General features: G+C 53.6%; 166 protein-coding genes, 1 tRNA gene, 1 other RNA gene and 1 riboswitch (2 of these 169 only partly in view). Of the genes, 79 read left to right on the top strand and 89 right to left on the bottom strand.

Features of this window, described 5'->3' with window-relative positions:
- A protein-coding gene (locus tag VN12_RS05010) for a TetR/AcrR family transcriptional regulator (protein ID WP_146675795.1) crosses the window boundary here: on the bottom strand, nt 1-590 show its 5' portion. It extends 1 nt beyond the left edge of the window; 590 of the gene's 591 nt are visible here — the first part of the coding sequence; the start codon lies at nt 588-590; the stop codon is cut by the window's left edge — 2 of its three bases fall inside, at nt 1-2.
- Between the two features lie 150 nt (nt 591-740).
- Here VN12_RS05010 and VN12_RS05005 point away from each other — a divergent pair, with 150 nt between their 5' ends.
- Together VN12_RS05005 and VN12_RS05000 are read left to right on the top strand one after the other, a co-directional pair.
- Entirely contained in the window at nt 741-1,577 is an 837-nt protein-coding gene (locus tag VN12_RS05005; RefSeq protein WP_146675794.1) for an oxidoreductase, read from the top strand.
- Between the two features lie 139 nt (nt 1,578-1,716).
- Nucleotides 1,717-2,727, top strand: coding sequence for an NADP-dependent oxidoreductase (locus tag VN12_RS05000; protein ID WP_146675793.1), 1,011 nt, complete (start codon nt 1,717-1,719; stop codon nt 2,725-2,727).
- A 171-nt stretch (nt 2,728-2,898) separates the two neighbouring features.
- On the opposite strand, the gene VN12_RS04995 is transcribed toward VN12_RS05000, so the two are convergent.
- Nucleotides 2,899-3,834 carry a manganese catalase family protein gene (locus VN12_RS04995; RefSeq protein WP_146675792.1) on the bottom strand — a complete coding sequence of 312 codons (936 nt, stop codon included), beginning with the start codon at nt 3,832-3,834 and terminating at the stop codon, nt 2,899-2,901.
- Nucleotides 3,835-4,334: 500 nt separating this feature from the next.
- On the opposite strand from VN12_RS04995, the gene VN12_RS04990 reads away from it, so the two are divergent.
- On the top strand, nt 4,335-5,252 hold the full coding sequence (locus VN12_RS04990) for an SDR family oxidoreductase (RefSeq protein WP_146675791.1): 918 nt from the start codon (nt 4,335-4,337) through the stop codon (nt 5,250-5,252).
- 322 nt (nt 5,253-5,574) lie between these two features.
- Complete coding sequence (locus VN12_RS04985) at nt 5,575-6,333, top strand: DUF4142 domain-containing protein (RefSeq protein ID WP_146675790.1); 759 nt, start codon at nt 5,575-5,577, stop codon at nt 6,331-6,333.
- 222 nt (nt 6,334-6,555) lie between these two features.
- On the opposite strand, the gene VN12_RS04980 is transcribed toward VN12_RS04985, so the two are convergent.
- The 5 genes from VN12_RS04980 to VN12_RS04960 all read right to left on the bottom strand — a co-directional run bounded on the left by VN12_RS04980 (nt 6,556) and on the right by VN12_RS04960 (nt 11,234).
- Nucleotides 6,556-8,337, bottom strand: a complete 1,782-nt coding sequence (locus VN12_RS04980) for an amidohydrolase (RefSeq protein ID WP_146675789.1) — start codon at nt 8,335-8,337, stop codon at nt 6,556-6,558.
- 71 nt (nt 8,338-8,408) lie between these two features.
- The gene (locus tag VN12_RS04975) at nt 8,409-8,969 is read right to left on the bottom strand and encodes an antibiotic biosynthesis monooxygenase (RefSeq protein ID WP_146675788.1); all 561 of its coding nucleotides are present in this window, start codon (nt 8,967-8,969) and stop codon (nt 8,409-8,411) included.
- Nucleotides 8,970-8,976: 7 nt separating this feature from the next.
- A complete protein-coding gene (ycaC, locus tag VN12_RS04970) occupies nt 8,977-9,609 on the bottom strand; it encodes an isochorismate family cysteine hydrolase YcaC (protein ID WP_146675787.1) in 633 nt (210 codons plus the stop codon).
- Nucleotides 9,610-9,663: 54 nt separating this feature from the next.
- Complete coding sequence (locus tag VN12_RS04965; RefSeq protein WP_146675786.1) at nt 9,664-10,494, bottom strand: alpha/beta fold hydrolase; 831 nt, start codon at nt 10,492-10,494, stop codon at nt 9,664-9,666.
- Nucleotides 10,495-10,598: 104 nt separating this feature from the next.
- Entirely contained in the window at nt 10,599-11,234 is a 636-nt protein-coding gene (locus tag VN12_RS04960) for a M17 family peptidase N-terminal domain-containing protein (protein ID WP_146675785.1), read from the bottom strand.
- Between the two features lie 276 nt (nt 11,235-11,510).
- On the opposite strand from VN12_RS04960, the gene VN12_RS04955 reads away from it, so the two are divergent.
- From VN12_RS04955 to VN12_RS04945, 3 genes are all read left to right on the top strand, one after another.
- The gene (locus VN12_RS04955; RefSeq protein WP_146675784.1) at nt 11,511-12,149 is read left to right on the top strand and encodes a sigma-70 family RNA polymerase sigma factor; all 639 of its coding nucleotides are present in this window, start codon (nt 11,511-11,513) and stop codon (nt 12,147-12,149) included.
- 93 nt (nt 12,150-12,242) lie between these two features.
- Nucleotides 12,243-14,975: a protein kinase domain-containing protein gene (locus VN12_RS04950; protein WP_146675783.1), complete on the top strand. Its 2,733-nt coding sequence runs from the start codon at nt 12,243-12,245 to the stop codon at nt 14,973-14,975.
- Between the two features lie 870 nt (nt 14,976-15,845).
- Entirely contained in the window at nt 15,846-20,786 is a 4,941-nt protein-coding gene (locus VN12_RS04945; protein ID WP_168164227.1) for a PAS domain S-box protein, read from the top strand.
- A gap of 20 nt (nt 20,787-20,806) precedes the next feature.
- Here VN12_RS04945 and VN12_RS04940 read toward each other — a convergent pair whose 3' ends face one another.
- The 5 genes from VN12_RS04940 to VN12_RS04920 form a co-directional block, all read right to left on the bottom strand.
- A complete protein-coding gene (locus VN12_RS04940; RefSeq protein WP_240491324.1) occupies nt 20,807-21,409 on the bottom strand; it encodes a chemotaxis protein CheB in 603 nt (200 codons plus the stop codon).
- 119 nt (nt 21,410-21,528) lie between these two features.
- Nucleotides 21,529-22,515, bottom strand: a complete 987-nt coding sequence (locus VN12_RS04935) for a hypothetical protein (protein WP_146675781.1) — start codon at nt 22,513-22,515, stop codon at nt 21,529-21,531.
- 32 nt (nt 22,516-22,547) lie between these two features.
- Complete coding sequence (locus VN12_RS04930) at nt 22,548-23,789, bottom strand: hypothetical protein (protein ID WP_146675780.1); 1,242 nt, start codon at nt 23,787-23,789, stop codon at nt 22,548-22,550.
- A gap of 78 nt (nt 23,790-23,867) precedes the next feature.
- Nucleotides 23,868-24,683, bottom strand: coding sequence for a DNA polymerase beta superfamily protein (locus tag VN12_RS04925; protein WP_146675779.1), 816 nt, complete (start codon nt 24,681-24,683; stop codon nt 23,868-23,870).
- Nucleotides 24,680-25,609, bottom strand: a complete 930-nt coding sequence (locus VN12_RS04920; RefSeq protein WP_146675778.1) for a DNA polymerase beta superfamily protein — start codon at nt 25,607-25,609, stop codon at nt 24,680-24,682. The genes VN12_RS04925 and VN12_RS04920 overlap by 4 nt, the downstream gene beginning before the upstream one ends.
- Nucleotides 25,610-26,011: 402 nt before the next feature.
- Here VN12_RS04920 and VN12_RS04915 point away from each other — a divergent pair, with 402 nt between their 5' ends.
- From VN12_RS04915 to VN12_RS04905, 3 genes are all read left to right on the top strand, one after another.
- Nucleotides 26,012-26,473 carry a MarR family winged helix-turn-helix transcriptional regulator gene (locus tag VN12_RS04915; RefSeq protein ID WP_146675777.1) on the top strand — a complete coding sequence of 154 codons (462 nt, stop codon included), beginning with the start codon at nt 26,012-26,014 and terminating at the stop codon, nt 26,471-26,473.
- A 28-nt stretch (nt 26,474-26,501) separates the two neighbouring features.
- A complete protein-coding gene (locus tag VN12_RS04910; protein WP_146675776.1) occupies nt 26,502-26,918 on the top strand; it encodes a DUF1398 domain-containing protein in 417 nt (138 codons plus the stop codon).
- Nucleotides 26,919-27,104: 186 nt separating this feature from the next.
- The gene (locus VN12_RS04905; RefSeq protein WP_146675775.1) at nt 27,105-28,160 is read left to right on the top strand and encodes an ADP-ribosylglycohydrolase family protein; all 1,056 of its coding nucleotides are present in this window, start codon (nt 27,105-27,107) and stop codon (nt 28,158-28,160) included.
- A gap of 133 nt (nt 28,161-28,293) precedes the next feature.
- Here the strand turns inward: VN12_RS04905 and VN12_RS04900 are convergent, their stop codons facing one another.
- Nucleotides 28,294-28,998, bottom strand: a complete 705-nt coding sequence (locus VN12_RS04900) for a DNA alkylation repair protein (RefSeq protein WP_146675774.1) — start codon at nt 28,996-28,998, stop codon at nt 28,294-28,296.
- 72 nt (nt 28,999-29,070) lie between these two features.
- Nucleotides 29,071-30,273: an NAD(P)/FAD-dependent oxidoreductase gene (locus VN12_RS04895; RefSeq protein ID WP_146675773.1), complete on the bottom strand. Its 1,203-nt coding sequence runs from the start codon at nt 30,271-30,273 to the stop codon at nt 29,071-29,073.
- Between the two features lie 564 nt (nt 30,274-30,837).
- On the opposite strand from VN12_RS04895, the gene VN12_RS04890 reads away from it, so the two are divergent.
- The 4 genes from VN12_RS04890 to VN12_RS04875 all read left to right on the top strand — a co-directional run bounded on the left by VN12_RS04890 (nt 30,838) and on the right by VN12_RS04875 (nt 33,795).
- A complete protein-coding gene (locus VN12_RS04890; protein ID WP_146675772.1) occupies nt 30,838-31,335 on the top strand; it encodes a ferritin-like domain-containing protein in 498 nt (165 codons plus the stop codon).
- 167 nt (nt 31,336-31,502) lie between these two features.
- A complete protein-coding gene (locus tag VN12_RS04885; protein ID WP_146675771.1) occupies nt 31,503-32,327 on the top strand; it encodes an alpha/beta fold hydrolase in 825 nt (274 codons plus the stop codon).
- Between the two features lie 56 nt (nt 32,328-32,383).
- Complete coding sequence (locus VN12_RS04880) at nt 32,384-33,109, top strand: hypothetical protein (protein ID WP_146675770.1); 726 nt, start codon at nt 32,384-32,386, stop codon at nt 33,107-33,109.
- Between the two features lie 203 nt (nt 33,110-33,312).
- Nucleotides 33,313-33,795: a DUF1579 domain-containing protein gene (locus VN12_RS04875; RefSeq protein ID WP_146675769.1), complete on the top strand. Its 483-nt coding sequence runs from the start codon at nt 33,313-33,315 to the stop codon at nt 33,793-33,795.
- Between the two features lie 17 nt (nt 33,796-33,812).
- On the opposite strand, the gene VN12_RS04870 is transcribed toward VN12_RS04875, so the two are convergent.
- Entirely contained in the window at nt 33,813-34,286 is a 474-nt protein-coding gene (locus tag VN12_RS04870) for a nuclear transport factor 2 family protein (RefSeq protein ID WP_168164226.1), read from the bottom strand.
- Between the two features lie 390 nt (nt 34,287-34,676).
- Here VN12_RS04870 and VN12_RS04865 point away from each other — a divergent pair, with 390 nt between their 5' ends.
- Entirely contained in the window at nt 34,677-37,871 is a 3,195-nt protein-coding gene (locus VN12_RS04865) for a protein kinase domain-containing protein (protein ID WP_146675767.1), read from the top strand.
- Between the two features lie 25 nt (nt 37,872-37,896).
- Here the strand turns inward: VN12_RS04865 and VN12_RS04860 are convergent, their stop codons facing one another.
- The 3 genes from VN12_RS04860 to VN12_RS04850 all read right to left on the bottom strand — a co-directional run bounded on the left by VN12_RS04860 (nt 37,897) and on the right by VN12_RS04850 (nt 39,909).
- Nucleotides 37,897-38,808 (bottom strand): 3-methyl-2-oxobutanoate hydroxymethyltransferase, encoded by a 912-nt coding sequence (locus tag VN12_RS04860; protein ID WP_146675766.1) that lies wholly within the window; start codon nt 38,806-38,808, stop codon nt 37,897-37,899.
- 67 nt (nt 38,809-38,875) lie between these two features.
- Nucleotides 38,876-39,511 carry a CatB-related O-acetyltransferase gene (locus VN12_RS04855; protein WP_146675765.1) on the bottom strand — a complete coding sequence of 212 codons (636 nt, stop codon included), beginning with the start codon at nt 39,509-39,511 and terminating at the stop codon, nt 38,876-38,878.
- 44 nt (nt 39,512-39,555) lie between these two features.
- A complete protein-coding gene (locus VN12_RS04850) occupies nt 39,556-39,909 on the bottom strand; it encodes a hypothetical protein (RefSeq protein ID WP_146675764.1) in 354 nt (117 codons plus the stop codon).
- Nucleotides 39,910-40,226: 317 nt separating this feature from the next.
- Between VN12_RS04850 and VN12_RS04845 the strand changes: the two genes are divergently transcribed.
- Nucleotides 40,227-40,625 (top strand): CoA-binding protein, encoded by a 399-nt coding sequence (locus VN12_RS04845; RefSeq protein ID WP_146675763.1) that lies wholly within the window; start codon nt 40,227-40,229, stop codon nt 40,623-40,625.
- A 45-nt stretch (nt 40,626-40,670) separates the two neighbouring features.
- Here VN12_RS04845 and VN12_RS04840 read toward each other — a convergent pair whose 3' ends face one another.
- The gene (locus VN12_RS04840; protein ID WP_146675762.1) at nt 40,671-40,880 is read right to left on the bottom strand and encodes a carbon storage regulator; all 210 of its coding nucleotides are present in this window, start codon (nt 40,878-40,880) and stop codon (nt 40,671-40,673) included.
- Between the two features lie 1,651 nt (nt 40,881-42,531).
- Between VN12_RS04840 and VN12_RS26755 the strand changes: the two genes are divergently transcribed.
- The 3 genes from VN12_RS26755 (at nt 42,532) to VN12_RS26595 (ending at nt 44,073) form a co-directional block, all read left to right on the top strand.
- Nucleotides 42,532-43,515: an RHS repeat domain-containing protein gene (locus VN12_RS26755; protein ID WP_146675761.1), complete on the top strand. Its 984-nt coding sequence runs from the start codon at nt 42,532-42,534 to the stop codon at nt 43,513-43,515.
- Entirely contained in the window at nt 43,505-43,846 is a 342-nt protein-coding gene (locus VN12_RS04830; RefSeq protein WP_146675760.1) for a hypothetical protein, read from the top strand. The genes VN12_RS26755 and VN12_RS04830 overlap by 11 nt, the downstream gene beginning before the upstream one ends.
- 95 nt (nt 43,847-43,941) lie before the next feature.
- Nucleotides 43,942-44,073, top strand: coding sequence for a hypothetical protein (locus VN12_RS26595; protein WP_256388118.1), 132 nt, complete (start codon nt 43,942-43,944; stop codon nt 44,071-44,073).
- A gap of 238 nt (nt 44,074-44,311) precedes the next feature.
- On the opposite strand, the gene VN12_RS04825 is transcribed toward VN12_RS26595, so the two are convergent.
- From VN12_RS04825 to VN12_RS04815, 3 genes are all read right to left on the bottom strand, one after another.
- A tRNA-Gly gene (locus tag VN12_RS04825) sits at nt 44,312-44,384 on the bottom strand.
- A gap of 89 nt (nt 44,385-44,473) precedes the next feature.
- The gene (locus VN12_RS04820) at nt 44,474-47,929 is read right to left on the bottom strand and encodes an alkaline phosphatase D family protein (protein ID WP_168164224.1); all 3,456 of its coding nucleotides are present in this window, start codon (nt 47,927-47,929) and stop codon (nt 44,474-44,476) included.
- Between the two features lie 88 nt (nt 47,930-48,017).
- Nucleotides 48,018-50,888: a c-type cytochrome domain-containing protein gene (locus tag VN12_RS04815; protein WP_146675758.1), complete on the bottom strand. Its 2,871-nt coding sequence runs from the start codon at nt 50,886-50,888 to the stop codon at nt 48,018-48,020.
- A gap of 157 nt (nt 50,889-51,045) precedes the next feature.
- Nucleotides 51,046-51,293, top strand: a riboswitch (cobalamin riboswitch).
- Between the two features lie 205 nt (nt 51,294-51,498).
- Between VN12_RS04815 and VN12_RS04810 the strand changes: the two genes are divergently transcribed.
- Complete coding sequence (locus VN12_RS04810; RefSeq protein ID WP_205855191.1) at nt 51,499-52,725, top strand: DUF1559 domain-containing protein; 1,227 nt, start codon at nt 51,499-51,501, stop codon at nt 52,723-52,725.
- A 125-nt stretch (nt 52,726-52,850) separates the two neighbouring features.
- The gene (locus tag VN12_RS04805; RefSeq protein WP_146675756.1) at nt 52,851-53,696 is read left to right on the top strand and encodes a DUF4465 domain-containing protein; all 846 of its coding nucleotides are present in this window, start codon (nt 52,851-52,853) and stop codon (nt 53,694-53,696) included.
- A gap of 6 nt (nt 53,697-53,702) precedes the next feature.
- Here VN12_RS04805 and mutL read toward each other — a convergent pair whose 3' ends face one another.
- Nucleotides 53,703-55,688, bottom strand: a complete 1,986-nt coding sequence (gene mutL / locus VN12_RS04800) for a DNA mismatch repair endonuclease MutL (RefSeq protein WP_146675755.1) — start codon at nt 55,686-55,688, stop codon at nt 53,703-53,705.
- Between the two features lie 272 nt (nt 55,689-55,960).
- On the opposite strand from mutL, the gene VN12_RS04795 reads away from it, so the two are divergent.
- Together VN12_RS04795 and VN12_RS04790 are read left to right on the top strand one after the other, a co-directional pair.
- Nucleotides 55,961-56,851: a prolyl oligopeptidase family serine peptidase gene (locus VN12_RS04795; RefSeq protein WP_146675754.1), complete on the top strand. Its 891-nt coding sequence runs from the start codon at nt 55,961-55,963 to the stop codon at nt 56,849-56,851.
- A 13-nt stretch (nt 56,852-56,864) separates the two neighbouring features.
- Complete coding sequence (locus VN12_RS04790; RefSeq protein WP_146675753.1) at nt 56,865-57,917, top strand: DUF2231 domain-containing protein; 1,053 nt, start codon at nt 56,865-56,867, stop codon at nt 57,915-57,917.
- 6 nt (nt 57,918-57,923) lie between these two features.
- Here VN12_RS04790 and VN12_RS04785 read toward each other — a convergent pair whose 3' ends face one another.
- Both VN12_RS04785 and VN12_RS04780 read right to left on the bottom strand, forming a co-directional pair.
- Complete coding sequence (locus VN12_RS04785) at nt 57,924-58,865, bottom strand: aminotransferase class IV (RefSeq protein WP_168164223.1); 942 nt, start codon at nt 58,863-58,865, stop codon at nt 57,924-57,926.
- The gene (locus VN12_RS04780) at nt 58,831-59,988 is read right to left on the bottom strand and encodes an alpha/beta fold hydrolase (protein ID WP_168164222.1); all 1,158 of its coding nucleotides are present in this window, start codon (nt 59,986-59,988) and stop codon (nt 58,831-58,833) included. The genes VN12_RS04785 and VN12_RS04780 overlap by 35 nt, the downstream gene beginning before the upstream one ends.
- Nucleotides 59,989-60,184: 196 nt before the next feature.
- Between VN12_RS04780 and VN12_RS04775 the strand changes: the two genes are divergently transcribed.
- Together VN12_RS04775 and VN12_RS04770 are read left to right on the top strand one after the other, a co-directional pair.
- Entirely contained in the window at nt 60,185-60,514 is a 330-nt protein-coding gene (locus VN12_RS04775; RefSeq protein WP_146675750.1) for a hypothetical protein, read from the top strand.
- Nucleotides 60,515-60,662: 148 nt separating this feature from the next.
- The gene (locus tag VN12_RS04770) at nt 60,663-63,497 is read left to right on the top strand and encodes a RecQ family ATP-dependent DNA helicase (RefSeq protein ID WP_146675749.1); all 2,835 of its coding nucleotides are present in this window, start codon (nt 60,663-60,665) and stop codon (nt 63,495-63,497) included.
- 9 nt (nt 63,498-63,506) lie between these two features.
- Here VN12_RS04770 and VN12_RS04765 read toward each other — a convergent pair whose 3' ends face one another.
- The gene (locus VN12_RS04765) at nt 63,507-65,408 is read right to left on the bottom strand and encodes a CocE/NonD family hydrolase (RefSeq protein ID WP_205855190.1); all 1,902 of its coding nucleotides are present in this window, start codon (nt 65,406-65,408) and stop codon (nt 63,507-63,509) included.
- 218 nt (nt 65,409-65,626) lie between these two features.
- Between VN12_RS04765 and VN12_RS04760 the strand changes: the two genes are divergently transcribed.
- The gene (locus tag VN12_RS04760) at nt 65,627-67,327 is read left to right on the top strand and encodes a DEAD/DEAH box helicase (protein WP_146675748.1); all 1,701 of its coding nucleotides are present in this window, start codon (nt 65,627-65,629) and stop codon (nt 67,325-67,327) included.
- 204 nt (nt 67,328-67,531) lie between these two features.
- An RNA gene (gene rnpB, locus VN12_RS04755) (RNase P RNA component class A) lies at nt 67,532-67,893 on the top strand.
- A 24-nt stretch (nt 67,894-67,917) separates the two neighbouring features.
- On the opposite strand, the gene VN12_RS04750 is transcribed toward rnpB, so the two are convergent.
- A complete protein-coding gene (locus VN12_RS04750; RefSeq protein WP_146675747.1) occupies nt 67,918-68,868 on the bottom strand; it encodes a hypothetical protein in 951 nt (316 codons plus the stop codon).
- 311 nt (nt 68,869-69,179) lie between these two features.
- Between VN12_RS04750 and rimI the strand changes: the two genes are divergently transcribed.
- Genes rimI through mtnC form a run of 3 tightly spaced genes read left to right on the top strand, consistent with a single transcriptional unit; the run spans nt 69,180 to nt 70,974 of the window.
- Nucleotides 69,180-69,650: a ribosomal protein S18-alanine N-acetyltransferase gene (gene rimI / locus VN12_RS04745; protein WP_146679791.1), complete on the top strand. Its 471-nt coding sequence runs from the start codon at nt 69,180-69,182 to the stop codon at nt 69,648-69,650.
- A gap of 52 nt (nt 69,651-69,702) precedes the next feature.
- Nucleotides 69,703-70,221: an NUDIX hydrolase gene (locus VN12_RS04740; RefSeq protein ID WP_146675746.1), complete on the top strand. Its 519-nt coding sequence runs from the start codon at nt 69,703-69,705 to the stop codon at nt 70,219-70,221.
- Nucleotides 70,222-70,227: 6 nt separating this feature from the next.
- The gene (gene mtnC / locus VN12_RS04735) at nt 70,228-70,974 is read left to right on the top strand and encodes an acireductone synthase (protein ID WP_146675745.1); all 747 of its coding nucleotides are present in this window, start codon (nt 70,228-70,230) and stop codon (nt 70,972-70,974) included.
- Here the strand turns inward: mtnC and VN12_RS04730 are convergent.
- The 3 genes from VN12_RS04730 to VN12_RS04720 all read right to left on the bottom strand — a co-directional run bounded on the left by VN12_RS04730 (nt 70,971) and on the right by VN12_RS04720 (nt 72,857).
- Nucleotides 70,971-71,492: a PEP-CTERM sorting domain-containing protein gene (locus VN12_RS04730; protein WP_146675744.1), complete on the bottom strand. Its 522-nt coding sequence runs from the start codon at nt 71,490-71,492 to the stop codon at nt 70,971-70,973. The two genes, mtnC and VN12_RS04730, sit on opposite strands and share 4 nt — an antisense overlap.
- A 116-nt stretch (nt 71,493-71,608) precedes the next feature.
- Complete coding sequence (locus VN12_RS04725; protein ID WP_146675743.1) at nt 71,609-71,818, bottom strand: hypothetical protein; 210 nt, start codon at nt 71,816-71,818, stop codon at nt 71,609-71,611.
- A 97-nt stretch (nt 71,819-71,915) separates the two neighbouring features.
- Nucleotides 71,916-72,857: a hypothetical protein gene (locus VN12_RS04720; RefSeq protein ID WP_146675742.1), complete on the bottom strand. Its 942-nt coding sequence runs from the start codon at nt 72,855-72,857 to the stop codon at nt 71,916-71,918.
- A gap of 181 nt (nt 72,858-73,038) precedes the next feature.
- On the opposite strand from VN12_RS04720, the gene VN12_RS04715 reads away from it, so the two are divergent.
- Entirely contained in the window at nt 73,039-73,674 is a 636-nt protein-coding gene (locus VN12_RS04715) for a hypothetical protein (RefSeq protein WP_146675741.1), read from the top strand.
- A 46-nt stretch (nt 73,675-73,720) separates the two neighbouring features.
- Here VN12_RS04715 and VN12_RS04710 read toward each other — a convergent pair whose 3' ends face one another.
- A complete protein-coding gene (locus tag VN12_RS04710) occupies nt 73,721-74,482 on the bottom strand; it encodes a hypothetical protein (RefSeq protein WP_146675740.1) in 762 nt (253 codons plus the stop codon).
- A gap of 232 nt (nt 74,483-74,714) precedes the next feature.
- On the opposite strand from VN12_RS04710, the gene VN12_RS04705 reads away from it, so the two are divergent.
- Nucleotides 74,715-76,634 (top strand): glycosyl hydrolase family 28-related protein, encoded by a 1,920-nt coding sequence (locus tag VN12_RS04705; protein WP_146675739.1) that lies wholly within the window; start codon nt 74,715-74,717, stop codon nt 76,632-76,634.
- Between the two features lie 31 nt (nt 76,635-76,665).
- Here the strand turns inward: VN12_RS04705 and VN12_RS04700 are convergent, their stop codons facing one another.
- Genes VN12_RS04700 through VN12_RS04685 form a run of 4 tightly spaced genes read right to left on the bottom strand, consistent with a single transcriptional unit; the run spans nt 76,666 to nt 82,944 of the window.
- On the bottom strand, nt 76,666-78,069 hold the full coding sequence (locus VN12_RS04700; RefSeq protein WP_146675738.1) for a sulfatase: 1,404 nt from the start codon (nt 78,067-78,069) through the stop codon (nt 76,666-76,668).
- Nucleotides 78,070-78,109: 40 nt separating this feature from the next.
- Nucleotides 78,110-79,696 (bottom strand): sulfatase family protein, encoded by a 1,587-nt coding sequence (locus VN12_RS04695; protein ID WP_146675737.1) that lies wholly within the window; start codon nt 79,694-79,696, stop codon nt 78,110-78,112.
- A gap of 19 nt (nt 79,697-79,715) precedes the next feature.
- Nucleotides 79,716-81,788: a S9 family peptidase gene (locus tag VN12_RS04690; RefSeq protein WP_146675736.1), complete on the bottom strand. Its 2,073-nt coding sequence runs from the start codon at nt 81,786-81,788 to the stop codon at nt 79,716-79,718.
- 52 nt (nt 81,789-81,840) lie between these two features.
- Nucleotides 81,841-82,944, bottom strand: coding sequence for a cis-3-hydroxy-L-proline dehydratase (locus tag VN12_RS04685; RefSeq protein ID WP_146675735.1), 1,104 nt, complete (start codon nt 82,942-82,944; stop codon nt 81,841-81,843).
- A 197-nt stretch (nt 82,945-83,141) separates the two neighbouring features.
- Here VN12_RS04685 and VN12_RS04680 point away from each other — a divergent pair, with 197 nt between their 5' ends.
- The 3 genes from VN12_RS04680 to VN12_RS04670 all read left to right on the top strand — a co-directional run bounded on the left by VN12_RS04680 (nt 83,142) and on the right by VN12_RS04670 (nt 88,689).
- Nucleotides 83,142-83,882 (top strand): helix-turn-helix domain-containing protein, encoded by a 741-nt coding sequence (locus VN12_RS04680; RefSeq protein WP_146675734.1) that lies wholly within the window; start codon nt 83,142-83,144, stop codon nt 83,880-83,882.
- A 665-nt stretch (nt 83,883-84,547) separates the two neighbouring features.
- Nucleotides 84,548-87,265, top strand: a complete 2,718-nt coding sequence (locus VN12_RS04675; protein ID WP_240491322.1) for a DUF1592 domain-containing protein — start codon at nt 84,548-84,550, stop codon at nt 87,263-87,265.
- 26 nt (nt 87,266-87,291) lie between these two features.
- Nucleotides 87,292-88,689: a DUF1552 domain-containing protein gene (locus VN12_RS04670; protein ID WP_146675733.1), complete on the top strand. Its 1,398-nt coding sequence runs from the start codon at nt 87,292-87,294 to the stop codon at nt 88,687-88,689.
- 40 nt (nt 88,690-88,729) lie between these two features.
- Here VN12_RS04670 and VN12_RS04665 read toward each other — a convergent pair whose 3' ends face one another.
- On the bottom strand, nt 88,730-89,185 hold the full coding sequence (locus VN12_RS04665) for a chemotaxis protein CheW (protein WP_146675732.1): 456 nt from the start codon (nt 89,183-89,185) through the stop codon (nt 88,730-88,732).
- A 168-nt stretch (nt 89,186-89,353) separates the two neighbouring features.
- Here VN12_RS04665 and VN12_RS04660 point away from each other — a divergent pair, with 168 nt between their 5' ends.
- Nucleotides 89,354-90,898 carry an IS1380 family transposase gene (locus VN12_RS04660; protein ID WP_146674927.1) on the top strand — a complete coding sequence of 515 codons (1,545 nt, stop codon included), beginning with the start codon at nt 89,354-89,356 and terminating at the stop codon, nt 90,896-90,898.
- A 175-nt stretch (nt 90,899-91,073) separates the two neighbouring features.
- Here the strand turns inward: VN12_RS04660 and VN12_RS04655 are convergent, their stop codons facing one another.
- Nucleotides 91,074-93,809, bottom strand: a complete 2,736-nt coding sequence (locus tag VN12_RS04655) for a hybrid sensor histidine kinase/response regulator (RefSeq protein ID WP_146675731.1) — start codon at nt 93,807-93,809, stop codon at nt 91,074-91,076.
- Nucleotides 93,810-94,087: 278 nt separating this feature from the next.
- On the opposite strand from VN12_RS04655, the gene VN12_RS04650 reads away from it, so the two are divergent.
- The 8 genes from VN12_RS04650 to VN12_RS04615 all read left to right on the top strand — a co-directional run bounded on the left by VN12_RS04650 (nt 94,088) and on the right by VN12_RS04615 (nt 104,564).
- Nucleotides 94,088-95,233 carry a methyl-accepting chemotaxis protein gene (locus VN12_RS04650; RefSeq protein WP_146675730.1) on the top strand — a complete coding sequence of 382 codons (1,146 nt, stop codon included), beginning with the start codon at nt 94,088-94,090 and terminating at the stop codon, nt 95,231-95,233.
- 116 nt (nt 95,234-95,349) lie between these two features.
- Nucleotides 95,350-96,531 (top strand): sialidase family protein, encoded by a 1,182-nt coding sequence (locus VN12_RS04645; protein WP_205855189.1) that lies wholly within the window; start codon nt 95,350-95,352, stop codon nt 96,529-96,531.
- Between the two features lie 10 nt (nt 96,532-96,541).
- Nucleotides 96,542-97,738 (top strand): AGE family epimerase/isomerase, encoded by a 1,197-nt coding sequence (locus VN12_RS04640; RefSeq protein WP_146675728.1) that lies wholly within the window; start codon nt 96,542-96,544, stop codon nt 97,736-97,738.
- Nucleotides 97,739-97,835: 97 nt separating this feature from the next.
- Nucleotides 97,836-101,156 carry a DUF6797 domain-containing protein gene (locus tag VN12_RS04635; RefSeq protein WP_146675727.1) on the top strand — a complete coding sequence of 1,107 codons (3,321 nt, stop codon included), beginning with the start codon at nt 97,836-97,838 and terminating at the stop codon, nt 101,154-101,156.
- A 106-nt stretch (nt 101,157-101,262) separates the two neighbouring features.
- Complete coding sequence (locus tag VN12_RS04630; protein ID WP_146675726.1) at nt 101,263-101,715, top strand: universal stress protein; 453 nt, start codon at nt 101,263-101,265, stop codon at nt 101,713-101,715.
- A gap of 10 nt (nt 101,716-101,725) precedes the next feature.
- Nucleotides 101,726-102,706: a calcium/sodium antiporter gene (locus VN12_RS04625; RefSeq protein ID WP_146675725.1), complete on the top strand. Its 981-nt coding sequence runs from the start codon at nt 101,726-101,728 to the stop codon at nt 102,704-102,706.
- Between the two features lie 351 nt (nt 102,707-103,057).
- A complete protein-coding gene (locus tag VN12_RS04620) occupies nt 103,058-104,041 on the top strand; it encodes a DUF1559 domain-containing protein (protein WP_168164221.1) in 984 nt (327 codons plus the stop codon).
- 22 nt (nt 104,042-104,063) lie between these two features.
- Nucleotides 104,064-104,564, top strand: coding sequence for a hypothetical protein (locus tag VN12_RS04615; RefSeq protein WP_168164220.1), 501 nt, complete (start codon nt 104,064-104,066; stop codon nt 104,562-104,564).
- Between the two features lie 9 nt (nt 104,565-104,573).
- Here the strand turns inward: VN12_RS04615 and VN12_RS04610 are convergent, their stop codons facing one another.
- From VN12_RS04610 to VN12_RS04600, 3 genes are all read right to left on the bottom strand, one after another.
- Nucleotides 104,574-106,118 (bottom strand): M20/M25/M40 family metallo-hydrolase, encoded by a 1,545-nt coding sequence (locus VN12_RS04610; RefSeq protein WP_168164219.1) that lies wholly within the window; start codon nt 106,116-106,118, stop codon nt 104,574-104,576.
- A gap of 142 nt (nt 106,119-106,260) precedes the next feature.
- Nucleotides 106,261-107,601 carry a DUF1552 domain-containing protein gene (locus tag VN12_RS04605; protein WP_146675721.1) on the bottom strand — a complete coding sequence of 447 codons (1,341 nt, stop codon included), beginning with the start codon at nt 107,599-107,601 and terminating at the stop codon, nt 106,261-106,263.
- An 85-nt stretch (nt 107,602-107,686) separates the two neighbouring features.
- Nucleotides 107,687-110,224 carry a DUF1592 domain-containing protein gene (locus VN12_RS04600; protein WP_146675720.1) on the bottom strand — a complete coding sequence of 846 codons (2,538 nt, stop codon included), beginning with the start codon at nt 110,222-110,224 and terminating at the stop codon, nt 107,687-107,689.
- A 141-nt stretch (nt 110,225-110,365) separates the two neighbouring features.
- On the opposite strand from VN12_RS04600, the gene VN12_RS04595 reads away from it, so the two are divergent.
- Nucleotides 110,366-111,829: a sulfatase-like hydrolase/transferase gene (locus tag VN12_RS04595; protein ID WP_146675719.1), complete on the top strand. Its 1,464-nt coding sequence runs from the start codon at nt 110,366-110,368 to the stop codon at nt 111,827-111,829.
- 22 nt (nt 111,830-111,851) lie between these two features.
- Here the strand turns inward: VN12_RS04595 and VN12_RS04590 are convergent, their stop codons facing one another.
- On the bottom strand, nt 111,852-112,187 hold the full coding sequence (locus VN12_RS04590; protein ID WP_146675718.1) for a hypothetical protein: 336 nt from the start codon (nt 112,185-112,187) through the stop codon (nt 111,852-111,854).
- A complete protein-coding gene (locus tag VN12_RS04585) occupies nt 112,184-114,022 on the bottom strand; it encodes a sensor histidine kinase (RefSeq protein WP_146675717.1) in 1,839 nt (612 codons plus the stop codon). The genes VN12_RS04590 and VN12_RS04585 overlap by 4 nt, the downstream gene beginning before the upstream one ends.
- A 279-nt stretch (nt 114,023-114,301) precedes the next feature.
- On the opposite strand from VN12_RS04585, the gene VN12_RS04580 reads away from it, so the two are divergent.
- Nucleotides 114,302-115,897 (top strand): SHD1 domain-containing protein, encoded by a 1,596-nt coding sequence (locus VN12_RS04580; protein ID WP_146675716.1) that lies wholly within the window; start codon nt 114,302-114,304, stop codon nt 115,895-115,897.
- Between the two features lie 109 nt (nt 115,898-116,006).
- On the opposite strand, the gene VN12_RS04575 is transcribed toward VN12_RS04580, so the two are convergent.
- The 5 genes from VN12_RS04575 to VN12_RS04555 form a co-directional block, all read right to left on the bottom strand.
- Entirely contained in the window at nt 116,007-116,822 is an 816-nt protein-coding gene (locus VN12_RS04575) for a hypothetical protein (RefSeq protein WP_146675715.1), read from the bottom strand.
- A 227-nt stretch (nt 116,823-117,049) separates the two neighbouring features.
- Nucleotides 117,050-118,021 carry an inorganic phosphate transporter gene (locus VN12_RS04570; RefSeq protein WP_146675714.1) on the bottom strand — a complete coding sequence of 324 codons (972 nt, stop codon included), beginning with the start codon at nt 118,019-118,021 and terminating at the stop codon, nt 117,050-117,052.
- Nucleotides 118,022-118,960: a sulfurtransferase gene (locus tag VN12_RS04565; RefSeq protein WP_146675713.1), complete on the bottom strand. Its 939-nt coding sequence runs from the start codon at nt 118,958-118,960 to the stop codon at nt 118,022-118,024. It lies immediately after the preceding gene.
- A 144-nt stretch (nt 118,961-119,104) separates the two neighbouring features.
- Nucleotides 119,105-120,274 (bottom strand): NAD(P)/FAD-dependent oxidoreductase, encoded by a 1,170-nt coding sequence (locus VN12_RS04560; RefSeq protein ID WP_146675712.1) that lies wholly within the window; start codon nt 120,272-120,274, stop codon nt 119,105-119,107.
- Between the two features lie 4 nt (nt 120,275-120,278).
- On the bottom strand, nt 120,279-121,133 hold the full coding sequence (locus tag VN12_RS04555) for a TerC family protein (RefSeq protein ID WP_146675711.1): 855 nt from the start codon (nt 121,131-121,133) through the stop codon (nt 120,279-120,281).
- 308 nt (nt 121,134-121,441) lie between these two features.
- Here VN12_RS04555 and VN12_RS04550 point away from each other — a divergent pair, with 308 nt between their 5' ends.
- Entirely contained in the window at nt 121,442-123,436 is a 1,995-nt protein-coding gene (locus VN12_RS04550; RefSeq protein ID WP_146675710.1) for a hypothetical protein, read from the top strand.
- Nucleotides 123,437-123,688: 252 nt separating this feature from the next.
- Nucleotides 123,689-124,540 carry a response regulator gene (locus VN12_RS04545; protein ID WP_146675709.1) on the top strand — a complete coding sequence of 284 codons (852 nt, stop codon included), beginning with the start codon at nt 123,689-123,691 and terminating at the stop codon, nt 124,538-124,540.
- Here VN12_RS04545 and VN12_RS04540 read toward each other — a convergent pair.
- The 4 genes from VN12_RS04540 to VN12_RS04525 all read right to left on the bottom strand — a co-directional run bounded on the left by VN12_RS04540 (nt 124,515) and on the right by VN12_RS04525 (nt 134,724).
- The gene (locus VN12_RS04540) at nt 124,515-128,567 is read right to left on the bottom strand and encodes an AAA family ATPase (protein ID WP_146675708.1); all 4,053 of its coding nucleotides are present in this window, start codon (nt 128,565-128,567) and stop codon (nt 124,515-124,517) included. The two genes, VN12_RS04545 and VN12_RS04540, sit on opposite strands and share 26 nt — an antisense overlap.
- A 105-nt stretch (nt 128,568-128,672) precedes the next feature.
- Nucleotides 128,673-132,467 carry a PVC-type heme-binding CxxCH protein gene (locus VN12_RS04535; RefSeq protein ID WP_146679789.1) on the bottom strand — a complete coding sequence of 1,265 codons (3,795 nt, stop codon included), beginning with the start codon at nt 132,465-132,467 and terminating at the stop codon, nt 128,673-128,675.
- 169 nt (nt 132,468-132,636) lie between these two features.
- Nucleotides 132,637-133,146: a MarR family winged helix-turn-helix transcriptional regulator gene (locus VN12_RS04530; RefSeq protein ID WP_240491320.1), complete on the bottom strand. Its 510-nt coding sequence runs from the start codon at nt 133,144-133,146 to the stop codon at nt 132,637-132,639.
- Between the two features lie 69 nt (nt 133,147-133,215).
- Complete coding sequence (locus tag VN12_RS04525) at nt 133,216-134,724, bottom strand: hypothetical protein (protein ID WP_146675707.1); 1,509 nt, start codon at nt 134,722-134,724, stop codon at nt 133,216-133,218.
- Nucleotides 134,725-135,080: 356 nt separating this feature from the next.
- Here VN12_RS04525 and glmM point away from each other — a divergent pair, with 356 nt between their 5' ends.
- Together glmM and VN12_RS04515 are read left to right on the top strand one after the other, a co-directional pair.
- The gene (gene glmM, locus VN12_RS04520; RefSeq protein ID WP_146675706.1) at nt 135,081-136,421 is read left to right on the top strand and encodes a phosphoglucosamine mutase; all 1,341 of its coding nucleotides are present in this window, start codon (nt 135,081-135,083) and stop codon (nt 136,419-136,421) included.
- 132 nt (nt 136,422-136,553) lie between these two features.
- Entirely contained in the window at nt 136,554-137,807 is a 1,254-nt protein-coding gene (locus VN12_RS04515; protein WP_146675705.1) for a helix-turn-helix domain-containing protein, read from the top strand.
- 75 nt (nt 137,808-137,882) lie between these two features.
- Here VN12_RS04515 and VN12_RS04510 read toward each other — a convergent pair whose 3' ends face one another.
- From VN12_RS04510 to VN12_RS04500, 3 genes are all read right to left on the bottom strand, one after another.
- On the bottom strand, nt 137,883-139,340 hold the full coding sequence (locus VN12_RS04510) for an Nramp family divalent metal transporter (protein WP_205855188.1): 1,458 nt from the start codon (nt 139,338-139,340) through the stop codon (nt 137,883-137,885).
- Nucleotides 139,341-139,416: 76 nt separating this feature from the next.
- A complete protein-coding gene (locus VN12_RS04505) occupies nt 139,417-141,240 on the bottom strand; it encodes a cation:proton antiporter (protein ID WP_146675703.1) in 1,824 nt (607 codons plus the stop codon).
- Between the two features lie 177 nt (nt 141,241-141,417).
- Nucleotides 141,418-142,773, bottom strand: a complete 1,356-nt coding sequence (locus VN12_RS04500; protein WP_146675702.1) for a hypothetical protein — start codon at nt 142,771-142,773, stop codon at nt 141,418-141,420.
- A gap of 200 nt (nt 142,774-142,973) precedes the next feature.
- Here VN12_RS04500 and VN12_RS04495 point away from each other — a divergent pair, with 200 nt between their 5' ends.
- Nucleotides 142,974-144,128, top strand: a complete 1,155-nt coding sequence (locus VN12_RS04495) for an MFS transporter (protein ID WP_146675701.1) — start codon at nt 142,974-142,976, stop codon at nt 144,126-144,128.
- Here VN12_RS04495 and VN12_RS04490 read toward each other — a convergent pair.
- The 5 genes from VN12_RS04490 to VN12_RS04470 all read right to left on the bottom strand — a co-directional run bounded on the left by VN12_RS04490 (nt 144,109) and on the right by VN12_RS04470 (nt 151,131).
- Nucleotides 144,109-145,794 (bottom strand): sensor histidine kinase, encoded by a 1,686-nt coding sequence (locus VN12_RS04490; protein WP_146675700.1) that lies wholly within the window; start codon nt 145,792-145,794, stop codon nt 144,109-144,111. The two genes, VN12_RS04495 and VN12_RS04490, sit on opposite strands and share 20 nt — an antisense overlap.
- The gene (locus tag VN12_RS04485; RefSeq protein ID WP_146675699.1) at nt 145,791-146,522 is read right to left on the bottom strand and encodes a response regulator transcription factor; all 732 of its coding nucleotides are present in this window, start codon (nt 146,520-146,522) and stop codon (nt 145,791-145,793) included. The genes VN12_RS04490 and VN12_RS04485 overlap by 4 nt, the downstream gene beginning before the upstream one ends.
- A 43-nt stretch (nt 146,523-146,565) precedes the next feature.
- Nucleotides 146,566-148,206 carry a hypothetical protein gene (locus tag VN12_RS04480; RefSeq protein WP_146675698.1) on the bottom strand — a complete coding sequence of 547 codons (1,641 nt, stop codon included), beginning with the start codon at nt 148,204-148,206 and terminating at the stop codon, nt 146,566-146,568.
- A gap of 117 nt (nt 148,207-148,323) precedes the next feature.
- Nucleotides 148,324-149,571 carry a glycosyltransferase gene (locus tag VN12_RS04475; protein WP_146675697.1) on the bottom strand — a complete coding sequence of 416 codons (1,248 nt, stop codon included), beginning with the start codon at nt 149,569-149,571 and terminating at the stop codon, nt 148,324-148,326.
- A 111-nt stretch (nt 149,572-149,682) separates the two neighbouring features.
- Entirely contained in the window at nt 149,683-151,131 is a 1,449-nt protein-coding gene (locus tag VN12_RS04470; RefSeq protein ID WP_146675696.1) for a TlpA family protein disulfide reductase, read from the bottom strand.
- Nucleotides 151,132-151,398: 267 nt separating this feature from the next.
- Here VN12_RS04470 and VN12_RS04465 point away from each other — a divergent pair, with 267 nt between their 5' ends.
- From VN12_RS04465 to VN12_RS04450, 4 genes are all read left to right on the top strand, one after another.
- Nucleotides 151,399-152,001 (top strand): CPBP family intramembrane glutamic endopeptidase, encoded by a 603-nt coding sequence (locus tag VN12_RS04465; RefSeq protein ID WP_146675695.1) that lies wholly within the window; start codon nt 151,399-151,401, stop codon nt 151,999-152,001.
- Nucleotides 152,002-152,060: 59 nt separating this feature from the next.
- Nucleotides 152,061-152,765, top strand: a complete 705-nt coding sequence (locus VN12_RS04460; RefSeq protein ID WP_146675694.1) for a hypothetical protein — start codon at nt 152,061-152,063, stop codon at nt 152,763-152,765.
- 16 nt (nt 152,766-152,781) lie between these two features.
- Nucleotides 152,782-153,720, top strand: a complete 939-nt coding sequence (locus VN12_RS04455) for a formylmethanofuran dehydrogenase subunit C (protein WP_146675693.1) — start codon at nt 152,782-152,784, stop codon at nt 153,718-153,720.
- Nucleotides 153,721-153,981: 261 nt separating this feature from the next.
- Nucleotides 153,982-155,547 carry a methyltransferase regulatory domain-containing protein gene (locus VN12_RS04450; protein ID WP_146675692.1) on the top strand — a complete coding sequence of 522 codons (1,566 nt, stop codon included), beginning with the start codon at nt 153,982-153,984 and terminating at the stop codon, nt 155,545-155,547.
- On the opposite strand, the gene VN12_RS04445 is transcribed toward VN12_RS04450, so the two are convergent.
- Nucleotides 155,497-158,775: a type VI secretion system tube protein Hcp gene (locus tag VN12_RS04445; RefSeq protein ID WP_146675691.1), complete on the bottom strand. Its 3,279-nt coding sequence runs from the start codon at nt 158,773-158,775 to the stop codon at nt 155,497-155,499. The two genes, VN12_RS04450 and VN12_RS04445, sit on opposite strands and share 51 nt — an antisense overlap.
- Before the next feature lie 298 nt (nt 158,776-159,073).
- Between VN12_RS04445 and VN12_RS04440 the strand changes: the two genes are divergently transcribed.
- The gene (locus VN12_RS04440; protein ID WP_205855187.1) at nt 159,074-159,790 is read left to right on the top strand and encodes a YkgJ family cysteine cluster protein; all 717 of its coding nucleotides are present in this window, start codon (nt 159,074-159,076) and stop codon (nt 159,788-159,790) included.
- Between the two features lie 434 nt (nt 159,791-160,224).
- Here VN12_RS04440 and VN12_RS04435 read toward each other — a convergent pair whose 3' ends face one another.
- The gene (locus tag VN12_RS04435; RefSeq protein ID WP_146675689.1) at nt 160,225-161,382 is read right to left on the bottom strand and encodes a hypothetical protein; all 1,158 of its coding nucleotides are present in this window, start codon (nt 161,380-161,382) and stop codon (nt 160,225-160,227) included.
- Between the two features lie 439 nt (nt 161,383-161,821).
- Between VN12_RS04435 and VN12_RS04430 the strand changes: the two genes are divergently transcribed.
- From VN12_RS04430 to VN12_RS04420, 3 genes are all read left to right on the top strand, one after another.
- On the top strand, nt 161,822-162,715 hold the full coding sequence (locus tag VN12_RS04430; protein WP_146675688.1) for a transposase: 894 nt from the start codon (nt 161,822-161,824) through the stop codon (nt 162,713-162,715).
- A gap of 61 nt (nt 162,716-162,776) precedes the next feature.
- Complete coding sequence (locus VN12_RS04425) at nt 162,777-163,907, top strand: ISAs1 family transposase (RefSeq protein ID WP_146675687.1); 1,131 nt, start codon at nt 162,777-162,779, stop codon at nt 163,905-163,907.
- Nucleotides 163,862-164,377 (top strand): hypothetical protein, encoded by a 516-nt coding sequence (locus VN12_RS04420; protein ID WP_409994269.1) that lies wholly within the window; start codon nt 163,862-163,864, stop codon nt 164,375-164,377. Before VN12_RS04425 ends, VN12_RS04420 begins: the two co-directional genes overlap by 46 nt.
- Nucleotides 164,378-164,785: 408 nt before the next feature.
- On the opposite strand, the gene VN12_RS04415 is transcribed toward VN12_RS04420, so the two are convergent.
- The 6 genes from VN12_RS04415 to VN12_RS04390 all read right to left on the bottom strand — a co-directional run bounded on the left by VN12_RS04415 (nt 164,786) and on the right by VN12_RS04390 (nt 172,278).
- Nucleotides 164,786-165,700, bottom strand: coding sequence for a sialate O-acetylesterase (locus tag VN12_RS04415; RefSeq protein ID WP_146675685.1), 915 nt, complete (start codon nt 165,698-165,700; stop codon nt 164,786-164,788).
- 251 nt (nt 165,701-165,951) lie between these two features.
- Nucleotides 165,952-166,209, bottom strand: a complete 258-nt coding sequence (locus VN12_RS04410; protein WP_146675684.1) for a hypothetical protein — start codon at nt 166,207-166,209, stop codon at nt 165,952-165,954.
- 3 nt (nt 166,210-166,212) lie between these two features.
- Nucleotides 166,213-167,469: a DUF1501 domain-containing protein gene (locus tag VN12_RS04405; protein WP_205855186.1), complete on the bottom strand. Its 1,257-nt coding sequence runs from the start codon at nt 167,467-167,469 to the stop codon at nt 166,213-166,215.
- 41 nt (nt 167,470-167,510) lie between these two features.
- Nucleotides 167,511-169,865 carry a hypothetical protein gene (locus VN12_RS04400; protein ID WP_205855185.1) on the bottom strand — a complete coding sequence of 785 codons (2,355 nt, stop codon included), beginning with the start codon at nt 169,863-169,865 and terminating at the stop codon, nt 167,511-167,513.
- A gap of 217 nt (nt 169,866-170,082) precedes the next feature.
- Nucleotides 170,083-171,771, bottom strand: a complete 1,689-nt coding sequence (locus tag VN12_RS04395; protein ID WP_168164217.1) for an HDOD domain-containing protein — start codon at nt 171,769-171,771, stop codon at nt 170,083-170,085.
- A 96-nt stretch (nt 171,772-171,867) separates the two neighbouring features.
- Nucleotides 171,868-172,278: an Hpt domain-containing protein gene (locus VN12_RS04390; protein ID WP_168164216.1), complete on the bottom strand. Its 411-nt coding sequence runs from the start codon at nt 172,276-172,278 to the stop codon at nt 171,868-171,870.
- A gap of 318 nt (nt 172,279-172,596) precedes the next feature.
- On the opposite strand from VN12_RS04390, the gene VN12_RS04385 reads away from it, so the two are divergent.
- The 11 genes from VN12_RS04385 to VN12_RS04335 all read left to right on the top strand — a co-directional run bounded on the left by VN12_RS04385 (nt 172,597) and on the right by VN12_RS04335 (nt 188,125).
- The gene (locus VN12_RS04385; protein WP_168164215.1) at nt 172,597-173,739 is read left to right on the top strand and encodes a sensor histidine kinase; all 1,143 of its coding nucleotides are present in this window, start codon (nt 172,597-172,599) and stop codon (nt 173,737-173,739) included.
- Nucleotides 173,732-174,166, top strand: coding sequence for a response regulator (locus VN12_RS04380; RefSeq protein WP_146675681.1), 435 nt, complete (start codon nt 173,732-173,734; stop codon nt 174,164-174,166). Before VN12_RS04385 ends, VN12_RS04380 begins: the two co-directional genes overlap by 8 nt.
- Nucleotide 174,167: 1 nt before the next feature.
- The gene (locus tag VN12_RS04375; protein ID WP_168164214.1) at nt 174,168-176,777 is read left to right on the top strand and encodes a PAS domain S-box protein; all 2,610 of its coding nucleotides are present in this window, start codon (nt 174,168-174,170) and stop codon (nt 176,775-176,777) included.
- On the top strand, nt 176,767-177,219 hold the full coding sequence (locus tag VN12_RS04370) for a response regulator (protein ID WP_146675679.1): 453 nt from the start codon (nt 176,767-176,769) through the stop codon (nt 177,217-177,219). The genes VN12_RS04375 and VN12_RS04370 overlap by 11 nt, the downstream gene beginning before the upstream one ends.
- A gap of 62 nt (nt 177,220-177,281) precedes the next feature.
- Entirely contained in the window at nt 177,282-180,038 is a 2,757-nt protein-coding gene (locus VN12_RS04365; protein ID WP_146675678.1) for a response regulator, read from the top strand.
- A 173-nt stretch (nt 180,039-180,211) separates the two neighbouring features.
- Nucleotides 180,212-183,592, top strand: a complete 3,381-nt coding sequence (locus VN12_RS04360; protein WP_146675677.1) for a serine/threonine-protein kinase — start codon at nt 180,212-180,214, stop codon at nt 183,590-183,592.
- 86 nt (nt 183,593-183,678) lie between these two features.
- Nucleotides 183,679-184,803 carry a glycine cleavage system aminomethyltransferase GcvT gene (gene gcvT, locus VN12_RS04355; protein ID WP_146675676.1) on the top strand — a complete coding sequence of 375 codons (1,125 nt, stop codon included), beginning with the start codon at nt 183,679-183,681 and terminating at the stop codon, nt 184,801-184,803.
- A complete protein-coding gene (gene gcvH / locus VN12_RS04350; protein ID WP_146675675.1) occupies nt 184,800-185,186 on the top strand; it encodes a glycine cleavage system protein GcvH in 387 nt (128 codons plus the stop codon). The genes gcvT and gcvH overlap by 4 nt, the downstream gene beginning before the upstream one ends.
- Before the next feature lie 53 nt (nt 185,187-185,239).
- Nucleotides 185,240-186,058, top strand: a complete 819-nt coding sequence (locus VN12_RS04345) for a lipoyl protein ligase domain-containing protein (protein ID WP_146675674.1) — start codon at nt 185,240-185,242, stop codon at nt 186,056-186,058.
- A gap of 126 nt (nt 186,059-186,184) precedes the next feature.
- Nucleotides 186,185-186,862, top strand: coding sequence for an FHA domain-containing protein (locus VN12_RS04340; RefSeq protein WP_146675673.1), 678 nt, complete (start codon nt 186,185-186,187; stop codon nt 186,860-186,862).
- A gap of 201 nt (nt 186,863-187,063) precedes the next feature.
- Nucleotides 187,064-188,125, top strand: a complete 1,062-nt coding sequence (locus VN12_RS04335) for a PmoA family protein (RefSeq protein WP_168164213.1) — start codon at nt 187,064-187,066, stop codon at nt 188,123-188,125.
- Here the strand turns inward: VN12_RS04335 and VN12_RS04330 are convergent.
- A complete protein-coding gene (locus VN12_RS04330) occupies nt 188,106-189,176 on the bottom strand; it encodes an FAD:protein FMN transferase (RefSeq protein WP_146675671.1) in 1,071 nt (356 codons plus the stop codon). The genes VN12_RS04335 and VN12_RS04330 overlap by 20 nt on opposite strands.
- A gap of 355 nt (nt 189,177-189,531) precedes the next feature.
- Between VN12_RS04330 and VN12_RS04325 the strand changes: the two genes are divergently transcribed.
- Nucleotides 189,532-191,028 carry a hypothetical protein gene (locus tag VN12_RS04325; RefSeq protein WP_146675670.1) on the top strand — a complete coding sequence of 499 codons (1,497 nt, stop codon included), beginning with the start codon at nt 189,532-189,534 and terminating at the stop codon, nt 191,026-191,028.
- Here VN12_RS04325 and VN12_RS04320 read toward each other — a convergent pair.
- On the bottom strand, nt 191,025-192,935 hold the full coding sequence (locus tag VN12_RS04320; RefSeq protein ID WP_146675669.1) for an ABC transporter ATP-binding protein: 1,911 nt from the start codon (nt 192,933-192,935) through the stop codon (nt 191,025-191,027). The genes VN12_RS04325 and VN12_RS04320 overlap by 4 nt on opposite strands.
- Nucleotides 192,936-193,188: 253 nt before the next feature.
- On the opposite strand from VN12_RS04320, the gene VN12_RS04315 reads away from it, so the two are divergent.
- Nucleotides 193,189-194,460: a glycosyltransferase family 61 protein gene (locus tag VN12_RS04315; protein ID WP_146675668.1), complete on the top strand. Its 1,272-nt coding sequence runs from the start codon at nt 193,189-193,191 to the stop codon at nt 194,458-194,460.
- 58 nt (nt 194,461-194,518) lie between these two features.
- Complete coding sequence (locus tag VN12_RS04310) at nt 194,519-195,829, top strand: glycosyltransferase family 4 protein (protein ID WP_146675667.1); 1,311 nt, start codon at nt 194,519-194,521, stop codon at nt 195,827-195,829.
- A gap of 22 nt (nt 195,830-195,851) precedes the next feature.
- Here the strand turns inward: VN12_RS04310 and VN12_RS04305 are convergent, their stop codons facing one another.
- The 15 genes from VN12_RS04305 to rfbG all read right to left on the bottom strand — a co-directional run bounded on the left by VN12_RS04305 (nt 195,852) and on the right by rfbG (nt 212,591).
- Nucleotides 195,852-196,847: a hypothetical protein gene (locus VN12_RS04305; RefSeq protein WP_146675666.1), complete on the bottom strand. Its 996-nt coding sequence runs from the start codon at nt 196,845-196,847 to the stop codon at nt 195,852-195,854.
- A gap of 14 nt (nt 196,848-196,861) precedes the next feature.
- The gene (locus VN12_RS04300) at nt 196,862-197,881 is read right to left on the bottom strand and encodes a hypothetical protein (RefSeq protein ID WP_146675665.1); all 1,020 of its coding nucleotides are present in this window, start codon (nt 197,879-197,881) and stop codon (nt 196,862-196,864) included.
- A 71-nt stretch (nt 197,882-197,952) separates the two neighbouring features.
- On the bottom strand, nt 197,953-198,579 hold the full coding sequence (locus VN12_RS04295) for a class I SAM-dependent methyltransferase (RefSeq protein WP_146675664.1): 627 nt from the start codon (nt 198,577-198,579) through the stop codon (nt 197,953-197,955).
- A complete protein-coding gene (locus tag VN12_RS04290; RefSeq protein ID WP_256388137.1) occupies nt 198,542-199,240 on the bottom strand; it encodes an NTP transferase domain-containing protein in 699 nt (232 codons plus the stop codon). Before VN12_RS04290 ends, VN12_RS04295 begins: the two co-directional genes overlap by 38 nt.
- 904 nt (nt 199,241-200,144) lie before the next feature.
- A complete protein-coding gene (locus VN12_RS04285; protein ID WP_146675662.1) occupies nt 200,145-201,467 on the bottom strand; it encodes a glycosyltransferase in 1,323 nt (440 codons plus the stop codon).
- Complete coding sequence (locus tag VN12_RS04280; protein WP_146675661.1) at nt 201,464-202,501, bottom strand: glycosyltransferase family 4 protein; 1,038 nt, start codon at nt 202,499-202,501, stop codon at nt 201,464-201,466. Before VN12_RS04280 ends, VN12_RS04285 begins: the two co-directional genes overlap by 4 nt.
- Entirely contained in the window at nt 202,498-203,061 is a 564-nt protein-coding gene (locus VN12_RS04275; RefSeq protein WP_146675660.1) for a hypothetical protein, read from the bottom strand. The genes VN12_RS04280 and VN12_RS04275 overlap by 4 nt, the downstream gene beginning before the upstream one ends.
- A gap of 114 nt (nt 203,062-203,175) precedes the next feature.
- Entirely contained in the window at nt 203,176-204,165 is a 990-nt protein-coding gene (locus tag VN12_RS04270; protein WP_168164211.1) for a glycosyltransferase, read from the bottom strand.
- A 268-nt stretch (nt 204,166-204,433) separates the two neighbouring features.
- Entirely contained in the window at nt 204,434-205,576 is a 1,143-nt protein-coding gene (locus VN12_RS04265; protein ID WP_146675658.1) for a DegT/DnrJ/EryC1/StrS family aminotransferase, read from the bottom strand.
- A gap of 258 nt (nt 205,577-205,834) precedes the next feature.
- Entirely contained in the window at nt 205,835-206,764 is a 930-nt protein-coding gene (locus tag VN12_RS04260) for a sugar phosphate isomerase/epimerase family protein (protein WP_146675657.1), read from the bottom strand.
- Nucleotides 206,765-207,030: 266 nt separating this feature from the next.
- A complete protein-coding gene (locus tag VN12_RS04255) occupies nt 207,031-208,311 on the bottom strand; it encodes a DUF4910 domain-containing protein (RefSeq protein WP_146675656.1) in 1,281 nt (426 codons plus the stop codon).
- Between the two features lie 9 nt (nt 208,312-208,320).
- A complete protein-coding gene (locus VN12_RS04250; RefSeq protein ID WP_146675655.1) occupies nt 208,321-208,863 on the bottom strand; it encodes a dTDP-4-dehydrorhamnose 3,5-epimerase family protein in 543 nt (180 codons plus the stop codon).
- Nucleotides 208,860-210,095 (bottom strand): class I SAM-dependent methyltransferase, encoded by a 1,236-nt coding sequence (locus VN12_RS04245; protein ID WP_256388136.1) that lies wholly within the window; start codon nt 210,093-210,095, stop codon nt 208,860-208,862. Before VN12_RS04245 ends, VN12_RS04250 begins: the two co-directional genes overlap by 4 nt.
- A gap of 79 nt (nt 210,096-210,174) precedes the next feature.
- Nucleotides 210,175-211,482 (bottom strand): glutamate-1-semialdehyde 2,1-aminomutase, encoded by a 1,308-nt coding sequence (locus VN12_RS04240; protein WP_146675653.1) that lies wholly within the window; start codon nt 211,480-211,482, stop codon nt 210,175-210,177.
- An 11-nt stretch (nt 211,483-211,493) separates the two neighbouring features.
- A complete protein-coding gene (gene rfbG, locus VN12_RS04235; protein ID WP_205855183.1) occupies nt 211,494-212,591 on the bottom strand; it encodes a CDP-glucose 4,6-dehydratase in 1,098 nt (365 codons plus the stop codon).
- A 198-nt stretch (nt 212,592-212,789) separates the two neighbouring features.
- On the opposite strand from rfbG, the gene VN12_RS04230 reads away from it, so the two are divergent.
- The gene (locus VN12_RS04230; RefSeq protein ID WP_146675651.1) at nt 212,790-214,145 is read left to right on the top strand and encodes a lipopolysaccharide biosynthesis protein; all 1,356 of its coding nucleotides are present in this window, start codon (nt 212,790-212,792) and stop codon (nt 214,143-214,145) included.
- Between the two features lie 18 nt (nt 214,146-214,163).
- On the opposite strand, the gene VN12_RS04225 is transcribed toward VN12_RS04230, so the two are convergent.
- Nucleotides 214,164-215,393 carry a heparan-alpha-glucosaminide N-acetyltransferase domain-containing protein gene (locus VN12_RS04225; protein WP_146675650.1) on the bottom strand — a complete coding sequence of 410 codons (1,230 nt, stop codon included), beginning with the start codon at nt 215,391-215,393 and terminating at the stop codon, nt 214,164-214,166.
- Between the two features lie 235 nt (nt 215,394-215,628).
- On the opposite strand from VN12_RS04225, the gene VN12_RS25680 reads away from it, so the two are divergent.
- From VN12_RS25680 to VN12_RS04215, 3 genes are all read left to right on the top strand, one after another.
- On the top strand, nt 215,629-215,772 hold the full coding sequence (locus tag VN12_RS25680; protein ID WP_168164210.1) for a hypothetical protein: 144 nt from the start codon (nt 215,629-215,631) through the stop codon (nt 215,770-215,772).
- A gap of 91 nt (nt 215,773-215,863) precedes the next feature.
- Nucleotides 215,864-217,183, top strand: a complete 1,320-nt coding sequence (locus VN12_RS04220) for a PQQ-binding-like beta-propeller repeat protein (RefSeq protein ID WP_205855182.1) — start codon at nt 215,864-215,866, stop codon at nt 217,181-217,183.
- 138 nt (nt 217,184-217,321) lie between these two features.
- The gene (locus tag VN12_RS04215) at nt 217,322-221,344 is read left to right on the top strand and encodes a HEAT repeat domain-containing protein (RefSeq protein WP_146675649.1); all 4,023 of its coding nucleotides are present in this window, start codon (nt 217,322-217,324) and stop codon (nt 221,342-221,344) included.
- 59 nt (nt 221,345-221,403) lie between these two features.
- Here the strand turns inward: VN12_RS04215 and VN12_RS04210 are convergent, their stop codons facing one another.
- The 4 genes from VN12_RS04210 to VN12_RS04190 form a co-directional block, all read right to left on the bottom strand.
- Complete coding sequence (locus VN12_RS04210; RefSeq protein ID WP_146675648.1) at nt 221,404-223,089, bottom strand: hypothetical protein; 1,686 nt, start codon at nt 223,087-223,089, stop codon at nt 221,404-221,406.
- A 33-nt stretch (nt 223,090-223,122) separates the two neighbouring features.
- On the bottom strand, nt 223,123-224,475 hold the full coding sequence (locus VN12_RS26700) for a PAS domain-containing methyl-accepting chemotaxis protein (RefSeq protein ID WP_146675647.1): 1,353 nt from the start codon (nt 224,473-224,475) through the stop codon (nt 223,123-223,125).
- A 184-nt stretch (nt 224,476-224,659) separates the two neighbouring features.
- Complete coding sequence (locus VN12_RS26385; protein WP_240491318.1) at nt 224,660-225,451, bottom strand: YciI family protein; 792 nt, start codon at nt 225,449-225,451, stop codon at nt 224,660-224,662.
- An 88-nt stretch (nt 225,452-225,539) separates the two neighbouring features.
- Nucleotides 225,540-226,799, bottom strand: coding sequence for an RNA polymerase sigma factor (locus VN12_RS04190; protein ID WP_146675646.1), 1,260 nt, complete (start codon nt 226,797-226,799; stop codon nt 225,540-225,542).
- Nucleotides 226,800-227,096: 297 nt separating this feature from the next.
- Between VN12_RS04190 and VN12_RS04185 the strand changes: the two genes are divergently transcribed.
- Entirely contained in the window at nt 227,097-230,363 is a 3,267-nt protein-coding gene (locus VN12_RS04185) for a S41 family peptidase (RefSeq protein ID WP_205855181.1), read from the top strand.
- Between the two features lie 99 nt (nt 230,364-230,462).
- A protein-coding gene (locus tag VN12_RS04180) for an alpha/beta fold hydrolase (RefSeq protein ID WP_146675644.1) crosses the window boundary here: on the top strand, nt 230,463-230,686 show its 5' end (the start). It continues 652 nt past the right edge of the window; 224 of the gene's 876 nt are visible here — the first part of the coding sequence; it begins with the start codon at nt 230,463-230,465; the stop codon falls past the right edge of the window.

Below are 230,686 nucleotides of genomic sequence, written 5' to 3'. Positions count from 1 at the left end.
CACTCTGCGTTTGAGCTCGGATGGAGAGAATGGATTGACGCCAGCGTCGCTTCAAGTATCTCTGTCGAGAGTTCTTGATCATCGACAGCTCGAGCTAGCACCAATGCGCCTACGAGACTTGAGTAGACGGCTAGAGCTCGTTCTCTTTTCAATCGTTTGGATTTTGTGGGTATCAGTGTTGATAGCACCTCAATGGCAGAACGAATGGCCTTTGTAAACGCAGCGCGAACGGGAGAGCTGTTTCGCGCCACTTCCGTACCTAACGCTGCTATCACGCAGCCCTCTCCGGGATGGTCTCGATGCGTTGTCGATAGATATCTCTCCGCTATGGCGCCCAACGCGTCCTTTCCGCCAAGCTCCACCGTTTGGTTGAGGATGTCCTGTGACTTTTGAAGAGCTCTCGAGCACGCTTGTTCGATCAAATCCTCTTTTGACGCAAAGTTCCCGTAGAAACCTCCGTGGGTTAAGCCGGCGGCCTTCATCAAGTCGGCGACGCCAACGCCATCGAATCCTCGTTCACGGAATAGTTTCGATGCCACATCGATGATTCGCCCCCTATTTAGGGCGGCTTGTTCCCTGCTGACTCTCATCCGTTGGAAATCCTCGTTACTGGAAAAATCGATCGTTTCGCCGTTGACATTATACATGATGGCCGTAATCTATGCTATAGATGACGGGCGTCATGTAAACGGCGGGCGTCTTCTGGTGAAATTTTGAACATCCAGATATCGAGGTCTGACGTGACGAAACAAGGTGAGAACGTAAGAGTCGCCCTCGTAACAGGTGCATCCTCAGGAATTGGAAAAGCGACAGCTGAGTTGCTGGCGAAGGTTGGTTATAAGGCTTTCGGAACGAGCAGACGGGGGGGCTCTTCGGGTGCTCAGCCATTCGAGATGCTTCCTTTGGATGTGACCAACGACGATTCGGTCAATGCGGCCGTAAGTGAAGTGATTCGGCGCGAAGGACGAATCGACTTGTTGGTCAATAACGCAGGGTTCAGCCTAGCGACGGCAGGAGCGGAGGAAAGTTCGATCGCACAAGTTCAGGCGTTGTTCGACACGAATTTCTTTGGGATCGTTCGCATGAACCGTGCGGTCCTGCCTCAAATGCGCGATCAACAGAGTGGTCGTATCATCAATATTGGCTCCATCGTCGGATTTCTACCTGCTCCGTTCATGGCGTTTTACAGCGCTTCAAAACACGCGGTGGAAGGTTATTCACAATCGCTTGATCATGAGATCCGAACACTGGGTATCCGAGTTGTCGTGATAGAGCCTGCTGGGACCAATACACAAATTGATGCGAATGCATGGAAAGCTGATTCGCATCTGGAGGTCTACCGAGAGGGACGCGAGATAGTTGGCAAACGATTGACCGCAATGATCGAGAAGGGAGATAGCCCCAGCGAAGTTGCTGCAGTTGTGCTGAAAGCTGCGACCGCCGCACGGCCGCATCTTCGTTACACCGTTGGCAGAGAAGCCAGAAAACTCCGTTTGTTTAGCAGTTTTGCGCCGGCCCGACTGTTGGACGCGGCTCTTCGCAAGCAAATGGGACTCAACGCATTAAGGAGACGGTAGGTTCTCTCGTAGGAGTAACCTCACTCCCTATTTCAGATCAATTCGCTTACGCATCATCCAGGTAGTGCGTGTACTGCGTCAAGTACACGAAAGAAGACGCCTGCCGATTCTAATTGTCTCCTTGGAAAAGCAGAGAAACATGAAAGCACTCGTGCTGAGTCGATATGGCAAGATCAATAATATCCGCTTTGCCGATATTCCTCGGCCTGTTCCCAAACCGGATGAAGTAATCGTCCAAGTGCACGCGGCCGGATTGAACCCCATTGACACCATGATTCCAAAAGGAGTGTTCAAGCCGATCATTTCGTTGCCATTGCCCTGCACGCTGGGCAGCGATTTGGCGGGGGTGGTTGTTGAAGTAGGCGTCCGCGTAACGCGGTTCAAACCAGGCGATGCGGTTTTTGCAAGCACCTTTGATATTGGCATGGGCGCTCTCGCCGAGTTTGCAGCGGTGCCCGACGACGTCGTAGCATTCAAGCCCTCGAATCTCAGTTTTATCGAAGCTGCGTCGATTCCCATGGTTGGGCTCACATCATGGCAGGCGTTGAAGGTACGTGCGAATCTCCAGCCCGGTCAAAGAGTATTCATACCGGCGGGCTCTGGGGGTATCGGAACGTTCGCAATCCAACTTGCCAAACATCTCGGAGCGACCGTCGGAACGACAACCAGCACAGGAAATGTCGACTTGGTTCGTAGCCTGGGAGCCGACGAGATCGTTGATTACACGAAACAAGCGTTCGAAGATGTGCTGAAAAACTACGACGTAGTACTAGGGACAATAAGGGGCGATGCGATTGAAAAATCGGTGAGGATTCTACGACCTGGCGGTAAGATCATTTCCCTCGTCGGCCCACCGGACCGGGTATTCGCTCAAGCACGCGGGATGAACTTTCTCATGCGATTCGTTTTCGGACTGCTAAGTCGCAAGATCATTCGGCTGGGAAGAATTCACGGCGCCGAGTATTCATTCTTGTTTGTCCAGCCTGACGGTGAACAACTGGGCGAGATCAGCAATCTACTCGCCGGTGGACGTGTGCGACCGGTGATAGCCAAAACATTTGCATTCGAAAAAGCGAACGAGGCGCTGGCCCATCTGGAGACGGGCCGGGCCAAGGGCAAGGTTGTCGTTGAAATTGCGAGTAACGTCTAAGCACGGGTGCATCCATGGCAACATGTAAACAGGACTTCGCAAGCGGAGGTTCACGGTTTTGAATGCCGTTCATCGGCAGTAGGGCCCGGGGCCAAGCCTTCTGCAAGCCACATGCTTGAGCTCGACATTTGCATGCGACGAGCTCACAGAAGGCCAGGCCGTCAAAACGCATTATGCATGGACGGACCATTGCAGTGGTTGCTCATCCGACTCTCGTTTCACTTCGGTACTGCGTTGTTTGACCAACTGCTTTTCCAACTTTTTCTCGACCTTGGGGTCCCGAGAGTTTCCTTCTGCAACCTGGAGCTCTTGCCCGTTGGTTTCTTTCACTTGCGCCTGCGGGTCGTCGATGTACTCCCAGCATTCGTCCTCTGGCCAAGGGCCATTTCCCTCGTTCCAGGGGCCACGTGCATCCTCGCCTTGTGACATGTTGAAGTAGCTGTGCGTGAATCGAACATCCCCTTGGAAATTCGCGGGCGGGAAATTCGGCTGGATCGTTTCTAACGCTGCTGCGAATTGTTGGAAGTGGGCGATTTCACGCGTCATGAGAAAACGAAGAGTCTCATGAACGTACGGATCGTCTGTGAATTTGAGCAGATTCTCGTAGACGATTTTCGCTCTGGATTCAGCTCCAATATTGGATCGAAGGTCGACCGTTAAGTCTCCGTTCGCATTGATGAATGACCCCGTCCAGGGTACGCCTCGACAATCGGTGAGCAGGGGGCCGCCGCCGGATTCCAATAAGAAGTGCGGGTTCTCAATGGCTTGAGCGATCACGTCTTTCGTCTTGATGGAACGCGATCCCATTTGAGCCACCAAATTACCCTCGGCTGCTCCCTTCAACTCACTGCTCACACCGTCCAGGAGCAGCGTGATCGTCGCGCCCACGATCTCTAAATGACTGAATTCCTCCGTCGCAATATCCATCAGTAGATCGTACTTGTCTGGGTACGCATGACGGCATCCAAAGGCCTGGATGAAGTATTGCAATGCTGCCTTGAGTTCTCCATTCCCGCCGCCAAATTGCTCTAAGAGAAGATTCGCAAACTTGGGATCGGGTTCGGTAACTCGAACGTTAAACTGCAGGTCCTTTACGTGCTGAAACATCTCTTTTTCCTCAACGGAATGGAACGGAGATACTCATCAGAGTAAGGAAGGATGACCGTTCCGTTCGCCGCAAATTGCATTCCGTCGTGAAGGGCATCCTTCAGCGTGGATAGCCAGCTAAACAAGAATTTGTCTGAGAGTGAACGATATCGCCCTACCTCCATCTACTGAGAGTCTACTTTCGCGCTGGACCCGTATCTTCCAGAGGGGAACGTGAGCAGCCAATAATGGTGGTTCAGCATGCATGCAGGATGGTGACCCATCAGCATATCGAATCGGGCTTGAAACTTTTGTGGGAGGATAATGAACGATCGCCATTGAGACTTAGCTTCAGCAGGTTTGTTTCATGTGCGGGCCCACCCGTCCATATCGGAGGAACTGGACACACTGGCAATTGTTGTTAAAGGTCCACCTTTTGCGTGCTCTGCCACAGACTTCGTTACGCTCGGCCATGTCGGTCAAGGGACGACTCGAATCCATTCTTCAGGGAGCACTTGGAAATGCGGACGTCAGACACTCCAATACATATCGATCATGAAGTCGAACTGGTCGACCCTCGGACCGCCTTCGCAGTCCCTCCCTTCAAGAAGCAGAAGGCGATCAAGATGCCCGGTCTGAATCGCGAAATGAATCCTGTCCCAGATCATGGCGAGGATAGCTATCAGGGGCACAACCGATTGCGAGGACTTAATGCATTGGTGACCGGAGGGGACAGTGGAATTGGTCGCGCGATTGCGATTTGTTACGCTCGCGAGGGGGCGAACGTGGCCATCAACTATCTATCCGAGAGCGATGACGCGAACTCGACGATCGAGTTGGTGTCGGAAGCGGGGGTGAAAGGGATTGCAATCGCAGGAGACTTGCGAGAAGAATCGTTCTGCGAGCAAATCATCCAAAACACCATTTCCGAGTTAGGCAGCGTGGATATTTTGGTGAATAACGCAGCGTTTCAGGATACGGCCGAAACGCTGGAGGAGTTTTCTACGGAAGTTTTCGATCGAGTTTTCAAGACGAATATCTACGCACCGTTTTGGTTGTCGCGTGCGGCGCTCCAGCACATCAAGCCAGGCGGGAGCATCATCAATACCGTTTCCATTCAAGGCTACAATCCGTCGGACATGTTACTCCCTTACGCCACGTCCAAGTCCGCTTTGATTGGAATGACCAAGGCCTTAGCGAAATTCGCGATGGAGCGAGGCGTGCGGGTCAACGCCGTCGCACCGGGACCGGTTTGGACGCCCTTCATACCGTCGACGATGCCGTCAGAAACGTTCCAGAACTTTGGTGCAGATACGCTGTTTGGCCGCCCTGCTCAGCCTATCGAATTGGCTCCGTTGTTCGTATGGTTGGCATGTCCCGAATCGAGTTACGTGACCGCCGAAGTCTTTGGCTGCACGGGTGGAAAGACGCCAGTTTAGTGGCCTTGCAAATCAACTAACCCACGACGCATCGTTGTTCTCGAGGGTGGCTGCGTCAGCGCGCTTTTCGGGAGCCAAGACGAATAGAGGGGGTGCTGGAGAGATCGCTCCATAGTGCAATCGCGAGCGACGGGATGGTTCGCATACTAAGTGGGCCACCGCAAGCATCGGTTGTGCGCTCGATGACTTTGACGATTGCCATGATCTTGTCGAATATCCCAAATACTCTGTTTTTGGGAACGGTAGATGCACCATCGATTATTCCATATGGCGACCGAGTGGTTGCCATCTTTTCTTCACCCGACATTCAGGAGTTACTGCGATGTCTAAGTTTCGTTTCAGCTTTGCTTGCCTTGCGATTAGTACACTCTCAGGCCTATCGATTGCCAACGGGCAGCAACCTGCCTCCGGACAGCGGGACGTTCCCATTCAACAAAGGCGTTCCAACGATGGCCAGCCTCCTGTCCAAACGCCAGGGCAAGGCCAAGTACAGCCCGGCACACCCGCCAATCAACGGCCCGGCCAGGTAGGTCGTGACGAAACGCGTCGCAACCGCAGCGACCAGCAAGCGATGACGGTTAAGGATGCTATTGTTCAAAAGCTGCAGAAAGCGAATGAAGCAGAGATTCAACTTGCGAAACTCGCACTGGAAAAATCTGACAATCAAGATGTCAAGAAATTAGCCGAAACCCTTGTTAAAGACCATCAAGAGTGCGTCCAGAAGCTTCAGCAAGGGATTGGGCAGCCACAACAGCAGGACACGCCACGCGTGGCCGGAAGCTCCGTAGCCTTGGTGCCACATGAGCTTTGCAAAATTGCAGAGAAGGCATGCGAGAACTCGCTCGCGATGACGAAGGAAATGCTGACCCAGTATGAAGGGAACGATTTCAACATGGCTTTTCTTGGTCAGCAATGTGTCGCGCACACGATGATGCTTGCTGAGTTGAAGGCGATCGAGAGCGATGGACCCAAAGAGCTCAACGAGTTCGCAAAAGAAGCTCGTAACAAGGTTCAAGAGCATCTTGAGAAATGCAAGCAACTCGCAAAGCAGATTGAGAAGGATAGCGACTCGAAGTCGTAATCGATTTGACGCTTCATTTGTTGAGCCGCGAGCATGAGGTCGAACTCAATCACCTGTGTGATAGAGGACATGCGCGCGGCTTAATTGTTTTTTTTCTCACTGCGAATTACCGGGCGATCCGGGGGGCATGAGAAGGACTGCAGTTACTGGAGAAGTATCTTGTTTTCATGAGAGCCGGGCAAAGCATAGGTGCAGTGCAACGCACAACGAACAAGTTCGGTTCTAGGTACCGCAGCCACAGGACGTAGTCCATGCTCGTCCATCTGCCGCCATGATTGTTTTATGGTTGTGCTGCGGAGGAGTCGTAAGGCTGTTATCGTAACCCCCATAGAAATGGACGGGCGACCAATCGGGACTGATAGGGGGTAGGTCGGGAGCCAGATGTGCGTAGTGCCCATTTGCATAAACTGCTTTTCCACCCACCATGGTAAGAACGCTTTCGATGCTCCGAATCCCGTCGGGCTCTACGGTAAAGTAGTCTTCGGACAGTACAGCTAGGTCCGCAAACTTGCCGACCGATAGTGTTCCTTTTCGGTCATCTTCGTTGCTGAACCATGCGCTGCCGTGCGTGTAGAGTTTCAGAGCTTCTTCGCGGGTCATGCAATCCTCCGAATCGTGCATGACGGTGCCTCCAACCGTTTGGCCTGTCACCATCCACCATAAGCAAGTCCATGGATGGTAGCTGGCGACTCGAGTGCCGTCGGTACCAGCACCAACGGGTATACCCATTTTGAGCATCTTTCGAATGGGAGGGAGTTGCTTCACTTGCTCGACCCCGTATCGGCGAATGAAGTATTCGCCTTGGTAGGCCATGCGGTGTTGAATGGCGATCCCGCCACCGAGACGTTGAATCCGTTCCAGGTTTCGATCGGAAACTGTTTCAGCATGGTCGATAAACCAGCGTAGTTGATCGATCGGGTGCTCACGGTGGACTCGCTCGAAAATGGTAAGAAACCGGTCGATCGATTCATCGTAGGTTGCGTGAATTCTCCAAGGCCATTTGGCTTCGGCCAGCTTCATAACGATTGCTTCCAATTCGCTCTCCATGATGGGTTTCAAATCGGGGCGAGGCTGGAGGAAATTCTCAAAGTCCGCAGCGCTCCAAGCGAGATTCTCTCCAGCTCCGTTGACTCGCAGCAAATCGGAGCCTTGACCAGGTCTTGTCATGCCAAGCCATCGGAGGTAGTCATTCAACTCTTCGCCCGGCTTCTGCGCAAAGAGGCTGTAGGCGATACGCAAGGTGAGGTGACCTTCTTTTTCAAGTTGATTGACAACTGCATAGTCGCTCGGGTAGTTTTGTCCGCCACCACCTGCGTCCGAGACACTTGTTACACCGAACCGATTCAATTCCCGCATGAAGTGTCTGGTGGAATTCAGCTGATCTTCGAAGGATAATTTGGGTGCATTGGCGATCGTTGAATAGAGGATGAGTGCATTCGGCTCGGCGATCAGCAAACCCGTGGGGTTACCGCGTTGATCCTTGGCGATCAATCCTCCCGGCGGGTTCGGGGTATGTTGACCCATGCCTAGCGCTCGAATTGCGGCCTTGTTCAGCATGGCCGAGTCATAAAGGTGGAGCAAAAAGACTGGGGTATCCGGGGCCGCATCGTTCAGCTCTTGAAACGTGGGCATGCGTCCCTCGGCAAATTGAAACTCATTCCAACCGCCGATAACCCGAACCCATTGGGGAGGGGGAGTGCGTCTCGCTTGCTCCTTCAATTGTCGGAGTGCTTGAGTCAGCGTCGGTGTACCATCCCACCGAAGTTCAAGGTTCGCGAACAACCCCGCTCGGATAACATGGAGATGGGAGTCATTGAGACCGGGAATGACACGACGGTTATCGAGATCGATAAGCTGCGTCGATGCGTCAGCTAGACGCTTTATCTCATCATCCGATCCAATGGCTGCGATATGACCATCGGACACTGCCATGGCGGAAACTTCGGGTTTGTTCAAGTCTTGAGTCGTAATTCGGCCGTTGTACAAGACCGTTTGAATGGACATGGGAATGCCTCGTTGCATGTAGGGTTCTACACGCTTGTGGGAGTTTGCGGGAAAACGTAAAGAGATCGCAACTAGACGCGATGCAACCAATTGCGAAACAGCTTGGTGAGCGCAGGCATCATTACCCAAGCGAGCGTTGCAACGACGGCCGCATTGATTGTTAACACACCGAGCAGCCAGTGATACGCTCCAAGAAGGGGCCTCAATGTGCTGGACCAGAAGATGACGGACGGTACGACACCCAAATAAGTGATTACTGCCATTTTCCAGCGAACGGGTGAAGGTCTCCCATCGTTACGAAGAAACGATTCAAGCCCTTCGAGTCGCCGAATGCTCGGCGCCTCTTCGACAAGGTGTGCCGTTTCCGATTTGTATTGTTGATACATGTCCGAATGGTAGAACTCCTCGCTATACCTTTCGCTCTCGAAGGATCGAAGCACTCCAAAGTCGCGGCAGCCGGTTCCGGGCACTGGATAAATCAAATGTACCCCTGTCGTACCTCGATGTTCGAGGGAACGACGCGCGAACTGTGACAGCGCCGCCGCAAATTCGGACTCTCTTCCCTCGCGAACACGAAGAGTGATCGCGAGATGGATTGGCGAGTCGTTCGAATGAGATTGGGAAACGGGCATTTGCGAGCTACGCCTTTTTTGCATCCTGCAGCATATTGAAGCTGGTCATCAGGTTTCGATAGTTCGGCAAGTGATTGGACAGCAGTGTTCCGAGTCCTTGCATGTCGTTGCGCCAATCCCGATGCAATTCGCAAGCAACCGAGAACCAGTTCATCAGTTGGACGCCAGCGGCTGACATGCGTTGCCAGGCTGCTTGTTGAACGGTGGTATTGAAGGTACCTGAGGCGTCGGTTACGACGAAAACGTCATAACCCGCTTCGATGGCCGAGAGGGCAGGAAATGCGACGCACACGTCTGTTACAACGCCTGCGATAATGAGTTGCTTTCGCCCCGTCGCCTGAATCGCTTTAACAAAATCCTCATTGTCCCAAGCGTTGATCTGCCCAGGACGATGAATGAAAGGAGCGTCCGGGAAGCGTTCAACCAGTTCCGGTACGAGTGGTCCATTTGGCCCTTCGTCAAAACTGGTGGTAAGAATCGTTGGCAGTTGAAAAAACCGACCAATGTCCGCCAAGGCGATCACACTGTTTTTGAAATCGTCTGGCGAAAAGTCTTGAACGAGCGAGATCAGGCCTGATTGGTGATCGACCAACAAAAGGACGGCGTCGTCCTTGGAAAGCTTCTTGTACGGTTTTGACATGGTCTTGGTACCTTCGTTTGTGAGAGTTGGAAATCACGATAAAGACGATAACTTTTAATCCTTTATGCTTTGGACAAATGCGAGAACATCTGCGTTGAGTTGGTCACGATGGGTGGATGTCAGTGCGTGAGGTGCTCCTGGATAGACTTGGAGAGTCGCGTTCGGAATAAGTTTAACGGCCACACGAGCGGTAACATCGATCGGAACCACTTGATCGTCATCGCCATGAACGATCAAAGTTGGGATGTCCATTTTCTTGAGATCATCGGTTTGGTCCGTCTGAGAGAAGGCCGCAATACAGTCGTAAAGGTTCTTCAGGCCTGCCTGCATTCCTAAAAGCCAAAATGCGTCTACTGCTCCCTTTGAGACAGAGGAACCGGTGCGGTTGGTACCGAAAAAGGGACCACAAAAGTCTTTGAAAAGTTGTGAGCGATCCTTTAAGAGGTTCGCACGCAGCGTATCGAAGACATCCATTGGGACTCCTTTGGGATTGGTCTCTGATTGGAGCATCACGGGTGTGACAGCACCGATGAGCACTGCTCCTGAAACACGTTCGGTTCCATGCCTTGCGATGTAGCGAGCGACTTCACCACCACCGGTAGAATGTCCCACGTGGACGGCGTTGCGGATGTTTAGGACATCCATGATCGTCGCTAGATCATCCGCGTACGTATTCATGTCGTTTCCGTGCCAAGTCTGGGTGGAAAGTCCGTGACCGCGCCGGTCGTGTGCGATGCAACGATAGCCGCGCGAAGCAAAGTAAAGCATATGCTCGTCCCAAGCGTCGCTGCTGAGGGGCCAACCGTGACTGAACACCAGGGGCTGACCGCTTCCCCAGTCCTTGTAGTATAGGCTGGCTCCATCGTTCGTAGTCACTGTAGGCATTGGATTCCTCACTGGTTCGGTCGGTCTTATAGAGACATGAATTGCTGCAATCGCCCCGATCGCAATCGCCGTACCTCCGTGCGTCCCGGGGTTTCCTCAAACATTTATTTACTAAGGGTAGAGTAGGCCCCAGTCGCACGTTGATCGATGAGCTGCTGCGACTCTTTCAACGCCTGCTTGACTCCCGCGATCGTTTCTTCGTAGTAGGTCGGCCCAGCCTCGACGATCCACGTATTCAATTTGAGCTCGGGTGCAAATCCTTGATTGTGCAAACGGACTTGGGTGTCGTACGCCAGCAGAACGCCTCGTATGACAGCGTTTTCAACATCGCCTGCAGGCAACGAATCGTTCCCTGCATCCTTGATGAGGGGCGCAAAAGCAACTTGCGTCGCACCGATTCGTACAGCTTCGCGAAGTGCTGTGCGTCCAACCGCTTCCATCCGATCTAACGTTAAGTCCGCCTCACCACCGAGGCCGATTAGGAGTAGTTTTTTCGGCTTGATCGAGCCTACGGGAGGCTCGAGAAGCATTGTCTCCAATGCGTCGCCTTTGAACTCCACGCGCTGACGCAGTGAAGTGATGATTCCACCAAGTCGCGTGTCCAGTTCTACGGGAGCACCAAAGAGCTTGGATTTCGCGTTCGGCGTCTCCATAAAGTAGCAGACGATTTGCAGAGGGACGTCCGCATCGTAAGGGCCTTGCATGCGTACAACGATGGGCAGGCCACTAGGACTATCCATTCTGGTCTCCGAAGGGAGACTCTCTTGCGAATGCGTAATGGATGGGAGCCAGTTGGACGCCGCTAGAACGACCAAAATTGTTGCGTATCGACTTTGAAACAAGATATTCCCCTTCGTTGATGAAGTGCGTAAGGACTGGGACTGATCCCATTCACCTGCCGACGTCCAACTAAGCGTTGAGGTAGGACACTGACTTTTGTCGACGATGCTGCTAGAATTGGAATCGATGGCAGAAGCGATTGCGAAAACGCCCGTCCCGCACCGATGGAGTTAGTTATGCTGTCCTATGATGAAGGAAATACGACCGCAATCGTTCGAGAGTATGTTGCTCGTTTGGCCGAATGGCCTTCGGAGATTCCACAAGATGCGATGGTTCGCGAGCTGTTGGAGCGCGCGGTTGGGAGGCTGCATCTTCTTTGTGCAACGGTACTGTATCAACGCTATCCTCGACTAACGCAAGCTCCGCTGAATCTTCAGGTTGAGGAGCTACTTAGCTCGGTCGTCGAACGCTTGATGAAGGCGATGCGAAACGCTCGACCAGCTGGTGTGCGTCAGTTTTTCGCATTAGCGAACCAACATATGCGATGGGAATTGAATGACCTTGCTCGACGCTTAGATAGAGACGATCCGGACGTGCAGTTGATGGAGTCGCTCGCGGTAGCCCCAGAAAGTAGCGGCAGTGAGCTGAGTCAAAGCGCTCGGAGGATGCTGCAGGCCATTGACGAGCTTCCTGAAGAGGAAAGAGAGGTTTTCAGTTTGATTCGCATTCAGAATGTCACGCAATCGGAGGCTGCAGAGATCCTAGACGTATCGGTAAAGACGATTCAACGCCGGTTGAATCGGAGTTTACTTTTGTTGACCGAGTCACTGGAGGATCTTGACTTTGGTACCAGCAACATGGAAGAAGAGCGATAGACGACGGAAGAAGACGGTAGGTACGCAGAAATCGGAGAGCATCGTGTTTGCCATGTTACCTAACTATTTGATGACTTTAGTCGACCTGATGAGATGCGAAAACAAGAACAGGTCACGCGACTACTAGAGTTGATCCTCGAGACGCATTGCGACCCCGCTGAGGCGTGCAAGGAAAGTCCGGAACTCTTGCCTGAGGTGCGTCGGCGATTGAAGCAGCTGAGGAGAGTTGAACAGCAGCTTGATGGTCTATTCCCGAGTTCGGAAGCGTCCAAACCGACCACTACTAGTCGAGAAGCTATTCACCGTCAGCGGCTTCCAACCATTGATGGATATGAAGTCGAAAGCGTGCTAGGAATCGGTGGCATGGGCGTGGTCTATAAGGCGCGTCACCTGAAGCTCAATCGAGTCGTCGCGCTGAAGATGCTTCGCGCCGGGCAATTCGCGACGGAAAGTGAGTTGACGCGATTTGCCCGCGAGTCACAAGCGATCGCAGAGTTGCATTGTCCGCATATCGTACAGGTCCATGACGTAGGTGATGTGGAGGGGCGTCCTTTCTTCACCATGGAGTTGGTAGAGGGAGGGAGTTTATCGGAGCATCTACAAGGCGCACCCCAGGCATCAAGCAAGGCGGCCGATATGGTGCGGATTTTGGCGGACGCAATCCAGTCTGCGCACGCCAAGGGGATCATCCATCGCGATATCAAGCCCGCGAATATTCTGATTACGCGGGACGGGTGTCTCAAAATTGCGGATTTTGGTTTGGCTCGACATGTCGAATGCGATCAGCCTTTAACACTAAGCGGTACTCCGTTGGGAACCCCTAGCTATATGGCGCCGGAGCAAGTTCTCGGCGGGTCTGATTCCGTTGGTCCCTCTGTCGATGTCTATGCATTGGGAGCCGTCTTATACGAAATGCTGACGGGGCGTCCTCCATTCCGAGCAGAATCGGCTGTCGAAACCCAGCGGCAGTTGATTCAGGTTGATCCTGTTCCACCGTCTCGAATCAACACCAGCGTACCTCGCGATTTGGAGACGATTTGTCTCAAGTGTTTGAGCAAGCAACCCAAGAATCGCTACGCGTCTGCCGAGGCCTTGGCATCCGATCTCCGGAGATTCCTTCGAAATGAACCGATCCTCGCTCGTCCGGTGACTCATCTCGAACGCGCGCTTCGTTGGATTCGACGCAATCCCGCTGTTACAGGATTGGCCACAACGGCCGCTGGCTTGGTATTGCTTGCCATCGTTTTTGGGATGCGCGAGTATAGTTCCGCGAAGCAATTAGCGGCCGAATTTGAGCGTTGGGAGCAGCGGCTGGAGTTCGTGAATCGTGTGGAGCAAGAAGGAAGATTCACGGAGGCCCGCGCCATTCTTGGTCGAATGCCTGACGGTGGCTCGGATGCACTTCGCCGTCGAATTCACCAAGCGCAGAGTGAACTGGATCTGGCTGAGCGACTAGACGAGATACGGATGAGTCGAGGAACATTCACTCAGGGAGGTGGTATCGACTACGAAGAATCATGCCGCCGGTATTCAGACGCTTTTAGGAGATGGAGTATTGGAGAGCGCGATGCAAACGTCGACGAAGTTGCTCAAAGAGTTCGACAATCGACAGTTAGCTTCGCATTGATCGCCGCACTGGACGATTGGGCTGCTTGTTCCGATGCAACGACCAGGGATTGGATCCTCCAGGTGTCACGCCGTGCAGATCCCGACCCCTGGCGGGATGAAGTTCGCGATCAAAGCAAGTGGGCAGATATCGAGCATCTCAAATCGCTGGCGGAATCTGCGGAGCTTTCAAAACAACCGATTGCTCTGTTGGTCGCCATGGGAACACGCTGGCGTCGATTAGGTGGTGATCCGAAAGAGTATCTGCAACGCGTTCACCGCAGCTACCCTGACGATTTCTGGCTCAACTTCGAATTGGCTCATCAGCATTTTTCCGACGATCCCGTATCCGCTATGGGCCACAATTTGGCGGCCTTGGCAATACGTCCCAATGCAGCATTGGTGCATTTCAATCTGGGAATGTCGTACGAGCGATTGCAACGTCTCCAAGAAGCTAGTTTTCATTTCCAGCGGACGATCGAACTGGAACCCACGCATAGTTGGGCCGAGTACCGTCTTGGAATCGCGCTCGCAAATTCAGGCAAACTCGAGGAGTCGTTAGAGCACTTGCGGAAAGCCATTGACCTCGACCTGAACTATCACGATGCACGAAACGGACTTCGCATTACGTTGATAAAGCTTGGTCGGTTGGAGGAGGCAGCCATTGTCTGGGAATCGACTCTGATGGATCCCGAATCGACTCACGAAGACGTCGATGGTATCGCAGAACTGTATCTCTATTTAGGGCATGACGAGAAGTATCAAGGTGCCTGCGAACGGATGTGGAATCGCTTCGGTGATTCAACCGATTCGCTGGTATTGGAACGACTGGCACGCGCGTGCTTGTTAAAGCCGCGTTCATTGGAGATTACCAACCGAGCGTCCGAACGGATCGATCATTCGTTAGCTAGTTTGTCCGAGGAGCAAGAGTGGGCAAGGCCCTTCATTCATTTCGCAAAGGCGTTGAGCGAGTATCGCAGGGGACGCTTTGAGGAAGCTATCTCGTTGTTGCAGGGGGACACCCAACATGTTCTCCGGCCTGGACCCGACTTGTTGCTGTCGATGTCACTATTTCAGTTGAATCAGCCTGGTGAGTCCAAGGAGAGACTGCGGATCGCGGAGGAAGAAATGAACCGGCAAAAAATCGTTTGGAACCGAGAGGCTTGGCTCTTTGCCATTCTTCTACGCGAGGCAACGGAACTGCACCAATGCGATCGGTAATGAATCGGAGGGGTGGCAGTCTCGGACATTCCGTTTGTGATGTCGTGCGAGGATTCAAAGAGGGAAATTGGGGGTTGATCGATCACTCGATTGCGTTCCAGAGCTCCAAAACGGATCAATAACCCAGGAGTCGCACGGCGGAGCAGGACGATTGCAGCAATTCTTAAAACAGGATTGCTCGGGGAGGTGAGCGATCATCGACCACATAGGTGCTTCAAGGAGCAGGGCTTCACCTTGTTTCCTTTCTGAGTCCGGTAAGCCGCGAGGAGCCATGAGTCAGTTGAGATTTCTCGCCTCGTTAAACTTTCTCGCGAGTCCATCCCGTTTGCTTTTTATGGTGCCCAGGAAGGAAAGGAGAGTTCGGGGTCTACAATAGTGTACGAACTTATTTACGTGCAGGATGAGATAGCAATAGAGCGTCGGCGTCCCCATGGGAGGGTTGGAGCTTCTCCTTTTTCATCGGCTCTCTACGGAATGGGTAAGTCACTGCAAGGGGGAGGGGGGAGTCATTCGCGTGTTTTATGCGAGAGCGAGATCGTGCCAGGGAGGAAGGTTGTAACGACGAGTCAAACTTTGCTGGTTGACTGCGGCCCTGATAAATAAATTCGCTGGTGCATGATATAGATGGAACATGATTTGCGTAACTTGCCGAGACCATCGCGACTTTCCAAGTGTAAGTACGCATTGCTACAATGGGGCTACCGAAAGCCTTAGATCACCTTTCGTTCGCGGTAGCCACAGTCTCAACCTCGTGTCGAGCATGCCAAGAAGTTCAACAAGACACACCGTTGTCGCAGTCCATTAGCACGGCCGGATCGACTGTTCCAGGCAATGCGAAGATCGAGAAAACGACAGGCCAAGAATTTCGGAATGAAAGAAGATCCACCCAGGAATGTGACGTCTGATGCTATTGAACCGTCTATGGGCGATTCGAGAGGACGGGCGTCGGTCGAAGTCGATTCGACAGCGAGCGAGCGGCCCTACAAGAAGTCAATCATCGTGGGAGTGGGGGCTTCTGCTGGTGGTCTTGATGCATTGGAGCGGATGTTTTCCGTTATGCCGGGCGATACCGGGATGGCGTTTGTCATCGTGCAGCATCTTTCGCCCGACTTCAAGAGCCACATGGACAAATTGTTGTCGAGGGTGACCAGCATCCCTGTGAAGGTCGTTACGGACGGCGAGGTCATTCAGCCAAACACCATTTATCTCCTGCCAACGAAGAAGGAGATGGTGGTCAGCAATGGGAAGCTTTTGCTGACCGAACGCGCTTCCGAAAAGGTTTTGTCCCATCCCATCGATCAGTTCCTGCGTTCGTTGGCGCAGGATGTCGGAAGTCTGACGGCAGCCGTTATCTTGAGCGGTACAGGTAGCGACGGTTCGCGCGGCGTCATAGAGATCGACGAACAAGGCGGATTGACCATTGCGCAAGACCCGGCAACGTGCAGTTTCGATGCGATGCCCACGAATGCTTGTGATACAGGGCGAGTTCGAATGGTGCTGGCTCCGGAGGAGATTGGTGCCGCGTTGAAGAGTTTTTGCGATCACGGGCTTCCTGCGACGCGAATCGACCCGTTGCTCGAGTCCACCGAGATCGAATCGGATGGCTTGACACGAGTCTTTCAGCTGCTGCAGCGGGCGCACAAGATCGATTTTTCGTTGTACAAGTCTGGAACCGTCGGACGGCGGGTACAACGTCGCATTGAACATACCAATCGAAAGAATTTGGAAGAGTATGTGCAGCTGTTGCTCGAGGACAGCAATGAGCTTGACGAGCTGTACAAAGACTTATTGATTGGCGTGACCAAGTTCTTTCGCGATCGCGATGCTTTTCAGTTGGTCAACCAATCGATCATTCCGGAGTTGATCGAAAACTCCAAAAACGGAGTGATTCGAATTTGGGTTTGCGCTTGTGCAACCGGCGAAGAAGCCTATTCGTTGGCGATCCTGCTGTCGGAAGCTATTGCACGGGCCGACAAGAGCGTTGAATTCAAGATTTTTGCGACCGATGCGCACAAGCGTTCGTTGCAATTCGCGGCAACTGCGATCTACCCCAAGTCCTCGCTGGAGGAAGTTTCGCCAGAGCTTCGTGAAAGGTATTTTGTCGCGAGAGAAGATGGATACATGGTGACGTCGGAGCTCCGGCGAACCATTGTTTTCGCTCCGCACAATGTGCTAACGGATCCTCCGTTCACACAAATGGACATGGTGAGCTGTCGCAATATGCTGATTTACCTTCAGCCGCCAGCTCAACGAAAAACGCTTTCTTTGTTCCATTTTGCTTTGAAATTGGGTGGTATTCTGTTTTTGGGGCCGAGCGAATCGCCGGGTGACATCAGCGACGAGTTCGAGCCCGTTGACCCTCACTGGAAGATTTATCGCAAACGTCGTGATATCCGATTACCCGTTGATCTTCGCATGCCACTGAATTCAAGTGGCTTGATCATGCCGCAGGTGAATCGGGGTATGAACCGTGAACCTGCACGAGTCGACGCGCGAGATCTTTTGCCGCCGCTCTATGACGAACTGTTGCGGCGATTTATGCCCCCCAGCGTCGTGGTGGATGATCGATTTGAAATCTTGCATGTTTTTCCGGGCGCTGAGAGTTTTTTACGCGTCGTGGCCGGGCGTCCTTCGTCGAATCTGCTGGATCAAATTCATCCTTCAATGAAGCCGACTTTGGCGGGTGCGATGCGACATGCTCAGCGTGACAACACATCCGTGCGTTACCAGGGAATCGAGCATCCTACGTCCGAAACTCCTTGTTTAGTACAGATGGTCGTGACACCCATGACCATTCAAGCCACCAAATCGTCGTGCTTGCTCGTGCAGTTCGAAAGCGAACGCAAGCCTCCCAAGGAAGCGGGAGATGCTCCGATACCAGTGCAGGACGTCTTGGTCAGCGATATGAACCAAAGTCGCATCGAATCGTTGGAACGCGATCTCGACTACAGCCGTCAGAATTTGCAGGCCACCATTGAGGAACTGGAGACTTCGAATGAAGAGCTGCAGGCCACGAACGAAGAGATGGTTGCAGCCAATGAGGAATTGCAAAGCACTAACGAAGAATTGCATAGCGTCAACGAGGAGCTATACACCGTCAATGCGGAGCATCAGCGTCGTTTAACGGAATTGGATCAAGCGAATGCCGACATGAATAATCTGTTGGCCAGCACGCGAGTGGGCGTCGTTTTTCTCGATAGTGACTTTTATATCCGTCGTTACACCCCAGCGGTCGGGCGGATGTTTTACATGGAGCCACACGATATTGGTCGCAGTTTTGCCAGTTTCCTAGAGCGAATCGGTGACAAGCAATTCATGACCAGACTGGAGGAGGTCAAGTCCAAGCGTGCAGAACGGGAGTGGGACATCAAACTGGATGGCGACGCCTATCTCGTACGGGCTCTGCCATACTGGACGCAAAATGGAATCCTGGGCGTTGTGGTCGCATTCATCAATGTTCAGCCTCTGGCGAAGGCCACGGCCGACTTGGCTCGCTTTAAGTACATGTGCGATGCGTCCTACGATGCGCAGATACTTACGGATAGCGAAGGGAGAATCGCGTATTGCAATTCATCGCTTGCTGAGAAGCTCGGTTATACCGCTCAGGACCTCGAGGGATTGCCCGCCGCTCGATTCGACCGCGAGTTCGAATTGACGAAGTACCAAAATCACTTTGAGACAGCACAAAAAGAGGGGGGGCAGATTTTCGAATCGCGACACATTCGCAAAAATGGGTCCAGCTATCCCGTAGAAGTTTCGTTGACGTACGTGGTTCTCAACGGCGAGGCATATCTTTACTGTCAAGCGAGGGATATCACCTCGCGGTTGGAGGCCGAATCGCATCGGCGACTACTGGAAAGTGCAATCGATCGCGTTGAGAATGGGATCGTCATTACGGATGTTACGCTGCCCGACAATCCAATCACATTCGTTAATCCAGGCTTTAGCCGCATGACGGGCTACACGCTCAGCGAGGCTCGGGGACGCAATTGCCGGTTCCTGCAAGGGGCAGATACGAGTGCGGAATCGGTTCAGAAAATTCGTGAGGCGATTCGGGACGGAAAGTCAGCGAAAGCCAGGTTGTTGAATTATCGCAAAGATGGGCGCAGGTTTTGGAATGAATTGAATATCTCGCCTGTGGAAGACGCGCGCGGCAGAGTGACTCATTTCGTCGGTGTCCAAAACGACGTAACGGAACAGATCGAATTTCAAAGGGCGGTCGAGACCAGTGAGCAGACCATCCGCGCTTTGTTGGATTCGACGGCGGAGGGCATTTACGGCGTCGATCTAAATGGCAATTGTACTTTTTGCAATCCTGCGGCAGCGGAGCTTCTCGGTTACCCATCGCCCGAGGAGCTGATCGGGAAGAATATGCACGATCTGATTCACCATACGAAGTCAGATGGATCAGCTTACCCGCTCGAAGACTGTCCGATTTACCGATGTCTCCATGATGAAGAGCGTACGTCCCAATTTAGCGAGGTCTTTTGGCGTAAAGATGGGAGCTCCATCCCGGTTCAATATTGGAGCCATGTCATTCGGATCAATGAAGTGACATTGGGAGCGGTCGTGACGTTCATCGATATCAGCGATCGTTTATCCGTCGAAAAAGAATTGCGGGAGGCACGCGATCTAGCGAATTCCGCTAGTCTGGCCAAGAGCCAGTTCTTGGCGAACATGAGTCACGAGTTACGCACACCACTGGCTGCTATTTTGGGGTTTACTGAAATACTTAGTCAGGAATTCGATCATCAAGCCGCCAGAGAGAAATTAGAAGCGATTGGACGAAATGGACATTATCTACTTCGGCTATTGAATGATGTATTGGATTTGTCTCGCATCGAAGCGGGCAAAATGAAGATCGATTGCAGTGTTGTCGAGTTGACTGCAGCTCTGGCTGAAGTCGATCGGTTGATGCAGATACGAACTCGGGAATACAAGAATGAATTGAGATTTGTTTTTCAAGGTAAATTGCCCAAGACCATACAAACCGATGGAGCACGACTTCGTCAAATATTGATCAACCTCATCGCAAACGCATTAAAATTTGCCCCCGAGGGCATAGTCGAAGTCCGAGTTTCGATGGTTGACAATGAAACCATCCGATTCGAAGTGGAAGATAACGGTATTGGCATTTCAGAAGATCAGCAACAGCAACTCTTCCAACCATTCTCCCAAGCGTCCGACCAAATTTATCACCGATACGGCGGTACTGGCCTAGGGTTGAGCATCACACAAAGGCTTCTCGATGCTATGGGAGGACAGATCTCTGTCGAAAGCCAGCTGGGAGTGGGGAGCATCTTCACGGTAACTTTGCCCGTCGGACAGGTCGGAGAATACACGGATGTAAGTTCCGGGTCATTGAAGTTTGAACGGGAAGAAGCGATCGAATCCGCAGAGACTGCATCGGAGACGAAGTTAGACGCAAGGATTCTGATCGCAGACGATATGCGAGACGTGCGGTATATTGCCGAGCATGTCTTGAAACGCGCCGGTTGTTCGATCACCGCTGCAGAGAACGGTCAACAGGCAATTGAGTTTATCGAGAAAGCCAAGGCCGAAGGGCGCCCATTCGAACTCGTATTGATGGACGTGCAAATGCCCGTCATGTCGGGAGAGGAAGCCGTGTTAGAGATTCGAAAGCGAGGGTTTAAGACCCCCGTCATCGCCCTTACGGCAGATGCCATGAAGGGAACTAAAGAGCGACTAATCAAAATCGGTTTTAACAACTATCTCAGTAAGCCTGTCAATTTCGCCCAGCTCACGGCAATCGTCGCTCACGAGTTAAAGCGTCGTACGAGCGACGCGTGATTACGAGGCCGTTGCGAGGACTACGAACAATTGCGTCCTAGCGAGATCTCCATGATAAAGCTCGCTATTTCCTGCGCGGTTCCGACGAAATCGACGTCGACATGCGATAAAGCATTGGTTGGCATCGACGGAAAATCGGCATCGGCAGGTGATTGGACGATGCAATACCCACCGGCATCATTAATCGCTTTCAATCCTTCGACCCCGTCCGACAACATACCGGACAAGATCACTCCGACCGCGTCCTTGCCGGCGCTTTTCGCCACCGAGGTGAATAGATCGTCGATGCGGTGGAGTCGGGCATAGCTGGATGAATCCGTTTCGACACTAAATTCCTCTTGGTCGACTTCGACACGCTCGTTGGCTTTGCCAACATAGATCGTAGTGCATTCCAATTGTGCTTCGTCTGTGGGTTCATCGACACGAATGCTTGCCCGTTTCGCGAGAATCTCCGCGAGGATATTCGGCGAGCGAGGATCACGGTGAGTCGCAACGACCAGCGTTCCGGCGAACCAAGTGGGCAACGATTCGACGATCGTGACAATCTCCCTCAGGCCACCTGCCGACGCGCCAATCGCAACCAAAAGCCGGTCGTTGAAGTGGGGAATGTCGTCCATAGTCATGGCTTACTCGCGATCGCACCGAGCTCGATGGAATGGTTTGGGGGCTGAAATCGACATTCTAGCGAAAACGGATCGAACGGCACCCCTGAGGCTGGTTTTCGCGGTCTACTCGATGAAAGTCAACGGCTTTCTTTGCGGTGTACCTCCGTCGTTGTTCCGTGTCGTTGCAGGCTGCGGAAGTAGAGAATCTTGTGTCGAAGATAACTTTCACAGAACGCTCTCGCCTCCGGGTAGAACGGAATCTCGGTACCGGTCGTTATGGATAGGCTCTGTAACCAGTTCAGGTGACGCTGCAATGCAACCGATCGGCCTTGGGTGACGCAGTCCTCGCGAAACCGAACCATAGCGCGTTCAACTTCCCGAAAGCGACCACCGAGGGGGATGTCGACATACTCTCCTTTGGGGTTGGTCCAAATGTTTGTCCAAGCCTTTCCCTGAGAGTAAAAACGTTTCAGCCAGAATGCCGCAAGATCCGACTCATCCACGTTGGGAGCCGTCAATACCGCGGCGCGAGCGTACATCAGTTCCTTCTCCACTATTTCGGGCTCGTCGCGCCATCGCTGAATCAACGTTGCGTTGACCTGCGATTTGTCTTGTGACGGAAACAAAAAGCGATCCACGAAAATCTCGTGTTGAAATGACATCGCTCGCAGTTGTGGGAACTCGCAATAGATGGTCATTTCCGATAGTGTGCTCGCCTCGTGTTCGTTGTCGCGAATCTTGTTCTTGAAAGTGACTGGATCGGTGCATATGTGAACGAGATCCGGACCGTAGGGCATGGTTGCCGCATGGCAGATCTCGTGCAGGTAATACAAGTCTTGTACCAACGCGTTATCGTATGTCCTCAACTGAATCCCACCCCACCAAGGCGAAAAATGGGGCGCTTCGACGAACTCTCGGTGCACCACACCTTCCGAGTCAACGACTTCGACGTACTCCTCGGATGGTTCGTAAAAGAAGCGTGGTCTCCGAGTGAAGCGTTGAATCAACTGGGCAATCAGCCCCCCTTCGTCGTAAGAATCACGCAACATTTCTGTCTGCAGCAGTTGTTCGCGAATGTAACGACTACAGTCTCGGGAATTTGGCAGGGGAATGACGTTTCGCATTGCTTGGGAGGTCTTAGGCCAAAGTCTGGAATCTAGCTGGTCCACTTTTCATAATGGCGAGCTTGAACATGAGGCGAAAGGCGTGGATCGATTTGATGAGCCATCTTGGCCGTCAAGCAAACGCGGACAAGAGCTTCTTCTCCGGGGCCGCGAAGCAAGAATCGTTCTAAATCGGAAGGAGGTTTGCTGGGCTCCCCAATCGCCAGCAGTAGGATATCTGCAGGTCGCAAATTTAGACCAAGCTGTTGTCGGAGTGAATCGACTGCGATCTGCTGCTGCGGGGCATACCGTCTGGGCAGCTCCTGCACCCCATACCGCGACATGAAGGCGCTGCCGATCAACAGAGAAGAGACGTTTTTAAACCACTTGTTTCCGAACAGACCAGGATATTCTTTGCGTGACCACATGCCTCCGATTCGGTGGTAATACATCCCGGCTGGTTTGCTGAGTGAGAAAAAAACGGCTGCGATGTTGGGGGAGTCCGCGAAGACCTGAAAACCGCGTGCGACGCAACCGACATAAGAAAGATCGAGCATGATCTGGGCGTTTGGAACCCGATCGGCCAGTTCGCCAACGAATGAGTCGCAATCGTCCCAAACATTGCCGTCGATTCCGGAGGGTTGACTCAGATACCACTGATCTGTTGCCTTGGTTTCGTCGATCGCCTGACGCCACTGAGACCTACGGTGCGTCTTCAGTCCAATTCCAGCCGCCCGAGCGTAGGCAGCGTACCCCTCGTATTCTCCCTCAAAGACGTGGATCGCTGGCTCAAAGCCCTCCAGTCGAGCCTGCACGCCGTAAGCATGAATCGCCTCGCGTAGTCCCTCGCTAGCACCCGAGATGGGATAGCGATGGGGGAACTGCTGCGAGTTGAGTTGAACAATGGGTTTCGTCCAAGCGAGCCAGAGATCGAAGAAGGACTCGTGAACCCGATCTTGCTTCTGCGTCCACGCTTCGCGAAATGCGCTGCGATAACCCTCTCGCTCGGCCGATGAACGATCACCGAGAATGGCATCGATGGTCGCCTCGGTCTCAGGCATTACGAGGGCATACACAATTTTGGAAACCCCAGCTTCCGCTAGGCATGTACTAAGTGTTAGGTGTGAAATATCCATGCAATGATTGTCCCAAAGTTTCTCTGCCGGAGGTAGAGTGTCTCCAACCTGCAGCGCTAGATCTTGGTCGCCACCTCGAAAAGCATCGATCGAGTCAAGAATACTCAATGCTCGCCCAAGCCATCTTCCATCGCGATGCTTCACGATATTTGGAAGCAAGGAGTCAATCAATCCGAAAACCCGGCGCACAATTCGAAACCCATGAGGGCATCTGTGCTCAGGGGATCGATGATTCGATTATTCGTCGCTCCTCTTGCAACCCGGCGCTTGCACGGACGACTCCAGGTAGCCCGCCGAGCGAGCTTCCCCTAGCCGTAATCGTACAAGCAGGTCATGGATCGCCTCGCGACAGGTTGGAGCGTTGGGCAACGATGATTCCGCGTAGGATTGTTCTAAATCCCTCGTGAGCCGTTCATATTCACGTTGAAAAAAAGCGAGGTCAAAAGAATCGAGGACGCCTTTCTCTGCCCCAGTACGTTTTCGATCGGTCAGTTCGTCGAGATAGCTCAGCTTGGCAGATTCGTTGAGACTGCAGAGGTTCGCTTCGAGTTCTCCGGTCCTCATCAGATGAATTCCAGTTAAGAGTACTCGAAACGTATACAGCAACGGCTTTACTCTCGGTGGAGATTCTTTCTGGAAGAGTCTCCACTGGGTGGCTGCAAAACCAAGATAGTGGTGCGCGTGATGCCGAGTGAGGCAGGCTAAGGCCAACTTCTTCAGTTCTTCGTGAACGGGTGTCGTGTAGATAACCAAGGGCGAAAGAAGCTGTTCCAGGACGTAGCCATTCCGCTTGAGCATCAAACCGAAGAACTTTGCCGCATCATGCGTGACGAGGTCGATCTCGAGGCCGTCGTAAACTCCCTCTTTCTCGATTGTCGCTGGACCTTGATTCAAACCGATTACTTTCTCAAGGGGTAGCAGGTGGACACCCCGAAGATCGAAGTCCGAATCAGGCGAGGGAAACCCGTACAGATGGGCGCCGCTGATTGTGGCAAAAACAAGTGGAAATGGATGCGACCTCACGTGGGTCATCATCTTCTCGTAATCGATCATGGTAGTTCTTTCTGCAGGGCACGCTCCCTCGCTCGGATCAAGAACGCATTGGCTCGTTCGTAGTCGGGACGATCCGGTAGTGTTGTTTGCTGGAAGGCTTGTTCGAAATCTAGCTGTAGTCGTCTTCGCCAGGCTTCTATGTCCTCGAAGGGGACTTCACCCCTCTTAATCGATAGCAATCGCTCGCGATTCTCACCGACCTGAACGGCAACCTTTTTTTCGTTCAATATGTCGATCCCCGAGTTCAATAACCGGATCAAGTGCATCACATGCTTCCACTTGACGCGACCTTGATTACGAATATCCGACTGCATTTTCTTGAACTGGGAGGCTACATATCCCGAGTACGTCTGAAAGACCAGTTTGGACAGGAATGATTCACGCATAGCGATCAGTTCCATGGCCAAGGGTGTCGCAAATTCAATGATGGGAGAGTAGAGGCATTCCAATACGTTCGGGTTCGCTTTGAGCGCGAGGACGATGAACTTTTCGATCTCCCAATAAGCCTCCTGAGTCTCGTCGTTCTCCAATTGTTCAGGGACGCCAAAGAGTGACCAGTGCATCTGTGCCGTGGGTAGGAAAATGCCGCGGCGGTCCGTATCGGATTGTTCGTCCTCCAATCCGTAGGCTCTCGATCCTATGACGCAACGGTAGATGATCCGATTCTGAAGATCGGTTCTCGAACAATCCACGCTTCCTACGGCCTGATCTCGCTTGAATTCGGATAAACGCACCAACTGGTCGTGATGGATGGCCGCTTCAAAGCCGTCATTGAATTTGACTCGATAGGCATGCGATCTATCGACAGGTAATCGAATAATGACGCCAACGGAGCCAGCCGGATGCGCAACTCGGTGATTCGACTGGTAAGTGTCTTTCAGGATGACAACTTGGGTGCCTACCGAAATGATGTGTGATTCCGTCACGACTTGGGTTTCTCCTGTTCCCTCTTCTTCCTTGCATCGGCGGAGTGGAAGTATGCAGCCAGGAATCAAAACGAGAGATGGGCGGGACGCTCCATCGCCTGGCAAGCATTTTTGCGCCCCTCATTCCTTGGGTGTTTGAATTCTCGATTAGGATTTAAACGGAAGAGTCACCGCTCCCCCCTGCACTCCTCCCTCGAGGACTAGTTTCCCAGTCTACTGGTTCGATGTCAACGTTCGTCGCTCTTCAAGAATCTCCGTGGGAATGGCTTAGAGGGAAGGGTGGCGCAGAGGAAAGTGTCGCCCGTACTCACAGCTCCAAGCATTGCCGACGGCGCTGTTGAAGAAGCTGTTGACGGCCGCCGTTTGGTGTGTATAGTTTCCTAGGAAACAAATGGAGCGTGTATGACACCGAAGAAGAGGCCATCGGAGCTGAATGATCACTTGGGATATTGGTTGCGGTATGTATCCAGTCACGTGTCGCATGCTTTCGCGGTAAAGGTGGAAGAGCAGGGCGTTACTGTTGCGGAGTGGGTTCTGCTTCGTGTTTTATTCGACGTTGGCGAAGCGAAACCAAGTCAGATTGCGGAAAGCATAGGCATGACGAGGGGGGCGGTTTCGAAGCTGGCCGAACGCCTTTGTCAGAAAAAACTTCTGGTTCGCGAGTTATCGGATGACGACCGACGCTCTCAGACGATCGGTCTAACGTCGGCCGGTAAGCGACTTGTCCCGATATTAGCGAAGCTCGCTGACGAGAACGATCGACATTTTTTCGGTCATCTCCGAGCGGACGAACGTCGCATCCTGGTAAGCACACTGGAAGGCATCGTTCGCAAGAATGGTTGGAAAGATTTACCTATTGAATGAGACGTGGTTTCGATGGAAAGGACTACCTATGGATTGCCAACTGATTGAGATCCTCCAAGAATGTGCCTTCGGTTCTTTGAATGGAGTGCTGACTTTCCCCGAGATTGTGGGGAAGCTCGCATCGATGGGTGTCGAACGGTACCACGCTGACTATGTTCGGCGAGAAACAACCTATTACTTGTCAGACAGCGAGTCGTATGTGGTCAGCATGCCACATCCTTGGTACCCGATTGCCAAGACTTTCTCGGGTGCAGAGGTGGAATCTGCGGTACGCCAGAGTCAGAGAAATGAACACACCTACCTGGACTTTTTGCGGAAAACGTCGGAGGCAGGGTGCGTTGGGTACTTCGTGCAAATCACCGGGCGTCGCGTTGTTTATTTCGGCCGCGAAGGTGATTGTCACGTCGAAACCTTCCCGACCGCTCCAATCGAAGCCACGCTTTAGGGCGTCAGCTATTGGGACAGCGTGTATTGGTCGTTCGCAGCCAGTGCGGTTCGCGGGGATTTGGCGTACCGAGGGGCACGGTGGGGAGCCGACGAGAATGCGCTGCGGTGCACGGCGCGTTCTAAAAACGGATAGAATTCCAACGGGTGCAGTGAGAGTCTTGAAGCGAGGTAGACCAATTTCGTCATGGCGAGCGAGAAAGCAATCGTTGGGTGTATCCTAGGCACCGCAGTGGGCGATGCCCTGGGCTTGCCCTATGAAGGAATGTCGCCGACTCGCGCTTCGAAGCTGTTAGGGCCCGCAGTCCGTTATCGATTCCTGCTTGGCCGCGGAATGATCTCGGACGATACCGAGCATACATGCATGGTGTCACAATCTCTCATCGAATCCGGCGGCCATGTGGAAGCCTTTTCGAGGCGATTTGCTTCCCGACTGCGCTGGTGGATCTTGGCATTGCCCGCGGGCGTTGGGAAAGCGACGGCGCGCAGTTGCATCAAGTTGTGGTTGGGAATCCGCCCATCTAAATCAGGGGTCTATTCGGCTGGTAACGGCCCGGCCATGCGTGCTCCCATACTGGGTGCGACGATGGACGATGTGTCGCAATTGCTTGAATTTGTTCGAGCGTCATCGCTGATAACGCATTCGGATCCCAAAGCGGAATATGGAGCTATCGCGGTGGCACTAGCTGCGCGCGAATCGTCGCGATGTGAAAACGTCCAAGCGGAACGGTGGCTTGAACTGGTTTCCCAGTCGTTGCCTCGCGAAGCAACCGAATGGGTGGAGATCCTTCGATCCACCATCCGATCTGTGGCACAGCACGAATCGACTCTATCCTTCGCGCAAGGACTTGGTTTGGGACGCGGAGTTTCTGGTTACACCTATCACACCGTACCGGTTGCCATCCATTGTTGGCTCTCGTTTCCCAACGACTTTCACAAGGCGGTGAGCGAGGCCATCGCCTGTGGTGGCGATGCGGACACGACCGCCGCAATTGTTGGCGGAATTGTGGGAGCACGCGTTGGAAAGGAAGGAATTCCTGCTGAGTGGCTCACGGGCATTTGGGAATGCCCTCGAACTGTTCGTTGGATGGAGGCGCTCGGAAGAAATCTTGCCCATTCGTGGCCAGTTCCACAGCCCGGACGTGCACCCCGCGCCAATCCTGGGATGGTGCTCATGCGAAATCTGCTATTCCTGGCGATCGTACTCTGCCACGGTTTTCGACGTCTCGCCCCTCCTTATTAGTAAGGTAGAAACGCGTAGGGTAGAAAGAGAATGGGACCGAGTAAAATCTCGATCCCTGGGAACTGCATAACCTCTGATCTCGGAGACGAGTTCATCTCCGATTGGAAAGTACCACCGTTTTCTTGACGAGAAGTTAGCACATGGCAGTTTTGCGTTTCTTTCCGATCGCTCCGCGAGCCTCCACTTTCCGAATGTAGTCCGGTGCAAACGGAACATTGCAGTCGGTGTTACCCATTTCGACTGTCAACACACCGATTCGATTTCCTGTCTCCATAGCTGTTTCGGTGAGTGAACGGATATAGCTTCCCACAGCGATCACAAACGAATTCATTTGGTAGCGCACTGCGTCTTTTGTCTGAGAAATTTTCCCTTCGACATCTGCGAGTAAACGTTGGTATTCATCGAGGTCGAGTTTCTCATCCGGACAGATACTGGCGATGGCGGAGAGTGTTGACCAACCTGCAATGTTCTCGATTTCCTTCTTCGACTGGATCCAGGATAGGGCGAGGGACCAGCCTGCTGGACTACCAGCCGCGATTGGACCGACAACGTAGCTCGCGATCGGATTGGACGCGGATGCGACCCAGCCGGTCAAGTCTGTCTTCGTCATCTGTTCCGGGTCCGCGATCAATCCAGCGAGATACATCGCGTCGTAAATTCCGGTTCCGTAAAGCTCCAGAGATAACGAGTAATTCTTTTTGAGACGCTTTTGTATTGGCTTCAAGTCACCAATTTTCACTCCGAGGCATGGATCATGAGCTCCATGATTTCGTAGCACGCGAGCCGTCCCCTCGTTTCCCAATCGCTTTAGTTCCGCGACAATTTCCGTCGATGTCATGGGGGCTTCTCTCAAAAATGGATGCAGGCCATTCGGTGAATTGGGGCGTGGATTCGAAATCGGCAGGACGAACTAGCGTCCGAACGCAAACAAGTCCGCATCGGGGGAGTCGCCATGTTGCAGGAACTCCACCATCATCGTGGCAGCAATGGCGCTAAATGTGATACCGTTCCCTCCGAAGCACAAGGCCATCCAAGCGTTCGGGATTTCATCGGTGCGACCAATGTAGGCGAGACCATCCTTGGTTTTACCAAACGTTCCCGCCCAGCAGTAGTCAGTCTTCCATTTCCATTTGGGGAATAGTGCACAAACCTTCTTTTCGATGATCGCGACTTTTTTTGGGATCGATTTGTCGCGCCTCGAAGGGCTATGGAATTCATCATCCTCTCCCCCCACCAACAGACGATTGTCGTCGGTGATTCGCAAATAGAGATAGGGCTCTTTCGCCTCCCAAAAAATCCAATCTTTACTCCAAGGGGCAGTGTCCAGGATCGGTTCCGAAACAAGAGCGTACGTGTTGTCGAGATTGACGATTGGCTCGCGAATCATCGTCTTGGACTCATACCCGTTTGCATAGACGACGTGCTTTGCCTGAATTTTGACCTTTTCGCGTGTTAGGAGCTCCGTCTCGCTGCCAATGTTTTTGCGGCTAACGATTTCAGTGCGGTCAAACACTCGACTACCGCGTTGAACGGATCGATGGATCAGGGCATGGCTTAGGCGGTAGGGATCGCAGGAGGCTGCTTGTTGGCTGGAGAGTGCCGCTTCACCGTCCAATCCAAATCGTTCTCGGGTGGACGTCTTGTCATGGTAGACAGCATCCAAGCCGATGGATTTCCTCGCACGAGCCTCGTGGGCGAGTTTCAATGCGGACGCCCGATTGTCCGCGAAGTAGACACTCGTACGGCGTGCGAAGCCCACGTCCACATCGAGGGAGTTCGCGATTTGTTCCAGTCTGTCGATCGACTGATGGGATAACTCATACGCACGCGCCGCGCGCTGCTCACCGATCAGTGCCTTCATGTCCGTTAGCGACACATCGATCTCGTACTGCAACAGGGCTGTGCTGGCCGAGGTACTGCCACTGCAAATGTCACGGCGATCCACCATCGTTACGTCCAATCCTGCGGACGACAGATGATCCATAAGAATCGCACCTGTGATACCACCACCCACGATGAGTACTTCGCAGTGAATATCATGCGTGAGTGATGGGTAGGTATGCATCATTCCGTTTTTCAGCAACCAAAACGGAAAGTCTGAGGTCAGTTTCACGCGGCTCCCTTTCTTATCTGTCCACTTGCTATCGAATCGATCCGAACGCTTACGCCGTGTGCGCGTCTAAAGCAGGCGGCGTGCCACGAGCCAAGATGCCCCATACCGCCAACCGTTGTTGGAATCAAGAAACCAGATGCTGCATCCAGCTTCCTGAGACATTCACGCATACCATGCGAGATCGATGCTTGCATTTGCATGGGATCAGACGGACTTAACACGGCTCTCCATCGATTGCCCAGCGGAGAGTGGCCGGTTTCGGATGCAGGGCGATCAGCTGTACTCTCAGCGATCACCCAGGTAGATAGTAGATCAATTGGATCGCGCGCCACCAGGCGATAGTGTTGTTCCCTGGTGTGATTTCGCGTGCTATGTCTATTGCCGTCTTGATCGCCAACGCGAAAGCATCCGAACCGCTTGGACGCAGGAGCGATCGGCACACGGTTTGCGAATGGAATCGAGGTAGTTGCCTTGAGACCAACGCATTGCGGCTTTCGCAATCGGTGGGGTGCTCGAGTCGACCGACGAATTCACCTTCCCTATTAGCCTGACGGAGCTTTGGTCATGAGACTCGATTCCTTAGAAAAACTGTACGTACACGAACTCAAAGATCTCTACAGCGCCGAAAACCAACTGCTACAAGCGTTGCCACGGATGGAGAAGGCAGCTACGGACAGCGATCTCAAGGCGGCATTGGCGGACCATCTCAAGCAAACGAAGAATCACGTCAAACGCCTGGAAAGCATCTTCTCAGGAATGGATTACCAACCTGGCGGGCATAAATGCGCCGGGATGGAAGGGTTGATTAAGGAAGGGGAGAGTCTTTTGGAGGGAGACGCCGACAGCAATGTGTTGGATGCCGCCTTGGTCGCTGCGGCGCAGCGCGTCGAGCATTACGAGATGGCTGGTTATGGGACCGCACGGGCTTACGCAGAAAAGCTTGGTCGCCAAGCGGACGCTGACCTACTTCAGGAGACGCTCAATGAAGAAGGGTTGTGCAATCAATCCTTGACAAGGCTCGCTGAACGACGGCTGAATTTCATGGCCATGGCGAATGCCTAATCCGTACACCTTCGTCCGCCGGCGTCTCGTGCGGACCCATTTGCAAGGTCAGGCAATCACGACGGTCCGGTCGCGGGCACGAGCTCGATTCATTTCGAGGTTGGCCCGCACCGGACTTGTCTTCAGAATATTCCAAGCCCTAACGCCACGATTGGACCATCTACGCTATGAAACGCATCCAACTTCACGTCAAAGATAGTGGTGGGGCCGGGACCCCGATCGTCATGATCCATGGTTTCCCACTTTCGCACGAAGCCTTTCAACACCAGTTCGATGCTTTCCGAAAAGCAGGCCTGCGTGCTGTGGCCTACGATCGTCGAGGATTCGGCTCCTCTAAAAAGGGTGAGGGACCGTACGATTACGATACCCTAGCAGACGACTTGGAACAGGTTCTCGTCGATCTCGGACTGGAACAAGTCGTTTTGCTCGGATTCTCGATGGGGGGTGGAGAGGTAGCTCGTTATGTGTCCCGTCATGGCGAGGATCGGTTGCAAGGGCTGGTGTTCGCTGCAGCCGTGACTCCTTACATGGCGAAATCACCTGATAATCCCGCTGGTCCCTTGGACCGAGCCACCGCCGAGGAAAAGTTGTCGGCGTTGCAAGCGGACCGCGACCGCTATTTCGAGAGCTTTGTGAATAAGTTCTACGAGGTCTCCGGAGAGGTTGTTGTCGAGGAAAGCGAAATTCAAAAGGCCATTGCACTTTGCAAACAGTGCGATCAGGCGGCTGCAATTTCCTGTATGAAGTCTTTTGCGACGACCGACTTTCGAGAGGATCTGGCGGAGGTGACTGTGCCTGCGTTAGTCATTCATGGGGATTCGGATGCAGTCGTTCCTTTCAAAGGTTCGGGGCAGCTGACGCATGCTGCGATTCGACACTCGGAGCTTGAAGTGATCCCGGGCGGTCCTCATGGAATCAACGTGAGTCACGCCGACCACTTCAATCGACGAGTCATGGCGTTTGTCGAGGCAGCGGTTCGTGAGAGGGTTTGAACTGTTCGTGTATTATGGGTTCCCTCTGGGGCAATAACCAAACTGAACTGTCCCAAATGATTTCGCACCATCAACTTCCCGAATCCGTGTCGGAAAGCTCGAGGACGATTGTCGTCTCCTACTTGAGCATTCGCCGCGGAATTGGCTACATCGGGTTGCTTCTGCCGCTCCTCTTGGGGCCTGTGGGCCAATTGATGGGGATCCAAATCCAGGACAACATGAGCAGTTACTATCACACGGTCTTGCGTGACGTTTTCGTCGGTTCGATGTGTGCGATAGGTGTCTTTTTGTTTTGCTATCGCGGCTATGATTGGATCGAGACTTGGACAGGCCGGATGGGAAGTTTTTTCGCGCTCGGGGTCGCGCTCTGTCCGCTCGACGCGAACAGCGATCCTATGTTCCAAAGAACGATCGTAGGTTATGCACACACCGTTTTTGGGGGTGGGTTCTTTCTGACTTTGGCCTTTTATTCCCTGTACCACTTTCCTGTCGAACCCGAGGATGGGCCGCAACAGGGTCTTTCACCGGTCGATTATGAACGGAACCTTGTGTACCGTTTGAGTGGTGGGGTCATATTAATTGCATTGCTAACGATGGGAGCTTACCTCTTTCTCTTGCCTCTGGACTGGCGTGCCTGGCTGAACGATTACAACTTTCTATTCTGGACTGAGTGGATAGCTGTTTGGGCGTTCGCCGCGGCTTGGTTGACCAAAGGTCGCGCGATCTTCACAAGCATCGTGCTCGACATTTTGTCGACATCGCGGGTCTTCGCCGGGCATTAAAGCAGCGAGTGCGACTTGGCGCAGGAATTGGTTGCGATGCAAGCTCCTCAGAAATCGGATTGCCTGCGGGTATGCTCAGTTTCGCGAGGATGAGCCACCCGTCGAACACCGAAAATCTTGTAAATTGTGTCGTCTCTGTCGATCCTATCGCTATGAATTCGACCAGTATTATATTTACGAACACAAAGACATGGAGTAACTCAATGTTTGCAAAACCTCAAGCGGAACATCAAAGGCTGGAACAACTCGTGGGGACTTGGCGTTTCCGGCATACCTGCAAAATGCCGGACGGAACGGAGTCGACGGAATCGGGCACGATGGTTTGTCGGACTCTGCATGGCATGTGGCTTCTTGCAGAGTCAACCGGTGACGTGTCGTCTGACACGACGTCTTGGTCGAATCTGCTAACGGTTGGCTACGATACAGAGAAAAAGGAGTACGTAGGTACTTTCATTAGTTCCATGATGTCGAGCATTTGGGCGTATCGCGGCACGATGGATGAACCCAGCAAACAGCTTCATCTGTATACCGAAGGCCCGAAGTTCGACGGATCGGGGATCGGCAAATACAGGGATACGATTGAATGGGTCGATGATGACCGATGGCTTTTTCTCAGCGCCCTGGAGGGTGACGACGGCGTATGGATTCCGTTTATGGAGTCGGAGCAAAAGCGAGTGAGCTCCTAAGTGCTGGACTGCCTGGACTAGGGAGTCTTCACATAAGGGACCCACTCGATGTCTTTTGGGTATTTGTCACCGTCCAACCGGGTGGAGTGCATGAGTTGAATTTTCCAGCGATCGTTTTTTTGGACCAGTACGGCGCTTTCGAGCCAGACGACGATCCGCATCGCTCCATCGCGTTGAATTTCCGCTTTATTCCAGTAGCTAACCCAAGCGACATCGCCCTGCTGCCTAGCGTGGATCTGGCTGAAGAAATTTTTCCTCTCATAGGGCTTCCCTTTGGGTTGCACCGCATCGATCAGTTTCTGCATGGTCCAAACTTCACCATGTTCGAGCAATTGAAAGTCGTCGGTTGCAGTTTGCATCATGGCCGCTCCATCATGCTGGGACATGGCGGCGAATAGTTCCTTCACCGGTTGAAGCGCGGGATGATCCGCTGCCTTACCGATTCCGCACCAAGACAAAACACCGAAGAGCCATACAACGACAAGCAACATGGGCCGCATTGGAATACCGTCGAGCACGCATGGTGCTCCCTGAAGGGTATAGAGGGCAAACCGGGCATTCTACCCCGAGAGAAGGTTAGGTTTCGAGCCCCTGCCGATGCCGAGATTTCGTAAGCTTTGTCGAGTGCTTGCGCGGGTCGCTATCGTAAGTTTTGCGGGTCGCTATCTTGCGATTGGGAGAGTCGACTGTGTGGCAGTCGATCGCTTTGGAACAGTATCAGGGAATTCTCGGTCGTTTCGCATCGTGCTCGAGATTCGACAAACCTGTATCATGTTCCCAGATGGCGGTGTGATCCGAAACGGTTCGAACGCTTGGACCGCTGCTACATTCGGACCCTCGTTCCCCTGTTTGTCCGCTCGCTCCCTTTTTCATGGTTTCTCATGTCCAGCCATCCATCTGACCAGACGCCGGTTACGCCAGAAGGGGCCAAGGAAGTTCGCAACTTGCTGGACGAGACGAGTGGATTCGATTCCTTGCCCAAGCACGACGAGACCAGCGCGTTTAGTTCCCAAACGAAACAAACGGACACTCCGGAACGCGCGGGGAAAAAGCAGCCTCGTCATCTCGCTGGGTATAAGTTGGGTGAGATGCTCGGGCAGGGAGGCATGGGACGCGTGTTCCGCGCGGACGACTCGACAGGGCGCTCGGTCGCACTCAAGTTGTTGTCGCCTGATTTGGCACGATCCCCCGAGGCGTTGGCAAGATTCAAGCAGGAAGGGTTGATCGCCAGCCAAATCAACCATCCGCATTGTGTGTTTGTCCATCGAGTCGACGAGGACTCTGGCATCCCCTTCATTGCGATGGAGTTGATGACCGGCCAAACGCTTAAGGATCTGATTCTCAAGAGGGGGCCTTTACCTTATGGGGAAGCGGTTCGTTTGATCTTGCAGTGCGTCGATGGGCTTGTCGAGGCACACGCGTTGGGAATGATCCACCGAGATATTAAGCCAGCCAACTGCTATCTCGATGACGATGGAAATGTGAAGATCGGTGACTTCGGATTAGCGCGATCCCTGGTTTCGGACTCCGAACTAACCCAAACCGGTGCGTTTTTGGGAACACCACTCTTTGCTTCCCCTGAACAGCTTCTAGGCCAAACCATCGATGCCCGGAGCGACATCTATTCGCTTAGCGCAACATTGTATTATTTGTTGGCAGGGAAAGCCCCTTTCGAATCTCCGCACGCCGCGCAGGTCATCGCGAGGATCGCTTCCTCGGATCCTCCCAGCTTTCGATCGGCGGGTATCGAGGTTCCTCCCCAACTCGAGCAGATTGTGATGAAGGGGCTTTCGCGAGACGCCTCCAAACGATACGCAAGCCTTGCAGCGTTGCGCACCGATTTGCAAGCGATCATCGAACCAATTCCAGAGCCAACGACTTTATCGCGTCGGTCGGTGGCATGGTTGCTGGATTATTTCATCCTGACATCCATCGTTGCGGTTTTGATGTTTTCGTTCGCCGACCCAAGGGAACTGCAGGAGAAGTCGGTCTTGACGAACGTGTTAGGGATGGTCGTCGTCTTTGCCTATTACGTTTTTTGTGAAGCCATCTTTTCCGCGACGTTGGGCAAGGCAGCGCTGCGCGTGAGCGTGGTAGATGCTAAGGCGGGGGGCAGACCTCGTTTTTCGAGAATCCTTGCTCGAGCCGCCTTTACCATCTTCGCATCCAGTTTCCTTTTCATAATCGCGAAGATTGTTTTTCCTGGAATGCATCCCGCGGTAGAAGGATTGTTGGTTGGAGCAACGTTTCTGCTCAATTTGGTTATCCTCTGTTCGACGTGGACCTACACGGGGCGTCGACAGCTTTCAAACGATTGGATCAGCGGTACCGAGTGCCGCACGCGAACGGGATTGCGCGCGACCAATCGTTCCGTGATTGCGTTGCCTGCGTGGAAGTTGCCGATGCGAGACCTTGGGACATCGGAGGGACTCCCATCCCAGCTTGGTCGGTTTGAAATAACAGGTGAGATTGATTGTCTGCCATCGACGGGCAAGGTCCGATGGTTTACGGCGCTGGATAAGCAATTAGATAGATCGATTTGGATTGCTACCTTGACCGATCCAGGATCGTCATTCGATGAACGTCAGATTCACAAGCCTAAATCCTTTCGGTTGCGATTCATCGAAGAGGGTTCATCGCCGACATGCCGTTGGTTTGCGTTTGTGGCTCCAGAGGGTATCCCCATCTTGGAATGCACCCAAAGAGGGACTCAGTTTCCATGGCCTATCACGCGTTCCCTTTTGGGAGAAATCGCGGAGCTGTTCGATACCTCCAGCAATTCGAACCGAACCTCGGCGTCGACGCGAGATGTACAATCCGAGGCTCTCAAAAGCATCGACGCAAGACAGTTGTGGGTGGATCCCGCGGGACGACTGAGTCAAGTCGACGTTTGCGTCTCCCCTGAAAACGATGCGAATATCATTCTTCTCGTTTCCAAATTGGGACTACCACCGCGTCATCGGCTTCGGAAGAAGGCGGGATTCCCAGTTGGGGCTGGTTCCTTATTACCGATCGAATCCCTTCCTCCGTTGAGCGGGATGCGACTCTTGGAGCAAATTGGCTCCAGGGCACATGCGCCCTCGTCTGCTGAGTTGCGGAACATGTTAGACAAAGTCGACAAGCAATCGCATGAGCTGACCCCGAGTTCGAGATTTGTCTCGGCGACCGCATCCTTGGGATTGCTGTCACCCATGAAGTTTCTCGCAATCATTATGCTTGTTATTCCCTCTGTTATCCTGATAGCAGACGGACTGTACAAAGAGATTCGTCGATTGAAATCATTAGCGGTTTATGTCGAGCAAGCTCGACAATTTCCAGACTTCTGGAAATTCGCAACCGAGGAGCAGAAGTCTTATTGGAGCGACCCCAAGAATCAAATAGAGATTCAAGAAGCGTTAGCGGTTCAAACGAATCGGATGGCCGTTGCATTGGATCGCGTTGGTTCTCTGGAAAGGATGATCTTGACGAGCATCCCCAATTTGAACCTCGAAGCTCCGCCAATTTATGGTTCGAAACGGGTTGAGGGACAACCCACGGAGCAGGAGGGGAGCAGGGAGAATGATGCCGAAGAACGCAAAACAGAGGATCCTACCACAATCACTGCGGGGCCAATGAATGTGGTTGAAGTGACATTCGGGCAGGAGCTGATGGATTCGGAGTTGGTTCAAAACATTTTGGGCAGTGTGGAGAGAAGCAAGCAGTTGCCGAAAGCGAAAGAATCGATACCTGATTTCTTGATCGTTGGCGTGGGGATTGCAATTTGTTTCCTGTGGACCACGTTCACTTTTGGCGGGATCACGAAACACTTCACTGGCATCTGTTATTTGCAACGCGATGGCCGTGCCTTGGGAATTGTTCGGAGTTTATGGCGCGCGATGCTACTCTATGCTCCGGTACTTCTGTTGGTGTATGCCATTTCGTACTGCAATCAAATGGGATACGACTACTTGGGATGGGGAACGTTATGGAAAAGAATCTTCATCGCCATCCCGCTGGTCTATTTGGTAACGACCCTTGTCTGGTATCGACGAACCCCGCTGGATGTTCTGTCCGGCACGGTGGCTGTTCCGCGTTAAGTTCTCAGCAAGCTGGAGGCCTCCGTTATGGGGTTCGGTTGCTGTCCACGGATGCGAGGAACTGATCGATTAACCCATCGGGTGTCTTGACGATATGTTCGGGGCCGGGGAATCGTCCGTTTTGGACATCCGCGATGAAATCTCGAAACCCACCGACGCGTTCTCTTTGTAGGGCTTGTTCCATGTCGTATAGGTTTCGGTACTGTTTGGTATGACGTGGAAAAGGAGGCGCGTGATTGCCCAAGATATCTTCGGCGAACATGAATTGGATGTCTCCGCCACTTCCTGCACCAATGGAGGAAGTTACCAAACGGGTGTGGCGAGAGATTTGGGCCAGCAGATCGGCCGGGATGACTTCCACCTCGACTGCCCAGGCGCCCACTTCTTCAAACGCCTGAATCTGGCGGAATATCCATTGAGCTTCGTCGATCGTTTTTCCAACCGCCTTGAGGCCACCGGTCCATGTGCTCAAGCGAGGGACGAGGCCCGCGTGGGCTTCGACGGGGATACCAGCATTGGCGACCGCTCGAATGAACTCAGGTCCCCACTGACACATGATTCCATCGGCCCCGATTTCCATCGCATCGTAACCCGCGCGAATCGCTTCGGCCGTCGTCGCGATCTTGGTCAAGCCGATACAGAAAGTCATGAAGGTGTGGGGCGCTGCATGGCGGATTGCTAGGGCGCTGGCCGGGTTCGCCGGGTCGAATTTGACCTTCATCAAATCGATGCCAGCTTCTTCGGCAGCCACGGCTTCGCTCGTTGTAAAAGGCATGGTCTCGGTGAGAACGGTTTTGCCCTTTAAATCTTGCAAGTGTTTGACGGTGTAATTCCGCAGGGCATAGGCCCCGCCGAGAGTCATGGTTCGATGCAATCCTCGTTTGTGGGCATCTCTCGGGGGCAGGGGATTGGACGGAGCAAGTTCGTTTGGTTTCATTGATGTGGATTTCGATCCGAGAGGCTTCTTCGCTGGTTGGCATCGTCGCGGGTGGGTTGCAATGCCATTATCGAGCGATTCTAAGCGAATGGATGTCGGCGCCCACGATGGCGGGTAGATTACGGGTGATTTTGTCGATCGGCCAGTGCCACCACTCGATCCCTAGCAGCTCGGAGACGATCTCGCTGGTAAATCTTGGACGGATGACTCTTGCAGGATTTCCCCCCACGATTGAGTAAGGGGGGACGTCGCTCACCACAACGGATCTCGAAGCCACGATGGAACCATCACCGATCTTGACGCCAGGCATGATCAATGCATCGTAGCCTAACCAAACATCGTTTCCGACCACCGTATCGCCCTTGTAGGGCATGTCGCCTGGCGAGGGCGTTGTCGACTCCCATCCGTTCCCAAATATGAAAAACGGAAAGGATGAAAAGCCGCTGATTTTGTGATTGGCCCCATTCATAATGAACCGGACTTGGCGAGCCAGCGCGCAGAACTTTCCAATAATGAGTTTGTCTCCCAGGAATGGAAAGTGGTACAGGACACATTTGGATTCAAAGTGTTCTGGACCTTCCGGATCGTCGTAGTAACTGTAGTCACCGACTTCGATCATCGGGTTCCGAACCAAAGGCTTGAGAAAGCCGACTTGTGGAAACCCAGGCATGGGATACGGATTGTTTGGTGATGGTCCGTTCATCGTTTCGCTCCTCAGTCAGGCGAAGGGTCGCGTTGTCATTCGATTTATGCGTTTCGAAGCATGTGTTTCCACATCGTTTTGCCACTACGCTTATCAAGTCGAGCCAGCTGATGTTTTCGCGTATCGAACGTCTTGAGCTTGCCATTCGAGCGTTTGGTATAAACGAATGGGAGGCATACGGCGATTACCTGGAAGGGCTCGCCCGCATCGGAAGGGAGATAGCGTAATCGAACCAACTCGTCCTTTGGAGTCGCTGTCGAATCGCAACACCAAAGAAACGATGGGAGTTCGATCATTTCGGTTAAGGCAGTTATGAAGTCACCCTTTCTAAGGTCTTCGCCAGCGATTCGCGCAGCAACATTTGTGTCGCATACGGATGGGGCGGTATCGGATTTCATGGGCCTACCTTTGTTCAGAACGAAGAGTGGAAATCAGTTGCCCTTCAAGCTTCGATGAAAGCCGGACGAATAGGCCAACCAGGCGCCGGTTCCCAAGACCAGCTTTGGAACCTTTCCCATGCGTAGAACGCGAGATGATAGGGGATAGGGGCCGAGAGTCTATTCGCGGTTTGGGCGTGGAGCGTGTACATTAGGGCAAGCTGTTCATAGGAAGACAGACGTCCCTCGATCGCGTTGGTTCGCCGGATTCTCTTGGGTCACGAAGATTCTTCCCATATGTGCACGTATCCAGAATCCTCCAAGGCAACTTCGATCCCATGAATCCATTCGAAGAGTTTATGAATGCATCCACCTTCGCAGTGGCTGGCGCATCGCGGGAGCGATCAAAATATGGCAATCAAGTCTTCCGTGCTTTGCTCGCCTCGGGTCGCACGGTTTATCCACTCAATCCGTCGGCCGTGGAGATCGAAGGCTATACGGCATTCGCATCCCTTTCTGAACTACCAATTATCCCAGAGTCTCTGTCGATCGTTACCCCACCGCATATCACTCGCCAGATTGTCGAGCAAGCGATCGCAGCGGGTGTGAGCAATCTATGGATGCAACCGGGAGCAGAAGATGAACAGGCTAGTCGAGCCGCTCGGGAGGCAGGACTCCGTGTCATCGACGACGGAAGTTGCATTCTGGTGTTGTTAGCTCGTGAGAGACGGCATTGAGTTGGTAGAAGAACTGCTAGAGGGTTTGGCGAACCACGGGGGCGTTTAGCAAGCTACCAGCAAGCCGTCTTCTACGACGAGTTCGACGACCTGTTCAATGGTTGGAGTACGCTCTAGTTCACCCCGAAGGACTTTGACGTTGGATGGAGCGACAATACCGAGCGAGATTCGGTTCCCTTGAATTTTGACGATTTCGACGGTGATATTGCCATCGATTACCAATCGTTCACCTACTTTTCGACTCAGAACTAGCATTTGGATTTTTCCTTGCTCTCGAATGTAGCGGCATTGCGGGAATCGTTGGTGCGCCGCGTCCCAACACATTCGTTATCAGCCTGGGGCGTGACACCATAGGTCCAAGCTCGCCGGAATGAGAAAAGAAAATGGAACTTCGGCTTCGAGCATACGACACGGGACCAACACCACGATCCTCCGCGTCCTCCGCGGTTGACGATCACCGATTGCATATCGAAACCGCGCGAGCGGCAAACTCTGGGTAGAGCTCTGGAGCAGGGGGGCGAAGAGGGACTTACCGCGGAGATAACGGAGATGCGCGGAGGGAGAATGATGAGGAATAGGTAGCGCCCACCTTTTGGGGTAGTCGAGCCTCGGATCGGAGGAACCGATCAAGCGAGATGGGTACCTTCGAGTATTGCTCGATGGCATTGTGCTCTTAGTCCCGATAGGGACGGCATACAACAGCCCAGCCTTTCAAGGCTGGGTATGCGCACAATCATCGAGCCAGTCCCGGTAGGGACGAAAGAAAATACGGCTGGAAAGATGCGATCAACCTAGTACCGTTGTTTTGGGGCACCCACCTTTTGGGGGAGTGTCCTGATTTCTCGATGGCACTGTGCTCTTAGTCCCGGTAGGGACGGCAGACAATAGCCCAGCCTTTCAAGGCTGGGTTTGCACACAATCATCGAGTCAGTCCCGGTAGGGACGAAAGAAAATACGCCTGGAAGGATGCGATCAACCTAGAAATGATCACGAAGCGTGAGGCATAGCACCGGATCGGTTTACTAGCCGTTCGGAGCATCGAACCGTTGTTTTGGGGCACCCACCTTTTGGGGGAGTGTCCTGATTTCTCGATGGCACTGTGCTCTTAGTCCCGGTAGGGACGGCAGACAATAGCCCAGCCTTTCAAGGCTGGGTTTGCACACAATCATCGAGTCAGTCCCGGTAGGGACGAAAGAAAATACGGCTGGAAAGATGCGATCAACCTAGAAATGATCACGAAGCGTGAGGCATAGCACCGGATCGGTTTATTACCCGTTCCGAGTATCGAATTACGTTTCGTACCTTGCACATTCTCCCCCTCATCCCCAGCCCTTCTCCCCCAGGGCGGGGCGAAGGGAGCCAGAGATGCACGCTCGCTCCGCGCGACGCGCCGTCGAGGATGACATCCCCGATTCGAAACGCTGCAATCGAAATTGTGATCCGTTACAATCAATGTCTATGCACACCCAAAACGCCGCCATGGAACCTGCTCATGGGCTCCGCTCCCCGCGCTCTCGCACGGGAATAGGGAGGCACCCACCTAATCGCGGAATAGTGGGCACCCAGCTAATCGGGGCGATTAATAAGGGAATAGAAGGCACCCACCTTTTGGGGGAGTGTCCTGATTTCTCGATGGCACTGTGCTCTTAGTCCCGGTAGGGACGGCAGACAATAGCCCAGCCTTTCAAGGCTGGGTATGCGCACAATTATCGAGCCAGTCCCGGTAGGGACGAAAGAAAATACGGCTGGAAAGATGCGATCAACCTAGAAATGATCACGAAGCGTGAGGCATAGCACCGGATCGGTTTATTACCCGTTCCGAGTATCGAATTACGTTTCGTACATTGCACACTCTCCCCCTCATCCCCAGCCCTTCTCCCCCAGGGCGGGGCGAAGGGAGCCAGAGATGCACGCTCGCTCCGCGCGACGCGCCGTCGAGGATGACATCCCCGATTCGAAACGCTGCAATCGAAATTGTGATCCGTTACAATCAATGTCTATGCACACCCAAAACGCCACCGTGGAACGTGATCATGAGCTCCGCTCCCCGCACTCTCGCACGGGAGAGCCAGCCGCAGCCTTCGGTTGCACCGAAGCGACTATCGCTTCTTGGCAGTACTTCCATGTGCATTCTATCAACGCCAGCTCTGGTCCGTCCCCTGCCGAAGCCACCACTGCCACTTGGCATCACCAAGGAAACCAGCAGTATTCTGTCACCGCAATCACGACATCTACGGGAGCAGTTGCTGAAAGGTACGCCTACAGTGCGTATGGAGAGCCAACGATCCTAGATGCGAGTGGTACCGTACTGTCGAGTTCATTGATCAACAATCGCTACACCTTCACGGGCCGCGAGTGGGACGCGACCGTTGGCTTGTATCACTTTCGAGCAAGATGGATGAGTCCGAAGACGGGGAGGTTTTTGGGGAGAGATCCGATCGGGTACGAGGGAAGTGAGTGGGGGCTGTATGAGTTTCTCGAGAGTTCGTCAGTCTCACAACTTGATTCACTCGGAACAAGCTGCGAAAGCGCACGTGATGCAGCGCTTGAGTTGTGCAACGCTCGAAACATAATATGCAACCGCAACTGCGTCGCCTCAGCTCCCCCGTGGTTCGTCCGTCCAAAAGGAAGTTGGGCACACCGTAACTGGTGTGAGGGCTTATGCCAGGGCTCTTATATGTCTTGCTATTCACTCGTGGAGGCGAGCTACGCAGCTTGCGTGGCGGAGAGGAATAAGGGCATAATTTGCGGAACTTGTCTCATCGGCATTGGAGGGGTAATATGCTGCCTCGATACTCCGCTCCCAGGTCCCGCCGATTGCTTGGGAGCTCCGATTGCGGCATGTGGTGCCGCCTTGTGTACAGTAGATGAGGATTCAAATGGAAGATAGCTTTGGGGAGTGCGATAACTTTGCATCCGTTGGTAACGCTTGCCGTCTGATTGGCGAATATGCATCGAGTCTTCCAGCTGATTCAACCGAAAAACAGGACTTATTGAATTCGGTAGTTTTACTGTCTCGCCTAGCAATGATTGAACAAAGGAAGCGATTTGAACATTTTCAAAATTCGAGAAGGGGCTTCTTCGACAGCAGGAAAGAGAAATATCTGAATGACAATCCCAATTTGGCTCCTGGCTCTATCGTAACATTTGACGGAGCAAACTATGTTGTTTGTATAACTGCAGATCAAGAAAGGCAATTGGCTCGTATCGCAATTGACTAGCTGCGCGTTCACTAATAAGAACTAAACCAACTCATTAGACGAATCCGCCAATGTGCGGGTAATTCCCCCGAGTCTATCGCTCGAAGTGCCGCAAGATGGCGGCTGATGAGCCGATTGCGAACAAGATGATGCACCGAGAACATGGAACGAACTTCTTTGCACCGGAGAATCATAACTTGCGCATACGGATCATCTTCGGTGAGGTGAGTATGCCAGCGGCTGTCTGATAAACGATGGGTTGATGAGCAGGACAAGAAGATTGCATGGGCGTTTACGTCGCTTAACAATCAGCCCATAGGCGTACTCGTATGAATGCGCGAGCAATTCATAAATCAGGTTCGTTGGTGGGAGTAATCGAAAGAGCGACCCCGATTCCCTCGCATATCATTCGATGGCATGCGGTTCTTCGTCCTGGTTGGGGCGGCATAGACTCATCTAGCGCAGCGGCGCTAGGAAAAACCAAAGAGCGGGTGAAGGGATTCGAACCCTCGACTTTCAGCTTGGGAAGCTAACACTCTAGCCACTGAGTTACACCCGCATCGACGCTAAATATACCCGGTTCTCGCGTTCGCTCAAGAACCGATCTTGGGAATGGATTAAGGAAGGTTTGTGACGTTGACGAAACGGCTAGCGCGCTACGTCATGGACGGTGGCGCCGAAGGGGTCGAGGTGCCGGATGTGTAGAGACGGAGTATCGGCGGCGTAGGTCAATTCAAGCTCGAGGTAGCCTCCTGCCACTCGAAGGAATTGATGGAAATCGGGCCGGAAATCCTCTTTCTTCCATCCTCCCGCATGACGGTTGCTTATCGGCCCGACGGAGAACTCCTGCAATCCCGTTTCTGGATCGATGCTGTGGTATTGCCAGTGCCGATCACCACAGATGACCAAGCAGCCGGGAATCTTGGACAACGCCGCCCGAATCGCTTTCCCTTCCGTTGCAAATACGGAATTGGAATGGTTGTCTTTCTTGGATTCCCGATCAGGCCCCACGATGGGAGTCGGGGAGATGACGACGCGGTACTTCGCGTGCGACTCTGCTAGTGTCTCCATCAACCATCGTTTTTGTTCGACACCAAGAATCGATTTTTCATCGCTATCCGGCGCCACATTGGGGGTGCGAAAGTCGCGACCTTCCAGCATCCAAATCTGCAGATCGCGTCCCATTCGAAATGTTCGGTAAGGAGTGTCGGGCAGGCCGGTTTGGGTGCGAAAGATGCGTTGCCCGTCTTCGAATGTGAAGTCATCGGTCCACTTGGCTCGTTTTCCCGGCCAACTATCGTCGACGTAGGTGTCATGATCGTCTTTGAGAAAATACGCCGGAATGTTTCGGTGGAAATCGACGACGCTGGGCAGCCCGTAGGTTCTCTGCCAATGATAGAAGGCCAAAGGGACTGACCTGGCTAGCTTGTCGTAATACACGACGTCTCCCGCCATGAAGAAGCAATCGGTTTTGCGCTTCCGCATGGTTCGATACGCCTCGAATCCGAAGGGACCATCACGATCGTCGAACTCTTGGCACGTTCCCACGGCCAAACGAAGGGGCGCTCTCTCATCGGGGAGGGGCAATGTTTTGAATTGGCCGCTGTGCACCGAGACCGGGCCTTTCGCGGAAACGCGCGCTTCGGTTCGGACCTCATACAAGGTATTGGCGTCCAAATCGGATAGGGAGGTTAGAAGGGAATAGTCGGTTGACTCGTCGGCTTGCTGCCAAGGAGATGCGAGCCAAGTCCCTCGACCCAATGGCTTCCAACGGACTCTCATTTCGGCGGGCACGCCAGGCACACCGAATCGCAACCCTGCAATGGAGTCGGCAGGCAATATGGCTCCTTGCTGACGCTGTCCCGAGGGAGTGGTTTGGGAGAATTCGACTTGCGGTAAGTCTCCGAGGTTCGGCAAGGGCCATCGCGTCGACCGGCTCCAGACCGTCGCGCGGTGCGACCCCACTTCGACAATCTTCATCCCAGTTGATTGCTGGGGTTCGTTCGAGGGGTCGACCAGTTCAACGGGGCCTTCCTCTTCGCTACCCGTCAATTTGGTCACGGTAGTTCGATCGCCCAGCCACTCGACGATTTGACTGTACTGCCACTTGGCCGCGAAACCGGGGAAGACGCTTTGCAATCGCCAATCGTCGTTGACGTTTCGGACGACTACTTCGGGAGCTGTCGCGTTGGTGGCCTCGTTCCAAATAGCTCGCCAGGTCAAAAGCGTCGCCAAGATACCCGCACGACCATGTCCAATGATCTTCCAACTCGCCAATGTGTCTCGATTCAATTCCCGTGTTACGTCTGGTCGAGCCCAATCCCAAAATCCGCAAGCGTCGCGGAATTGAAGCTGTTCCAAGGAGTCTCCTACCAAATAAAGACGTCGATGGAACTGCGTGCGCGTTTTCACGCCAGGGAATCGCGATTCCAGGTCCGAGCCTCGTGGAAGCAAGATCCAATGGGTTGCCGTCGGAGCGGACTCCAATTCCTGTGAGATCGTTCCACTGGTCAAGATAGCCCGGATCCATTCGCTCCCAGCCGCATCGAAACCATTCTCTCGCGGCGCAGAAATACCCAGGTGCAACAAGTGGTTTTTCTCCGTCGAGGTGGTATCTTCCCCGACGCTCGCGTTGGGTTCGACACGCAGCCATTCGGCTGGCCAGCCCGATTCCTGGGAGGTGCTATAGCGAGTCCATTTCCATTTGTCTCCGGTGCCACTCTGTAGCATTTGGGCATTTTCGAAAGCCCCTTTGCGCGATTCGAACGGTTCAATCGTTTCGATCCGCTTGATCCAGGCCTTTCCTTCGCTTTCCCAATTTTCAGGTCGGGGGGAGGTGTCTTTCGATGCAAACCACTGCGCTGCTCCGGTCACTTTTTCGTCGAGAGGGAGTTCTTGGGGGAACGCTACTAGTTGATGCGGGGCGAGTTCTTTGGTGGCAGCACGATCGACGAGGATCTCCTTCCCCGTTAGGTGCAAATGGAGCCACTTGAAAGCGCCTACTTGCAGTTCCTGCGAATCCTTGTGAGGACCTGGCCCGATGAGTAGCCCATAATCTTGAGGCTTACCCACTTGGCGATACAAGGATTCGAGTTGACGATGGATTCGAATTACACCATCGAGAGGGAAGATAGAGTCGGAGTCTGTGTTGGTCAAAAGAAGCGGGCGTGGGGCGATCAAAGCTGCGAGTTTGCCGTAGTCCCAGCGGAATGTATTGACCATGTACATACAGTCGCAATGACCTTCGACGCAGCCATCGAGGACATGGTTTCGAAGATCGGTGATACCCGCGACGGGAACAACCGCGCGGATGCGTGGATCCAAGGCTGCGGCGTACCAACTGTAAGCACCTCCTCCGCTTCGACCTGTAACACCGATCCGTTCGGAGTCCATTTCGATTCGAGACTCCAAGTAATCGATCGCTCGCATACAGGTCCACGCCTCCACTCCAGCGGGCGTATATCCTTTGCTGATCCAGTCCCAGCGTCCCAGTTTATACGTCCCGTGGTGTTCTCCTTGAAACTCCCCGAGCTGTATGGTGTCGACGATCAAGCATGCCATGCCGTGGCGAGCGAACCAAATACCATGATGTTGGTAGCTCGTTTTGTTCCCGGCCAACCGTCCGAACTCATCGACTCGCGCGTGTCCGCATACATAAAGCACGACCGGCCAACCCGCGTTTGGACGTTCACCCGTCGGCAAATACAAATTGGCACCCACGAACAGTTTGGGGCTGGGTTGGAAATGAATGTTTTCGACGCGATATCCGTCTCCTTCGAGAGTTGCGGTGACTTGGGCTGCAAGCGGGGTCTTCTCCGGCCAAGGCTTGAGGCCCAGCATTTCCTGCAATTCAGCTCGCCATTTCTGCTGCAGGTCGCTCCAATTCTCACGCGTGATCTTGCTCAGGTCTTGCTCCGTTTGGGCTTCGATCTCCTCGACACGACTAGTGAGGTAGGGGGCCCAAGGGAATTCGTTCTTCTCCAAGTCCGATTGCCCGGATGCCGACGGCACGAACAAGACGATGCACCCAAGCCAGGCGGTCCAAGTCAAGAGATGCGAGGAAATAGTCCAGCAGCGAGGGCATGTGTCGTGCAGTCGTACCATGATCTTGGGGAGCTTCAAAGAGGGATAGGACGCAAGGTCACTGAGGCTGCTTGGAGGAGGCCATCGGTACTTAACTGTGGGATTCCGATTAGCGGACGATACGGATGGCGACAGGGAGGGTGGTCGGATTGCCATCCACACTGGCTTTGATATGGAAGTGGCGGACTTGCTCAGGCACGAACTTGGCCGCAGTGATAAAGACTTCGCGCGTGGATTGCCCGGCAGGTATGAGGAGCCCGTTGAGACCGATATTGTCCACGAACACGCCGTGGGGGAGGTTTCGTCCTGATTCCGCATTTCCGAACGAGATATCCCCTTCGAGTTTGCCGCGATCGATGACGAGTTTTAAGACGCCAGTCGTACCTGCTTGCAACGTAAATTCACGAATGGGTTCGGCGTCATCGGGATCGGATTTCCCAACCAACTTAAGAGGCATGGTTTCTTTGGCCACTTTTTTGACCTTCAAGGTGAGGGTTTCCGACTGCGGCTGGGGGTAGTTGGCAGAGTGGGACGTCGCCTCAAGTTGGATCGAGAACGCGTCGGGCAGTTTGGAAAACGCTTCGGGGGTCGCGGTGAAGGTGGCAACGCATCGGATTTGGTCCGATTCGACGTTTAGATCGCTGGTCATCGCGAGGCCTACCGGAAGGTCGACCGGTCGGATGTCGATGCGTTCGCGATGCCCCTCTCGTCGATTGGCAACCAGGCTGAACTCGGCTCCGCCCGAAGATCGCATGGTGATTTCGGCAGGTTCCAGTTGGAGTGAAAACTGAGGGTTGGGGCGCGTGATGACCAAACGGTATCGGTAGGCGTCCCCGAATTGCCCGCGTGCATCGCGAACGCGAATCAGGTAGCGGCCATCTTCGGGAGGGGTGAAAGTCAATTGACTGTCCTTGCCAAGACGTCGGGTCGATTCATCGTCATTCGAATAGTAGATCGGGAAGACTGGGAGTCCGTTTGGGGTGGGAGCTTCGTTCGCTTGCAATTCTCGGACAATCCAAGCGGGCTCATTGAGAGCGTGGGTCGTCGCTGTGGTGTCGAAGTAGGTCCAGCGACTGCGTTCCCCCGGGTAGACCTTGAACCCCGAGTCAGGACCACGGGGATAAAGCCATAACCGCACTACTTCGCCTGCCGCATAGAGGTATTCGTTGAGTTCCATGTCTTCCCATCGATGCATGCGGAAGTCATCTGCGATGGTGGAGTCTTTTCCGCGGAAGGTAAAGTAGGATTCGCGAAGGGCTTGCAATCGCGTGCGGAGCACCGGTTTTCCGCTCGCATCGAGAATATCCACAAAGCTATCCATCGGCGATTTTTGGGTCGCGGCTTCGATAGTGATGAGCCATGGCTCGCCCGCTTTGGCGTCCAAGGAATACCAGTCTCCAGGGGCCGCAGATCTCGCGTCCGATTCGGACAAGGCCCCTGAGACGCGGCAGGGTGGTTGGAGATGCTGGGCCGTCGCAGGGGAGCGAGTCTGAGTTACTTCCCCAAATTCGAGCACCGTTTGGCCATCACTAGGATTGCCTTTACTGGTTTTGCCTTCACTGGGATTCGAGACAGAGTGGTTCTCCGACGCGGCAGGTGGCAGAGGGGTGGTTGGATTGATCGGCTGGGATGGAGTGCTTGGTGAAACAAACTGATGCACCTTTCCGTCGATCGATGACGCGACGAATGTTTTGGCATCCTTCCAAAAGAGAGAGGTCGGAACATCGGTGATCCGTCCCGCTTCACCGAGTGGTTCGATAGTTGGCCACGTCCAAGCTTTGATCGAACGGTCTTCGCCAGCCGTCGCGATTCTGGTTCCGTCGGGAGAGAAGGCGACGGCGACCACAGCCGCTTCGTGGGCAAAGACCGAATGCAACATTGGGCTGACAGTGGGAGTGGTCAGAGATTGGATTTTCCAGACGCGGATACGCCGATCGGCACCAACCGCTAGTACCGAGTCCCCGGAGGGGGAAAAGCGAACAGCGTATTGTTCGGCTTCCCCCTGACCCATGGTATCGAGTCTTTCGCCGGAATCGACGCGCCAGAGTTTGATCGTTTCGTCAGCGCTCGCCGTCGCGATAACTTGTCCGGTGGGATCGAAGTCGACGTCGTAGACGGCTCCATTGTGGCCGGAGAAGGTTCGCACAAGCTCACCGGTGGCAACCGACCACAGGCGCACCGACTTGTCATACCCGGATGTCGCTAGCGACTGACCATCGGGGCTCCACGCGACGCCATAGATGGCATCCGAGTGACCTTCGATAGTTCGTCGATGGGTCAAGCTTCCATTTTGGAATTCTGCAATGGTGATTTGTCCTCCCAAGCCGGGGATGCCTGAGATGATTGCCACTTGCTTTCCGTCTTTGGCAAAACGCAGTTTGGTAATTCTCCCCGTGATGGGGAGAGACTGGCGTTCCATCCACTGGGATTTTTTGATGGCGACATGGTCTTGGTATCCCATGATCCAAGTATCGGAGGAGGCGGGAGCCATCGCGTAAAGGCCTGGCGGATTCGAAGCGGATGACGATCGAGGGAGATTCCAACGCTCGCGAAGAGAAAGGGATTTGGATTCGCCCAAAGCACCTTGATCGATCCAGTCGCGAAGGATTTGTTTCTCGACGTCCGTGGGTTGCGTTTCGTCGACGGGGGGCATGACAGGTTCCAATGAACCTTCGATCAGCTTCCAAAGTTTGGAATCGGCCGCGTTCTTGGGAACGATCAATCCCGCTGCCTTGTCCGACGATTGCAGGGCTTCGAGCGAGTGGAGTTGCACATCCGCTTCCGCATCGTCGTCGTTGTGGCATCCGCTGCAGTATTTGGTCAAGATCGGTTGGACTTGCCGGGAGTAATCGATGGTGGCAGCTGCCGACGGGGCAGGGGATTCCAGGCAGAAACCAACCGATGCACCAAAGTAAGCAAGCGTGAGGGCAGTGGCAAAGGAGAATCGCGTGGCAAGTCGTTTGGGTAGAACGGTAACCATAGATCGGTGGTGAAAAAGGAGGGAGTTCGGAAGCAAGTGGGAGCGCGGATTGCGGCGGGGCTGGGGGGCTAGACGCCAGTATACCACGGCGTGGGACGGGATTCTTTCCGTTGGCCAGGAAGGAATCAAATCGATTGACGGGTTGCTCGCGATTGTTTACACTTCGGGGGCTCTTGGTGGCAGATCGCTCGCAAGCGATTTTGCAAACAGGGAACTCCGGTGCGCTACGATTGATGTGGCAATTCCGGGACGGTCCGGCCGCTGTGTGCTGCCCGAAACGCGAATCGCGTTTCAAACCATCGCTCCTTCTTTGGAAGCGCCATTGCTCGAGATTGTTCGGGTGAGAAGGCAATGAGGGATGGTTGGCAGTGAGTCAGAAGACCTACTAAGAGCTAGACAGCTAAGTGCCCTCCAGGTTTGGGGCGGCTGTTGCAGCAGACTTCCTTTGCGGAACAACCCGCTGGTCCATTGTAATCCTTTAACGGCTCCAGTTCGTACTTCTTAAGTCAGGTACCTACCGTTCGATGCTGCGCGACGATTCGATCGTTCGCAGGTTGGGCTGGATGGGCATCTCGCTGTACGCATCGGGTCCATGGATGTATGCCGTCTCGTGAATAGCCCTGAACCCGCAGTGACTTCGTCCGTTTTCCCGACTCGCGTTCGACCGGTTCCGGCTGGTGCCGGCTCGAATGGTTTACGCCCTTCGGTGTCGTCCCCGTGCATTCGAGTGTGCGAGCTGAATGCCGAGGAGCAGTGTTTGGGGTGCGGTCGAACCCGCGCCGAGATCGGAGCTTGGAGTTTGGTTTCAGACCGCGTAAAGCAGTCGATCGTGGAGGCCAGTCGGGAGCGATTGGCAAGCTTGTTGAGCAATGGTGCCCATCGAAGCGGAGAAGGCCAGCCCGGCGGTGGAGCCAAGTCTGGATTTACGCTCGTTGAGTTATTGGTGGTGATTTCCATTATCGGCGTCTTGGTCGCATTGCTCTTGCCTGCCGTGCAAGCGGCGAGGGAGGCCGCGCGTCGGCTTCAGTGCGTCAACAACTTGAAGCAGATGGGGATCGGTTTCCATAACTACCACAGTCTTTACAACAGGTTTCCCTTTGGAGGGGCCGGTTCCGTGAGCGAGACTTCGGCCGCGATTCGTGCTCGTTGGAGGCCGAGTTGGGGGACGGTGTTGTTGCCTTTCATCGAGCAGCAAGCCATTTACGAGGAGATGGATCTTCGGCTCCCTTATATCGATCCTGTGAATCATGTGGCGGGTGCAAGGACTATCCCCATTTACCTTTGTCCGTCGGCGCCGAAGACGGTGATGGCACGTCCCAATGGAGATACGCCCAATTCGACGGTTCTCTTTGGGCGAACGGATTATGGCGGCAATTATGGAGAGCGCGGACTGCGATGCTACCCAAATTTGAATTGTCAAAACAACTATAGCGAGCAAGGAGATTTGTCTGGTGGTGGACGGGGCGTGCTTTTGTTCGGAAGCGAGCGTCAGATCGGATTGGTCGACATCACCGACGGGTCATCCAATACGGTCGTGTTGGGGGAGGCACCGGAGGGGCTGCATTCGATTTGGGTTGGGCACCGAAACCTCTTTGATCAAAGCACGCCGATCAACACCCGAACGGCGAACAGCTCCAGGTGGCCATCATGTCACACGGTGTTCAAGAGCCGGCAAGGTAACTTCTGCGATTTTGGTCAGGAGTTTCATAGCTATCACACCGGCGGTTCTCTTTTTCTGTTTGGGGATGGTTCTGCTCGCTTTGTCGAGGAGCAGACCGAACCGCAAGTACTCGCTGCCCTCCTTTCGCGTCGGGGTGGGGAAGTCGTGACCGACTAGTTTATTCTCGACCAAGCTAATCACCTGTGGATTTGTTGCGCCTTACTTCTCGGTCGCGACTTTCGGACCGAGTGCGCCTTTCCACGTTACTCGCATTGATCCCTATTCTCGTAAGGACTTACACCATGAAGATTTCCATTTCCATATTGTTGCTCGCGATCACTTTTATCTTGGCCCCTTCTTACGCGTTATCGCAGACCACGGTTACGTTCGATGAGTTTCAACTTTCCCCTAATAGTTATTACAACGGGTCGGATGGTGCGGGGGGGTGGAGCAGTCAAGGAGTTTCTTTTAGCAATTCGTACAACGCGAGTTGGGGAAGCTGGAGCGGTTGGTCGTATAGCAACGTAGTCGATACCACGACTGTAGGGTTCACCAACCAGTATGCGTCCTATGCAGGGGGCGGGGCCAATGGCGTAGGTGGCGTTGCGATCGGCCAGAACTATGCGATCGCCACGGGTTCGAGGGCCACGATCAATCTACCTACCATTTCACTTCTGCAATCTGTCGATATCACAAACTCCACTTACGCAGCGCTGTCGATGGCCAATGGCGATCAATTCGCGAAGAAGTTTGGGGGGGTGACTGGGAACGACTCCGATTGGTTCCAAGTCACCCTCAGGGGATATGACGGGCTCGATGCGACGGGGAATCAAACAGGATCGGTGACGGTGGATCTGGCCGACTATCGATTCGCGAACAACGCGCAAGACTATATTTTGGACGATTGGCGTACCATCGATTTGTCGATTCTATCCGGAGTCCGATCCGTCCGTTTAGAGTTTGCTTCCTCGGATGTTGGGTTGTATGGCATGAATACTCCCGCCTACGTCGCCATGGACAATCTGCGATTCAGCGCCGTACCCGAGCCAACCAGTTTTGCGCTTTGCGGTGCGATTGCGATCGCTGGATGGGGAGTTCGACGTTGGCGCACTGGGAAGCAGTGCGGCTCCGATGGTGATGCTACCTAACGAAGTTCACGTCCGCTTGAACATTTTATCGAGTTGCTCGCGTGAGAAAAACAGTGCGGTCGGTCGTCCGTGCGGGCAATGGTGGGTGTCGTGATAGAGGTGGCGTTGGGATAGGAGCGACGAAATCTCGTCGCTGGTAAGCCGGTCACCTGCCTTGATTGCCGCTTTGCAAGCCACCATGTTCATGAGTTCGTCGAGCAAGTTTCGGACGTCGGGTTTCTTTCCGCCGCTCATGAGCGGGTCGAGCACTTGACGCAGCATTTCGCCCGGTGAGATTCCTTGTAGCATGGCTGGGTACGAGGACACGAGGAGGGTGTCCCCTCCGAAAGGCTCAATGTCGATGCCGATTTCCCGCAGAACATCTTGGAATTCCAACGCCATCGCCGTCTCGGCGGCAGAGAGGGTGATCGTTTCGGGGACCAGCAATCTTTGGACATCCAGCGTCTTGGCTAAGACTTTATTCTTGATTTGCTCGTACAAGATACGTTCGTGAAGGGCGTGCTGATCGATGATCACCATGCCTTGCTCGTCCTCGGTGATCAGGTAGCGATTGTGAATTTGGAACCCGATGTTTGCTTTCGTTCCGTCAATCGAGGACTTGTCGATCCCACTGTTCGCGTAGGAGGGTGCGAGAGGGGCGTCGGAATCGATCGCTTCGGTCTCGTCATCCATCAACGCGACAGGACGATCGGCAGACCAGACCACCGCGGTGGGAGGTAGATCCGATCCGGTCGGCGATGTCGACCAGGGCGTCGGTGCAACGGTGGGTAATGAAGGACCAAAGAAGGGATCGTCGAGGGATTGCCCTCGGGAGGTGGGAGAGAAAGGACGAAATTCGGGCAAGCGGCTTGGGAGAGCGTTGGTAGTCGTTTTGGCCCAATCTAGGAGTTCGTTGGGATTGGGGATTCCACGTCCGGCAGCGAGGGGGACAGGCAGGCTGCTTGCTGCCGTGGAGTCCACTTGATGGGAGGTGGAATCGGAGGTCCTGACGCGGGCGACCAAATCGCTATTGAGGAATTTAGTGCGCAGGCCGGAGAGGAGGCGGCTATAGATGGCGCCGCTATCTTCGAAGCGAACTTCGACTTTGGTGGGGTGGACGTTGACATCGACGGTTTTAGGGTCGATATCGATGTGCAAGAAACAGACTGGCATTCGGCCGACCATAAGGAGTCCGCGATAGGCTTCTCCGAGGGAGTGTTGAAGCGCTCGGTCTCGAATGTAACGACCGTTCAAGAAGAGGTACTGCATACGGTTATTGCTGCGAGAAACCGATGGATCTGCGACGTAACCTCGAATCGAGACGCGTTCATCTTTTTGGTCGATGGAGATCAAGGCATCGGCAACTTCGTCGCCAAAGAATTTTCGGATCCGTTCGGACCAGCGTTCGGTTGGCGGCAGATCGTAGAGGGTACGAGAACCGTTGTTTAGCACGAGATGGACATGCGGGTAGGCCAAGGCGATGCGGGTGAAGGCTTCGACGACGTGCCCCATTTCCGTCTGTGCGCTTTTCATGAACTTGCGACGGACAGGGGTGTTGAAAAATAAGTGCCGGATCTCGATGGTGGTTCCGATCGGTCCCGAAGTCGGTTGAACGGGTTCCGCTTCTCCACCCTTGACGCTGAGAATGGACGCGCAGTCACTATCGGTCGTGCGGCTTCGAATCGACATATGGCTGATTTCTGCGATCGAGGCCAATGCTTCTCCGCGAAATCCTAGGGTTCGCACATCGAAGAGATCGTCATCATGAGGCAGTTTGCTCGTTGCGTGGGGGGCGATGGCCAAGGGGAGTTGTTCTGGAGCGATTCCGCAACCGTTATCGGTGATGCGGATCAAGTCAATTCCGCCACCTTCGATCGAGACCTCGACCGAGCCCGCACCGGCATCGATGCTGTTTTCCAGCAGTTCCTTGACGACGCTCGCAGGTCTTTCGATGACTTCGCCTGCAGCGATTTTATTGACCAGCCCGACGGGGAGCTTTCGTATCGTTGGCATGGCGTGTTTTCCCTTAGGCGTGCGAGTTTCTGGTGTTTGCGTCTATTTCATAGAGTACCGAAGCGGGTTCAAACGGGAAACCTTCGGTGGTTCCAAGAACCGGGCCACCTCCTCTTTGGGAGCGTCGCAACTAGAACTATACTAAGAGCTGGCCTAGGCCTCCTTTCCCCTCCCCCCTTCCCACCACGGGTCTCTCCAAAACCCCCCGGGCATTCACGCCTAGTCCCGTATTTACCAGGGCTAATCCATTGCTAGCTAATAAGGATCCGTTTATGAAATCTCGATCGCAACTGCGTTGGGCTTTGCACGCCGCACTCGCCGTATCGGCCTTGTCGTCGGTGGGCATGGCGCAAGAAAAAAACTCGGCACCGTCATCTTCTCCCAATCCATCCCCTGCGTCGAAACAAATCGTGCCAAGCACTCCATCGCAAACTGCTGCGGTCCCCATCGAATCGATTTACGAGCCTCGCGAGTATGTGGGTGCGAGCAATCAGACTCTTAAGTACCGACTGATGAAGCCCTATCAGTACAGCTTTGGCAAAAAGTATCCGCTCGTCGTTTTCTTGCACGGAGCGGGTGAACGCGGCGATGACAATGTCAGTACTCTCAAGCATGGTGCCAAGGACTTTGCCGACGAAGCCCGTCGCAAAGAGTTCCCAGCGTATGTCCTGATCCCGCAGTGCCCCAAAGACAAGAAGTGGTCGGAGGTGGATTGGAGCAAGCCTTCGAGCGAGCTACCCGATCAAGCCAGCGACTCGATGCAGCTTTTGAAGGAGCTGGTGGACGAGATGGTCGAGAACGCGGGGGTCGACACCGAACGGATCTATATCACAGGACTATCCATGGGTGGGTATGGAACTTGGGATGCTATCGCTCGTTATCCCAACTTTTTCGCAGCCGCCGCACCGATATGTGGTGGCGGTGATCCCAAAACGGTCGAGCGGTTTCGCAACTTGCCGATTTGGTGTTTCCATGGTGCGAAAGATCCGGTTGTGAAAGTGATTCGATCGCAGGAGATGATCGAGGCATTGAAAAAGGTAGGGGGCAATCCTCGATACACCGAGTACCCTGACTTGCAGCACGATAGTTGGACCGTCACCTACAAAAACCCTGAGTTCTACACTTGGTTGTTCGCCCAACGGAAATCGAACGTTTCGGAATAAGAATAAACTGAACATGGCATATCCATCGAATCATTCCCCGGCGAGTCAAAACCATCGGTTTGCAATCCGGTGCGCGCTGCTTTTTGCGGCACTCGTCTCGTTGCACTTCGCGATTCCCACCAGCGGGGTTTCTCAAGATCCCCCCGACGCGTCGACGGCCGAGCCCGTACCGGCCGGAACTACCGAGCCTCAGCAGGAGACGGAACCCAAGAAGGGGATCGTCGATTTTGCGAAGGATATTGCGCCGCTTTTGAAGTCCGAATGTTTTTCGTGTCATCAAGGGGAGAAGGCGAAGGGAGGGTTCGAAGTTGGCGATCGGGAAGCCGTGTTGGGTTACATAGAGCCTGGGGACGCTTCGGCCAGTTCGCTCTGGACCGACTACTTGATCCAGCCATCCAAGACAATCGATACTGAGAGTTTGGTCATGCCGCCTGACGGGCCCATGGCTCCGCAGAAATTGGCGCTGCTCAAGCTTTGGATCGACGAAGGAGCGATTTGGCCCGACGGGGTAACATTGGGAGTCGCGACCGACGCGGCTTCACCGGTCGCTCCCGTGGCGCCGGTCGTGGGCGGATCGTTTTGGCAAAGAAGCTATCGTGCGATAGGGTATTTTCATCCCGCGGTCGTACACTTTCCCATCGCACTTTTTATTGTCGCAGGTGTCTGCTCGTTCCTGTCGTATTTCCTTGGCAAACGCTGCGAAAGCATGGCTTTTCATTGCTTGTGGATCGCCACGCTCTCCACGATCGCGGCGGTCGTGATGGGCTGGTCTTTTGCGGACCAGCGCGGCTACCCTGCGTGGAATCAATCGCTCGGGCGAAACGCGTCGCACGAAGAGATGACCTTGTTCTACCACCGGTGGGTAGGAAGTCTGATGCTCCTGTTGAGTTTGGTCGTCGTCATCATCGGCCTTTTCTCGGGGCGAGGTGAATCCACCCGATTGCGGAATTTCTGGAAAGTCGGCGCGATGCTCTTGGCCCTGATGGTGAGCATTGTGGGACACCAGGGTGGAGAGTTGGTGTACGGAGAGATCTTTGACAAAGCGATGGAGCAATTCAGCAAGTAGTTTGCTCTAACGACGGACATCGCGATTCGCGTACGCGGAGGCTTGGGCAACGAAATCCAAGCCCGCGAACTCGATCCAGCGTGCCTCCAGTTCCTTCCACTTCGCTACTCCCTGTTTGGACCCAAGAGATTCTCCGTTCCAGCGTCCGATGGGCCATATCAAGCCGGTCGATCCCAGCATGATCGCCGCGTCCGCCCGTTGAAGGTCGTGAGGGGTAAGCGACTTTTTCACGACGGCTTCCCCAGACTCTGCCAGGATGCGAATGGTTTTGGCGAGGGTTGTCCCAGGATGGCACTCGCTATCGAGCGGCGTGGTCCAACCCGATTCCTCACTCCATAAAGCGATATTGGCCAGGGAGGTATCAGCCAGGGTTCCTCGGTTGGTTTGCAGCAGCGCTATAGCGTCTGGTTCTTTCGCTTTGGCTTGCTGATCCGCAATCCAGTAAGGGAGCCGGCTTCGGTGTTTGATGGCGACCGGTATGCAATCCGCTGAGGGAGCCCGAATCGATACCGAACAAAGCGATGCACCTTCACGATACCAATGGTCCAGTCGCGCGAAGGGGATGGGGAGGAGATACCCCATGGCTTCCCAACCGGTGGCGGTGGGTGAAAAGAGAGCGACAACGCTGGCATCCCCGGAATCGGCAAGGAGATTGCGATTCGCGTTCAGGAGAGATTCGACGAGTTGGTCGAAAGTCTCGAGGATAGGTTGGGAAGACCATCCAAAATATTCCGCACCGAGTCGCAGTCGAATGCGATGTTCTGTGAGGGGCAGCGCCTTCCCGCGGAGGGTTCGGAATCGTTCGACGAGGAAGGCACCCCAGATGGGCCCTGTGTCGGAGAGTGACCAAACGGGAGCGTGCGGATCGAATTCGCGCAATGCGCGGTCTTCACTGACGCAGCGGAATGCCGAGCTATCGGCTAACAGTGTCACAGATCCGTTGGCCAAGATCGTCCGTGTTCCAAAGTAAGGTATCGATCATGATTTGAAAGTAGGGGCATTCACCCAGGTAGCTTTTTTCGCTGTGGGTGCTACCGATCGCGCGGCTGCAATCGTATTGTTTGACCAAGAGGCCTTGGCCCCCGTTTGAAGTAGGGGTCCCGGTGACGTTGAAGGTGGATGTTGCATCGGTGAGTCCTTCGAAACCGGCAAAACCGCCCGCGATGGGGCGAGTCAGTCGATCGATAAATCGAAAGCGTCGCAGTACAGGATCTTTTGAATTGTACATGTTGATGAAGTGGGAGACTTGACTGAGGGCCAGTTGGTGTCTGCCGCAGTCGTCCAACCAAGTCTTGTCGATGGCCGGTGCAATCAACCCAACGCGATAGGGAAAGAGGCGTGGGGAGTCCGGTTGGCTCATAGAGAGGGAAGGGATGCTTCCTCCTGCGTCGAGATGCAAAGCTCCGGTCGCGGTTCGTGCACCGAACGAGAAAGCCAGGATACTCACTCGCGACTGAGAGCGTAGCTGTCGCAGTATCCATGCCAAGTACAAAGCTTGGTCCTCCGCAGACTCTGCATTCTCATAGACATCGCGAATCGGACGGGATTCTCGTTGGCTAGGCCATGAGAACAAAAGCAGTCGATAGTCTTCTCTGGCATTTCGTTTGAGGTAGGCGTCGATAATGCGGACGCGCTCGAGCGTATTGTTTCTCTCCATGAAATTGCCATGCACATACACGATGGTCGGCTTGTCTGGCAGCGGTGCATCGACTTGTCCGAGTGCAGCATGGAGCGTGGATCGTTCCCAACAATTCCCCGTCCAAGCGTTGACTTGGAAAGGGGGTAAGTCTTCGCGGATGGTGCAGAAACGATCGGGCAAGTGCCTCGTCGAAAGTTCGTAGATTTCTGATTGGGGGGAGCATCGAACGGAGATCGGCTCATCGGTGAGTTCGATGTCTGCCTGGGTGTTGGCAAGGTCGTTTGCTCGAACATCCGTATGGAGATTGACTCCGATAGAAAGAAGCAGTGGGTTAAGGAGAAGGAGCGGTAGCAGGGATGCGAGCGAGCGCAAGCTCGATGTGTGGCATCCCTTGTTATTACCAGACTCGCGATTGCATGGCAGCCAATCCATGATCCTGACCCGTCTACGGAGGTTCGAACGTGAAGCAGTGCGAAACTCTAGCACTTGAACTGGATTGGGAGGGTTAGGAAATCTGGAATAAATTCGAAAATTCCGGCGGCTCAATTTGCCTTGTAGAAACGGCGACGTAGAGTTGTTCGCTTTTTCGTGTACCAGGTTGGACACAATCGAATTGAGGATAAAGGGAATGAAGAAACTTACCATACTCTACGCCGCTTTCATTATGGCGTTTGCTGGATGCACGACGGGCCAAGGCTGGCGTCCGAATATTCTGACCCGTCTTCACAATCGGATTCATGGTCCCGCGAATTACGGTGAACCATGTGATCTTGGATGCGCACCGGCGGCTCCTGCACCGGGATGCACCACATGCGGAAACGGCGTTGCATCCGGATACGGGGCTTACGAGACCGATTATGTCGGAGAACCGATTTCAATTGGCAGTGCTCCATCGACCTATGCAACCAGCCCTTCGGCAGGTGAAGTGGTTCGCCCCATGCCAGCGCCTCAGCGCTAAGCATTACGCCCGATCGATGGGTCTTTGGGATTGGCGGCGATTGCGGTAAACTGGGCAAATCGGTGGGAGTGTCCCACCGCTGAAAACCCCCATCGGACGATGGTGTTTTCGATTCGCCCGAACCGTCGATTCCCTGCATGGATTGGTGATGAGCAACACCGTCAACTTGGACCTGCAAGAGGCATTGCACCAGTTCGGCATGGCGGAATTCCGGCGAGGCCAGCGCGAGGTCATCGACCACGTCATCGCTGGTAACGATTGCTTGTGTGTTATGCCGACGGGTGGTGGCAAAAGTCTCTGCTACCAGTTACCCAGCCTTGTCCGCACCGGGTTGACCATTGTCGTCTCCCCCCTCATTGCCTTGATGAAAGATCAAGTCGACGGGCTGACCAAACGGGGCATCACGGCGACCCTGATCAATAGCACGCTGAGCCCCTCGGAGCAAGCCTACCGATTGGAGAGGGTTGCCGGTGGGCATTATCGGCTTCTTTATGTAGCGCCGGAGCGGCTTCGCAATCCTACCTTTCTTGACGCAATCCGGTCGACTCCGGTGCAGCTGCTTGCTATTGACGAAGCCCATTGCATCAGCGAGTGGGGGCACGACTTTCGCCCCGATTACCAGCGTGTGGGCAAGTTTCGTGAGTTTCTCGGCGGGGTCCAGACAATTGCATTGACGGCCACTGCGACGCCGAGAGTTCGTCAAGATATCGTAGCCTCGCTCAAGCTAAAGGTCGCGAAGCATTTCGTCACGGGTTTTGCACGCGACAATCTATTTCTTGGAGTGGTGACCGTCCACAGCGACCGGGAGAAAGACAAAAAGCTTCTGGAGTTCCTCGAGACGAGTCCGGGCAGTGGGATTATCTATGCCGCGACGCGCAAGCGATGCGAGTCGCTCGTGGAGTTGTTAGCCAAAGAGCGAAAGATGAGCGTGGGGGCGTACCATGCCGGATTGGCGCCCGAGCAGCGAAAATTGGTGCAAGATCAGTTCATGCGAGGAGAGTTGGAGGCTATTGTCGCCACGAACGCCTTTGGGATGGGGATCGACAAATCGGACTTGCGATATGTCGTCCACTACAACATGCCCGGGACATTGGAGGCTTACTATCAAGAAGCAGGGCGGGCGGGCCGAGATGGCCACTCCTCGCAATGCGTCCTTCTCTATAGCGCCCAAGACCGATACATCCAAGAATTCTTTATTGAGAATGCCAATCCTTCCCGCGAGGTGCTTCAGTCGGTGTACGAGTTCTTGCTCCAGCGCGAGGAGGATCCGATCGAACTGACGGCGGAGCAGATCAAGGAGTTGATGAATGCGCCGACGACTTCGGAAGCGGTGAATTCCGCGTTGCAGATCTTGGCGAGGACCGATGTGCTGGAGCGATTGGAGGTCGCAGGTGGATTGGCGATGGTTCGTATCCAAAGCCAGTTACCGACCTTGGTCGACCTTTTGCCTCGAGATGCGACGGTGAAACGGAGTGTTCTCCGCGCGATCGAAAAGGCGGTCGGCGATCGACGCGATGAAGCGGTGTACATCAATCCTCGCTGGCTGATGAATCAGTTGCAGATGGAACGGGATACTCTTTCCAGGCATCTGCGAGATCTCTGTTCTCTGCCGGGATTCGAGTATGTTCCTCCGTTTCGAGGGCGAGCGATTCACTTTCGAAAGAGAGATGTTCCGTTCGATCAATTGCGCATCGATCACGCTTCCCTCGATGCACGCAAGAAATCGGATTACGAGAAACTCGATCAAATGGTCGCCTTTGCCCAATGCCGCAGCTGTCGGCAGAAGGCGATTCTTCAGTACTTTGGAGATATGTCTGCCGCGAATTGCAATATCTGCGATCGCTGTCAAGGCAAAGCGGGGTGGCCGAAGATCCCTGTGGATCGACTGGCCCCAAAGCCGGTCAAGCCAAGCGAGCCGGTCAAACACTTGGACATCGCAGCGGCTACGACAAATGGCATTTCATCGAAGGAGACAGCGGCTAGCCTGGGTCCTGCCGATCGGGGGGATGGTGGCGTCGATAAAAAGGTACCCAAGCCACGAGCGGAGAAGGTAAGCAAGAAAGCGAAGGTCTCGGCAGGGGAAGTCGTGCCGTCGCCCACAGAACAAGAAGATGCGCGGGAGTTGTTGCGCAAGCTAGTTGGTGCGATCGAACGAACCCATGGGTATCTGAGTAAAACCATCCTCGCTCAGTTTTTCTCCGGTATTGATAATCGTGCCATCCAAGGCCTTCGGTTGCAGCGACTACCCGAGTTTGGGTTGTTGGCGAATTGGAAGAAGAGCCATGTATCGAGCTTTTTGGATCTGCTTTTGGACAAGTCGGTATTGCTGTTGACCGAGTTGAGGGCGGGTAAGGTGACGGTGTCGGTGAGCCCATCTGGATTGGAAATGCTTCATGGTATCGGGGTTTGGCCAGACGAAATCGTCCATCCCTGCGCTCGATATCAATCTCAATCTGCCGTGTCGCTGGCGAAACCGATGCCCGCAGAAATCGATGCGACAGAAATCGATGCGGCGGATCTAGCGGAAAATGGTTGTGCAAACGAATCGATTCAGGACGTCATGCCGTTGCACCCATCCGATTCGGTGGATTCGATAGTGACCAAGCCCGTGGAAGTCGTATCGCCACAAGTTCCAGCTGGTTCGGACAAGGTGGCGTTGCCGGACTGCGAACTTCGGGATGCGCTCCAGGTGCGAGATCCGATGATTGGAACGTTCCAAGATTGGCAGTGGTCGGTGCGCTTGGCCAAACATGGATATCGATTGGGGGAGATCGCGCTTATACGCGGCAAGCAGCCGGATCAGATCTTGGGAGATTTATGCGATGCTCTCGATGTGGGAGAGCGAATCCCCATCGAGCAGTTGTTTGATAAGCGTACTCAGATCGCGATTCGAGAAGTCGATGGGCGCGCCGTCGTTCCACCCCTTGCCTTCGCCTCCTTTCCCAGGCTCTGGGAGTTTGCCAAGCGCTGGAAGACTGAGTAACGCGTTTGCTTACGGAGCGAGCACTCGCATTCGAATTCCCGAGGGATGCTTTCGGGAACGCAAAATGGTAAAGGTGGCTCGTTGAAAATCGTCCTGTTCGGCGAGGAAGATGTTCGGAATGAACTTCTGTGGATTTCGATCCACGAGTGGGAACCAGGTGCTTTGAATCTGCACCATCATCCGGTGTCCTTTTTGGAATCGATGCAACACATCTTGCAGTTCAAATCGAACGATGGCCGGTTCATTGGGGACGAAGGGTTCGGGATGTTCAAACGAATTGCGGAATCGTCCTCGCATCACTTCGCTTCGGACCATCATTTGGTAGTTGGGTAAAATGGCCGCGTTCGTGCCATCCGGCATCACATCGATCAACTTCACAATGAAGTCGCCGTCGGTACCGGTCGTCGTGACCCACAACTCGACATCGATGGGGCCTGCGACCACAACATCTTGCTCGAGAACAGGGGACTGGTAGACGAGGACATCGGGGCGTCTAGATGCGAATCGTTGATCCTCGACCATGTATTCTACGGTCATTCGGGGAGTGATGGTTTCCGTGTAGGGGACCGGCTTGGCAGGATCGCTGACGTAGGAGTCTCCGGTTTTGTCTTCCTGAGTTTGAGGAGGTGTTGTGGACAAGCCTTGGTTTTCGCCGAAGAACCAGGATTGCTCTTGAGCTTTTTTCGGAGGCCAAGCGTCGAAGGTTTGCCATCGATTCCCGCCGGTTTCGAAGACTGTTGCTTCGGGCAAGTTCGGGTGGTCGGCATCTTTGAGGTTGCGTTCGAAAAACGGGAGCTCGATCTCGGAGCGATAAAACGATGCCGTCTTGGACCCGAAGGGAATATTTCCGAGCTTTTCGCCGTCGGTAGAGGCCCAGCCCCCATGGATCCAGGGCCCGACGACGAGAACGTTGTTCACGGAGGGGTTTTGTTTCTCGATCGCTTGGTAGGTTTTGAAGGAGCCGTAGAGGTCTTCGGCGTCATACCAACCGGTCACCAGCATGACGGCAGGTGCGACGTTTTGAAGGTGAGGAAGTATGGCTCGTTTCTGCCAAAACGCGTCCCGATTGGGGTGTTCCATCATCTGATTCCAAAACGGAACTTGCCCCTTCAAGAACCTGCTGTTGATTTCTTGAATCGTTCCAGCCTCGAGAAAGAGATGGTATCCGTCGAGTGAGGGGAGAGAGCCACTCGGCGGCTTGATGGTCGTCGGGCCCGATCGCTCTTGTGCATTGTTCATGAGCCAACGGTAAGCATGGGCGAGAAAGAAGGCTCCGTTATGAAGGAAATCGTCAAAGTACCAGTCCCCCACGGGAGCTTGTGGGGAGACAGCGCGCAGGGCGGGGTGGGCATTGATCATCCCTGCTGAGCAATAGAAGCCTGGGTAGGAGATCCCGTGCATGCCGACTCGACCGTTGTTTCCCTCGACATGTTCCAACAGCCATTGAATGGTGTCGTACGTGTCAGTGCTTTCGTCGACATCTTTCGGCGATGATTTGGTGGGAAGATGCGGAGTGACTTGCTCAAAAGTTCCTTCGGAGAGGAACCGACCGCGAACGTCTTGATTCACGAAGATATACCCTGCTCGGATGAAATGCTCACTTGGGCCCAGCGAAGCCGGAAAGGCATCTGGCCCGTAGGGCGCACACGAGTAGGGGGTCCTTTTCATCAGAATGGGGTAGGTTTTCGATTTGTCTTTGGGGGTGTAGATGGCGGTGAATAGGGAGACCCCGTCTCGCATAGGGATCATCCGTTCCTCCTTGTCGTAGTGAAGGCGAATGACATTTTCCCATTGGACCACTTCGGTCGATTGGGAAATCGCGGTGGCGGAGGGGAGTAGCGTGCAGCATCCGAGCGCGATCCAAGTGAGTGCTTGGAAGAAGAGCGAAGGAGCCATCGAGGATTTCGTCATAGGAACGTTCATCGAAGATAGGTGTGGGGAGTGCGGCGGATCGGCAAAAATGTGGGGCGCCGAATGTATATCGTAAGGGGCGTATTGGTCCCGAGCCAACAGAATTAACCGCTTTTGACCTTATGATAACAAGGTCCCGAGGATACACTTGAGGGTTGTATTTTATTGAAAAGTTAGAAAAAGGTGCCTTTGTTAGCGTAGGCACCGCCGAGGGGTTTGTGACAGTACAATTTGCCGATCTGCCGATCATTTCTGAGATTCAATCCGCCCTTCGTTCGCTCGGATACGAGACACCCACCCCGATTCAAGCCGGCGCGATTCCACCCCTCTTGGCGGGGTGCGACCTGCTGGGTTGTGCACAGACAGGGACAGGCAAAACCGCTGCGTTTGCCGTACCGCTGTTGCAACGGATCCACGTAGCCAAGAAGCGGCCCAATCCCTTTGAACCGATCGGATTGATACTCGCTCCAACCCGGGAGCTCGTCGTTCAAATTTCGGAGAATTTGCATGCGATTGGCCGCAATACGAGGGTCAAGCATGCGTGTATTTACGGTGGTGTGGGGCAGCGTCCTCAGGTGGCCGCCCTCACGCAAGGGGTGCATGTTCTGGTGGCCACGCCGGGGCGATTGATGGATTTGGTAGACCAGCAGTACTGCAATCTGGGGCGCATTGAGTGCTTCATTCTCGACGAAGCGGATCGGATGTTGGATATGGGGTTCATGCCCGAAATCCAGCGTATCATCCGGCTTTTGCCTCGCGAGAAGCAGTCCGTATTTTTGTCCGCTACGATGCCGCCCCCCATCAAGTCGCTTGCGAGCGCACTGCTTCACAATCATGAAACCGTGATGGTTGCGCCTCCAGCCACGACAGCGGATCGCGTGCAGCAGCGGGTCATGTTTGTCGACAAATCGAACAAGCGCAAGCTGCTTGATCATCTGCTGACCGATCCGCAGCGAGCACGGGTGCTGGTGTTTATGCGAACCAAGTATGGGGCGGACCGCATGTACAAATCCCTGATCGAGTCGGGGGTTTCAGCAGAAGGAATTCACGGTGGTCGGTCCCAGAACGCGCGGCAGCGGGTGCTTCATGCGTTTCGAGATGGGGAGGTGCGTGTTCTGATCGCGACCGATGTCGCGGCGCGTGGAATCGACATCGACGACATTACGCATGTGATCAATTACGAAGTGCCGCATGATCCGGATAGCTATGTCCACCGGATCGGCCGAACAGCCCGTGCTGGTGCTGCAGGGGAAAGTATCACGCTGTGCGAAGGAGACGAGTACGCCTACTTCGCTGAGATCGAAAAGCGAATCGGTAAAAAGATCGATGTCGATCGCGATCACCCCTTCCATTCTGTCGATGCCGAGGACGAAGAATTGCGCGACGCCAAGAGGCAGCTGGAGCGCCGCGAAGGGGGAGGTCGAACCCGAGCTATTCATACCCGAACGCCTCGCGCTTCGTCTGCTTCGCGCGGAGTTCGAAAGGAGCAGTCGCCTGCGGCGAAAAGGGCCTCGGGAAAGAAGCCTTCGGTTAGGCAGGAGTCCGGGGCAGTCGGGAAGGAGCAGGCTAGCGTCGAACGAAAGAAGTTCTCGACGCGCGCTACCGAGGGGGGGCGGGGAAGCAAGGTTTCCGTTTCCGCGGGTGGACGCGAAGCTCGGACTGAGCAGCCGAGTCGATCGGACCCAGAGGGGCGGACTGGTCGACGAAGCAAAGGAGAGACGGCTTCGAAGTCGAACGAAGAAGTGGGGCGAAGGCGGACGCTCAGTGGCAAGGTTCGGAAGATTAAGCCGAAGACATCCACGGGCTACGCAAGTCCTTTTTCGAAGCCGGCCGGTGGTCGAAAGTCGCGGTCCGGTTCGACCCTTCCGGGCTCCCGATCTCGCGGTCCGAAGGCCCGATCGCAAAGTCGATCGCGCTAGTTCTTTCTGAGCGAGCCCGCACACTAAGTTGCAGTTCTATTCCGTGCATGTTCGTCTATGGCGGCAGTTGTCGCAGGCGTGACGCCTTTTCGTTTCAGGCGTGGCACCTTTTTCGGGTAGGCGTGGCACCTTTTTTGTTCCCTGGTTTTTATTGCATGGGAAGCGGTTGCGGAACGGGTAAGAACTGGTCTACTAAGGTGGCTGAGAGGGAGCGGATGCGATCGCTTCGGGAATACCGAAGAGGAAAGTCCGGGCTCCGTAGAGCAGGATGGTCGATAACGTCGACCGGCCGCAAGGCTAGGGAAAGTGCAACAGAGAGCAGACCGCTGAGGTGACTCAGCAAGGGTGAAACGGTGGGGTAAGAGCCCACCAGAGCGGGCGGTGACGTCCGTTGCTAGGCAAACCCCATCCGGAGCAAGACCAAACAGGAAGCCGGCCGCAAGGTCATGCGTTGGCTCGACGCTCGTCGCTTTCGGGTAGGTCGCTCGACGTGCCGAGCAATCGGCACGCTAGATAAATGATCGCAGCGCAAGCAACAGAACCCGGCTTACGAGCTCCCTCGCAGCTTTTATTCTTTGTTCAATGTCGAACTACTCGAAAATCGAGTCGGTGTTGGTGGTAGGTCCCGTTCCTCGGGATTCCAGTCCGTTCGAAGTGGTCGTGTAGACGGTGGTTCGGCATGCGGTTTCGTCGTCGGCTCCGGTTGCTTTGCTCGAGCCGCTTCCGGGGCGGCGTCCGCGTCGCTTTTGGTTTGACGATGGGATCATCGTTTTGTCGACGCGTTGCAGCAGTCGCGAAATGCAGAGCTTGTTCACGCTGACAGCCAGTTCGTTCGCTTCGTGGCAGATCGCGTCGTGGAGGCTTTTGGGGATCCGGACGGTGATCATGCGCTGCGGTTCGAAAGGATCGTTTTCTGGTAGATCTCTCGATCGCAGGGTCGTCAGCATCGACAGAAGCTTGGAGTGTTCTTCCGAGCACTCGAACTGAGTTGCTTCGTCGCCCGCCGTGATCGCCTTGCGCAAAACCCCCTCACCTCCCAGGACGGCTCGGTAGAAGGCGGTCCAGGTCGGGGCGACCCCGAACAGGTCCGCGGCAGATTGCATGACAAACCGAACGCGGTCTTCGTACGAGGCGCCGCTGTCGAGCGTGCTCATGAGTTCCTCGAGGACCCGGGAAAAGACTTTCATCTCAGCCGCTAGTTTTTCGCCGATCTCGTCGGTTGGTTTTTTCGGCGACGCATCGGTCGCAGGGCCGGCGGCGGAGGCGCTGGCAGTGACTGTGTGGGGCTTGGGTGCAAGGTGCTGTGCTGGCTCGGAGGAGGATACACGAGTTGCGTCCTGCTCGACCATGGTCCATCTCCCGGCTGCGTTTCCTTCAAAATTCATCCCAATCTCCTTGATTTCGACTTCGTGTAGCTTTTGCTCCTCGCCGCGGCTTTGCGACGCCGCTCGTTTTGAACGGAACGCTCCATCTTGAGATTGCTGGCAATACCATCCCCGTAAACTGAATGCCAGCAAGGGCTTAAGGCTATTAGCTGGCATTGCTACAAACCTAAGCATCCCCCCCAAAAGGAGGGGTGATTCGGCGGGTGCCCAAAAGGTAGGCAGTCGCTGCTTTCGCAAATACCAACTGTCCAGAGTGGATTCGCTATCTAAAAAGTTCGGATTGGGATCTTGGAACGGAAATCTGGCTTGGCTCTGCCGTGTCCCGTTTGGTAGGGTATCGGACCGCCGGAGCAAGGAAGCGAAGGCGAACAAACCAAAGCGAGTCGGGGAGTAGCCCGTCTCATTACCGATAGGAAATCCGAGCTATGCCGAGCATTGACTCCCATCAAGCCTGCCACATTCGCTGGATGATCCGGCGCGACATGCCCTCGGTGCTCGAGATTGAGGACCGCAGCTTCGAGTTCCCGTGGACCGAAGACGAGTTCATTCGTTGTCTGAGGCAGCGTGATTGCATCGGCATGGTGGCCGAGCGAAGCGAGCAAGTCGCAGGGTTCATGATTTACGAGCTTCACAAGAACCGGATTCACATCCTTTCTTTCGCGGTTCATCCCGACTTCCGACGAAACGGGATTGGGAGTGCGATGGTGGATAAGCTGATCACGAAGCTTGCGTACCAGCGACGCAATCGGATTATGCTCGAGGTGCGTGAAACGAATTTGGATGCGCAGCTCTTTTTCCGTCAGCTCGGTTTTCGGGCCACCGGGGTTCTACGTTCCTTTTACGAAGACACTCCCGAAGATGCGTTTCTCATGCAGTACAGGCAACCCTCCGAGACGATGCAATCGATCGACGGGGCTCCTCAGCGGCGGGCCGGTTAGCCCTCGTGTTAGCCGTTGTACTCAGGAATTCAAAAGAGGATAGCAAGACGCGATGGGAACACCGAAGAAGCTTTTTCAAGCCAGGCGATTCGCGGTGGAAGAAGTCACGGAGGTGTTGCAGGATGGTTCGCGCCATATTCGCCACGTCGTGAGGCACCCCGGAGCGGTTGTCATCCTCCCCTTGATAGATCCCAATACGGTGTGTTTTGTTTATACCTACCGAGCAGCTATCGATCGATGGAATCTGGAACTGCCGGCCGGGACGCTGGACAAAGGACTGCCTCCCGAGGAAGTTGCCAAGCTGGAATTGCTCGAAGAGACGGGTTATCGAGCTACTGCATGGTCTCATATCCATTCCTTCGCCATGTCCCCGGGAATCTTGGACGAGAAGATGCACTTCTACGTCGCCGAGGGGTTAACGCCTGGACCGACGCAGCGCGAAGTGGGAGAGCAAATGGAAAATCGCATTCTCTCTTGGGCGGAAATCGATAGACTCCTTCGCGATCGCCAAATCATTGATGCGAAAACGTTGGTAGCACTCCTTTGGTATTTGCGATACCGAACCCATTAAACTCCTATGACTGTCTCTCTACCACGCGACTCGGTGCAGCATGTTCTTCTCGATATCGAAGGGACGGTTGCCGATGTCAGGTTCGTTTACAACATCATGTTCCCTTTCGCCAAGCGGCACATGAAAGAGTTCTTACTGCATCATTGGAATGAGCCGGCAACCCAAGAGGCAATGGCGCAGGTCGCCGCCGATGCGGGCCTTGATTCCCGTTCGTGGCTTCCGAACCACTCCTCCGACTTCGAGAGGACCGCGGAGAAAGTCGATACGCATCTCCAAGCCTTGATGGCATCGGATAGCAAAGCCACGGGGCTCAAACAGCTGCAGGGTTTGGTCTGGCAAGATGGATTTCACCGCGGGGAATTGCGAGCGGAGCTTTTCCCGGATGTATTGCCAGCTCTGCAGGCTTGGAAGCAACTGGGGCTAGGACTTTCTATTTACTCCTCCGGCAGCGTGCTGGCTCAAAAGCTCTTCTTTGGGCATACCACGCAAGGGGACGTGTCTCCTCTCCTTTCTCATTACTTCGACACGCAGATGGGAAAGAAGCAGGATCCCGAGAGCTATTCACGTATCGCAGAAGAAATGGGGATCGCTCCCGGGGCAATTCTCTTCCTTTCGGATGTCGCGGCAGAACTGGATGCGGCCATCGCCGCTGGAATGTTAGCGGTTGCCACTATTCGGGACGGAAACAAGCCCTTGGATACTACCTTCACCGGTGCATCGGTTTGTTCCTTTGATGAGATCGCTTGGAGCTAATCGACTCGCGCGGTCGATTCCTTCTTCGCCGTTCGCGGCAACGACTTGCGGCGGAAGGCTGCAACGCAACTGAGGCCGGTCATGGAAACCAATGCAAGTGCGAGGGCGGATGGCTCCGGGACGGCGGTGACCGATGCAAACGTATCCCCAAATCGAATTTCGTCGTAGCTGAAGTCGCCCGATGTGTAGAGGACAATGTCGGTCAGTTGCCCGATATTCAAATCGACTTTGCGAACGGAAGGTGATACGGGTTCTTGTTCCGTCGAAGGGTCTACGTACAACGCGAACGCTTCGGCTGCGTTTTGAACTTGGATGCGAAGAACAAGCCGAGTTGTTTGTCCGACGGTCGCGGTGTAATTGGATTGGGCCAATCCACCACCTCCTCGGTTTTCCAGACTCCAGACGTTGCTCGCACCCGGTTTGCCGATAAAGAGATCATTCTCGGTTCCATCCAGGTAGATACCGCCAAAACCCCCAAAGTCGCCGGCCGTGCTATTTCTCCGAATCAAGAAGCTCATGAAAGTCACGTTTCCAACGGCAAACGGTGCTGTGGGGACAGCTCGCGAAATGCCATTGATCGTTGTTCCAGCGATGGAAGAAACGCTCCCTCCAGTGCTCAGCGAACCTGAGTAGCTCAAGGACGTAGCATCGACGACGAAATCATTGCGAACAGCGTTGAAACCGCCGCTGGCCCAGCCCCAGTGAAACCTGTTCCACCGTTTTGCTGGACGAGCGATGCGCCGGCCGAATAGGCGAACCCTTCATGAATGAAATCAGCCCATGCGGTTTTCGCTTCCATCGCTACACCCCAAAGTAGCATCCCCAACATCAAGCGGCGCAGCATGGCTTTCTTCCTCTCAAAATGCGCGGGCGCGACCCTAGATTTCGTCGGATCTTAATTCGCCACGAACCAGCTTTCAACCTGGTGGCCGCACTCAGAATTAAAAGAAAACACCGCATTCCAAGATCAACGCATCGCTGGGGGTGGCGACGGAAAACCGTTCAACGCTGATATCCCTGGAAAACGCATAACCAAACTCCACTTTCCAAATGGAGCCGTTGGACTGAACACCTTCCAGCCCGGTCAGCAATCGGAGATCGCTATAGCTGACCAAAACATGGGTGGATGGTGTGTCCTGAATGCTCCAAGCGCCCCCGTCGTAGTGACCGGTTAGATACCAAGATAGGGTGCTCTGCCCAGTCGATCGAACAAGTCTCGTGATTTTCGGTCGTGGAAAAAGGATATCCAATCGCGTTCGTTCGTTGGGCGTCCAGATCAAGCCGCCAATGGGAAGCCAGTTCGAATCCAACTGCCTTACATATGCGACCCCTCCCATCGCAAGCCACTTCGTATTCAACCGATGAGTTCCTGCAATCCACCCCGACCATTGCAGCGCTTTCGAATCCAAGCTTTCAAAATCACCGTATAAACCGGGCGTAGAGCCTAGGAGCAAGCTGCTGGTTTCGTTGGACCAAGGCTGCCACTCGAAATCGAGCGAAACATCATAAACCCGAGCCGGAAGATCCAGCCCTTGAGGACCGCTCCACAAGTGAATCGCGAATCCAGGCGTGATGCTCAAAGGAGGATACTCGCCATACCCCGTCATCATCGTATGGCGAACATCCACTGTGTTCACCCCAAATCCAGCTTCATCCAGTTGCGATAGATAGCTAAATTCAAATTGGGTCGCAGGTAGGTCTAAAACGCTAGCCTTTTCTCTGGATCCAGTGGGTGGGGCCCACCGAGGTCCATCGGGTTGCGACGGAGTATCCCCGAATTGCCATGGTGCATCCTCTTGTTCCGCCAGCGAAATGCCTAGCAGGAGCCAATAGAAAAGACCGACTCGGATCGAACCGAGATACCAGTGTCGTGGGAATTGCATCGTGAAGTGGTCTATAGCGAAGCGGCCGGCGATGCGTCAACGTGCTTCCTGTTGGGAATCGATGGCGGCTATCCGTCGCAATGTCGATAGAAATGGGTACTGCCATTGAGCCAGCTGCAGAGCTGATCTATAGGGAGTATTCCAATTCCAGCGTCCACACTCGAAACAAGGAACCTATTCGATGCGAAAAAGGATTTTCATTCTGAGCTGTGCTTCCCTCTTGGTGGCTTGGTCGCCAGCGTCGGTATGGAGTCAAGGCAAGGGCTCGGGAATGAATCGAGGATTGGGGCAAGCGGCCGTCAATCAGGCTGCGGGCCGTGCCGCGAATCAAGCTGCCGGTCAAGCCGCTAACGCGGCCACCAACGGCGCTAGGGCCAACACTCCAACGTTGGGAGCGAGAGGAGGAAGGGGGACCGGGTTTCTGCCTGCCGGCGTACCGGCAACCGCTGCGCAAAAAGGGATGGGGCGAGCGGGAGAAGCCTTAACTCGAAACAAGAACTTGCCAGGAATGACACCGGAGCAGATTCAGTTCAAACGACTTCAGCAAGCCGATCACTTGCGAGCCATTTCCGAGAGAAACGGCAACGAAGCTCTTTTGGAGACGGCCGATAGGATGGAAGCGAGCGCTGTTCGCAATTTTGAGCGACAAACGGGTACCGGAGCGATCGCACCGGAAACAGGCACCGTGCCGTCCACCGAACCTGTTTCCACCCAGGAACCCGTCACCGACGTGGAAGCGGCACCTGCTTCGAAACTAGCGCCATCGCCAGCATCGCAGAATGGAAGTCGCAAGGGGTTGTGGTTCCGCTGGCGATAGGAACGGTGGATGAGGGAGAGCGGCCAAGGAGGACTGGGACTCGAAGCTAGTCCTCGCCGCGGAGGACGGGACACTCGCGAATGCGGTCATCGATTTGCAGGAAAAGATCGCGCGTCTTCTTGCCGCCAAGTCCACCAAATTCGTTTTGAAACTGCTCGGCCGTCAATCCCTCCGGAAGTCCCTCGATGTTGGGGCAGAAGTCGTCGCTTTGGCGGGCGCGCAGGACGCGCTCCCGCAACTCTTCGGCTTGTTCGATTTTCCTCGTCGCAAGCAACGCGAACCGTATCCCTGCAAGGTCCGCAGCAAGATCGGCAAACGAGAAACCAGATCCGCCTGGTCGCGAGTCCATCACTTCCTTGGCGATGCCGACTCCCTTCGCATTCGTTTCGTTCGACATCGCTACCAAACCGGCACTGACCCAGAAGTGTTTCGATAAATCGTTTCGTCCCCGAAGGGTTATACGGTTTCGCAGAGTCTCCCTTTTCTTTTGCAAGGCAGGATCTCGCTCCCGTTTAGCCGTTCTGGAGATCCGATCGTCCCCCAGGAGAGAGGCAAGAGCCAGAATCGCGATCTTGTTTTGAGTGCATGCGTCATGGGGGCTCTGCTCCCTTTTCGCGACTTCTAATGCTTCGTGAAGAATCCTGACAAATCCCTCGTCCCCACTCGGGATGCTCGGTGATTTCGTTAGGAGTTCGTCGGATACATTCTGGACAGCGTCGTCGAGTTCGTCGGCGACCGCGTGCGGCGTTCCCGAAAGCAAAACGATCGAAGCCACCATGCCAACGGCGAGAAGTATAATTCGGTACATGCCAGATGCGGTTCGCTGGATTGGGATAAAGCAGACTCAATCGACCATCGCCGTGGTGACACAGTCTACTGCAAGCCCGACGCGATTGCACGCGAGGAGCAATTGCACGCCACGAGTAGACAATCACGATTCTATTGCCACCGTATTGCACTCGAAGCGGTTTTGTTCGGGTTGATTCGTTTGCTATGTCGTGAACGAACCATGATCAAGTTGTGATGGAGAATGTTGGACGATGACGAATCGCATTTCTTTTGTCCGTTTGCTACCTGTATTGGCTTTTATAGCACTGGTCGCGTTCCTATTCGGGAACGCTGGGTTCGGCGATGTTACGGGGGTGAAAACAGGCGCGGATTTTCGGGGGCTTCCCGAGGTGGCTTATCCAAAAGCATCTATGGTCATCGATGTAACAGCAGCTCCTTACCTTGCTAGGGGAGATGGCGTTCATGACGATACCGACGCAATTCAGCGTGCTCTATTCGACATGATGGGATCGCACCGTCTTCTTTACTTTCCAAAAGGTGTTTACCTAATCTCCAAGACTCTGCTTTGGTCCAAAACGAATTCTTCGGGCAAGGATGCTTGGGGAAAGAATTTTCTGTGTGGTCAAAGTGCGGAGGGAACGGTCCTTCGCTTGAAGGACGGGACTTTTACGAATTCCGCTGAACCGCAAAGCATGATGTGGTGCGGAGGATTTGGATCTGCGGATTGGTTTCACAACTACGTGGAGAACTTGACGTTCGATGTCGGCAAAAACAACCCAGGGGCGATCGCTCTCCAGTTCTATTCCAATAATTCGGGAGCGGTTAGGAATTGCCGATTTCTCGCGGACGCTACGAGCGGATCGATCGGGCTGGATCTTGGGCATCGGGATATGAATGGACCGCTATTGGTTAGAAATTGCGAGGTCGTCGGTTTTGAACGCGGCATTAACACAGCGAGGGCAGTCAATGGTCAGACCTTCGAATGGATCACACTGCGCAACCAAACGAAACTGGGTTTTGACAATGAGGGGCAAGCGATTTCGGTTCGGGGATTGCTGAGCGAAAACTCGGTTCCCGCAATAAGAAGCTATGGGTTCTTTTGTTTGGTCGAGGCAAAACTGACCGGCCGCTCCGGGGCGGAGAAATGGCCGGCGGTGATCAACTACAATGGTGGGAAGATATATTTGCGGGATATCGAGACGTCTGACTATGCAAGGGCGATTGGCGATGTCGTGACCCCGGATTGGAGCGCAGTGACCCGGATCACTGGGGAGGACAAGATTGGTAGCCTGGGTCCCCATGTCCGGGAATACTGCTCTCAATCTCCAACCACGGCGTTTCCGGCGAGCCTTGAATCGCTTCGATTGCCGATTGAAGAACCGCCAGCCGTTCCCGTTCATCCGACCTCGTCTTGGGCCAACGTCGACGAGTTCGGCGCCGATCCAACCGGTGAGAGGGACTCGTCTGCTGCTATTCAGAAAGCGATGGATTCGGGGGCATCGACCATCTTCTTTCCGGGATCCTATTCCTTGGAATCGACCGTCACGATTCCTGGCCGCGTGGAGCGAATCCTCGGCCTGGGAGGAATGATCGATTATTTCGCGAAAGCAAAGCCCGATTTTCGCATCGTCGAGGATGCGTCGAGCCCGCTCCATATCGAGCACTTTGCCTATGTGCATGGCGGGATGGAGATCGACACGGACCGCACAATCGTGTTCCGTAGTGTCGCGGACTGCGACCTCAGGTTTGGAGAGCGAGCGTCGAAGGGGCATCTCTTCTTCGAAGACTTCGTTACCCATCGTCTCGCGTTGAAAGGACAGCGCGTTTGGGCTCGACAGCTGAATGTGGAGAACGAAGGAACCCACATTGAAAACGATGGAGGAGAATTGTGGGTCCTTGGTTACAAGACCGAGCGAGGTGGAACACTTCTCGATACGAGGGGACAGGGAGCGAGCGAAATATTAGGTGGGTTCAGCTACACCACCACGGCAGGAAAACTGGCCCCTATGTTTGTGACAGATCGATCGAATGTATTCGCTTACTTTCATGAAGTCTGCTTTAACGGAGATCCATTCATCGAGTTGATTCGAGAGATGAACGGAAAAGAAACCAAAACACTAGAACGAGGGAATGCCCACACGGCTCCTTACGCGGCTCGCATGCCCAAGTAGCCGGCCCATGCAATCGCATGGGGCAACAGAATCAAAGCCCCGCCGCTTTCGCAAAAGCGTCGGTCAATGGGTCCTCCGAACGGCGCATTTGCTCCAGCAGCTTTTGACTCGTTTCTTTTACCTCGGCCGCGTACGCACGATCTCCCAGCAGATTGACCCTCTCGCTCGGGTCTTTGTTGGTATCAAAGAACATAAGAGGCTCCCCACGTACCAATTGCTCCACGCGCGCGCGAATGTTTGGGTCCGTCGACTCGTTCATGGCCGCAAAGGAAAGACCGCTCATCGCCTCGACCCGGAAAGGGTTGGGTCCACCGGGCCAAGCATGAAATAGGAGAGCGCGATTCTTCGTTCGGATGCAGCGTTGAGCGAACGATTTGCCGCTGCTCACCGTATTGACATGGGTAATCACATAATCGCGATCCGATTGCTCCTCTCCGGTCAGCAGAGGGGCCCAGGATCGCCCATCCATTCCGTTGGGTGGCGCGACATTGAGGATTTGGAGCAGCGATGGCATGGCATCCACACTGCTTACGAACTCGCGGTGCTCTTTGGCGGGGAGTTGTCCAGGCACACGAATCAAGAGAGGAGACCACGTTCCGTTGTAGTAAACCGTTGCTTTGGAAAACGGGAAGGACATGCCGTGATCGGAAAGGAAAACGACGACAGTGTCTTCATCATTCCCCGACCTTTTGAGTTCCTCGAGGAGAAGACCGAATGAAAGATCAAATCGACTGACGCTCGTGGTGTACTGCGCAACCTCCTCGCGAACGCGTGGCAAGTCCTCGAGAAAATCGGGGACGGTAACGTCCTCGGACTTAAATGTACGCACTCCATCGAGCGATTCGTTTCCGTCCTGTTTTCGCTTGCCGCTGCCTGAGATAAAAGGGCGATGAGGGTCGCAAATATTTGCGTTGATGAAGAATGGTTGATTTCGTTTTTTTGCTTCCGCTACCATCGATCGAAAGGATTGGGAGAATCCGACAGGTTGTTTCCCAAGCGCTTGTTCCCCTATCGAATCCCACGGGAACTTGCTCGACGGCATCATGTGAGCAGCTTTCGCGATAACGCCTGCAAAGTATCCCTCCTTTTGTAGTATCTCGACCAATGTCGGGATGTCCTGGCGAGTCGGTTGAAATCCAAGGGCACCGTTGCGGTGGGGTAACCTTCCCGTCATCAGAACTGCGCGGCCCGGTTGGCAGATGGAGATCGTGACATGATGATTGATGAATCGGTGGGATGTCTTGGCAAAGGCATCGAGATTAGGTGTTACGGGAAGTTTGCTTCCCGACCATTGAGCCGCGTCACCATTCAAATCATCGGCGGTTACCAGGAGAAGATTCCATCGATCGCTCGCTTGGACCTCGGTTGTACCGGTACCAACCACGAACAAGGTAAACACGAAACTTGCTGCATATCGCCAAAGAAGGTCGTTCATGGTGGGTCTTGATGGGTAGAGTTTCAAACTCAATTCGAGGTTAGCGACTTCGTCCCGATTCCTTGGTCCGATCCAAAAGCTGTTTGAGTTCGTTTGCGATCTCGATTTCTTCTAAGAAAAGGTTCTTGGTTTCCCCCGGATCCTGTTGCAAATTATAGAGTTGGCTCGGAGCCTCCGGGGCAAATTCAGGTAAAGCAAAGCGTTGGAGGCTGGGATTGGAATCGTATCGATTGCCACCCGACGCGATATGATCGATGTACTTCCAAGGACCGCGGCGAATGGCGAGAGTCTTCACTCCTCCAAACGCTTGCGTGATCAGAAAAGGGCGTATGGGCGGATAATTTGCATCGCGGAGGGCAGGCCACATATTGAAACTGTCTTCGGCTGCATCCGAGGGCAAGTCTTCTTGCAGGATCCCGGCCATTGTCGCCATGACATCGGTGAGACTAAGCAATTGGGAGCTCTGCGTATTGGCTGGGATTTGATTTATCCAACGTGCGATGAAAGGGACTCTATGTCCCCCTTCCCACTGGTCTCGCTTCATTCCTCTCCAGGGGCGTGCACCATCGTGGTCATGATCTGCACGCATGTGCACGACACTGGTAACCTCGGGACCATTATCACTGGTGAAGAGCACCAACGTGTCGCGATCCACGCCAAGCCGTTGCAGAGTCGTCATCAGTTCACCGACGATGGTATCCATTTGAACCAGGAAATCACCGTGAGGCCCTGCCATCGACTTACCCTGAAAGGATTTTGCAGGGAATGAAGGAAGATGTACCGCTTGCATCGAATGAAACAGGAAGAAAGGTCTCTCGGGCGTTTCGCGAACATGGTTCTCAAGGAATCGCTGGCTTCTTCGCAGAAATTCCAGATCGACCTCTTCCAAGTCAAAATTGGGTGCAATGAGTCCCTCGCGGCAATCGTTTGCATACGGATGCTTGGGTAGCGACGACTTGTCGATGCGCTTCGTCGGTGGAGTGGGGACACGATCATCTTCAAGGAAGGCGTACAGCCAATCGGTCGTGGGGCAACATGCAGTGCCAAAGAAGGAATCGAATCCCTGGTCGACCGGTCCCCCTTCGAATCGCCGCGCGAAATCGACCTTCTGGATCGATTCGACTCCGTTGCCTTGGACGGGATTCCCCTCGTGATCGAAGAAGGTCAGGCCGATGTGCCATTTTCCAACGCACGCCGTCGCATACCCGTGCTTTTTTAACATCTTTGGAAGGGTAAGACGATCCTTTGCGATCAGAGATGGGCCTCCGACCCCCGTAAATACAGTTCCACCGTTTTTGACGCGAAATGGCATTTGGCCTGTCATCAACCCGTATCGAGTCGGCGTACAAACCGTTGCGGGACTGTGCGCGTCGAGAAATCGCATCCCTTCGCGGGCCAAGCGGTCGATGTGAGGAGTCGAAACCTTGGACTGATCGTTGTAGCAACTCAGATCCCCGTATCCGAGATCGTCGGCGAGGATAAGGAGGACATTGGGAGGATCTTGCGCGCAGGCATGTGTTGCTGAAACGCGTGGCAGGAGAAGACTAGCAACGAAGATCGCGATCGTAGACAGACCTCGGCCGTGCGTGAACTTTCTCCACCTGGGTGTACGAATGGAAAGTGGCATCGGCTTCTTACCTCTTCGGTTACTTGTCGGATGGGCCTGCGGGAAGGTTCGCGATGAGGTACTTCAAGATGGTCATGCGAACATGGACCAAAGTCCCGTCCCCTTCGCGTAACCCATGATCGCGATTGGGATAGACCATGTAGTCAAAAAGTTTGCCCATGGCGACCAAGCGATCGACGAGGTCTTCGATTATCTGAATGTGTGTATTGGTCTCTCCTGAGCCTGTGATGATAAGTAGCTTTCCTTTGAGGCCCTCCGCGAAGTGGATAGCAGCCGCTGTTTGGTAGCCATCGGGGTTTACCTCGGGGGTTCGCATAAAGATCTCTTGGAACCAAGCGTTGTAAAGATGGGGCTGCGGTTTTGGGACCACCGCAATTCCGACATGATAGGTATCTGGTTTTCGGAACAATGCATTGAGGGTATTGGAGCCGCCACCACTCCAACCCCAGATTCCAACACGCGAGAGATCCACGTAGGGACATTGTTTCGCGAGAGCTTTCAAACCGGCTTCTTGTTCCTCGGTCGACAAGGGGCCCAAGCTACCGAAGATCGATCGCCGCCAAGCTGCCCCTTTCGGTGCGGGGGTACCTCGGTTGTCGATGGAGACAACTAGGTATCCCATGAGAGATGCCACGCGATTGAAGTCGATTTGCCCAGCTCCCCATTCGTTTAACACGGTTTGTGCGTGAGGCTCCCCGTAAACGTAGATGAATACCGGATACTTTCTCGCGGGATCAAATCCAGGCGGCTTGATCATCCAGGCGTCGAATTCGATCCCGTTACCAATATCAAGTTTCAGAAACTCGGTGGGGCTATCGACGAACGCATCCAGCTTCTCTCGGAGTTTTTGATTTTCTTCGAGAACTTGGATGGTGCGATGTCCTGCCATTTCTACGAGTTCGACCCGCGGTGCAGTATTCAGACTGGAAAATGTATGGACTGCCAATTTGCAGTCGGGTGAAAACTGATAGGAATGCGTTCCGATCTGGGAAGCAGGCGAAATCAACTCAAGTTTGCCACTGCCATCCAGCGGGACGCGGTAAAGATGTTTTTGAGTTGCATCGTGTGGCGAGGCGTAGAAATAGTACCAACCACCTTCTTCATCGACTGCACCCCGTTCGATAATGTCGTAATCACCTGGTGTGAGGCATGCGACGCGCTCCCCGTTTCGACGGAAGTGATAGGCATGTCGCCACCCGTCGCTTTCAGTAATTACCAAAAAGGAATGGCCGTCTTCGAGCCAAACGAGCCCCGAGTTCTTTCCTTGGCTGGATTCCACCCAGGTTTCGCTCGATTCGGAATAGATCGCAATTGCGTCCCCACGAGAGTTCCCGAGATAGAATGTCCGTTTGTCTCGAAAGCGGCTGAACTGTTCAACGAGGATCGCATCGTCGCCCGGTGTCCATTCTACCTGTCCCAGATAAAAACCTTCCGCGGGTGAATCGATTTTCAGCCATTTCAGCTCGGATCCGTCCGCGTTGACAACACCGACACGAAGCTTTTCAATCACTCCACCCACTCGAGCAAATCGATTTCTTTGGACTCCTGGATAGGAAGGGTCGCTGGGTACGAGGACGGCTCGTTGACGAACTTCGCTCGCATCGGCTTCCACGAATAAGACACGCGAGCCATCCCGATTCCAGGACACATCTCGATATCGAATGTCGCGATCCGCTGTGCCCTCAACAAGCAGGACTTCGTTTTGTCCCAATTCGTCGGTCCGCAGAATTTTCTTGTCGCGAGTCACCAAGCGTTTCGATCCATCCGGGGAAACCATTCGGTCCTGGTTTGGCAGCGGCTTGTCCCTTTCATTCCAGCGAGTTCGCTCGCCTGTCCTGGCATCCACCAACCACGAAACGATTTCATTGGAGGCTACATCTCGTTCCCGGAGGACGAATCCTGAGCTATCGGGTAGCCAGTCGACCGTCCCGTTCGCAGCCCGAAAGACTCCTTGCTCATAAATCTGCTTGAGCCAGTACTCCGCGTGGGGCGGCCACGGAGCAAGGGATTCCGATTGCGCGGGTGCGAAACGAGCAACCCCCGCGAGAACGCAAAGAGCGACAATGCCAATAGAGCGGTGGAATGGAAACATGGTGCGTTGCGACAGCTGAAGTCTCGATGGAATGTCTAACGGGATTGATGGCTCAATGGATATCCACAGCGCGTGGCCCGAGCAATTCGAAACGAGGTTCGATCCCCAGGCCCGGTGCATCGGACGCTTTCATAAAGCCTCTTTCGCGTTGAGGCGCACCTGTGGCATTGCTGACGGTGACATAGCTGTTGAAGTCCGTGCTGGTGAATCGGAATTCCTCAGGAGTGCTATGCGCTAGGTGTGCAATTGCTGCGGTCGTGATATCACCGCCCCAACTATCTTCCAATGTCATGGCGATGCCCATGCTGACGCACAAGTCGCGAATCTGTTTGGTCTTTGTCAATCCGCCGAGTTTGCTGATCTTCAGATTCACCACGTCCATGGCAAGATCGGACTTGGCGCGTAGGAGCATATCCAGTCCATCGACGTTTTCGTCGAGAACGAAAGGGTGATCCGTGTTGCGACGGACGGCCAAGCACTCTTCGTAAGTGAGACAGGGTTGTTCGATGTAGACGTCTAGATCACGCACTGCGCGAACAACTCGCATCGCTTCGTGTTGTGTCCACCCTGTGTTCGCATCGGCCACCAATCGATCTGATGGAGCCAGTACTTCGCGGACTTGCCGGATGCGTTGGATGTCCAAGTCGGGATCGCCTCCGACCTTGAGCTGAAATCGAGTATATCCCTCTGACTTATAATTGGCGACGTTGCGCGCCATCTCATCGGGAGGAGTTTGCGAGATAGCTCGGTAAAGTCGAACTTGTTCCCCGAAACGCCCGCCGAGTAATTGGCATACGGGCAGTCCTGACACCTTACCCAGAATATCCCAGCATGCCATGTCGATTCCCGACTTCACATAAGGGTGCCCCTTCAACGCGGCATCCATGCGGTGATTCAATTTCCCCAGTTCACGAGGATCTGAACCTATGCAATGCGGGGCGAGTTCACGCAACCCAGCGCGTACTCCTTCCGCGTAAGCAGGCAAATAAAAAGGGCCGAGCGGGCATACTTCGCCATATCCCACAATGCCTTGATCTGTCTCCACTCCGACGATCGTGCTATCGAAAATGGAAACGGACTTCCCACCCGACCACTTGTAAGAACCTTCAACGAGAGGCAAGTCAACACGGTGGGCAAAAACACGGACGATCTTCAAAGGACAATGCTCCTTGCAAGGGGGGTGTTGAAGAAGAAATAGGGGATACACCCCCCGAGTGCATTGCACGTCACTCGTGGCATCGACGTTTTATTTTTTGAAGTCTTTACCTAAATCATCAACAGTTCGTTAGTTTATGTACACACTTGTTGAGCGTCTTGCAAGAACACCACCCTCCCAATGTCAAAACGCGCATAATGGATCCAACTCGACTTTCCCCTCCCCAAATCGAAAGCGTTCCGATTCCAGTTTTAGAGCAACTTTTTGATCAAGTACCGGACGTTGCATTTTTCGTCAAAGATTCGAGCGGTAGGTATCTTGCAGTCAATCAGTCCTTGGTAGAGAGACATGGATTTCATGCGAAAGCGGAAGTGCTTGGAAAGAATCCGGCTGAAATCTGCAGCGGAGACTTCGGACGCATTCCTTCGGAACAGGATCGACAGGTTTTGCGGACGGGCTACCCGATTATCGATCATTTGGAAATGCAATGGGATTTATCGGGGAAGCCGGTATGGTGTTTGACGACCAAACTTCCGCTCCTGAGCGATAGCGGGCAAGCGGTAGGAATCGTCGGCTTTTCGAAGGATGTGCGCATGGCGGTGGAGCTGGCATCTGTCCCACCCTCGTTCGCGCGCGCCTTAGAGGGATTCGAAAAGAACCTTCCTCCCGACGCGTCACCCTCGTGGCTTGCAAAGCAGTCCAAGATGCCGCCTCATCGTTTCGCGCGCACTATGAAAATGGTCTTTGGGTTGACGCCAACCCAGTACATCGCGAAAACGCGCATAGGATTGGCATCGCAACTGCTGCTTCATACCGATTTGTCGATTTCAGAAATCGCGCAGAAATGCGGCTTCTATGACCATAGCGCATTCTCGCGTGCATTCAAGAAATCGACGGGGGCCAGTCCGATCGATTTTAGGCGGGAATGGAAGGAGTGAACCACTCGTGATGAGCGGATGTCGCGGTAAATTCTGAAGCGGAGTCGCCTAAGTGCCGTCGACTTGACGCGTTCGACTTTGTTGGGGGCTTGCTCTTTGCTTAACGGTTGCACAACGCTTTCTCTCTCGTCGCGGGTCAAGTCCGCTTGCACGACGCGAGCCATGACGAACTTGGAAGTACAAACGGGACCTCGACCGCTGTAGCTCCGTAACCCTGAGGCCATCGGTTCACGGGGATGTTTGGAAGGCAGACTTTCTTTGTGGGGAGTTTGGGAGAATGATGGCTCGACATGACTAGGTACCTTTTTCAGTCATCCGGGATCAGCCGAACCACTGATTGGATTCGGCGATGCGTGTCGATGGAAATTTTCTAGTTCACTGAGCGATCGCACCGCGTGAGTCCTTTTGGTTACACCTTTCGCGATTGGGATTTATTCGTTGAAGCGGCCGGGCTCTTCCTGGTATGCTAGGGGGCGTCTGGGGGGGGGACGCTCGCGTTTCCGACACGCGTTTCCCTCTCAGAGTCCTCACCCGCCTTACCCACCCACCATACACTCGCCAATTTTCAACCATCGTTGTGATTGCATTTCACGCATCGATGGATGTTTGGACAAACCGCAATGTTCACGAATGCGTTACCCGTTTTCTCCCGCTACCTCTGGATAATGGCAGCGGCAATATTCTCGATCGAATGCTTGTGCGATCCATTGGCGATCCGCGCGGAGGATGGAAAATCGAGTTCAGCGGCGACGCATCGTGATCTGGAGGATCTGAAGCAGAATGGATGGTCGAGATCTCGTTTTCACTCGCGACGCGACAGCCCTGTGCGTCTGGAGACTGCTTCGAACGAACGTCCAAAGCCGCAACTTGAAGAATTCGAACAAAGGATTGCACCGATATTGCAAAAGGCTTGCGTGGATTGCCATGGTCCGGAGGAACAGGAAGGAAACATTCGCATCGACACGCTCGATCCCAATTTGCATGTAGGAAAAGACACCGACTGGTGGAACGACGTCTTCGCTGCGGTCAGCAAAGGGGAAATGCCACCGCCGAACAGCGGGGTATTGGAGGACAAGGAGCGGCAAGCGATTGTGGAGTGGCTTTCCCATGAACTTCAAACCGCGTCGATCGTTCGCAAAGACTCGACATCGCATTCCACCTTTCGCAGATTGACTCGATACGAGACCAACTATGCGATTCAAGATCTGCTCGGGCTCCCTTGGGATTTTGCAAAAGACTTACCGCCTGAAGCAAATTCCGAAGAGGGCTTTCAAAATACTTCTAGTCAGTTGCACATGTCTGTGTCCCAGTTCGAAACTTATCATCGCTTAGCACGCACCGCGATATCTCGCGTGATCGCGGTGGGTGAAAAGCCCAAACCGCTGTATTGGGGAATCCCGATGACCGCTCCTGCCAAGCTGTCTTGGGCAAAACAGGATCAGCAAGTAGCGGAGTTAAAGAATCGACTGAAAGACGAACCGGAGAAGCTAGCGGCGGAGATGAAGCAGCTCACCGATGGCTTCCGCCGAGAGCATAAACGGACCTACTTCCAATCGTTGGTGACGGGACAGACTGCTCCCGCGACTTGGGAGTACTACGACGCCAAGTATGCCAATGCACCATCGGAACAACCCGCTGCCATGCCTGAAACCTTCGAGCAGGTCGCTGTGATTCCCGCAGGTCAATGGCTCAATGTCGAGTTGGGGAACCAGTTGCCCGATGAAGGGACGATGCGAGTCCGTGTCCGTGCGAGCCGTGCGAAGTCGGAGCACGATCACCTCCCCAGTCTGCAATTGCATTTCGGATGGCAGGCCAGCAATGAGGGGAGAGCGCTGTTGCGAGTCAGCGGTCGCGACCTGCAAGTGGACGCGCCACACGGCGGATCCGCTACTTACCAATGGGATATTCCTTTGGGCGAAATCTATCCTCGCAATTCGGTTCGCAAGACTTCCCCGATGGGAGCGATGCCGAGTCCCTCCGAGTACATTCGAATCGTCAATAGCTCTGCATCTCAAGGAGATATCGTTCTCGAGTACGTCGAAGTGGAGGCGCCTGTGTATGACGAGTGGCCACCCGAAACCCACCGAAGTCTTTTCCCCCAACATGCAGAGGAATCGGATCAAGACCAAGCCGTTCGTCAAATCCTCTCGCAGTTCATGCATCGCGCTTGGCGACGTCCACCGACTTCGGAGGAAGTCGATCGAAAAATGTTCTTGCTCGATGCTCTGAAAGGCGAATGTGAGCACTTGGAGGAAGCGATCGGTGAAGTCTATGCGACCGTGCTGTCTTCGCCTCATTTTCTCTATGCGGTTCAGCGTCCTGGGCAATCCGAAGGGGGCCCAGTCAGCAATGTGAATGCTTCCTCCGAAACATTGCTCTCTTCCCACGAGCTGGCCACACGACTCGCACTTTTTCTTTGGTGCAGTATTCCGGATGACGAGTTATTGCGGCTCGCAGATTCCGATCAATTGCGTGACAAAGAGGTGCTCGCACAACAGGTGCATCGGATGCTCGATGATCCCAAATCACAGCGGTTCTGCCAGCAGTTCGTGCATCAGTGGTTGAACGTGGAATTGCTCGAGTTTCTCCATTTTCAACAGCATGTTCGTGGATTCGATCCCTTGCTGAAGGAAGCGATGCAGCATGAGCCCGTTGCGTTCTTTCAGGAGGTGTTGAAGAACAACGAAAGCGTACTGAATTTTCTTCACGCGGATTACGCGATGGTCAACGAGCGGCTTGCCCGCCACTATGGTATCGCCAATGTTTTTGGAAACGAGTTCCGCAGAGTTTCTACCGGGGCGGATATTCGCTTGGGTGGATTGCTGACGCAGGCAGGGTTGCTCGCGATGAATTCCGATTACCCCGACTCGCATCCATTGAAACGGGGGAAGTGGCTTTTGGTGAGTTTGCTGAATGACCCACCTCCCCCGCCTCCTCCCGCGGTTCCCCAAATCGATCTTGCGAATCCCGAGATTGCAAAGATGACGTTGAAAGAGCGCATCGAGGACCATCGCAACCACGCAGCCTGCATGTCCTGCCACGTGAAGATTGATCCATGGGGGATTGCCTTCGAAAACTACGATGCCCTCGGAAAGTGGCGAGACCAAATTCAGGGCAAGCCGGTCGATGCGGCGAGCGAGTTGTTCAATGGTGAGCTGCTCGACGGAATGGCGGGTTTGAAGAAGTTTCTTCTGGAGAACCGGCAAGATCAGTTTGTCAGCGCGATGGTAGTCAAAGCGACAACGTACGCACTGGGGCGCCCCCTGCAATTCACGGATAAGGCCGATCTCGATAGCATTACTACCGTAGTTCGCGAGAAGCGAGATGGCTTGCGGTCGCTTCTCGTCGCCATTGCTACGAGCGATTTATTTCGATCCCGATAGATCATCATTTTAAAGGACAATACCCAATGAATATTCGATTGGATCGAGTGGATCGACGAAGGTTTTTGAGAGGGACGGGGTACGCTCTAGCACTTCCCTTATTTGGAACGTTTCGATCGCTAGGTAACGAGCCGTCTCTATCGAATCCCAAACGGCTCGGATGTTTCTATTTTCCCGATGGCGTCCCCATGCCTTTGGCGAATGACCCGGCCTATCAAGATTGGGCATGGTTCCCGCATGGAGAAGGTAGCGATTTTCGATTTACAAAGTGCATGGAAACGCTTGAGCCCATCCGCTCAGAATTGACGGTACTATCTGGCTTTTCCCATATCGCATCGCGCAATGTCCATGGTCATAACAATGCCGATCAATTTCTCACTGCCGCGGCGACAGGCGATGGCGATCGCGACTATCAGAACTCCATTTCCCTCGACCAGGTCTACGCGGAGTATGTGGGAGACGAGACACGTTTTTCGTCGTTGGTAATGTCCACCGATGGTGGTACCGGTACAGCTCGAGGAGCTCATACGATCTCCTTTGATCGTAATGGACGCCCTATTCCAGCCGAGCATCGCCCCAAACAAATATTCGATATGCTATTCGTGGCGAGCGATAAGCAATCGGCGAAGCGTCTATCGAGAACCCGTAGCGCGCTGGACGACATGTTGGCAGATGCTCAATCGCTCAAGCAGACTTTGTCAATGGAGGACCGCAAGAACTTAGAAGAGTATCTTGAATCGGTTCGGCAAGCGGAGGTCAAAGTGGAAAAGGCGAAGAAGTGGCTCAATGCGCCGCTTCCCAACGTCGAACGAGATCATCTCAATCTCGAATTGACGACAGAGGAACCTCGCGAATACGTGCAAACGATGTTCGAGATGATTTATCTCGCTTTCCGCACCGATTCAACCCGCATTGCTACGTACCAAATCGGCCGAGAGAACGGAATTGGGCGGAGCGATCATTTGTCGCGAGCCGTGGGATTCAATCTTGCCCATCAACTTTCTCATGAAACCAAGAATCCGGACGGATGGAAGAACTTCGGAATTTACTGCAGGTTCCTCAACGAAGAGTTTGGCCGTTTTGTGGAGAAGATGAAGGCTACGCCTGAGCCAGCGGGTACCGGGTCCATGCTCGACAACACTCTTATACTCTATGGTTCCGCATCGAGCGCATTCCATCTATCCCGTAACTACCCACTCATCCTCGCGGGTGGGAAAAATATGGGTCTCCAGCACGGGAAGTATATCAACCATGCTGGAAATCGATTTCAAGGAGGACCTTGGCTCGGCGATCGCGAACCCTGGCAAGACAAAGCGACCGTCGAAGACGTTCCCCTATCGAATTTGTTCGTCACCATGCTTCAGAAGTTAGGAATGCCCAAGGATCAATTTGCGGATAGCACAGGGATTGTGGCGAATATTTGAGCATGATCGGCTGGAATAGGACGCCTCACCGCAAACCAGTTTAGCGAAGAACAACCCCGAGTTTTGGCAGTTCGGAGGCCTCCAGCACCAACAGAAGTCCTTTTGGCTTTTGGATGAGCCCTTGGACAACATGGCCGTTTTCAAACGAGAAGTTGGTAGGTAATGTTTGCAACGCGGCCGTTGGAAACGTCTCTACGTCCGCCACTTCGTCGACGAGAAGTGCGATGCGTTCGTCGCTGTTTTTGAGCACGATGAATTTGGGTTCCCCTTTAGCCGCTCCCGTAGTTTGGATGCCAAGAAGCCGTCCCAGAGCAATAACCGTCAACACTTCGCCGCGCAGATTAATGATTCCAGCTACCGACTGGTACGCAACGGGCGCTTGCTTGAGCTGGGCATGGCAATTGATTTCTTGAATTCCATCGATATGCAGTCCGAACTCGTGAGAGCCGATTTTAAAGGTCATCAATTCAAGTGTTTTGCAGTCTATTGTTAGCATGTTGCGGCTCACTTTTTATGTCTGGGGTTTGGTGTCTAGACCTCGATCAAGCGAAGCTTGGTTGAGTTCGTTTGAGATTTTCGTAAAAAAACCTGAAACCTCCCGGTGTTTTTGCGGTTTAACGAAGTAACAACAAATCGATTAAGCCACACACACGGAGGGTTTCAGGTGAAGTCAAGTTTCGCAAAACGTATCGGTGCACGCAAGAAGCAAATCCTGAAAAGGCTCGCAGTAGCAAGGGAGAATCGCTTCTCTCGTGGTATCTCGAATCCGAATCCCGTTCTCGCTACCAACTCTGTCAAATACGAACTTGCTGATCGCACCCATGCCATCAGCTACGCTGGTGTCTCCGCCATGCTCAAGCTCGCCGGGCATGTCGGATTGACCGATGCCATCAATCATCGTGTCCAACTCTTAAAGTCACATGCTCCTTATCATGAATCCGACCACGTCCTCGCGATGGTTATGAATGTTCTATGCAACGGAACGAGGCTGGAGCATTTGGAGCGTCTTCGAAACGATTCGACATTCCTCGATGCGATCGGTGCCGATTCGATTCCTGATCCAACCACGGCAGGCGATTTCTGCCGTCGATTCCATCAATCCGACATCGACTCCCTGATGCAAGCTATTAACGAAGCCAGGATCAACGTATGGAGACAACAGGATGATGCGTTCTTTGACCAAGCCCTTATCGATGTCGATGGCGTTATCGTGGCAACTACAGCCGAGTGCAAAGAAGGAATGGATATCTCGTACAAGGGGAGTTGGGGATACCACCCTTTGCTGGTCAGCTTAGCCAACACCAAAGAAGTACTTGCGATTGTGAATCGCAGCGGTTCGGTTCACAGCGCTCACAACGCGGCAGCCTACTTAGATAAGGCGATCTGCACTTGTATCGCTGGAGGCTTCCGGCGCATTCGAATGCGAGGGGACTGCAAGTTCTCGCAGACGGAGTATCTCGACGGATGGGACGCCCTGGGAGTACGCTTCCAGTTCGGTTATGAGGCGCGAGCGAATCTGAAGGAAATCGCAGACAACTTGGATGCGTCGGCATGGAAGAAACTCACCCGCGCCTTGCCAAAAAACAAGACCAATGAAACTCGTACCAAACCCACCAATGTCAAACGCCAAATCATTCGGGAACGCAATTACGTCCATCTGGAGTTACTACATGAGGAAGTGGCCGAGTTCGAATACCAACCCAACGCCTGCGAGAAAACGTATCGAATGGTGGTTGTTCGGAAGAACGTCTCCAAAGAGCAGGGCGATGTTCGGCTCATCGACGAGATCCGCTACTTCTTTTACATCAGCAACGACATGCCCTCGGTATCGAGCGAGGACATTGTTTTTGGCTGCAATGACCGATGCGACCAAGAAAATTTGATAGCACAACTCTCCGGTGGAGTTCGATCGCTGTGCGCTCCGGTGGACAATTTGGAAAGCAACTGGGCGTATATGGTGATAACGAGTATTGCGTGGAACCTAAAATCCTGGTCTGCACTACTGACCCCCGTGGTGACTGGTCAAGAGCAAGAACATCAAGCAGAAAAGAAACGGCTCCTAACAATGGAATTTAAAACGTTTCTGTCCGTGTTCATTCATGTGCCATGCCAAATTCTACGACATGCCAGGAAAACGATTCATCGGCTCCTGAACTGGACGGACTACACATCAGCATTCTTCCGATTGTGTGCTGTGCTCAATCTGTAGCATCGAATCGCTAGCACGGAAACGAGCTAGCAAGAAGAGCTTGGGGCATCGTAAGTCCAAAGCGAACCGTAACCGCAACGCCTAACCCAGATAAAATAAAACAATGGAGAGCAAGCAATTGAAAAAAAGCGACCAGCACTGCTGGCTCGGTGACCGCTGCGCAGCGAAAATCAAGCTAAGACGAACAAGCGTTCGCTTGTTTGAGGTCTAGAAGGATTAGTTTCGATTGCAAACACTGGACTAATCGATCTCGATCCAGTTTGATTTGCCATGCGTCAATTCCTACATCCCTGCCTCTCCTTTGGGCTGCATCGGTGTGAAGGCTTGTAACGGCGACGATAGGCAAATCTTGAAGACGTGGACACGACCGAATTTTGAGTGATAGCTCAAACCCGGTCATACGGGGCATTTCGATATCGGTTAGAAGCAAATCGAACTTGGTATTGACGTCATCAAGTATCTCCCATGCCTCTTGACCATCGCACGCCGTCACCACCTTCAAACCCGCTTGCTCTAAGAAACGTTTGATTTGATTGTTGAAGAAGGGAGTGTCCTCAGCGAGCAGAATTGTGTACCGGGACCAATCCTGCTCGTCATCTGAAGAATTGAGGGAAAAGGATTCGTTCGTTGATTGGGCAGGGAGGTTAGTGCGGCAATTTGCTCGATTTCTTCTCGTTTTTCCTCGCGTTTCCAATGCTTGATCCGCGAATTGGTAGAGGTCTAACATTTCGACCACTGTGTTTTGGAGCAACACAGTCCCGACAACCGAATGTTGAGCCGTGTCAGTCAATCGGACCATGGTGGGAATGTCTCGGATATCGACTATCTCTCTCACGAGAAATCCAATCTCCGTTTCTCGAACGGTGAACACCATGACATAGCAGAATTCGCAGCCTTGCTTCACGAGCCTCCGTATGCTGTTTCGTTCCCATTCCAAGACTTGCAATTGCCCACCGCGATAGGGGACAATCCATTGATGATTAGCGAACTGAATATCGCGGGGGTCGACTCGTTCAATCCGCTGTATGACCATTCTTGGTATCGCAGCAAGATGACCATTTTCTCGTCGAACAATGATTGCGGCTTGAGATTCGTCGCACGGGAGATCGGCTGCGACCTCCGGCATGGGCAAGGGAGTGTTCATTTTTCCGAGCTTTGCTCGTTCCGCTATCCCTTGCATTCCCAGAATGAATGCGACATTTCCGTCACCGAGCACGGCTGCACCATCGAGATAGCCGCATTGCCTCAGGTGAGAGCTGACAGGTTTTACTACCACATGCTCTGGATCACGCACTTGTTCTACTGCGAGTCCAAAGCGAAAACTCCCCGTCTCAATCACAACCACTTTATTGATTCGCTGAGGAGATAGATTCGACCGGCACTCCGGCGGGAGGCAGTCCCGAAGGCGAACCAGAGGCAGTAGATTACCTCGCCACCGAATCAACTCCACTCCTTCGATACGATCGATTCGGTCGTCAAGCTCTCCCTCGGAAAAACTGAGGAACTCGATCACATTCGCTTCAGGAATCGCAAACTGAAAACGATCCTGACAAACAATCCAGGAGGGAACGATTGCTAACGTGAGAGGCAAAGTGATAGAGATAGTCGTTCCGTGTCCAAATTCGCTCTCGATGTCGACAGTTCCGCCAATGCGTTCGATATTGGTTCGAACCACATCCATACCCACGCCGCGACCGCTTACATCGCTGATCGAGTCCGCGGTGGAAAAGCCGGGACGAAAAACCAGGTTCGTAATGTCTCGTTCGGAGAATCTCAGCGATTCGTCGTGGGATATCAAGCCTCGTTCGATTGCCTTTCGCAAGATGCGTTCACGGTTCATTCCCTTGCCATCGTCCTGGATAATAATTCTGACTTTTCCTCCTTCGTGCATTGCTCTCAGTTGCAATGTGCCTTCGATCTCTTTCCCCGCTGAGCGACGATCTTCCTGTGATTCAATTCCGTGGTCCAACGCATTACGAATGATGTGCGTGAGAGGATCTGAGAGTGCCTCGAGGACCGTTTTGTCCAGTTCCACCTCGGCTCCTTCCACTACGAGTCGACAACGTTTGCAAAGCTTTTGGTTGAGATCGCGAACGAGACGTGGAAAGCGACTGAATAACAATCCGACCTGTTGCATTCTCGCGTGCATAATCGCGTCCTGCATCGCTGTTGTTACTTGATCGATGCGGGTGCCGATACTCGCCAAGGCCTTGAGTTTGTACTCATCGATGGTCCGAACCAACTGATTACGAGAGAGAACTAACTCCCCCGCGAGATTGACCAATTCCTCTAGAACGGCCACCGGAACCCGGATCGACGATTCCGAAACCAATTTCGAGGGATGTGGGATAGACGTGCTGGAAAGAGTCGCTTCGCACAGCGTGGTAGGGCGGGCAATAACGTTGTGAGACGCGTTATGGCGAGATGGTATCAGCGGGAGCTCCTCCGACTCCAGCAACGTTTGAACCGAACTTAATGATTTATCGATGGCTGGAACGATCTCCATTGCAATCGTGGTAGCAGTTGGATTACGGTGAAGACTCGCCAAGGACTGAATCGTACAGCCGAGATCAAGGTCGACATCGGGTTTCTCCACCAAAGTTCTTAAATGATCATTGGCCTGCAAAAGGATATTGATGCATGGTGTAGAGACTTCGATTGTCTCGCGTCTCAATTTGTCTAGAACCGACTCCATCTCATGGGAAAGCCGCTGGATCTTTTCAAATCCTAAGAATCCTGCCACCCCTTTAATGGAGTGGATGGCGCGAAAAACTTCATTGAGAATTTCTTGGTTCGCGTGGGACTCCAGAGTGACAAGATGCCGGTCGACCAAGTCCATGGAGGTGGTCGCTTCCAGTACAAAATCCTCCAGAAAGGAGGCGTCTTCCTTAATCGTCGAGTTCGTTGGCATGATCTTAAACCGATTCCGAATCCCTCTTGCACGACTCGTCGTTGCTATTGATCGACGAGATATCCCGTAGAGTGTTGCACCCTAAATAGAGGGGGAGATCCGGCGTATTGGAATTTTCGTGAGAAAAGGTACATCCCAAGAAAGATAGGGTTGTTTTTTTAAAAATAAATAAAGCTTTAGGCGAACGGTTTTGACTTTTGTAAAGCGGGATTCATATTTCTCCATCCTCTCTTGCAACAAACTATCGATCTCCATCTCTTCTATATCGAGCTAGGCGAATGCCCGAGCAACAAGACGATAAATTTAGTCCGGAATTGGTTGCAGGACTCACAACGACCTTGGATTCTGTGATGGATCGCACTATTAATGCGATTGACAAGGTGAATGACCAGATCCGGGTTTTGGCTTTGAATGCACGTATTGAAGCTGCGCGAGCTGGGGACGCGGGCAAGGCATTTAATATCGTAGCCATGGAGATTGCGGGACTTTCGAACAGTTCCACGGAGGTCGTGGCCAACTTGAAACGACGCTCCCGAAAAACCCTCTCCAGGATCAGCAAGATCAGCGAGGACATGGGAAAGTCCTTCAAAGGAGTGAGGCTTAGCGATTTGGCTCGCATGAATATCGATTTGGTGGATCGATGTCTTTATGAAAGGTCATGTGATGTTCGTTGGTGGGCGACCGATGCAAGCGTGGTCGATGCATTAACGGACAAAAATGCGAAGTCGTCCGAGTTCGCGTGCCAGCGACTGAGGACCATCTTGGATTCGTATACGGTTTACAGCGACTTGGTTTTGTGTGAACCGAACGGGCAAGTCATTGCTTGCGGGAGACCGGAGATGTTCCGTTCGATTGGGACGGAACAATCGAGTACCGTTTGGTTCCAATCAGCCTTGCAGAGCCGTTCGGGGAGGGAATACGGATTTCAAACGGTGCATCCATGCGCCATCGTCAATAATCGGCATTCGGTCGTTTTTTCCGCGGCGGTTCGGGAGGACGGCGCCGTCGATGGGCGTGTGATAGGTGTATTGGGAATCATTTTCAATTGGGATAACTTTGCGCGTGACATTGTTAACAATGTCGCGTTATCGAGCGAAGAGAAGCAGTCGACTCGCGTTTGCATTGTCGATCCAACCGGTCTTGTACTCGCGGATTCCCAGGGCCGGACTCTGCAGGAAAGCATTGAGTTCAGCAGTCGAGGAAAATTGTTCGCTGGCAAAAAAGGGTATGTGATCGCCGAGGTCGGGGATTCCAAATGTTGCATCGGCCATGCCCAATCCGCAGGATTTGAGACTTACGCCAGCGGATGGCACTCGGTCTTGATTCAAGAAATTGAAAATGATCCTCCGCGAGAGGGTGATTCGCTCAGAAAACGCACGCGACGTCGTTCGATCGAGAAGGTACGCAGGCCTGTTGCCAACTGAGTGCGGCGTGGGTAAGGTGAGGTCCTTCGGTTAGCGGAACGGTCGCATGGTCCATGGCGACACCGCTATGGACGATTCCCGCGGCACGCTCGCCATTTTCGATTTCGCAGGTTGCTATGAATGCGGTAGGACTCGCTTGGTGGGTGGCTCATGCAGCTGCCGCGGGGTTGTTTCTGATCGCGAGTGCGGCAGCACCACCCGAAGAGTTCGATGTTTTCATACCCGAGCAGGACGGTTTTGCTTCGATCCGGATTCCTGCGTTGGTGGTTTCCAAACAAGGTACGCTGCTTGCCTTTGCAGAAGGCCGCGCGGCGGACGCCGATCAAGCTAAAAACAAAATTATCTTGAAAAGGAGTTCCGACGGTGGGAAGTCGTGGTGCGCCTGCGCGGTCATTGCTGCGGATGGGGACAATGCGTTAAACAATCCGTGCGCGGTGGTGGAGCAGAAAACCGGTGCGATTCTGCTTATGTATCAGTCTTATCCCGCAGGTTTGGCCGAGCGGAGCGGACAGATCTTGTCCGGCTACGAAGGGAAGGCCATCGTCCGAAACTGGTTGATCACCAGCGACGACGACGGAGTGACTTGGAGCACGCCCCGCGATCTGACGCGTAGTACCAAGAGAGAGCAACGGGTCACCACGATCGCGGGAGGACCTGGAGTTGGAATCCAACTAGCTCGAGGGCCTCACGTTGGAAGAATTCTTTTCCCTTTCAACGAGGGACCATTTGGCGCTTGGAATATCTACGCTGTTTACAGCGACGATCGCGGTGCGACTTGGAAAATGGGAGCGATTGCTCCAAACGGAATTCTCACGACCCAAGATGGAAAAAAGACGAGCATTGTCAATGAGGCTCAATTTGTAGAATTGGACGATGGGTCGGTCCGTTTCAATGTACGTAGATGGGCCGGGAAGCCCGTTCGCAAAACGGCGGTCAGCCACGATGGAGGAGAAACTTGGTCTGATGTGGAAGACGCGGTGGACTTGATCGATCCCGGCTGTATGGGATCGATCATTCGCTATGAGCAGCCTGGTGCACCGAAGACCAGCAGGCTTCTCTATTCCGGCCCTCAGAGTCAAGGACGCGGTCATGGAACTGTGTCGATTAGCTACGACAACGGAAAGACGTGGCCGCTTAAAATGGTCATCCAGCCAGGCCCGTTTGCGTATTCCTCTATGGCCCAGCTTCCGGACGGATCGATTGGATGTCTCTATGAGGCCGATGGAACGAAGCGAGTTGCTTTGATCCGTTTTGAAATGGACTGGCTAGAAACCCCGTCGGTCTCGGCCGAAAAATAGGCAAGCGACGATGGATTTACTTACCCAAGAAGGCCGATCTTCCCTGGCTTCGCAATACCGCGACACACTTCTGGGCGATGTGATGCCCTTCTGGCTGCGTCATGGTTTGGATAGGGACTACGGCGGCTACCTCACATCTCTGGACCGCGACGGAACGGTGGTCGATACCGACAAGTCGATCTGGTTCCAGGGCCGAGGGGCTTGGATGTTTGCCACACTGTACCATGAAGTCGAACCGAGAGAGGAATGGCTCGAAGCTGCCCGCAGTGGGATCGAGTTTCTACAACGGTACGGGACGGATGCTAATGGCAAGCACTATTTTACAGTCACGCGGGACGGATCGCCGCTGCGCATGCGTCGCTATGTTTACAGCGAGTCGTTTGCTGCCATCGCCTATGCCGCCATCCATCGCGCGACGCGTTCCGCCGAAGCGGCCGATCACGCGGTTCGGTGTTATGAGAAGTATCTTTGGTATTCGTTCGAACCTGGGGTAATGGCTCCCAAATCGGTCGTTCTTACACGGCCATCGCTATCGATCGGACCGCACATGATTTCGATCGTGACGGCGCAAGAGATTCGTAAGGGTTTGGGAGATATTGCTGTACAAGGCAAAACGTGCAGCGAATGGATTGACTGGTCTTTGACGGAGATCCGCGGCAAATTCCTGAACCATAAGGAACGCGCTGTCATGGAGACGGTCGGCTTGAACGGTGAAGTCTTGGACCATTTCGATGGCCGTCAACTGAATCCTGGACATGCGATCGAGTGCGCCTGGTTTGTCATGCACGAAGGAAAGCTTCGCAACGATCGCCAACTCATTCAGCTTGGATGTCAAATGCTGGACTGGATGTGGGAAAGGGGTTGGGATCCCGAGTTTGGTGGCCTTTTTTATTTTCGAGATTTACGTGGGCTGCCGGTCCAAGAGTACTGGCATGACATGAAGTTCTGGTGGCCCCATTGCGAAGCGCTCATCGCGACTTTGTTGGCTTGGTCGCTGACCGGAGAATCCAAGTATGCGGCTTGGCATCAGCAAGTTCACGATTGGAGTTTTCAGCACTTCTCCGATCCCGAATTTGGAGAGTGGTTTGGGTACCTGCATCGCGACGGCAAGAGGTCCAACACGCTGAAAGGGAGTTTGTGGAAAGGCCCTTTTCATTTGCCTCGGATGCTCTACACCAATTGGAAAATACTGGACTCTATTTCGTGAGACTTTACTTGAGGCAGAGGTCGACCCCCGGTCTCCGTCTGCGCGGTGAAAGGCTCGCAGGATCAGTGCGGTTTTTGTTATGGCAAAGGTTCGATAGATGATCGTTCGACTTAGATTTCTTGGCTGCTTACTTCTGGTTTTGGCAGGGGCCCACTCGTTGCTAGCCCAGACGCTCGAATCAGAGCTTCAAGCCGTTCCGGTGACGGAGTTGATTGAGAAGTCGAAGCAACTCGGTGACGCAGCTCGCGGAGCGATCCTTTTTTTTCAACCTCAGATGGCCTGCCAACAATGCCACGAGCCTGTCTCAAGCGAGGGGGCGAGGCTTGGACCTGATCTCACGAGTTTAGGACGCGATGTGACGGACGAAGCGCTGCTCGAATCGGTTCTTTGGCCGTCGAAAGTCATTCGAAAGGGATTCGAAACCGTATCGGTACGGACCGTCGATGAGGAAATCTTTGATGCCCTCATCATCGCATCCAACGACCATGACATTACTTTGCAAGAACTCGCAAAGCGTGGTTCCGTGCGGAAACTGGAGCGCGACGATGTGGAGGAAATGAAGATACGCAGCACCTCCATCATGCCATCGGGGCAAATCAGTGCTCTCGCAAGCCGCCAACAATTTTACGATTTGATTCGGTATCTGATGGAAATACGAGATGGCGGTGCAGGGCGCGCGGCAGAGTTGCGTCCGAGCCAATCCAGTTTGACCGTCTCCATTCCTGACTACGAAAGGGATCTGGATCACCGTGCGTTGATTCTCGGTTGGGACGACGATGCGTTTCTACGTGGAGAGAAAATCTACCAACGAGTTTGTGCTAACTGTCACGGGACGCTGGAACAGCCGGGGTCTCTTCCTACCTCGCTGCGTTTTGCAGAAGGTCCATTCAAAAATGGAAGCGACCCATATTCGATGTACCGTACGCTTACGTACGGATACGGAATGATGATGGCACAAACGTGGATGGTACCATCGCAGAAATATGACGTGATCCACTACATCCGTCAGCATTATCTTCGCCAGCACAATCCAACGCAGTGGACTGCAGTGGATGGCGCGTATCTGTCCACGTTGCCCGAGGGGAGCTCGAAGGGGCCAGCACCTAGTAAAATCGAACCTTGGTCTTCGATGGATTACGGAGCGAGCTTGGCTCATACTTTCGAAATCCCCAGTCCCCAAAAGAACTTTGCATACAAAGGCGTCGCGGTTCGCCTGGATGCTGGAGCAGGTGGGATTGCCCGCGGACAACATTGGATGGTCTTTGATACCGACACACTTCGAATGGCCGCCTCGTGGAGTCGCCCATTGTCGCTAAACGACGCCTCGCAAAGCGTCGATTCGGCCTTCATCGATTGGCGTGGTATCCAATTCAACGGAGAGCATGGCATCCATCCCAGCTTGGTCGGAAGGGTTGGATTCGCCAATCCCCAGGCACCCGGATGGGCAAACCCTGCCAATGGGTCCTTTGAGGACAGGGTGCGAGTCGAAGGAAGAGACGGCAAACGTTATGGTTCATTGCCGCGGTCTTGGGGACAATACCGAGGCCTTTACCAGCATGGTCAGCGCATCGTCTTTTCCTATTCGATCGGCAGCACCGATGTTCTAGAGTCACCGTGGGTGGCACCACCCAGCAGCCTTGCATCCCACCCTTACTCGGTTAGGTTGTTCCATATCGGACCTCGTGATCACGACATGGAATTGCAAGTCGCCGAGCATGCGACCTCCGAGGTGGAGCTGGAGGTTATGCAGATCGAAGGGGCAACGATTGCATTGCTCGGTCAAGATCGTACGGCAAAATCTGAGGAGCCCATCCTCGCCACCATCTGGCCGCCTACTCCTCAAGCGGCTTGGCACCGTCGCGGGCGAAATCTCACACTCAAAATCTCCTCCGGCAGAGAACCGATCAACTTTGCTTTATGGCAACCGTTGGATACCGGTACGAAGCCCGACACGTTGGCAGTTGCGGCAAGTAGTAACACGTTGTCTCCAGAAGATGTTGACTTGCAGAGGCTGACGCGCGGTGGTCCAGCGAGATGGGGGCAGGCGTTCAAGACGCCGATCCAAACGGTATCGGACACTGGCCCCTTTGCCGTCGATCATCTCGTTGCACCGGAGTCGAATCCCTGGCTGGCGCAGATGCGTTTTACCGGATTGGATTTTTTTTCCGACGGCGGTCTCGCCCTGTGCACTTGGGACGGCGATGTGTGGAAGGTCCAGCGCTCGTCCGATTCGGAGTCGGAAGCTTGGTCCTGGCGGAGGATTGCCACGGGGATGTTCCAACCCTTGGGTTTAAAGATCATTTCGGACCGGATCTATATAACCTGTCGCGACCAACTCGCCGTTCTTCATGACTTAAACGGAGATGCCGAAATCGACTTCTATGAGTGTTTGAACAACGATCATCAAGTCACCGAGCACTTCCATGAGTTTGCGATGGGGTTGCAAGTCGATGGGGAAGGGAATTTCTATTATGCAAAGTCGGGATGCCACGGTAAGGCCGCGGTGGTGCCTCACCACGGAACGTTGCTGCGAGTCGAACGCGATGGCTCGAAGACAACGATCCTTGCAAACGGGTTTCGCGCGGCCAATGGAGTTTGTTTGAACCCGGATGGATCGTTTTTCGTTACCGATCAAGAAGGATTTTGGAATCCCAAGAATCGAATCAATTGGGTTACCCTTTCGGAAACAAGCAAACCCAAATTCTACGGCAACATGCTGGGGTACCACGACATCACCGATCCTTCCGATTCCGCGATGGAGCCACCCCTTTGCTGGATCACCAACACGTTTGATCGATCTCCAGCGGAGTTGCTTTGGGTGGACAGTCCAAGTTGGGGTAAGCTGAATGGACGCTTGCTCAACCTTTCCTATGGCTACGGGAAGGTTTTTCTTGTCCCTCATGAACAAGTGGGTGAGAAGATGCAGGGAGGGATGATTGAGTTGCCGATTCCGCCTTTCCCAACGGGGGTTATGCGAGGACGGTTTCATCCCAAAGACGGTCATCTGTATCTATGTGGCATGTTCGCTTGGGCGGGCAATGCCACCGCCCCAGGAGGTCTATATCGCATTCGTGCAACCGATCAACCGGTGCATCTCCCGGTTGAGTTGCATGCGTTTCGGCGCGGTGTTCAACTTCGATTCGCCGAACCATTGGACGAAACTTCGGTGCATCCAGAGGTTTTCTCTGTCAAGACTTGGTCGTTGGAACGCACAGCGAAGTACGGTTCGAAACATTTGGATGAAAAGACTCTTCAGGTCACCGCAGCGAAACTATCCGCAGACGGGACTGTCGTCGATTTGGAGATCGATGGTCTCAAGCCAACTTGGGGGATGGAGATTCAGTATTCCCTGAAGGCTTTACGAGGCGAACTGGTCAACGGTAGGTTGCACAACACGATCCATACCCTTCGTGACTGAAGTTTTATTTTTGCAGCGGCCAATGGGCATTGACGTTTTCAGGCGATCATTCGTAGAACGGGGGATATCGATCGCAGTTCCTCCTGATATGGAAACGTAGTTCAACATGAAAGTCCTACTCGCCATCGACGGTTCGCCTAGCAGTTGTGCCGCGATCCAAGAACTTTACCGTATTCCGCTCGCTCCGAAGAGTGAAGTGCGCGTCATTATTGTCGACGCTCCTCTCGACGACGGATTGTTCCGTTCCAAGTCGCTGGGTGCTTACGATGATCTCATTCGGCAGCAGCGTGCGGAAGTGATGCAAAAGCTTCAGGATGCGACCCAGTTGGTGAAAGCGCATCCTTCCAAGGTGAACGTTACAAGCGCCTTGCTCGAGGGACACGTGAAAGAAACGATTGTCGATGAAGCCAGTCGATACGGAGCGAACTTGATCGTCGTGGGCTCCCACGGTTACGGCCCTATCCATCGATTTTTTTTGGGATCGGTGTCTCAGTATGTGGCTCACAATGCTCCTTGCTCGGTGTTGATCGTGAAGACCAGCAAATTGTCGCCAGACTAAGGACTGTGCGGTGTTTGTAGCCATCCTTTTATTTTTAGTCGGGCTCGTGGTACTCGTCTTTGGAGCAGAGCTCGTCGTTCGCGGTGCGTCGAAAGTTGCTGCTTTCCTCAAAGTTACTCCGATGGTGATCGGCCTGACGATCGTGTCGGTGGGGACCAGCGCTCCGGAGTTAGCGGTTGGAACGATTGCAGGTTTACAAGGAAATGGAGGGCTGGCGGTCGGCAATATCGCAGGAACCAATGTTCTCAACTTGCTTTTTATTATGGGGCTTAGCGCCGCCATCTACCCCTTGCTGCTCCATGGCCAGGTCTTTCAACTGGAACTCCCCGCGATCGTATTTTCGGCAGGCCTCATGACAACCCTTGCTTGGGATGGCGTCTTGTCGTTTTGGGACGGACTGCTGATGCTTTCGTTTGGAGTGGCTTACACCGTTTCATTGATTCTCGTTACACGCAGGGCGTCACGAGCCTCGCAAGCGGACTTCAATGAAGAATACAGCGTTGACGAGGTTCCCAAGATCGCACGGAAACGCCAGGGGTTTTGGTACTTTTCGGTGCTTGTTGTGGGAATCATTCTCACTGTGGCAGGAGCGGAGGTGCTGGTGCGAGGTGCTGTCGAGTTGGCGACGATTTTTGGCGTTTCGACTACAACCATCGGGCTCACCATCGTCGCGATGGGGACGTCGGCTCCGGAGTTGGTGACCACGATTCTCTCCACGATCAAGGGGGATAGGGATGTCGCCGTGGGGAACTTGATCGGCAGCAGTATCTACAACATCCTCATCATCCTGAGCATCCCCTGCATGCTCGCGCCCGGAGGACTGCCGGTTGAACGCTCTCTCCTTTGGTTCGATATTCCGTTAATGGCGGCGGTCGCGATCGGCGCAGTCCCGATCTTTGTGACAGGTCGGCGTATTTCTCGATGGGAAGGCGCGTTGGGAGTCGCTATCTACCTGGCCTATCTCTATTGGCTCATCAACGTACGCAAATAGCCGTTGCGATTCCCTTTCTTCGCCAGGGCCCAGGGTGAAACGGTAAGGAGATTGAGGAAGCGTGCCCCGCGAAGAAAGTGAGATCGCACGGGGGATTCTTGCAAAACAAAATCTCAATGTGGCTCCGAGTTAATGCGGAATAGCCGCCTTTGTGTGCGCGTTAAGTCCGATCGGGGCGCTTCCTTGATGGGACTGTAGCAAGTGGCATTTGGTGCGGGAAATAAGATTGTTGACGATGGATTTGCATCCGGTTAGTGTTCGGAGAAGCGAGCATTCTCTCTGCGATACCTCTCTATCGTATTCGGCTCGCCATGGAATCTTATTGACCTCGATCTGATGGAAGGTTTTGTTATGAAGTCCACGAGACGTGTGGGATTTACCTTGGTGGAGCTCTTGGTTGTCATCGCGATTATTGGCATTTTGGTGGGTCTGTTGCTACCTGCCGTCCAAGCGGCGCGGGAAGCGGCGAGACGGATGCAATGCTCAAACAATCTCAAGCAGCTGGGGCTTGCGATGCACAATTACCATTCCGCATTCAACAAGCTGCCGTTTTCGGCATCCCCACAACTGGGGGCTGTAGGGACTAGACAGCGCGGGGTGTCTTGGATTGTCCGTATCATGCCTTACATCGAGCAAAACAACGTTTACAGCGGGCTCGAGTTCGTAGGAGATTTCACGATGCAGGATGGCCCTACCCCTGTGACCAACTTCAATTTACTCAACAACCTTCGAGTACCAGGATTGGAATGTCCGTCGAGTCCTCTTCCCAAAACACAGAATTACACCACGCATTCGAACGGTTCGGTCACTCTGCAGATGATCAACTATGTTGGTATCGCAGGTTCCTACTGGCGAGGAGGATCAACCACTGTGGCGTCGACCGATCCACAGACGAACATCTACGGGATCGCTGTTCACAACGGCATGCTTACTCCGATCGGTACAAACAGTCGTGCGGCTAGTTTTGCGAGTGCATCGGATGGAACGAGTAATACGATGATGATCGGTGAGCAAAGCGATTACTTTTACGACGCGAACCTAAACAAGATCGATCGCCGAAGCTGCGGTTGGAGAGGTGGCGCTTGGGGGAACGGGGCAGGAGCTGGCAACTGGACCCAAAACGTAACCACCGTTCGATACCCAATCGGCACGTTTGGCGGCTCAGGGAACAGCAATCCTTATGACGTCAACGTTGCGCTCACGGGTGCCCATACCGGTGGTCTCAATGTCGCACTGGCGGATGGATCGATTCAATTCCTATCCGAAACAATCGAGTTCGCGGTTCAAACTGCATTGGCAGATCGTGGTGACGGCACTCCGATCGGAGAGTTGTAAGACGTAACGATTCTTATGCTGCATGTTTAAGGCAGATGGTGGCAACGCACCATCTGCCGTCACTCGATTTGCCGTTACTCGAATTGGAATATTTCTTGATATGAATCAGACCGCGCTAAGAATGTCACCTTCTCTTTTTGCTGTTGGGTGTTTCGCGTTGTTCACATGGATCGCAGGTTGCAACTCCAACTCTGCCATGAGTTTGGTCACGGGGAAAGTGACCATGGATGGGAAACCCTATGCGAACGCGCAAGTTCGATTTGTTCCTGAGACGGGGCGTCCGTCGATAGGGTTGACCAACGAAGAAGGGGTTTACCGTCTGGTCTACATTCGAGATACATTGGGGGCAGCCCCAGGTTCTTACAAAGTGGATATTACCACGGTTCACCAATCCACTTCCGATGCCGACGGAGGTAAGGAACCTCCTGAGAAGATTCCTCCCAAATACAACACCCGGACGGAATTAACGAAGACCGTCGAGCCGGGAGAGAACGTGATCGATTTCGAGCTGCAAAGCAAGTAATCGAACCCTTTAGTCGCCATCCAAGTTGGAGGGATCGTCCAGTTGTGGCGGTCTACCAGGGGTTGGGAGTTCCTGCCGACGATTCTCTTCGGCAGGAACGGGGGCTCGAGGCAGGAGCGTGTTGGCATCTGCGAGAACGAGGGCTGCAATTGCGGAGACGGTGGAGTTCTTCGTTAAGTACTCTGGTACGGCTTGATCCATTCTATCGTTCTGCGTATGCCAAGCGTGACGATAAACGGCTGTCCCCGATTTGCCCCAGAAGAAACCTGGTACGCCAACCGCATTGAAAGGGCTGTGGTCGCTAGCACCTCCGCGAGGCATTCGGGGGGCGACATTCAGTTTGATGGGTGCATGGGGAAACGCGAAGTTCATCGGTAGGATCGCTTCTCTGAGCATCGCGGCCATCGGTTCGACGCACGTCAACGAGGCTTGCTGATTGGTGCCACTGTCATCGACAAACACCGCTGAAATCCGCTTACGCTCTACCTCTGTCAATTGTTGTACGTATGCCTTCGAGCCGAGCAGTCCCTGCTCCTCTCCGGACCAAAGGATGAATCGGATGGTCCTCTTGGGTTTCGCACCGATCGCAGTCAGGATACGAGCCGCTTCGATGGTCACAGCGGACCCTGTTCCATTGTCGACTGTTCCTTGGGATCCCGGTCCGTCCCAGCTATCGAGATGTGCGGAGATGATGACAATTTCTTCCGGCATGGTCGATCCTGGAATCTCGGCGACGGTGTTGTAAACCGGGAAGGGGCCTTCGACGAGGGTATGTTTCAAGTCAAATTCGACGACAATTTTTTCTCCATCCATGATTCGGCTGTTGATCGCATCGTAGTCCGATCGGCGAATGGTTACTGTCGGGATCGGGGGTATGTCCGCCATCTTTAGCTGGGTTACTCCCTTAACGCCGCCTGTATTGACGATCTCTGCAGTCGCGGTGGAAATAAATCCTGCGATACCTGCATGGTTCAATCGATCCACAACGATTGAAGGTTTGGCTCCTGCCGGGCGCAATATCCATGCTCCCTCCAGACGGTCTGCGACCGAATCAAGCTCTTCCGGGGACTGTGGTTCGCGGACGACCGGACCTTGTTTCGGACCTTCTGTTCCTACCGACCAAGCCTTTGCAGTGAACTCCATTTCCCTGACAACGGGCGTGACGATTCTTCCTTTGCATTCACCTCGATCGAAGCGAACAGGAATCTCGCCCCATGGCTTTAGTGCAACATTTTGTAATCCGAAGGCTCGAAACCGATCTGCAGCCCAATGGCAAGCACGTTCCAAACGGGTAGAACCCGTTAACCGAGGTCCTATTTCTTCACAGAGATAGCGAAGATGTGCCATGGTTTGATTGCGGTTCTTCCCTTCGTCTATCAGTCGAAGCAACGTCTCCTGGGTTCGAGACGCGGGATCGAAATCCGCTGGCGTCGCGACATTTTGCCCTTCGGCCTCCCGTTTCGTGATGTCTTGTGCGGATGCCGAAAAGACCGGGGCGGTGATGCCGAGAGTGGCAATGCCACACAATAACCTTTTGTAGGCAAGGATACGCATTTCTAACTGGCCTCGTAGACAGAAGAATAATTGCCAAGCTCCATGCTCCGCCTGCATGGAACGACGAATAAAGAACACGCCATGCGATTATGGATGGGTGCGCGCCGCCCCGCAAATCAAACCTAGAGGGAGGTGGAGATATTCAAGCAGATAGGATGCTTGCTCCTGTGGCATCGCTGAACGAATCCGTTTCGATCCCAATGCGTTGTGTTAGTTCGAGAAGTAGATTAGACAGAGGTGGGCTCTTTTCGGATTCGAAATGGACATGGCGATTGTGACGAAGTCCCAGTTTGCTTCCTCCTGCGACTAGCAATGGTAGATTCTTGGGCGAATGGTCCCCTCCCTCCCCGCTATTCATCCCCGATCCAAAAACTACGATCGTGCGATCGAGCATCGAGCCATCGGACTCTCGGGTCTGTCGCAAAAACCCCAAAAATCGCTTGAGCCTCTCCAGATGAAAGCGATCGATCGTCGCAAGCTTCTCTAGCATGCCCGCGTCGCCGCCATGATGCGACAGCTCGTGATGGTTTTCCCCGCCGCCGCCGAATCCGCCGGCCTCGCGCGACCATTCGAACGAAATCACTCGCGTCGAGTCCGTAATGAAGGAAAGGTAGGCTAGCTCGAGCATGACATCGATCCACATCGGTCGGTCGTGCGCATTGTGGGGTTGCATGGCGAGTTGCAAGAGGGGTGGATCCACGGAAGGTTTCGGACGATCGATCCAGCTCTCGAGTCGCTCGATTCGTTGTTCGGTACTACGAACGCTTCCCATGTATTCATCCAGCTTTCTCTGATCTTCCTTCCCAATTCGCCGAGCTAGTCTCTTCGATTCTTCAAGGACATTGTCCAGAACCGATCGTCGTTCCGCATACCGACGTAGCGTAGCCTCCCGGTCGCCCGCGGACTCCGGAACAAAAAGCCTCTCGAAGATTCGCTTCGGGGAATCCTCTGCGGGAAGGGGGGTTCCATTGCGATCGAACGAAAGGGTATGGGAATGGCCTGCGGAACCGGTTCCGGATTGATCCGACCATTGCTGGGAAGCGAAACGAGTTTCGGTCCCCAAACTCTCTGCAATCAGCTGGTCCACCGAAAGGGAGTTGGCATAGTCCTTTCCCGGAACCGAACGAAGGTCCGCGCCCGTAAGCCAAGTGTCTGCACCGCTATGGCCACCGGTGCAGCGAGGGTGCCCCAATCCCGATACCACCGTAAAGTCGTCGCGGATCTCCTCCAAGACCTTGAGGGTCGGCGACAAGGTGTAATTCGGACCGACCTCTTTCGGTTGCCATTGGAGGATGTTGACGCCATTGGGAACATAACAGAACACCACACGTGGCTGCACGATCGTCGATTCCGCACGAGGCCGAAACTTGGACTCGGCGGCCAACGCGGACGAAATCTCCCAAGGGGACATCGCGTCCAGAAACGGCAATGCCAACGCGACGCCAGCTCCTCGCAGAATGTGCCTTCGATTCAAACGCTTCATCTCTCACTCCTGATTTGTGGATCTCGTATGTTCATGCTAGTTCACACATCCCCATCCTGCTTGAAAGTCACACTGCGGCTGCGACTCACGGGGCATGAAACGTGCTAGAGCTAGTTACAGCGAGGATCAACTCCTTAAGCGTCGATCCGTTTCCCTTCGTCTCGGAAATAATCTCTCTGACAGTCGGTTCATCTGCGATGGTCAGCTCGCGTCCTACTGCATAGGTCAACAGTTTCCCTGCCAAACAATTCAAGAACTTATCTTCTTGCTTGCGAATAGCCTTCTTCAGTTCGACGGGCCCCTGGATGAGAGTCCCGTCGGGGAGTTTGGCGGACGCGTCGATGATCGGATCCTCTTTCTCAATGCGTCCCTTGTATCCAAAGCCTTCTTGCTTTCGATATTGGCCAGAAGCATTGAAGTTCTCGAGGGCTAGTCCAAGGGGGTCGATCTTGTCGTGACACCGAGCGCACTGGGGTAGCTCCCGATGGATCTCCAATCGATCGCGAACAGTCGCTTTGTCGATACCAGGCACCTTTGGGGCAATGTCTCCAGCATTGGCAACGGGAAGGCCAGGGTCTGTTCCTAGGATATTCTTGAGCACCCAAGTCCCTCGCTTGACCGGAGAAGTCCGAGTGCCATTCGATGTGATCGAGAGCATTGCGGTCTGAGTCAGAATCCCTCCGCGAGGACTCTCTTTCGGCAAGGCTACTTGCTGGAACGCGTCGCCGCGAATTCCTTCGATTTCGTAGAATCGGGCTAAGCGTTCGTTGATGACTAAATAGTCTGGGTCAATGAAGTCGAGCACGCTTTTTTCGTCCCGCAGAATTGTACGGAAAAGAGCTCGACCTTCCTCGATCATCGAAATTTCGAGATGGCGATCGTAGTGGGGATACAAGTCTGGTGCCGGAGGATTCGCACCGACTTCACGAAGTCCCAGCCATTGGTCTGTGAAGTTTCGCACCAGTTCCTCGGACTTAGGATCTGCAAGCATTCGCTCGACTTGATGACGCAATAGGGGGCCAGGTTTCAATTCCCCTCGCGCCGCAGCATCCAACAACGCTTGATCGGGACAAGAAGACCACAGAAAGTAGGACAAACGGGATGCCAACGCGTACGCAGAAAGTCTCTCTGTTTCCGACTCCTCGGCCAGGAACAAAAAGTTGGGCGAAACCAAAACCGCAGAGAGGGCATTGCGTAACGCTCCGATGTCCGACATTCCCTCCTTCTTCGACGCTTCGAATGTTGCTTTGTAGGGGGCAACGTCTTGTTCCGTCACCGGGCGTCGGAATGCTCGAGTCGTGAAGGTCTCGATTGCCGTCATCGCTTGCTTTCGATCGATCGGTCCCGTCGAGCTATTCGTGCCTTCATGTGGGAGCAGGAGACTTTGGTGAGAAGGTGGTGGCCAACTGGGAACCAAGGGACCCTCGATTTCGAGCCAATCGACGAACAACTCGGGACGCGCGAACGCATCATTGCCCTGCATCCAGAAATTCTCAAGGACCTTGGGGATCGAGTATGCGTACTCGATCGTTAGGCCAGCCTTCTGTGTCGTGAATTCGACAGGTATCTCGTAAGTGTGGGGATTGGAACGAGGGTGCGAGACATCGAACTCGGCAATCGTGCGAGGCTGACCTCCTAACTCTTGGATCAATTTCAATCGAGGTGGCCCGTACCTGTACATGGCGTCGGAGGCGAAGTGTTGGAGATCTCGATCCAATTGTTGCCGATGCCATTTCTCCCGATCGGGAGTTTTCGTCATTTGATCGTCGAACCTTTTTTGAAGGATCTCGCGGGCGGAGCGGACGACTTCATCGCGATCGGGAATGCGCCCGGCAGCCCGAATACGGACCCGATACGATCCCGGTTCCTTCATGGCGAAATCGCGAACATTGAGCTTCTTGTCCCAAGACTCGTGATGCAACACCTTAAACCCCTCCACGACTGGATTCTTGCCCCCGTTGACAATGGGGCGCTGGCCATCGACTTGAACGCGGTGGGAGTCGGAGTCTCCAGCGTCGATTTCAAATCGCCAACGGATCGTTGAGGGGGGGGAGCCTTCTACGAGGGCTTTTTGCATCACCTGCTTTGCGGTATCCAAGTAGAGTTCGAGCTGCGTAGGACTGAATGTGAGCGCGGCACCCACGTTGTCAAATCCACTCGCCAGCGGATCTTGGGGGAAGCCGGAAATGTCGGGTTCCACACCGGTCAAATCTCGCACCGAGTTTCGGTACTCGTTGCGATTAAGTCGCCGCATGACGACTCGATTCTCGCGAAGCTCTCTCTCCGCAGCTACCAGTTGAGCCGTGATCCAATCCACGACCCCCGAAACCATGTCCGTCGGAGGTTGGGGCTCATCCTCAGGGGGCATTTCGTGACTGTTCAAGACATTCACAATCTCTCCCCAACGCGCGCGCGTACCGAGCGAACTAAAATCTCCCGTTAACGAAGCATCCAATCGGAACTCGCTCGCGTCAGCTCCATCGCGATGGCACTCGATGCAATAAGTTCCAAAGAGCGATTGGACTTGTGTGGGGACTTTGCCCACCTCGTCGCCATAGCTGCTGAGGGTACCTGCAAAGCAAAAAAGGCAGAGCGCGAGAAAGGGTGAGAAGAAGTACGGCATAGTTGCTCGAGTTGGGGGATTGTTCGGGAGCCCCGATAAGGAGAGAGTGCTATGCTATAGCCGTGCACAGCCTGGGGTGACTCCTCGGTGGATTCCCCTTCGTTCCTCTCCCGTCATTGAAATGGCAGCTCGTATCCTTCCATGAGATCCTCAGTATACCTAAGCTCGCAGTTTCGCGTTCCGTACTCATCGGTTCTCCAGTCGCTCCTTTGCGGTATTGCTTTGTGCATAGGGTGGGTCGTGACACCCCAACTTTCTTCGGCAGCGGCGCGTCCCAATGTGATTGTCTTGCTGATCGACGACATGGGGTGGGCGGATCTATCCTGTTTCGGAGGCAAACGGCCTGAGACCCAGAACATAGATCGTCTCGCAAAAGAGGGGCTGAGATTCACTCAGTTTTATGTGAACTCCCCCATTTGCTCCCCGTCTCGTGTGGCATTAGCAACCGGGCAATATCCTCATCGCTGGCGGATAACGTCCTATCTGAACAATCGCAAAAGCAATGAGGAACGCGGGGTGGCGCAGTGGCTGGATCCGGCCGCTCCGATGCTTGCCCGCGAGCTACAGCGAAGCGGTTATGCAACTGGGCATTTTGGAAAGTGGCATATGGGAGGGCAGAGGGATGTCGACGATGCCCCTTCGATCGCAACCTACGGGTTCGACCGTAGCCTTACAAACTTCGAAGGAATGGGGCCTAAGCTTTTGCCCCTTACCCTGAGACCGGAGTGGACGGAACCCAAACGCATTTGGGAAGATGCAGAACGATTGGGTGCGCCGGTGACGTGGATGCAGCGATCAGAAATTACCGGTGGATTCGTCAAGAATGCGATCCAATTCATCGATGAGGCCGTTGCGGCCGAGAAACCTTTCTACATCAATCTATGGCCTGACGATGTTCATTCACCCTTCTTTCCTCCTTTGGCCAAATGGGGCAATAACAAGCGAGCGCTCTACCGGAGCGTGCTGGACTCTATGGACGAGCAGCTTGGGGTTCTGTTCGATCACATCCGTGACGACGCCTCTCTTCGCAACAATACCTTGATCCTATTATGCTCGGACAATGGTCCAGAGTTCGGTGCCGGGAATTGCGAGCCATTCCGCGGGGCCAAGACATGGCTTTATGAAGGGGGCGTACGGTCGCCGCTGGTGGTATGGGGGCCTAGCTACTTGGACGCGAATGCCACAGGGACGACAAACGATCAGTCTGTCCTGTGCGCACTGGATCTCAATCGATCTCTCTACACGCTGTGCGATGTCTCGTTGCCTTCGGGTATCGCATTGGATGGAGAAGACCTATCGCGCACCTTGCTCGGGAAAGAACGAGGGACTAGGCAAGCACCCATCTTCTGGCGACGTCCTCCCGATCGCCCTGGATTTGGGGCCGGTTTTCAAGAAGACAATCCCGACCTGTCGGTCCGCCACGGCAAGTGGAAGTATTACGTCAACTATGACGGTTCGGATCCCCAGCTCTATGACTTGGAAATGGATGTCTCGGAAAAGGCGAATCGAGCCGAGAGCGAGCCTTCCGTCGTTCGTGAATTGCATCGCCAGGTGATGCAGTGGAATGCATCCATGCCTCAAGACGCTGGGAACCCTGGCTCGTAGATGTCGCCGACGGCAATGACGGCTATTTTTCTGGAATCAAAAACTTGCCGACGAATCGGATGATGGCGCCAATCAGAGCGCCGGCGATTCCGAACAAGCCGATGAGCGCTCCCAGGATGATGAGTTGATTGGGGAGTTCCGTCCAAGGCCTTGTTCCGTTCAAGAATTCAGAGGCTCGGGCTCCACCAAACGCCAAGAGGGGAGCCACGGAACAAGCGACTGCACCTAACGTCGCGGATCTACGCAGCGTCCGTCGCCTTCCCACTCGGATAGAATCAGCGGGTGAGACATTTGCCTGATAGGGGTTCAAGTCCCTTGGTTGCACCAGAGTCTCTTTTGGGTTTGTGGAATCGCTCATCCTGGTGTCCTGGACATGACCAAGCTCCCGTTGTTTTCATCTGCCTTGCTGTAGCGCATGGGAAGTTTTAGCTTGAAGGTACTCCCGAACCCGACTTGGCTCGAAACCCCAATATCTCCGCCGAGCAAGGTGCAGAGTTCCCGAACGATGGATAGGCCCAACCCTGTGCCGGAATGCTCTCGCGTCAATCCGTCTTGACCCGTCACGCGTTTGGCTTGGCGAAACTTCTCGAAAATGATTTCGTGGTCCTCGATCGCAATTCCGACGCCGGTATCGGCCACGGAAATAAGGACATCTTGATCCCCCTTTGTTTCGCAATGCACCGTAATCAGTCCACCCTCGGGCGTGAACTTGATCGCGTTGGAGAGAAGGTTGGTCAAGATCTGTTGCACTTTCCCCTGATCCTGCGAGATAGGGATCGAATCGCGACTGGAGTCGACTCGCAAATCGATGTTTTTGTCTTCTGCCATTTTGCGAATGAGATCGCATTGACTGTGAATGATGGCGAGAAGGTCAAAGTCCGTCACGCGGACCTGCATTTTTCCTGCTTCGACTTTCGCTAAATCCAGGATGTCGTTGATCATCTCAAGAAGATTGCGACCGCTGTTCTGAATATTGGAGACATAGCGACGCTGCTTTTCGGTAAGGGTTTCAAAACCTTGCAATACATCGCTGAAACCGAGGATGCTATTGAGCGGCGTTCGCAATTCGTGGCTCATATTGGCCAAGAATTCTCCCTTGAGGCGATTCGCTTCAAACAACTCCAAATTGATGCGCGCCAATTCGTCGACTTGCGCGTTCATTTTGGTGTTGAGCGACTGCAGTTCGCTTTGGGTGTTGGTCAAGTGTCGAAGCATGGCATTGAACGACTCCGATAGTTCATGGAACTCGTCGTCCGTGTCCAATTCAAATCGAAGAGCCGTGTCACCTGCCGTGATTTGTTCGCTAACACCTTTCATGTAGCTGAGAGGGCGAATCACCAATCGTTTGATAATCCAGTGAACGAAGACGAGGGAAAGCGCCAGAGTGCAAATGGCGATGGAGATCAAAATGGAATAACTCCATAGACTCCAGACTTGCGTTTCGCTGTAAGGGATCATCACCCGATAGACGCGAAAGGGATTGACGGACTGAGATGCGAGAATGCTCCCCGCGTTGCTCTGCTCGACATGGCATTCGCGACATGTGTCATTAAAAATCACGGGGTAATAGTAGTAATAGAATCCTTCGTAGGGGCCAGCCTCTTCAAAGACGACGGAGCTGGTTGGGGGAGCGATCGCATTCTGGGCAGTGGCGGGAGGATTGCCCGCGGAATTGAGAGTGCTTTTTTGTTCCGCCGCGAGCGCGTCGCGCTCCGCGAGCTTGGCATGGATTTTATTCAAGCGCGTCAGATCACTCCCTGTCGCCAGTTTCGCTGTTAGCAGTTCGTGCTCTAGTTGATCGTCAACACGAAACAACACGCAGTCGTAATCCAATTTGACTTGGGAATCGTCCATCATCGATTCGATTTCTCGTCTCAAATCGCGAATGGGGGTCGGCGTATTGTCCGGATTGGAGGAGGGGGCTTCTGGTGCCCCCTCGGAATAAAGATCGGGTGATTTGGATGACTTCGCGATCGTCTCGGAGAAACTCGTGATGTGCTTCCAGCCCATGTGTGTGATGGCCGCATCGCGAGCCGACTGCCTCGCGGTCTGCATCACAAGCTGCTGAGCCAGGACGTGCACGGCGTAAAAAGCCAACAGCAATGAGACCAACAACGCGATGCCTAAAAAGAAAAGGCTTTTGCGTTCGAGCGACCAGCTGCCAAAGACCCACTTGATAACCGCGCTGATCATTCGACTGAAAATGGTGGAAAGGCTGAATCGTCCGTAAAGAGGGATTTTACAACGTCCTCCCTTCCGAAATCAGCCCATTCGGCTAATTCTTTGCAGATTGAAAGCAGGTTCGAGCCGACCAACTTCCTTACGCATTCGAAACAGTTTCCCCAGGCCGCATATTTTCTTGCTGCAGGGTTTTCGGAGATGTACGATGAGGTTCTTCCTGAGAAGAAGAGCGATTCGTTCGCGCAGTGACTGTTTCGATTTTCAAGTTCGCTAACGAGGAGTTTGGTTTCGATGTCCAAGCCGTTTACATATTGGATTCGACTTGCATTGGTCGCGACGTTGTGCACCATCACCACTTTCACCCCTGCGCTAGCGGGGCGATGGATCGGTCGACTTCTGCACCGTGATTGCAAACCCGTTTGCTGTCCAACTCCCGCTTGTGGGGAAATTGCCGTCCCCCCCTGCGAATCCTCACCATGCGATTGCCCTCCTGGATGCGTCGCTCCTGCGTCTCCCTGCGATGCACTCCCTGCCGCAACAGTACCTGCTGAGCCGTCGGTAGCGCCATCGGCTCCGGCTGCTCCGGAGGCTCCTGTAGCACCCCCCAAGGCAGAGGTGCCACCCGCAGTTACTCCGGCCCTTCCGATCGAGCCAAGCCAACCGGCTCCTGTCGCACCATCGGTTGTACCATCAGTCGTTAAACCTGCTGAACCGGCGGCAGAAACTCCTCCCGTAGTGGAGACCCCAAAAGCTGAAGCTCCCGCAGAAGTCCCAAAGATTGCGGAACCAGAGGTTGCACCTGGACCCGTTCAACCCAACCTAACTCCCCCTGTGGAGCAATCAGCACCCGCCGAGCCTTCGCCGACTGCAGAGCCCCCTGCGCTGCAACCCAAGGTCGATGAGCCCAAGGTCGACGAGCCGAAATTAGAAGAGCCCAAGTTAGAGGAACCGAAGCTAGAAGTACCGGAGCCAGAACCTGCACCGGTGCTCCCCTCCGTCGAGCCTCCTGCCGCCGAGTTGACACCCGCGGAAAAACCTGAGTTGCCGAAAGCGGAGGGAGAAAAGCCAGCGGACCCACTCGGCGACATTTTTGGTGAGCCGGCAAAACCCGCTGCGGAAGTTCCCAAAATCGAAGCCCCCAAGGTAGAAGAGCCCAAATCGGACGCATCCAAACCAGTGGATCCGCTTGGCGATATTTTCGGTGAACCGGCGAAGCCTGTCGAGGAGCCAAAGAAACCAGAATCCGCCAAGCCTGCCGACCCTTTGGGCGATATCTTCGGCGATCCAGCTCCTGCGGAAGCGAAGCCCGCCGAATCGAAGCCAACGGATGCAAAACCATCCGATGCGCCGAGCAAATCAGAGGGAGCAAAACCCGCAGCAGAACCCTCGCTCGACGACATCTTTGGCAAGCCGATCAGTCAAGAATCTTCAACCGCAGCCGATCCGCTGTTCGACAGCCTCTTTGGAACAAAAGAGAGCAAGCCGGTGGAGGCAACACCGGCTTCGGAATCGCCTGCTGCTCCGGCCCAAGAATGGAATCGTCCTGAGCCGACGCCGCCTGCGCCCCCTGCAAAGGGGAAAGACGATCTCGACAAGCTCTTCGGTATCGGTAGTTTCACTCCCCCGCCCCAATTCCAAGGTGCGGAGTACAAAACATGGGTCGACAACACCGGTACCTACACCGTGAACGGCCGACTCAGCATGATCTACAGCGACAAAGTCAAGATCCTCAAAGAGAACGGCAAAACGACAACCGTTTCGCTCAGTCGTTTGAGCGATCGCGATTTTGCGTACGTGCAGTGGGTCGCTTCCAGTCTCACCGCAGATTCGGCAGCGAAGCTGGTGAAGAAAAACGCCGAGCCCTCCTCAGTCGATAACGTTCGCTAGGAATACACCTGGAGGCGATAGGTCCTAGATCTTATCTCTCGTAGCGATCCCTTGCGTGGATGGCTACGAGCTAGATTGGGCTGGGAGGCTGAGCATTCTATAGAGATGGTTATTTGCCATTGCGTTTGTCTAACTGCTTTGCCTTCGCCAATCGCAATTGCGCTTCGGCCACGGATCGACTTGCTGAGGCGACCGCTTTTCGACTGGAGTTGACCTTCCTTTCTGCTTCCATCGCTTCCTTCTGTCGTTCGACGATGGACTTACGAAGTTTGGAAACAGCGGGATCTTGAGCGATTCGGTCAGGATCAATTTGCTTGCGCAATGCCGCGAGTTCCCCCAACGCAGCATCAAGCTCCTTCTGAAGGATGGCACATTTGGGATCGGCCGCGACGGCAGCCATCTCCATCTCGGAGGGCCGGGCTATCCTTGCTGATAGCGAATCCATTTTCGATTGTCGTTCGCTGTCGCTACCTTCCGATTGCTCCAACAACGCATCGCGCTCTACTTTGGCACTCTGGGCATCGACGCTAGCCTTCTGCCAACGCTCTTCCTTCCGCAGCGCGTCGCGAACGGGTTGACTTTCGTGATCGAGCTGCTCTCGCAAGGTATCCGTTCGTTGGTAGACGTCAGGCAATCCGATATCCTTCCCTAGCTTTTTCTCTGCCTCTGATTCCGCTTTGCGAAGGTCTTTTTTGGCCTCGATCAGTAGATCCTGGCGAGCGATCCATCCCTTTACCGTATCTCGAAGTGAACGTTGGGTGTCGGTCCATTTCTTTTTGGACGCAGCGAGTTCTTGCTCCGCCTCGCGAACTTTTTGGTTCTGCCGCTGCTCTTGCCTCTGTTTCGTTTGTGCCATAGCGAGAGGAACTGGGACACAGAGGGAGAATGCCAGCAGCATGGCTACCCGTTTAAAAATGCGTTGCATCGCTCTTAAATTCCTTTGCAATCGGCCGCCAAGGGATTGTGGGCGTTTTGACACATTGTAGGTGTTCCTCGCGAATCTTGTGGACGCCATGAAAAGGATCATCGCGCCCTCGTGTATCTCCAATGGATTGCTCTGCGTCTGTCCACAAATGCATTAGTGGAGCTGGAGAAGAAGAACGTCTGGCGCTCCGTAATGGGTAGGGATCGTGCAAGTTTGGTGCTTGCTGGTTAGGTCGCGACGAGCACAAGCCTCGAGGCCACGGTGTAGGCGATCGCTGCGAGCGTTGCTCCACAGGGGACGGTGCAGATCCATGCCATAGCGATCTCTACCATTTTTCGCCGATGCAGCCGGTTGTTTGCTACACCGATGCCAGCCAAGGAGCCAACGCTTACGTGCGTCGTGCTGACGGGAAGGCTATGGTAGCTTGCGCTGATAACAAGACACGCGGTGGTGAGACTGGCGACAAGCCCATCGTTTACTTCCATGGCGGTCAACTTTTTACCAAGCGTCTCCGCGACATTCTTGGAATCCAACAAACCACCTGCCGCCATGGCGACTGACACAAGCAGAATTGCGACAATCGGGGAGAAATCTGGGAGCAACATGAATAGAGCTGCCATCTTCGGTGCGTCGTTCATTCCTCTCGCGAAGCTTGCAGCGCCCGCGCTCAGGAAATGAAGACGATTGTTCCAACGCGAGGGAAGCGTCGTTAGGGAGCCGGTCCTCGCGAGAATGCGGCACGCAAGGTACCCCATCGCCATCGCCATAATGGGACTGAACAGCAGTGGGATTAAGAAACTCCAAGCCAACGGTCCCCACGCCACATCAGCCGGTGCCGCAGCGAGCCCAGCCCCGGCTAACGCCCCTACGAGCGCGTGGGTCGTCGAAACGGGAAACCCAATGCGTGTCGCTAGAAAGCTTGTGACTGCCCCTCCCAACGCAACGGCCAAAGCGAAGACAGGTGAAGCAACCAACTCGTTGGGTACGACGCCTTTGCCGCTGAATTGAGCGAGCAGTCCTCGCGCGAAGAAGGCAGCGGCAATGCACCCCAGCCAAGTCGTCATCGTACCCCAGAGCAACGCAGTGCGCCGCGTTGTCAGTCCACTCCCATAAAGGGAAGCGACCCCTTTGAAGTTCGCATTGGCGCCATTCGTGAATGCAACAAACAGTACAGCCGCGACCAACGAGCCCGTCAACATTTATTTGGCTTTCGGAACGACTGATCGCGATTCACTTCGTTCTGCAGGAAGCTCCTTGCGGCTCGCATATTCCTTCCAAGAACCTTCGTAAAGTCGCACTTTGGGATACGCTGCGACGTAGCGAAGGTAAAAGCGAAGCAGACTACCTTCGCGAGACGTACCGCAATAAACGATGATGTTCTTGTCCGGTGTTAAACCTGCCTCCGAGAGTTGGTTCTGCACCGAAGCCAAGGATCGAAAGCGATGTGTATTCGCGTCGTCCATCAGGCGAGCCCAGTGGAAAGAAACCGCGCCCGGAATGTGTCCTTTCCGAACCCATATATCATCGTTGCCCAAATATTCGTTTTTGGGGCGTGCGTCGACGAGAATGGTATTGGGATCCTCTTTCGCCTTCAACAACTCCGTGAGCGAAACACCAATCGTTTCGTTCGGCTTGGAATCCAAAACGCTGATGGAGTTTCCGAAATACTCCTGCGTGGTCGGTAGTTTTTCGCTTTTCCAACCGGCCAGTCCTCCGTCGACGATTCGGATATCTTCGATGCCGAACTTTTCAAGGACGTAGGCAACCATGGTCGCACTCAGTATTTCGTCGTTCGGTAAACGGTCCCCTGTGGCATAAAGAATGTGTGTTCTTCCGGGCTGAACGCCAGCGCGCTGCAGCAGGGAACGGGTCAAGTCATCGGGCAAGTACTGAACCGGTACTCCTTGATCCGTACCACGCAGTGTATCGAAGTTGAGGTGATGAGCGCGGGGCAAGTGACCGCGGAAGTAGTCTTTGTATCCCCCGCGTGTATCGATCACGATTGGTTTGTTGTCGTCGTTCGACTCCACAATGATGCGATGGGCTTCTGTCGGGGGGATGACCTTAATCTCGGCGAATGAATAAGATCCCCACAAGAGGAACACCAAATGGGATAGGAGGCCAATGCATTTGCGCATGACGAATTCCGCCGTTGAGGAGAATTGTGGGGACGAAAGGAAAGGAGCAACGCCGGTGGCAAAATGCTCGAAAGCAATCAAACGAACGTTGGAATGTAAAGGGAACCGGGGAACGCGTCAACCAGCCGAGAAGGTGGGGATGGATTACGGCAATACCCTTCGCGACCATTCCAGCATGGAATCGATAGGCCGATCATATAGCAGGGCATCGCACAATTGTTCGGCGAGCAGGGGCGCCATAAGCGTTCCCTTCGAACCTAGTCCATTGAGAACATATGCGTTGTGAACGGTAGGGTGTCTGCCGATTAGTGGGTGACGATCATAGGACGCAGGGCGCACCGCGGCTTGATGCCTCGCTACAGGCCATTGCTGGACATTCACTGCCGGCAGCATCCGCTGGACCCGTTCGAGCAAGATCTCACGATTCGTCCTAGCAGGCCCATCTTCATCGACTCGTCCATGCAAGTGATGGCGATCGTACGTCGCTCCCACCAAAACATTCTGACGATCAGCGGGGACCATCCACACTTCGGAATGAACGACATGGGTGCGACAGAGTTCTGGCAATGTCGAACCCGAACGAAATGGAGAAGAAGCCCCGCTCACAGCCTCTTTGTTTTCCGCCGCGAGGGTGAGTATGTCTCCGCGAGCCGGATGCAGTGGTAAGGCTGAGAACCAGCTGTTGCACTTCGCTTCGAAGCCTTGGCAAAAGACCACGGCATCGACCGAGATGGGACCGCTGGGAAGTCGGAGTTGCAACGGTTCCGTGGATGGATTGGTGGGGACAGCGAGTTGCGAATCGATATCGATGTCTGCGACGAAGAATTCATCTCTCGATTGAAAGTACGCGCGAGTCTTCGCCAGGTATGAGCCCGTATGAAGCCTTGCTGCCGGTTCCATCCAGCACCCACCGTGAGGAGCATGAAGCCCAGCTAATTCTTCTGAGTGACATAGCCTGATTTTCGGAGACCAAGGAGAGTGATCGGCGGGATCGGTTCGCTGCCAACGTTCCTGAGCCCGCGAGCGTTCCTCCTCGGAATGGAACAATCGTAGCGCAGGCTGGGGATGCCAAAAGGAACTATGGGTATCCCGTTCAACGCGCGTGTAGTGATGGCATGCGGCTGCATAAAACGAGTCCCACCGCCAAGTCGCAGCGCTTCGAGTCCCGGTGATGGGAGTTACCAAGCCCGCTGCGACATGGGATGAACTTTCCAAGTCAACTCGGTCGATGAGCGCGATGGACCAGCCGCGACGGTGGGCCGCCCAAGCCATCGCGGAGCCGGCAAGACCACAACCGAGGATGAGTAGACGCACGCGGCTAGTACCCTTCCCCCTCGGTGTACGATTTTTGCAAGGCTGCTTCTTCGGCTTTGTATTTCGCACGCAAATTGAGGACTTCGACGCTGAGCGAGAAAAGCATTGCAAAGTACACGTAACCTTTGCTGACGTGAGTCCCGCTGCCGTCCGCAATCAACATGGCTCCGATCATTACCAGGAACGCCACCGCCAGCATCTTCACGGTCGGATTCTTTTCCACGAACTCCGCGACGCTGTTTGCAAAGATCATCATGATGAGAACGGAGAGAAGGACCGCAGAAATCATGACCCAAAGCTGGTCAGCCATCCCCACTGCGGTAATGACCGAGTCGAGGGAGAAGACCAAGTCCAGTACCATGACTTGGATCAAGACAGACGCGTAACTCGGGGGGGCGGCCGCGTTGTGAGATTCGTGGTGACCTCCGACGAGATGGTGAATCTCCTTCACGCTTTTCCAAAGTAGGAAAAGCCCACCGGCGATGAGGATCAAGTCCTTGATGGAAACACCGTTGATCTCTTCGTTCGCTTGCAGCCATTGCTTGGCACCCTCCCAAAGAGGCAAGGAGTCAAGCGTGAAGAACGGATCCTTCAGCTTAAGAATCAAAAAGAGGAAAGCGAGCAGACCAATCCGCATACCCATGGCGAGGGCCAGACCAATCAAACGCGCCGACTTTTGCTGCTCCTTCGGCAATCGACTCGAAAGGACGGAGAGAAAAACCAAGTTGTCGATACCCAGCACAATCTCCATCGCCGAAAGAGCGATCAGGGCGATGATGTTTCCGGTAAGGCTTCCATCGGAGGTCACTCCTGCGGCCAAGAGGAACGGGTCTGGGATATTTGGTATAAGTGATGTCATAGTCCGGATCGGGTAAGGATTTTGAGGCCACGGTACGCGATTTTTGCTTCTGTCAGGGTCGCGCGGTTATCATAGCAAATAGGCGGTCCCGCAAATCCCATATCCCTGCAAATCATTGTGGTGTTCCCTTGATACCTTTTCGGATGAACTGCCCTAATTGCCAGAGTCGGATTGTGGTGCGCCAGCCCCATTTGCTTGGGCAAACTTTGCCATGCCCTCGCTGCAAGCAACCGATCGCAATACCGCAGCAATCTCCCGAAGATAAAGATTCGAGGGGGGCAGCCCCCGCCTCGTTGGATTCGACGGCCATGACCAAGGAGGATTATGGGGACTGGGACGAGGTTCTGACGAATATCCCACCCAATCCACTCGACGAGCAGATCGGGAATCTTGCATGGGATCAGCTTCCTACGGATTGGGAGTCGCAATCAAGCCCAGGCGGAAGCGCCGAGAAATCGGGTGAGCCCGGATTCCCTATTCACGCCGACTCGTTTATCCCTCTCCCTACCGGGGCACCCCTTCCCAGTACGGATCGGGAGTGGGAAAGCCGTGAGTTGGCAAAGAAACGTCAAATCTTGTTGGTTGCAACGTTGGGGGTGGTCAGTTCGATCGTCGCGGGATTCGCCTTTTGGGGGTTTCTCCGTTGGATGCAGACCGAGAAGCCAATAGCTCAATTGCCGGCTGGTGACCCGGACTCGAATCCACTCCCCCCCTCCGCTGGAAACGATACGGCATCGAGTGACAATGCCCCCCCCAATGCCGCTCCTCCCATACCTCCCGACGAGCCTGCAACCGACGACCGAAACGTCAAAGTCGATGATCCCAAGGAGGAGCCTAAAGAGGAGACTCCGCCGATCGGACCAGGTCCAAACACCGAACCGCAACCTGGTCCCAAGCCCCCCAACTCGCTTTTGGACCCGGGGGCTGGGTTGACGGACTTTTTACGTACCCCTGATTCATCGAAAGAGGGCGGAAACAACCCGACAGCAGACCAAAAGGATCCTCAATCCGGCAGCGAACCAGAGCAAGAAAAAGATCTGACCGAACGGGAAAAGGAATCCACTGAGAAACTGCCTGATATCTTCGGGCCAGGGCAATTCGGGCCCTTGCTCGGACCTTCGCGCGGACTGACAGACGGCGGGTTTGGTCGAACGGGTCGGTTGAAGGAACTGGATATTGAGACGCTCGATGAGCCGATGTCGATTTTGGCTTACCCTACTCCCCAGCCTATTCCTGTCTGGGCCGAACGCGCCGCAGCAATCAACATCGCTCGGATCAAGGCCTCCGATATTCAATTGGTTAAGTGCATCGAGTTGTTCGGACGAATGACCGGTGTTGGGATTACCCTGGATTGGCCATCCATTCGGGCCGCGGGACAAGACGAAAATGTGACGGTCTCGTTTGATTCGCAAGACACAACACTCGAAAAACTCTTTGACTCCATTCTGGCCGAAAAGAAATTACGGATTGAGATGTCGCCCGATGGTTTACCGATTCTTCGTCCGCTCAAGGAGGGGAATGGGGAGCAAGCGGAAGCTCGCTGGAATTTGAAGGGAACCGTCCCTGAAGGCGAAGAAAAAACCTTTGGTGAACTATTGGTCTCCCTCTGGGACATCGATGGTATCTGCAAAGTGGAAGAGGGAAGCCTCGTTTGGAGTACGACTGCGGATCCTATTAGTAAAGCATCTGCGTGGAGTACCTTGTGTTTGCTCGCAAGACTTCACAGTCGACCGACTCCCGTTTGGCAGGAACCAGGAACTGCGCCAAAGTTGTTGTTCGACCCCGACGAGTGGAAAGCGAGTCTCGGAGTTCAGAGTCGAACGGTGGAGGGCGAGGTTTTGGTCCCCGAGCTTCGAAGCGTCTCCGAACTCTTGCAGTTGGCTGCGGATGGTACGAAGACGGGATTGTTGATCGACTGGCAAGCGGTTTGGCAGCATGGAATGGTACCATCGCAGATGGAAATCGCGGTGCTTCGGAATAGAACCCTTCCTCAGATCGTGAAGAAGTTCGTGGACAACCATTCCCTGGAGCTCGTCGTCATCGGACGCGATCGAGTCATGTTGACCACTCCCGAAGGAAGAAAAACGCGATTCTGCGTCGTTCCATTAAAAATCCCGGCAGGGACGGAGTTGACCGATTTCAAGCGACTTTTGTACCAGTTGGCGCCAATGGGTCCTGACGGACGAACGCGTTTTCGAGTCAGCGAAATACCCGGACTCGAAGGGCTCTACCTCGCACGCATTACGTTGCCGCAAGTCGACCAATTGGACGACACGGAGCTGGAAACTGCGTTTGGTTGGTAGCATTTGATTTGGACCCATCCAGTCGTAATGGAATCGTCACGACCCTAGAGAGGTGGTGTGTTTGCCGTGGGCGCGGGCTGGAGCGGAAAGCGTTAGTAATCGAGGCATTGCTGCTAGAAAGAGTCTAGAAGCGGCGAACCATTGGGTGCGACAAGATTGGTGCAAAGTCGCGTTTCCATGGCCTGTGGTTTTCGATTATCTTGAGGAGAGAATCATCGGACTCTTCTCATCATCTAATCCGGGCGGCGATTCATGGAAAGCAGATCGCGTTTTGTTGTAAGCGATGCCAATTTACTTGGGCATCTGGGGCCCTGTGCAAAGGAGGTCGATCTCGTACTACGGGAATTGGATCATTGCTCCGATCGCTTGGCGGACATGCACCCCGGACTGTCGGAAGCGATTCATTGCTGTGCCGATTTTCTGCAGGGTTTTCTACGGAAAGCATGCGGCATTGACGTTTGCACCGAAAGGGAGCCGGAGGAGGACAATGAGCGTATCGGGTTCGCGGTTCAGCGTCTTCTGGCACTGGCCAAAGAGGAATCGCTTCGGGGGGCGGAGAAGAATCGATTGCACCAGCTTCTGAGAAATCTAGCCGACCGATTTGAAGTCTACGCCAGTGCCGTGGATTCGCCCTCACTTTCCGAGGATACGAAAACACTGGGGAACCAAATCCGATCTGATTTGACGAATCTACGCAAGCAATTCGGGTTCGAGGAAGTCGAGGCTCCAACGACCCGACAGCGTATCGTTTTGGTCGAAGACAACTCGGACGAGCGAGATCTGTTGATGGCGTTTTTGCTCAAACGCGGTTGCGACGTTCACTCTTTCGAGGATGGGGCGGATGCTTTGAATTTCATCCATGGAGAGCATCCGGATGCGGTCCTTCTTTTAGACATGAATCTTCCGCACTGCCACGGTGCGAAAGTCGTTCAATCGATTCGAAACGATCCCCTCGCTCGCGAAATGCAAATCATTGGAATGAGCGGTGCGTCGCTCCAGGACAATCGGGTGTCTCTCGGCCCCGATGGATTGGACTTCTGGCTACGCAAACCCTTTAACCCAAACGCGATCTTGGACGTCATCGATAGTCGGTCGCACGTATAGGCCAGGTGAATCGAAAACGGGTTCCTCGTCCCAATTCGGATTCGATAGAGATTTGCCCTCCATGGAGCTCGACCACGCGTTTGGCGATCGAGAGTCCGATCCCGCTCCCTTCCACCTCAGTCCAGGGTCTCAACGTCTGGAACATTTGAAAGATCTTGGTGTGATACCGGGGGTCGATTCCCGGGCCATCATCCGCCACAACGAATTCGTACATGTCGATCAGGTTTCGCCAAGAGATAGTGATGTTTCCATCGATCCGGTCGTGATGTTTGATGGCATTTTGGATCAAGTTTTGGAATACCTGTTGCATTCCATTGGGATCGGTGTGGAGGACCGGCATAGGGAGTTGAACGTGAATGCGAAACTCTTCCGGTCGATGAAGACTTTCCAAAATGCGATGGATTAAATCTTGCACGCTCACCAACTCTACTTGTTCGAGACTTCGCCCGGCACGAGCGTAAGAAAGTATCGAATCGAGTAGATTCGCCATGCGTTGCACTCGGAGATCCAACTCATCGAGATAACGACGGGACGACTCGGGTAACCATTCCCCTCCGTCTTCACGGAGCCACGCCGAAACCAAAGTGATACCGTGAAGAGGAGCTTTCAAGTCATGCGAAGCGATGTAAGCAAATTGGTCCAGTTCTTCATTGCGACGTTCTAGAATCCGATTCGCTTCCTTGAGTTTCTTCGCAACGATCTCAAGTTCTTGGGTTCGAAGTTGAACTCGTTGCTCCAGTGTTTCTTTGATAGCGCGCTCTCGATCTCGCTGCTCTTTGAGTTGTTGGGCCGCTTCTCGATTGGCAGCCAAATCGCGTCGCATCGTCTCGGCTGCTGATCTCAATGCTCCGACCACCTGAGTAGCCTTCTCGGAGTCAAGTTGGTTCTCGAGCCGTCTCGTTTCCATCGAAAGGAGTTGAGTCTGTCTATCGATGATCGCGTGGCAATAGTCTTTTATTTCTGGATTAGACACCGCAGGATCCGAATCCGTCCGTTCCAATGAGGTTGCGATCAATTCTCGAAAGGAGTCGATCATCTTTCGCAGCTTCGAATTTGCCCCCCACTGCTGGTATCCATGAAATGCAGACCTCCAATAGATCGCAACGAGAACAGAATTGCCCACCGAACGCCAGAGCTCTGCGGCACGCTCGTTTGCAAGGCTCTCCCACTGAAGAAATCCAGAGAGCTTCGACTCCTCAATGGCGCGGTCAAAGAGCCATGCCGCCTTTGGATAATCCCCATCCCGACGAGCCATTTCGGCTTGAAGGAGATAGAGCTTATTCAAATAGTTTTGTGGACATTGCTCCGCCCACTGGAAGAGTCGCATCATCATTGCGTCGAACTCTTCTTTCCTGTTTTGGCCATCTTGTTGCTCCGAAACCACCGATGGCTCTGTTGCCATCATGACCATCAAGAGGAGTCGGGTGACCAAGTGTTCTGGCCAAGGCAACAGGCCTTGGGTCGCGACGAAATCCAAGTCTCGATGGGCGATTTCCGAATGTTCCCAGGCCTTGTTGAATTCGCCGAGGAAAAGATTGGCCTCGGCCAACATGACGTGATAAATCACGGCGACTTGGCGATGACTACGCGACTCCAATCCATTTAGAAAATCGATCTCGTCCGCTGACGAGGGTTGGTGAGGGGCATGAAGCAACTGGATAGCACGGACGCCTCCCTGCAGCAGATCTACTGCCCAAAGATTCTGACGCGACCGACAGAACTCGAGTGCGACTTCACTGTCATAGACAATCTCCTGCAAGGATCGACCGGCAAAGTAGGAGCAATACATGTCATGCGCCAACGCATAGGTTGCGTACTGCAAATTGCCAGATTGCTTTCCCATTTCCATCGCTTTTCGATAGTTGTCGGAACAGTCAGCCAACGGAGAGAACCAGTGTCGCGCTGAGCTACCTAGCATCATGTGAGCCACCGAGCGATCGGAATAGGAAGGGTCCGCGCTGGAGATCCAATTCTCCGTGAGTTCCATGAATCGCTTCGTATCGTTGGGGTCATATCCCAGGTAGGTCAGCAATCCAGTCATGGCAGAAAAGCTATAACAAAGCTGGGGGAGTGGACCATGGCTCAGAATCTTTTGTACGATCATCGGAACGATCCAACCCCACAGCGATTGGCGCACGCGATAACAGGGAGGCCCCATGGCGGTTAGAATCTGAACGATACAACGGACAACTGGATCCTCTGTCCCTGTGGAACGTCCATCCGTGGGCCGAAAATGCCTCTCCTCCAATTGACCGAAAATTTGAGAAATGACCAGGTCTCTCGACACCAAGTCCCCTTCTTGCGGGAGGGACACCTCAAGTTCCTGCAATGCGGTCGTTCCAACGTCGATCGCTTCCTGGTACATGCCCCGCATGGTGCAATGAATTAGCGAGAGGACTCTCGCATTGGCTTTTTCGATGGGTGACGTGGCGCGGACTATCGCTGCTTGGATGCATCGTTCGGCCTCGGAAAAGTCTCCTTCGAGATACTCTGTTTCAGCATGGTCCACGTAGAGTTTGAAGGCAAGCTCGTACTCCTTTTGCCAAAAGACCTCTTTTAGATTCGACTCCACAATACACTTTCGGGCAGCGCGGTGATACCGGAGCGCGGAACGGTAAGCGGTCGCGGTCATTGCACTTTCGGCTGCGGTCAAATTCAATGCGACACAACGAAAAACGTCGGCTTCGTCGCGAAGCAAATGAGATCCAGCGTTGATGTGTTCTGCTAAATCGCATGCGAACTCGAGCCGTTCCTGCTCGGTATAACTCTCCAACATTCGAAAGGCAACTTGCATCCGAGTGGACGGAAGATCTTCGATAGGAATAAATCCAAGCGCAGCCTGCTGGATTCGATCGTGCCGAAAGCGAAACCATTGCTGCGATGATCCGACGGATTGCGAATACAAGGCTCGATGTTTTTCGAATGGAACGATCAGTTCCGGAATTCCTCGATCCAGTAAAGACTGGCACTCGGATTTCGATATGCCCGCGCAGCTGGCTAAGACACCTAGCTCGAAGCCATGCCCTAAACACGAAGCAGTGGACAACAGAGACTGAAAGGAGTTGCCGAGATGAGCAATCTTCGAGGTGAATACGTCGAGGATATTGCCCGGAAGAAAAGCTACCCCTTCTCTCGAGAGATCTGCAGCCTGCTCATTGTCTTGTCTGTGAGAACCCTTTTGAGATACGAGTTGGACCAACTCTCTCGCGAATAGCGCATTTCCCGCCGAACGGGAAAGGATAGTCTGAGGCAAAGTTTCATCGTCACCGGAAGTTGTCAGCCCCCGGTCTCGCATCATCTTTTTGATCCCCTCCAGCGACAGACCCGGTAAATCGCATCGCCTGACCGAGACGGATTGACGTTCCCAATCTCGAACGAGTGAAAAGAATGGAAGGGCTGCATTGGTTTTCTCGTCCCGGTAAGCTGCGATCAGAAAGAGAAAGTGGAGATCGCTGCCGATCGCTAGATTCTTTAACAAATGGATCGATGCTGGATCAGCCCATTGGCAGTCGTCGATGAACATCACAAGGGGATTTTCGGGGCGACAAACGACCTTCAAGACACCTTGAATCATCGCTTCAAACCGATAACGGGCCTCGAGCGGTCCGATGGGTTCGAGTGGAGGTTGCTCTCCCAGAAGTGGAGCAAACTCTGGAACCAAGTGGATGAGCAGTGCTCCGTGGTCCTTCACCGCGAGCCGAAGCTGCTCGCGCCACGCGTTCCGATCGACCGAACTGGCCGATAAGATCGTTGTGCACAATTGCTGCAACATCTGACGAAGTGCCACAAAGGGAACGTCGGCATCAAACTGATTGAACTTCCCTTCGAGAACGAGGCAATTGGATTCGCGGGCAGGTAGGCGCACCGCGTTTGCCAACGAGGTTTTGCCGACACCGGACGGCCCCGGCAAAAGCAATATTTCAGCGACTCCGTTGCTCGCGTTTCCCAATGCCTCCAATAACTGTGCGATTTGAAACTCGCGATTGTATAGACACAATCGCTCCGCCAGTTCCTTTGCACGCTCCATGACTTTTCGGCTATCGACCTCTCATCGAACCATATAGCACTTCGTCGGTCTAATTAGCTGGAGTGAATGTTCCCCAGCTTTTTGCTCACGCTGCCTTGAGGTCGATTAGTGCGAATCGGCGTTTGCGGACTCGACCGTAATCGCGAACACAAGCGGCGTCGAAAAATCATCACCCTTCGCGAGCTCTATACTCTTTAATTCCTTCGATGCTGTGAGAGGAATTTTCAAGTATCGAATTTGTTTGCCGTTGGCGTCCAATGCGAATTTGGAGTCCGGAACGTCCACTCGCTCTTGGTAATTCGCAATTTGCTTACCGTTGATGAGCTCAAATTCCGATTTGGATCCATCGACATAATGAGCCCGGACGACCATGCTGGTCGACTCGTTTTTATTGATGGGATATCCAAACGACGCAATTCCTCCTAGCAAGTGGATTGCGGAGACCTTTCCAAGGCATGGGATGGAAACACTGTTAGGCAAAGACGTCGGGGCGTTTCCGCGCGGTGCTTGCAAAGCGATGATGTTCGCTGTTCGGCCTGACTGCGGATCGATGAGTTCAAAGGGGACACCTTCGAACTCAACGACTCCGACTTCCTTCAATACAAAAGGCTCTCCCGTCGCCCCTCGTGGTCCCGGCATCCCTTTCGGGCCGCTGAGCGTCGACACGCCAGTCAGCGACAAGGGCGTGTAACGACCTCGGTTGGCGAGGAAGCTCAATAGGTCGGCCATTTCTTGTTTCGTCATCTGGCTCTCGAAGCCTTCAGGCATCAGCGATTTGGTCGATGCATTGAGTTCCTCGATATCTTCGCGCAGAACCTGTTCCTCTTTTCCTTGCGAGTTGATCAGGCGAAGCGAATTGGCCGATTCCCCTGCGAGCATTCCTGTGAGAACGGTGCCGTCCACTGTCAGAATCTGGTAGTTTCGGAAGTTGTTCTCAACGCTGCGTGATGGGTCCAAGATGTTCATCAGGATCTCGTCTTTAGGGTGGACCGCCATGCCTGTCAGGTTGGGCCCAATCGCCACGCCGATTTCGCCATGCTTATGACACAGTGCGCAATGCTTGCGGTACATGGCGATGCCATTTTGAATATCACCAGACATCTCAGTCACCGGTTTCCAATCGTCAACGAGCGACTGCCGGTTGGTTGAAACCAATGCCCCTTGCTTGGCCATCAACTCCTTAGCGTAGTTAGCCAGTTCCCGCATCGGGTGGTTCATCAACGCTTGACGTTGATCCAATTGCAAATCTAGGAACTGAACTTTCCCGTCGGCGATGGAGTCGAGCAGCTCTCGTGTGGTTTCCGCGCGCGACAACAACAACGTTAACGCAGCGCTCGCTACCTGAGGACTGAGTTTCTTGCGCAACAGCAGGACCTCATCGGCGAGTCCCTCGACGCGAGCCGCTTGCAGCGACATCAAGGCTCGCATTGCAGGGGAGGGTGCCAATTGAGGCGTAAGCAACTGACGAGCGGCTCGCATGATGTTCGGGCTCGTCGGTGCTAATTTGATCGCTTGGTCCCAAGCCTCCAATCTTTTTTCCATTGGCTCGTTTGCGTCGAGTGCTGTTTGGAAGAGCGTGCCTTGAATCCGTTCGGCCAGCTCCGGCAACCCTGCAATCGACCACTTGTCGGCGATGGATAACAACGCGGCGCGGTTCTCGATGGGAATCGTTTCTGCCAAGAACTCTTTGCGAATGCGATCCTGCGCAGATTGAGACAGCTCCACTTTTCCTTCGCGAGGCCAGCCTTTCGCTAAGCCTTGCCAGACCGGAACGTGAGCCGGTGAACGGGGATCGCCTTGCAGCAATTTCTCGAGATCGGCTGGGGTTGGATTGGAACGAGCAACGTGCTCACCGAGCACTGCAATACGGTCTTGGACTGCGACGCTGAATTCCTGTTTTTGGTGAACGAGTCCCGCTAAAACAGGGACAGCGTGCTTGGAGGCAGCAGAGGTCCAAGCATCTAAAAGAATCGAGTCGTCTGCAACAGCGGGAGTTTGAACCAAATGCTGTGCCAGCGCTTCCGGTGTGATGGCATCGGATGCATCTTCTGCCAAACGTAGAAGCATCGCCAGTTGAACGCGCGGATCCTTGTCCTGCAACAAACCCGCCTTCGATGCCATTTGCAAATCGGCAGGGGCCATACTCTCAACAGCTGCATGTCGTACAGGACTCGATGGATGACGAATACCCGTCTCGCATGCTTTTCTCAACGCATCTCGGGCAGCTTCGTTGCCTTGCTCCACCAATCCCGAAAGGGTCCAAATGGCATGCATGGCGGCAGGCGAAAGCCCGATCGCATCCAATTTGGAATCGGATACCAAATCCACGAGGGAACGCAAGGTTGCTGCGTCGGTGGAGTTTCGTTCGACCAAGAGTCGCTGAGCGGTCCGCCTCCAAAAGAAATTGTCGGACTTCAAAGCCTGTACGAGGGCGTCGAGCGATGCGTCTCGGAGTGATTGTGGAGAGGTAGGTGCATTCGTTTGTTTATAGAGAAGTCGATAAACGCGCGCGAATCGCTTGTCGCGTAGATCGCTCTCGTAGGCAGCGCCTTTCCCTGTTTGGAATCCGTTAGGGGTCGGGTTGTGTTGAACGATGTAGTTGTACCAATCGAGAACCCAGACGTTTCCATCCGGGCCTACCTCGGACATGATCGGTGCAACCCAATCGTCCAAGCTCGCCACGACATTGAACGTATTGCGACTCTTGTAGCCCGCACCATCCTTCTCCAGAACAAAGCCCCCGACGAGGTGGGCCGTTGGTTCGCAGACCATACCAATCTTGTTCCACCATGCCGGTGGGTAATTGCGAGCGGTATAGAGCGCGTGACCAGCTGCCGCCGTGTATCCACCATGCTGATCCACTTGCCGTACGGGCTCGTCAAAGGGAATGAACGCGTTGGTGGGGGCAATCCTCTCTAGCGTTTTGGGCGACCAGCCTGCCACTTGATCGTAAAAACGATTGGGAATGGGCATATGCACGCTCGGACAACCATTCGCGGTCGAACCGAAGACGTAGCCCTCTTCGCTGAACCCAAGTCCCCAAGTGTTATTGTTGGTGGCGCGAACGAATTCCAACGCGTCCACGCGCAGCGTGTGTTGATCGTACGATGTCGTCGAATCGCTGGCAGGCGTTCCTGACTCCTTGTCCAATGCAAATGCGGGTGAAGTCTTTGCAGACGGAGCTGAACGGGGTTTGAATCTCCAAAAGCCCTGACGGAACCGCATCTGCCGCTCACCGTTGATCACAGGTTCGGAGTTGTTGTAACCCTGCATTCCCCAAATCCAATTGTCGGGCCCATATTGGAAATTGCTCACGCCCCCGTGGGTATCTCCCATCGCCCAGCCGGTAATGAGCTCTTGCCGGAAGTCCGCGCGGTCGTCACCGTCGACGTCTTTTAGGTAGATGGTTTTTTGTCCGTCTTGAACGAGCACTCCCCCCCGATAGGAAATGAGCGTAGAAGGAATGCTGAGGTGTTGTGCAAATAAAGTGAACTTGTCGGCAACGCCATCGTTATCGGTGTCTTCGCAAATTTTGATCCGGTCGCGACCTGCAGCAGGAGTCGATTGCAGCTCATTGGGATAGTCGATGGTCTCGCAGATCCACAGGCGTCCACGTTCGTCCCAGTTCATCGCGATGGGCTTGCCCTGCAGGCCCATGTAGGGCTTCGGTGCGGCTGTTTGTTCGGGCCAGTTTGTTGCGGCCTCGCTTGCCCAAAGGGACAATTGAAAATCCTTGGGGGTGGCGTAGGTTTCGATAGAACGCTCTGCCGTCAGAGGCTTTTGCATCAACGTTAACGGCTTCCCTTGTGTTCCCCACCGCTGTCCGGGAGTGTAATTCGGGATCTTCGCCCCCACATCCACAAATTGAAACAGGCTTGTATCGAGGTGCGGTACCGACATTTCGGGAGTCGGGAACTCGCGGTTTGCCTTCTCGACAGCTATCTCTTTTTCGTTCCCCGTTGGTTGTGGGGAAGATGGCTGAGCAAGGAGTTGGTGCGTCGTGAAAGACAAGAGCGCGAGTTTCGCAAAAAGTATCCGGCGCAATAGCAAATGGACCATAGGAAGTTCCTTAGGCGATGGGAGAGGAGTGAGAGCTACCTTGGAAGTGAGGATCTAGTTCGATGGCTAACTGGTTTAAGCTGTGAATCAGTGTACTGGATCGCGACGGACCAACGACCTGTTGCATTTGATCTCGAATGGACTGACTCGCTGACCAAAGTCGTTCTACCATTACTCGTCCCTCATCCGAAAGCGCCACCGTTTTGGCGCGGCCATCGGAGGGATGCGAGTCCCGTTCGATCAATCCCCCTCGTTCGAGCAAAACGAGCATGGCACGAACCGTGCTCGGGTCCGACCCCATACGGTTGGCCAATTCTCGTTGCGTCAATGCCTCGCCATGCGCTACTAGGTTGAGGAGCAAAACAAACTGATCCGCCGTGACGCCATACGGGGCAAAGCACGCATCCGTGGCGCGATGCATGGCAAGATACGCAGCGCGAAGAGCCAGTGGTAAATCACGCTGAAAATCCATCATCGCTTGGAGCCAAATAGAAGAGGACGAAGTCGTGCGTACACGCACTACTTCATCCTAGAATAGCGCAAGTCGGGGAGGGATGCAAGAAGCCAGGATATTCCTGGCCCGGTTCACTTACTCGGACTTGGCTGAGGTTTGAACGGCGGTTGCGATATTCGATTGCACCGTCACCAGCTTGCTGTGAAGATTAAGAATCGATGCGTAGAGTTTTCCGAGCTCCGATTTTTTGGCGTCGATATCCGATTGGAGGCGAGCTTGTTCGCTCTTGATAACAGTGAGTTCCATTGCGTACTGCGACTGATCTTTCTCCATTTGACGTCCGATCTCCTCCATTCGAAGAAGCTGCTCACGAGCGTTTTTCTCCGTTTGGGTAATCACGGCGATCTCGCGATTGACCAACGCGATATCTTGAATTGCTTGTTGGGTAAGACGACGCGTTTCGCGGAAACCAAAGGCGTAATCGTTCAAGGGGCGAACGAAATAGGGATTCCCAAGTTTGACGATTCCATCGGCTTCGAGTTCTTTGGCCTTTGGACCGTAGATTCGATAGACCTCGTCCACCTTAAAAGTCGCCTCGGGGGAATCGTCTCGCATCAGCCGAGCGTCGACGGTACGGCCGCTGGCATCAAAGTATCCGCCATCGGTTGGCTTACGCTTGTCATTCGAATCGACGACCTCGGTGTAGTCCTTGAGGAAGGTCACGTCGTAGAAGATGTTCTCAAGAGGGGTACCGACCGGAGCTTTGCTTCCGTCCAAGATATAGGACTGGAGGGCGCGGGCTTTCACCGAGTCAAAAACATTGAGGTCGCTCGGTGCTCGCTGCGTTAACTCGAGCGGGATGCGGAGCAAACGAGACAGTTCCTCGGGATTCATCGCTCCAAAAATTTCGTCCTCGGTCGGCTGCGAGCCCGGCTGAGCAAATGCCGTGTGTGAGTCGAGGGGAATGAGCTCATAAATAGCCCAAGTCGCGCTTTGGTTAACCATGCCCGCCTGGTTTTGTGCCAGGGGGGTGGTTGGGGTAATGGTGATGGCAGGGCCATTGACCGCGGTGACCTTGAACTCACCTAAGTAATTGACCGGGATTTGCTGTTGGTCTTCGCCAAATACGTAGACGATGCTCTCGACGGCGAGAGAATTGGAGGCGGCCGGTGCCGCTGGGACAGCCTGGGCCCCATTGGGATCGGGTGGCGGTACCTCGGGAGGAAGATTGGACAGAGCACTCGGCAGTTCGACGGACGCACCGGCAGGGTTTGCATTGATGACGCGGGCCCCACGCCAAGTTCTGCCCCGTTCCAGTAGGACGCGGTTCAATTCCGATGCCAATGGCACATACCGCTGCATGTCAGGAGCAGGGTTGGTAGGGAGTCCGTAAAACTCTTCCTCTCGTTGTGCCAAAAGCCGATTTCGTTCCGTATACAACTGATCAAACGATTTGGTGGCTGCCAATCTCGCTTTGTTCACCCCTGCCGTGATAACGAGAAACGTCCAGCATTCGATGAACAGGACGACGAAGCAGATCGTCATCCAAACACCCCACTGCTTAAACCCCTTCACCAAAAAGACAATGAAGGCGATCAAGGAAACGAGGACAGCTGCCCATACAAGCAATCCAGAGAGTTCCATGAATCGAGCCTAAAAAGAAAGGGTTGAGAAGTGAGCGGGGGACCGGAATAGCAGGCGCGAGCAAAATGCACTGCCCTATCTTAGTTGCCAAAACAAGGAGATCCTTACAAATCTTCCCGCAAATCGATGTTAAGTTGCGTAATTTCCAGTGTCAAGCAAGGGATCGAGGGCAACGGTAACATCCCTACCGGTTTTGAGGGGTCGCATCCTATTTTGATTTTTACCTCTTACCGTGCCCCCTTGACGGGTTCTCGGGGTATCCTTGCCAAACGCAGTCGCCGCACCAACCGAGTTCGGCGACACGACCGATTTGATGGTCGACCACTCTTCGCAGCCTTTCGATGGGCAGGTTTTCGATGGCAGAACCCATAATCAGTATCAGCGGACTTCGAGGGATAATAGGCTCGGAATTGACTCCCGCCGTCGCCTCCCGTTTTGCAGCCGCCATGTGCGTCTCGGCCGGCCCGGGGCCGATCGTTCTCGCACGCGATGGTCGAGTAAGTGGACCGATGCTGGTCGATGCGATCGCGGCGACAATTGTTGCGCATGGCCGCGAGTGTATCGACGTAGGGATCGCAAGCACGCCCACTGCGGGTAGGAACGTGAGATTCTTCCAAGCCGCCGGAGGGATACAGGTCTCGGCGAGCCACAACCCACCCCCTTACAACGGAATGAAACTTTTTGGGAAAGACGGCCGTGTATTGAGCTCTGGCCCCGGAAAACGAGTCTTGGAGGCTTACCAAGAAATGCGGTCTGGCTGGGTCGGTGTTGAGTCGCTGGGAAAACGAATCTGCGTACCAGACCCGCATCAGGATCATCTCGATGCGGTTTTGGCAACCGTGGACGTCGATGCAATTCGCAAGCGATCGTTTCGGGTCTTGCTCGATGCCAACCATGGTTGCGGATCGATCCTTGGCGAACGCCTGCTCGAGGCTCTCGGGTGTCGTGCAATCATTCTAGGGGCCCCTGCAAATGGTCACTTCGCTCATCCCCCGGAGCCCCTCGCAGAAAACTTGGGAGAGATAGCGGAGAAGGTTCGGGAGAGTGGCTGCGAAGTCGGCTTCTGTCAGGATCCCGATGCGGACCGCCTAGCGTTGATCGATGAACAGGGGCGATACATCGGCGAGGAGTTCACGGCCGTTTTGTGCGCGTATCGCCGATTGATGAAATCCCCCGGCCCTATCGTGACCAATTGCGCCTCGAGCGGCATGACCAAGTGGCTTGCCCGTCGATTCGATGTCGCTTCGTTTCAAAGCGCCGTCGGAGAAGCGAACGTGGCCGATTGTATGATCGAGCAGGGAGCGGTGTATGGAGGGGAAGGAAGTGGCGGCCCTATCGATCCCCAAGTGGGGTACATTCGCGATAGTTTTGTCGGCATGGCCCAAGTCCTCGACTTGATGGCGGCAACTGGGAAATCGATCTCCGAAATCGCGGGGGAATTCCCTCCCTCGGTCATGATCAAAGACAAGATGAGCCTTTCCAAGGAGCGGTTGCTCGAGTCGCTTAAACGGCTGGTTGAGGGGTTGGAGTGCGAGTGCGTCAGTCAGCTCGACGGGGTACGACTCGATTGGGAGGATCGCTGGTTATTGCTTCGAGCCAGCAATACCGAACCCATCGTCCGCTTGATCGCAGAAGCTCCCACGCGCCGGGACGCGGAATCTCTTATCACCCGCGCCCAAAGCTTGATCGACGCATAATCCGGACAACCGGCATCGGCGGACCAAATTCTCCCAATTGTCTATTTTCCGTGACTAGAATCCCCCTAAGCCGTAGACTAGTGTAATAGAACGCTTTTCTACGATCTCTTTCTCCCCTGAAGTGACCAAGGCATGGCAAACTACGTATCCCTTGAGCAAGCCGCAAAAATATTGGGTATCTCTACGGAAGAACTGGTTGAGATGCGCTCTCGCGGAGAGATCTTTGGCTATCGCGATGGGACTTCTTGGAAATTCAAGCAAGAGGAAATCGAACGAGTACAGGCCGAATTGCAAGGAGACGCTCTCGACGAAGACGCAGGCGGATCTTCGATTCTGGTCTCGGAACGTCAAGCCAATCCGTCTGGTAACCTCAGCGGTTCGAACATAGCGAAAGATCCCAGCATCAGCGAAATCGGACTCGGGAGCGATTTGAAACTCATCGACGAAGATAGTCGATCCGACAGCCGCGCTGGTAGCGACGTGAAGTTGGTAGCCGATCCGAACAGCGGCAGTGGTGTGCGACTTGTTAATCGAGCTGCCGAGGAGAGCGGAATTCACGTCGCGGGCGAATCGAGAGCAGATTCGGATGTGGATCTAGGTAGCGAACTGAAACTCGCAGGCGATGCCAGCGGATTCGATCTTAGCGGCAAGGGCTCGGGGGCGATCGAACTGGGAAGCGGTTCGGGAGGTAGCGGTACCAGCGAAGGTATCGGTTCCGAGCTCGAATTGGCAACCGACGATGAAGACGACTTGGTCCTCGGCTCCGATTCTGGGGTTGGACTCGCTTCGGAAAGCGGGATCAATCTCATGAGTCCCTCCGATAGCGGACTCTCCCTCGAAGACGAACCATTGGATCTTGCGGGTACCGGTATTTCGGGACTTGATCTGGGAGCGGAAGTCAATAGCGGCTCCGGTGCAGGGTCTGGTAGCGCCGTGAGCGGTATTAGCGGATTAGGAAGCGGGGCTCTCGTAGATTTTCAACAAGGCGAAGAGTTTCAACTGACTCCATCGGGTGGACTCGAAGCCGATGACGATAGCGGATCGCAAGTCATCGAACTGGAAGATTCCACCGAATTCGGGGCACCCGGTGCAGGTGGTTTCGGCGACGATGGATTGGATCCCATCCAAGAAGCCGATGGTGGCTTTGGTGGCATGGGAGGCGAAGAAGAACTCGCGGCAGGTGCGGCTGCAGGGACGGTCTATCGCGGCGTTCCGGAAACGCCTTATACCACCATCGATGTGATGCTGCTACTCACTATTCTGATTTTGCTCAGCTTGTGCGGAGTGCTCGTCAGCGACTTGGCCCGTAACATGTGGGCATGGGACGGCACGAACGACCTTTCTACCGGCTTGACCAGCACATTGGTTGGCGTTCTTCCTAAGTAATCGAGCCGGCCCGGCTTTTCGATGGAGCTGACGACTGCTGCATCGAATCAGCGTCGATCGAACGCGTTCACGCCGCTAGCCCAACAGACGGCTGATGGCGTCGGGAACGGAGTACGCGGCGACAATAGTGATTGCAATCGTCGCAATCCATAGAAGCAAGTCGGAGAGTTTGGAAGGGCGCAGATCCGAATCTAGTTTTCGGTATCGAAAGACGAGCGTAACGATGGCCATCATGGGAAGCGTAGCGGCTTGCGCAATCCCACCGAGCTTGACCATGTACTGCGGATCGCGATTGGCCAAATACATTCCGAGAGCGATGCAGGGAAACAGAACGCAGAAGAGCTGTATCGACTTCAAGCGTCCCGATGGTGTGAGCACTCGAGAAACTTGAAAAGCTCCGAGCAGATCGACCACCATGCGGCTGTTCGCCGCGCAGGCCAAGTAGAGGGTCTTAAACAACACCGCTCCTGCTCCAACGAGGAAGAGTATTTGCGTCCAATCTCCGAACGGTCCTCGATACATTTGCGATAGCGTCTCGATCATCTGCGACCCGGCCGGGACTAAGCCCTGCGGATGCAATACCGCTGCCCCCATCGAGTAAAACGCCACCGTGGAGAGGGTGAATACCACCATGCTGACCCAAGCGTCCAAGTGCATGACGCGAATCCATCCCCTGGCGCGCTCGTTCCACTGTTCCGAGCCATCATTGGGGCCGACGAACTTTCCGTATCCCTTCTCGATACACCAGTAGGGGTAGTAGAACAACTCGGTTGCACCGACACCGGTGATTCCAAAAACGGCGAACGCATCCGCGATCCCTTCTGGCGGAATTCTTCCAAGGAGCCCACTACCGATTTCGCTCCACTTTGGCGAAAAATCGGTCGCTAGTAGAGCTAAAGTTGCAGCGACCGTGATGAGTGTCACTCCCACAACCAGAATCGTGGTCACTCCCTCGATCCTTCGATAACTTCCGTTGAAAATGATGGCGATGGTGACGAGGCAAGTGAGAAATGCCCAAGGCATCTCGACATGGTTTCGAATGTATTCACCCAGGCTCGAAGAGAACGAATCTGCGGCGCCTGCGACGCTTCCGCTTACATCAGGAAAGGCCATGTGGAGGGATTGACCAACCCCTCCCGTCATTCCCCCTAATTGAAAGACGGTGAAAAAAAGCATGAGGATCCACCACAGGAGAAGTGAGTTTCCTGTCCAAGCCCTCGCGGAAATGCTCTTCAGGGCGCTCAGAGTCGGAAGTCCTGAGGAAATGGCGTACCTTCCGAGTTCGATTTGGACAAAGACCTTGATCACACAGCTAAACAGAATCAGCCACAAGAACGCAAAACCGTGTTTTGCACCGATCGCGGTCGTGAGGATCAACTCCCCGGAGCCAACGATCGTTCCCGCCAAAATAATGCCCGGGCCAATCATTCTTAGTGCTTCCCAAAGCGTCTTGGGAGGTTCTTGAACGGCGGACATCGAGGCGGAATGGAGCGAGGCAACTTCGCTCTCGGAAGGCTTCTTGACTGACGACATGGGAGAGGGGGGGAAAAGGGTAGGGAGAATGGCAGATGCGGCCATAGTACCAAAAAGGCAACGACCGTTGCGGGGATTAAACGCTCCCTTTTTGCGATCGCCCCGCTTCGGGCATGGCCAACTCTGCGCCATGGCTTCCCAATGAGAACTCTTTTTGTACGCGACGGATTTCTTCTTGGATGAGCTGTTCGTCCGCGTTGAGCTCACGTAGCAATAAGGCGGCCAACCCGATCGCTGTCTCCCCCTCTTCGGTCACCATGCCCTTTGTTCCCAATTCCTCGAGCCACGCCTTTTCTTTGAGATATCGTGCCCTCGCAAAGACTCGGACTTCCGGATTCATGTCCATTGCCGTCAAAATCACGGCAGTGCGCACGAGCATCTCCGGAATCGTCACCAACAAATAGCGTGCTTGCAGGATACCAGCCGCTTCCAAAATATCTCGACGGGTCGCGTCACCATAAACGGCGAGCTCACCGGTTTCCGAGATCGCTCGGACTGTATCGAGATTCAAGTCGATCACGATGGGCTGCACACCAAATTTTTTAAGAATGCTCGAAGCCGTCCGACCCACTGGACCATATCCGATGATGACGGCCGTTTTGCTCTGCAGAACTTCTGTTTCGGAATTCTCAATTCGATTGCGGATGGATTGATTGTGCGTAGCTCCCTTTTCCTCGGATCGTCGAAGCAACGCTTGCCAAAGCCGCGGGCGCCGTCTCAACCAAGACTCGAACGGGCCGATCGCTCGGAACAACAAGGGATTGATCGTGATCGACACCAACGCGCAGGCGACCAACAACGTGTGGCCGTCGTGGCTTAGCAGCTCCAATCGGTTGGCTTCCTCGGCCAAAAGAAACGAGAACTCGCCGATCTGCGCTAGCGCAATGGAAACGGTGATCGCGGTACGAACGGAATACCGCAAAAACCACACGATGAAGAAGGATGTCAGCGGCTTGATGAGGAGAATGATGGAAAGCAAACCAAGAAACAAGAACGGTCGCTCGATCATCACGTAAGGGTCGAACAGCATTCCCACCGATACAAAGAACAACACCGCGAACGCATCGCGCATAGGGAGTGCATCGGCGGCCGCCTGATGACTTACCTCTGTTTGACCGACAACCATCCCGGCTAGAAAGGCCCCCAATGCCATCGACACACCGAAGATGAATGCGGAGCCGGTCGCAATCGCCAAGGCGATGGCCAAAATCGACAGCGTGAACAACTCGCGAGAACGCGTGCTTGCAACGAGCCCCAGCAACCAAGGGATGACGAACCGCCCACCTCCAACCACGACGAAAGCAAGCGCCGAAACTTTTACAACCGCCAACAAAAGCGAATACCACAGACTGACGCTTTCACCCTCGGGCAACAGCTCGGCAGGAGCAAATGCCGGCAAGGCAACGAGTACCAATACCGTGAAGATGTCCTCGACGATGAGCCATCCCACCGCAATGTGCCCCTGCGGACTATGGATGATGTCATTGTCCATGAGCATGCGAATCAAGACGACGGTACTCGCTACCGAAATCGCAATCCCAACCACCATGCCCGATCGCCATCCCAAACCCGATGCGATCATCAACCAAGCCCCTAGCGCTGTAGCCACTAGGATCTGACCACACGCCCCGGGAAGTGCGATTCTGCGAACCGACAAAAGTTCACGAAGATTGAAGTGCAATCCTACCCCGAACATCAGCAAAACCACGCCGATCTCGGCTAACTCCGCCGCCATCTTCGGATCGGCCACCATCCCTGGCGTTTGCGGCCCCAGCATGAAGCCGGCTAAGAGGTAGCCGACGATAGGTGATAGCCGCAACTTTTCTGTGATTAACCCAAAGATCAATGCGAGAACGAGGCTTGCGGCTAGATTCAAGAGGAGCGCAAAGTCGTTATGCATCGGTAAGCTCGTATCCCTTCTCGCCGCAATGTGTTCAATCGATCAGAATCTAGTCCGGGAACCATTCGCAATCCCGACGCTCGATCGTACTGGTATTCTTTTCAATTGCAACGCAGATTGCGACTTTCAAGGTGGTTCATCCGCACATTGGAGCTCTTTCTTTCCCCCAAGAACGAGTCAATCTACAGGACCGACTGTTAGGTTGGATCGAGTCGATGCCCATGCCTCGAATTCCGTGAGGGCCTCAAACCTTTCTCGTTCTTCCCCTATCACCGTGCTCCAGAAAGGCTCGTGGAGGGGCATGTACTCCCGAGGCAAGACGATTTTGACTTGTGGATCGATGCTAGAGAGGATCCTTGGTAACTCCGATATCTGCCTGTAGGGATAACTCCAACTGGCAAGAACCAATGATCGGATCTGGGACTGATTGATAAAACTGGTAAAAGTTGGATTCAACATCCAACACGAAAGCTCCATTCGCTCAAGCGATGGGGAAGCGTGAAGCCGATCCCACGGAACGGGGTTCGAAATAATGATCTGGTAGATCGTCTCGGCCCGATCCGGCACAACGATCGCGGAGCCATCTGGGCGCCGTGGCATCCCGCAACCTTCCAAATGCAGCTGAGTGAGCGACGGCAACTGAAGAACTCGGGCCCAGTCCGACTCGCTCAAAAAGACCTGAGCAAGTTTCAGGCTCTGCAAGGACTGGAGCTCTTCCCATCCGTTCACCGAAGCGGACGGCTCCCGCACTGCTTGCGAGAAATCACCTACCCCACGAAGATCCGGCCATTGGAGGTTTCGAATTTCCAACTGAACGAGCGACCGTAGCTGGCCTAGTTCATCAAATGAAACAGGCGCACCACTGACATAGTCCAATCGCAGTTTCTCAAGATGTGGCAAACGATCTAAGTCTTCGAGAAAGATGGGCAAGGATTCTTTTCGCGAAATAGAAATCGACAACTCTCTTAACCGGGATTTCAACGATCCATATGCGACGGATTCCATCGGGTGGGCGACGCATTGCGTTCGAAGCGATCGAAGCGATGAATGTTCAAAGAGATGCGCTCGAACCTCCGGATCAGACCACCAATCATCGGACCCGGTGTCCACCTTGGTCAACGACGGCAGCGTAGTGAGAACTTTTCGAATCTCCTCCGCGTGCAGAGGAGAATTGCCATACGAAGGTTTTACGTGCTGGTAATGTTCGTAATCGCCAACCTTGCGGATGCAATCCAACCAAGGTTTCCTCCACCAGGATTTCCACGACTCAGCAAAAGACCCCTGACCATTGGCTTTCGGAGCGCCCCAGTCCGGACTTGGGATCGCTTCCGAAGAGGAGTACACCAAGAATCCTTTAGCTTCGAGAAAGGTAATCGTCTCAATCCTAGACCGTCTCCACACGACGAAAATGCAAACTAGACCAGTGCCAATCAGCAGGAGCAACAGAAAGCGGAGGGAGAAGCGAAGGTTTCGCTTAGGAGAGGGTGAGTGATTGTCCGACGATTCGGAATTCTTCGGATCGGTCGCATTCATATTCAGCTCACTCCCTTGTCGTACGGATGCTCTCGAACTGCAATACCCTTGGTTGCTAGAGAGCAAGGACACTTCGAAATCAAACTCCATTCTACGGCTCCGGGTAGAGAAGGAGAAAGAGATCGCGAGTGGGTCACACCTGATTCGTCTCCCCACGGAAGGGCTGGAGGGATTCAACGGGAGCTGTTACGCTTCTCGACATGTTTTTAGTCAAATTGATCTCCGCCATTGCATACATCGGTCTCGGTCTACCGGACGCGATGCTCGGGATTGCGTGGCCTTCGATGAGGCGCGATTTCGATGTTTCCTTTGACGCCCTCGGATGGATTCTCGCGTCGACATTTTCTGGCTATCTCATTTCCAGTTCGATGGCATCCCGGCTTGCGAAGCGGCTCGGAATCGGTTGGCTCCTGATCGGCAGCTGCGCGACGATGACTTTTGTCGTCGCCGGTCTTGCTTGGAGCCCGTATTTTTACTTGACCGTTGCGATTGGATTTGTGGGAGGGGTAGGAGGAGGAGCGATCGATGCTAGCCTCAACAGTTTTACGGCGCATCGATTCTCCATTCGGATGGTCAACTGGCTTCACGGATGTTGGGGGATCGGGGCCTGCATCGGACCGTTGCTGATGACTTGGGTGATCGTATCGGGTTTCTCGTGGCGTTGGGGCTACGCGATCGTGGCATTCCTATTGGCCAATACGACTTTGTTGATTTGGTGGACTCGACGGGAATGGAAAGAATCGGACGACGAAGCCATCGAGAATCAACCGCAGCATGCTTCCTTTCTTACCGCGTTCCTGGACAAACAAGTCCTCGGCCAGTGTTTTCTTTTCTTTGTCTACACCGGAATGGAATCGACGGTGGGGCAACTCCTGTTCACTCTTTGGACCGAGGGGAGAGGTGTATCGGCAAGTGTGGCTGGTGGCGCGGTAACTGGCTATTGGATCGCATTCACATTGAGCCGATTCATCATGGGACAACTCACGACTGTGTGGTCGAGCAAGCAGATTCTTACCGCATCGGGAGTCATCAGTCCTATTCTTGCTGCAGGAATCGCCTTCCCACCTTTTGCGTTCGCCGATCAAATCGCAGCGGTGTTGCTGGGCGCTTGGATCGCACCCATGTTTCCCACCTGGATAGGATTAACTCCCGCCACGGTTCGAAGCGATCGAGCCGCACAAGCTATCGGCTTTCAAGTCAGTTCGGCGGCGATCGGGATTGTAGTCCTGCCAGGGCTGATTTCTTCGATCGCTGTGGCGTTCGGGCTGGAAGCGATTCCTATCGCCCTGTTTATTCTGGCTTGTGCATTCACGATGACACAATCCGTCTTGCTGGCTAGGTCGTCGTTGCAATAGGTAGCATCAAGTCGATGCTTGTACCCACAGACCCCGAGGAGATGCGGAGGTCGCCCCCCTGCTGCTGTGCCAGGCCTCGGCAAATCGATAAACCGATACCAATCCCCGGAGCTGTATCAGCGGCTTCTTCCACCGATTTAGAAAACGGCTTCCACCAGCGGCTTCCTTTTGGAAATCCTGGCCCGTTGTCAGTAACTCGAATTGTTGCCCGCGCCTCCCCCGGTGCAGGTGGAATGACAAATAATTGCACCCGAGCGTTTGGGACATTGGATGCGTATTTGCAAGCATTATCGACGAGATTAACAAGGATCTGGGATATAGCGGAGCGATTGCCCTGCACTCGCAGCTTGAGGGTGTCGTCTGTACGGATTTCGAGACCGATATCTCCCCTCCTGCACATTCGCTGAAGAGATTCTTCTAACGCGTCCAAAAAGTCCTTCAATAGAAACGATTCAACCGGTATTTCCCGTCGCGATAAACGGAGCCTAGCATAGGCAAAGACGTTTTCGACTAGATGTTCGATGCGATCGATTTCACCCGCCAGCGTCTTCAAATATTCTCGCTTCGTCGATTCGTCACGTACCATTCCTTCATTCAACATCTCGGAATAAAGCTTGAGAGTTGTTAGTGGGGTTCGCAATTCGTGCGTGACCGCAGCCACAAACTGCTCCCGTCGATTACTGAGCCTAAGCAAGCTGAAAAGGATGATGCCTGTCCCCGCTAGGGCAACTCCGATTCCGATCCAAAGGGATGCCAGTACGAGTGGCACAGAGATGTCGCGCGGTGGCGAGATACCCGCGAGTTCACCGACGCGGTTCCCTGGAACCACGATGACCGGAAGCGTCACGAGCATGTCGGGACTTCCTTCCTTCGGCAATGGGTCAACAGCGAGAAGCGACGCCTCGGGCAAAAGATCCCGAATGAGCTGCTGTAAATCGGATTGGAGTTTCGGCCAGTCTAAAACACAGACCTGCACGGCCGGGACGCCCTCCTCGATCTCGCGAACGAGAAGCAATTCGCCTTGGGACCAAATCGGGGTGAATGGAATACCCCAGCCTGGTTCCGTGACGCCGTTTCTGCCGTTCCGAATGGAGTTTTCGATGAGGATTGAATTACCTCGCGTAAAATTCTGAGCGCGCTGCGAGAATTCATTCGCCGCAAACGAACGCGTCTGTCCATTCATGGCTAGTTGCTGCAATTCTTCCTCTGCATTCCCGTCTCCTGGCGGAATCACCCGCGAACGAAATCGAGCATACTCTCTCATCCTGTTTCGCAATGAAGTCAGCGAATGGGGAGAGCTCTCGTTCGGATCTTGCTCGCGCGGAGCGGGCGCCTCTTCTTTCACCACCCGCCGCGCACGAATCGGTATCTCTTGAATCGATACGGGATCGCACGATGCAGCAGAGTCAGGTGACCCTGTTGCGGAGTGACTTTCAGAAAGTGTTGTTTCACCCGCGACGGCGAGCGAGGAAAGAAGTGGGGCAAGCAGGGAGTCCAACCGCCAGAGGCTCAATCGAATGTTCTCTTCCAACTGTGCTTCGGTTTTTGCTTGCTGCTCCCTCCGATCCAATTCGAGAACCGTTCGAGTCAAGGCGACCGCGCCGAACAGTGCGAGCCCGCAGAATACGGAAAATCCTCCCCACAACAGTACACTGCGGTGTTTCATCCGGACGCTTCCTCCGAGGGGGCAGGAGATCCCAAGGACTGGAACATGTACCCACGTCCGCGAACGGTCAAGATGATGGACGGAGAAGTGGGATCGTCTCCCAGTTTGTCGCGGAGTCGTGCGATGTGCATATCAATCGTTCGGGTAGGAACTCCTGTAGGAGACAGCTTCCAAACGCCTTGGAGTAACTCATCGCGTGATAGAGCTCTCCCACAATGCCGGACCAGATAGAGCAGCAACTCGGCTTCTTTCTCCGAGAGTTCTTCTCGAATCCCAGTACGAAATACGATTTCTCTCCGCTCGAAATCGATCGTTCCTTCCGAAAACGAAAACGACGAAACCGACATGGGGCGTTGAGGTGAACGTCGTAAGACTGCCTCGATCCGTGCTAACAGCTCTCTCACGCTAAAAGGCTTGACAATGTAATCGTCGGCACCTTCTCGAAGCCCTTCGATACGATCCGATTCAAACCCGCAAGCGGTTAAGATGATCACCGGTAGTGTCATTCCTTCCCTTCTCAGTTGCCGAAGAATGTTCCTGCCATCCGCTCCAGGCAACACCAGATCAAGTAACATCAGATCGATATCGCCATTCTTGGCTAACTGTTTGGCTTCGGTTGCGTTCGCGGTCTCAAGCACCGAATAGCCCGTCAAAAGTAACGCATCGACAACAGCGCGGCGAATGCCGTGATCATCTTCGACGACCAATATGGTTTTCTCAGAGCGCATGGGTCCTCATTCGCGTCTAGGAGTCGGATCAACAAGACTTCGATTAATGCGACGATACGAATCTCTCATAAGTATATGACAAATCCGTAGTCATACCCGGTTGGAGTTCGATGTTCCATTCTATCGTGCCAGCTCTCTCAACCAAACGAAGCTTCTCCGAATCGATGCGAATTGAGCCGTCGTCGCTGGATTCCAAAGGTCTCCCCTGTACCGATTTGCTTATCCGAATCTTGACAGGTTTCGATTCAAAGCTCTTGAGCTGAATCTTCCCTTTCAAAGTGACCAGATCCAAAAACGAGTGAGGCTGGGGTTCATGCGCTTTGAGTTTGCGATCGATTTCGGATTCTTGGATCGATTTGGCGATATTGATCGCAGTAGTGACAGTTAACTCTCCCTTGGCCCGAACGGGAGTGTAGCGGAGAATGTCTTCGCTGAGGGGTTGGTTGCCCGAGAGTGCTAGACAGGGGCCTGTTGTCCAAGGTGTCTCGGTGGAGTTTTGCAAAACCAATCGATGCACCAAATCGGAGGTGGGATTGTCACCGTTGGTTCCTGCTGAACCTGCTTCCCACGCATATTGGTGCCCGTAGTTGATGCGTTTGGACATCAGAGTGATCACGGCGCGCTCCCCTTTCCGCACGGTGACATGCTGTTTGCTATAGACGCTGTAATCCCCAGCACCGGCCGCATCCGAGGGGGGAAGCGTTCCTAGCAACTCGCGGAAGGATGCGGAGGGGACGCTGCTGGAGGGCAAGGATTGCCCGCGGCCATTTTGAAGATCATTCGAAATCACAGCGCGATTCATGACCTGTGCCATGTTTTGAAGCGGAACCCCTGATGAGGGAATTGCCGAACCAATGCTCCGTAGAACTTGACCAACCGCGACCGGGGATAGCATGTCGGAATGGACAAAGTGCGGAACCCCCACGACAAAATGCACGTCGCAATCGATCAAGTCTTCCGCTTCATTGACCAAGGTACCGCGCAAGGTAAGTTCGGCTGTCGTTTCGTCGACAATCTTCAATGTGTACTCGGGGATCCAGACGATTCCGCTGCGAAGATAGGCCATGTTCAAGGCAACTCGGCGGGCCGCAGCACCTCCCTCCTCCACTGCGTGGAATCGAAGGGGAAGATCCATACGTTGCAACGATGTGATGTCTTGGACCGGTATGGCGGCGGCGCCGGTAGCCTGTTCGACGACAGCATATCCACCGCTGAGGGCCCTCAGAATTCCAACGGTCTCCTGTTGTGGAGCACCCGCGCGATGTGCCAATTTGACGTCCATCGACAAGGATGCTTCTAGAACCTCCTTTCGCCGCGATTCACGCTCTGCCGAGGGGATTCTGTCGAACTCGATGAGCTCACCGTTTCCGACTCCTACAATATCCACCAGTTGTTCGGGTTGGGCCGAGTAGATTGCGAGTGTACCAAACGCTGCAGGTGGAACATCGCTTGCATGCCCCCAGCCCTCCTGCAGTTCCACTTCACCCTCGCGCGTGAAGAATCCGAATCCATTTTTAAAAACCGAGACGGACTTGGTCTTCGGCTTCCAAACGTAAGGATTGCTTTCCCCTTGTTTCGATTCGTCCGCATGGATTAAACGGGAAGAGCCCATGCCGGAGAAGAAGAGGCAAACGATTGCGATAGCAACTCTCACGCGGCGAAAAGTGTCCGATGCGATATTCATTACGACGATCCTGCTGATAGAAACGGAACACGCGAACTCATTCGTTCGGCGATTCGATCTATCCTACGAATCGAGATGCGTCCGACCGTAACGGACTTGTAACAAGCTCGGATCGGCCTAGTCGCCAGGCAAGGACCGTCCTCGATCCTCGCATAGGAGGCGTGCCAGTTCCCGCAGCCCGCGACCCTTTTCCATGCGGGAGGTCAATTCCTGACAACGGGCGGGAACGGCGGGATCGCGCAGCAAGGTCTCCAGAATGGTGATCAGTCGACCCGTTCGAAAACGATTCGGTGGTAATGAGTAGGCGACCCCAAGTCGTTCCAATCTTTCAGCGTTATCAAATTGATCATGAGCCAGTGGCATGATGACCTGAGGGATCGACGCTAATAAAGCTTGAGAAGCGGATCCGATGCCACCATGGTGAACGAATGCGGCAGCTCGCGGCAGTATTTGGTCTAACGCGACATAGGGGACCCAAAGAATCGAATCGGGTAGGGGGGACGGAATTTGCTCGCGATACTCGGTAAGAAATATCGCTCGCTTTCCCATCCGTACTATCGAGTCCATCGCGACACGGAAAAAATTGGCACCATGCCGGTTGGCTGACCCAGGTGTGAAGACAATCGGTGCATCGCCTTGTTCCAGAAAGCGTTGGAGCACTTCTGGGAGCGGCTGGTCGCTGGCGTGATTCCAAAGAGGGAAGTCGGTTTGCAAGCATGGTTTCGGCCAGTCGTCTTGCAGAGGTGCATACCAATCAGGAAAAAGACACAGTGTCCCTCGCGATGAGTTCCAAGCTCGCGTGAGTTGCCGGATCGGGGGCAATCCGAGGCTTGCCCTCCAGCGGTTGAGAAAGGGACATGCCGTTCGATCCAAGACAAACCGTTCGCCGATGCGGAAAAGGAGCCGCCTCATCCACTTGGGGCCATGGAGGTTCGGCATTTTAGGAGGGTTTAAATCGCTCCACAAAACGGCAGGTTGCAGATGGAGCGTGTAGACCGGAAAGTGGAACTTCTCCATCGCCGCCAACCCACCAAATCCGAAACAGTTGACAATGCCGATCGCGCCGTCCTCTTGGCTCGCTCTCGCAAAGAACTCGTATTGTGGTGGGATGAAAGGCTTTAGGTTTTCAAAGAGGTATCCGAAAGAGCGGCGGGGATGCCACAAATCGGGATGCGACGCAATTCGACGGTAATCCTCTTCGGTGCCGATCGGGTGAAACGCGATGTCATTTCCCCGGATTCGCGACTCAAAATGCGGGTTGGTGGCTACCGTGACTCGCGCACCCCTCCGTTGCAGCTCGACGGCTAAGCCCAGCATCGGGAATACATCCCCCGAGCTGCCAAATGGAGATAAAAAGAAATGCATTTTACCTAGGATACGAAAAGCCAGTCCCGGCGATGGCGTCGAGCCTGTCGACGGTTGCCGGAAGCTGGCTTGCGCTGATCGATCCAGTTGGGTCGATCGAAATTCCTCTCGTTAGAGTTTCAGAAGCTCTTTGATTTTCGCTTCGATCCTAGCAGCCGATTGGGGCCCGGATCCGATTTGAATCAGCTGTACTTTTCCGTCTTGATCCAATACGGCGACGTGAGGGATGCCGGTAACTCCGTAGTTGTTGGACATCTCACTGTCTTTCGGAGTGACCATGGTCCGATGTTGCAGTTTGTGGAATTTGATGAACTTGTCGAGCATCGCCAGCTCATCCTCGAGAGTTACACTCGTCGGATCCATCGCTCGCTTTGCCTTTTCCGTTTCTTCATCCCAGACGTATCCATATTCATGGGTCACGCCGATGATAACCAATCCTTTCTCCGAGAACTCTTCATGCCATTTGATAAGCTCTGGGAAGGTAGCGATGCAAGGACCGCACCAAACAGCCCAAAAGTCGAGCAAGACGACTTTGCCCTTGAGTTCTTCTTGGCCAATTGCTTCGCCATTCACCCATTTCATCGGATCAAATGCGGGCGCAGCTTTGCCAATCATCTCTTTCTGCTTGAGAGCCGCTTCAATACTTCGTTCAATTCGTTTGAGCGAGGTCGCACTGGTTGTGGCGGATTTCTCAAGCGATTCGTCGCTCGCTGCAACGTCCTCCAGCGACTTGATGGCCTTTTTGAGCAATTCACCTGCAACTTCTGGTGTGTCGCGAGAGATCGAACTGATCAACGAACCATAAGTATTGGTGAACGCAGTAATCGATTCCGCGGATGGGGATTCGACAAGCAACCTTTCTGCGAGCCCCATTGCTTTGGTTTGCATTGCCTCGCGATCCGCATCGGGGAGGAAACTGAGCGAAACCACCATGGTGTTAAGCAACGTCGAGGGAAGTAACTTGGTATCGGGCGCTTCCTTTAGGAAAGTTTCCAAACGATTGATGGTTTCGATCATCACCTTCGCTGCTTCTTCATTGCTACCGCTCTGTCGAAGCGTAGTCGCCAGCGTGCGGCGCAGCGTGGTATACCCTTGTACACCTCGCTTGAAGAATTCTGGAGTATCCACCAGGGCCAACGTCGCCTTGGCCTCGCTAATTGCGTCCTCGGAGGATCCGAATTGCGAGATGACGGGCAATGCAAAGTTTGCGATGCCTGCAAGCTCTGCAATGCGATCGGGATCTTCCATCGCAGCTTTCCGCGTCGCTTCCAGCATCGCTTTGGCTTCGGCTGCAGCATCGATTCCTTCGGGAGAACCGGTTCGGAGGGAAGCGAGCCACTGTACCTTCAGTGTTCTTAAGGCAGGCAACTTCGGTTGAGTCGCTTCGAGTTCCTTGATCGCTTTCGACGCTTCAGCGAACTCTTTCTTCTGAATCAATTCCATCACAGCTCGGGCAGGATCCGGCTTCTCGGATTCTTGGGCTGCGGAAATGGTTGGAGAGGAGAAAACAATCGTTGCACCTAACAGAGTAGATGCAAGCCAACCACGCAACGTATTCATGGGATAACCCTAATGGAACAGAAATGGAGTGTGGGCAAACAAGCCTCAATGTACGTCGTTCGACGGTGGTGAAGCAAGAACCGAAGCCGAATTTCCCTGGATCGATCTACCGATCGGGAGTTTTCTTTACCAATGGCTGGGGTTCTATGCCTCTTCGTCGACTCCGAGTACGATGTTCTGCCGAGTATTTCGCAGTCGCGAAACGAACAATTTCAATAGCTTCCCCGCTCGTTGTCCAAATCCGCCTACCTACTTCCTCCCCAAAAGATGGTCAAAGACAGTCACATTTTTTGGGCTTCTCTCTTCGAGCTAACACTCGGGCTATTCGCCGTAGCGCTTGGATATTGGCTTGGCTCGCCTCCCCACGAGCATATGCCCAAACTGAGCGAAGGGGCTCGATTGCTGCACGGCTTTGGATGGGGCATCCTGCTGGGAGGCGCGATGACAGGTGCTATCCTTTTCTTGGAAAAGTTGGATTTCCAATGGCTGAGAAAGGCCTCCGAAATGGGAGAAAGGCATCTGAGAGACCTCCTCGCCGGTGCGGGGATTGTTCATATCATTGCCTTGTCGCTAGCCGCCGGAGTAGGGGAAGAATTGTTGTTTCGAGGTTGGTTGCAAGGGTGGATAGAGGATTTGTTTCAGGACTGGGGAGTCACCGGATCTTACATTGCTATTGCCACCGCTGCCGTTTTCTTCGGCTTAGCGCATCCTTTATCCAAGGGCTATATCGTTTTGGCTACGCTGCTGGGGTTTGTCTTAGGACTGAGCTTCTATTGGAGCCGAAATCTTTTTATTCCCATCATCGCTCATGCCGCCTATGACACATTCCTGATGCTCCATTTCAAAATTCAGGAAGCACACCCCAAGTAACAACGAACACGGCGGAAATCGATGGTTCGCAAAAAGTTCGGCAACGGAGAGTTATCGAGATGGGAATAGCAGAAAAGCTTGGAGATCCAACGTGGTTGTTCGATCTCGGATTTCCAGTTTCTCGATTCGATGTCACGCTCAGTAAAACGGGACTCCTCGATGATCTGACGTGGGAGCTAGGGGAAAGATACGAACTACCTGACCTTGTATCACTCTCAGATCCTGAGATTCCAATGCGGCTTCGGGCCGCGTGGCACGAACGCGGCCTGTTTTTTCAAATGGAGATTCCGGACCAGCAAAACCAAAAACCGAATTCACCATCCCCCTCCCATTCGGCCGAGGGCCCAAAACCCTTGATCATCTACCGCATCTTTTTGAACACAAGACACGCACCGGGCATTCAACGAGCAAACTCCCACTGTGTGCACTTCTTAGGCCATTCATTCGTTCCGACGAAGGACAAGCCTTTGTACTCCATCTCGTTTCGCATTGCCGCCATTGCGAGATCCAAAGATCAATCTCCTGCGGTAGGAACCCCAATGGGATGTGGGGAAGTCGCGTTGATCAATGGGGCGATGACCCGATCCAAGATTTTTATTCCTGCACATGGCCTCTTTGGTTACAGCCCTATCGTGTTTCCAGATTTGTCGATGCATTTCAGTTGCCATCGACCGAATGAAAATGAGCTCCACGTGGCCCGCAGTTCGCGGATGCCTGTTCATGAAAATCCCAGTCTCTGGTCTCATGCCAAACTCATCGACTGAAAGCCGCGGCTAAATCATGTCACTCCTCTTGGAATGGAAGACGCCGAACCCGCTCTGGGTCGACATGCAAAACTTGTCCTTCGACGAATTGGCAAAGGCCGATCCGAAGCAAGCTGCCTTGTTCCGCGTGTCGGTCGAAGGTCGTTCGACACCGCTTGGGGATCTCGTGCGAATTTCTAGACTTCATTCGAATGTAGAAGGCATAGCGTTACCGACCGTGATGGCCCGAGGGGACTTTTCTCGCGCACTGCGCATGGGTGCCCGATTGCAGAATACCTGTTTGATCATCGACGGAAACGCAGGTGATGGGATCGGAAAACAGCTGAATGGTGGGGCGATCTATGTGTTGGGTGAAGCGGGCAATTACGTCGCCGAAGACATGAAACGCGGCACGCTTTGTATATTTGGCAATTGCGGCAATCGGCTCGCTGGTCCCTCCGCAGGCCGGCTTAAAGGTATGGAAGGGGGCGATGTTTTGGTCTACGGTTCGGTCGGTGATCGCTTGTGCGAGCGGATGCGTAGAGGCACAGTGTTCGTTGCAGGGAACATTGGTGCATACGCTTGCCATCAAATGATCGCAGGAACGGTCGTCTGCCAAGGAGAAGTGGGTGCATCCTGTTGTCTAGGAATGAGACGAGGCACTTTGTTCGCGACCCGTTTGCAGCCAAGGGTGCAAAACGAGAATCCCGATAATGGGGTGTCCCGATCTCTCCAAGGATTGTTCACCAATCCAAGACCTTTTGAGTTGAGTTTTCTGGCATTGCTTTGGAAGCATCTTCAATCGATGGAAACCCAAGTACAACGCGATCTCGCACGATGGGGATACGAAGGGCACCGTCGCCTCGCAGTCCCCAATACTCGTTGGGTTCATCGCATGCTAGGGGATCTTCAAGTGGATGGGAGAGGTGAAATCTTATTACCTATTCCGCCTTCCGGGTTACACAGTCAGCAGTAGCAAAGTTAGCCGTAGGAGTGCTCCCTCGCGTCGAAGGGAGAGATTGGTTCCACTCCCATCTTGGTCTGTATCGTAGTCTGCGTCGTCGAATAGACAGCCTCACACTGGGGCTGCTCGCGCGCGAGAGACGGTCGTGCAAAGGATAATTCCGGACCCGCATGTGGCGGCTTCGCTGATCAGCGCCGATTTCGGTTATGCTTACCTTATGGAGAAGATGAGATAATCCCTCGGCTTACTTAGGTTGGAGTTGAGAATTCGTATATGCCATTCGCGAACAGTTACGACGAGCTCCCCTACTCATGTCACCCAGTGCAGGACACGCATCCCGACAATTTAGCCTGCAGGGCGAAGCTATATGGACTTCGACCGCCAGCCGTCGATTCTGCTCGAATACTTGAGTTAGGGTGTGGCAATGGGACGAACCTGCTTTCTCTTGCGTCCATCCTCCCGAACGCGACCTGCGTTGGCATCGACTATGCGGAACGACAAATCGAGGAGGGACGTGCGATTGCCGAAACCGTCGGATTGAACAATGTCCATCTACTCGCCAAATCGTTCGCTGACTTACCCCATGACTTGGGTCAATTTGATTACATCCTTTGCCACGGAGTTTATTCGTGGGTGTCGGCCTCGTTACAGCGCAAAATTCTGGAAACGATAAAAAAGCACTTGGTCGCGAACGGTGTCGCCTATGTGAGCTACAACATCTTTCCAGGATGGCACCTTCGCGGACTGGTTCGAGAGATGTTGTGCTACCAAGCTACCGACACGGGCAGTCCGCAGGACCAAGTCCATCGAGCTCGAAGGTTTTTAGATTTTCTCATTAGCCATTCCCCCGAGTCGAACAATCTCTATGCCAGGATTCTCGAACGCGAACGCGATATCCTCAATCGCACGCCGGATACCTATCTCTTTCACGAACATCTTGAAGAGTTGAATCAGCCGGTTTACTTTCATGAATTTATGGCCTGCGCGGCATCGCACGGACTGCAGTATTTGACCGAAGCTGGAGATCGTCCAGAAGAGTCCAATTTCACGGATGAATTGAAAGCAGACCTTCATCGCATGTCACGCGATAGAATCGATTACGAACAAAGAATCGACTTCCTATTGAATGGAACCTTTCGAAAAACCCTTCTGTGTCATGCTGGACAACAGATTCTCTCGGAACCATCGCAGGTACACATTAGGCAGATGCGGATTCGTGGCTTTTCCAAGCGTCTTGAACCGCTGGAATCGCTCGATTGCGAGCAGGCGGAAACATTCGAAGGGATGCGTGGGGAGAGCTTAACTACAAGCCACCCACTGCTCAAATCCGCTTTAGTGGAATTGTCTGAAGGTTGGCCAAACTCGTTAGCCTTTGACGAACTGCATGCGAAAGCGTCCGCGCGATTGAAGCGCACGGACGACGCTGTTGAGCGGCTGCGAGATGTCGAGTTTCTGGCGCATGCTCTCCTCCGCTGTTACCGAAGCGACCTTGTCGAACTTCACGAATTCGAGCCGGAAAAACCAAGAGTTCAAAGCCCAAATCCTCTCGCTTCACCGCTTGCTAGATGGCAGGCAGGACGCAACGAACCTGTCGTGAATCGCATGCATCAAGTGATCGAGCTAAACGAGTTTGAATCGTTTGTTCTCAGTCAACTTGATGGCATGAATGAGTTGCCTCAACTGGTGGAGATCATAGTGAATCGAGTTCTTCAGGGTGAGGTAAACCTCTATCAGAAAGGCGAACCTGTCAAAGATCCGAGTTTGATTCGCCACGTTGTCGAGCTTTCGTTAGCGAAAGCTCTTGAAAAATTCATGAATGGTAGCCTCCTCGTCCGCTGAGGATTCTTTGTCCGTACTCTTAGTCGACGGCGTTCCGACTGCGCTCTCGGGCGATTCGATCGGAAAGGCAGCATAGTTCAGATCGGCAACCTTAGGGGCAAACGGTTGTTCGGATTGCACGTAGAAATCTTCTTCGTCGGAATCGGAGTGGTCGTTATCCTGGCGAGCGATCATTGCTAATTGGAGACGCCCATTGGGCGGAGAATCCCAATCCCAAGACACTCCAGTAGTACGGAGCCCGGAAGCGATTTCAGGTGCTCCGCCCCCTGTAGAGGAAATGGAGTAGCTAGAAACGAGAACGTCGGTAAGCTTGTATTGCAGATAGGGCTGTTGGCGTCCCTCTCCTAGAACGATCTCCAGTTGTGCCCCTCCTTGCGGGCGTCGCTCACCCATCAAACTCATCAGGGAAGGAGAGCTTCGTTCGGCTTGGCTCTGGAATTCAAATTGGCTCCATTGCAGCTCGCCAAATTCTCGTTCCTTCGTGTCTTCGACTTCACGCGATGCGCTCCAACTAAATCGATCTAACGGGATCCAATGTTTGTGGTCCTTGGTGACGGAATCCGAGGAGATCGTGTCGAGCTTCAAGAAATAGGAACTCTTGGCAGGTGACGGAGTCGTTTGAAGGAGTAAATCAGAGTTGGGTACGATGACAACCCGGCCTGGTAGCTGCGACACGTCGAACGATCCTTGCGTGGATTTCGGAGTTCCCGAGTCCGACTGCGAACTGACTTGTCCCCGCAAAGTTCCAAAATTGAGAGAGAACTCTTCTTGAGGAAGCGTATCGACTTGTCCACTGGAACGGTACGAGGAAACAAGGAGGTCTTTCATTTCCCATTTCAAATACTCATAAGGCCGCTCGGATGATTTTCTTACCGTGAGCACGGCTTTGCTGAAGTGTTTGCCTTGAGCAAGTGCTCGGAAGACCTCTGCGCTACTCGAGTCTGTGGGGCGAACGAAATGAAAGTCCTGTAAAACCACCTTGCCGCCGCTGCCGCCCGTCATTTGAGGATTCGACATACCCCAACTAAAGGAATCGATACTAATGCTCCCTTTGTGTCGGGAGTCGGACGATTCTCCTTTGATCCCTTCAATCTCCAGCAAGTAGTCGACGGCCGAGGCCGGTGCTTCCGTAACCCCGAGCAAGCGATCGCCTGCAATAACGGTGTCGCGAGGTCTTACCGAAACCAGCTGATCGTTCTGGGTGGGGGTTCCGGTGGCATCTTGGGATCCGCTTTGCTCCATGCGAATGTTATCGAATTGGAGGCCCACTTCCTCGATCGGCTGCGTGTGGTTTAACGCTCTCATCTCGTAGTGGCTTACGTCGGCGCCATTCAATTCCCATTTGATGTATCCCGATTCGCTACCGCTCTTGCGAACGAACAAGACGGCCTTGGAAATGTGCTTCCCGCGAACCGGCGCGTCGGCTACTGCATTCACAAAAAGCGGGGACAAGGGGCCAGTCGGCGATACGAAATGGAAGTCTTGAAAGGCTACTTTTCCAGACCGGCCGACGGCTCCACCAGAACCTGACTGGCTCAAACCCCAACTAAATGACAACACATCGATTTCACCTTTGTGCTTCGAATTGCTCGATTCCCCTTTGATTCCATCGATCTCGAGAAACGCGTCGAAGGCTGCTCGCTCGGTCTCCTGGTTTCGAGCAAGCCTGATGGGTGCTTCGTCCATCGTTCCAGCGGACGCAGGGACCGTCCATGTCATGCTGGTCGGTCGTGCGTCTACCTTTGAACTGGAAACGGGTTGGTAATCGAATTTGATCTTCGTAAAGTTCAGAGAGTAGCGATCACTTGGAAAGGAATTGTTTTGAGACGAAACGCTGTAGCTGGAAACCAGGATGTCTTCCAACTCAATCTTCAGATATTCCCGTGGGGAATCGCCCGATTTCCGCGCGGAGAGTGTCGCAAACTTGATGTGTTCTCCCTTGGCAACGCTCTGCATCAAGGAAGGAGAGGCCTTGCTAACCGTTGAGACGAAGTGGAAATCCTGGAGGCTCACTTTGCCGCTCGATCCCCGTCCTCCCGATTGGCTAAGGCCCCAACTAAAGGATTCGATCTGGATGGCGCCCTTGTGCTTTGCATCCGTGGACTCCCCCTTGATTCCATCAATCTCCAAGAGAAAGTCGCTTCCTGCTCGTTCCGGAGTTGTACGGTCCATCAATGTGGGAGATGGACTCGCGTCACTTTGAACTGCCGATCGAAGATTCGTCGCAACGGTCTGGCTTGTTTGCCCCGACGCACGAGGATGCGAAACGACTTGATCCATGGACTTGAACGACAAAGTGAACTCTTCGAGCGTCTCGGATGATGAATCACCGGCAGTTCGATATGAAGACACGAGAATATCGGTCAGCTTGATCTTGAGGAACTCATTACCCTGCGGTTGACGTACGACCAAAACGGCCTGAGGAATGTGTTTGCCGGTAGCGACCGATTGGAGAATCGTCGGAGACGCTTTGCTAACTCTTGTCACGAAGTGCATGTCCTGCATACCCACAGCGTCCGTTTGATTCCTTCGCCCGAGTGAGTGGAACCCCCAACTGAACGATTCGATGGAAATTCCATCTCGAACGCTGGTATCGGAAACTTCGCCTTTGATTCCATCGATTTGAAGGAATGCATCGGTTTGATCGAGATTGCTCGAAGCGACATTTTCGAGCAATGCAGCAGCTGGTTCGAATTTGATCGGGTTCTTGGGAACGGCAAATGATCGAGTCACGGACTCGCGAACCCCCCCGTCTGGACTGATCGTCGAATAGGTTTGCTCCAATTTCGAAAACTGGATCGAAACTTCCTCTTTGGGTTTCTCCTCATTCAAACTGCGAGTATAGATCGAGGATACTAAGACGTCCTGAAGCTCGATCTTCAAGTAACTCTGCCCATCTGAACCCGCGTTGCGGACATGCAAAGAGGCTTTGGGAAAGTGCTTTCCTTGAGCAATCGATTGGGCTAGTTGAGGGGACGCTTTGCCAAAGTTGGAAACAAACCGGAACTCGTCCGACGTGAGCTCCGTGATAGGTGCTCTCCCAGGTGAAGTGGAGGGGTTGTGACTTCCCCAGCTAAAGGAATCGAGCTCGATCGCGTACGGCAACTTGTTGTCGGAAGACTCCCCTTTGATTCCGTCAATTTCCAAAAGAAAATCGGAGGCGAGCAGTTGTCGGGCCTCCAATCGCTCAACCCAAAAATGACGACGAGGGAAAGTAGAGGACTTCATGGCCCGACTCCTGCGGAAAATGCCTAGCGAAGAAACCCAAGGGTAGATACGGTCTGCCGCGACTCCACCGGGAGCACCATGGAAATCGTGGACGACCCATCTTATGCTGTATAACCTAGCGTTGTTGGCGTTTTAAACGCAATCAACTGCCTTTAGAAAATTAAATATTTAATCCAAAAACAAGCTGCCTTGTTTTGGGGGACCGAACCTGCTGTCCTGGAAAGTAAGCAAAACGATGTCAGACTCGTCGTCTTCAAGGGTTCAGCTATCGATGCGCATCCTTGGAAATCGGATCGAAATGGACGTGCCCTCGCCCCCTCCGCTCTCGCGATTGGACGAAGTCCTTCCCCTTTGCCGTGAGGTGGTCGATGAGGAAATTGTCGTGGCCTCGCGGCAGGCCGCTTCAGAAGGGAGGGACGTCTCTTGTCGCCAAGGTTGCGCCGCCTGCTGCAAATCGCAACCGGTGCCAGTGACTCCTCCAGAAGCATTCGCTCTAGCGAAATGGGTTGCCGAACGGGAACCATCGGAGAGGGACGCGATACGCGACCGATTCAAGCAAAGAGTGCAAGCTTTAGAGGATGCGGAATTGGTAGACATCTACTTCCAAGATCGCTCATCCATGAGCCGGGAGGAAGTCCGTCGAGTGACAGATCGTTACTTCCAACTTCGACTGGAATGTCCATTTCTTGTCGACGACGCGTGCAGTGTCTACGCCCAGCGTCCCTTCGTTTGCAGACAATATCTCGTCACTTCCGACCCGGTACACTGCGAAGCGCCGCTCGAACGCCCTGTTTCTGTGTTGCCGATGCAGATCAAGGCCGCTAGCTCCCTTCTGAAGTTATCGAGCATGTGTTTGGGGAAATCGCAGTACACCATCCCGCTAATCCTCGCTTTGGAATACGTCGAACGTTTCGGAAGGGACTTGGAAGAAAAGTTTGACTCCGAGATGCTCTTCCGAACATGGCTTGAACAGGTCTGTTCGCAAGAGTCCAAATCACAACCTCAAGACCGCTAAATCCCAGGCACCCACCCATTAAATCCCAGGCACCCACCCATTGCGGCACATTCCCGAAAGTAGGCACCCACCTAATCCAATAGAAGGCACCCACCTAATGGGGGGGAGGAGGTTTCTCGCAAAGGCGCCAAGACGCAACGAAACGTTCCCGAAAGCAGGCACCCATCTTTTGGAGGGGACGGGGACGGAGGGGGGACAGGGTTTGGGGTGGAGTTGGGGGCGGAAGTGGCCTGGGGGGCTGGAATTTAGAGGGATTGGGCTCGGATGGGCGCAGCGGCGAGCCGGACCCGAGAATGCAGGAGGGCGAAGAGAGGGAGATGGGAGAGAGGGAGACTGGAGAGCGGACGTTCTGGCTCAGGCTCCAAGGTGGGGAACCGGAGCTAGCGGAGCCACTTGCTACTTGCCGGTCGCCAGTTGTCGCGAAGCGCTGCCCGCTAGGCGAAGCAAGCGGCAGCTTGGCGCTGGCCGCGACTCCAGCGTTTGTGGGTCCGCTCCGCGTCGGCGATCATCGCCTTGGGATTCCCACTACAACGGCTTGTCCCAAAGTACTTCGTGTAGTTCCACACCAAGTCGCACCACATGCTCGGTTCCACTCCCAAGCCGGTAAACAAGGGCTCTAAGGATTCAGGAACCCGACACACGCTCCCTGGCGGATGATCCTTCTGCTTAGCAGTCCATTGCAACAACTTCACATAGTCCTCCAGGTTCATCGTCAAGAACCCTCGGTTGCTGGCGCGCAGACCATTGGTGCTGGCCTGCGGATCAAACGCGTCCACTTCGGGGTCGAGCGTCAGAGGGGCCAACCAGGCGTCTCGGGGGACCAGTGGACGGGGGCCAGTCGGCTTACGAGCCTTCTTCTGCTCCTCGAGCGTCATCTTGGTCCTCCTCGCGATCGATTCCTCCCGGGACAAGGGAATACGATCCAGAGCCGAGGATTCGATCATCGCTCCCTTGGCAGCCTCGATTCGATCAAACACCGACGTGTGCATCGAGAGTTCGATTGTTGCGGCCAGGTTCGCGCGCAAGACATTGAGATCCACATACATGGCGCAGGCCAGCAAACCCGCTTCATCGAGAAGCCGCTTCGCTTTGAATCGGCCATCCCAGAAGCAGCCACTGCATTCATCTTCTGCATTGGCTCGCCTGGCGATGACTTCTGCGAGAGAACGCATGAACCAAGAGATATCGGAGAGTCGGCTGCGATACTCTTGGATCTTCTCGGGATTGGCTACAGCGCTTCGGACATCCTCCTCGTTGGGCTCTGCCAAGACATCGAGGATTCGGGTGCCTGGAAAGAGTCTTAGCCAGCGGGTGGCGACTTCTACGTCGGACCAAGTCTTCACGACATCGGGGCGATTGCGGAGGATGACATGGAGGTGATTGGATAGGACGGCATATTGGAGAACGTCGATACCGAAGACAGAGGCCAGGGATTCAAGGCGCTGGCGAATCCATTCTCTGCGGTGGGTGTAGTCTTTCTGGGTGAGCTGATCGAAGCCAGTAAGAAAGGCACGACGGACACAGCGATGGTAGCAATGAACAAGGCAGATTTCGTCGCTGACGAACTGCTCACAGCGGAGCGTGCTGGACATGGTGGATTTCTCCAAGAAGTTCGGGGTGTAGATCCCATCACCTTATGGGATTGAAGGAAGGGATGCAACCAAATAGGTGAACTTTTTGGAGAGGGGTAAATGAGAGGCACCCACGAATGGCACTGTAATCTCCAATGATCGCGCAGTTCCCCCTAGCGACAGAGCGGGAATTTTCTTTAGAATCTCGCTCGCCTTGAAGATTGTTCTGGCTATGAACCCATTTTCTTGGCTATGATTTTGATCGTCTCTCCTTGGTTAAGTTGCCTAAACATAAACCAAGGAGGGTTTTGTTTTGGTCTCTATACCACCAAGGCGATCTCAAGCCAATTTCAGCTTTGGAGATTCCATCAAGGCTTTCCTGCTGCAACCCGGACTGCCGTTTGCATCGATTCTTTGCGAGCAGCACATCAGAAATGTTTTTCGCAAGCACGGTTGCACGATGAATGGGATCTATTCCACCGCAATTGTCTTGTGGGCGTTCATGTCGCAAATTATGCGTGATGGGAAAGAAGCCGCTTGCCAGTCCGCCGTCGCTCGTATTACGGCATTCTTTACTCTTCACGGGAAGTCAGCACCCGGGGCCGATACGGGGAACTACTGTCGCGCAAGAGCAAAGCTTCCCGAGGACGCTTTGAAAGAACTATGCCTTGGTGTTGCCTCTGAAGCGGAAGCCAAGGTGGAGTCCAAATGGCTCTGGAAGTCTATGCATGCCAAGCTTATTGATGGATTTACTTTCAAAATGCCCGATACGCGAAAGAACCAGAAAGAGTATCCGCAGCATACTGCCCAAAAGCCAGGGATTGGTTTTCCTATTGCTCGTGTCTTGGCTGTGATGTCGTTGGCCACAGGTTGTTTGCTTGATGCAACGGTCGGTCCCTTCAGCGGAAAAGAAACGGGCGAAACCAGTCTTCTGCGTCGGTTGCTCAAAGGTTTTTCAGCGGGAGATATCGTGATTGCTGACCGCTTCTTTTGTAACTACTGGTTGATCGCGATGTTCATGAAATTGAACGTTCATGTTTGTTTTCGCAGGAAGAAGGGACACACAGATTTTCGAACTGGAAAGCGATTGGGTAAACAAGATCACTTGATTCAGTGGTATCGTCCCGCTCGTCCGGCCTGGATGAGCCACGAGATGTACCAATCCTTACCGCTCGTGATCGAACTACGGGAGTTGCGATATACGGTCGAAGCTCCGGGCCGTAAATCAGGCCCGTTTATCATTGTGACAACATTGCTAGAGCACAAGGGTGACCAGGGTGTTAGCTATGAGGAGATATCCAGGGCAAACGCATCATCAGTACAAACTTTGATTATTCGTTTGGGGGTTGTCTAAGCAAATGCTAGCAGCAATAGATTTCAGAAGTTGATCCGATCTTCTTCGTGGAGTCCATGGAATGGCAGCAAAAACCAATCTCGTCGAGTGTATGTCGCTTGTTGAAGATCCACGCATTGAGCGAACAAAGGCTCATGACCTTAAGGATATTCTTGTACTCTCGGTCCTGGCTGTCCTTTGTGGAGCCGATGGATGGGAAGATATCGAGTTGTTCGGAAAGATCCGATTGTCGTGGCTTCGCAAATTCATCAAACTCAAGAACGGTGTGCCGTCCCACGACACCATCAGCCGTGTTTTTCGGATGATCAAGCCGGATGCCTTTCAAGAGGCCTTTTTAGCATGGGTAGAAAGCTTGGACTTTGGTAGCGACGGACTCAATGTTATCGCGATCGATGGAAAATCCCTTCGACGATCGCACGACAAGAAGTCGTTCAAAAACATGTTGCACAGTGTTGCTGCATGGAGTGTTGCAAATCGGCTTGTTCTCGGCTGCGAGTCTGTCGATGAGAAATCCAACGAGATCACGGCAATCCCCGAGTTACTGAAGAAACTCGAGCTTCGTGGTGCCATCATCACGACAGATGCGATGGGAAGCCAGAAAGAAATCGCCAAGCAGATTTCTGATGACGGAGGTGACTACGTTTTGGCAATCAAGGACAACCATCCTAAGTTGGCGAAGGCTATGGGCGAATACTTCGATAACGTGCATGAGCAGGGATTAGCCGAACACAAAGTTAGGCACCACGAGACTTATGACAAAGCACACGGTCGCACCGAGAAACGGTACTACTATCACGCCCCAATTCCTGACTGCCTGCGGGAGTTTACAGAGTCATGGGATGGCGCTAAGTCAATTGGACAAGTGCACAGCATCACGCTTCGCAACGGCAAGGAAACGATTGAGACTCGCTATTATCTGAGCAGCCTTGAAGTAGGCGTGAAACGATTTGCGAGTGCGGTCCGAAGCCATTGGGGCATCGAGAACTCGCTCCATTGGGTGCTGGATATGACATTCAACGAAGATCAAAGCCGGATACGAAAGGGTCATGGCCCTGATAACTTTGCCCTACTTCGACGCTTTGCAATTAATATTCTCAGCTTGGACACATCCAAGGAGAGCACGCGCAAAAAACGCAAACGCGCGGCTTGGGACGAAAACTATCTCCTAAACCGCCTCGCAGCAATCATTTAAGATGCGGTTGCCCTGAGGAGATATCCGATCTGTTTAGCTTTCGTTGGAATGCAGAACTTGACATCCGTTCTATCAAGACGTTTATGAATTTAAACTTTGTGAGATGCTTATCGCCCGAGATGGTCAGGCGAGAGTTATGGACGACGCTTCTTGCCTACAACTTGATTCGAACAACGATTTGCTCTGCCGCTTCGCTCTCTGGAAAGCGGCCGCGAGAGATCAGCTTCGTCTGTGCTAGCCAGTACATCCTAGCGAGTTGGCAGGAGGTGACGGCTCATCTTCGCGGCAAGCAACTTGAGCGTTACGCCAGATTTCTCCTCGAGCGGATTGCGAACTGTAAGGTTGGCAACCGTCCGGGGCGGATTGAACCGCGAGTTGTAAAGCGACGCCGCGACCAATACGCGCTGATGACCGAACCCAGAAAACAACTCCAAAAGCGACTCTATAAAGGCGATAACCGATTTGAATGAAACGACTTACGCAAATCGATTACAGTGCCATTCGGGGCACCCACCTAACGAGAGGGGGTAAATTGAAGGCACCCACCTAATGGGGGGGAGGGAGGTTTCTCGCCAAGGCGCCAAGACGCAACACCTCAATAAGAGGTACCCACCTTGTGAGGGGGGAGTTGAATAGGAGACACCCACAATTTTTGCTCATCCAACAGGGGGGGGGAGGTTTCTCGCGAAGGCGCAAAGACGCATTCGTTCCCGATAGGAAGCACCCACCTTTTGTCATTCCGGGGCGCGAGTACGGTATTCAACGCACGAGCTTGAGAGGATACATCGTATCGCTTTTGAACAACGCGTGAGTCTACGAGGATACCTTGCATTGGTTTTAATCAACCTGCGAGTCGGAGAGGGTAACTTGCATTGGTTTTAGTCGACGCGCAGGTCTGAGAGGATGCCACGCATTGCTTGAGCAAATTCAGTTCCAAGCCTCAACTGGCCTTGCGCGTCATAGTGGACGGTATCTGCTTCGAGTGAGAATCCATCGGTGGGCACCATGGCTGTATTCTTCATCGATTCTGGCTCGCCGGAGTCACTTGCACACGCAGACATGGAAGCTCGAATTTCACGGCGATGTGTAAACCGATCCAGTGGTGGTTCGTGCGGGAGGACTTGGCCGAACACAAGAGGCAAGTCCTGGCTCACGGCCAAGTCTTCCGCAAGTCGTTTTCTCAATCGCTTCAAGCTGGAAGCGTATTCGGTGGCAGATGTTCTGTGCTTTGAATCTTGCTCGCCCTGCATCCATAGGAAACCTCGTACATTGGGAGCCAGCCCCTCCTGTACCAAATGGCTTATAGCCTTATGGAACATCGCTCGCATTTCGATGTAAAGCGTGCCAGTATTCGGGTCTTCGTCGTTTTCACCTGGGTAGAAAGTACGGCGCCCCGGTGCGGGTTCTTCTCCAACCCAGCGATTTCCATCCCAGCCTTGATGCAACGGCATTCCGCTCGCGTAGTATTTCACCAAGTAGACCGGGCGATTCGCTGTCGCCATCGTCAACGCAAATCCTACCCCTGGACCAAAATCGGTAATCCTCGCAGATGTCTTCGTTTTCCCAAGGATGAGCGGCTCGAATCTGCCATTGTTCCAAAAGAAAGTGAACGGGATTTCTTTGGGAACATCCGCAGGAAGCTCTTTTACCTTCCCGACCCCTTGCATGTTGGATTGACCTCCCAATAAGAAGACATCCACCGTCATGCGAGATGATGCGAGAGGTTGTTGAGAAAAGACCGGGGAAGCGAACATGAGTAGTCCGACAAGAATCACCGAAGTAACGCGTATCATCCATTTCAATCCAAGTTAAAGAAATTGTTCATTCCGGCATGATTGCACTCAATCATGCTTCATGCTTGAACCAGGATGGTCCGAACGGTCATCAAGCCAAGTTCTTTGGGAAAATGAATCGAACGGACGTCCCTTCAAATGCAAATATGCATGCCACCGCTTAGTCCTGTTGGTTCGGCTGACGCACGGGTCCTTGGGCGAAACAACGATCGTTTGTCTCGCTGATGGAACCGTTTGGGAACGTCGGTACTTCATTCCGAATGAAGTCGATCGAAAAGCATTCTTGCACCAAACGCAGCAGGGAATCCAGCGAGACAACCACCCACTAAAAATCCGATCCAGTAGTCCAGAATCTCGCTGTTCGGCGTCTTGCCCGGTACGAACATTCCCATCATTATCATGACTTTACCTGCCAAGATTACTCCCGCCATAAAGGCAAGTCCGCCTGCGGAGCCCACAACTCGCGAACGCATTCGTTTCGTGTGAATGTCCATCCAGTTATTCGACATTCTTTACCCCCATAAGCCTTGTAGTTGTTCTTCCGGCTTCACGCCCAAGGGAAATTGTTCGCAATGGGGATGGGAGTTGATGCCAGCGTATTGTCGTAGGGATTCATGGATATGCTCGGGACGTATCCTAATTCCCTTTTCCTGGTCCACAGCCAATCTCTTCGGATCCAAAGGTACCGCGAATTGGCCGTCGTCTGTTGCACCGACAACCCGGTTGCCCGTTATGCCTGGTCCTATGAACAGGATGGACCCGATGGACCAGTGATCCTTTCCGTTGCCTTGATTGTACGTGGGCGTTCTCCCCATTTCGCTTTGGGCTATGACCACCAACTTTTCCCTAATCTGCAATTCCTCCGCGCGACGCAGAACGTAGGCAATCCCTTCTAGAAATTCGGGGATTAGTTTCATTTGATCTTCATCATTGTTTGCATGACTATCGAACTGTCCAATGGATAGATTCGCTGAAACGCACACACCCGCTTTGAAGGAAGCTAGGGCAATTTCGGCTTGCTGAGCCAGTCTCTGCTTTGGGACTTCTTTGGGAATGTGAGGCGTAACGCGAGCAAGAGCTTTCGAATTGACCTGGGCTGAGTAGAGCATGTTTTCAGCGCGCGTCTGGCGCGGAAGGGTCGGCTCAGACATTCGGGTACTGTGTTGTTCTGATAACGCTTGCTCAATTCGATCGAGCGCGAATTCCGAGTGGTACGGTGAACGGATGTTGCCATCTATCGCATCTGCGTTGGCAATGCGCTGCAAGGATGGAAGGTAGGGCACTCGGGACATTGCGACCAAATTGCCTGTTGCCGAATAATTGCCAAAGGTTAGGAAGGAGAGCGGGCAGCCAGGGCCTTGGCAGGCCGCTACCAGAGCAGCAAAGGTAGGATAGGCTAAACTGTCTAGCTTACCCGTCGCCATATAGCGCGAGCAGGGGGAGTGGTTATTGACCGAATAATCCAATCCATTGAACGCCAGCAATTCGTTTCCAAACGCGGAGTAGAAATCCTCGTTGCTAAGTCCTCCCTTTTGGTGTTTTGCTGAAGGTGCAAAGCGGTGTTCGCCATGCGTCAGGATATCCCCACGAGTGTATAACCGGTTGATTCCATCAACTCCTTTTGGGTCCATCAAACAGGTCGTGTCCCATCCGCCGGATGCGTTGAAAACGATGTAGTAAGGACCTTCATGTGCAGGAAGCTCCTCCCGCGGTTCCGCTTGGACCGGATACGGGAAATGCATCGGTGTAGCAAGACCCAGTCCTGCCATGGCACACCACTTGAGAAACTCACGACGCATATTAACCAACATCACTCATATAGGAATTCTTGCCGTCGCAGCAAGTAGGTAACGACGGCGCGCCACGCACGCACCGTGTAATGGGGATCGGGGACCGGTTTCTCTAGACCTTGGCGACAGCTCCATATTTCCTGCGGTTCCGACGAGCCTTGGGTTCGAGCATCTTCTATCACACCGAGAAACAGCGCATAGGTACGTGAAACATCGGCGGAGTTCTCTTCTTCGAGGCGGCCTAAAATACGATCATGCAAGTGGACGATTGCCTCACGAATGCGAAGGTCCGTTTCCGGAGAGGAACCCGGGACGAGATCAGGCTCGATGTTAGGAAAGAGTATTCGATCTTCTGGTGAACGACTGAAATCCAACGCGACATTGCGACACGCTACATCGTTGGCAAGGGTTCTTTGGATGGCTCCCATTGCACCGCTCGGGTCGGTCGCTCTTTCCGTGACTTCCTTGGAATCGATGCCACCATAGAGCATTGCAGTTTGCTCATTCAAACGTCCCCAAGGGTGACCGAATACAGCCTCAATCTTTCGCTCTAACTGCTCGGGGGACAAGAGCCGCACCACACCCAAATCGTCTAATTCAGCGAGTCTACCTGGCGAGCGTTCGACTGTCGCAAGACCATCAGCGCGATAGGTTTCCGATAATATCCAGTCGGTCAGAAGCTGTCTGAATTGGAATCCTGTTTCCGTGAAACGCGCTGCGATTGTCTGGACCTCTTTGCGCTGTTCTTGATAGGCGCGTCGACGGTGAGCAAACTGTGGGTCGTCGATATCTTTGGGTGGCTGGAGTAAGCGGCGGCCTGTCAATACATAGTAGGCATGCTCGGTCATGGCGATGGCAAATCTCGGGTCCTTTACCGTTCGCTCTCCTAGCCATGCAAGGGCTCGCCACCGCTCTTGATCCGGAAGATTTTCTCCTTCAAATCCCGCCTCGAACATGTCGCTGAACCAACCTTCCTTGCGGCGACCGTAGATGGCAAAGTTAGCATCAAATCTCCAGTAGTCCTGAAACAGACCAGCTACGGGATCGAGAGTCTTGTGGCAGACTACACACTCAGGTGCTTGCATGGTAGGAATTTTGAATTGCGCAGTCGCGGTTGCCGCATCGGATCCTCGCGCGGCAAGCTCCAGCACGTCCACTCCCAGGAAGTGCAGGTAGAACATCCTGGCCCGAAGGCGGTTTCGATTTGTTTCCGTGGTTGGGTATCGGCTGAGATATTGGAATGTGCTCAAGATCCCAGAATGCGGATAGTTGCCAGACGCGGATTCTTGATTCTCCGATTTATTACGTCCAACCAGGGCCCGAAGCTTGACCGGGATGTATTCGAAGGGGTCGTCGGGATTAGCGAATCGGTCCTTCACTTCTTCCAAGATGCCGTAACCTCGAGAGGAGTAGGGCGAGACCATGATGTAATCGGCAGTCACAATCTCGGTGAATGGACGATTGCTTCGAAGGATATACTCGATGAGCTTCATGGGTTCGCCGAGCAAAGCCGAGCGGTACTCATTGGCTAGTTTGTAACCTACTTGCTCACGTTCTTTGGCATCAGTAATATGGCTCAGATCGTGTTTCTGATACCAAAGACGGGTCTTTTCGAAGTGCTCGTAAGAGAGGACAGTGGAGTCCGCGTTCCCCTCGATTCCCTCGGTTAAAAAGATGTCGTTGAATGCCTCCGCTATTCGCTTGTAGAAGGACTCTTCGCGCATGACCGCATCCAGGATTGGTGGCAAGGCATCGATACCATGCTCGTCGACGATCTTTAATTCTTCGTTGGTTGGAAACCTGCCGGCGAGCGACAAAATCGCTCGGCGTAGCAAGCGGCGATCATCTAGCATTGCAACTCCGTCGTAGAAGGGACGTTGTTCGAATGCACCTTCGGGTAGCATGGGCGCATCGGAGCTTGGTAGGTTCACGTGACGGACGAACTGTTCGAGGAGTCGGTAGCCAGTGGATTCTGGCTGCAGCACGCGTTCCCCCCCATGATCCAGTTCGCCAACGACCTTTGCGAGGAGCAGCGACCGATCGCCTGCCTTCCAGAGGGCAGCTCGCTCCAACGTTTGGCGATTGAGGGAGAGCCATTCGCTGCTTTCCTTTGCAGATGCAAGACGGAGATCGCGAAGAATGAATCGGGTCCGTTCGGCGTCTCCACCGGACCGGTGGCATTGCAAACACTCTGCTTCAAGAACTTTTGGCCAGACTTCCTCATCGAAGAATCGCTCGACATGTGCCTTGCTTCGGGTGACCGGACAGAGGGGATCATCCGCATAGAGCCACGACGGGCTGCAGTCGAATACCAATAAAGCGAACGCACTAACCATCCAGCGGGGCGCAAGGGAGGGAGGGATTCGAACCGTCATCGAGTTTCACCGAGCCTGGTGAAGTCACTTGACTTCGCGAAAGGAAGGGAGCCGAGGGTGGGAGGGGCGAGATCAACTCAGACTAAAATGGTATACCCACGCCGCGCTGATTGCAATTCGCCTGCCCGAGCCATTGTGGCGTTCAAATTCCACATGGTGAAACGGTGTCTAAGATGGACGAGACGGGCTTTAAGGAGAGCGAGTCCACATTCACGAATCAGATCGAGAGCACGCGTTCCATGGCTTGCTCAAGAGCGCGAAAGCTCGAGGGAAGTGGAATTGTCGTTCCGACCGGGAGCCAATCATCCGTCGGTCGCTGGTCGCACATCATGCACCAACCCTCTTTGGCATTTAAGGACCATTCTGCAATGGGGGGCGAGGTCGAGGAATGGAGGCAATTGACCAGAATCTTGCCGTTTCTCGCTTGTTTCACATCTTCGACATGATGAACGTCCACGCCTATCAGGGAAATGATTTCAGAAAGGAAATCAAAATCCTGTTTTTCCCAGCAGTAATACGGAATCGAGCTGTTGGGCTTTTGGATGGCTGCCGTTGCATCAGCGATTGCATCGCACGAAGCCTCCCTGATGGATTCCAGCCGACCTCGAATCTCCTCAATAATCGCTTGAGGATTGTGGATGTTAATTTCTCGAAGAAGTTGTGACGAGGGGAAGTCGATGAGTTCCCAAGGCATCCAATTGCCAAGAGCCATTTCTGCGAAGAAGACGACCGATTTCATAAGCAGGACACTGGATTTGATCGTTCGGGGCAGCGTCGCTATCGATCGGAATGTGAGGTCTGCGTATTGCAGAGGTAACAGCAATTCATTTGGGACCCCCCAATGTGAAAGAACAATGGCCGTCGCGACGGCTGGTTGTCGCGGGAAAGTTTCGCTTTCCAAGCTATTGAGAGATCGCGATGTCGTCTGACACTTCGCGACCAAACTCTCGTACAAGGGGGCATAGGCGGTCGCAACAACAAAGTGTCGCAAGTGGTGCATGAGCGCGCAAAAAGAAACGGCGTCATAATGCGGAGTATCCGTTTTATTTCGAAAGATTGCTTCGATAGCCAAGTTTGTGGCAAGGCTACGTCTTCTGGCTAAATCCTTATCGAGCCATGGCAAGACAAGATCGGTCATGCTTTCCAACGTGCAAACGGCGACGGCAATGTCACCAAGTCGTTTGGTTCCAACGTGAGCGATGGCCTCGTTCAATTCCCGGAATTGACGTCCCGTTCGGTTGTACGCATGGCTGTTTGCTAATCGAAGAAGTTCTGCGGTTAGCACGGCATCATTGGATACGATCTGATTTACCAAACGAAGATCGCATTGGGTCGCGCGAACGCATTTCAACAGTTCCAGAGCTGAATTGGATACAGGGAGAATATGCGATATCTCCCCCAGGCGTTTGTCGAACTCGTCCAAGCTAATAGCGGCGGAATTGGCTACAGGTGCGCCATGCACTAATGCTCCCGCGGAAAACTCGTTAGAGTTCGTGGAGTTCGGTGAGCTGCCTTCATCAACCATTCGTTTGCGTCGACAAACCAGTCCTTTCATTTTTGCTGCAAAAGCAAAGTAGTTCGTAGGCTTATAAATAATATCGTCAACACCGCGAAGAATGAGATCTTTGGTCAATCGCGGCTCATCCACATTGGAGTGAATAACGATCAAGGGACGATGGGTTGACTCCGAGAGAATATCCACCGCGAGCGCGTGCCCGTGTTTATTTGGCATCAGGAGATCGGTAACGACCAAATCAAAATTTTGATCGCGGACCTTGTAGATCGCCTCGTTCCCGTCAATGGCGGTTTCGCATAGGAAGCCTTCGTTTGTGAGAGCCATTGTCACGGCCCTGCGCGCTACAGGTTCGTCATCGACGATAAGGGCTCGGAGCGGTGCGTCTTCCACAATTGCTTACTCGACAGAGAAAAGGGCATTGACTACGGCATTGACAACGGCTTCAGCCAGCGACTGAAGGAGAAAACTTCGGGAACCAGGTTTCCTTTATTGGGGACCAGATGGCGACACTTGTCCGTTTGTCCGAATCTGGAGGATTTGTTCCAAACATCGTGATAGCTCTACGTCAAGTTCTTGGATCAAGATCTTGATGCGATCGCGGTTGCCTTCTGCCGATCCGCTTTCAATACGTTCTGCGAGTTCTGCCAAGTGTTCGGCGCCGAGGATGGCTGCTGCTCCTTTCAAGGAGTGTGCTGCTTCACCGACTCCGCTTAGATTTTGGAATTCCGCGTGGCTTCGAATAGTCTCGAGATGGTTTTCCGCCGAGTTTTCCAGTTCCTGCATCAGCGCGAGGGAGAATGCCATGTTTCCTTGACAATGCTTCGACAAAATATCGAGATTGATGGCCGTTCGATCCTCTGAGTCATGGAAGACGGGATGACTGGTTGTGGATGGCATGGCGTTGTGCAGCATGTCGGTTTTGTACCTTGAGTAAAACACGAAAGGATCGAATTCCGGCCGTTGGAATGTAGGTTATTCGAATGGATGCAAAGGGATCGACTGCGAGAAAAATTGACGCTTGAGACGACGAGGGGGCCGATTATTCGGAGTGTCTGGTTTGAAGTGGCCTTGGAGGGCGACTCCCATTTACGTCACTGTCGACGACGAAGGGATGATATCCCCAAGACGCATGTCGGTAGGGAGTTGTGGTATCCTGACGCACTGATGCGTGGATGCTGTCAGGAAAGGATTTTCGATTTTCAATGAGGGAATGGCATGACGATTCCAAGGCAACCCCTTCGATCGTTCGCGCAGAGCGTCGTCGAAACGGTCCGCCATCCGCTCGTCGTTCTCGATTCTCATTTGGTGGTTCGAGCGGCTAATTCTGCATTTGAAGGAACGTTTGGTATCGCATTAGGCGATGCTGTGGGATCTTCTTTTATGGAGCTTCGGGAAGGTGGACTTGCGGTTCCGGAGCTGCTAGAGATGTTGTTGCGGGTCGTGACTACTGGCGAAGCCTTCGAAGGCTTTGAAGTCTCTCGCGATTTTCTTGGGGTGGGACGCCGGGAGTTGGTTCTCAATGCTCGACGCATTTATGCGGACGACGACCCCGCGTCGATGGTGCTACTCGCAATGGAAGATGCGACCGCCGAACGAATGGCTCGCGAAGCAGTCCACCAGCTTAACATCGAATTGGAGAACAAGGTACGCGAGAGGACCGCGCAGCTGGTCGTTGCGAACCAGGAGCTGGAGGCATTTTGTTACTCGGTATCACATGATTTGCGAGCGCCCCTGAGAGCTATCGACGGATTTTCGAGGGAATTACACGATGCGTATTTGGAGCGTTTGGATGACACAGCACGCCATTACTTAAAGCGCATTCGCGCTAATAGCCAACGGATGGCAAACCTCATTGATGATCTCCTGCATTTATCGCGACTTGGCCGAGCTGACATGAACTTGGAACTAGTCGATTTGAGCTCGATCGCTTGCGAGGTGGCCGACGACTTGAGGAGGCAAGATCCGGAGCGGAACGTCCAAATGTCGATTCAGTCCGAGTTGATTGTGGAAGGGGATGAACGACTATTGCGCATTGCGATTTGCAATCTGATGGACAACGCATGGAAGTTCACGTCGAAGAAGAGCCACGCCACGATCACTGTCGGACGGAGCGACGAAGGTAAGGGTGTGGAGTACTTTGTACGAGACGATGGTGTTGGATTCGATCCAAAGTATGCAGGAAAACTATTTGGTGCTTTCCAAAGGCTCCATCACGAAGCGGAATTCCCGGGAACGGGGGTTGGATTGGCGATCGTTCAGAGAGTCGTTCATCGTCATGGAGGGACGGTAAAGGCTCAAAGCGAGCTTGGGAAGTGGGCCATGTTTTCGTTTACTTTAGGAGGGGGGAGCCGTGAGTAGTAAAGTCATTTTGTTGGTAGAAGACAATCCCGATGATGAAGAGCTCGCGCTCCTCGCATTTCGAAAAAGCAAGTTAGCAAACGAAGTGATCGTTGTTCGGGATGGTGAAGAGGCGCTCCTCTATCTGTTGGGAGATGGTGTGAGCGAGCCGAAGATATTGCCCCAAGTCGTCTTGCTCGATCTGAAATTGCCCAAGATCGATGGACATGAGGTATTGAAACGGATCCGATCCGACACGCGCACCCAGCGATTGCCCATCGTCATTTTGACTTCATCCAGAGAAGACGAAGATGTCGTGAGGGGGTACAACCTGGGAGCGAACAGTTACGTTCGGAAGCCCGTCGATTTTGATGGGTTTATCGAAGCAATTCGTCAGCTTCAAGTTTACTGGCTGATTTTGAATGAAGCTCCGCCATTGGGGTATTGAAATGACAAAACAGCTCCGCGTGCTCATTGTGGAGGATTCGGCAGACGATACGGAATTGCTCCTTCTAGAGCTCCGCCGCGCTCGGTTGGAGCTGTCGAGTTTGCGAGTGGAATCCGCACTAGCAATGTCGAATGTTCTCGAATTAGAGCCTTGGGATGTCGTATTGATCGACCATTCTCTGCCCGGATTTGACGCTCCCTCTGCCCTGCGATTGGTTCAGGAAAAGAATCCGGACCTTCCTGTGATCGTAGTTTCAGGAACGATCGACGAGGGTTTTGCCGTAGAAATGATGCGGGCCGGCGCTGCTGACTACGTAATCAAATCGAACTTGGTGCGTCTACCGGCTGCGATCGAGCGCGAAGTGCGTGATGCCGGCAATCGGCGAGCACGCAGGATTGCGGAGGAGGCGGTGCGTGCAAACGAAGAACAGCTTCGCGCCGTTTTTGAGAATGTCACCGTAGGCATCGCTGTCACGACGACAACGGGAAAGTTTGTGCGTTGTAATAGTGCCTATTGTCGAATGCTTGGCTTCACGGAACAGGAGCTCATGCAAATCGATTTTGTCTCTCTGACACACCCCGATGACAGGGTTCACAATCATCAACTTTTATCCGACTTGCTAAACAAGAAGTTTTCTCATTTCGTCTTGGAAAAAAGGTACTTCCACAAGAGTGGCGCCATCGTTTGGGTGCGAGTGGGTGTTTCGGTGTTGCGCCATGGGGACGGTACCAGCACCCATCTTATTGGAGTGGCAGAGGACATAACGCGTCAAAAGGCTGCGGAGCAAGAGTTAACGCAAAGTCGAGACTATTTGAGGATGGCATCGCGAGTCAGCCATGTGGGAGCTTGGTCCGTCGAGATTCCCGAAAGAAAGTTAACTTGGTCGGAGGAGGTTTTTGGGATCTTCGAGTATGCCGGGGGATCGCCCCCAGACTTGGGAGAGGCCATTGCATTTTACAAATGGGAATCGCGAGAGGTCGCCCTTTCAGCATTCGAGCGATGTGCAAGGGACGGAACCCCGTTTGATTTGGAGTTAGAAATTCTGACCGCGAAAGGGAATCGACGATGGGTACGGTCGATTGGCGAATCAGTCAGGAGCGATGATGGAAGGGTTATCCGTGTGCAAGGCGCACATCAAGATGTAACCGAATCCAAGCGTGCAAGGGAGCGAGAACGACAGCTTCAAGCCAGGTTGGCGGAGACATTGGAGAGTATCAGTGATGCCTTCTACACACTGGATATCCGTTGGTGTTTTACTTTTTTGAACAATGAGGCGGAGAATCTATTGCAGAAGACCCGAGGATCATTGTTGGGTGCGAATGTATGGTCGGAGTTCCCCTCCATGATTGGCTCCAGTTTTGAAACGAAGTTTCGGCGGGCAGTTCAGGCCAGGGTGGCGGTCGAGTTTGAAGAGTTCTATGCCCCCTTACAAGCTTGGTTCTCCGTCAAAGCATATCCAACGCCAGAGGGATTAGCGGTTTATTTCCAGGATTGCACGGACCGAAAGCGTGCCGAGGAAGCCGTGCGAGAGAGTGCAGAGCGATTTCAGTTGCTAGCTCGCGCTACGAATGACGCAATCTGGGATTGGAACATCGCCACGAACGAGCTTTGGTGGAACGATGGCTACGAGAATCTTTTCGGTCATTTGCGATCAGAAGTGTCGTCTTCCATCGAGTCTCTGACCGACTGGGTTCACCCAGAAGATCGGGAGGCGGTCGTGTCGAGCCTCTTTGAGTCGATAACCAGTGGGAGTGAACATTGGACGTCCGAATTTCGATATCGTTGCAAAAATGGAAGCTACTCTTTTGTGAGAACTCGCGGGCTTCTTCTCCGAGACGTCTCAGGAAAGGCGATCCGCGCGATTGGGGGTATGACTGACTTGACCAGCTTAAAGCTTATCCAAGAAGATTTAGCTAGGAGCAATGACGATTTGCAGCAATTTGCATATGTGGCCTCCCACGATCTTCAAGAGCCTTTGCGAGCCGTCGCAGGTTGCACTCAATTGCTTCATAAACTCTATGGAAACAAACTCGACGAGCGAGCTCGCGAGCTCATGACACATACTGTGGACGGTGTTGGCAGAATGCAGTTGTTGATCCGAGATTTGTTGGCGTATTCGGGTGTGGATAAGCGTACGAGCCACCCGCAACGCATTCCGCTTGCGAATGCGGTTCAAACTGCATTGGAAAACCTTCGTCTATCGATCGAGGAAACCCATGCGATCGTACAACTCGATTCACTTCCAACCGTGGTGGCGGACGAAAGTCAAATGTCATTGTTATTCCAGAACTTGATTGGGAATGCCATTAAATTTTCTGGGGGCAAACAGCCTCATATTCGTATTAAGGCATCGAAGCTTATCGCCGAATGGCAGGTATCGGTGGCCGACAACGGTATAGGGATCGATCCAGAATATTTTTCGAGGGTCTTTGTCCTGTTCCAACGATTGCACACGCGGTTGGAGTATCCGGGGACAGGGATAGGCCTGGCCGTCTGCAAGAAGATTGTGGATCGGCATGGCGGCCGTATATGGATTGAGTCATCACCTGGGACGGGATCCGTTTTTTGCTTTACGTTACCGGACTCGGAGGGAGGACATTATGTCATTTGAAGACGATAGGCGAGCGGTAGAAATTCTTCTCGTCGAAGATAGTCCAAGCGATGCGTTATTAACGCGCGAGGCATTTGGCATGACCTCCATTCAGAACCGGCTTCATTTAGCAATGGATGGTGTCGAAGCCATGGCGTTTTTGAGGAAGCAAGGGGTATACAACACCTCCCCTACTCCCGATTTGATTCTTTTGGATCTTAATTTGCCCCGCAAGGGTGGCCATGAAGTGCTATCTGAAATCAAGGGTGATTCGGGCCTCTGCTCGATTCCTGTGGTAGTATTGACGACATCTCAGCGTCGAGCGGATGTTTCCCGAGCCTACGAACTTCATGCTAATTGTTATGTGGTCAAGCCGGTCGACTTTTTAGCCTTCGTGGACGTAATTCGTTCCATTCAAACTTTTTGGTTTACCGTCGCCTTAATACCTGAGCTTGGGAAGTAGTCTGTGTTCGTATTGGGGTGATCGGGGCATGGGAAGGAAAGTTCTGAGCAGAGCCGATTTCGATGATGAAATTACTTCTAGTTGAAGATAGCCCAACAGACGCTTTGCTGACGCGAGAAGCGATCGATTTGGATCGATTCCATTTGACTCACGTCGAACGGTTAGGGCGTGCGCTCGCGGTGATTGCGGAGAGGCCCATTGATGTCATCCTTTTGGACCTTGGATTGCCCGATTCACAGGGGCTTGAGACGCTTCAGCGGCTTCAACAGGAAGCCCCTTCTATACCTGTGGTGGTTCTTTCGGCGAAGGCGGACGAACGGCTTGCATTGGAAGCTGTTTCGCATGGCGCTCAGGAATATCTCGTTAAGAATCAGATGGATGCAGAGATCCTCGATCGCGCCCTTCGTTATTCGGTAGAGCGGAAGAGGACCTCGGACTCGCTTCGTCAAAGCGAAGCTCGGCTCACCGAGGCGGTGCGTATTGCCCGTCTGGGGTACTGGACTCGAGATTTGAAAACCGGACGACTTGAGTGGTCGGACTTGCTGCACGAAATGTTTGGGGTGGATCCAGCAACTTTTCAAAACACCTTCTCCTCCTATTTGAAGTGCCTTCATCCGGAGGATCGAGATCGAGTGCGGGATACGATCCTGAAAGCTATAGGAAAGTCAGAACCTTTCGATCACATGTATCGAATTATTCTGCCAGACGGTATTCGGTTCATTCACGAAACAGGTCGAGTCTATACCGAGAAAAGTGGGATTCCTGTTCGCATATCGGGTACCGCTAGGGATGTAACCGACCAGGTGAAAGCCGACGAAGCATTACGAGCCAGTGAAGCCCGATTCCGAACGATGGCGGATGCTGCGCCTGTCATTATATGGGTTAGCGATAAATTTCTCGCTCGTACGTATGTGAACCGGCAATGGTTCCTTCTCACCGGTCAGATGGAGGATACGGCACTCGGTTACGGTTGGATCGAATCGGTCCATCCAGAGGATCGACGTGCGTCCGAGGAAGTGTACAGGGAAGCCTGTGAACTCCACAAACCGTTTCGGCTGGAATATCGTCTTCGCATCGCAGGTGGATCGTACGCGTGGTGTTTGGATACAGGCACGCCGCAATTCGATCATGAGAACAATTTTGTAGGCTACGTGGGATCGGTTATCGATATCACGGAACGGCGAGGGGCTGAAGCGGCATTGCGTGAGAGCGAGCGTTTCGCACGCTCGGCGCTCGATGCCCTTTCTTCGCAGGTTGTCATACTCGATGAAAATGGGGTGATCCTAGCAACCAACAAATCGTGGAGAGAATTCGCAGAGCAAAATGGTGGCGATCCTGCAAAAGTTGGGGTTGGGACGAATTATCTCTGGACTTGCCAAGCCAGTAAATCGAATCCCCCGGAAGCAGCGAATACGATCAACCGCGCGATCCGAGAAATCATTGCTGGGTTGAGGACGGAATTCTCATTGGAATACGAGTGCCACTCCCCCACGGAACAGAGATGGTTCGTGTGCCGACTATCCAGATTTAGCGGTCCAGGGGCAGTCAGAGTGGTCGTCGCGCATGAGAACGTCACGAGTATTCGTCGCGCCGAAATGATGCAGCAAGCGAAGGAGGAAGCGGAGCGAACCAGTCAAGCCAAAAGTGAATTCCTGGCAACCATGAGTCATGAGCTTCGGACACCGCTCAATGGAATTCTGGGGATGAATGAACTGCTGCAGACAACCCAGCTCACTCCGCAACAGCGGGAATATGTAGATGCCAGCACAAGCAGTGGTCAAACGCTATTGAGCCTTATCAATGACATCCTCGATATTTCAAAAATCGAAGCTGGAAAAATCGAACTGGATTGGAATCCATGTCATTTAGACCAGCTTATTCGCGACACGATGGGCGTCTTTTCGATCGAAGCCAAGAGGAAGGGCATCGAGTTGGCGTGCAAGCTCGCGCCCGAGTTACGCCATGCGGTACGATGCGACGAGACACGTTTTCGGCAGGTGCTCCTCAATCTGATCGGAAATGCGTTCAAGTTCACGAGCCACGGGAGTATCACAGTGGAAGCCGAATGTACGCAAATGCAATCGGCTAGTATGACGATAAGGCTGTCGGTGACCGACACGGGGATTGGCATCTCGGACAATCGAATCGCCCATATTTTTTCACCGTTCACCCAGGCCGACCAGTCGACAACCCGCAGGTATGGCGGAACGGGACTGGGGCTCTCCATTTCTCAGCGTCTTACCGAATTGATGGGTGGGCAAATCGGTGTGTCGAGCCGTTTAGGTGTAGGCTCCACTTTCTGGGTACAGATACCGTTTGACATCGTCGATGAAAACCGACTGGTCTCCACAGCTACTCGAGAAGGCTTTGATCGAAGGGCCAAGGCGAGCTTGCCGGACGAGATCGTACCCGTCGATGCGCGCGAGAATGAGCATTCGCTTCATATTCTGGTGGCGGAGGACAATAAGATTAATCAGTTGTATGTGAAGGAGCTTTTGAGGCTGTCTGGTTTCACATGCGACGTGGTGGAGAGCGGAGACGAGGCATTGTTGGCGATCGAGAAGCGACGATATGACCTCGTATTGATGGACTGCCAAATGCCTGAGATGGATGGATTTTCGGCAACCAGGGAGATTCGTCGCCGGGAACAGGCAGGAGAGCTTTCCGGAAGACTTCCGATCGTAGCACTTACTGCGAACGCAGTTAAAGGCGATCGCGAGAAGTGTTTGGATGCTGGGATGGATGACTATCTTCGCAAGCCGATCGAAGCGTATGAGTTGACGAGGGTTCTCGAGAAGCATCTCTTGAAAAAGAACTAACAAGTGCACCTCCTTCGGGCTTGATTCATTTCTCCCCTTCCGAGCGATTGATTGCATCTGAGCGATGCCTGGGATACCATGATTCATTCGCAAAAACGCTGGTTTTTGTTGTCCAGAGTCCATTGGAATTAGACAGCCCTAAGCATCTGTCGAGCGATACTGTAGATGGTTCTATGAATCTTACTGAGCGACCAGGAAACGAAGACGAACAGCTGTTCGAAGAATTATTACAACTGGAAACGGAAGCCGAGCGGACAACTTTTTTAAAGGAGCGTTGCGCCGGGAGTCCGGAATTACGGGAGTGGTTGGAATCGCTTTTGGAAGGATATCTACAGAGCGACTTCATGGAAACGCTGCCATCATCACTGGGGCAGATGATGGATGTTCCGCAGCGGCTAATTGGCAAGGAGGTGGGGCGGTTCGAAATTCTGGAGGGTCTGGGTTCGGGGGGGATGGGGGATGTCTATCTGGCGTGTGATCGCGAAGACAGAAAGCAACGGGTCGCCATCAAAGTGATCAAGCCCGGGATGGATAGCAGGCAGATCATCCGTCGATTTGAATTGGAGCGACAGATACTGGAGCGACTCGATCATCCTCACATCGCCCGATTTATTGAATCGGGGACAACTGTCGATGGGTATGTCTATTTCGCCATGGAGCAAGTGCCGGGCATACCTCTCGATGCCTTCTGCGATCGCATGCGTTTGACGATCCGCGATCGAGTAGAGCTGGCGATTCGCATTTGCCAGGCCGTCTCGCACGCGCATGACAAAGGAGTGATTCACCGAGATTTGAAGCCAAGCAATATTCTCGTTTTTCAGAAGCGAGGGGAGGCGATTCCCAAGGTGATCGATTTTGGGATCGCGAAAGCGTTAACAACAGGCCAGCATCAATCGGTTCATTTGACCTTTGCCTCCCAATGGGTTGGGACGTCGCGGTACGCGAGCCCGGAGCAACGGAGTTGGGCGTCGGACGTCGATCCTCGCTCGGATGTTTACTCACTCGGGATGATTCTGTTGGAGTTGTTATTCGGATTCTCGCACGAGCGGGTGATGATCGCGACAGGATCGAGATCCAAATCGAGTTCGGCCAGCGGCATCACTCGGTTAGCGATTGCCGATGCGCCCACTCATCGCGATGTTCGTACGCAGATAGACGACGTCATAGCCGAGGCAAGGCGAGCGAGTGTCCGCGAATTGACGACTTGGCTTCGCGGTCCGTTGGGTTGGATCACATTCCAAGCGCTGCGCGAGGAGCGTGAGGCAAGGTACGAATCGATGTCGGCACTGCAAGCCGACTTGGAGGCATGGTTGCAAGGGCGTCCTGTCGAGGCAACGCGTTATCGCGATCGTCGATTCGTGTCGGCTATCACCTATTCTACGGGGGTTGGGGTGCTATTTTTCGGGATTCTTTGTGCGGTTTGGGTATGGCGCAAGGACCTTGGGTTGTTGAATGAGTCACCAAGGTTGATTTTGAATGTGAGGAGGGCGTTGGCATTCGAGGTCAAAGAAGCCTTCGCAGCCATCGAGCAAGGAGATCAAACGATGGTGGCGAACTTCTTAGGAAACTGGAAGCGGGCGACCGACAGCAAGCATTTAGGGTTCGCCGTAAACTGGATCGATGAGTATCACAAGGTTAGTCTTGCAACCCCACTCATGCAGGCGCCCGGCTGGCGTTCGTGCTCGACCCATCCATCGGGTAACTTGATTGCCATGGGTTCTCAACGCGGATACGTGACGCTATTCGACGGTAAGAATGGCCAAAAAGTTTGGGATTTCAAGGTGTCGGATGTCGAGATCTCATCGCTCTCTTTCTCACCCAATGGTGCGTGGTTAGCAATTGGCGCGAAGGATGGTCTCATCCGGATTTGGGGATTGGAATCCCGTTCCGTAGTGCACGTTTTTGCAAAGCATCAGAATACGGTTAGCGCGCTGGTGTGGTCACCGGATAGCAAATGGTTGTGCTCAGGGGACCGCTTTGGCGCGATGGAATTGTGGGAAGTTTTGAGTTGGCGGCATATTGGAACCATGAATGATCGAGGAAGTCACGATTCGTCCGTGCGAGAATTGACTTGGTCTCCCGATGGAAAATGGATCGCAGCCGCCACAAAAAAAGAGGGGACATTGGTTTGGCCTGCGCATCAATGGACGGTGTCCCATAAGGTTGGAGACGGGGATTCCACGGGTGTATGTTTTTCGCCTGACAGTCGATTTTTAGGGACGACGAACTATGCCTCAAAACTCACCATCATGTCGATGGAAACCGGCGAAGTGGAATATGCGATGACCATGCCAACGCCCATGTCGACGGTGCAATTCAATTCTGGGAATGCACTTCTAGCGGGTTCGCATGGCGGGATGGTTTATGGGTTGACCCGAGCTAACGCAACCAAAACTTGGTTTATTCAGAGCAGTCGGCAACTACGTGGGCAGGAAGATCGTCTAGAGAGTTGTGATTGGAATGAAAAACGAGGAATGTTTGTCTTTTTCACTCCCTCTGAAGAAAAGGATTGTCTGGTGCAAATCCTTTCAGAGAGTTCGGTCTTTGGCTACAGCAATCCGGACAGTGCCCTTCTCCCAGTGGGTGTCGCTGCGAGCCAACGACTGGTGCTTTCGCAGTCTCGGGATCACAGCAGATTGATCTGGAGCGAATTAGAAAGTGGGGAGGTTCTGAAGGATTCCCCTTTCTTCTCTAGCCCGGGCGCACCCTTTGCGGAATGCCCGACAGGAAAGAAGGTTGCAGTCGCGCGAAACGCGGGGGAATTGCGACACCGAATCGTCCAGCTCTTGGACTGTTCGACGATGGAAAGCCAAAAGGAGTTGGAGTTGCTCGAATTCGAAATTGCGGACCTAACGTTTTCTCCGGATGGAAAATCGTTGGCGATCGGTTGCGACGGAGGTCAATTATGGCTTTGGGATTTTGACCTGGATCGTGTTCGACGAGTCGATTTGGGAGATGTCAAAAACCGTCGCGTCCAGCCTCTTTTCAGTCCGGACGGAAGCCGGCTCGTTGCTATTCCGTTCTACCACGAACGCTTGCAGATTTGGGACTCGCGTGGAAAGAGTCGATTGGGGGTAGTCGAGTACCCGCTTCATTGCAATAGGGGTGTCTTTCATCCCGATGGTAGATTGTTCGTTGCGAGACAGGCCGAGGTATCCATTGTCGATGTGGAGAAAGCTAGGGAAGTGGATCGTCTGAACTGGTCGCCAAATGGTACCCTTCACTCGACCAGGGACAATGTCGAGAATTTGGCGCTGAGTCCGGACGGTTCCGTGTTGGCGTTGAGCATTGGTCCTCGAATCCATTTGTGGGATTGGGAAACAAAGATGAGACTTAAGGTCTTTGGGGTTCCTGCCAATGGCGATGATGTTTCGCCGACGAATCGCTGGCTGAGATTTTTAAGCGATCGGACGCTGTTGCACGTAGGCAGGTACGAGGGATTTATCACATCGATAGGGGCTGGTTCTCGCGTTTGTCCCCCGGCGAATTCAACGCCATTCCACCCGGATCTGGATTTATCCTTATTCAAGCGGGTGGGGACGCGGGCTCCGTAGCGGATCGCTGCATATTGCCTGGTGTGATCGTCCTGTGTTATGCTTCTCGCCAAACCCATCCGATCGTTGAAAAGGCAATTGAATTCATGAGTCCCCAACTCGCATCGACCCCATTGCATTCTTGGCACCAATCTCACGGCGCTCGCATGGCGGAGTTTGCGGGTTATGCTATGCCCATCCAGTACGAGGGAATTGTGGCGGAGCACGTCGCAACACGGACGGCTGCAGGTTTGTTTGACATATCGCACATGGGGCGTCTTCGGTTTGATGGTCCTCGGGCGGATCAACTGCTGGACCGGTTGCTCACCAGGCGGGTGATGGACATGCAGGTGGGGCAAGTCCGTTATTCTTTGATGTGCAACGAAGAAGGTGGGATTCTCGACGACGTTCTCGTGAGTTGTTTGGAGAGCCCGAGTGGGAAGGTTTATTTCCTGTTGGTTGTCAACGCCGGTAACCATGCCAAGATCTCGCAGTGGATCAAGCCCCAGCTGGCCGATTTCCCGGACGTCGAATACTTCGACGCTACCGAGAGCACGGCCATGATTGCTGTGCAGGGCCCATTGGCATTGGAGATTTGCAAGCCGTTGTTACCCCAGAGCGCGTTGACCCTCGGGTATTACAAAGCCAAAGTAACCGATCAGATGAGCAAGCCGTGCATCGTGTCTAGGACAGGTTACACCGGTGAGGACGGCTTGGAGCTGATCGTGCGTCGCGAAGATGCTCCGCGTGTTTGGGAAAACATCTTGATGGCCGGGCGTCAACACGGAGTAAAGCCGGCTGGATTAGGCGCTCGCGATACCCTCCGACTTGAAGCGGGCATGCCACTGTATGGTCACGAACTGGATGAATCCATCCATCCTTTCCAAGCCGGATTGGGATTCGCTTGCAATCTGCAAGACCGCGAGTTTATTGGTAGTGAGGCTCTGGCTCGGGTGAAATCGCAGAGTCCAGGCGCCGCGCGCGTTGGATTGAAGCTGGCTGGAAAAAGGGCTGCCCGCCAGGGAGCCACGGTACTGGATAACGATGCTCGAACCATTGGAGCCGTAACGAGCGGCAGTTTCTCGCCGACCCTCGATTGCCCCATTGCCATGGCGTATATTCACCCCGATCTTGTTCAGCCCGGAGCGGAGTTGCAGGTGGACATTCGAGGTTCGATTGTACCTGCGACCATCGTCCCACTTCCCTTTTACAAACGAACGAATTCAAAATGACGATCAAACCAGAGCAACTTCGATTCTGCGAGTCTCACGAGTGGGCAGGGGTCCAAGGCGAGTTAGCGACCGTGGGGATTTCCGCATTCGCAGTCGCCGAGCTGACCGATTTGGTGTTCATGGCGATGCCCAAGGTGGGGCAAAAGGTGGCTGCCGGGGAGGAGTTTGGGGAGGTCGAAAGCGTGAAGGCGGTCAGCCCGATGTACAGCCCGGTTTCAGGTGAAGTTGTCGAGGTGAACGACGCGTTGGCAAATCACTTGGAAACTCTCAACACAGATCCTTACGATGCCGGTTGGATCATGAAGGTAAAGATGTCCGACCCCAGCGAGCTGGACCGGTTGCTCAGTTGGGATGCATATCAGAAACAGTGTGGGCAGAACTAATTCCCCACGGTTGGGTAGCTTTCCAAGACAGCGAACCAGCGGGAAAGGTTACTGTGGCCAAAGAGCTTCGAGGTATTGTGCGATGGGATTCTCCTCAGTCCGGGGAGTTCAATATGGACGCCGACAATAGGATGCTCGCGGAGCTTCAGTCCCATTCTCCAGTCGTGCTGAGAATGTATCGGTGGTCCAGTCCGACGCTTTCGCTTGGGCATTTTCAAGACGAAGAGGAGATCCCTGCCGAGGAACGATGGTCGACTGCCCCGAGAGTCCGGCGCAAGACCGGTGGCGGGGCGATCCTCCACGATCTGGAATGGACCTATAGTTTGGTGATTCCGTCCCGTCCAGAACTTGGACTAAAAGGGCACAGCGAAGCGATTTACCGGTCAACCCACCTTGCGATCGTGAATGGATTGCGGGAAATGGGGTGGGACGCCAAGTTGTCGGAGCAGTGCACTTGTTCCGCTGCTGGAACGAGAAAAGTTTCCCAGGCGGAGCCTTTTCTCTGCTTTATGCGCAGGTCGCCTGTGGATGTCTTGATCGGCCAGGATAAAATATTAGGCAGCGCGCAGAGACGCAGTGCAGCGGGCTTGCTCCAGCACGGCAGTTTTCTTTTATCGGCCTCCGCGTTGACACCTTCCTTGCACGGGCTGTTCGATCAGACGCGAAACTCCTCCGATGCGTCCGGGTTAGAGTCAGAGGACGCGGGGAAAGGAGCCGATGCGGATTGGGTACGGGCTTCGGTCCCTTCCGACGCGAATAGTATTGTTGACTTTGCATGGCGATTTTGGGGAGAATGGCTGGCCGAGAGGCTGAGGGCCGGTATCGACCAAGTGATCGCGTGCAAGTGGGATGACGCCCGATTCCCAGATTGAAAACGATTGGCCATAGAGCGTGGTGTATCGTGTAGAATGGACGTTCATAGGTCGGGTCGCTGAAACGATTTTGGTGGCGTGGACCTACTGAAGGGCGCTGAAACGGGAGCGAAAAGAGGAACGGCAATGCAGATTATCTTGAAGGTTTTGTCGGGAACGCATGAAGGGAAGGAAATCCCTATCAAAGACGAAAAGTTCTTGATCGGCCGCAGCGAATCTTGCCAGCTTCGACCGAAGAGCGAGTCGATCAGCCGTAAGCATTGTGCGTTCGTCCAGAAAGACGGGCGCCTGTTGCTGGTCGATCTTCGCAGTCGCAACGGGACCTTCGTCAACGACAAGCAGCTTTCCCCGGATAAAGCAAAGATCCTCAAAACGGGAGATAAAATCCGTTGTGGACAGCTTGAGTTCGAGGTGAGCATCGAAGTCGGAATCGCCAATTCCAAGCAGTCGGAGGTTGCCAATGTCAAGCAGGCAGCCGAGCGAATGACCGAACAGACTGGCTTCGATTCCAAGGAGAGTTTCGACATCAGTTCCTGGCTTTTGGAGGCCGACCAAGTCGATCGCAATGTCCCCACCGTGCCAACCGAGCAGGACACTCGTCAGTTCACGATGGAAGACACGACTCGGGTAGAAGCGAGCAAGCTAGAAGAGGTCGAAGAAAAGTCTGATGAAGAAGACGCGAAGCCTCGAAAGTTCGAGAAACGCGAGCCCATCAAGCTCCCCAAGATGAACTCTGGCCCTGCAACCAAGAACACCAAGGATGCCGCCTCCGAAACGTTGAAGAAGTACTTCGGCGGTCGCTAGCGCGAGAATCGAACCTTCGGGTTCCGTCTCCAAAAACCGTTTTGCAAGGGCTGGATTTTCCAGCCCTTTCTTTTTGCCTTGGAGCGTTCGCCGGTCACCATACCCCCCATGTTGTTCCGTCAACTCTCCGCAGGTACGATGAAGCTCCGCTCGAATGCCTTCTTTGCCTCTCCCCAAGTCCTCCTACCCGGGAACAGATTCATGCTGCTTCGACGTTCATCTCCGCGTTCCATTCCTCTCCTGATGGCCCTAGCGTTTTCCCTGTTGAGTCTTGTCGGCTTCCATGCCCGAGGACAGGAGCGTTATACGATCGAGAAAAAGGCGGGGCGCGTGGATGTTCTCGACCAGGGCAGCCTGGTTACCAGTTATCACTTTCGATCTGGATCGAAGCCAATTCTATGGCCCTTGATCGGACCCGACGCGAAGCGGTTCTCGCGCGAATACCCGATGGTACCGGATTCGAAGGATGAAGAGCACGACCATCCTCACCATCGCTCCTTGTGGATGACCTTTGGAGAAATCAACGAATTTGATCTCTGGGCCGAAGGAAAAGGAAAAGGAACCGTCTGCCAAGTGGGCGATCCTGAGATTCAGGCTCATAGCGATCGAATCGTTATTCGCTCGAACCACCTCTGGAAAGGTGGCTCGAAGGAAGTCAGTTCTGTTTCAACGGAATTGCAGGGAGGGTGTTCCGATTCCGTTCCCACGCTCGCGAGTTGCGAGTCGACATACGTGATTCGAGGCAACGGCGAGGAACGGATCATCGATTGCTTCTATCAGCTCCATGCGAAGATGGATTTGCACTTTGGAGATACCAAGGAGGGAATGTTTGCGATTCGTGTTCCTGAGCCGATGCGAGCGGACAAGCGAGGAGGACATATCCTTAGTAGCGAAGGCCGTGTGGATGGAGCGACGTGGGGATTCCCTGCTAAATGGGTTGATTACTCTGGGAAAACGCTTCGCGATGATGACAAGACCTACGGCATCGCAATCCTAATCCACCCTGATAGCTATCGCAGCGAGGGACGTTGGCACGTTCGCACCTATGGACTTTTCGCTCACAACCCGTTCGGTGTGAAGGACTTTCCGAAAATCGATAACCCACCAGCCAGCGACAAAGTGGGCGGATACCATCTCGAATCGGGAGAGAGCATCTCGTTTGCGTATCGCGTGATCTTGCACCGCAACGCGTTCGACAAGTCGACTGGCGATTCGAAATGGCAATCGTTTGCTAAAGCGAAGATCAGCGAGTTGGCGCGTTAACAGACGGATACACCCAAGTTCGGAAATGAGGATTCGTTTCGTTTTCGGGAAGCCATAGATAGTAGACTTCCCGGATCGGCATTCTTTCAGACAGGCGAAAGCTCTCCTCATGTCCTAGTGCGGCCAAAGCGGTGGCGCCGGCATCCGCATCGATCGCCTGATCCGCGATGACGGTGACGCTTCTGCGTTGCGAAACCGGCCGACCACTTCGTGGATCGATGATGTGCCCATATCGCACCCCGTCGATCATCGCGAACTGGTTCAGATCGCCTGACGACGTGATCGCCCCGTTTCGCAATTCGACGTTCAACAGCGGAGCATCGCCCCATTGGAGACCCGCGACGGAAATGCTCCAGCCCTCGCGATTGGGGGGCGGATCGCTAACGATGATGTCCCCCCCTGCATTGATCAGGGCGCTGGTAATGCCGCTTTCCCGAATGGCAAGCATCATGTCATCGAGAAGTAGCCCGACTGCTAGCCCGCCGACATCGAGGGAAAGCCGCGGACCCTCGTGCGTGATTGTCATCGACCTTTGGGCATCCTCTCGCAATTCGATTTTTTCCCAAGTACTTCGCTGCAACGCTTTTTGGATGGCTTCCGGATCCGGGAGAGTCTTAAGACGACGAGCGCGAGACCAAAGCTGTATCGTCTCGCGCTGCGTGGAATCAAAAGCACCTTGAGACCATCCGAACCATTGTCGCGAGCGTTCAATCGCCCGTGCGAGTACCGGCGAAATCGGGCGAGGCGATCGTGCCGAGAGAGACGGCAGTTGATTGACTTCACTCTCGGCGACGTAGTGGTTTAAAGGAATTGAATGACGTTCCAAGCAATCGATTGCGTTTTCGAACGCGGCACGCGCCGCATCGAGGCTTTCTGCATAGAGAACCATGTCCAGATTCGATCCCATCGCCTGAGTCCTGGTCTCGAATCGCTTGAGTCTAGTTGGTGGCGACACATCTTCAGGCGTGCGGGACTGAGCGCAAGATGGAGGCGAGCACGCTGTTGCCGCGATGAAGGCAATGGAAGCGGCGAGCCAAAGTGAAATCTTCATGGCGGAGTTGTTGGAGGGGTGTACTCGGGAAAGGAATGGTGCATGGCGGAGATTCGACAATCTTAACAGGACTAATCGTTACGTTCTGCAAAAAGCTTGAGGGTCGGGTAACCCCAATCGCTTGGGTAAGAAATAGGGACTTGTGAACCCGTAACGATGAATGTTCACGCTAGTTGGTTCGATAACAAATTTACTGCCGTTGCGTCCGAAGGGATCGGACAGACGGCCCCCACCCTAAAACAAAACCCATTCCCTAGTTGTTCGACTCGACGTGGCCACGGATGGCTGATTCAGCCTCCGCGCTGAGTCAGCTATTGGTTGGTCCTCCGACTGCGAACGGTATCGAGGCCAATTCATGCGTTTCCTTCAATTTCGTCAGCTCCTCCGCGGTCTCCTTGCTGCGAGTCTTGCTATCGCAGGAACCTCGGCAGACATCGCATTCGCTGGGATTCAAAACACGCCATGGAACCAAGTCTGTTTTCTCAATGATCGCGAATACGATCCTTGGGAATCCGGCTTTTCCGGTGAACCCATCGCCACCACCCTCAAGGGTATCGCTTGCGAGTTTGAGTTCGACGATTGCATTCGTGCCGATCGCTTTCAGATCGATCGGCAAGTCGTCTACTCGCTACTTCACCATCATTTGCCTCGGTTGCATTGCTCGGCTTGGATACATGGCTTTCGAACAACAGGAAGCGGCTTGGGCGCATGGTTAACCCGTCAATATGAACTGGGGCGGGCAGCGAGGGGACACCTGTCGCAACTTGCGCTCGTCGTGGGAACGGGAACTCCGTCGTTGACTGCTCCAAGCGGTGACGGATGGGTGGAGGCCTCGTTCCCTAAGCGGGACCTCGACGGGAATCTGTTTGTCTATGTCTTCGAGGAAGAGTTAGCCAATACGTCGTCCACCGAAGATCTGTACCGTGCCGAACAGACCAGCGATGGAGATCTCGAAGCGACTCTTGTAGCAGCTCCAGCGTTGGTTACCAATTTCGACTCTTGCTTCGCTGAGTCGCATTTCGCAAACGCCTCGATCCCGATCCCGTCAGGTGCCGACGGAGAAATTGTGGCATCGGATTTGGTTGTCGAACCCCACTGCCAGCAACCAGCGGAATCGGTGGGCGGGCAACCGCCGATTCTCGAAGGAGATCGGTTGGCACTCACAGATGCGTCCAAGGAACCCGATGCGTGTATAGGGCTCGGGCACTGCACGATCCCCGGAGCTGAGCCCGCTGTGGTGGAGCCGGTAGCACCGGAGTTTGTTTTGGCCCAGGTCGTCGAGGGCGAGCCCGATTCCATGGACATCGAGCAGGGGGAGGCGGATGCCGAGGTGGAGCTGCTCGTGTCGGACGAAAGTGAGATGCTTCGAAATTGGATCGCACCCGATTGGAACATTCGTTCTTGGGAGTTGCGTACGCACGGACCGCGGTACGAATACAAACTCGAAGGTTTTGCGGCGAAACCGATGTTTCCACCCGAAGGGCTTCTGCTGGACATCGGCCAACCGAGCTTAGTGCAATCGAGTGTCGAGAAAGATATGGAACCGCAGGTGTTGGCCGAGGACGCGTTGGTTGCGGACGTGTTGGTTGAGGAGACCTTGATCGAGGAGGCGTTGGTTGAGGGCTCTCCCTTCGAGGCTTGGTTTTCCGCTGCTTGGAGTTCGATGGTGGCGGGAGTGTATGACCGGCTGAGCGGATGGGAGCCGGCAGCTCAAGAATTGAGTCTGCAGTCGACTCGAATCGTGTCCCGCAAGCTCAAGAACTTAGGGATGCTGTTGATCCAATCCGCGGATCGACTGGACCAAGCGGCGATTCCCATTGGGATTGCGGGGCGTGCCGGGACACAGCGTTAAGCAACCGCTTGGAGGGAATGGGGTGTTGACTCCAGTTTTCCTCTCTGAAGCGTGTAGACCTCATCCGCGAGTGCAATCAGGGCTTCGCGGTGGGTGATGATGATGATGGTCATGTTTCCCTTCATGGTTTGAAGGGTTTCACGGATCTGGATTTCGCTAGCCATGTCGATCTGACTGGTGGACTCGTCGAGGATCAAGATTTCAGGTTTACGCAGGATAGCTCGAGCGAGGGCGATGCGTTGGCGTTGTCCCCCGCTGAGCTTTTGCCCACCTTGCCCGACGATGGTTTGGTATCCATCGCTTAGAGCTTCAGTGATGAAGTCATGTGCGTGGGCTAATTTGGCTGCCTCGATGACTTCTTCCTCGGTCGCGTCTGGGGAGCCGTACTGGATATTTTCCATGACCGTTCGGTTGAAGAGTTCGGTACTTTGGCTTACCAACGCAATGCGACCTCTCAAATCGCGAAGTGCGAGCTTTCGAATGTCGACTCCGCCAAGTGTGATTGCGCCGTCGGTCGGATCATAGTAACGGCAGAGAAGTTGGATCATCGTCGATTTCCCACTGCCGTTATGCCCGAGGAGGGCGATCGTCCGACCGAACGGGATATCGAGTTGAATATTCTGGAGAATCGGGTGCGACTCGTTGTAATGAAACGAAAGGTTTTCAATGGAGAGTGCATGCGCTCGTCCCGGCAACAGGGCAGGGCTTTCTGGATCTTGTACGTTGGGTTTGGATTCGAGGATGCCGTAGATCATGTTGGCGGCCATTGCACCGCTATAGATCAAAATAGAAACACCGGAGAGTTTTCGAAGCGGATCGCTCGCGCCGATCAAGAGTCCGAAGAAGATGAGGAGTTCGGTAACGGAGATCGGGGTGTCTCGGATTTTCAAAAAGAAAATGTGTGTCTCTTGATTGACGACAAGATAGGCACCAGCGCAAACGGTGATCGCCACCATGCCGACTCCGACGAGCTCCGTGAATGGTTTGGAAAGTCCCGAATAGAAGGTCATGCGAAGACCGATTCGTTGCATGTCTCTCGTGCATTCGTCGAATCGCACCTTCTCCCTTGGCTCCATCGTAAAGGCTTGGACGGTGAAGATATTGTTAAGGGCTTCTAGTAAGACTTCGTGGAAGCCTGCGTTTCGCCCCAGGATCGAGGCTGCAATCGAGCGGATTTTTTTGTTAAAGTAGACGATGACCGCGACCAGGACCGGAGCGAGAACAACGGAAAGGAAGAGGAGTCTCCAGGAGATTAGACAAGCGAGTACCAAACAGGAGATCACACGCAGCGGTTCGCGGATCAAAATTCCGAAGCATGCCAGAAGTCCGGCCGATAGCCCATCGGTTGCAGACGTGATCGAGGCGAGCAAAGTGCTGTTGCCGACAGATTGATGCTGAGCCTTGTCCATCTGAAGCGATTTCGCGAAAATGCGGCGACGCAGATCTCGAACGATCGAGGTAGAGGCGTATCCCAGCAGCATGTCGCTCGTCAGCATCAACACATGTTTGAGGAGTGTTGTGCAAACAAGGACGCCCATGATCGAGCAGATTGTCAAGAAAGGGTCGTTGGGGAGGAGGGTTTTGGCCCATTCCAATTGCCAATTCTTGGACTTGAGTGTGTTTTGAAGATCGGCGACTTCGCTTTGGATGTTCGACTGTTGAAGGGGGGCAAGATTGACGTCTTGGATCAGAGCCTGTTTCGCTGCGATGTCCGATTCGATGGAGGCGGCTTGTTTTTCAAGATAGGTTTGAATCGATTCGTTTCGCAGGGTGATTTCGATCACAGGGGCGAGCGCCGTGATGTTCCCACCCCAGAGCAAAGCGATACCGATCGAGCAAAGCGTCGCCAAGGCGATCGCTGGGGCGAGATGGATCGATTCTCGAACAGCTTTAAAAAAATTTTTCATACGGAGCTTCGGTCTTGCGAATCGGGATTTACAGTCCGTGTAGTACCAAATTCGGGTTGCCTGTTGAAAGATCGAATCCCCAGCGCGAGCGCGGATCCGTAAGGGTGTTTTGCTAGCGTTTGGTGATCAAGTGGAATGGAGGGTGTGAATGATTTCACGTTGTGTTGACTTCAGGGGGTGAATTTTTGTAGGAAGACATTTGAGGGAAGTTGGATAGGAATTGGAAAACTCTTGGCGAAGGAAGCGATTGGTTATGAGCAAGCTTACGCGATACATCCAATCCCGCGTCCAACCGTTGTTTGCCGCTTACCTGTTTGGGGCGGATGAGAAGTATCATCCGACCGATGAGTATTGCTTGACTGCCGAAAGCCAAGTCGACTCCGTGGGCAAACTACTGACCCAGAGTTTGTTGCCAGAGGCTCCCATGTCGGAGCCAAAATCTTTGAGCGGTTCCATCTCCGAATTCCGTCAGTTTCTGCAGCGAGAGCTCCTTCCCAGTGGGCTCCTTCAATTGGATTGCGAACTGAGGTGTGCAGCGAGGGATAATCCGCCAGCGATCGTCGCAGAGTTCGAGAATGGACGGGTTTTGCATTCGCGGGGGGCTGTGATCGACCGTTGCAATCGACTGGTGTGGAATATGTCGGGTATCAACAAACAGTCGGATATTCCTGGTAATCCGCTGTCTCGTGGAAAGCTTTCTGCGCCGAAAAAATATAGCGGCACGTTAGCCCTCCTTACGGGCAGTTCCCCTCAAAACGTCTTTCACTGGTACATGGACATCCTCCCGATGTTGAGCCTCTATGAGGCGAGCGGAGTGAAAATTGATAGGTACTATGTCCCCACGAAGTATCGACACCAACGCGAGTCACTCGAGCGACTGGGAATCGCTGGAGATCGAATCGTGCATGCCACAGGGGAGACGCATGTCGAATGTGAGAATCTTGTTACTGCCAGCTTCGAAGGGGGAAAGCTCAATCGCTACCGAGTCGAAGCGGCGCGAGCACTATTGCAGACCCCATCAGATGGTTTGGAATCCAGAACGCCGAAGCGGATCTACGTATCCAGGCGTAAAGCGAGAGTGCGTCGTGTTGAGAACGAAGAGAACGTGTTTCAAACACTCAAAAAGTTCGGGTTTCAACGCTACTGCCTTGAAGATATGTCAATTGCAGACCAAGTTAAGTTGTTTGAGTCCGCAACGATGGTGATTGCTCCCCACGGTGCTGGCCTGACGAACACCTGTTTCTGCGCACCGGGAACCGTCGTCATGGAGCTAAACACCCCTGTTCGCATTTCAAGTTTGTTTCTGAGGATCGCAAACGTCTGTGGTTTGGAATATCACTTGCACATTGCGAAGCCATGTAAGATTAAGCACTTCGATCCCGAAACCGCGTTAGGTGATTCCAATCTATTGGTAGAAGAATCGTCGCTGGAACAGGCCGTTCGGTCGATTCTAAACGGTTCTCGGAATTCACTCTATAGCTGTAGCGACCTCATCGAGGGGACTGCTATGCGGTGGGCATCTTAATGCTCCATTCACCTCCGAGTCTTGCAAGACGCTCATCCCGAATCGAGACTGAATCGAAATGACCATTTATATAGACGGATCGCATACGTTTTGCACATCGAGGAATACGGGAATCGAACGTGTGGTTCGAAAACTCGCTTCGAATCTGGAGCTCATTTCGGCAGAGCAAAACAATGAACCGGCTCGACGTGTTATCCATCATTCGGGTCGTTTTGCGATTCTCACAAAAGGAATTGAGGAACAGTTGACGCGCGTCGCTGCTTTTGAAGCGAACCCCGCTGACCAAGTTCCCAAAGTGCTGAGGCGACTATTTGAATTGTCGACGGGCTTGATTCGAAATAGGAAGTGGCGAAAGCTCGTTTTACCCGAACCATCCCATTTGGGGATTTACAAGCTTCCCTATCAAATAGCGAAGTTCGCAGTAACCAGGAAAAGCCTTGGCCGGGCCGAGAAAGTTCAATGGCGTGAAGGGGATCTTCTCGTACTACCGGATGCGTATTGGACGAGGAGAGATGTTTGGGCCAGTGTAAAAGCGGTTCGTGATTGCGGAGCCAAAGTAGTAACGGTGTTCTATGACCTTATCCCCCTGACGCATGTTGAGTTCGTAGGGGGAAGGCGATCTGAAAAGTTCCGGCATTATGTCGAGCAATTGCTGATGAACTCAGACCAAGTTCTTGCTATTTCGAAATCGGTTCAACAGCAACTCATTGAGTATGTCAATGAGAACTGGGGTGCTGATGACCGTTGCTGCCGTAGGATAGATTCGTTCCCTCTAGGTGCCGACGTTCAAGTGACAGATGGCACTATTCGGTCAGAGGTGAGAGCGTATTTCGAATCGGATGGCGGCCGCGATGGCGGAGCGCCTTATCTCGTCGTCGGTTCGCTCGATCCACGCAAGAACCATCAGCAAGTTGTGAAAGCCTTCGAGTATCTCAAGAGGCAGGGAAGCCCCAGACGCCTATGTTTCATTGGACGGGCCGGAGGATTGTCTGGACCGTTGTTGGATCTCATGTCTACGAGTTCGATTTATCCAAGTCACCTGAAGCATTTTTCGGATCTTTCGGATTCAGAGTTGCAGTACGCGTATCGAAATTGCGAAGCGGTGATTATGCCTTCGATAGTCGAAGGATTCGGACTACCTATCGTCGAGGCGCTTTGGTACGGAGCCAATCTTCTCGCGAGCGATATTCCTATCCACCGAGAAGTTGGGGGTGAACATTGCACTTACTTTCCGCTCCACGAGCCTGAGAACCTAGCCCGATGTTTGCTTGCAGCTGAAAGGGGAAGAGGAGTTATATCCACACCCTATACCCCGACGACTTGGAAGGAAAGCACAGAAGCTTTCTTGAAGATCTCGAAAGCGGCGTAGTCGCACTCCACGCTTGACGCGTTTAGGAACGTGCAATGAGTGATTCGACGAAGCGAAAGTCAAAAGGTTCGATGCGCCGCTGCAGGGGCTTGGTTGTGGCTGTTTGGATGACGTCGATGGAGATCGGTTTTCTCTCTTCGTAGGGATGCCAAATCAAGTCTGGAAAATCGGCCATTTTGAGGCGTTTGTCGTCTGGCTCTCCTCCCTCTCGGTCGAGCAAACAGATACACGGTTTTCCCATGAGAGATGCTTCGGCGAGGATCGATGAAACCGAGTTGCACATCACCAAATCAGATTGTTCCATGAGCTCGATAGAACTTACACTTGCTGGAATGATGTTGGCACCTGTCACTTCCCGAATTCGGTTCTCCAGAGCTTCGATCCCTTTCCATGCGGGAAGTTTGACGTTGATTTCGGGTGTGAGAATCGGTCGGAGGTAGTCGACAAACCCCTCGATTCCATATTTAAACTGCATGTGTTGAATGATGGTTAGAAAGAGGCTCACCCGAATTGCAGATGGAGCAAATTCAATCTGAGGTGTCATGGTTTCTTGAACACGGTACTTGATCCATCCTGCTTGATGAACCTGCGTTTCAGTACCCGCCGCACGCAACAGTTGGTCTGTAACAACCGGCGCGAGGACGTGATCATAGAGGTCTAGGAATTTGAGTTCGTTGAGATTGGAGTCACCAAATGGAGACAATAGATCATGAGGGACGAAGATCGAAGCTCTGGGCTGCAAAAGCGGGATGATCTCGATAGGTGCAAGATAATGAGGATAGAGCTTCGCAAATACGGGTGCCACCATTCGGGCTGTACGAAGCGTTAAGATCGTGTGTGCAGACGTCAGGTAGACTGTTTCGCAAGATGATAGATCGGTTAACAGAGACCTTACACAACCTTTTACTTTCCCGAAATCCAGTTCGATGACTTCAAAGCCGCGAGATCGCAAGTACTCCGACAAGTCAGCGAGTACGTATTCCGAATCAACTCCTGAAGTGATTACTTTCGGTTTCATGGTTGCTTTCACAGTTACTCAACGGCTGCGGCGAGCTTCTGAACAGTGAATTGATTGCCTCGCAAACGCATCCCGTAGGACGCAGTCCGAGGAATGCGAGCATCGTATACCCATAGGACTCGCTCGTTGCCAATCTGCAACTCTACTGTATCGAGCCCTATGATTAACGCCAAGTGAATTGAATGACTTGGTTTTCCATGCGGGAGTGGGAAATGAGTGTTCGCAATTCGCTCCCAGTTTCGATGGCAGCACCAAAGGGACACTTGCGCGAAAGGGTCTGTGTAGGCGTCGATCATGGCCGCGTACATATTGGAATCACCCGGTCCACTGTACGAGCCGACTAAAGCCGCGAATGCTCCGTTTAACGCAGGCGTTTCCCAGCAGATTTGTCCCGTCACCATGAGTTTGGTCCATACGGAAGACTTGGTTTCTGGCTGATCACGAATTGCCAATCCTATCTCCGGATCGTCGTTCGAGGTCACTCCCCCGTTCTGATGATCTCGGAGTGGCGAGCCAATAAGAGTCCAGTGGCTTGGTATGCTCATCGGCAAGGCGTAACGACTTGCGATCAACACATAGGGGCAGGACGGAATCGAGATGCCGGGTTTCGAGCTCTGAAGTTCGAATTGACCATCTGGGAGCCCCGATACCGTCGAGCAATCGATCCTCAAACGCGCGTTCGGATGCCATTCCGCAATCTCGTAAAATCCAACGCTGTGAAGGTGTTTTCTTAAATGACTTTCGATCGGGTCGATTGGCTGTACTGCAAAAAAGGTTTGGTCAGAACACATCTGGCGAATCGATTCCGCGGCGTTTCGACTGTCGAAGATGAGCTCCGAAATAGATGGGCTTGCAACTCCGATTTTCGCAAACCGTCGCCCTCGCAACCGATCCATCGCATCGTTCAGATCCGACGCGTCGTCGATGGTCTCAACGACTCCGGAAAAACTCGGATTATAGACCTGTTGTGGCTCTGAAGTTGTCAGTAGCAATTGACAGCCATTCCATAGATCCCCTCGCTGGTGGAAGTCCATTCATGCACCGAATACGTTGTTTGTAAGAACAAGCTGGAATGGATCAAATCGCTCTACGCAGGTTTGAAACCCTATTTGCGGCATTCAAAAGCATAGAAATGCGTATCGGCCCAGCGGTTGATGTGGTTGGGATAAATGTCGAACTGCTGGGTCACAAAATGTTGGCTGAGGGATGTGAACTGGTTGTCCACGAACGGATAGCGTGCATGGTAGTTGCATTGCAACTCTTCTGAAAACTTATCCACGATGATCTCTCGTTCGATACCACATTGGTTTTTAACGATAAAGACCCCATCATCCGCGAGCATGCTCGCACAGTTTTGGTATAGCGTTTCTTCCGCTTCGACCGTCAAGAAATTGACAACACCGAACAATAAAATGGCATCGAATTGCATGTCGATCAGAAAGGTCGCGGCGTCGCCACAAACCGTATCCAATTTCGCATCGATAGGAGCGCGGTTTAGGAAACCCTCGAACTTGTCCACCGCAATAATCCGTGAAGCCATAGGTAATAGCTCCTGGGCGAGAGTACACGTACCAGCTCCCAAGTCCAGGATCCGTGCGTCGGGTGTCAATCGCTCGGTAATAAAATTAACGTCGATTTGCAGCCGACCATCATTCCTGTAGTTCGTTGCCAGCCTAGGGTCTTCGACCTTTGTTCTAGCCTGCCAAAAGTCTTGAATTTTCTGCAAGTCCATTGCTGAATCCCTTCTTTAATATGTCTTTCATCATCGCAGACCAAATCAACGGTGCTTGTCGTAGATCCTCGGCCGTGTCGACTTCTACGGTTCGCACACACACGGTTGTGGCAGGAAGGATGCAATGCATCATTTCAAATACATTCGCTTTGCCATCGGGCACGGCTTGTGCATTGAAGTTCACAAGTCCGGTCCACTCCCAAGGAGTTGGCTGTTGAAACGAGAACGACTCGCACGCCCCTGAATCCGATAGTTTGGCAAAGACGGGTTGCGTCGAGATCACCGGGGTAACGCCAATCGCATCGGATTGACATTCGACCATCCTCCGGAAGTCTTCTGGATGCACAAGCAAATCGCCGTCTAGCGAAAGAACTCGACCGCTAACACCAGCCTTTCCGAGAGAAAGGCTGGCAGCCGTTTTCGTCGTAGCCCAATCAGGATTTGTCAGGATTTCAATGCTCGGAAACAAGTTTTTTGCAAGTTTCGCTACTTGATGCCCCATGTAACCCACCACGATCTTAACCCGATCGGTTGGGGCACACATTTCATTCAATTGCCAATCCAGTATTCGACGTTTTCCCACACGAACTAAGGACTTTGGTACGCCCATCCCGAGGCGTGATCCACAACCAGCAGCATTGATTACAATGGTCGTTTGCATGTGTACACCTGTACCGACAAGTTTGCGGAATTTGGAGGGGACGAGCCCATCTCTAATGTCCATAGAGATTGGACTGTGGAAGGATGATAACCAACGCCAGTACTGCGTGATTTTGAGCTGGTCACAAATTGACAGGCTGAGTCCAAAATATTTATTGCAATCTTGGTGTTGACATTCCTCTTAACATGTTGGTTTAGTGCAATGCAAGAGTGGTTTTGCGTTTAAACCAGAGGTAATAATGTTGTTTTTCTGTCCCTCTTTATTACCTACCGGTGAACTATCGCTATTTGCGTGGTCGCAAGCTACGAATCAATTTAGCAATTGGTCTCAGGTAGTGGCGAGGCTCAAAATTGCGCCACCAATATTTTGCAACACGGATCTCACCCACCAAAACACCCAAAACGCGTCTGTCGTCGAACGTGGTGACGAAATCCGACGGTTTGAAGGTTGGCGAGGAGATTTCGATGGTGAAACGGCTGCGGGGAATGCCGTCTGGAAGTCTCAATCGAAATCTTGAACGTCCTTGAATCTTTCGGTCTAGAATGGTTCTTCCATTAAATTGAAGCTTCACTTTGGAGGGTTCACTACTGGACGAAAGTTCAACCCAAAGCCATCGCAATACGACCTGCCTCGGGAGCGAGCACTCGACGAAGGCGCGACCATTCGTCCAATTGCATTTGCGGCCCTTTACGAATTCGGGGGGATAAAACCCTGTTGCTTCACAGTGAGCAAGTTCACGCTTTTTCGGGTTGTTACGTTTGCAGTAGAGAACCACGGGGCTCGGAGCGGTCCCGGATTGATTCAGCGCATTTCGATCCTTTAATTTTAGTTTTATACGTTGAGCGGTGCTGATCGACACGGACAGGTTCCCATCATCAATGATTGGATGTGTAATGGACAGGATTCAAACCTCAACGTTTCCAAAGAGACAAGTCGTCTCGGCTTCTACTTGGTAAACAGTGGGTATGTCGGGTGAGCAATGCCAGTTTGCAAGATGTGTTGCAGCCGAATCCACCAATTTAAGTATGGGGCTTGAATTGATTACTTCCGCGATGAACGGAATCAACGACTTAGCATACTGCATGCCGCTATGGCGCTGTGTGGCCCAATTTCGAGCGTTCAAAGATCTTGTAACAGCAGAGCGATAATCCATCGCTATGTTTGTCAGTTGCCGCTGGATATCTGCATTCTCGGTGTGTTGCCGTACCCGATACACTAATTTTTCGGGTATCTCTGCAAAAGATCCTCCATCGCTGACGAGCGTTGGGCGAGCGCTAGCAAGGCTCACAATGACACTCGCCGAGGCTCCTTCTATAATGGGAAAGCGCAAGCATGCGATCGCATGGGAATTCTTTATCTCATGTTGCAAGGTCGTGTCATCCACTTTTCCAAGCAAAATGACATCGACTGGGTACTTGCCATTGCGCGCCAATTTGAGCAACTTTTCTTCTTGTGCTTTGCTGACGTTTCCGACGATACGATATTGCCAGCGAGAGCTCAAATCGCCTGACTCGCTTAGAGCCGTGATAACCGCTTCGCATCGCTTGTTTGCATTGACATCACCAATTGTCAATAAAACGAAACGGGAATCGGGAGGTTGGGGCAGTGCAATTTGCTTCTCGTAGGTGCAGCAATATGCAAGCGGTATGGATTTGACTGGACACTGCAACTGCGAGCGACAAACCGCACTATAGAATTCTGCATGTGTGACAACTCCCAGCGTCGACTGCATTGCGAAACGAAGGACTGGATGGTCCGCAGCTCGAGACATAAACCACTTGTTCTCTAAATCGTCGGAAGCATCTTTGTAGCAGGTCACTGCTTCACGTCCGCTTTCGGTCATTAAGGCATCTAAGTAGGAGTGTGATCTGGATTGGGTGAGCCATTCGATAAGAAGGTTGTGCAAGATATAGTCATGGAGGAGCGTGATGCCTGGGACTTTCTCTTGGTGGCTTAGGCAATAGGAATGGTTCTGGTAATGATTCCCGACATTGTAGAGGACGCAGTCGAACCGACTCAGGTAATCGTCGACATTTGGATTAATGGATGCAGCTGAAATGATTTCACAAATTGCATCGCGGCTAGTTTTCCAAGCGGCTGAATCCGCAGATTCACTGCGGACGATCGTTACATCATGGCCGAGTTCGAGAAGGGCAGTGACAACTTCTTTGCTGAATAGGCCAATGGCGGAACGTTGCGAATAGGGGGTGTACCAAGCTAGTTTCATGCGACGAGCCGCTCCACTGTGCGTTCCCAAGTTATCTCCTTCTTTAGCCACTCGTGTCTCGCATGTGCGCCCATTTCCACAGTCCGCTGGCGGTTGGTAAAAATGAGGTCCAACGCTTCGGCAACTTGGAGGGGGTCGGGATCTCGCACCCAACCTGTTTGGTCGTCCAGAACCAGGTCTAGCAGGCCACCCGAGTCATTGACGGTTAACACTGCTTTTCCCGCCTGATTCGCTTCCATGGTCACATATCCATAGGAATCTTCATCGATCGGCAAGTAGGCGCAAGCGAGCGAATTGCACATCATGGGAACCAGCTCGGCGCGGTCATGATAGCCAATCCTGAGAATTACTCGGTCCTCGAGGCCATATTGCTCGACCATTCTCTCTAGTCGCTCCGAATCTTGCGGAGAGTCGGCGGGACCTGCAATCAGCAATTTCGCATCAGAACGCACATGTTGCATCGCTTCAATCAGTAAATGCTGTCGCTTTGTCGAATTGATTCTTCCGCCGCAAAAAATATAATCTCCATATTCTCCCGGCACGTAATCTTCAGGGCCATTGATGGGAGTCCGAAGCAATTCGCTTTCAAACTGATTGTATTTCTTTAACCGCTTTTGAGTGACAGGGGAAATGGTGTAAAGTCGCTGAACACTTCGGAAGCATTCTGCATCGGCTTCTTTGATAGATCCTCGCAGTTGCTGTCCCGCTTCTGTAGCAGGAATGTTCGAGTAACCCGAATCCCACATGTCGTAAGCTTGACGGTATTGGTGCACCAACCACAATACCTTGTTCGGATGCGGTATGAGGTAGGCTGGGAATTTCAATGCGATAACTAGGTCTGCATCGCCGATTCGCATCATGCGACAGGCTAGCATCTCGGAGTAAATGCTTTCGGCTGGCTCGTAACGAAAGGGAATTCGCAAAAGCTCGGCGACATGCCCCACACGCCTAAGGTGAGAGATGAGGTAGTTTGCAAGGTCCTCCGCCCCTCCGTGCAGAAAGGGGATCATGTTGTTCACAACATAGATCTTCATGCTGCACGCCCCTCGAATCTTTTGTTACGAGGTGAGGCTGAATAGCGGTCGTCATTCAGGGTAAGGAGTTTCGCGATTTCGTCCTCCGTGCGCTGTTCCAGGCACTCGGCAAATACAGCGGGAGCGAGGTGTTTCGAGCACCACGTTTGTTTTGCTTCGTTCGTATCGAAAAAAATGGCTTTCGATTCCCCAAACACCTTGTTGCGAGCATGCTCCATTTTGCGAGTGATCGACGAGCTGTGGAGCGATGAGAAATCCTCGGGCGAGGAACTGCAGAGCGTTTGGTGCTCGGAAGAAACGATGATTATCTTGCTCGGATGAGAAAGAAAACATGCAGGCGAATCGAATGCGATCAATCGATCCACTGCGGAAGTCAGGTCTAGCAATCGATAGGCCAGCATCTGCTCCATGATCGTATGGAGATCGTCGACGAATGGTAGGGTCAAACGGTCAACCCGATGCCCATGGCATGCAAGAATTTGTTGGATACGATCGCATAACGAACGCTGGTGATGAGCGTCCTCAAATGTTTCGATCGCGTTGGCCAGTAGGATTTTCATTTTGTTCGAATTGCAAGCGAGACTTACCCTTTCAGCGGGTTCTAACTGAGGTTTCGAGTCGAAGTCAAGGTAAATCCCCAGACGGATTAGTGGCGGGGGCGGTAATGGACGTTGTTAATGATCCAGTGGGTGGCTAGTTTTCGCAGCAATCTCGTCGAAAAAATCCAAGTAATGCTCTGCGACGTCATTCCAGCTATAGCGACTCATCGATTTCTTCGAATAGGACGCATTCGCTTCGGCGACTTCGGGCTGTTGCATAATCCGCAACAATGCATCGCGTATTTCGTAGCAGCATCGAGGATTGAAGGTCTCTGCACGAACGTCCATCGCGTGAAGTTGTTCGACAAATGCAGGTATATCAGACATCACCACCGGCGTTCCCATGCGCCAAGCATCGAGCCCAGATCCGTTCCCGGCTTCGTACAACGACGCATTGACCACGAGTTTCGCACGGGCGATGAGGGCGGAAACTTCGCGGTCGCTTCGCAATCCCAAGCTCTGAACGTTTCCACCGCTGTCCGACCAATCTAGATAATAAGGCGAATTGACGTTCCCATGGATTCCTTCGGTTCCAAATCCAACCAACACTAGCTTCAGATTCGGATATTGTTTTGCTACGTAATGGAAACCGGACAGCAATTGCCCCAGATTCTTGTGTGCGGAGATGTTGTTGAGGCTGAGCAAGTAATCTCCGGAGATACCAAGTCGCTGCACGATCTTAGACGCTTCGTCATGGTTCATCGATTCCATCGGTCCCAGTTGAGACAGTCGAACGACTCTCGGTGGCGACACATATTCCGGAAACGTACGCATCAATTCATCTGCGATGAATTGTGTCGATACGATGGGATGCGCACGTTCCAACCAAAGCTTGTGCTGGCTCCGCAGGGAAGCAACGGACGCAGGGCTTTCTACAAATGTGCCCACGAAATGGGTGTAGTTGAAATCGTGCGGAATGAAGGCGACGGGGGCTTTGCATGGAGGGCATTCAATACCGTAGGGCCACGCGAAGAAAACGGCATCACATCGGTTCAGTTCTTCGATCCAGCGACAGTAGCTCGTGGAGCTCAGGAGGGTCCGAAGTTTGCTAACAACGAGTTTCATGCCGGATCGATTTCGAACCGGACGCAACCAGGGAACCGACCTCACGTCTGCTCCGAGTCTCCGAAGGACCTCCCGAGGAGACTCGAGCTCGCCCTCGCTCTTAACGGATCGACCAATGTAAACCAGGACTTCGCAGTCCGGTCGAGCGATTCGCAATCCCTCCACAAGCCTCTCGGTGTACCTCCACCCCCCCGTCGATGCGTTCTGCAATACGATGGCTAATCGTTTGATACGGAATGAAGGCTTCATTGCTGCGCAACCGTCTTAGCTAGGCAGCGCGACGTATTGGAGTAGAGCTGGAGGCAGCTCGGCGAATGACACTAACGATGCGATCGATGTCCTCGAAGGACAACTGGTTGTATGTAGGCAGCATCAAACCGGTCGCACCTAGTTGATTGGTCACTTCGAGCGGCTGACCCTGCTTGGAGGCAGACTTGACGTAAGGTGGTAAACGGTGGAGCGGGTAGAAGAATGGACGGGAGTCAATGTCTGCTTCCTTCATGGTCGCGATAAGATCATCCCGTGTTTGGCCGAACTCATGCGGATCGACGGTAACGCTGTACATCCACGGAGCGATTTGAGCCCATGGTGCGCAAGGCTGAAACCCGATGCCACGAATACCTGTGAGGCATTCGGTGTAGTAGTCAAATATCGCATTTCGCTTTGCAAAGATCTCTTCGCGGCGCTCGAGTTGAGCGCATAACATCGCGCATGCGAGATTCGTTAATCGGAAGTTGTACCCTGTGATAGGAAAGTAATACCGGCGTCGCGGGTCCATTCCCTGACCCCGTAACATCTTGAGGCGTATCGAAAGTTGCGAATCGTTGAGGGTGAGCGCACCACCTTCTCCGCACGTAAGAATTTTGTTTCCGAAAAAGGAAAATGTTCCAACCGTTCCCAAGCTACCTACGGGCTTGTTCTTGTATAACGCAAAATGGGCTTCCGCAGCATCCTCGACGACCCACAATCCATTCATGGCTGCAATCTGATTGATCGAATCCATATCAGCAGGGTGGCCGAGGAGGTGGACCGCAATGATTCCTCGAGTTCGCGGGCTGATCGCGGCCTCAATGGCATCGGGTGCAATGCACCAAGTTTCCGGATCGATATCGACGAATACAGGTTCCGCACCGCAATAGCGCACGGCATTTGCCGTAGCGATATAGGTCATGGACGGCACGATGACTTCATCGCCGGGCCTTAGTCCAAGCCCAAGTAACGCTAAGTGGAGCGCAACGGTCCCGTTCGAGCACGAGAGCGCATACTTGGAGTCGCAAAGTTCCGCGAACTCTGCTTCGAATTGATCCAAGTACTTACCTGATGACGATATCCAAGAACTTCGGATAGCTTCAGAGACGTACTTCTCTTCGTTTCCTGTAACATCCGCCGAAGCGACCGGTATTGGTTTCATCTATTGAATCTCCATATTCAATGAGCATCTATCGCCCGAAGAGGTTATGACTATCACAGGTAGGAGTCAAGATCAATTGGGAACGCCCTTGCTAGCTAACGCGTGTTGCAGCGGACGCGTATGTAAACAGCATTGGGAGTTAGATAGCGATCCGAAACGAAGTTACAACACGCCATCGAAGTGTTGAGGGGATAATGCAAAGAGCGGTGAGTTTCCCCACCGCTCTTTGAACGTTTCATTGATGAACCGAATCGGCCCTTACGCTTCCAAGCCGATGTCTTCGGAGATCGGGCCGGTGGCTTCGACGATCATGTCGGGTCGGCGGGTGAAGGTGGGGAGGCCAGCGCCGGCCAGCACGTGATCCAGGGCATCCTGGCTCTTTGCGACGATGGAATCACGCGTGAATCCAGCGAAATTGCTCGCATGCGCAAACGCAGTGATCGGTCCGTCAAACCCGGACTTGCTCAGCGTCCCCACAAAGCGAACGTTGTCAATAGTTCCTGTTTCGCAGGGCAGCTGACGCATTTTCACGCTCGCGTCCGCGATCGAAGGAAGAGATTCTGCGTCGGAGATCCGCAAAGCAGCAACCTTGTTGCCAGGGATCGATGCCAACTGTTCGAAAGTCCCGCCACCCACGATCCAATTGAAAGAATCGATGACCAACGCCACGCTCGAGGAGGTGCACGCCTTGAAGAAAGCCAAAAAGCCCTCAACATCCTGAATGAACTTGAATTGCCGACTTTCGCGGCTCTCTTGTGCTACAGAGAAATAGAGCCCCAGCTGAACGTTGTTCTTTTCGAAGACCTCTCCGATACGATCGACTCGCTTGCGAAGCACATCGAAATATTCATGGAAGGGAAGCCGATCGGTCGCAGCGGGCAATCGCAAAAACCCTGCGCGCGCTCCGACCTTGCCGGCGATTTCAATCGAGCCGTGCAGCAAGGCCAGCGATTTCTCGAAAGAAGCGTCATCGGTGTCCAAATCGATGGGGACGTCAAAACCGCTGACCTGCATCTTGGAGCTCAGCAAGTATCGGGATGCTTTGTCGAACTCGCTGCGCTGCGTTCGCTTCACCAAATCGACGATATCGATATCCAACCCGCTAAATCCATAGGTCATCGCCAACTCAATCAGCTCGCTCTGCCGACCCGATACCCCTAGAACCGTCGCGTTTAAATTCTTGTACATCAACCATCTCCCATAAAAAACTCTGCTGCAAAGCGATTACTTCGCCAAGCATGCACAAATTTGTCTCAAGCAGCGGGACGAATGCTTCCCCTGCCTTAATCTCCTCCAACTCGAGAACTCCGCTCTCGAACCAAAATGGTACCCTGTCTTCGGGGTCCCCCCTTTTGGGTGAGGAGCATACGCCTGGTAAGTATCCCACAAAGGGACGAGTCTTCCAAGTCGAAACGGAAGCGTAGGACCGTACTGATTGCGTTTGGCCAATGAATTTACAGGGGACGCGACAATAAGCCCCGTTCCAGTAGGCCCTGAGCCGCCCGGACAAGCCGCTCGGTAGGAATCCCGGACCTATCGGCGATTTCTCTCAGCGAATGCTCGCCATCGGAGTAGTTCAGCACCCAAAGAACGGCCATGGTGTCTATCTCCCCCGCTGTTCCGTAAAGACCGCGCCGACCGAGTTGCGGCTCCCCGTACCGAACCGTTCCGACATACAAGCCCTCCTCCGACACCCTTTCGCACTCGATGGCTCGCACAATCTCCTTGATAAGCTCCGCGCTCTCCTGAAGCGATGACGCCGAGACATAATCAGGATTGTCCCCGGAGGTGTGATACTCGGGATAACGTCCCCAACATGCCCTCGAAAGGGATCCGAAAGGGAGTTGAAAACCGGGGGAGCAAAACTGTCGTTCATCGTATCCATACGGTGAGAACGGTTCGATAACACTCGCAGGACTGCGACGGGTCAAAATCGACTCGGTTATCTTGTCGATCCGATGGTCCCCTCGCCTGCTCCGCTTGTAGGTCCAAGGATGGGGGCCCCCAAGCCCATTGAGGACTAATCCATATCGAATTCGATCGAGCGAAGCCCTGTTTTTCGATAGCCAAGCAATCGATCCGATCGTTCCAGGTGCTAGCAAAATCCGATAGCTAAGCTTCCGATCCACCATCGCCTGCAGCCATTTCGCAATCTCCACTGCCACGACAATTCCAGACAAGTTATCGTTGGCGAGCGATGGATGGCAGATGTGGGCCGACAAAACGACTTCTTCGGTACTGCTACCGGGAAGATAAATTTCGCCAAAGGTCAGATGCCCGGGCGCGAGGTCCGAATCGATTCGAACTCGATAATTGCCCTTACTCAGGCTCTTCCGTATTCGATCGGGAAGGCAAAACCCCCAGCTTCTTTGGTAATAGGACGTTCGATACGGGATCGCATGCGGTTGATCTGGAAGGGAATGAAGATGGGGTTCCAATTGTTCGAGAGTCAACACGGCCTCGATCGGTTCGCTGTAACTAACGACGTGCAACGAATGGTTGGCGAAGTCGACGAGTCGCGTCCCATCCGGTCCTTCGATCCACGCCTCGCGTATGTTCCACTCTTCCGGAACAATCCAATCCAGCACCTGCGTCCCGCTCGGAATCTCGGTACAACGGACGGGAATCTCTTCCCCGAGTCGTTGCAGCGTTTGACGCACCCCGTGGCCGGTGATGCTCCTGCATAACGGGAAAAGATCCTTGAGCAATTGGTGCATCCCGTTGTCACTCTCCATGGATTGCTCTCACTTCAATTCACTGATTGTCAAATCGGGATAATTCGCGTCGCGTTCGTGAATCGACACAATCGGCTGCGGCCAAGTGACAGAAAATGACGGATCGTTCCATCTTGCTCCGCGATCCAACGCAGGCTGGTAGAACTCGCTCATCTGATAAAAGACTTCGGTTTCATCCATCAATGTCTGAAAACCATGCGCGAAGCGAGGTGGGACGTAGATGGCGCGACGATTCTCCGCCGAAAGCTCCACGCCAAACGATTGAAGAAACGTTTTCGACTCAGGTCGCAAATCGATAACGACGTCCCAAATCGCTCCCCGCAAGACGCGCACGACCTTAGCCTCCGGATGCATCGATGCTCTCCAGTGCATTCCTCGGACCGTGCCTTGATGGACATTGAAGGCCAAGTTGCATTGGACCATCCGGGAGACCAGCCCAGCTGTCGAGAACTCATTCTCACAATACGTGCGCGCGAAAAAGCCGCGTGCGTCTCGCCTGCATTCCAAATCGATTAGATAAGCATCCTGAAGCGGTGTGGGTGTAAAAATCATACGACGATGCGAACTTCGGGTATGGGGATTACAAACTGACATCCCCAAGCGCGTACTCCATCCATTTGTCGAATGATCTCATCGCTGATATTCCAGGGGAGAATAAGCAAGAAGTCGGGCTTGGCTTCGAATACGGCCTCGACTGGGCGAATGGGAATCCTGCTCCCGGGAAGGAACTTGCCGTGCTTGTAGGGATTCCGGTCGACGACGAAATCGAGAAAGTCCTCGCGGATTCCGCAATAGTTCAGGAGCGTATTCCCCTTCCCCGGCGCGCCGTAGCCTACGACCTGTTTCCCCTCCTCTTTGGCAGCGATCAAGAAACGCAGCAGATTCCGCTTGGTCTGGCGGACTTTCTCGCCGAACGCTTGATAGGGGGCCGGTGTATCCATGCCCCTACTTCTCTCGATGCCAACCAAGCGTTCGATGGAATCATCGGGGGCCCTCGCGTCCTCCCGATGCGCGATGAACATACGAATCGAACCTCCGTGAGTGGGAAGCTCTTCCACCGCAATAAGCTTCAAGCCTTGGCTTTCCAGCAATTTCAAATCGGCGATCAAGGAATGGTAGCAATAGTGCTCATGATAGATCGTGTCGAATTGGTTTCCTTCGATCAAGCGCATCAAATGAGGAATCTCGATCGTGATCGTCCCACCCTCTTGGAGTAACTGCTGGAGAGCTTGAAGGAAGTCGTTGATATCTGGGATGTGGCCAAAAACGTTGTTGGCAATGATCAGATCGGCCTTCCCTCTTTCCTTAACGATCTGTTCCGCCGTGTCGGTAGAAAAAAAGGAGACAAGGGTCTCTATCCCTCGTTCGAGCGCTTTTTCCGCTACGTTGGCTGCAGGATCGATACCGAAACAAGGGATCCCACGATCCGCAAAAAACTGAAGCAAATAGCCATCGTTGCTGGCGATTTCGACAACACGATGATTTGGAGTCAACCCAAGTCGAGTGCAAATCGAATCGGTGTAGGACTCCATATGTTGCAGCCATGACTCGGAGTACGAAGAGTAGTAGGCATACTCGGTGTAAATTTTCTCGGGCGATACGTCCGCATCTAACTGCACGAGCCAACAGTTTTCGCACACTCTCGCGTGAAGCGGATAAAACGGCTCGGGTTCATAGAACTGCTCCTCCGTGAGGATCGCTTCGCAGGGCGGTTGTGCACCGAGATCTACCATACTCAGGCTGAGCGGATGTCCGCAGTGTCTGCAGGTCGTGCGATGGTTCACCTCGTGGTGCTGATTCGTCGTTTGTATCACGTCACATCTCCCCGTGGGTTGGAATCCGGACCTTCGGTGATGATTCGGATCAGTTGAATTTGCGATATACCACTTTGGAGGGTGGCCCAATGAGCAGGTCCTCGGTTCCGTGCTCCAAGCCTCGCTTGTAAATCGGCAGCGACTGATCTATCGCGGCGAGGGTCTTGTCGATGTCCTCGTCGGTATGCGTATAGCTTACGATCAATGACGTCATCAGAATGCCCCTGCGTATCGTTTCTTGCAATAGCAACGAGCGCATCGCCTGCGATCGTTGCTTGGTCGCGTCCAACGTACTAAAGACGAGGCAGCAGGGTTTCCCATCTATTTGAATGAATTCCGAAAGACCGTGCGCTGCGATTATCTGTTGGCCTTCGACCAAAAGGCGATTTCCAAGTCGGTGCAACGTCTCGATGACCGGTTCCGATTTGTAGGTCCGCATCGTCGCGATGGCCGCCGCGAGCGCGTGTGTTTCTCCGCCGTGGGTAGTGGACAAAAGAAAGACTCGCTCCTTGGAATGATGAAGCCCTCCGAGTTCCATCCACTCCCTTTTTCCCGCCAGCGCAGAAACGGAGAAACCATTCGCTAACGCCTTACCCCAGCAGGAAAGATCCGGTTCGACACCGTAGTAGGCTTGTCCGCCACCATTATGCCATCGGAAGCCGGTAATCATTTCGTCCAAGATAAAGAGGGCTCCGTATTGCCTGCATAGATCTTTGACTCCCTGCAAATAGCCTGGAGCAGGATCCTCGTATTTCGCAGGTTCGAGAATCACTGCCGCTATTTCGTGTGGGTGCTCGCGAAAGAGACCCTCCAAGCTCCCTAGATCATCGTAACGAAACGGCTTGGAATGCTCTTTGGCCGCATCCGGTATACCTGCATCGAGAGGGGTCGTGCCGATAAACCAATCGTTGGTGGCAAAGAAAGGTTGGTCTTCGCAATAGGCAATCTTCGTACGTCCGGTGACAGCTCGAGCGAGTTTTATGGCAGCTGTCGTGGCGTCGGACCCGTCCTTGCAAAACTTGACCATGTCCGCGCCTGGTATCAATTCCAGCAACTCCTCAGCAGCTTGCAATTCGATGGTCGATGGGCGCGTAAAGTTGGAACCCTTTGCCAGCTCTTTGGATACCGCATCGACTACGGGAGGAAATGCGTGTCCCAATGCGACGGCGCGGTTTCCTTGACCGAACTCGATGTACTCATTTCCATCGATGTCCCATACGTGGCCCGCAATCCCATGAGAGATAAATCCCGGTGAAAGCTGAGGATATTGATCGTCACCCTTGGCATAGGTGTGGCAGCCTCCAGGGATCACTGCGTGCGCTCGACGTCTCCAAGCATCGGATTTCGTAAAGTCCATGTTTGGCTCCCTCAGCCGATTCCTTGCAATTGCACATCGCGCTCAAACTCATGGATTTGTTCGAGGGATATCTTACGGGTCGTGTGTGGATTGGAAAGCCAAAGCTTGTACCAAGCTGCCGTCATTCGGATCGTCTTGTCGATATCCCATGCCGGTTTCCAATCCATCTCCCATAGGGCCTTATCGATCGACAGTCGCAGGATCTCGGCTTCGCGATGTTGTGTCGGGTCAGATCGATCCTGCCACTCGCCACTTCCCCACTCGGCCAAGAACTTCGAAACCACTTGGTGCACCGGGATCTCGCTTCCAGGAAGCGGTCCGATATTCCATCCTGAGCAAAACAAGGGTTCGGGTCGGCTCAGCAATCGACTGGCAAGCGTGAGGTATCCGTGCAATGCCTGAAGCACGTGCTGCCAAGGTCGATATGCCGAGGGGCTGCGAATTGGAATCGGTTTGTTTTCCGCGAGCGACTTGACCATGTCAACCATCAACGCGTGGGCCGTCCAGTCGCCACCTCCGATCACATTGCCTGCACGCGCCGATGCAACTCGAATACCGTGCCGATCCAGTTTTGATGGCGGGAAGAAGGAGTCGCGGTAGGATCGGATCGCAAGTTCCGCAGCACCTTTGCTACCGCCATACGGATCGCGCTCTCCCATTGCGTCGCATTCTCGATAGCCCCAAACTTGCTCGCGATTCTCGTAGCACTTATCGCTGGTGACCAAAACGGCCGAGCAAGGCCTCCCTATGTTGCGGATAGCTTCAAGCAGGCTGACGGTCCCCATTACGTTGGTTGAGAAGGTTTCGAATGGCTGGCTATACCCAGTCTTGACGACCGTTTGCGCCGCTAGATGGAAAATGAGGTCGGGTTGTATCGATTGGATCGATCGCGTCAAACGTTCGGTGTCGCGTACGTCCGCGATCTGGTGGCCCGCGAGAAGTTCTTCAATAGAACTTTGGGAAAAGTGGTTGGGGGTAGTCGGCGACGGGAGAGAATAGCCAAATACTTTGGCTCCTAAATGGTGCAGCCAAAGGCAAAGCCAGCTACCTTTGAACCCTGTGTGGCCGGTGATGAACACCGATTTTCCCCGGAAAACATCCCCAAACATATCCATCCTTTGTCGAAATGCGTCGAGTATCTTCGCTTTCTGAATCCTGCGTATCCCGGCTCGTTGGGCCTTCGCAATCCGCCAATTTGGGAGAGTGACGGGGAACGGGATTGATCGCCGGAAAGCGACGGAACGCTATTCCCATCATGGCATGATTCAAGCAAACTAGGCGTTCCAGTTTAGTTCGCCGGGATCCAAATGACCACAATTGACCAACCCAATATTCCATTGCGATCCCCGCTGTTTGCGCGAACCGATGTCATCGTGCTTCTTTCCCTACTCGATCAACTCAGCATCAGCGGCACTCGATTCGTCACAACCGTCCTTCTGGCACGCGTGGCGGGCAAAGGAGAATTGGGATTATTCTCGATCGCTTTTGGATTGTTGCTAGTCGCAACCTGCTTTCAGGAAGCCTTGCTGAGCAGCCCTTTTTCGCTTTTTATTCATAAACGACTCGGGTTGGATAAATCGCAGTATCAAGGGAGTGTTCTGCTGATGTTCGCCGGCATCGCCGCACTGAGCTTTGTTTCGATGGGAGCATTGTGGGGGGTGGGATTATGCGGGTTGAAGGGGAACTGGATGGGGAGTGCCAGTGGCTGGGTTGATGAGAAACTGCTCCATGTGATTGGATTGCTCGCAGTCTCCACTCCGTTCGTGCTGCTCCGGGAATTCGCGAGGCGGATCGAAATAGCGAGGCTGCGAGTTCATTACGCATTCGCCATCGATGCGATAGCGGCACTCTTGCAATTGCTGTTTATAGGAAGCCTCGTGTGGTGGGGCAGGTTGAATGCTCCAACCGTTTACGTCGCGATGGCTGTCAGTTCCGCGATACCTGCAATCATATGGGTGCTGTTTTCATACGGTGAATGGTCTGTTTCAAAACAAGGACACGCACGGGAGGTCAAGAACCACTGGGATCTGGCAAAGTGGCCTTTGTTGGCGCAGATCATTGGTCTAAGCCACTTACAGGGAACGTTATGGGTACTAGGGGGCATGCTCGGGACGGAAGCGGCTGGTAAATTCGCAGCGTGTAACTACGTTCTCTTTATCATTAACCCGATCGCCTTGGGAGCTTGCAGTTTCGTCATGCCCTTCGCGGCGAAGATGTTCACCGAACGCGGCATCGGAGTTGCGCGTCAGTGGATCGCGCGCTTTATGATCGGTATCAGTTTGCCCGTTGCCATTGTGTGTGCGGTTGTCACGTGGCTCTCGGATTGGCTCCTCGTTCAACTCTACAACGACGCCGATTATCGAGGGATGGGATGGTTCATGGCGATCCTCGGCGCTAACATGACACTTTCCGTCGCTCACATGATCAACGACCAAGGAGTGTGGGCCATCGAAAAACCTCGCTGGCTCTTTCAGTCGAATGCCATTACTGCAATCCTCACCCTTGGCCTCGCCGCACCAGCCATCGCGGTGTGGGGACTCTATGGGGCCGCCTTGTGTATGCTCGCTGGGAGAACGGTGGGATTCGCTTACCAAGCGATCTTGTTCTTCACTTTTCCGATTGCGCATTCCCCACACGGCATTCTCTCGGAGCATGCCACCTAACGTAGCAAATGCTCGACCTCATACACGAATGAAGACGCCTTGTTTCTCGAGCGCGCGAAGTATTATCCAAGTAATTCCAAAGTAGATTGCTAACCCCGAGAGCGCATACCAAGCTGGTGAGTCTTTCGGGAAAAATGGCTGCACGGCGTTGCTCACCATGTCGTGGAGGATGTATGCGATCAATGCATTGGTTCCAAACGTGCGAAACAGCCCTACGCTGAAGTGGTACCGATCGCAAACGACATAAAAGCCCACGAAAACGACGACAGAAAACCCGGTTGCAAAAATTAAGTACGAGAGAGTTCCTGCGCGCTGACTCATCATCCAGTAGTTCCACTTCCGAACCGTGGCATCGGGGGGCTTTACAAACGGTGGTTCCGCCAGCCATCCTGCCCGGTTGCTCGTCGCGGCCTTGTTGATGAATTGTTTCGCTGTGGGGAGAACCGGCTGGCTCGCTATCTTTACCGATTCCACTTCCTCAGGTCCCAACACTTCGACGTCGTACAACCGAGTTCCGCACGAGAGTGCATACCCCATCAGCATGAGAACGCATCCCCAAACGAGTCCGCGGTGGATCGGAGAAAGGGTCGGTTGGGACTTCACGGCAGGGACAAACCAGTCGCAGACAATCGAGCCTGCGATCGCGGGAATCGTCCACGTCAAGAAACCCAATGGACCTCCGTCGATCGCATTGGGTGGGGTGTGGCACCAAACAAAATTGAACCAGTAAGAGAGAAGGACGTGCAATAGTCCTGAGCTAATCGCCCAAGCGATGCGGATGGAATGATTGGCATGGATGACCGGTACAATCCAAAGGGAGGTGATCGCGATGTGCGAAAGGGTTTGGAACCATTGCCGCTTCAGTGGCTCCGCGATCGCGCCCCACACACCGATTTCCATTAGCTTCTCCCAATTCGGAGCTCGGGCTCCCACGGTGTATACAACGAGCGAAATCAAGAGCAAGCCGAGCAATCGCCTGGCGATTCTCCCGTAGGAAGACCAATCTCCACTTTGCTCCATCCGCCGACCGAATGTCAAGCGAAGGGCAAATCCCACCGCAAAGAGGAATTGCGGCATGATCGTATCGGCGTAGCTGCAATAATCGTTGGAGTGTTTAAGATCCTGGGGGCAGACGTGATATCCCCCGAAGTAATTGACCAAAAGCATCCCGAGGACCGTGTATCCACGGAATTGATCGAGCGAAACCAGTCTCGCCGGTTTGACTCCTTGTTCTGCATGACTTGGCACTTGTAAAGTTCTGCCTTCATTTCCATCTGATTCGTGTCCCTCGTATCCACTTCGATTAACGGAAACGGGGGAGACATATTTTAAAGTGTGAGTATATACGAGGCTCTTTCCCGTGGGTGTTTACCACTCGACCTCCAATCTCATTCAGCTCATCGCCCATTCAGCTCGTCGCCCTTGAAGGGCCAATCCACGCGCGGGGCAGGACGCACGCGGGGCACGACCTTGCGTTGCCCCAATGCGACCGATTGAAACCAGCATCGAGTTCGAACTGAAACCTATCCGCCTCGACGATTTTGCCAAATGGGTGATGGCAACCGATGACCGAGATCCCGACATCGGTCTGTTCCTGCGGATTCCCGTGTGGAATCGGGTATACTGATTCGCGCACTGTGTTGTCTCCATGCGGAAGCGATGCAGGGGCGTGAACTTTCGTTTGCACCACCGATATTTTCCTTCTTGATTTCAGAACCATGAAACGAATCTTTGGATTGATTGCGGGACTTTTCGCTTCTTCGTGTTTCCAAGTGCAAGCCGAGGATTGGCCCCATTGGATGGGTCCGAATCGAGATAACGTTTGGGCGGTTTCGAATCCTCCCACTTCGTTCCCCAACGCAGGTCTCGCTCCGCGCTGGGAAGCAGCTGTTGCTGGTGGCTATGCGGGCCCAGCCGTCGTCGGTTCCAGGGTTTTTGTGACAGACTTTGTGTCCGATTCCAATGTGAAGGTGGATAACTTCGGTCGGCGATCCTTTTCTGGTACCGAGCGAGTCCTCTGCCTCGATAACGCAAACGGCAAGGTGAATTGGAAGCAGGAGTATCCTGTCACCTACACCATTTCCTATCCTGCAGGACCTCGATGCACACCGGTCGTCGATGGAGACCGCGTCTACACCTTGGGCGCCGAAGGGGACCTGTACTGTTTCGATACCGCGACCGGTAAAGTGGTCTGGAACAAGAATCTAAAGAAGACCTACAACACCGATTCCCCTCTTTGGGGATACGCCGCTCACCCCCTGGTACTAGGCGAATTCCTGTACACATTGGCGGGGGGAGATGGCTCGCATGTGGTCTGTTTGAACAAGATGACCGGAGAAGAGGTTTGGCGATCTGTCACGGGTAAAGAGCAGGGATATGTGCCACCCTCGATCATCGAGGCCGGTGGTGTGAAACAGCTAATTGTCCCGAGTGCCTCGGCGATCACGTCCGTGGATCCAACGACGGGGAAGGAATACTGGAGCTTCCCCTATGAGGCCAGCAATGGCTCCATCATTATGACTCCCCTTACCTCCGGTCCTTACTTGTTCATCGGCGGATATTCTCGCAAGAATCTTTTGCTGAAGCTCGACCCGCAAAAGCCCGCCGCAAGCAAAGTCTGGCAGGATGTGGCCAAGAAGGCGATTTCTCCAGTCAATGTGCAGCCGATGGTTATCGATGGGATCGTCTACGGATTTGATGAGACCGGCGAGATGCTCGCATTCGAAATCGAATCGGGAAAGAGGCTTTGGGAGACGAGCAAGCCGGTGAGCCCTCGTCCTGTGCAAAGCGGTACCGCCTTCCTCGTTCGCACGGAAAAGAACTTCATCCTCTTCAATGACTCCGGCGAACTCATTTTGGCGAACCTTTCCCCAAAAGGATACGAAGAGCTCGCACGTACGAAGATCATCGAACCGACGAACAACGCATTTGGAAGAGACGTCGTTTGGTGTGCACCCGCATTTGCCAATGGCTCCATCTATGTGCGCAACGATGAAAAGCTCCTCTGCATTCCGCTGACGAACTCCGCTAGCAAATAATTCTGCTGATAGTTTTTTTGCTAGCGTCCATTTCCGTATTGTTTCGGAATATTGGCTTGCTCTATTCTGCCAGTTCGACTTCCTGTGGACCGTTTCGTCTCGTTCCACAGGGGCAGACATTCCAAGGATGGAAGCAAGATGTTCAGAGAATCACGACCAAACTGTATCGGGACGTCGCGAACGATCCCAACTGCGGCGCTCTTGATAGCGGTGTTTTCATCGGTCTCTCCGGTCCTCGGCCAATTTCAGATACCGGGACTCAAGCGCCCGACCTCTGCGCCGGCGGCTTCTAGCCCTGCTGGTCAGGTCAATGTCCCGCCATCGCCGAACGGTAAAACCGAGCGAGAGCCGATTTGGGCAGCCAATTCGAACGGTCGAGGGGAGGCTTATTTTCGAAAGGAATTGGATCTTCCTACCATTGAGCGTGCACATATCGAGTTCGAAGCGTCTCAGACTTGCGAGATATACCTCAATGGACTTCGCATCGGATCGGCGAAGACGCCAGGACAGCGGGAGAAGGTTGATGTCACTGCGACCGCTCGTCCGGGGAAGAACATTATCGCGATCCGAGCCAGTCACCGAGTTCCGTCCCAGCCCTCGCTTTCGTTCGCATTCTTCTTCAAACCCGTCAATCAAAAATGGCGAATTGTAGTCAGCGATTCCCAGTGGAAAGCGACCGGTTCCGCTTCGCAGGGGTGGCAGCAGCTTCGCTACGATGATTCGAAATGGCCGCTCGCGCTCTCTCGCTATGAGGAGACGGACTCGGAAATCGCTGCCAATTCGATGGTAGATTCCGTGTCTGCTGATTCGAATTCCATCTCCAAAGCGGCCCCCCAACCTTTCGCCCCCGCGGATGACGCGAAGACTGCGACGAGCAAATCGCCTCCGATCAAGGCTTCATTGGCGGATTACGATTCGTCGAAAGGGCCTCCTCCTCCCGAGCGTTTCACTACCAAGCCTGGATTCGTTGTGAAAGAGGTTTTTGGAAACAAGGAGGTAGGTTCGATTGTTGCGATGACGTTCAATGAGTTCGGCCATATCATCGCCTCGCAAGAAGGTGGTCCTCTGCTGTTACTTTACGACTCGAACAAAGATGGATCCTACGACAAAACCAGGGTCTATTGCGAGTTGGTGAAGAACATCCAAGGAGTTTTGGCGCTGAATGGTGATGTCTACGTCACGGGAGATGGCTCCGAGGGCTCTGGGTTATACAGATTGATCGACAGCGATCGGAACGGAGAACTGGAGAAGGCGGAATTGTTGACTGCTTTCAAAGGTGTTGCCGGGGAGCATGGTCCTCATCAAATGACGTTCGGACCGGACGGATCGATATACCTCGTCGTTGGAAACCACTCACAACTCGATGCACCTTGGCCAGAGGAAAGCACCTACACCAAGCCCTACGAGGGGGATTTGGTGCAACCTCGGTTCGAGGATCCAGGTGGGCACGCCGAGGGAGTGAAGGCTCCCGGCGGTACGGTGTTGCGGTACGATCTTCTCGCGAAGAAAACGACGATCGTCGCAGGTGGTTTGCGCAATGCTTACGATTTGGCATTTCATCCGTACGGGGGACTCTATGTCCACGATTCCGACATGGAAGCCGATATCGGTGCCGTTTGGCACCGGGACACCAGTCTCTTTCGCGTCGTCGAAGGAGGAGAATATGGTTGGCGAAGTGGGTGGGCCAATTGGCCTGAATATTATCTGGACCGTTTGCCATCCCTTGCCTCGTCCGGACGCGGTTCGCCGACCGGAATGGCTTTCTACAACCACTTTAAATACCCAAGTCGATTTCACCGAGCGTTGTTCTTAGCGGATTGGTCGGAAGGACGAATTCTGCTGTACAACGTCGAACAAGACTCAAGCAAAGCCAAGATGGAGGAGTTCGTATCGGGAACCCCGATGAACGTAACCGATCTTGAAGTCGGACCGGATGGTTGGCTTTATTTCTGTACGGGAGGTCGGGGGACCGACGGTGGTATTTACTGTGTGCAATGGAATGGCGAGGTGCCACGCCAAGTGACCGATTTGGGTGAAGGGATCACCAAAGCGGTTCGCATCCCTCAACTCCATTCTGCATTCGGTCGGCAAGCGGCCGCGTTGACGAAAAAGGAGATTGGAGACGAGTGGGGGGAATTGGTCGCGGGAGTAGCCTACAGCAGCGACAATCCGGCTCGTTACCGAATTCAAGCACTTGATTTGATGCAAATGCTAGGGCCCGTGCCTACGCCGGAGATGTTGATCGAACTGAGCAATTCGACGAGCGAACCCTTTCGAGCAAGATGTGTGCAATTGCTGGGGCTCCACTCGGATAGTACCGTCGCGGAACGACTCGTCGAATTGCTGGCCGATCCATCCACTATGGTACGGCAGGCGGCCTGCGAATCGATACTTCGAATTGGTGTCATTTGCGACCCCGCCGCATTGATGAAGATGTTGCAAAGCGAGAACCGAGACGAGCGATTTCTCGCGCGTCGAGTCCTCGCGCTGGTGCCTAGTTCGGATTGGAAGGATGAGTTCTTGGCGAGCGCCTCCAACCGACTTGTTATCAATGCTGCTCTCGTCTTGATCTCCACCCAACCGTCGAAAGAGAACGCTGATGCTGTATTCGATGCGTTGAGTCGAGCGAGCGAAGGGTTCGTGAGCGACGCGGACTTTGTGGATTTGCTTCGCGTCATGCAGGTGGCATTGCATCGATCCAAACTGGACAAGAGTTCGTTGACGAAGTGGGCTGGGTTTGTAGAACGGGAATTCCCTGCTGGCAACGGAACCATCAACGCGGAATTGATTCGTCTTGGAACCTACTTGCAATGCGATCTGGTCGCACCAGCCATCAAATATCTGCAGACCGATACCAGCATGCCGGAAAGAGTGCTCATTGCGATGCATCTTCCGATGATGAAGCATGAGTGGACGTCCAAAGAGCGTATGGCCTTGCTTCAGTTCTTGGAGTCTGCCCAAAAAATCGATGGAGGCGGTTCCTATCAACTGTATGTAATGAGGACGTCTCACTCGCTGTCGGAGTTCCTAACAGAAGAGGAATCGCTACGAATCCTCAGCTTAGGAGAACAGTATCCCAACGCAGCACTTGCTGCCCTACTGAAATTGCCGTCGGAGTTGGACGCGGCCACGATCGATCAACTTGTAAAGTTGGATTCTCAGATCGATCGAGGAGGACTCGAGGAGGATGTGTTCAAGCGATTGAAGACTGGAATAACTGCGATTCTCTCCGGGCAAACGAGCGAAGTAGCACAAGAGCATCTTCGCGATCGCTGGAGAAAGAGTCCTGATCGCCGTGCCACGATCGCTCTAGCGATGGCGCAAAAGCCCGATGAGAAGAACTGGGATTACTTGGTGCGGAGCATTGGGATCTTGGATCTCTTCGCTATTCCTGATGTCTGCGCAGCGCTGGTAAAAATCGATGTCGCAACCGACGAGTCCGATGCGATTCGACAAGCGATCTTGCAAGGTTGTCGATTAGCCGAGGCAGGTCAAAGTACCAAGCCCATCGTCGACCTACTCCAATATTGGACGGGCGAACAGATTATCGCTTCTGCCGACAAGCCCGCCGATGCCATGTCCAATTGGCAGCGTTGGTACGAAGTCCATTACCCGGACAAGCCTCCTGCAGCCTTGCCCGGTGAAACGGAACGGCCTCGTTGGTCCATGGAGTTCCTCGAGCAATTCTTGAGTGGCGACCAGGGCAAGGCCGGGGCGATCGATAACGGTGCGCTTGTCTTCAACAAAGCCCAATGCAGTTCCTGCCATAAGATGAATGGAAAAGGCAAAGGCTTTGGTCCTGATTTGAGCAGTATTTCCAAGCGGTTCACGAAGAGTGAATTCCTAGAATCGACGTTGTATCCATCCCATGTCATCAGCGATCAGTACGCGACAAAGAAGGTGCTCACGACGTCGGGTGAAGTACACGTTGGCATCCTGGTAAAGACGCCAAACGGTTATTTGGTCCGTGTTAATCAGGACAAAGAAGTGAGCGTGAATGAGTCGGAGGTCGAAGAAATCTTGCCTAGCAAGGTTTCGGTTATGCCCTCGGGACTGCTCGACAATTTGACGCCATCCGAAATTCGAGATCTCCTCTGCTTCCTCGGCTATGTGCCAACGATCCAGGTTGCAGAAGAGAAACCTGCGGCATTGAGACGTTAGGAAGCGAGGCAAGTCCCCACGCGAAAGAGGTGCGACGAGACGCTTGGGCCGTTCCTTGCTTAAAGCTTGGACGGCCGTGGTTTGGTCCAGCCGTACCGTTGGAGGATTTCGGTATCCGCATCCTGTCCTTGAGATTGAAGGAGCGACTTCAGTTCTTGAACTTTGCTCTGAACCGCATCCTCTTCCTCTCTTGTTGCCGGTTGCGTCCCCTTCATCATGGCTATCTCTCGAATCGCGTCATCGATTTTCTCTGCTGTGGCGATCGGGGGTGTGGCGGACGCCTCTGCAGTCGCTTCAACGGATCGTTTCGGCTCGTCGTTGTCCATGGCTCGCCTTCCGCTGACTCGGTCCACAGCGCGTCGTCCATAAGTAGGACCGAAATCGATCGGGGTGATGGCAAATACAATCCCCAAGCCAAAAACGAGGCCTGCGATGGCGCACATTCCCGATAGAGTTGTCTTGCCCGGACCGATGGGTTTGTCACTTACGATCGGTGTATCCAAGCGCGTGAGCAGACTGGTTGCCAGCGAGGAATCGCGAGCGGCCTGAGCTTCCGCCAGCTCGCGTTCCGCGGATTCGACTATGGCGGTTCGCGACTTTACCTCGGCAATGAGATTTGCGTAGTGCGCTCGGTCCTTTGCCAAGTTCTGCAGTCGACTTTCGATACTTCTCTTTTGTTCCTGCATTCGCTCCAAGCGTCTGTCGTGCAACGCAATATCCGAGTCGATACTAGAAAAGGATGCCTTCAACTCTTCGTGGAATCGCTCCAAGATCGATTCTTGCGCGGAACGGGATGCAATCACGACAGGATGTTCCTCCGTGAATTTTCCCCGGATATTGGCATCCGCGATTTGTGCATCCACCAGGCCTTCTCTCAAACGCCTTAGGCCTGGGTGCGAGTTGAGAAAGCTTGCAGGGGCGACGACGAAACTGGACGGATCGCGGCTCGCCTTCTCAAGCATCTCTCGATCGGAGAGAAGCGATTGACGAGCGGTTTCGATTTGACGAATTTCAATTTTGATCTGTTCCAACTCCACCTTGGACGTGGAGCCAGAGCCGATCGCGTCGGTCATGCCGCGAAGGTCCGCTAGATCCGCACCGGCCCGTTGCTCGATTTCATTCAGATCATGCGTGCACTCCATCAAGGCGGCGCGTGCTGCATCGCGAGCAAATACGAGTTCGTCGATGACGCTGTCGGCTCGCAGCTTTCGAAGTTGCTGCAAGCGGGACTCCAGCGCATCGCACAGAGCGCGATTGAGTTGAAGTGCGTGCTCTGTAGTCGACGCCTTGATATCCAAGTAGATCACTTCGGTTGCTCCGAATTCGACCCCTTTCGGCGCATGAATCAGGATGGCCTGCTTCGCGGTTTCTTCGACCAAGTCGTTGCTCGGATAGTCTCCTTCAAAGTCGGACATTCCAAACCAGTTCACCAGCGACGGAGGCTTTCCAACAACCAGCAGAGCGTCGCGCACTACTTGGTGACTCTTTGCCATTTCGAGGATGGTTTCCTGAGCCGCCTTCATCTCCGCTTGACTTTGAAAACGTCCGAGCCGCATCACAGCGCCGTTGGCTTCATCTCGAACCAACAGCGCCTGCGATGCTATGTACGTATCCGACTTGAGAAAGAACGCATACGTTATCCCCATCGCTGCGAAAAGGCAGGTCGTGAAGATCCAAAGTGGAGACCAAACCAAAACACCGCGCAGCAGGACTCTCAATGCGGGATTTGAAACCAGTGCGCTCATGGTGTTTCGGTTCACTTCCGATGTTTGGGGCAACTAAGTCGTACTCAGCTCTCGTAACTCGTCCGCGGTATGACTGATCGATCGCATGGTGACCGACTGCTCTTCGATGGCTGCGGCGATCTGCGACATGCTGGCGCTGACCTCGGAGATACTCTTCGAGATACCATCGGTTGAATGGACCACTTCCTGAATGTTTCGTTGGATTTCTCCAACTGTAGAAGCTATATCCTTCGTAGCGTTGCCGGTTTGCTTGGCCAGTTCTTTGACCGCGCTCGCCACGACTGCAAAGCCACGTCCTGCTTCTCCCGCCCTGGCCGATTCAATCGTTGCATTCAGTGCGAGCAAATTCGTTTGATCTGCCAATTCTTGAATGACCTCGATCACCTTGCCAATGATTCGACTTGAATCGTCCAGCCGGTTGACAACGATTTTGGTGTTGTCGGTAAGTCCCTTCGCTTCCTGCGATAACGTCGCTGTGCGATTGACGCCGTGCGAAATCTCATTGATGGTTTGGGTGAACTGAGACGTGTTGTCCGAAATGACTTCACTGATCTCATTCGCTTTGACTCGGCGCATTGCTGCAGACGTTACGTCCACGGCATATTTGATGACTCGCATCACTCGGCCCCGGCTATCAAACATGGGATTGTAGGAGGCCTGAATCCACACGGGCTTTCCGGATTTAGTAAACCGTTTGAACTCTCCCGCTTGGAAATCGCCTCGTCTCAAGGCCTGCCAAAACTCGGTATACGCTGCTGTGTGATGCTCGGCTGGATCGACGAAAATGCGGTGATGTTTCCCTTGGATCTCCGACAAGCTGTACTGCATCGCTTGGAGAAAGTTGTCATTCGCACGTAGAATCGTTCCGTCCAAGTCAAATTCGATGATGGCAAAGGAGCGACTGGCCGCTTCGATTTGGCTACCTAATTCGGCTTCGCGAAGCTTCTGGTCGGTGATATCAGTGCCGAGTTTGACGATGCGATCGATGATCCCATCCTGATTTCGAATGGGATTGTACGTTGCACGAATCCAAACCTCACGGCCTCCCTTAGCTTGCCTGCAGAACTGCCCTTCGAAATGCTCACCGGAAGCAAGGCGATGCCAGAAAGTTCTGTAATCGCTACTGCGTGCAAAATCGCCATCAACAAAGATGCGATGGTGCTGTCCAACGATCTCCGTCGAGGTGTATCCCATCGTTTGAAGGAACTTGGAGTTTGCCGCCTGGATGATACCTTCTGGCGAGAACTCGATCATCGCCGTCGAATTCGAAATACCATCGATCGTTGCTTGCAGTCGATTGCATTCCTCACGCAACCGCGACGCCTCGTGCGGTAAACTGGCCTGGGTTGAAGTAGAACTAGAGAAAAAGCTCGAAAGCGATGCCATAACGAATACCCCACGATTGAATCTATCGACGCATTGGCAGGGGCAGCCATTTTTAATGTCAACGGTAGTTGTCGGGCATGCGTGCAACCGAAATGAGGCAAAACGGAAGCGGTTGCACGACGAAGTTTTAATGGGCTGCTTCGATCGTCAAAGAACGCGTTATGGGACTCAACGTCAACTTCCGTTAGTTCTCTACAACCATGACCATCCATTCCACCCCGAAGCGGTCTGTAACCATGCCATAGCAGGGTGACCAAAAGGTCTTCGTCAGGGGCATGTCGATGGCCCCTCCATCGGCTAGGGCGGCGAAGTACCGATGCGCCGTGGGGCTGTCCGGCACTGTGAGAGCGAGCCGAAAACCGCGAAACTGAGCCTGTTCTTCGCACCCGTCCGAAAGCATGAGAGGGATTCCGGCAACCGTCATCGACGCATGCATCACCTTGGTCTCAAATCCCGGTGGTAGCATCCCCTCTGGTACCGGATCGGGGCTCTCCGAGAACCGCATCAGCATCTGCAATTCCCCATCCAGATGCGTACGATAGTATTGGATCGCCTCGTCGCATCGACCAGAAAAAAACAGATACGGAGTCAATGAGGGCGTTGTCCGGACAGGGGGTGGAATCGAGCCTCGCAAGTGCTCGAGACTAAAGAGTGGGCGGACTTCGACCGTTCCCCTCGACGCGGGTGGTAGACGGGATGCAATCGCGATGGCTTCGTCCAAATTTTCGACATCGATGATGTAGAAACCTCCCAACTGCTCTCGAGTCTCTGCGAACGGTCCATCCATCAAGATCCGTTTGCCATTTCGAATCTGAACCGACGTAGCCGTCGCCACCGATTCGAGTGGGGAGGCGTCAATGAATTTTCCTTGCGAAGCCAGTTCGTCGCAGATCTTCATCGACTCCACCATGCAGGCTTCTCGTTCCTGGTCAGTCCAGCCGCCTTCTTCGCTGTAAATCAACAACATGTACTTCATTGTGCATCCCCTTAGAAACAGAAAATCATAACTTCAGACTGACTTGGTCGACCCTCGCGGCGTTGATTCGACAAGCCGTAGTCGGATTTCATCGACCTTTTTGGCAGGCGGAGATTTCGAGAAGCCTCCTTGCTAGGAATCGTTTCTCGGCGGATTGATTGCACAGCGAAATCGCGTTCTCGTAACACTCGCGTGCTTCGCTCCACGCTCCCAGACGCCGATAGAGGTCGGCGCGGGCTGCGTGGATCAAGTGGTAATCCTTCAATACCCCTGTGCTCATCAACTTTTCGATCAGTGCTAGGCCGGTCTCCGGACCGTCGCGCATCGCGACGGCAACCGCCCGGTTCAGCTCCACCACAGGCGACGGCGAGATCGCCTGCAAAATGCCGTACCATCGGATAATCTCCGACCATTTCGTCTCGGTCGCATGGCTGGCTGTTGCGTGGAAGGACCCGATCCACGCGTGAGCTTGAAAAGGGCCGAGCTTTCGCTGTTGGGTAGCGAGCTGGATCCAAGCCATGCCTTCTTGGATCAAACGCTGATCCCATTGCGAACGATCTTGCTCTTCCAGTAACACGATGTCACCGTTGGCGTCGACCCGGGTTGCGCGTCTAGATTCTTGAAGCAACATGAGCGCGAGGAGCCCCATGGCTTCTGGGTCGGGTAGCAACTCCACAATCAATCGACACAGTCGAATCGCTTCCTGGGTTAAGTCACTCCGCACGGCCGTGTCGCCACCGCTCGCTGAGTACCCTTCGTTGTAAACCAAATATACAACAGATAGAACGGCATGTAGCCTGTCGGGCAATTCCTCTTCCGATGGAATGTCGATGGGAATTCGGGCCGCCTGGATCTTCTTTTTTCCCCGAACAATTCGCTGCGCCATAGTTGGCGTGGGGACGAGAAAAGCGCTTGCAATCTCCTCGGTCGTCAATCCGCAAACTTCTCGGAGCGTCAACGGTACTTGAACTTGGAAATCGATCGATGGGTGGCAGCAGGCGAAAATCAACCGGAGGCGATCGTCTTCAACATCGTGATCCCCTTTCCCTTGATTCCCCTGCTCGATGGTCTCGATTCGACGAGCAATGTGCTCCGCATGTTTGTTCAGTCGCCCTTTCGCCCGCAACAGATCAATCGCTCTGAAACGACCGGTGGAAATCAGCCACGATACGGGTTTGGAAGGTATGCCATGAATTCGCCACTGTTCGACAGCGATTGCAAACGCTTCATGGGTTGACTCTTCGGCCAGATCCCAGTCGCCGAGCAGTTTGGCCAACGTCGAATAAATCCTGCGAAAATCGCTAACAAAGAGCGCTTCAACGAGGGTGGCGGGATCCGTGGTGGGCACGCGGCGGTCTCCTCTTGAAATCGGAAAAGTTGACAGGATTAAAAATGGGTTCGACCCCCTCCATTCCGGGAATCGCAAGTCTTGCTATCGGCGACGAGATGGACCAATATAGAGCTTCCCCCCAATCCTCTCCAACACTGCTTTGTCATCCCCATCCTCCAGTTGGAACATTATTCCATGCTGTTCGCGTCTCCGTCCCTGCGTTCTCGGATTTTGCTTTTTGGTTTGCCTATTGCCATCTTTTTCACAGCTGGTTCCCCAGGCTTGTCTTTAGGTGACGAGGCTGTAGCCATACAAATGGCCACCGACCCGGCGTTGTCTCCGGACGGCAAGATATTGGCGTTTCGGTGGGCAAACGAGATTTGGACAGTGCCCACGACGGGAGGGGATGCGACTCGCTTGACCAACCACCCGGCTGTCGATTCGCAGCCGAAGTTTTCACCCGACGGCTCGAAGATTGCGTTCGTCAGCGATCGATCGGGTTCCAACCAGATTCATGTCATGGACGCTCGAGGTGGCGTTCCGATTCAAAAAACTTTCCACACCGAAGGCTACTCGATCGCGGATTGGTTTCCGGATGGAAAAAGCGTTTTGGCGATTGGGCAACGCGATCACTACTGGAGGGGAGGGCAGCGTCTCCTAAAGGTGTCCTTAGAAGAGCGAAAGGCGGACCAGGTTCTCCTCGACGATACCGCGATCTTTGCGTCACTCTCTCACGACGGGAAGCGAGTCCTATTCACTCGCGAAGGGGAACGCTGGTGGCGTAAAGGTTACCACGGTGAACGCGCCTCTCAGATTTGGAACCTGGATTTGGAGTCGAAAAAGACGACGGAACTGCTTCACGAAGGAGTCGAGTGCATGTGGCCATTGTGGATGCCAAATGACACTGGATTCTACTTCACCAAAGGAGACGAGTCGGGATTCGATCTCTGGCGTTATCGTTTTCCCAAAGAGGAGGGTAAATCACCAAAACAGAAACAAATTGCGGGTTTCGATGAAGACTCGATTGTCAAGCCGACGTTATCACGCGATGGGTCAACCCTCGTCTTCCGCCACCTCTTTGATCTCTATTCGGTGATTCCGCAACAAGACGATGCACCGAAAAAGATTGAGATTCGAATCAATACGGACACGGGACTTCGAGATGACAAGCTTTTTGCAAGTCTTTCGAAAGCCGATGCGGTCGCTTTTTCCGACGATGGACTGGATATAGCGTTAGCGGCAGGCGGTGATCTTTGGGTAATGGATACCGAGTTGCGCGAGCCGATCCGCGCTACCGCGACCGATGCGATCGAGGGGAGTCCACTCTTTGCGATGGACGCAAAGACTCTGTACTTCACTCGAGCCGAACGTGGTCAGGTCGATATTTGGAAAGCGGAACCCAAACAGCCGGATCGTTTCTGGTGGCAGCAGAGCGCATTTGTCGAAACTAGGTTGACGAACACACCGGCTTCGGAGTCGAATCTCCAATTCACTCCAGACGGAAAGAAGCTTCTTTTTCAAGCCGGACGGGGTGATCTCCATGCGATGGACTTGATGTCGAAAGAGGTCGTCACACTGCTTCAAGGTTTTAGTGATGTCGATTACTCGATTTCGCCCGACAGCAAGTGGATTGCCTATGCCACGCAAGACAATGATTTCAATAGTGAGATCTTTGTCATGCCATTGGACAAATCGTCGGCACCGGTAAACGTTTCCCGGCATCCTGATAACGATCGCAATCCCGTTTTTTCAGCCGATGGCAAATTGTTAGCGTTTACGGGGCGGAGATTCGCGGAGGAGTCAGATGTCTTCTACGTTTATCTGCAAGAAGAACTCGATGAGAAGACATCGCGGGATAGACGGTTGGAGAAGGCGTTGGAGGCGATGAATAAGCGAAAAGCGAACGATCCCAAACCGACGGAAGGCAAGTCGGACGATGCGAACCCGGATGGAAAGAACGGTCCAGCGGCAGTGTCCAAAGAGGGCAAGAGGACCAAAGAAGAGGGTGAGTCGAAAGAGTTTCGAATCGATTTGGACAAGATCCATGAACGGATCCGGCGAATCAATCTTCCTGACACTTCGGAGGGGAATCTCCTCTTCTCGCCAGATGGAAAGAAGCTCGCTTTCTCTGCGTCGGTCGAGAATAAACAGGGATGGTACAGTGTCGAGTTTCCTGACAAATTGCAGCCCAAGTTGATGAGCTCGACGACGTTGGCCAGTGCGCGATGGACCAAAGCATCCAATGCGATTCTCGGGCACAATCGAGGTGTTCCCGCGAAACTGGAAGGGGGAGAGAAACTCACCGATTTCACCTTCACCGTTCGACAGGAGCGATCGCGGTCCGGTCGCCTTCGAGAAGGGTTTAACGTCGCTTGGCAAACCATGGGGGAGCTGTGGTATGACCGGGCGATGGGGAATAAGAACTGGGACGAGATCCGTCGCAAATACGAGCGTGCTGCCGGGCAGGCCTACGATGAATCAGGATTGGCTGAGATCGTGGAGCTAATGTTGGGGGAACTCAATGGCTCTCACCTTGGATTCACCCCTGGCACCGGGTTATCGGAGCCTGGGGCGGAAGGGGAATCGGCGGAGAAGTCACCGATCGTTACGGCGCATCTGGGAGTTCGATTCGAAGAGGGGTTCCAAGGGCCAGGGCTTCGCATCCGCGATGTTCTCCCCGGAGGACCTGGGGATCTGGAGACGAGCAAGCTCAAGGCGGGTGATGTCATAACCATGGTTGATGGTCAAAAGGTCGACCCTTCCATGGATCTTAGCTTGGTGCTCAACGGGTTTGTCGATCGCAATATCGACCTAACGGTTGATCGAAAACGGGCTCAGGATGCAGTGGAAACCCTTTCGATCCAACTGAGGCCAATTACCTATCGGCAAGCAAGAACGCTGCTCTATGACCAATGGATGGAACACAATCGTCAAATGGTTGAGAAGCTCTCGAATGGAAAGCTGGGCTATCTCCATATTCGGGCCATGGACGCCGGCAGCTTTCTCGAATTCGAACGCCAGCTATATAACGTTGGATATGGCCGTGATGGTCTTGTGATCGATGTTCGGGACAATGGAGGTGGATCGACCACCGATCATTTGCTTACCGCACTCACACAGCCGCGGCATGCGATCACGGTCCCGCGAAATGGAGGCGAGGGGTACCCTCATGATCGCATGATTTACGCGACATGGTCCAAACCCATCGTTGTCTTGTGCAATCAGAACAGCTATAGCAACGCGGAGATCTTTAGTCACGCAATCAAAGTTTTGAAGCGAGGAAAAGTCGTTGGAGTTCAGACAGCGGGTGGAGTGGTAAGTACCGGTGTCGCTCGAGTCACGGACGTTGGTGTCCTGCGCGCTCCGTTTCGGGGCTGGTTTTCGATCGAAAGCGGGCTGGATATGGAGTTAAACGGTGCATTGCCTGACATCGTCGTTTGGCCTTTGCCGGGAGAGCTTCCAGCAGGTACCGACAAGCAACTGGAGAAAGGGGTCGAGGTTCTATTGGAGGAGGTTGCTGCGGTCAAACCATTACCGAAACCGAAATACGCAACCGAGAGCTCCAAGGTACCGACGGAGTAGTTCAAGTGATTATACCGGCAGGATGGGTATACTTGGGCTATTGAGGACGAGCACAGCAGAACCCGTGATGCATTCCTCGCGAATAGAGTGAAATGAAGAATGACAATGCGATGCACCGAGGAGACCCTTTCGCTTCGAGATGGGGCACTTCTTTATTGTCGGACTTGGAAGCCCGACATCCAGGGGAGATCCTCTGCATCGAGTGCAGGAAGATTGCTGTTGGTGCATGGACTGGGCGAGCACAGCGGTCGCTATGACGCGCTGGCGAGGCGATGGGTAGAGCAGGGCTGGGAGGTGTTTGCTTGGGATCATCGCGGTCACGG

Source organism: Pirellula sp. SH-Sr6A (assembly GCF_001610875.1).
In the GTDB taxonomy this organism is placed as follows: domain Bacteria; phylum Planctomycetota; class Planctomycetia; order Pirellulales; family Pirellulaceae; genus JBKCUI01.
Note: the sequence above shows the minus strand (reverse complement) of the source record. Positions and strands in the feature narration are given on the sequence as shown.

What these genes read in the sequence shown, in the direction of transcription:
- VN12_RS04315 (WP_146675668.1), top strand. Translation starts at nt 193,189, where the DNA reads ATGAGCAAGCTTACGCGATACATCCAATCCCGCGTCCAACCGTTGTTT.
- VN12_RS04490 (WP_146675700.1), bottom strand. Translation starts at nt 145,794, where the DNA reads ATGAAACACCGCAGTGTACTGTTGTGGGGAGGATTTTCCGTATTCTGC.
- VN12_RS04865 (WP_146675767.1), top strand. Translation starts at nt 34,677, where the DNA reads ATGTCCAGCCATCCATCTGACCAGACGCCGGTTACGCCAGAAGGGGCC.
- VN12_RS04270 (WP_168164211.1), bottom strand. Translation starts at nt 204,165, where the DNA reads ATGAAACTCGTTGTTAGCAAACTTCGGACCCTCCTGAGCTCCACGAGC.
- VN12_RS04650 (WP_146675730.1), top strand. Translation starts at nt 94,088, where the DNA reads ATGCCCGAGCAACAAGACGATAAATTTAGTCCGGAATTGGTTGCAGGA.
- VN12_RS04950 (WP_146675783.1), top strand. Translation starts at nt 12,243, where the DNA reads ATGCGAAAACAAGAACAGGTCACGCGACTACTAGAGTTGATCCTCGAG.
- VN12_RS04455 (WP_146675693.1), top strand. Translation starts at nt 152,782, where the DNA reads ATGTCACTCCTCTTGGAATGGAAGACGCCGAACCCGCTCTGGGTCGAC.
- VN12_RS04290 (WP_256388137.1), bottom strand. Translation starts at nt 199,240, where the DNA reads ATGCAAACGACCATTGTAATCAATGCTGCTGGTTGTGGATCACGCCTC.
- VN12_RS04780 (WP_168164222.1), bottom strand. Translation starts at nt 59,988, where the DNA reads ATGGATTGGCTGCCATGCAATCGCGAGTCTGGTAATAACAAGGGATGC.
- VN12_RS04495 (WP_146675701.1), top strand. Translation starts at nt 142,974, where the DNA reads ATGTTTTTAGTCAAATTGATCTCCGCCATTGCATACATCGGTCTCGGT.
- VN12_RS04905 (WP_146675775.1), top strand. Translation starts at nt 27,105, where the DNA reads ATGGCGAGCGAGAAAGCAATCGTTGGGTGTATCCTAGGCACCGCAGTG.
- VN12_RS04365 (WP_146675678.1), top strand. Translation starts at nt 177,282, where the DNA reads ATGATGAAATTACTTCTAGTTGAAGATAGCCCAACAGACGCTTTGCTG.
- VN12_RS04435 (WP_146675689.1), bottom strand. Translation starts at nt 161,382, where the DNA reads ATGTCCAGCACGCTCCGCTGTGAGCAGTTCGTCAGCGACGAAATCTGC.
- VN12_RS04295 (WP_146675664.1), bottom strand. Translation starts at nt 198,579, where the DNA reads ATGGACTTGCAGAAAATTCAAGACTTTTGGCAGGCTAGAACAAAGGTC.
- VN12_RS04705 (WP_146675739.1), top strand. Translation starts at nt 74,715, where the DNA reads ATGACGAATCGCATTTCTTTTGTCCGTTTGCTACCTGTATTGGCTTTT.
- VN12_RS04715 (WP_146675741.1), top strand. Translation starts at nt 73,039, where the DNA reads ATGCGAAAAAGGATTTTCATTCTGAGCTGTGCTTCCCTCTTGGTGGCT.
- VN12_RS04840 (WP_146675762.1), bottom strand. Translation starts at nt 40,880, where the DNA reads ATGCTAGTTCTGAGTCGAAAAGTAGGTGAACGATTGGTAATCGATGGC.
- VN12_RS04220 (WP_205855182.1), top strand. Translation starts at nt 215,864, where the DNA reads ATGAAACGAATCTTTGGATTGATTGCGGGACTTTTCGCTTCTTCGTGT.
- VN12_RS04255 (WP_146675656.1), bottom strand. Translation starts at nt 208,311, where the DNA reads ATGGAGAGTGACAACGGGATGCACCAATTGCTCAAGGATCTTTTCCCG.
- mutL (WP_146675755.1), bottom strand. Translation starts at nt 55,688, where the DNA reads ATGCCAACGATACGAAAGCTCCCCGTCGGGCTGGTCAATAAAATCGCT.
- VN12_RS04575 (WP_146675715.1), bottom strand. Translation starts at nt 116,822, where the DNA reads ATGCAACGCATTTTTAAACGGGTAGCCATGCTGCTGGCATTCTCCCTC.
- VN12_RS04740 (WP_146675746.1), top strand. Translation starts at nt 69,703, where the DNA reads ATGGGAACACCGAAGAAGCTTTTTCAAGCCAGGCGATTCGCGGTGGAA.
- VN12_RS04580 (WP_146675716.1), top strand. Translation starts at nt 114,302, where the DNA reads ATGTCCAAGCCGTTTACATATTGGATTCGACTTGCATTGGTCGCGACG.
- VN12_RS04690 (WP_146675736.1), bottom strand. Translation starts at nt 81,788, where the DNA reads ATGTTTCCATTCCACCGCTCTATTGGCATTGTCGCTCTTTGCGTTCTC.
- VN12_RS04445 (WP_146675691.1), bottom strand. Translation starts at nt 158,775, where the DNA reads ATGAAGTCCTCTACTTTCCCTCGTCGTCATTTTTGGGTTGAGCGATTG.
- ycaC (WP_146675787.1), bottom strand. Translation starts at nt 9,609, where the DNA reads ATGTCAAAACCGTACAAGAAGCTTTCCAAGGACGACGCCGTCCTTTTG.
- VN12_RS04775 (WP_146675750.1), top strand. Translation starts at nt 60,185, where the DNA reads ATGAAGAAACTTACCATACTCTACGCCGCTTTCATTATGGCGTTTGCT.
- VN12_RS04985 (WP_146675790.1), top strand. Translation starts at nt 5,575, where the DNA reads ATGTCTAAGTTTCGTTTCAGCTTTGCTTGCCTTGCGATTAGTACACTC.
- VN12_RS04415 (WP_146675685.1), bottom strand. Translation starts at nt 165,700, where the DNA reads ATGATACGCGTTACTTCGGTGATTCTTGTCGGACTACTCATGTTCGCT.
- VN12_RS04325 (WP_146675670.1), top strand. Translation starts at nt 189,532, where the DNA reads ATGCGTTTCCTTCAATTTCGTCAGCTCCTCCGCGGTCTCCTTGCTGCG.
- VN12_RS04390 (WP_168164216.1), bottom strand. Translation starts at nt 172,278, where the DNA reads ATGCCATCCACAACCAGTCATCCCGTCTTCCATGACTCAGAGGATCGA.
- VN12_RS04515 (WP_146675705.1), top strand. Translation starts at nt 136,554, where the DNA reads ATGGCAAACTACGTATCCCTTGAGCAAGCCGCAAAAATATTGGGTATC.
- VN12_RS04850 (WP_146675764.1), bottom strand. Translation starts at nt 39,909, where the DNA reads ATGAAATCCGATACCGCCCCATCCGTATGCGACACAAATGTTGCTGCG.
- VN12_RS04385 (WP_168164215.1), top strand. Translation starts at nt 172,597, where the DNA reads ATGACGATTCCAAGGCAACCCCTTCGATCGTTCGCGCAGAGCGTCGTC.
- VN12_RS04230 (WP_146675651.1), top strand. Translation starts at nt 212,790, where the DNA reads ATGACCACAATTGACCAACCCAATATTCCATTGCGATCCCCGCTGTTT.
- VN12_RS04465 (WP_146675695.1), top strand. Translation starts at nt 151,399, where the DNA reads ATGGTCAAAGACAGTCACATTTTTTGGGCTTCTCTCTTCGAGCTAACA.
- VN12_RS04665 (WP_146675732.1), bottom strand. Translation starts at nt 89,185, where the DNA reads ATGCTAACAATAGACTGCAAAACACTTGAATTGATGACCTTTAAAATC.
- VN12_RS26755 (WP_146675761.1), top strand. Translation starts at nt 42,532, where the DNA reads ATGCACGCTCGCTCCGCGCGACGCGCCGTCGAGGATGACATCCCCGAT.
- VN12_RS04265 (WP_146675658.1), bottom strand. Translation starts at nt 205,576, where the DNA reads ATGAAACCAATACCGGTCGCTTCGGCGGATGTTACAGGAAACGAAGAG.
- VN12_RS04725 (WP_146675743.1), bottom strand. Translation starts at nt 71,818, where the DNA reads ATGCTGCGCCGCTTGATGTTGGGGATGCTACTTTGGGGTGTAGCGATG.
- VN12_RS04890 (WP_146675772.1), top strand. Translation starts at nt 30,838, where the DNA reads ATGAGACTCGATTCCTTAGAAAAACTGTACGTACACGAACTCAAAGAT.
- VN12_RS04400 (WP_205855185.1), bottom strand. Translation starts at nt 169,865, where the DNA reads ATGACGGTTCGAATCCCTCCCTCCCTTGCGCCCCGCTGGATGGTTAGT.
- VN12_RS04655 (WP_146675731.1), bottom strand. Translation starts at nt 93,809, where the DNA reads ATGCCAACGAACTCGACGATTAAGGAAGACGCCTCCTTTCTGGAGGAT.
- VN12_RS04535 (WP_146679789.1), bottom strand. Translation starts at nt 132,467, where the DNA reads ATGTCGGTACCGCACCTCGATACAAGCCTGTTTCAATTTGTGGATGTG.
- VN12_RS04955 (WP_146675784.1), top strand. Translation starts at nt 11,511, where the DNA reads ATGCTGTCCTATGATGAAGGAAATACGACCGCAATCGTTCGAGAGTAT.
- VN12_RS04340 (WP_146675673.1), top strand. Translation starts at nt 186,185, where the DNA reads ATGCAGATTATCTTGAAGGTTTTGTCGGGAACGCATGAAGGGAAGGAA.
- VN12_RS04450 (WP_146675692.1), top strand. Translation starts at nt 153,982, where the DNA reads ATGCCATTCGCGAACAGTTACGACGAGCTCCCCTACTCATGTCACCCA.
- VN12_RS04505 (WP_146675703.1), bottom strand. Translation starts at nt 141,240, where the DNA reads ATGCATAACGACTTTGCGCTCCTCTTGAATCTAGCCGCAAGCCTCGTT.
- VN12_RS04590 (WP_146675718.1), bottom strand. Translation starts at nt 112,187, where the DNA reads ATGAGCGATTCCACAAACCCAAAAGAGACTCTGGTGCAACCAAGGGAC.
- glmM (WP_146675706.1), top strand. Translation starts at nt 135,081, where the DNA reads ATGGCAGAACCCATAATCAGTATCAGCGGACTTCGAGGGATAATAGGC.
- VN12_RS04855 (WP_146675765.1), bottom strand. Translation starts at nt 39,511, where the DNA reads ATGAACGGACCATCACCAAACAATCCGTATCCCATGCCTGGGTTTCCA.
- VN12_RS25680 (WP_168164210.1), top strand. Translation starts at nt 215,629, where the DNA reads ATGCGACCGATTGAAACCAGCATCGAGTTCGAACTGAAACCTATCCGC.
- VN12_RS04375 (WP_168164214.1), top strand. Translation starts at nt 174,168, where the DNA reads ATGACAAAACAGCTCCGCGTGCTCATTGTGGAGGATTCGGCAGACGAT.
- VN12_RS04525 (WP_146675707.1), bottom strand. Translation starts at nt 134,724, where the DNA reads ATGGAACTCTCTGGATTGCTTGTATGGGCAGCTGTCCTCGTTTCCTTG.
- rimI (WP_146679791.1), top strand. Translation starts at nt 69,180, where the DNA reads ATGATCCGGCGCGACATGCCCTCGGTGCTCGAGATTGAGGACCGCAGC.
- VN12_RS04830 (WP_146675760.1), top strand. Translation starts at nt 43,505, where the DNA reads ATGGAAGATAGCTTTGGGGAGTGCGATAACTTTGCATCCGTTGGTAAC.
- VN12_RS04500 (WP_146675702.1), bottom strand. Translation starts at nt 142,773, where the DNA reads ATGAATGCGACCGATCCGAAGAATTCCGAATCGTCGGACAATCACTCA.
- VN12_RS04285 (WP_146675662.1), bottom strand. Translation starts at nt 201,467, where the DNA reads ATGAAACTAGCTTGGTACACCCCCTATTCGCAACGTTCCGCCATTGGC.
- VN12_RS04470 (WP_146675696.1), bottom strand. Translation starts at nt 151,131, where the DNA reads ATGAATACGTTGCGTGGTTGGCTTGCATCTACTCTGTTAGGTGCAACG.
- VN12_RS04960 (WP_146675785.1), bottom strand. Translation starts at nt 11,234, where the DNA reads ATGGATAGTCCTAGTGGCCTGCCCATCGTTGTACGCATGCAAGGCCCT.
- VN12_RS05000 (WP_146675793.1), top strand. Translation starts at nt 1,717, where the DNA reads ATGAAAGCACTCGTGCTGAGTCGATATGGCAAGATCAATAATATCCGC.
- VN12_RS04565 (WP_146675713.1), bottom strand. Translation starts at nt 118,960, where the DNA reads ATGCGCAAATGCATTGGCCTCCTATCCCATTTGGTGTTCCTCTTGTGG.
- VN12_RS04700 (WP_146675738.1), bottom strand. Translation starts at nt 78,069, where the DNA reads ATGAACGACCTTCTTTGGCGATATGCAGCAAGTTTCGTGTTTACCTTG.
- VN12_RS04720 (WP_146675742.1), bottom strand. Translation starts at nt 72,857, where the DNA reads ATGCAATTCCCACGACACTGGTATCTCGGTTCGATCCGAGTCGGTCTT.
- gcvT (WP_146675676.1), top strand. Translation starts at nt 183,679, where the DNA reads ATGAGTCCCCAACTCGCATCGACCCCATTGCATTCTTGGCACCAATCT.
- VN12_RS04995 (WP_146675792.1), bottom strand. Translation starts at nt 3,834, where the DNA reads ATGTTTCAGCACGTAAAGGACCTGCAGTTTAACGTTCGAGTTACCGAA.
- VN12_RS04885 (WP_146675771.1), top strand. Translation starts at nt 31,503, where the DNA reads ATGAAACGCATCCAACTTCACGTCAAAGATAGTGGTGGGGCCGGGACC.
- VN12_RS04795 (WP_146675754.1), top strand. Translation starts at nt 55,961, where the DNA reads ATGAAATCTCGATCGCAACTGCGTTGGGCTTTGCACGCCGCACTCGCC.
- VN12_RS04320 (WP_146675669.1), bottom strand. Translation starts at nt 192,935, where the DNA reads ATGAAAAATTTTTTTAAAGCTGTTCGAGAATCGATCCATCTCGCCCCA.
- VN12_RS04990 (WP_146675791.1), top strand. Translation starts at nt 4,335, where the DNA reads ATGCGGACGTCAGACACTCCAATACATATCGATCATGAAGTCGAACTG.
- VN12_RS04645 (WP_205855189.1), top strand. Translation starts at nt 95,350, where the DNA reads ATGAATGCGGTAGGACTCGCTTGGTGGGTGGCTCATGCAGCTGCCGCG.
- VN12_RS04595 (WP_146675719.1), top strand. Translation starts at nt 110,366, where the DNA reads ATGAGATCCTCAGTATACCTAAGCTCGCAGTTTCGCGTTCCGTACTCA.
- VN12_RS04280 (WP_146675661.1), bottom strand. Translation starts at nt 202,501, where the DNA reads ATGAAGATCTATGTTGTGAACAACATGATCCCCTTTCTGCACGGAGGG.
- VN12_RS04630 (WP_146675726.1), top strand. Translation starts at nt 101,263, where the DNA reads ATGAAAGTCCTACTCGCCATCGACGGTTCGCCTAGCAGTTGTGCCGCG.
- VN12_RS04305 (WP_146675666.1), bottom strand. Translation starts at nt 196,847, where the DNA reads ATGAAACCGAAAGTAATCACTTCAGGAGTTGATTCGGAATACGTACTC.
- VN12_RS04980 (WP_146675789.1), bottom strand. Translation starts at nt 8,337, where the DNA reads ATGTCCATTCAAACGGTCTTGTACAACGGCCGAATTACGACTCAAGAC.
- VN12_RS04425 (WP_146675687.1), top strand. Translation starts at nt 162,777, where the DNA reads ATGGCAGCAAAAACCAATCTCGTCGAGTGTATGTCGCTTGTTGAAGAT.
- VN12_RS04940 (WP_240491324.1), bottom strand. Translation starts at nt 21,409, where the DNA reads ATGACTATGGACGACATTCCCCACTTCAACGACCGGCTTTTGGTTGCG.
- VN12_RS04845 (WP_146675763.1), top strand. Translation starts at nt 40,227, where the DNA reads ATGAATCCATTCGAAGAGTTTATGAATGCATCCACCTTCGCAGTGGCT.
- VN12_RS04915 (WP_146675777.1), top strand. Translation starts at nt 26,012, where the DNA reads ATGACACCGAAGAAGAGGCCATCGGAGCTGAATGATCACTTGGGATAT.
- VN12_RS04210 (WP_146675648.1), bottom strand. Translation starts at nt 223,089, where the DNA reads ATGAGCGCACTGGTTTCAAATCCCGCATTGAGAGTCCTGCTGCGCGGT.
- VN12_RS04240 (WP_146675653.1), bottom strand. Translation starts at nt 211,482, where the DNA reads ATGGACTTTACGAAATCCGATGCTTGGAGACGTCGAGCGCACGCAGTG.
- mtnC (WP_146675745.1), top strand. Translation starts at nt 70,228, where the DNA reads ATGACTGTCTCTCTACCACGCGACTCGGTGCAGCATGTTCTTCTCGAT.
- VN12_RS04330 (WP_146675671.1), bottom strand. Translation starts at nt 189,176, where the DNA reads ATGAAGATTTCACTTTGGCTCGCCGCTTCCATTGCCTTCATCGCGGCA.
- VN12_RS04480 (WP_146675698.1), bottom strand. Translation starts at nt 148,206, where the DNA reads ATGAATATCGCATCGGACACTTTTCGCCGCGTGAGAGTTGCTATCGCA.
- VN12_RS26595 (WP_256388118.1), top strand. Translation starts at nt 43,942, where the DNA reads ATGGCGGCTGATGAGCCGATTGCGAACAAGATGATGCACCGAGAACAT.
- gcvH (WP_146675675.1), top strand. Translation starts at nt 184,800, where the DNA reads ATGACGATCAAACCAGAGCAACTTCGATTCTGCGAGTCTCACGAGTGG.
- VN12_RS04635 (WP_146675727.1), top strand. Translation starts at nt 97,836, where the DNA reads ATGATCGTTCGACTTAGATTTCTTGGCTGCTTACTTCTGGTTTTGGCA.
- VN12_RS04410 (WP_146675684.1), bottom strand. Translation starts at nt 166,209, where the DNA reads ATGTCGAATAACTGGATGGACATTCACACGAAACGAATGCGTTCGCGA.
- VN12_RS04310 (WP_146675667.1), top strand. Translation starts at nt 194,519, where the DNA reads ATGACCATTTATATAGACGGATCGCATACGTTTTGCACATCGAGGAAT.
- VN12_RS04860 (WP_146675766.1), bottom strand. Translation starts at nt 38,808, where the DNA reads ATGAAACCAAACGAACTTGCTCCGTCCAATCCCCTGCCCCCGAGAGAT.
- VN12_RS04215 (WP_146675649.1), top strand. Translation starts at nt 217,322, where the DNA reads ATGTTCAGAGAATCACGACCAAACTGTATCGGGACGTCGCGAACGATC.
- VN12_RS04460 (WP_146675694.1), top strand. Translation starts at nt 152,061, where the DNA reads ATGGGAATAGCAGAAAAGCTTGGAGATCCAACGTGGTTGTTCGATCTC.
- VN12_RS04710 (WP_146675740.1), bottom strand. Translation starts at nt 74,482, where the DNA reads ATGTACCGAATTATACTTCTCGCCGTTGGCATGGTGGCTTCGATCGTT.
- VN12_RS04475 (WP_146675697.1), bottom strand. Translation starts at nt 149,571, where the DNA reads ATGCATTTCTTTTTATCTCCATTTGGCAGCTCGGGGGATGTATTCCCG.
- VN12_RS04300 (WP_146675665.1), bottom strand. Translation starts at nt 197,881, where the DNA reads ATGGACTTCCACCAGCGAGGGGATCTATGGAATGGCTGTCAATTGCTA.
- VN12_RS04545 (WP_146675709.1), top strand. Translation starts at nt 123,689, where the DNA reads ATGGAAAGCAGATCGCGTTTTGTTGTAAGCGATGCCAATTTACTTGGG.
- VN12_RS04820 (WP_168164224.1), bottom strand. Translation starts at nt 47,929, where the DNA reads ATGGTACGACTGCACGACACATGCCCTCGCTGCTGGACTATTTCCTCG.
- VN12_RS26700 (WP_146675647.1), bottom strand. Translation starts at nt 224,475, where the DNA reads ATGGCATCGCTTTCGAGCTTTTTCTCTAGTTCTACTTCAACCCAGGCC.
- VN12_RS04370 (WP_146675679.1), top strand. Translation starts at nt 176,767, where the DNA reads ATGTCATTTGAAGACGATAGGCGAGCGGTAGAAATTCTTCTCGTCGAA.
- VN12_RS04620 (WP_168164221.1), top strand. Translation starts at nt 103,058, where the DNA reads ATGAAGTCCACGAGACGTGTGGGATTTACCTTGGTGGAGCTCTTGGTT.
- VN12_RS04550 (WP_146675710.1), top strand. Translation starts at nt 121,442, where the DNA reads ATGACCAAGGAGGATTATGGGGACTGGGACGAGGTTCTGACGAATATC.
- VN12_RS04670 (WP_146675733.1), top strand. Translation starts at nt 87,292, where the DNA reads ATGAATATTCGATTGGATCGAGTGGATCGACGAAGGTTTTTGAGAGGG.
- VN12_RS04555 (WP_146675711.1), bottom strand. Translation starts at nt 121,133, where the DNA reads ATGACATCACTTATACCAAATATCCCAGACCCGTTCCTCTTGGCCGCA.
- VN12_RS04730 (WP_146675744.1), bottom strand. Translation starts at nt 71,492, where the DNA reads ATGAGCTTCTTGATTCGGAGAAATAGCACGGCCGGCGACTTTGGGGGT.
- VN12_RS04880 (WP_146675770.1), top strand. Translation starts at nt 32,384, where the DNA reads ATGATTTCGCACCATCAACTTCCCGAATCCGTGTCGGAAAGCTCGAGG.
- VN12_RS04750 (WP_146675747.1), bottom strand. Translation starts at nt 68,868, where the DNA reads ATGCCAGCTAATAGCCTTAAGCCCTTGCTGGCATTCAGTTTACGGGGA.
- VN12_RS04250 (WP_146675655.1), bottom strand. Translation starts at nt 208,863, where the DNA reads ATGATTTTTACACCCACACCGCTTCAGGATGCTTATCTAATCGATTTG.
- VN12_RS04945 (WP_168164227.1), top strand. Translation starts at nt 15,846, where the DNA reads ATGAAAGAAGATCCACCCAGGAATGTGACGTCTGATGCTATTGAACCG.
- VN12_RS04675 (WP_240491322.1), top strand. Translation starts at nt 84,548, where the DNA reads ATGGCAGCGGCAATATTCTCGATCGAATGCTTGTGCGATCCATTGGCG.
- VN12_RS04965 (WP_146675786.1), bottom strand. Translation starts at nt 10,494, where the DNA reads ATGCCTACAGTGACTACGAACGATGGAGCCAGCCTATACTACAAGGAC.
- VN12_RS04640 (WP_146675728.1), top strand. Translation starts at nt 96,542, where the DNA reads ATGGATTTACTTACCCAAGAAGGCCGATCTTCCCTGGCTTCGCAATAC.
- VN12_RS26385 (WP_240491318.1), bottom strand. Translation starts at nt 225,451, where the DNA reads ATGAAGTACATGTTGTTGATTTACAGCGAAGAAGGCGGCTGGACTGAC.
- VN12_RS04615 (WP_168164220.1), top strand. Translation starts at nt 104,064, where the DNA reads ATGTTTAAGGCAGATGGTGGCAACGCACCATCTGCCGTCACTCGATTT.
- VN12_RS04610 (WP_168164219.1), bottom strand. Translation starts at nt 106,118, where the DNA reads ATGCGTATCCTTGCCTACAAAAGGTTATTGTGTGGCATTGCCACTCTC.
- VN12_RS04605 (WP_146675721.1), bottom strand. Translation starts at nt 107,601, where the DNA reads ATGAAGCGTTTGAATCGAAGGCACATTCTGCGAGGAGCTGGCGTCGCG.
- VN12_RS04260 (WP_146675657.1), bottom strand. Translation starts at nt 206,764, where the DNA reads ATGTACAAGAATTTAAACGCGACGGTTCTAGGGGTATCGGGTCGGCAG.
- VN12_RS04405 (WP_205855186.1), bottom strand. Translation starts at nt 167,469, where the DNA reads ATGGCAGGACTGGGTCTTGCTACACCGATGCATTTCCCGTATCCGGTC.
- VN12_RS04510 (WP_205855188.1), bottom strand. Translation starts at nt 139,340, where the DNA reads ATGTCGTCAGTCAAGAAGCCTTCCGAGAGCGAAGTTGCCTCGCTCCAT.
- VN12_RS04360 (WP_146675677.1), top strand. Translation starts at nt 180,212, where the DNA reads ATGAATCTTACTGAGCGACCAGGAAACGAAGACGAACAGCTGTTCGAA.
- VN12_RS04805 (WP_146675756.1), top strand. Translation starts at nt 52,851, where the DNA reads ATGAAGATTTCCATTTCCATATTGTTGCTCGCGATCACTTTTATCTTG.
- VN12_RS04975 (WP_146675788.1), bottom strand. Translation starts at nt 8,969, where the DNA reads ATGCCCGTTTCCCAATCTCATTCGAACGACTCGCCAATCCATCTCGCG.
- VN12_RS04540 (WP_146675708.1), bottom strand. Translation starts at nt 128,567, where the DNA reads ATGGAGCGTGCAAAGGAACTGGCGGAGCGATTGTGTCTATACAATCGC.
- rfbG (WP_205855183.1), bottom strand. Translation starts at nt 212,591, where the DNA reads ATGTTTGGGGATGTTTTCCGGGGAAAATCGGTGTTCATCACCGGCCAC.
- VN12_RS04430 (WP_146675688.1), top strand. Translation starts at nt 161,822, where the DNA reads ATGAATGGGATCTATTCCACCGCAATTGTCTTGTGGGCGTTCATGTCG.
- VN12_RS04680 (WP_146675734.1), top strand. Translation starts at nt 83,142, where the DNA reads ATGGATCCAACTCGACTTTCCCCTCCCCAAATCGAAAGCGTTCCGATT.
- VN12_RS04335 (WP_168164213.1), top strand. Translation starts at nt 187,064, where the DNA reads ATGCTGCTTCGACGTTCATCTCCGCGTTCCATTCCTCTCCTGATGGCC.
- VN12_RS04815 (WP_146675758.1), bottom strand. Translation starts at nt 50,888, where the DNA reads ATGGTTACCGTTCTACCCAAACGACTTGCCACGCGATTCTCCTTTGCC.
- VN12_RS04925 (WP_146675779.1), bottom strand. Translation starts at nt 24,683, where the DNA reads ATGATCGATTACGAGAAGATGATGACCCACGTGAGGTCGCATCCATTT.
- VN12_RS04600 (WP_146675720.1), bottom strand. Translation starts at nt 110,224, where the DNA reads ATGCCGTACTTCTTCTCACCCTTTCTCGCGCTCTGCCTTTTTTGCTTT.
- VN12_RS04440 (WP_205855187.1), top strand. Translation starts at nt 159,074, where the DNA reads ATGGACGTGCCCTCGCCCCCTCCGCTCTCGCGATTGGACGAAGTCCTT.
- VN12_RS04900 (WP_146675774.1), bottom strand. Translation starts at nt 28,998, where the DNA reads ATGACATCGACGGAAATTGTCGCGGAACTAAAGCGATTGGGAAACGAG.
- VN12_RS04695 (WP_146675737.1), bottom strand. Translation starts at nt 79,696, where the DNA reads ATGCCACTTTCCATTCGTACACCCAGGTGGAGAAAGTTCACGCACGGC.
- VN12_RS04910 (WP_146675776.1), top strand. Translation starts at nt 26,502, where the DNA reads ATGGATTGCCAACTGATTGAGATCCTCCAAGAATGTGCCTTCGGTTCT.
- VN12_RS04870 (WP_168164226.1), bottom strand. Translation starts at nt 34,286, where the DNA reads ATGTTGCTTGTCGTTGTATGGCTCTTCGGTGTTTTGTCTTGGTGCGGA.
- VN12_RS04275 (WP_146675660.1), bottom strand. Translation starts at nt 203,061, where the DNA reads ATGAAAATCCTACTGGCCAACGCGATCGAAACATTTGAGGACGCTCAT.
- VN12_RS04185 (WP_205855181.1), top strand. Translation starts at nt 227,097, where the DNA reads ATGGCCACCGACCCGGCGTTGTCTCCGGACGGCAAGATATTGGCGTTT.
- VN12_RS04570 (WP_146675714.1), bottom strand. Translation starts at nt 118,021, where the DNA reads ATGTTGACGGGCTCGTTGGTCGCGGCTGTACTGTTTGTTGCATTCACG.
- VN12_RS04485 (WP_146675699.1), bottom strand. Translation starts at nt 146,522, where the DNA reads ATGCGCTCTGAGAAAACCATATTGGTCGTCGAAGATGATCACGGCATT.
- VN12_RS04765 (WP_205855190.1), bottom strand. Translation starts at nt 65,408, where the DNA reads ATGACGAAATCCTCGATGGCTCCTTCGCTCTTCTTCCAAGCACTCACT.
- VN12_RS04935 (WP_146675781.1), bottom strand. Translation starts at nt 22,515, where the DNA reads ATGCGAAACGTCATTCCCCTGCCAAATTCCCGAGACTGTAGTCGTTAC.
- VN12_RS04875 (WP_146675769.1), top strand. Translation starts at nt 33,313, where the DNA reads ATGTTTGCAAAACCTCAAGCGGAACATCAAAGGCTGGAACAACTCGTG.
- VN12_RS04585 (WP_146675717.1), bottom strand. Translation starts at nt 114,022, where the DNA reads ATGATCAGCGCGGTTATCAAGTGGGTCTTTGGCAGCTGGTCGCTCGAA.
- VN12_RS04790 (WP_146675753.1), top strand. Translation starts at nt 56,865, where the DNA reads ATGGCATATCCATCGAATCATTCCCCGGCGAGTCAAAACCATCGGTTT.
- VN12_RS04770 (WP_146675749.1), top strand. Translation starts at nt 60,663, where the DNA reads ATGAGCAACACCGTCAACTTGGACCTGCAAGAGGCATTGCACCAGTTC.